The organism is Cytobacillus mangrovibacter (assembly GCF_042865275.1).
GTDB lineage: Bacteria > Bacillota > Bacilli > Bacillales > Cytobacillaceae > Cytobacillus > Cytobacillus mangrovibacter.
Map to the genome: position 1 here is coordinate 1 of NZ_JBIACJ010000002.1, position 230,686 is coordinate 230,686.

Consider the following 230,686-nt stretch of genomic DNA (forward strand, 5'->3'; position numbering starts at 1 on the left):
AGGGCTTAAAAGTCTACAAGACCGTTATAAAATCTTGCGTCAATTATCTTAATTGAACCGCCGTATACGGAACCGTATGTACGGTGGTGTGAGAGGTCGGAGGTTAATCACCCCCTCCTACTCAATTAACTTTTTTAACGACTGTTTTCTAATGGTTTGCTGTTTTTTACTACATTTACTACCGTTAAAAAAGTGGGTTGATTGGAGCGGAAATCAACCTCTACCAACTCATGTTAACAGCAATACTATTTGCGAAAATAGCCTATATTAATGAAACCTTTTCATATATGAAAACGTATACAGTAGAAGAATGATTTCGAAGGGAGGGAGAAGAATTGCGCGTACGGCGAAGTATAACCATTTTTTCATTTTTTTTCGCAGTCATACTCATGCTTATTCCTTTTAAAGGTAATGCTGGTAATGAAATTGTTTATGTGGCTCCAATTAAAGAAACAGTTGAAAAAGGAATGTTCGCCTTTTTAAACAGAGCAGTGCAAACCGCTGAAGAGGAGAATGCTTCTGCCATTATATTTGAAGTGGATACTCCGGGTGGAGTTGTTGATGCAGCAGGAAAAATAGGCAAATTATTAAGCTCCACAAATGTGAAAACAATTGCGTTTATTAATAAACAGGCTCTTTCGGCTGGAGCCTATATTTCATTAAACGCAGATGAAATCTATATGGTACCAGGCTCCACGATGGGATCTGCCGCTATTATTAATCAGCAGGGAAATACGGCTGGAAAGAAGGCAGAATCCTATTGGTTTGCAGCAATGGAGGAAGCGGCTAGGCAGGCGAAAAGAGATCCGATCTACGCGCTAGCAATGGCTGATGAATCTGTTGACTTGCCTAAATATAATGCACCAAAAGGGAAGCTATTAACCCTTGGAACAGAGGCTGCCTATGAAGTTGGCTATTCCAATGGCACAGTAAATAATCTAGAGGACTTATTAAGCAAACTAGGATATTCAGATGCAGAAGTTCGAATGATTGATGAAAGCTTTGCTGAAAAAATAGCCCGGTTTATTACTCACCCAGTTATCATCCCGATCCTACTATCCATTGGTAGTTTAGGACTCGTATTGGAATTATATTCTCCTGGTTTTGGGATACCTGGTTTCATGGGCTTATCTGCATTAGTCATGTTCTTTTATGGGCATTTAGTTGCAGGGCTAGCTGGTTATGAAACGATTATTCTTTTTGTTATTGGGATCGGACTGATTATTGCAGAGTTTTTCCTCCCTGGGGGAATTGCAGGAATCCTTGGATTTGCTGCCATAGTTGGAAGTCTATTTTTAGCTTCTGACAATATCATTCATATGGGGATTTCGATAGTCATTGCGATAGGTATTTCAATCTTAGCATCTATTCTAATGATAAAGGTGTTTGGTAAAAAAATGAAGATATTTAAAAAGATGATATTAACCGATTCAACCAAAACTGAACAAGGCTATGTTTCAAATAAGAACCGACTCGAACTGATCGGCTTGGAAGGCTATGCATTGACAGCATTAAGACCATCTGGAACTATTGTTATTGAGGATGAGCGAATTGATGCTGTCAGTGAAGGAGCATTTATATTAAAAGATGCGAGAGTTCGGGTGGTTAAAGCCGAAGGTTCTCGCATTGTAGTTAGAGAAATACCGAATTTAGATAAATAAATTATTTAGGAGGAAATAATATGCCATTTGATGGAATTACAATTTTAACATTGGTCATTGTAGTATTAGCGATTATCGCTTTGGCGATATTATTTACATTTGTTCCAGTTATGCTCTGGATTTCTGCGTTAGCAGCAGGTGTAAGAGTAAGTATTTTCACATTAATTGGGATGCGTCTTCGCCGAGTTATTCCAAGTCGAGTAATCAATCCGTTGATTAAGGCTCATAAAGCTGGCTTAGATGTAACAACAAACCAATTGGAAAGCCATTATCTAGCTGGTGGGAATGTAGACCGTGTAGTTAACGCTTTAATTGCTGCACATCGAGCGAATATTGAATTGCAATTTGAGCGAAGTGCAGCTATTGATTTAGCAGGTCGTGATGTATTGGAAGCTGTACAAATGAGTGTCAATCCAAATGTTATTGAAACACCATTTATTGCCGGTGTGGCGATGGATGGGATTGAAGTGAAGGCGAAAGCAAGAATTACCGTTCGAGCGAATATTGACCGACTTGTCGGGGGTGCCGGTGAAGAAACGATTGTTGCCCGTGTTGGTGAAGGGATTGTATCAACGATTGGTTCTTCAGAAAATCATAAAAAAGTGCTTGAAAACCCGGATATGATTTCCCAAACAGTTCTATCAAAGGGCTTGGATGCTGGAACTGCTTTTGAAATTCTCTCCATTGATATTGCGGATGTTGATATCGGTAAAAATATTGGGGCTGAATTACAGACGGAACAGGCAGAGGCTGATAAGAAAATTGCACAGGCAAAAGCAGAAGAACGCCGTGCAATGGCTGTAGCCCAAGAGCAGGAAATGAAAGCAAGAGTAGAGGAAATGAGAGCAAAAGTAGTAGAAGCAGAATCTCAAGTTCCGCTAGCTATGGCAGAAGCACTACGTTCAGGGAATATTGGTGTAATGGATTATATGAATTACAAAAATATTGCCGCTGATACAGATATGAGAGATTCTATTGGTAATATAAATACCGATAACAAAGATGGGCGGAAAAATGACTAATCACTACTCCTACTTTGGAAGAAGGGAGTGTTTCGATCTTGGACTTTTTATTTGATAATCCCTTCATCCCTTTTGTATTAGTTGCTATTATAACTGCACTGTTCAATAAGGGAAAAGGAAAAAATCAAGAAAAGAATAATCACCTGCCAAAGCGGCAGCCAGTTCAAACTAAGCAATCGAAAGGTTATCCTATGTCTGCTCCTGTACAGGAAGCAAGGAAAAGTGAGAAACCGTCTAGAATGCCTAGGAAAGTGATGGATAACATCGAAAGGGAATATTTAGATAGAAAAAAACAGGTTGAGGCAGAATTAAAAGCCCGAAAGGATCAGCAAAGTGTAACAGAAAACAGAACTAGATCCTTCATGCAAACAACTGCAGATCAATCGAAAAATAATATAGCTCCTCCCTTAGAAAAGGAAAGAAAAACGGCCATATCAATTGAGAAACAGAAACTTGTTGATGGGATCATTTGGTCAGAAATTTTAGGACCTCCAAGAGCATTGAACCCTCATAGGTCAATAAACAGGGATAAACGGGTAAATTAAATCAAAGAAAATAAGTGCTAGAACCCTCCATCATTTCATACATATGAGATGAAGGGGGGTTCTTTTTTATGGCAAAAAACTGGGGGCAATTCATCAGAAAATGGATGACAAAAAATATGGAGCTTCCTCAAGATGTCATGATGGATTTACCCCGTATTACTATGATCGGTCAAATCCATATTTATATTGAAAATCATCGGGGACTAATTGCCTTTTCGGATAAAGAATTAAGGCTCCTTCTAAAGCAAGGGCAGCTGCTTATTAGAGGGGATGCATTTGTCATAAAAACGATATTACCTGAAGAAATATTGCTTGAAGGAAGAGTGGATCAGGTCACTTATATAAATGAATAGAAAGGCAAGTATATAAATTTGGGTGGTGCCTGCCACCCTAGGGGGATGGAAATGAATAATCTTTGGACTGAGTTTTTTGGAGGAGTCATAACAGTTGAAGCAAAGGGGATGGGAATTGAACGTTTTTTTAATATCCTAACCCGCAGCGGCATCTTAATATGGCATGTGAAAAGGCATGGCAGTGGAGCAGTCACATTTAAAATGAAGCTTAAAGATGTGAAGAAAATAAGGCATATTGTGAGAGATAGTGAATGCAAAATCACCTTCCTAAGACGGACAGGCCTGCCCTTCCTTTTTAAACGGCTAATAAAAAATAGCGGTTTTATTTTTGGTGCATTTGCCTTTCTTATCGTCATTTTTCTTTTATCAAATATGGTTTGGGGAATTGAAATAAAGGGCGCAGATCCTGAAACCGAATACAAAATTCGTAAAGAACTAGATGCAATGGGAGTAAGAAAAGGGAAAGTCCAGCTTTTCCTCGAAAATGTGGAATCCATTCAGCGGCAGTTATCGGATAATATTGAGGAAATTACATGGGTTGGTGTGGAATTAAAAGGGACAACCTACCATCTTCAAGTTGTAGAAAAGAATGAGCCTGAGAAGCCTGAATATTTAAGTCCCAGACATTTAGTTGCGAAAAAGAAGGCAATCATTGTGGACATGTTTGTTGAAGAAGGACAGCCGATTGTTAGCATTCATGACCATGTCAAGCCGGGTCAGCTGCTTGTTTCAGGAATTATCGGTAAAGAAGGACAGACTGAGATTGTACCAGCTAAAGGGGAAATCTATGGGGAGACTTGGTATAAAACGGATGTAACACAGTCGCTTAAGAGTACTTTCCAGGTCTTTAATGGAAATGAAATGAAGAAGCATTATATAGGGATAGGCAAATGGCAAATTCCAATCTGGGGATTTGGCAAGATTGAGTATAAAGAATATGAAACAGAATCGAATCAGCGGAATTTCCACTTCCTAAAATGGGAGCTGCCTTTCTCCTATACAAATACGACGATTAGAGAACGAGAACAGGTGACTAGAATATACTCTAATGAAGAAGCTTTTGAAGCGGCCAAAATAACCGCTCGAGATAAAATAAAAAAACACTTAACTGAGGATGCTAAAATAAAAGGGGAAAAGATTTTACACAAGTCCGCCCACGATGGTAAAGTAGAGATATCAATACATTTCCAAATTATTGAGAATATTGCAGAAGCCAAACCTTTTATTCAAGGAGAGACGGAATGACAGAAGAGCTGAAAACCATGAATGTACAACTGGAAAATCCGAATGAAGCCATTACATTGCTAGGAAATTCGGATGTAAATATTAAATTGATCGAACAGGATTTAAATGTGTCAATTGTAACGAGAGGCGAATCTGTTTATATTTCAGGAGATATGGAACAGGTAGAGCATGCTGGCAAAGTACTGGCTGAATTATTATTGGTCATAAGAAAAGGGATTAACATAGGGCAAAGGGATGTTATTTATGCCCTCCAGTTAGTGAAGAAGGGTACGCTAGATTATTTCAGTGAATTATATAATGAAGAAATCACAAGAAATGCAAAAGGAAAAGTCATCAGGGTTAAAACAATCGGTCAAAGCCAATACATTCAAGCAATAAGAAAGAATGATCTTGTCTTCGGGATTGGTCCTGCAGGAACAGGGAAAACATATCTTGCTGTTGTCATGGCTGTTCACGCATTAAAGGATGGCCGTGTGAAAAGAATTATTCTTACACGACCTGCTGTTGAAGCGGGAGAAAGTCTTGGTTTCTTACCAGGTGACTTAAAAGAGAAGGTGGATCCTTATTTAAGACCTCTATATGATGCTCTGCACGATATTTTGGGTATTGAGCATACAGAAAGAATGATTGAAAGAGGAACCATTGAAATTGCCCCATTAGCCTATATGAGAGGCAGAACGCTTGATGATGCTTTTGTCATATTAGATGAGGCGCAGAATACGACCCATGCCCAAATGAAAATGTTTCTAACCCGTCTCGGGTTCGGCTCGAAAATGGTTATTACCGGGGATAAGACACAGATCGACCTCCCAAAAGGTGCAAAGTCTGGCCTAATTGTTGGTGAAGAGATATTAAAGGGCGTAAGAGGAATATCATTTGTACACCTAGAAGAAAGTGATGTTGTTCGCCATCCTCTCGTTGCAAAAATTATTCAAGCATATGGACAGCAAGAAAGCTAAAAACCGTCGGAAATTCCGTACGGTTTTCTTTTGCTGTTAATATAAATATAATATAACTGTATGTCTTCCTAATTAAGGATGCATCTTCATTGAAAAACTGTTATCATTTTACATAATTACATTTTCTATCTTCGAAAGGATAAATATTAGCAAAGATAGGAGGGCGAAAAGTGGAAAAGCTTCATCATTATATGACGAAAATAAAGAATTTATTAGGGATGACCTTTTTTAAAGTATTATTATTCGTTTTGCTTGGCTTTGTCATGTTCTTTGCCATGTTCAGCAATGTTAAACCAGAAAAACTTGACTTAAGCTTATTTTCTGTAGCGGAACAAACCATTCGATCTCCTATCACAATTGAAGATAAGGCAAGTACAGAAAAGAAGAAAAAAGAAGCAGCAGACCTAGTGAAGGATGTCTATGTTGTAAAAAGAGAAATTGCACAAAATCGGGTCGACTTAATTACTTCCATTTTTGGGGCTGCTACTGAAGTCAATGATGAAATTAAGGAAGAATTGGAAGAGAAGCAAAAACGTTCTCAGCTGTCAGATGAGAACGAATTTGAGTCCGATATAGATACAGAGCCTACCCCTGCTGATAAGCTATCCCGAATGAAAGAGAAGCTGACAGAGGATGTAACGAAGGAAATATCAGACCAAGCTTTGCTTGCCTTAGTACAAGCTTCCAAAAATGAAAGGTCACTAGCGAAAGACGTAACAGTAACAGCTATTAATAATGTTATGAGTAATCGAATACCTGCTGATGAAGTTGAAAATGCCAAAAAGCGGCTTGAAGAAGAATTGAAATATACGAGCTTGAATACGAATCTAAAAGCTGCTGCAATCGAGCTTGGCAGGTATGCTGTATACCAAAATGAATTTTATGATCCTAACGCAACCGAAGAACATCGTCAACAAGCGATAGAAGGTGTTGAGCCGGTAAAGATTCTACAAGGTCAGATAATTGTAGAAGAGCAGCATTTAATTAGCAGTGATGTATATAGACAATTAGAACTTGTTGGTATGCTGGACAGTATAAATTCAAATCAGCCATTTTTTGGTCTAGCATTAATTACACTCATCATTCTTGCTGCCCTTTATTATTATTTTTATGAATTAAAAGTCCACGCAGATACGAAACAGAGTTATTTATTATTGTTTGGTATCATTTTTGCTTTATCGATTTTACTGATGAAGGGAATTAGCTTTTTCCATGAATTTAAGTATTCTGAGATTAGCTATATCTTCCCAGCAGCGATGGGTGCCATGTTAATAAAGATTCTTATCGACGAGCGAATGGCTGTCTTGTTTACAATTATTATGGGTATTTGCGGAACGATTATCTTTAATGAAGGCAGTACGGGTACTTTCCATGTTTCTGCAGGAATTTATATTATATGCAGTGGAATTGCTGGAGTTTTATTTTTAACTAAGCAAAATCAGCGTGCCAAAATTCTACAGGCAGGTATGTTAGTAGCAGGTGTCAATATCATTGTTATTTTTTCGTTGATGTTTTTAAGAAATGGGCAGTATGATGGGATTGAGTATGGATTTTATGTGATTATTGGCCTTATTTCAGGCATCACATCAGCTGTATTGACCATTGGTTTGCTGCCGTTTTTTGAAGCTGGATTCGGGATCCTTTCGACGATGAGATTGATTGAGCTATCAAGCCCAAATCACCCATTGCTTCGAAAGATACTAACAGAGGCTCCTGGGACCTATCATCATAGTGTCATGGTCGCTAATTTATCTGAATCTGCATGCGAAGCGATTGGGGCAAATGGTCTCCTTGCCAGGGTTGGCTGTTATTATCATGATATTGGAAAGACGAAACGGCCGCAGTTTTTCATTGAAAACCAAATGAATATTGAGAACCCGCATGATCGGATTCCGCCTCAAACAAGCAAAAATATTATTATTGCCCATGCAACAGATGGGGCTGAAATGTTAAGAAAGCATAAAATGCCAAAGGAAATTGTTGATATCGCTGAACAGCATCATGGGACAACTCTCCTTAAATTCTTTTATCATAAAGCAAATCAAAATGGACTTGAAGTTCGGGAGGAAGATTACCGTTATCCGGGTCCAAAAGCTCAAACAAAAGAGTCGGCAGTTATTGGTATTGCTGATAGTGTCGAGGCAGCTGTCCGTTCAATGTCCCACCCGACACCAGAACAGATTGAAGGATTGGTCAGAAATATTATTGCCGACCGTCTTCAAGATGGACAATTGAATGAATGTGATTTAACTTTAAAGGAACTAGAAACGGTTGCCCATACGCTTTGTGAAACATTAAATGGGATTTTCCATTCACGAATTGAGTATCCAGAAATGACGAAACAGAAGGTGAAACAAGCATGAGTTTAAATATTGACTTAATCGATGAAACAAGTGAGCTTTCAGAGAAAGATGCGGCATATATCAGTGAACTGCTTACTTTTGCTGCCCAATACGAAAAGATTGAAACAGAAAGTGAAGTATCCCTTACTTTTGTAAGCAATGAAAAGATTAGGGAGATTAACAAAGAGTATCGACATAAAGATTCAGTAACAGATGTGATTTCTTTTGCCATGGAAGAAATGGGTGAGGGAGAAATAGAACTAATCGGTATTGATATGCCCCGGGTATTGGGAGATATTATTATCTCTGTTTCAAGGGCAAAGGAGCAGGCTGAGGAATACGGGCACTCGATCATGCGTGAATTAGGATTCTTAGCTGTCCACGGCTTTCTTCATCTCCTTGGCTATGACCATGAGACAACAGAGGATGAGAAGGTAATGTTTTCTCGTCAGAAGGATATATTAGATGAGTTCGGGCTCGGGCGCTAAGAAGCATGCGTTGCTAAGGTCGTTTGGCTTCGCGTTCTCTGGTATTCGAACAACCATTAAAGGCGAAAGAAATATGAAGATCCATATTGGCATGTCAATCATTGTTATCTGTATGGGAACGTGGCTGTCCTTATCGATGGTTGAATGGCTGTTTATTGTCCTGGCAATAGGGGGAATGCTATCGCTTGAGATGCTTAATTCGGCTATTGAGCGGGTTGTAGATCTTGTTACAGCAGACTATCACCCACTAGCAAAGGATGCAAAGGATATTGCAGCTGGAGCGGTTCTTCTTTATGCGATGATGTCTGTTATTATTGGTCTAATTATTTTTTTGCCAAAGATTATTACCCTTTTTCACTAAGCAGAACTGTCCGTATTTGGGCAGTTTTTTTCATACATTTGAAAACCTGCCCTAAATTCGATAGAATGACTAAGCAACAAATAATAACAGTTGATTGTTTTTAGAAAATTCAATTTTTATATTACGTTTTTGCTACAATCGATGTATTTGATGTCAAAATGAGGTAAAATAAAAGAGGTAACCCCTTCTTATAGAAAGGAAGCAATAATAGTGAATGTTGAAAAACTAATCGAAGAAGCAAAGGTAGCAAGAGATAAAGCATATGTTCCGTATTCCAAGTTTAAAGTTGGTGCGGCGCTCTTAACGGAAGATGGCAAGGTTTATCATGGCTGCAATATTGAAAATGCAGCATACAGCATGTGTAACTGTGCTGAAAGAACAGCAATTTTTAAAGCGTATTCAGAAGGCGATAAGAAATATACAGCAATGGCTGTTGTAGCAGATACAGACCGTCCATGTTCTCCATGCGGTGCTTGCCGTCAGGTCATCTCGGAATTATGTCCTAAAGACATGCAAGTAATCTTAACAAACTTAAAAGGGGACATCCAGCAGATTACAGTAGAAGAATTACTGCCTGGCGCTTTTTCACCGGAGGATTTACATGAATAATACCGCACAAGAACATAAATCAGGATTTATATCAATAATTGGCAGACCTAATGTTGGAAAATCCACCTTTTTAAATCGGGTGATCGGGCAGAAGATTGCGATTATGAGTGACAAACCGCAAACAACAAGGAATAAGGTCCAAGGTGTTTTAACAACAAATGATGCTCAATATATTTTCATCGATACACCTGGTATTCATAAACCCAAACATAAGCTTGGTGACTTTATGATGAAGGTGGCTCAGAACACACTTAAAGAAGTAGATGTCGTATTGTTTATGGTCAATGCAGAAGAAGGCTTTGGCCGTGGCGAAGAGTTTATTTTGGAAAAGTTTCAGTCTGTCCGTACGCCTGTTTTTCTAGTAATTAATAAAATAGATAAAATCCATCCGGACCAATTAATGACTTTAATTGAATCCTACAAGGATAAGTACGAATTCAGTGAAATTATTCCGATCTCTGCCCTTGAAGGCAATAATGTTGAAACGCTCTTAGAGCAGATCAAAAAGTATATACCTGAGGGACCTCAATATTATCCTGCCGATCAAGTAACCGATCATCCTGAGAGATTTATTGTCTCTGAATTAATCAGGGAAAAAGCGCTTCATCTGACAAGGGAAGAAATTCCTCATTCTCTTGCAGTACTAATTGACAAAATGGAACGCCGTGAAGACAAGGATGTTGTGAATGTTATGGCTACCATTATTGTTGAACGTGATTCGCAAAAAGGGATCGTCATTGGGAAGCAAGGGAAAATGCTTAAGGAAATTGGGCAGCGTGCACGCTTGGATATTGAAAATTTACTCGGCTCAAAAGTATTTCTTGAACTTTGGGTTAAAGTACAGAAGGACTGGCGCAACAAAATGACTCAGCTTCGTGACTTTGGCTTTAGAGAAGATGAATACTAAGAGAAATTGGCAACTTGATTATTTTATCAGCCCTAACTAGATTATTATGGACAATTACAAATTATGTATGATTTTGATTTACAATATTTTTCTCTTATGAAATCCAAAAGACAGGCTATGATAAGTGGTAAGGATTTGGGATAAAAGAAATGCGTTGAATAAGGAAAGGTGGGGTTTTCGATGATGGATTTTACCTGGAAGGTTTTTTCGCAAACAGGTAATATTGACACATATCTTCTCTTTAAGGAGCTAGAAAAGGAAACTCAAGATATACCCGGAAATCAGGACGCAGAGCAAGAGATTGACTTTCCCATCTCATAGGTTTGTCTAATCGTATAGGGATGGTGCTATGATGCTTGAAAAATGTGAGGGCATCGTTATTAGAACTTCAAATTATGGTGAAACAAATAAAATAGTGACACTTTATACTCGTGAATGGGGAAAGGTTGGTGTGATGGCGCGCGGAGCCAAAAAGCCTAATAGCAGGCTTGCAGCTGTCACCCAGCTTTTTACATATGGCTATTTCTTAGTTCAAAAGAGCAATGGCTTAGGCAGCTTGCAGCAGGGAGAATTAATTGCGTCTATGCGTTCAATTAAAGAAGATATTTTTCTTACTGCATATGCGAGCTACATTATTGATCTAACGGATAAAAGCACTGATGATAGAAAGCCCAATCCTTATTTATTTGAATTAGTTTATCAAATCTTGAACTTGATTAATGAGGGGTATGATGCTGAAATACTCGTCAATATTTTTGAAATGAAGATGCTTAATACTCTTGGGCTCTATCCCGTATTAAATCAATGCTCCGTATGTGAAAATACAGACGGACATTTTTCATTTTCAATTCGTGAAGGCGGCTTGATATGCCATCGCTGTTTGCAAAAGGATCCATATCATTACAAAATATCGCCGGCAACAGTAAAGCTATTGCGAGTTTTTTATTTCTTAGATTTATCCAGACTCGGCAATATTTCTGTAAAGCAAGAAACAAAGGCAGAATTGAAAAAGATTATTTCTGCTTACTATGATGAATACTCAGGGCTACATTTAAAGACGAAGAAATTTCTTAATCAAATGGCAAAGTTTGATGGGATGCTTTAATGATTATTGACTTTCGTATTTAATTCAGCTATGATTCAAATTATTAAATTAATAGTTGCGCTGAAAGAGATTAGTACTTAATTCAAACTATAAAAAGCGAACCTAGGATAGTGGAAGCTAGGGTATAGAAGACTAAGGAAGGCACTCTGGAGCAACAATGTCGCATTTGGCAATAAAGTGGCTGTGGATCTTTAACGCAGCAAATAGGGTGGAACCGCGGGTAACTCTCGTCCCTATGCTTAATTAGCATAGGGATGGGAGTTTTTTTGTTGTTCTCATCGGTTAATGATAGAAAAGGAAGGTGTCATATGAATATTCAAAACATGATTTTAACTTTGCAGAAGCATTGGTCTGAACAAGGTTGTATTTTAATGCAATCGTATGATGTTGAAAAAGGGGCAGGCACGATGAGCCCGTATACTTTCTTAAGAGCCATTGGTCCTGAGCCATGGAATGTGGCTTATGTTGAGCCTTCTCGCCGTCCGGCTGATGGACGTTACGGAGAAAATCCAAATCGTCTTTATCAGCATCACCAATTCCAAGTGATTATGAAGCCGTCACCGGATAATATTCAGGAATTGTATCTCGATTCCTTAAAGGCATTAGGAATTAACCCACTTGAACATGATATTCGCTTTGTTGAAGATAACTGGGAAAACCCATCTTTGGGCTGTGCGGGCTTAGGTTGGGAAGTTTGGTTAGACGGGATGGAAATCACTCAGTTTACTTATTTCCAGCAAGTTGGCGGACTTGAATGTAAGCCAGTTTCAGTTGAAATTACTTATGGAATTGAGCGGCTTGCTTCCTACATTCAAGATAAAGAAAATGTGTTTGATCTTGAATGGACAAATGGTTTTACGGTTCGGGATATTTTTGGACAGCCTGAATATGAACATTCTAAATATACTTTTGAAACTTCAGATACAGAAATGCTATTTAATCTTTTTAATATTTATGAAAAAGAAGCGCATCGACAAATGGATGAGGGGCTTGTTCACCCAGCCTATGATTATGTGCTGAAATGTTCTCATGCATTCAACTTATTGGATGCTAAAGGGGCAATTTCAGTAACAGAAAGAACGGGATATATTGGACGCTGCCGGAATCTTGCTAGAAAAATAGCTAAAACATTTTATGATGAGCGAGAAAAGCTTGGTTTCCCAATTCTGCAAATAAAGGAGGAGAATTAATATGACGAAGAGAGATCTCCTTTTAGAAATAGGTTTGGAAGAAATGCCCGCAAGATTTGTGACGAATTCCATGAATCAATTATCAGATAAAGTTCAAGCGTGGTTAATGGAGAAGAAAATTGGCTTTGAAAATATTCAAGCATTCTCCTCTCCACGCCGTCTTGCTGTACTTGTTGAAGGGGTTGTTGAGTCACAAGAAGATATTCATGAAGAGGCAAAAGGTCCAACAAGAAAGATTGCTATGGATGAAAATGGCGAATGGACAAAGGCTGCGATCGGATTTTGCCGTGGGCAAGGTGCAAGTGTAGAAGAAATTTTCTTTAAAGAAATTAATGGTGTTGAATATGTCCATGTAAAGAAATTTATTAAAGGCCAGCAGACAATGGTGCTGCTGCCAGAATTAGAGCATATTATTATGTCCATGACATTCCCGAAAAATATGCGCTGGGCTGATAAGGAAGTTCGTTATGTTAGACCGATTAAATGGATCCTTGCTCTGTTTGGGAATGAGGTTATTCCATTCCATATCACAACAGTTGAAACTTCAAACTGGACAATGGGCCATCGCTTCCTAGGCGGCAAAATTGAGCTATCTGAAGCGAAGGAATACGAAAGGGCGCTGCTTGGACAGTATGTCATTGTTGATTATGAGGAAAGAAAAAGCGCAATCCTTTCCCAGCTGAAGCGATTGGAAGAAGAGAACAATTGGGTTATACCAATTGATGAGGATCTGCTAGAAGAGGTAACAAATCTTGTTGAATATCCAACCGCACTTTACGGACGCTTTGAGCAGGAATTCTTAGAAATTCCAGAAGAGGTCTTAATTACCTCCATGAAAGAACATCAACGCTATTTTCCGGTAAAATCAGCTGATGGCTTACTGCTTCCTTATTTCGTAACCGTTCGTAATGGGGATCATGAGCATATTGACAAGGTAGCAAGAGGAAATGAAAAGGTGTTAAGAGCAAGGCTTTCAGATGCTGCATTCTTTTATAGAGAGGACCAAAAGACAGAAATTGCTTCCTCCCTTTCCAAGCTTAAATCAATTGTATATCATGAAGAAATCGGTACACTTGCTGAAAAAGTTGATCGTGTCCGCAGATTAACAAATGAAATAGCAGGGATTCTTGAATTCAATAGTGAAGAGAAAAAGAATGCTGATCGGGCTGCAGAGATTTGTAAATTCGATCTTGTGACGAATATGGTCTATGAATTTCCAGAACTTCAAGGATTCATGGGAGAAAAATATGCGAAGCAAAAAGGGGAGGACCCTTCTGTTGCAAAGGCAATTAATGAACATTACATGCCAAGGAATGCAGAAGATCAAACACCGAGCAGCAATGTAGGGGCAGCACTCTCTATTGCTGAGAAGATGGATACGATAGCCTCATGTTTTGCTATTGGCATCATCCCAAGCGGCTCTCAAGACCCATACGCTTTAAGACGTCAAGCAACGGGGATTGTTCAAACATTATTGAATAAAGAGTGGAACATTTCACTTGAATCGCTCATTCATTCTGCATTACGTTTTATCGGAGAAGCTGGAATTGCGAAGAAGGATATTGAGGAAATTAGTAAAGAAATGATCGTATTCTTCAAATTAAGAATTAAGCATACTCTTCAAGAAAAACGTGTGAGATATGATTTAATTGAGGCTGTATTAGGTACCAGCATTGCTTCTCTTCCAACACTTGTGAAAAAAGCAGAGGTACTAGAAGGCAGGAAGGAAGAGGAAGGCTTTAAAGAAAGCATTGAGGCATTAAGCCGTGTGCTAAATATTTCCTCTAAGGCTGAAAATGCTGGAGAAATAGATAGCAATCTCTTTGAAAATGAATTTGAACAGAATTTATTTCATAAATATACGCTGGTAAGCAAGCAATTTGAAATTGCTGCTTCTGAAGAAGAAATTTTTGAACTGCTCGTTTCTTTGAAGCCTGAGATTGATCAATATTTTGATCATACAATGGTAATGGCTGAAAATACTGAACTTCGCCAAAATAGGCTAAACCAAATGGTTAAAATAGCAAGTTTAATCAAGAAATTTGCAAATGTGAATGAGATTATAGTTAAATAGTATACAAAGAAGAGTCTGTCCAGTGTTTGGCAGACTCTTCTTTGTATAGAGATTTTACCGATAGGTTATTATGATGATGTCAATTATATTACATATCTAATTCTTTTCATTTCGGATAAATAAGCTATAATAATTATTAATAGTATGACACTTTGACGGGTGGTGAAGACAATCGAATTAAATAAGCGGCAAGAGAAAATACTAGAGATCGTGAAAGAAAACGGTCCCATTACTGGTGAAAATATTGCTGATCGATTAAATTTAACAAGAGCAACCTTAAGACCAGATTTGGCTATATTAACAATGGCAGGTTTTTTAGATGCGAGGCCGCGTGTTGGTTATTTTTATACAGGTAAATCAGGAGCACAGCTGCTGACTGAAAATTTACAGAAGCTTTATGTAAAGGATTACCAATCTATACCTGTAGTTGTGAATGAAAATGTCTCTGTTTATGATGCCATTGTAACAATGTTCTTAGAAGATGTTGGTACATTGTTCGTCGTGGACCAATCATCTTTATTAGTAGGAGTGCTTTCACGGAAAGATTTACTGAGAGCAAGCATTGGGAAGCAGGAATTATCGACGATTCCAGTAAATATCATTATGACTCGAATGCCTAACATTACAATGTGTGAAAAAGAGGATTTGTTAATTGATATTGCTAAGAAATTAATTGAAAAACAAATTGATGCACTCCCAATTGTGAAAGAAACTGATAAGGGATTTGAAGTAATTGGAAGAATCACAAAAACTAACTTAACAAAAGCATTTGTTGCACTTGCTGAAAACAAATAAGAATCAAACAGGGGAGATGGTTTTTAAGGATGAATAAAAAGCCTATCATCTATGTGGTGTCAGACTCTGTTGGAGAGACTGCTGAGCTTGTTACAAAAGCTGCTGTCAGTCAATTCAATGGCAGTGAAGTAATTATTAAACGATTTCCATATGTTGAGGATAAGATACATATTGATGAAGTGATTTCGCTTGCGAAATTAGATAATGGAATGATTGTTTATACACTTGTTAGGCCAGAAATACGTCTGTACATAAATGAGCAGGCTGCCAAAGAAGGAATATATGCATGTGATATTATCGGACCATTAATGGACCAGTTTCAAGCGATGTATGAAAAAACTCCTCTTTATGAACCAGGACTTGTTCGTAAGCTTGATGAGGACTATTTCAAAAAAATTGAAGCGATTGAGTTTGCCGTTAAGTATGATGATGGACGTGATCCGCGAGGAATATTAAAGGCTGATATAGTCCTTGTGGGTGTTTCAAGAACATCTAAAACCCCGCTTTCTCAATACTTAGCCCATAAGAGACTTAAGGTTGCGAATGTCCCACTCGTCCCAGAAGTGGATCCGCCTGAGGAATTATACCTTGTTCCTCCTGAAAAGTGCTTCGGATTAAAAATTAGCCCAGAAAAGCTGAATTATATCCGTAAGGAACGACTCATTTCATTAGGATTAAGTGATAATGCAAGCTATGCGAATATCGAAAGAATTAAAGAAGAAATCAATTATTTTGAAACTGTCGTCAGCAAAATTAACTGCCATGTTATAGATGTTACAAATAAAGCGGTAGAGGAAACAGCTAATTTAATCTTAAATCAATACCGCAAAAGCTTTCCAAAAAGCTAGCACATAATATTAATTATGTGCCTTTTTCTTTTGTATGAATGAAAACACTTGACAAGAAAAATTGGTTGATTGGAGCGGAAGGCGCGAGACTCCTGCGGGAAGTGTGGGACAGCTGAGACCCCACAGACGCTTTAGCGTCGAGGAGGCTCAGCGCCCACCCCGCGGAAAGCGAGCGACCTGGAGCGCAAATCAACCTTTACCCATTCATATTAAAAGGAGAATGTTTACGAAAACAGCCTTTGTATAAATAGATTATATTGGACACATAAATTTTCTTGTTAAAAATTGAATATTTTTTTGATAGGAATAAGAAAAAATAATAGAAAAGTGCACTTTTTTATACTATAATAAAAAATTGTGATAAAAATGTTATAGATTAGGTTTAGAGTTCAGGGTGAACGAATAAACTATTTATTGTGAGAAGTCAAGGGCATGACCATAAAAAAATTCGACACAATGTGGAAATCATCATTGACTAAGGGTTTTACATTCCCCGTAGCTTCTTTCGAGAAACCGTTAGGCAAATACTTAGTATTCTTGCAAAGAAAACGCATCTTCATACGATTATACAAAAGTTGCGTTTGAAAGAAGGAATATGCGGAGTGATGTAGAATTTATAGAACATTAGGCAAACCAACAGTGCTGGTTGATGCTGATTCTTGTCCTGTAGAGGAAGAAATTGTCGAAATAGGCAATGCTTTTTCTGTTGAAGTTCTATTTATTGCCTCTTATGACCATGTGAAAAATGACCTATGCCAAGCGAATTAAAAATTTGCTGACGCCAGCAAAGAAACTGTGGACATATTCATTATGAATCATGTGAAGGCAGGCGATATTGTGTTACACAACACAAGATATCGGTTTAGCATCGACACTTTTACTAAAAAGAAGTTCATGTCATGACCCTAAAGGGATTTTATTTGAAGAAAGTGAAATTCACTGCGCTAATTTGAGATATTTATCTGCAAAGGCACGACGAAGGGGGATATATGGAAAAGGTCCCAAGCCATTCAGTCAAAGTGACCGTAAAAGGTTTGTGAATCAATTGACTAAAGTTTTGTCGAATTTTGAAGGAATTCGATAATCTTTCTAGAATATCATATATGTAACATGCAAATGAATATTGGAGTTGTTCTCATGGCTGAGCACATCGCCGAGGAAAAAGTAAATGAAATTCGGCAAGCTGTCGATATAGTTGATGTTGTAAGTGACTATGTTCAATTAAAGAAGCAAGGGCGAAATTATTTTGGATTATGTCCTTTCCATGGAGAGAATACGCCATCTTTTTCTGTAGCGTCAGATAAGCAAATCTACCACTGCTTTGGCTGTGGTGCAGGCGGAAATGCCTTTTCCTTTTTAATGGATCTTGAAGGATATTCCTTTCAGGAAGCAGCAGTAAAGCTGGCTGAAAAAGGGAATATCAAACTGGACATTGATGCTTCTTCATTAACAGCGCGAAAGTCTGTATCTCCTGAAATTGGGCAAATGTTAGAAGCTCATGAGCTTTTGCGTAAATTCTATCATCATCTGCTTGTAAACACAAAAGACGGTCAGCATGCGCTAGAATATTTGCTGAACAGAGGGTTTACAATGGAGTCGATTGATAAATTTCAAATTGGTTATTCTCTTAACTCTTGGGATTTTGTTTATAAATTTTTAACAAAAAGAAAATTCCCTGAAGAAGTGATAGAGAAGGCGGGTTTGATTATTAGGCGTGAGAAAGATGGTCAATTTTTTGACCGTTTTCGCGACCGGATTATGTTTCCTATTTTTGATCGTAATGGTCAAACAATTGCTTTTTCAGGCAGATCATTAGGGGCCAATGAGCCCAAATACCTTAATAGTCCTGAAACGGTGATTTTTAATAAAAGCAAAATTTTATATAATTTTCATTTGGCAAGACCACATATTAAGAAGTTTCAGCAGGCCATTCTTTTTGAAGGATTTGCTGATGTGATTGCTGCAGACCGTGCAGGTGTTGAAAATGGTGTTGCTACGATGGGAACATCATTGACAGATGAGCATGTATCTGCTTTAAAGCGAAATGTTCAATCTATCACGATTTGTTATGATTCGGATCATGCTGGAATTGAAGCAGCCCAAAGAGCGGGAGAAATGCTTTCTGCCGCAGGATGTCAGATAAGGGTTGCTCTAATGCCGGATGGAATGGATCCAGACGATTATATAAAAGAGTTTGGAAAAGAGAAGTTCCGCAAAGAGGTAATAGATGCAAGTGTGACATTCATGGCATTCAAGCTTCTATATTATCGAAGAGGAAAAAGGCTTCATGATGAAGGAGATCGCCTCCTTTATATCGAAGAAGTATTAGCAGAGATAAGCAAGCTGGATAATGCAGTTGAAAAGGATCATTATCTCAGACAATTGGCTAATGAATTTTCTCTTTCTTTAGAAGCACTTAATGAACAGCAAAGACAAGTTTCCTTTGCCGAAAAGAAAAAGAGCAAAGGAACGAATAGTATAGCAAAAGTTAAACTTCAGCCTATGGCTAAATCGAGTCAGCTTAAACCTGCGCATTATGCGGCTGAAAGAAGATTAATTGCACATATGATAAGAAATAGTGATATTGCTTACAAAGTTCAGGATATGTTAAAAGGAAACACCTTTAATATTGATGAACATCAGGCAATCATCACTTACCTGCTTGGTTTTTATGAAAAAGGTCATTCACCAGACCCAAGTGCATTCATTGATTTTATTCATGATGAGAAGCTTAAAAGAGTTGTTGCTGATATAGAAATGATGTTAATTAACGAGGAATTAAGTGAGCAGGAATTAACTGATTACATTAAACAGGTGTTTAATTATCAAAAGATGTTAAAGATAAAAGAAAAAAAGGCAGAAGAGAAAGAAGCAGAGAGGCAGGGGGACTTTATAAAGGCCTCAATGATTGCGATGGAAATTATCCAATTGCGCAAGTCTCTTTGAATAATAATAAAAAGAATTACCCATGAGTTAGATAACTATCTAGCTGCATGCGCTTGGAGGCCATATGCCTTTGATATTTTGCTGGTGCTAAAGCGCATTTCATAATTGTCTGTGATTTTTGGAAGGAGGGGGACAAATGGCTGAAAAATCAGCTCGCTCAAAAGAAGTTGATTCAGAATTGACCCTGGAACAAGTAAAAGAGCAATTAACTCAAATCGGAAAAAAGACTGGTGTTCTTGCCTATGATGATATAGCAGAAAAAATGGCCCAATTTGAATTGGATTCACATCAAATGGATGAATTCTATGAATTCCTTGGTGACCAAGGGGTAGAACTCGTTGGTGATAATGATGAAGATGCTGACCCAAATGCCCAAGAGTTAGCAAAAGGGGAAGAAGAATTTGATTTAAATGACTTAAGCGTTCCGCCAGGAGTGAAGATAAATGATCCTGTACGTATGTATTTAAAAGAAATTGGACGTGTGGATCTCCTTTCTGCAGAAGAAGAAATCTCACTTGCTGAGCGAATTGAGCAAGGCGATGAAGAGGCAAAAAGACGTCTTGCCGAAGCCAATCTCCGCTTAGTTGTCAGTATTGCCAAAAGATATGTTGGCCGTGGAATGCTTTTCCTTGATTTAATCCAGGAAGGAAACATGGGTTTAATAAAGGCTGTTGAGAAATTTGATTACCGTAAAGGTTTTAAATTCAGTACGTATGCGACTTGGTGGATTCGTCAAGCGATCACACGTGCGATTGCTGACCAAGCAAGAACAATCAGAATTCCTGTCCATATGGTCGAAACGATCAATAAATTGATCCGTGTTCAACGTCAATTGCTTCAGGATCTTGGCCGTGAACCATCACCTGAAGAAATTGCCGAAGATATGGATTTAACACCAGATAAGGTTAGAGAAATCTTAAAGATTGCTCAAGAGCCAGTTTCATTAGAAACACCGATTGGTGAAGAAGATGATTCTCACTTAGGTGACTTCATTGAAGATCAAGATGCGACATCTCCTTCAGAGCATGCAGCGTACGAACTGTTGAAAGAGCAGCTAGAGGACGTTTTAGACACTTTAACAGATCGGGAAGAGAATGTATTACGCCTGCGTTTCGGGCTTGATGATGGGCGTACACGCACTTTAGAAGAGGTCGGTAAAGTGTTTGGTGTTACACGCGAGCGTATTCGTCAAATTGAAGCGAAAGCATTGCGTAAATTAAGACATCCAAGCAGAAGCAAACGATTAAAAGACTTTTTAGAATAACAACTACATCATACATCCTTTTTAGAAAAGGATTGTCAGAAAATAGTTTACTTCTTACAATAGAGGTAAACTATTTTTTTATTTCTGAATGAAATCAATGTTTACTACAAACTAGCTTCAATGCCCCATAAAAAATTCTAGCTATTTGTTGGGTGCCAATGTTTTACAAAGGACGTGTGACGGTTGAGTGAAAACAGAAAAAATATTATCATTAATGAAATTTTAACTTGGAAAAAAAATCGAATGCTGCCTGAACAGTATTGTGACTATCTATTAGCACTATATACGGAAGGCAATCAGCCAGAGACATCGAAAAAGAAAAGTAGAAAAGCTGGTTTTTGGAAAAACCACTATCTTTTCTTATTACTCATTCCGCTGACACTATTTTTAATCCATTTTACTGAATTGTCTATTACTTTGCAAATAGCCATCGTAATTTTATTTGTTTTGGTCGGAATTGTTTTCACTATTTACTTTTCTAGAAAAGGGATTTTACTTCAAATTCCACTGATTGTTTCAGCTTTGGTACTACTATTATCCTCTGTTGAATTTATTTCGCGAATTTATCCAGAAAGACCTGGACCACTCTATTTAAACCTTGTGATAAACTGTATGATCTGGTTGTTAAGCGGTTGGAAACTGAAGCAGCCAGCATTTACTATTTCAGGTGTGTTAGGATTAATTTTACTTATTGTTTCTATTTTCATATAATAAAATATTTTAAAAAGTTTTTAAATGTTGTGAAAATTACCCATTCCCTTTTATAATAGTAGTGTAAGCGTATACAGACAACATAAGGGGGATGGAAATATGAATTTTGATTTAACTTCTGAACAGGAAATGATTCTAAAGACGATACGTGAATTTGCTGATGAAGAGGTGGCACCTGGTGCACTTGAAAGAGATCGCACTAAAGAGTTCCCTGTTGAGATTTTTAAGAAAATGGCTAGTCTTGGCTTAATGGGCCTTCCCTTTCCAGAAGAATATGGCGGTGCGGGTGCTGATACGGTTAGCTTTGCGATTGTGACCGAGGAACTAAGCCGTGCGTGTGCCTCTACAGGGATTACATATTCAGCACATATTTCCTTAGGTGGCGCGCCACTGTACTTATTCGGAACAGAAGAACAAAAGCAAACCTATTTAGTACCTATCTGTACAGGGGAAACCTTCGGAGCATTTGGACTGACAGAACCAAGTGCAGGATCAGATGCTGGAGGGACCAGAACCACTGCTGTTGAAAAGGGTGGAGAATATATTATAAATGGAAACAAATGCTTTATTACAAATGCAAGCTATGCAAAGCATTTGGCACTAACGGCGATAACAGGAGAGAAAGATGGCAAAAAGGAAATTAGTGCGATTATCGTCCCAACTGAAGCAGAAGGATTCAAGATTATTGATAATTATGAAAAGATGGGATTGCATTCATCAAATACGACAGAACTTGTGCTAGAAGATGTGCGCGTTCCGACTGAGCACTTGCTCGGCAAAAAAGGTGAAGGTTTTAAACAATTTTTAATCACGTTAGACGGGGGAAGAATTGGAATTGGGGCAATGGCTCTTGGCATCGCTCAGGCTGCCTATGAGAAGGCTGTGCAATATGCGAAGGAACGTCAGCAATTTGGACGCTCACTCTCCCATTTTCAAGCGATTCAATTTAAATTAGCTGATATGGCTATGAAAATCGAACTGGCCCGTAATATGGTCTATAAAGCTGCATGGCTTAAGGATCAAGGAAGACCATTTTCAAAGGAAGCATCGATGTGTAAGCTGTATGCTTCAGAGATTTGTATGGAAATCACTGATCAGGCGGTTCAGATTCATGGTGGTTACGGTTACATGAAGGATTACCATGTTGAGCGATACATGAGGGATGGAAAGCTAACGGAAATAGGGGAAGGAACTTCAGAAGTTCAACGCTTAGTTATTGCGCGCCAAATATTAAATAATTAGACTATGTTAGCGTTGGTTGTTGATTAAAAGCCATTGGTGTACACACGAATGGTTTTTATTCGTATGAATAACTTAATGAGCGGGTACACCAATGGCGGTTTCGTGCACCAACAATATAAATTAACAAAGCCAACATTTAAATAAAGAATAGCGTAAGTGTTAGATAAATCACTATTTCATCGGTTAAACTAACATACTTAGATAAAAGCTCCATCCTTGTTGATGGAGTTTTTGTCTAAATTCCGAATTTGATGTGACAAAGTTTGCTTTAGGGCTTTTCCTTCGGCATAATTTGAAGTAGAATAGAGTTTGTTTGTACAATTACTTAATATTAGATGTTCTTACATAAGGGAGGTTAAAACATGAAAAATGCAGCCAAGCCGTATCTTATTATTTTTGCTTTCGGTATTGTAGCAATATTCTTTATGTCATTTATTGGACTAAATAACATGGATGAAATTGCTGCAGAAAAAGAAGGCGGCGGTGAGAAAACTGAAGATACAGCTTCAGCTACTCCAGAAGAAATCTATAAGCAAAGCTGTATCGCTTGTCACGGTGACCAATATCAAGGTGCTGTGGGTCCAGCTTTAAAAGGAATAACTAAATCACAGGATGAAATTAAAGAAATTCTTGTGAATGGTACCGACAAAGGTATGCCAGCAGGACTAATTCCTGGTCAAGAAGATGCAGTTGCCGAATGGTTAACTACTCTTAAATAATTTTTTAAAGAGAAAGTCCTTTGCATATGTAAAGGACTTTTTTTATACTTAATAATAGTGACAGGCTATCGTGGAGAACGATAGCTGTTTATTTGTTGGCTGACTATAGAAAAGTGGTGACTTACTGAATGAATACGGAGAAATTATCACAGCGCCTTGAAGCTGTTGCGAGTTATATTCCTGAAGGTTCCAAAATGGCAGATATTGGATCGGACCATGCGTACTTGCCATGCCATGTTGTTAAAAAGGGAGTTGTTCCCTTCGCCATTGCAGGCGAAGTGGTTGAAGGTCCTTATCAGTCGGCGAAACGACAGGTAGCGATGGAAGGGCTTGAAGAAGAGATCATTGTTCGTAAAGGAAATGGGTTAGAAGTAATTAATGATGAAGAAATTGATTGTATAACGATAGCTGGAATGGGAGGTGCTTTAATTGCTTCCATTTTGGAAGATGGGAAAGATAAGCTGGGACCAACAAAAAGATTAATTTTGCAGCCAAATATCAGTGCCATTTCGATAAGAAAATGGCTTTTGGAAAATGGATGGGAATTAATGGCTGAAGAGATTCTTGAAGAAGATGATAAAGTGTATGAAATTCTAGTGGCTGAAAAAGGAGATCCATATAGACCATATAAAGAATTACATAAAGAATTATTATTGGGCCCTTTATTAGTTGAACAAAATTCAGCTGTTTTTCGAAATAAATGGAAGTCAGAGCTTGATAATTGGCAACGAATTGTTTCTCAGCTTGAAAAAGCAGCAGAATCAGAAGAAACAAGTCAAAAGAGAAAAGAATTAATAGAAAAAATCCAAATGGTTGGGGAGGTATTGAATCATTGAAAAAAGTGAATGGTTATGAAATCATCCAGTTATTCGAACAATTTTCTCCGAAAAGCTATGCAATGGAAGGCGATAAAGTAGGATTGCAAATCGGGAGGCTGAATAAACCGATTGAAAATGTAATGATTGCTCTGGATGTATTGGAGGAAGTGGTTGATGAGGCAATTGAAAAGAATGTTCAGCTTATTATTGCCCATCACCCGCCTATCTTCCGTCCATTGAAGTCCATTGCAACGGAAACACCTGCAGGAAGACTGATAGAAAAGCTGATCAAGCACGATATCGCGGTCTATGCAGCCCATACTAATCTGGATGTAGCAAATGGCGGAGTAAATGATATGCTTGCAGATGCCCTTCAGCTTCAGAATACTGAAGTGCTTTATCCGACCTATGAGACAAAGTTAAAGAAGCTAGTTGTTTATGTGCCAGAGGAGAATGCTGAGGAGCTTAAGAAGGCTCTTGGAAGCGCTGGAGCGGGTGCTATCGGAAATTATAGCCATTGCTCATTTTCATCCGCTGGGATTGGGCAGTTTTTACCTGGTGAAGAAGCAAATCCACATATTGGCCAGCTGGGGAAGCTTGAGATGGTAAGTGAGGAACGAGTTGAAACAGTCTTTCCAGAGCATCTAGAGAAAAGAATTCTTTCTGCTATGTTTAAGTCCCACCCATATGAAGAGGTAGCTTATGATATTTATAGCCTAGAGAATAAAGGAGAAATCCTGGGGCTTGGAAAAATTGGCGATATTCAGGAAATGTCGTTAGAGGAATTCGCTAATCATGTGAAACAATGTTTGGATGTTAAAGGAGTTCGTGTTGTAGGAGATATGGCTTCGAAAGTGAAGAAAGTGGCTGTTCTAGGTGGAGATGGAAATAAATACTTCACTTCCGCTAAATTTAAAGGTGCAGATGTGTATGTAACAGGGGATATGTACTACCATGTCGCACATGATGCCATGATGATGGGACTTAATATTGTTGACCCAGGTCATAATGTTGAAAAAGTCATGAAAAAAGGTGTTGCATTAAAGCTTGAAGAGATGTGCAAGGAAAAAGGCTATGAAGTCTCTTTCATTGCATCGGAAATAAATACAGATCCTTTTCAGTTTATATAATTAAAAAAGAACCGGTCTCCACTTTACTTCTGTGACCGGTTCTTTTTTATATCTATCGCTTAATTTTGGGTAGGATTTTATTTAATGGAACTTTTTTCTCTCTTGTCCAAGTAGCTTGATTATTTGGATCAAATTGCTCAATAAAGGCAATCACTTCCTTGGTGATTGGAGTAGGAGTAGAGGCTCCAGATGTGACGGCAACAGTTGAAGCATCCTTAATCCAATCAATATCAAGCTCTGTAATATCGGCAATACGGTAAGCCTTTGTACTGGCAATCTCTTCGGATACTTGTGCTAATCGATTGGAGTTATTGCTTTTTGGATCTCCAACAACAATCGTGACGTCCGCTTGTCCTGCTTGGGTGGCAACAGCTTCTTGCCGAACTTGTGTTGCATTGCAGATTTCTTTATGGAACTCAGCATGTGGATATTTTTCCTCAAGTTTTTCCATCACATGCTTTACATCCCACTGACTCATTGTTGTTTGGTTTGTGACGACGATTTTTTCACTTTGAATTGGTAATGCTTGAACATCTTCTACTGTTTGTACTAAATGAACAGAATTTGGTGCGATTCCTACTGCACCTTCTGGCTCTGGATGTCCCTTTTTACCGATATAAATAATTTGGAAGCCTTCTTTCACTTTCTCTACTATTAAATCATGGGTTCTTGTTACATCTGGACAAGTTGCGTCAATTGTAACCAGCCCTTTTTCTTTGGCTAATTCCCTTACTTCTGGCGAGATGCCGTGAGCAGTGAAAATAACAGTTCCTTTATCAACCTTATCAAGGATTTCTTTCCTGTCTTTCCCATCTAATGTAATAATGCCCTCTTCTTCAAAAGCTTCTGTCACATGTTTGTTATGAACGAGCATTCCGAGAATATATATGGGCCTTGGCAAAGTTTTATCAAGTGCTGCATTTCTTGCAATAACCATTGCATCAACAACCCCGTAACAATAACCGCGCGGCGAAATTTTTATAATTTCCATGTACTCATACCCTCCCGAGATTTGATTCATCTATTTATGAATGTTCTTTAGTTTTCTATTAATCCTCGATCAAATAGTATAAAATGAACGATTCCGTATTTTATTATATCGGACTTTTGACAATAATAATACTAAAAGCCAATAAAGAACACTGTGTTTATTATCATAGATATAGGAGAAACTCTTTAGTTGCTTTGGGAAATGAAAAAAAACTCCCACTGATGGAAGTTTCACTTTATACATAGAGTTTGGGGATGGATAGTCCATTTGAGCTTTTTTCTATCGTTGGGGCTGTGCTATTATCGATATCGATTGTTTTACTTTCACGTTTACTAGTTGTCTTTGTCTTGGCAGATGGAGAGGGGCTGCTTTCCTCAAGCTTCTTTTCGTCAACTGCTGTCGGTTCGCTATCAGCATTTTTCAGCCCTTTGTAAAGCTTCCACATAGAAGGAATATTTTTCACGAGAGGTCCATACTGCTGGACCATTGGCCCAACTTGCTGAGCCGTATTTAACACTTTTTGTGTGTTTGCTAAAAAGCCATTGATTGAGGAAGGGTTGCTTAAGGCCTTTAATATTCCACCTGCACCTGAACCACTCGTTCCAGCGGCTCTACTCGCTGTTCCAGCGGCACCAGCTATTCCTCTTGCCTGGTTGCCTCCCCCCATCAGTTTGGCAAGTAATCCACCTCCACCCTGTCTCATTTGCGGGGCCGCGCCTTTCATCATTTGGCCCATTGGTGGAGGACCTTGCATAGTATGCATAAATGGCTGTGGAGGCATACCTCCCCGAAAAGGCATTCTTGGTCCTGGCATCATTGACATAGCCTCCTTTCTTAATAATAGGGTATGCATTTTCTAGGAATTGGTTTAGGCATAATGTGAAAGGAAAAAGCTCTTATTAGAATGAATGAATAGTAATTGTGGTGATTTCAAGCAATTTCAATTATAATAACAGGATGATTAAAATGAATCGATACACAAGGAGTTTTTAAAAATGAATGAAACAAAATTTGAACGGTATGAATTTAAGCCATTTATTATTGAGGCGGTTAAGAAATTAGGCTTTTTTGAGCCTACTGAAATACAAGAACGACTGATCCCGACGATTAGTAAAGGGGAAAGCGCAATTGGCCAATCTCAAACAGGGACTGGGAAAACCCATGCGTATATACTGCCGATCTTACAAAAGCTTGACCATACTAAGCATGAGGTGCAAGCAATTATAACAGCACCAACTAGAGAACTTGCAACTCAAATCTATCACGAAATCCTAAAAGTAACAGAGCATTGTCAAGAAGGTGAAGAAATCTCAGCCCGTTGCTATATCGGCGGAACGGACAAGCAGCGTACAATTGACAAATTAAAAAGACAGCCTCAGATTGTTGTTGGTACACCAGGTAGAATCAATGATTTAGTGAAGGAACAAGCTCTCTTTGTTCATAAAGCAACAATGCTAGTCGTCGATGAAGCTGATTTAATGCTAGACATGGGATTTATTGAAGATGTCGACCAAATTGCCAGCAGAATGCCTGAGAAATTACAAATGCTGATTTTCTCAGCGACCATTCCTGAAAAGCTTAAGCCATTTTTGAAAAAGTATTTAGAAAACCCTAAATATATCCATGTAGAGCCCAAACAAGTAACTGCTGCGAAAATTGAGCATTGGATCATGCCTTCAAAGCATCGAAATAAAGTAAATCTTGTTTTCGAAGCTTTATCCACGTTTAATCCCTATTTAGCTATTGTATTTACAAATACAAAGAAAAAGGCGGATGAAGTGGCAGATGCTTTAATTGCAAAAGGGTTGAAGGTTGGCAGAGTGCACGGTGACCTTAATCCGCGTGAACGGAAGAAAATGATGAAGCAAATACTGGATTTGGAATTTCAATACATTGTTGCGACAGATTTAGCTGCCCGTGGGATTGATATTCAGGGAATTAGCCATGTCATCAACTATGAGCTTCCAACAGATTTGGACTTCTATGTACACCGTGTCGGCAGAACAGCACGTGCTGGATTTTCGGGTATTGCATTAACTATTTACGAAATTTCAGATGAAGATGCTTTAAATCGTCTTGAGAAAATGGGGATAGAACTTGAACATGTCGACTTGCAAAAAGGAGAATGGACAAAGTTAGGTGAACGTAATAAACGTAAAAATCGTCAAAGAAAAACGGATGATATTGATAAAAAGGCTTCATCACTTATCCAAAAGCCAAAGAAGGTAAAACCAGGATATAAAAAGAAAATGCAGTGGGAAATGGATAAAATTAAAAAGCGAGAACGAAGAATCAAGAGAAAATAACTTTTTAGGGAGAGGTATTCTAAAATGCTAAAAATTGGTTCACATGTATCTATGAGCGGGAAGAAGATGCTTTTAGCAGCAAGTGAAGAGGCAGTATCCTATGGTTCCAATACTTTTATGATCTATACAGGTGCACCGCAAAACACGAGAAGAAAAAAGATTGAGGAATTGAATATTGAAGCAGGGCTTAAGCATATGGAGGAAAACGAAATTTCTGATATTGTTGTTCACGCACCTTATATTATCAATATTGGAAATACAACAAATCCAAATACATTTGAGCTAGGAGTCAATTTCCTTCGGTCAGAAATCGATCGCACGGAGGCACTAGGTGCCCGTCAAATCGTGCTGCATCCAGGTGCACATGTTGGAGCAGGTACAGAAGCAGGCATCAAGAAAATTGTTGAAGGTTTAAATGAAGTATTAAAAGGTGATGAAAAGGTTCAGATCGCACTTGAAACAATGGCAGGAAAAGGATCTGAATGTGGAAAGTCATTTGAAGAGCTTGCGATGATCATTGATGGAGTAAATTATAATGATCACTTGTCTGTCTGCTTTGATACATGTCATACCCATGATGCTGGGTATAATATTGTTGGGGATTTTGATGGTGTGCTGGAACAATTTGATCGAATCGTTGGCTTAGACCGGTTGAAGGTTCTTCATATTAATGATAGTAAAAATGAACGTGGTATGAAAAAAGACCGTCATGAAAATATTGGCTTTGGTCATATTGGCTTTAAAGCATTAAATTACATTGTCCATCATCCGCAGTTAATGAATGTACCAAAAATCCTTGAGACACCGTATGTAGGTGAGGATAAGAATAATAAAAAAGCGCCATATAAGCATGAAATTGCTATGCTCCGCGCTCAAGAGTACAACGAAAACCTTTTGGATGTAATCATGCAGTAATCACTCATCCATTAATAGCAAGAAAAGGCTGTGAAACTTTCACAGCCTTTTTCAAATATCCTTATTTAGTAAATTGTATGAATAGCTTATTCACTGCTCTTGCAGTTTCTGGTCCAGCAACTTTTGCAATTTCTTTCACTACTCTGGCACGTTCTTCGTCATTAAAAATATTTACTTGTTTTCCACGTAAATACGCAGCTATTTTATTAGCCTGCTGACTCTTAATCGTAATCTGAAATTGTTTGCCGTATTTTAATAATTCATCACCGGTAATCGTACTAATTTTATGATTAATGATGTTTTCAAAGATTTTCAATCTGCATCACTCCTCCAATGTACTGTATGAAAAAAGGGCAGAAATCGTGACATCTTTTCAAAAAAGATAAGTGTTTGTTTCTTTACAATACATTCTTCTTGCTGTATACTACTAAATCGTAATGATTCTTAAATTCTAAGGCTGTGCTTAGTTTATTCACAGCAGATTTAAAGGTGATTAAGTGGAAAAACAAATGAAGCCAATTATTGAAATTGAGCATTTATCCTATCGATATGAAAAAGAAGAGGTACTTGAACATATTAATCTGACGATTCAAGAAGGGGCCTTTTTGGGGATTGTTGGACCGAATGGTTCAGGTAAGTCGACATTAATTAAACTTGTTCTTGGATTACTTAAAACGCAAAAGGGAAAGATTAGGCTTTTTGGCCAAGAGATCAATCGGTTTAAAGATTGGTATAAAATTGGATTTGTTTCACAGAAGGCTAATTCTTTTAACACAGGTTTTCCTGCTACTGTTTATGAAGTTGTTTCAAGTGGGTTAACGAAAAAGCTCGGGCTCTTCAAATTTATGAAAAAAGAGGATCATATTAAGGTTGTTAAAGCCATTGATTCAGTTGGACTCCTTGCATTTAAAGACCAGAATATAGGGGAGCTTTCTGGAGGACAGCAGCAGCGTGTGTTTATTGCTCGAGCGCTAGTCAGCGATCCGAAATTATTGATTCTTGATGAACCTACTGTTGGTGTTGATGCTCAGAATGTCCAATCGTTTTATGAAATGCTGGATGAATTAAATAAACAGCTAGGCATTACCCTTTTATTAGTTACGCATGATATTGGGGCTATTTCTGATAAAGTGACACATGTAGCCTGCCTAAATAAACATTTACATTTTCATGGCAGGACCGAGGAGTTTGAAGAGCTTAAACGGAATGAAATGTCAGAGTTCTACGGCCATGATATTCAAATCCTGACCCATAACCATGAACACCATCATCACCACCACCACGGAGGAGCAGGGCAATGATTGCAGGTATATTACAATATGAATTTTTACAAAATGCCTTTTTAACGGGTATTATTATTGGAATTATTGCCCCATTGATTGGTGTATTTATTGTTGTGCGAAGGCTTTCGCTTATTGCTGATGCCTTAAGCCATGTTACCCTCGCTGGAATTGCTGCAAGCCTGTTTCTTGAAAAGAAATTTATGGTTTTTAGCGGCCTAAATCCGATGTATATGGGGATGCTCTTTTCGGTAACAGGTTCCTTATTTATTGAAAAGCTGCGAGCAGTCTATAAGCATTACCAGGAATTGGCGATACCGATTATCTTATCGGGAGGTATCGGACTTGGTGCGATCTTTATCTCGCTAGCTGATGGATTTAATACCGATCTATTTAGCTATTTATTTGGAAGTGTTAGTGCGGTAAGCCGGATAGATTTATGGATTATTTTAGTTATTAGTATTCTTGTAATTGTGTTAATTATTTTATTGTATAAAGAATTATTTTTGTTATCATTTGATGAAGAGCATGCGAAGGCGTCTGGTATTGCGGCAAAAAGTGTACATTTTGTTTTCATCGTGATGGTTGCTCTTGTTATTGCTGCATCCATGCGCATTGTTGGGATTCTGCTAGTTTCATCGTTAATGACCTTGCCTGTTGCCGCAAGCATTCGAATTGCTAAAGGATTTAAGCAGACAATTTTTTATTCGGTACTTTTTGGTGAAACATCGATATTAGGAGGATTAACATTGTCCTATTATTTAGATTTAGCTCCAGGTGGGACAATTGTCATGATTGCTGTGCTCATATTGATATTAACTATTTTTATCAAAAAGATGGCTGTTAGGGTATCTTAAATTTCGATTAGAGATGGAAGAAAAGGTAATTAGAGGTGAGTAAAGTGGATGTTAATGAGGCATTGCAGCTTTTAAAGAAAAAGGGTTATAAATACACAGGAAAACGAGAGGAAATGCTGCAATTTTTTGCAAAAAGCGATAAATATTTAACTGCCAGGGATGTACTTGCTTCAATGAAAGATGACTATCCTGGTTTAAGCTTTGATACGATCTACAGAAATTTATCTTTATTTGTTGATCTTGGCATCTTTGAAATGACAGAGCTGTCTGGAGAAAAACATTTTCGCTATACATGTGCGCATGAACATCATCATCATCATTTCATTTGTTTGGACTGCGGAAAAACGAAGGAAATCAAAACTTGTCCAATGAAAGAACTACAAGAAAATTTAAGAGGCTATGATGTATCCGGGCATAAATTTGAAATTTATGGACGCTGTCCAGAATGCTTTGATCATACAGATACAGCTTATAGCTAAAATAAAAAAGCGGCGGCAGCCGTTTTTTTATTTTAACCAATTTTCGACCCAAGCATTTGCCTCAGACCAATTATTTACTCGAATTACTCCACTTGGGATGGGCTCCTGATTATAAGGGGTATTGAATAAGATGACGGGAATATGACATTCTTCATGAATCATTACAGCATTATCATGCTTATCCTCAAAGAATATGTCGACGTTATAGTCTTTAGCTGCCTTTATTTTATTATGAGTTCCTAATAAATCAATATGATGAAAGCTAAGCTCATGCTGTATAAACCATTTCTCTGTAACTTTAAGAAGGTGGGCGCTTCGTGCACTAATAAAAAATAATTCATGCTCATCTCCCCATTTATTTAAAATCGTTTTTGCTCCAGCGGCAAGTGGTGATTCAGCATAAATGACAGGTTCGCTTTTAATAAACCATTTGGCAAATTCCTCTTCTGATATATCAACGGCATGTGTTAAATCATATTGTTTCACATCATTTAGGGTAATATTTAAATTAAAGTCTTTATTTATATAGGGAATAATGGAGGCAGGGCAAGTGACTGTTCCATCAATGTCTATCCCAAATCGCTTTTTCATTAGAAACTCCCCTTTATTAGTTCGATCATTATTATCTTATCGCAGATAAAGGGACAGGTCGAGAATGGTCTTTCATGTTAGGGTGTAAAATATTAACAATATTAAAACAGTCATATACGTAAACAATAATAATGCTCCAAAAATATAAATGCGTGAGTCAGGTTGCATAGTGGAAACATTATATGCTTCCATTCATGAAAGTGAGGGATCAGGCAGATGGCAGATCAAGACCGCGATTATGAGGATTACGATCTTCGGCATAGCGAGCCAATTGGAGAAAAGAACCAATATGAAACTGCAGATTTCACAGAAGAAACCTCGGCTGAACTCGCTGCACCGATTTCATTTGACAGAGGCATGAATAGAGTGGATGAGCGGGATCGGGAGACGGTTACCGCAGGAAGAGGCGTAGGTTTCGCAGCTCTGGCTCTTTCGATCATTTCTTTATTTGTGCTGCCAGTCCTGTTTGGAGCAACAGGAATCGTTCTTGGTTTCATTGCCCGACGAAGAGGAGCTACTAGTCTCGGCAGCTGGGCGATTGGAATCGGAGTCGTTTCAATTATTGTAGGAATGTTTATCCTGCCGTTTTTTTAATGGCAGAATAAATAAGAGCCTGGGCAAATGCCAGGCTCTAACTACTAGCCCGGGCCATTTATACAGGATGCTCGGGCTTTTATTATTTAATTGTTTCTGCTTTTTTCTTTTCTTCTTCTTGCTTCGCAAAGTATTCTTCAGCAATTTTATCGATTTCAATTTTTAATTCTTCTACCATTGTAGCTTCAGGAACCTTACGGATGATTTCCCCTTTACGGAAAAGCAATCCTTCACCGCGTGCCCCAGCAATTCCGATATCTGCCTCACGCGCTTCTCCAGGTCCATTTACAGCACAGCCCAGTACAGCGACTTTAATAGGAGCTTTGATTTTTTGAATATATTCTTCCACTTCATTAGCAATGCTAATTAAATCAATTTCGATTCGTCCACAAGTAGGACAAGAAATTAATGTAGCAGCATTAGAAGATAGGCCAAAAACCTTTAGCAGCTCACGGGCAACCTTTACTTCTTCAACAGGGTCAGCACTTAATGAAATACGAAGTGTGTTCCCGATCCCTTTATGCAGGATAGCACCTATTCCAGCTGCACTCTTACATGTTCCAGCAAATAGTGTTCCAGACTCAGTAATTCCTAAATGCAGCGGATAATCGAAGGCCTTACTTGCCTTTTCATAGGCTTCAATTGCTAAGTTAACATCTGATGCTTTCATGGAAACGATAATATCGTGAAAATCGAGATCTTCCAAGATTTTAATATGATGGAGTGCGCTTTCCACCATTCCATCTGCAGTTGGATATCCATACTTTTCAAGAATGCGTTTTTCAAGTGAGCCCGCATTGACACCAATTCGAATAGGAATTCCTTTTGCCTTTGCTGCCTTAACAACTGCTTCTACTTTTTCTCTTCTTCCAATATTACCTGGGTTAATTCTGATCTTGTCTGCGCCGCCTTCAATTGCTTTAAGCGCAAGTTTATAATCAAAGTGAATATCGACAACGAGTGGGATATTGATTTGCTTTTTAATATCTGCGATGGCATTTGCTGCACGTTCGTCAGGGCAAGCAACGCGGACAATTTGACAGCCAGCTTCCTCTAAACGTTTGATTTCAGCAACTGTTGCCTCGACGTCATGTGTTTTTGTTGTTGTCATACTTTGGATAAACAGCTCATTGCTGCCGCCAATTGTTAATGGTCCTACTTTAACAGGACGTGTCTTCGTACGATGTATCATTTCAGTCAATGGAGATTCGCTCCTTTTATTTCAGTTAATTATATTATAGAATTCACATTCACCTTCATATTGTATCAGTGAATCATTGATATTGACAAGAATGATGGTTTATCCAATAAAGGGAACTTTTAATTATTATTGTACACAGGAAACTTATATGTTTCTCCATATTTCAGTTCTTCAGGCTTTAGTCCATTATTTAAATTGGAAAAGTCTATGATTACATCTGTGATACTAACTGGAAGTGGACCGTTCATTTTTTGCTCAATAATAGAAAGGACTGTTTCCCCTGGATTTACCTTTTTTTCAAAAAAAGCTTCGGTAATGTTTGTCATAGAGGCAGCTTCGATAATTGGTTCATCATCAGTTGGTAATGTTCCTTTACTGAGGTCGTAATAAATGACGAAAATCGTCAGTGCGGATAATAGTAGTGCGACTAATCGTTTCATATTGGCTCAACCTCCGGAATAATTAGCTTGCATATCCAATATGTATGCTAGTCCAAAAGGGGGTAGAACGTAATAAAAGCAAAATTTCATATAATGTGAATAAGTTTACGTAATCATTACTTAACATTTACATTTCCTTCATATTCCTTTGCCATAATGTAGGTAGAAAGTCGGGAAAGGTAGGAGTCATATTTTGCTGAAGAAATTATCGCTGCAAACAAAATTATTAGTTATGATTTTAGGCTTACTGCTGATGACAGTATCAACTGTTGCGTATATTTCATATGGGAAGTCTAAGGAGACGACTATCAAATTGATGGAACAGCGGCTTAATAAAGAGGTCGCCACCATTTATGATATGGCTCAAAATGTGATGCTCATTTATGTTGGCCAGGAGGAAAAGTTTCATAAAAAGATGAACCAGGTCATAAAAAGCCAAGATGCCAATCTAGCACAGGATGGGCTTAAAGGGAATTACTTCCTAGTAAATGAGAAAGGAGCGACTCCTTTTCAAATTAGTAAGAATTCAACGATTGATTTTACAGGAGAAATAGTAGAAAAAATGAGAGAAAGACAAAACGGCATACTCCATCAAAATATAAATGGAGAGCGTTATACACTTTCCTTTCATTCGGTTCAAGAATTTAAGGGGATTTATGTTATTGCTATTCCTCAAAAACAATACTTACAAGATATTAATGAAATGGCTAAATACATATTTATTGTTGCTTTCATAAGCCTTATCTTAACTTCTATCATTCTCATTTTAATGGTAAGAGGTTTAACTAATCCTCTTATTAAGCTAAGGGAGGTCATGAGAGAGGCTAGGAATGGGCATTTGGATGTTCGCATTGAAACAAACACAACGACACCTGAAATTACTTCGCTTGTGAAGAGCTATAATGCGATGATTGGTCAAATGAGTACACTTTTATTTAAAATTTCATCGACGACAAAAGATTTATCATTAACAGGGAATGAGTTGAGAAATAGCTCTGGACAAGTGCTGGAAGAAAATGAACAGCTGATGGATGCAATCCAAGTAGTTAAAATCGGGGCAGAACAATCAGCAATAAGCTCTGAAGATAGCATAAGGATGTTTCAAGAAATGAACAGATCTCTCAGCAATATTTTTGATCATATGAAATCGGTTATGGAAAAAGTGCTAACAATGAATCAATCTGCTTATGAGGGAGAAAAGAATGTGGGGAATCTAATCAATACATTTCATCACTTTGAAATAGAATTTAAAGATGTCTCTTCATCCGTTCAAGCTGTAAAGGATCATTCAGAATCAATTGCAAATGTCGTTATGATTATTCAGCAAATGGCAGAGCAAACAAAGCTACTTGCTTTAAATGCAGCGATTGAAGCGGCAAGAGCAGGCGAATCAGGAAAAGGATTTGCGGTTGTTGCCAATGAGGTGAAAAAACTGGCTGAACAATCTTCTCTTGCAGCAAGTGAAATTAAAAATACGATTGAAAAGATGGAATACATTTCGGTAAAGACTTCCGATGAATTCGCTGAGATGATGAATAACTTCCAAACACATATTAAAACAGCATCTGCCAGTAAGGAATCTTTTGATCAATTGATGACTGAAATTACAATGGTAAGCAAGATGATTGAACAAGCTCAAGGCGAGTTAGCTGGCTTAAATCTGATTTTGCCAAAGATGGAATCAGCTACGGAGAATTATGTTTCAGTTTCTCAAGAAACACTGGCAAGTGCGGAACAGATGATGGAAGCATCACAGAGGCAAATTGTAAAAATGAAACAAAATCATGAAGCAGGTGAAAGATTGACTGAATTATCCCAATCACTTGCCATGTTAAATGCAGAATTCCGCTATGTTAAATAAATGAGAATATAAAAAGGAAAAACGCGCAAATCGCGCGTTTTATTTTTTTTCTGGTCTTGGTATTTCCTTTATCACTAAAAATAAAATGATGAAAGCAACAAACCAGTTAAGGATGGCACCATTAGGCACGAGTGTTTTTAAACTATCCATAACTGTAAAGAAGATCGTTGGCAGTGTCACGCTATACGCGGCAAGTCTCCAAGTATGGCGGTATTGGATATCTACTTCTAGCAGCTTTTTTAATAAAAGACCGACCAAGGCTAGAAATGAAATCTCAATAAATTTCAGTCCGGCAGCGAAAATATAAATAACCAGTACAATAAGCGGAATGATAATGGCTAATAAAGAATCAAAAGTTGCTAAAACACTCTCAATATCATCATTTGTAAGTACTGCATCATTTATCATGGAATAAGAGAAGGATTGGACTTGGCCCCCTGCGACAAAATAAGCATCATTCTTTAATAGTGCAATTGTGTTGTTACTATTAGATAGTTCCTTTTGATTTACTGTTCCGGTTGAATCGAAGATAATCGTGAAGTCATCCTTGTTAATAATCTTAGGAACATCAATGTCTGATTGCATTTCACCATTTTCAATGATAAATGATGGAAGTTCTGTTTTAACGCTATCTTGTATTGCACCCATCCCATTTATTAACGCTGTACTGAAATAAACGCTCGAGGGAATAATCGATAGAAGTGTAAGAAAAAATACATATAAGATCGTTTTTCCAATTCCTTGAAAGCGATATGGTGCAATATCTTTCGGTGAATAAAGACTCTTTATAAATTGTTTAAAAATATTCATTTCACACACCCTTAATTGATTTCATCCTTATAGTTTACCTGTATAAAAAACTTAGTACAAGTGTTTGACACTTAGTGCTTTACGAGTAGTTTTGTAACATAATTGTAATATTAGGCTTGTTTGTAAAGGTATTGTAAATTTAATCGAAGATATCTTTACTCTTCATTCAACATCATTAATAATTGTATGGACTTGGTGAAATGTGTCGAATAGAGATATAGGGGTTGGGGAAAAAGTGGAATTGAATATTCAGCAGATGATTTTTGAATTTCTTGGAGGCCTTGGAATTTTTCTATATGGGATTAAAACTATGGGTGACGGTCTTCAAAAATCGGCTGGTGATCGATTAAGAGATTTACTTGATCGATTCACTACAAATCCAGTTATGGGTGTATTTGCCGGGATACTAGTGACAATACTGATTCAAAGCAGCTCTGCGACAACAGTGATAACCGTTGGATTAGTGAGTGCAGGATTCATGACTCTTCGCCAAGCGATTGGTGTGATCATGGGTGCTAATATCGGTACAACTGTAACTGCATTTATTATAGGAATTGATGTGGGTGCATATGCACTGCCTATTATTGCATTAGGATCCATTTTATTATTCTTCTTTAAAAATAAAAAAGTACATAATTTTGGTCAAATTGTTTTTGGCTTCGGTGCCCTATTTTATGGATTAGAGTTAATGAGTGGTGGAATGAAGCCGCTCAGGACGCTCGAAGCCTTTCATGAGCTGACATTGAATATGAGTCAAAATCCAATTTTGGGTGTAATTGTTGGAACGGTTTTTACGGTTATTGTCCAAAGCTCAAGTGCAACGATTGGGATTCTTCAAGGACTGTTTTCTGAACAGTTAATTGATATTCATGCGGCATTGCCGGTTCTTTTTGGGGACAATATTGGCACAACGATAACTGCTATTTTAGCATCTATTGGAGCATCAGTTGCGGCCAAAAGAGCGGCTGCGGTTCATGTTCTATTTAATTTAATAGGAACAACTATTTTCATGATCCTACTCAAGCCGTTTACATTACTAATTGAAAATATCCAGGCTGGAATGGGGTTAAATCCAGAGATGACCATAGCCTTTGCCCATGGGATATTTAATGCTTCGAATACATTGATTCAATTACCATTTGTCGCAGTGTTAGCAATCATTGTGACAAAATTAATTCCGGGTGAAGATTCTGTAATGGAATACAAGGCAAAACATCTTGATCCTGTATTTATACAGCAAGCTCCTGCTATCGCTCTTGGACAAGCAAAAGAAGAAGTGTTAAGAATGGGGCAATTTTCAATTCGCGGTCTAGAAGAAACATGTGAATTCTTAAGAACAAAAAACACAAAGCATTCAAGCAATGCCATGCAGCTGGAGGATGCGATTAATAATCTGGATCGTAAAATTACAGATTATTTAATTGAGCTCTCCACAAGTTCTTTATCTGCGCATGAATCGGAAGAACATACAATGCTTATGGATACGGTCAGAGATATTGAACGTATAGGAGATCATTACGAAAATATTATTGAACTTGCTGAATATCAACTGGCGAATAAGGTGCAAATTTCAGAATCTGCAATGGCTGATCTAGAAGAAATGTTTAAGCTAGCCATTTCTACTGTGAAAGAATCAATTCATGCATTGGATCATAAGGATAGAGAAGTGGCACAAGATGTTGTGAAAAAAGAAGAAGAGATTGATAAAATGGAAAGAAAACTTCGCAAACAGCATATTCTTCGTTTGAATGAAGGGTTATGTTCTGCTCAGGCAGGAATATTCTATGTAGATATTATTAGTAATCTGGAACGAATTGGTGATCATGCAGTAAATATTGCTGAAGCTATTTTAGGTGAAGAATATCATTAGAAAGACATTAATTGCAGATGCAGGGAGGGCAATCAATGTTCTATTTTATAAAGGCAGGTGAGTAGATTCCTATGGAGTATCTGTATTGGACCTTAATTATTATTTTATTTGTTATCGCCTTTATTGGTCTTGTATACCCAATTATCCCAAGTGTTTTATTTGTATTAGGAGGATTTATTCTTTACGGAGTATTCTTTTCCTTTGAACCGTTTAACTGGCTGTTTTGGCTAATACAGGGGCTTTTTGTTTTATTACTATTTGGAGCAGACTATGTCGCAAATTTAATTGGAATCAAAAAGTTTGGAGGTTCAAAGGCAGGTATTTGGGGAAGCACAATTGGAATGCTTGTTGGTCCTTTTGTCATTCCTGTTATTGGGATCATTATCGGACCGTTTCTAGGTGCCATTATTGCAGAATTGGCAGTTAATAAGAAAGAGTGGAAGGAAGCTGTGAAGATTGGTTTTGGATCTGTCATTGGCTTTATTAGCAGTGTGATCACTAAAGGAATCATTCAAGCAGTGATGATCATTTATTTTGCTCTTGTTATTTAATAAGGGACCCATTGCCTCTTAATGATGCAGTGGGTCCTATTCTTTATTGTTTAATTTAACCCGCAGATTTCAGAAGGACAGTTTTGACAATCGACTTCCTTCTTTAGGTAATTTAAGTTTTTTATTATTAATCGTTGCCGGTCATAAGAAATGATATCTTTATCTCTTAGCTCCTTTAGCATTCTCTGTATAACTTCTCTCGTCCCAAAGCTTAAATTAGCTAACTCCTGGTGGGTAAGAGGGAAATCTATTAAAATGCCTTCTGAAGTCCTGATTCCATAGCTGTTGGAGAGGCGAATTAAGATTGAATAGAGCCCTCCTTTTTTTCCGTGAATAATTAAATCCTGGCATATCATTTGTGCCTTCAAATATCTTGTGCTGAGCCAAGATGTTAAATTACTCAATCTTTCTTTGTCTTGTAAAATATACTCTTCGAACGGTTCTTTCTTAATGATCAACATTTCACAATCTGTCATTGCCTTTGCGAAAAAATGGTATTTAGGTGCCTGCTTGAATAACTGGTACTCTATAATCAATTCTTCCCCATTAATAATCTTTAAAATAAACTCTTTTCCGTTCATATTCATTCTTCCTAGAGCAGCTTTTCCTGACAACATTAAATAAATATGTTCAACTTTATCCTTCTCTTGAAAAAGCATTGTTCCTGCATTAATTTTTTGTACAGTTTCATTTTCGATAAAATGTTGGACAAGCAGACTGTATAGTGAAATGGTATAATTTTTCAATATTTGTCACTCCTTCCAATGCCTCTAATTCTGATTTAAAGGAAATAGTGTGAAGCTGTCAATGACAGAATTGGATATGTTGTGTGGAATGACATAGGGAATATGACATAAGTCGTTGACAGACAGGAGTTAGAAGAAATCATGACAATTTCATGAAAAATGTTAGGGACTTGTATGTTTTATCTAAAAAAGGGGAAAGGTATATTTGTCTTTTGTCACTTAGATTAAGTGTGGTTCTTCCGCTTTAATTTGAGCATTTTGTTTGAAAGGATTAGATAACTTTGGTAATCTTATATGGAAAGCCCAAAAGAATCATTCTAAAATTAGAATAATAGGAATGGAGGAATAATTCAGAAGGCTTAAATTATTTACATAGGGAGGAATTTATTATGGCATTCGAATTACCGCAATTACCTTATGCTTACGATGCACTTGAACCAACGATTGACAAAGAAACAATGAATATTCACCACACTAAGCACCACAACGCATATGTTACTAACTTAAACAATGCATTAGAAGGAAATGAAGAGCTTCTTTCTAAGTCAGTTGAAGAAGTTGTTTCAAACCTGGATGCAGTTCCAGAAGCTGTTCGTACAGCAGTGCGCAACAATGGTGGCGGTCATGCAAACCACTCCTTATTCTGGCAAGTGATTTCTCCAAACGGTGGCGGTGAGCCAGCAGGAGATTTAGCTGCTGCAATTAACAGCAAATTTGGCAGTTTCGATAGCTTTAAAGATGAGTTTGCTAAAGCTGCAACCACTCGTTTCGGTTCTGGCTGGGCATGGCTTGCAGTTAACAATGGTGAGCTTGAAGTAACAAGCACACCAAACCAAGATTCTCCATTAATGGAAGGCAAGACTCCATTATTAGGTCTTGACGTTTGGGAGCATGCATACTACCTAAATTATCAAAACCGTCGTCCAGATTACATTAACTCTTTCTGGAATATTGTTAATTGGGATGAGGTTTCTAAGCGCTATAGCGCAGCGAAATAATAGAATCAGTTAAAAAACGGCAGAACTAACTGCCGTTTTTTTGTTGTCTAAGAAATTATAAATTTGGATGTTGTGGATAACTTTGCGACAAGTTTGTCTGCGTCCAGCTCCAGCGCCTACCCCCGACGTACAGGACGTACTAGTGTCGACAATGCGACAGGACGTCGCGTTTTTGTCGACCTCGAGGTCACAAGCCAATCCTCCCAGAAAGGTAAAGGACACCTTTCCGTGAGGCTCGTCTTGTGCTTGTCGGGGGTGATCAAGGCGCCTGCGCATTTGTTCATTTCATAGAATACAATAAATTTGAATAAGTGATTTGATTTTGATGGAAACTACCCTTTAGAACCAAAGGGGAGTTTTTTTTATGAGTAAAGTTAAGAAGTTGATCGGAGATGTGGAACTAACAAAGGATTTAAGCCTACTGCTTATAATTGGGGGGCTCTATTCATTAAGTGTGGCTCTATCAAATACATTTGTAAATATTTATCTCTGGAAGCAGTCAGGAGAATTCAAGGATTTAGGTTTATATAATCTCTCAATTGTTGTCTTACAGCCTTTGACATTTATAGTTGCTGGGAGATGGGCAAAGAAAGTTGACAGAGTGATTGTTCTAAGGATTGGCGTCATGTTTTTAGCTGCATTTTATTTAACCGTTCTAGCAATTGGTACTGACGCTTCGAAATTCATCTTACTTCTTGGTGCTCTGCTTGGAGTAGGATATGGGTTTTATTGGCTTGCATTTAATGTGTTAACCTTTGAAATTACCGAGCCTGAGAATCGAGACTTCTTTAATGGGTTTCTTGGAATACTTTCATCTATTGGCGGAATGATCGGGCCGATTGCTGCTGGCTTTATTATCTCAAGAATGGAAAAGTTTACAGGATATTCGATTATTTTTGGTGTATCACTTGGACTTTTTTCATTGGCAGTTTTTTTAAGCTTTTTTATAAAAAGAAGACCAGCTAATGGGAAGTACTGGTTTAAGCGAATTATTGCAGAGAGAAAGCTCAATCGAAATTGGCGCCTGATAACGAATGCACATTTTTTTCAAGGTCTGCGTGAAGGGACATTTGCCTTTATCATATCTGTCTTTGTTTTCATTTCTACTGGTAGTGAGTTAGCTTTAGGCACTTTTGGACTTGTTAACTCAGGCATTTCATTTATTACATACTATAGTGTGTCAAGGCTTCTCAAGAAAGATCAGCGAAAAAAGGCCATATTAATTGGCGGTATTATTTTATACGCCTCTATCTTTTTAATCATTTTTAATTTAACTTATCCCAAGCTGCTGCTCTATGCAGGAATGATTGCCATTGCTTATCCTCTATTGCTTGTTCCTTATATTTCGATGACTTACGATGTGATTGGAAAGGGATGGAAAGCTGCGGAAATGAGAATTGAATACATTGTCGTGCGTGAGATATTTTTAAACGCTGGCCGTATTGTCTCAATTCTAAGCTTTTTAGGAGTAGTCATATTTTTAAATGAAGAAAGAGGCATTCCGATCCTTCTTCTTTGTTTAGGCATTGGTCACTTAATTATTTACTTCTTTATCCGAAAAGTTCATTTGCAATCCACATGAGAGAAGAGGGGAAACCCCTCTTCTCTTTATGAAATTAACAGATATTTCAACCCTGCCCTTTATGATAGAATTATTTATTGATTTCTTATAGAATGTAATAAGATATCAAATGTGAAATAAAAAGGATGTGTAAATAAAAATTGAACCAAAAGAAGAAGAAAAAGAAGTCCCATGTTCCATTTCGATTGAACATCCTATTCTTTATTGTTTTTGTCTTATTTTCAATCTTAATTCTAAGACTTGGCTTTGTACAAATTGTTTATGGAGACGATTATCGACGGGAGATTGAGCGAACAGAAGATAGAATCGTAAATAACCCTGTACCACGAGGAAAGATGCTCGATCGGACAGGAAAGATAATTGTTGATAATACGCCGCAAAATGCTATCACCTATACAAATAGCGGAGCTAAACAGGATGAAATGCTAAAGGTAGCTGAATTGCTTGCAAAACTAATTGAAAAAGACACGGATAAAGTCCAGGAAAGAGATAAAAAGGATTACTGGATTTTAAACAATGAAGAGCGTGCCAATGAAAAGGTAACAGATGAGGAAATAGATAAATTAAAGGAAACGCTTGAAGGAAAAGAGTTAGACAAAGAAATTTATAAGCTTAAGCTTGATCGAATTACAGAGGAGGAGTTAAACGAACTTACAGCATTCGATTTAGAAGTTTTGGCTATTTATCGTGATTTTACAAGTGGATATGCCTTAACTCCACAAATTGTTAAGAATAAAGATGTGACAGATGAAGAATTTGCTGTAGTTAGTGAGAACTTGCAGCTGCTGCCTGGTGTTGATACGACAACAGACTGGGAAAGGTATTATACATTTGGTGACACATTGAAATCTGTGCTCGGAAGTGTGTCTGATGATGGACTTCCAGCTGAGCAGCTTGATTATTATTTAGCGCGGGATTACAGCCGCAATGATCGGGTTGGAAAAAGCCAAATTGAACTTCAATATGAAGATGTACTTCACGGCCAGAAAGCAAAAGTGAAAAATGTAACTGATAAATCAGGCAATGTCCTAGAAACGATTCCGATTTCAGAAGGCAAAAGAGGAAAGGACCTTGTATTAAGTATTGATATGGACCTTCAAATAGCTGTTGAAAAGATTATTGAAGAGGAATTAAAAGCGGCAAAGGGAAAATCAGGTACTACTTTACTTGATCGTTCCTATGTTGTCCTCATGGATCCCCGTACCGGAGAGATTCTCTCAATGGCAGGAAAACGAATAGTCAAAAAGGAAAACGGGGAAAGAGTCATAATGGATGATGCCCTAGGAAATATTCAAACGACTTATAATGTAGGGTCTACTGTCAAAGGTGCAACGATTATGACTGGCTATAACACTGGGGCGATTCGTCCGGGAGATACGTTCTATGATACACCAGTAAAAATTAAGGGGACTCCACCTAAGAAATCTTGGAAAAGTGGTCTAGGTACGATGTCAGATATTACAGCCCTTAAATTTTCTTCAAACGTTTATATGTTTCAGACTGCAATAAGAATAGGCGGAGGGACTTACAGTTACGACCGTCCATTAAGACTGGAACCGGAAGGATTTAGCACCATTCGTGATTCCTTTGCTCAATATGGACTAGGGATTAAAACAGGTATTGACCTTCCAAATGAACAGTCTGGATTTAAAGGAAACGGAACAAAACCCGGTTTCATGCTTGACCTTGTAATCGGCCAGTATGATACGTATTCAAATATGCAGCTTGCTCAATACGTTTCAACAATTGCCAATGGCGGAAACCGAATGGAGCCGCATATTGTGAAAGAAATACGTGAACCGCTAATGGATAATGGAGAAATTGGGCCAATTATCGAGGAAATTGAACCAAAAGTGCTTAACCGTGTAGAAGGAAAAGAAGAGTGGCTTGACCGTGTTCAAGAAGGCTTCAGAAAAGTTGCCCAAGAACCAGGTGGGACAGCCTATTCAAGCTTTGGAGCGAAAGGAAAGGATTATAGTCCTGCAGGAAAAACGGGTACAGCCCAAGCATTCTATGATGGTCCAGAGCGAAGCAAATATGGTAAGATACCGCCTGAGGTTATTAATTTAAGCTATGTTGGCTATGCACCTTATGATAATCCTGAAATAGCTATTGCAGTCTTAGTACCATGGGCTTATCAAGGCAGTCATGGGCATTATGCCAATAGAAATATTGCCGAACGTGCCCTGGATACGTATTTTGAATTAAAGAAACAAAGACAAGCAGGCACAAACAATACGGATAATTCAAACCAAGACGAGCAAGAAAATGATGGTGAAGAAACAGAGTAAGAATAATAGTTACTTGTAAAAAGTCTATTCCCGATAGAGGAGTAGGCTTTTTTTTATGTAAATAACTGGCTATTCCTTTTGGGGAATTCAATTTTTATACATCGTTTAGCTGTAATTTACAAAAGCTTTACATTCAATTAAAACTACGTTAATGCTTGAGCTTTATTCTAGACGTGTAGGACAAAACAACCAATCTCTTAGGGGGAATAAAGAAATGAAAAGCTTTAAGTACTTAGCGCTATCAACAATGATCGGGGCAGTGCTCGCATTCACTGCGGCTTGCGGAGAAACAAATGACGCAACAACAAATGGTTCTCAAACTGAATCAAGCAATAACGAACAGTCAGCAGCTGAAGAAAATAAGCAGCTTCAAGGTGAAATAAATCTTGATGGATCCTCAACCGTTTATCCAATTATGGAGGCAGTTGTTGAAGAGTTTGGTATGGAGCAGCCTGGAGTGAAGGTTTCAGTTGCATCCTCAGGTACAGGCGGCGGTTTCAAAGCATTCATTGCCGGAAGTACAGATCTAAGTAATGCCTCTCGTCCAATTAAAGACGAGGAAAAAACACAATTAGAAGAAGCAGGTATTGATTTTACAGAATTTAAATTAGCGAATGACGGACTTTCAGTGGTCGTTCATAAAGATAATACTTGGGTAGATCACTTAACAGTAGATGAGTTAAAGAAAATGTGGGTTGAAGATGGATCAATTAGAAAATGGTCTGATATCCGTGAAGGCTGGCCAGAAGAAGAAATTAAATTTTATTCACCAGGTACAGATTCAGGAACATTTGATTACTTCAATGAAGTGATTCTAGAAGATGCACCAATAGTGGAAAGTGCGACACTTTCTGAAGATGATAACGTATTAGTTCAAGGTGTAACAGGTGATAAAAATGCGATCGGCTATTTCGGCTTTGCGTATTATGTTGAAAATAAGGATAAATTGAAGGTTGTTCCGATTGATGGCGGCAATGGTGCTGTTGAGCCTAACCATGAGACAGTTGAGAGTGGGGAATATGCTCCATTATCACGTCCACTATTTACCTATGTGAAAAATGAGTCATTGAAAAATGAAGAAGTATATGAATTTGTTAAATATACACTTGAAAATGCAGCAGCGCTTTCAGAAGATGTAGGCTATGTGAAATTAAAGGATGAAGAATATTCGGCAGCACTTAAAGTGCTAGAGGGACTTAAATAATTTGTATCGACTAATTAGTTAAAACCTGATGGGAGGCGTAAAAATTTACGTCTTCCCATTGCCTGCTACACGAATGAAAGGGGTTTTCGTTTTGGCTTTACAGAAATCTTCAAATTCTCTTTCTGTTCAGGAAATGATTCAGAAGAAAAAGCAAAAGAAAAGCAAAACGTTTCAAGTAGAGAAAATGATTCCTTTATTACTATTACTGACAGCAATCGTTTCTGTTTTAACAACGCTTGGTATTGTGCTTACATTAGTTGCTGAAACCTTTACCTTTTTTACAAAAGTTTCAATAGCAGAGTTTCTGACTGCACAGAAGTGGTATCCATTCTCAGAAACAAATGGCTCCTTCGGTATTTGGCCACTTATTTCTGGGACATTAAAGGTTTCGATTATTGCCGCAATTGTAGCGGTGCCTATTGGATTATCCTCAGCCATTTTTTTGAGTGAGTATGCATCAGATCGAACACGTAGAACGATTAAGCCGATACTGGAAGTACTTGCAGGAATTCCAACAATTGTCTATGGATTCTTTGCTTTAACTTTTGTCACACCTATATTAAGAGAAATCATTCCTTCCCTTGAAATCTTTAATGCATTAAGCCCCGGCATTGTCATTGGAATTATGATTACGCCGATGATTGCTTCCCTTTCAGAGGATGCGATGTCGAGCGTGCCAAATTCAATGCGTGAAGGAGCACTTGCTCTTGGTTCAACAAAGCTTGAAGTAGCGATAAAGGTCGTTCTTCCAGCAGCGATTTCTGGTATTGTTGCATCAATTGTTCTCGCCGTTTCAAGAGCAATCGGTGAAACGATGATCGTGGCTGTTGCTGGAGGCTCTACACCAAATCTTAGCTGGGATGTTACAAGCTCTATTCAGACAATGACAGCCTATATTGTTCAAGTGAGTCAGGGAGACGCGGGATATGGTACGACAATTTACTATAGTATTTATGCTGTTGGGTTTACATTGTTTTTATTTACTTTAGTAATGAATATGGTCGCCCAATTTATCTCTCGCCGTTTCAGGGAGGAATATTAAATGAAATGGATCGACCATACAAAAGTTATTAAGCATATGAAACCAAGATTAGTTTCAAACATTGTCTTTAAGCTAATCTTTATGGCAGCAACAGTGTTTGGGTTGTTAATCTTAGGAATTTTATTATATCGGGTAATCACTCAAGGAATTGGCTATCTTGATTTTCATTTTTTGCAAAATCTTCCCTCTCGTAAACCAGAGCAGGCAGGTGTAAAAACAGCTTTAATCGGTACGATTTGGCTAATGGGGGTCGTTGCTCCTGTCACATTGCTTCTTGGTGTTGGAACGGCCATTTATTTAGAAGAGTATGCAAAGAAAAATCGATTTACACGATTTATACAAATAAATATTTCTAATCTCGCTGGAGTTCCATCAATTGTTTTTGGCTTACTTGGACTAACTGTTTTCGTTCGTGCATTGGCATTAGGAACGAGCGTACTAGCAGCTGGTTTAACAATGAGCTTGCTTGTTCTTCCGATAATTATTGTTGCTTCTCAGGAAGCGATAAGAGCTGTTCCTAAGGAATTAAGGGAGGCGTCATATGGAATGGGAGCAACAAAATGGCAGACCATTTTAAATGTTGTTCTTCCAGCGGCGATCCCAGGGATTTTGACTGGTGGAATTCTTGCATTATCAAGGGCGATTGGTGAAACAGCTCCGTTAGTTGTGCTTGGATTGCCTTTGTTTCTTGCCTTTTTACCAAAGTCAGTATTTGATATGTTTACTGTATTACCGATGCAAATCTATAACTGGACAGGACGTCCACAAGAGGAATTCCAAGGTGTTGCAGCGGCAGGTATCATTGTCTTGCTGACGATGTTAATCATTATGAATTCCGTTGCCGTGTTCATTCGAAATAAATATCAAAAGCGCTATTAAAGCTAAAGGAGAGTTTAGAGATGAATGCAACCATTGAGAAACCACGAGTTAGGCTTGTCATGAATGATAACAATATTGATGCAGCTTCCAATAAAGAGCTTGTATACAAAACAAGTGAGTTAAATTTATGGTATGGGGATAACCATGCATTGAAAAATATTGATTTAGATATTTATGAAAATGAAGTAACAGCCATTATCGGACCTTCCGGCTGTGGGAAATCAACTTATATTAAGACATTGAATCGGATGATCGAATTAGTGCCTAGCGTAAAAACCTCTGGAGCGATTGAGTACCGCGGCCGTAATATTTTTGATAAGTCATACGGTGTGGAAGAGCTTCGTACAAAGGTAGGGATGGTCTTTCAAAAGCCGAATCCTTTTCCTAAATCCATTTATGATAATGTGGCGTACGGACCGAAAATTCATGGGATAAAGGAAAAAAAGATCCTTGATCAAATTGTGGAGGAAAGCTTAAAGGGTGCTGCAATCTGGGATGAAGTGAAGGATCGTTTGAACGAAAATGCCTTCGGTCTGTCAGGCGGTCAGCAGCAGCGGCTATGTATTGCACGGTGCCTTGCGATTGAGCCAGATGTCATTCTGATGGATGAGCCGACTTCTGCCCTTGATCCGATTTCAACATTAAAAGTAGAAGAGCTTGTTCAAAAATTGAAAAAGGATTTCAGCATTATTATTGTCACTCATAATATGCAGCAGGCGGCACGAATTTCTGATAAAACAGCCTTCTTTTTAAATGGTGAAGTGGTGGAATTTACAGACACGGACGAAATCTTCTCTAATCCAGCAGACAAACGAACAGAAGATTATATTACTGGCAGATTTGGATAAGAACGTACTTATAACTAGAAAAGAGGGAAGAATCGCTATGTCTGTACGTGGAAAATTTGATTTTGATTTAAAGGAATTGCAAGGTAAATTACTTGAGATTGGCAGATTCGCAGAGGAAGCACTGACGAAATCGATCGAGGCACTAGAGACACAAAATATTGACCTAGCGCTTGAAATTATCGACCAGGATACAAAGGCAGATTTGATGTATGAAGAAATCAATGATTTTGCGATTCTTTTAATTGCCAAGCAGGCACCGGTAGCAATCGATCTTCGTCGTATTATTGTGGCAATTAAAATTGCCACAGATATTGAACGAATCGCAGACTTTGCTGTAAACATTGCAAAATCAACGATTCGTATTGGAGCTGAGCCATTTGTAAAATCGATTGCCGATATTAAACAAATGCATGAAATTATGCTTAAGATGCTGAAATTGTCATTAGAGGCATTTAATGATGAAGATATTGGGAAAGCGAAGAAGGCTGCACAAATGGATGATGAGGTAGATGAGTTGTACGGGCAAATAATTAGAGAATTATTACAAATCAATCTGCAGAATCCAGCGTTTCTACCACAAATTACACAGCTTTCCTTCGTCTGTCGTTTCTTAGAAAGGGCAGCAGACCATGTAACAAATATTTCTGAGCATATTTATTATCTTGTTAAAGGTAAGCAATATGATTTAAATAGTAATTAAGTAGATAAAAAGCTAAAGGAGTCTGTTCTCCTTTAGCTTTTTGTAATTATTTTGGCAATTTCCTTATAACTCATTTTGGCATTTAATTCAAAGGTTCCAAGCTGAATTCTTTTGCTGTAGCCATTCTCTTCTAAATATGTTTCAAATTGATTCGCATCATCAATGATTTTTTTCTCTGCTAGAACTACGGCAATGTCATGAGAAAACATACCGCTTACGATTTCAAGCTGATAGGTTAAGCTGATTTCCTCTGTTTCAGGTGGCTTAGGAATTTTCTCTTGCTCTTTTGGTTCAGCTTGTTTAGTTTGATTTGTAATCGTTTTGTTCATCTGATCATACGTGTCTTTTGCTAGCACAACATACCCATTGTCTTCCAAAAGTGATTGTGCATTTTTAATATTTAGATCAGCTGATTTCTCACGATCCATACTAAAATAGAAGGCACCGATCGTACATACAGAAATTAGTACACCAAAGGCAAATGCACGGGTATTTCTCTTATTCATACGTATGCCCTCTTTCAATCATTTCCGATAGAATAGATTCCACTTCATTGGTTGATAAGGAGGATTGTCTGGCAATTTGCTCAACTGTTAATCCTTGTTGAACGAGTGACCATACTTGATTTTTTATAATCTCATGCACTTCTTTTTTCTCAGTTGATAAAGATGAACGGTAAGTAGAAACAGACTTCTGAAACGGCTCTTCGCTGACAAGTAATTCTTCCTCAAGCACGCTTAATTTCTTTTTTATTAAATACATCTCTTGAATTTGCTGCATTGAAAGCTGATCAATCTCTTCGCGAATACTTTTATAAGGGTCTTTCAGAAACGCAGAGAGAATGAATAGAATCAATGAAAAGGCAAGTAAGCCAATCATTACATATTCCACAAATAACACCTCAGTTTAGTTAAAATCAAACATAATCAGATATATAGATGATCGATCGCAGATTAACGAGCATTTGTCTCATATTCCTCCAAATTATTTTATCATTATTATCGACAAAATTCGATGTGATTTATTTATTGGGGAAAATACCATGGACTTTTGTCGTTTTTTTTGCAGCATCCGACAATTTCTGTTCATTGTGAGAGTTGCGTTTCGGTGCTAACATTAAATCATAGAATAATGTAATAAAATGACGTTCTCAATCATATCTTAATTATTTGTACAAGAAATGGCGTGTGATGCATGGTGGCTGAGGGTTCAAGAAATTCAGATCAAGTTTCAAAATTAAAGTTGGAAGAGTGTACTCATCCTTCTCAGCCCTGGATCGATCATGTGAGCACATATAGTTATTATGAAAAAGAGCCGTATCCAGTCCTATTTACCAATAAAGATCGTGTAGTAAACCCCATAATGGGTATGCACTCCGAACGTGATTCAAGTGAGTGGTTAAACCTTTGCAACAATCCCCCATTAGCCAATTCAATCGTATGCAGCAAAAAGGCAAATGGGATAAAGGAAAGACCAGAAATTCTCCTACTTGCATGGGAGTATCCACCCCATTTGGTTGGCGGGTTAGCCAAGCATGTGCATGGGCTTTCTCGTGGGCTCCATAGGTTAGGTTATAAGGTAATTGTGATCACCGCTAATCCTGGCCATTTAGTGGATGAGGAGCTTATGGAAGGGATCCATATTTACCGAGTAAAATCCTTTCATGCAAATAACCATCACTTCTTGGAATGGGTGAATGGCCTAAATATTGCGATCGTTCAAAAGGCGCTGGAGCTGTCAGCTCTATATCATTTCGCAGTGATGCATGCCCATGATTGGCTTGTAAGTGACAGTGCGATCTCATTAAAATTATATCTCCATATCCCTCTTATCAGTACGATTCATGCGACTGAGCATGGCCGAAACAAGGGGATCTATACGGAGCTTCAAAAGTACATTCATGAAAAAGAAAGACAATTAATAAATAAGACAGACCATATAATTGTCTGCAGTGATTATATGAATGTGGAAGTAATGGAACTATTTGAAGTAAATGATCAAAAAATATCAATCATTCCAAATGGTGTAGAGGAAAATCAATTTCCTGAATGCGTTGGGGAAATTGGAGCATCCATGCCATTGCAAGTGAATAAACGACTTATTTTCTCTATCGGCCGGATCGTAAGGGAAAAGGGGTTTGATACATTGATTGAAGCAGCCCGTTTGATATGTGATCGATTTCATGATGTCTATTTTATTATTGCCGGAAAGGGACCCATGCTTGACGAATATAGGAGCAGAGTGAAGCAGGCAAATCTTGAGAACAAAGTATTTTTTGTTGGATTTGTGACGGAAGAAATAAAGAGCGCTCTCTATAAAGCATGTACAATTGCGGTTTTTCCAAGTAAATATGAACCGTTTGGCATTGTAGCTTTAGAGGCAATGATAGCGGAGAAACCGACAATTGTTTCGAATACGGGTGGATTAAAAGGAATCATTCAGCATAAAGAAACCGGCTTATTCATGACCCCTGGAGATGCAGCCAGCTTTATTGATCAGGCTGCCTTCTTTCTTGAAAACAAAGCAGAGGCACAGAAAATTGCCCAAAATGGAAAAAGAATGGTCGAGAAAGAATTTGGATGGCAGAAGATTGCTATAGAAACAAAAAAGATTTTTGATCAAGTTATGATGAATCAGGAGCTAATCGATATACAATCCTAGCGGAGGTGAATTAATGATGAAAACTGAAACTTGCATTCAATCACAGTTCTTTGGAGAAATAGATCAAGCAAAAAAATTAGGGCTAAGTGTTATTATAGGTGTCTGGGTAAATGGAAAAACATATTGGATGAAGCCAGGTGCAGATAAATTAATTCTTGAAGAAGGGATTACTTTACTGTTGCAGCAAAATATTGTTGAAGATAAGATGAGACTTTACAATATAGAGTTGTCGAATCAGTCTAAATGTCCAATTTCTACGAAGCTTCTTATTCAGCATCGATACCATCAATTGGATAATAGTCATCTTTCATTCATTTCCCCATCGGAAAATGTTGTTTTCCATCTGGCTGGTGATCTTGTTCATTTAGCTAATGGAAATATTGATGATGGAAAAATAAAAAGAGTATGTACAGTACAGCCGCTTTGGAATATTTATTCGAATAAAATTTGGGACTGTCCTGAATCAGGAACGATACAGTATCGGCCAATGGCTAAAGGACAGGTGGCTAGTTTGTTCATCTATGATTTTAAGTCTATAGGAAAAGGCACCTATAGAGGAAAATCGTGGGTGATTAGTAGCGAAAATGAAACAGAATTAATAAAATTAAACGAAGCACTTTTAAAAACACACTAGCATTTCATTTTAAAAAGTGATATTATAAAAAAGTCGTATGAACGAACTAGTTATTAATAGTTTGGAGGGAAATTACATGCGTGTGAATATTACGTTAGCTTGCACAGAATGTGGAGATCGTAACTATATTTCTAAAAAAAATAAACGAAACAATCCAGATCGTCTTGAGCTGAAGAAATACTGCCCAAGAGATAAGCGTTCTACAGCACATCGTGAGACAAAATAAGTAGTGGGATCATTCCTACTGCTTTTTTTGTTGTCTAAAGGAAGATATTATTCCAAATGAAAGTGATATAATTAATATAAATTCAGGCTATTTTCTAAAATATTGTTGTTTTTGAAGTAGGTTCTGCAAATGGAGAATATTCACAAAAAATGTAGTTGATTGAAGCGGAAGGTTGCGAGACTCCTGCGGGAGAAGTGGGACAGGTGAGACCCCACAGGCGCAATAGCGCCGAGGAGGCTCACCGCCCACCCCGCGGAAAGCGAGTAACCTGGAGCGGAAATCAACCTTTACCAACCCTATGTTTCCATTATTAGCAACAATGTTTACGAAAACAGCCTAAATGCAAGAGGGAGATGAGCTGATCATGGATGAGAAACAATTGCTTCGAAAGCATATAATGGATATTCTTGCAAAAATCGAAAAACCGCAGTATGAACATGAATCATATGAAATTGCTCAATTGCTTTATCAGGATCCACTTTGGAAAGAAGCTAAGGTTGTTGGAGTAACGATTTCAAAATATCCAGAAGTTGATACATATCAGATTATTAGAAAAGCATGGGAAGAAGGAAAACAAGTGGTCATTCCTAAATGTCTTCCGAAGAAAAAAGAAATGGTCTTTCGAACATTGACCCAATTTAATCAATTAGAATCCGTTTATTATGGTTTATTAGAGCCGATTGAGGAAATGACAGCAGAAGTGCGAGGAAATGAAATAGATTTATTAATCGTACCAGGCCTTGCTTATACAAAAGAGGGCTATCGAGTTGGATTTGGCGGTGGATATTATGATCGCTATCTTGCAGAATTTAACGGACATACCGTTTCACTAGCATTCCAGTCTCAGCTTGTTTCAGAACTGCCAATTGAAGAACACGATATACCTGTCAAACAAATCATTACAAACAAAAAAAGAATCGGGAGAATAGATGATTAACATACTTATTACTATTCTATTTATTGCCATTACAGCATTTGGTGGGTATAATTTCCGGTTATTAACAAAGTCAGGCAGCATGGCAGCCTTTGTTATTGGTCTTGCAGTTAGTCTTGGTTTCGGTATAAAAGGCTTATTTATTCTGGGCTTCTTTTTTGCAAGCTCTAGTTTTTGGTCAAAATATAAGCGCAATCAGAAAGTGAAAGTGGAAGATCGGCATGAAAAGGGCTCACGCCGCGATTGGCAGCAGGTGGTTGCTAATGGAGGAACGGCAGCACTTTTTGGTCTTCTGAATTGTATTTTCCCTCATTCAATCTGGATGATTGGCTTTGCCATTTCGATTGCTGCTGCAAACTCAGATACATGGGCGTCAGAAATCGGATCATTAAGCAAGCGACGGCCCTTCTTTATTCGCACATTCAAGCAAATCGAAACAGGAACCTCTGGAGCTGTGAGTATACTAGGTACATTTGCTGCTATGGTTGGTTCATTAACGATCGCAATTCTTTCCTTTTATTTCTTTCAGTTGTCCCTTCGTGATGCGTTTGTTATTTTAATTTTTGGATTTATCGGCAATGTCATCGATACAATGCTTGGTGCATTTATACAGTCAGCATATCGCTGCAAAGTATGTGGCAATGAAGTTGAAGCGCTGAATCATTGTGGAACAAAAACCATTCTAGTCAAAGGGCTGCCAATGATGAATAATGATTTCGTCAATTATTCATCAGGTTTTCTAGCCGCCTTGTTAGGAATCCTACTTACTGCAGATTAACACGCTGTAAAACCCCCGCTGATTGAAGTTTCACTCAATCTGGATAAAATGGTGAGGTTCATCCCAAACTAGAATGAGGAGGGATGAAAATGAGCCGTATACTTTCTGTTTTAATGATAGGACTTGGTGGATATTTTGTTTTTCAGTATCGTTATCGAGTAATGAATGTTTTATTTAAGAACCCGTTTTTGCGTCGTATTGCTGTTAGTTCTTTCATGGGAATCCCTGGTGTTCGTGATCGAATGATGAAAATGGTATTTCCTCCCGGTGCTACTGGAATGAAATAAGAAAGAAGACCTGAATAAGGTCTTTTTCTTTTGTTCAATAAGTGTCTTGCTTTACAAAAGGATGCGAAATTGCCTATAGTTATTTTAAACTAGCTGGATGATGGTTGTTATACAGGTTAAGGGAGTGGGGAACAATTTGAGTTTTCATGAGGAGTACCTATTTTGGAGAATGGCTCATTATTTCATTTCTGAACAGGACTATCGGGTTGTTCAATTATCAAAAGAACATAATGAAATATGGCTAGAGAAAATGGAAAATAAAGAAGCGCAGGTCATACGATTGCTCCGTTATAACTTAGATTGGAGTAATTGGATGCAAAAGGATATTGAGCTGACCGCAGCGAATGGTGAAGGAATTAGAAAACAGCTTGCACGTAATAACATGAATGTTATTAATATTTATGTCTCAGCCTATCCACCAGTTGATGACTATGAATTTAGAGTGGAAAAGCCCTTTCTTCACCCAAGCAATGGGAAAACAAGTGTGCAATCAATCATTGTTGATCGTGCGCATTATGAACAGGGGCTGCAGAAGCTTGAGAGCATCTTCCATCAATCATTAGCGATTACTCTTGAGGATAGCTATAATGAGAATGATATTGAAGCAGTGAAGCTCTCAGCGCTATCAGTTGCATCAAATAGAACAAAGCAGGAAAAAGCCATTTTTAATCAAGGAAAACCCTTTTTCACTTATTTATTCATAATTATCCAAGTAGCTGTTTTTCTATTTTTGGAATGGAAGGGAAGCAGTACGGATACTTCTACATTGATTAAGTATGGTGCGAAATTTAATCCGCTTATTCTTGAAGGAGAGTGGTGGCGATTCTTTACACCCGTCTTTCTTCATATTGGCTTGATGCATTTGTTAATGAATACGTTGTCTCTCTTTTATCTTGGAACAGCTGTTGAGCGGATCTATGGCAGGGGCAGATTTCTTCTTATTTATTTAATTGCTGGCTTTGGCGGGTCCTTAGCAAGCTTTATTTTCAGTCCTACGCTGTCTGCTGGAGCTAGTGGAGCGATCTTTGGCTGTTTTGGGGCACTGCTATACTTTGGAGTCATCTATCCAAAGCTCTTTTTTAGGACGATGGGATTTAATATTATTATTGTTCTTGGAATTAACTTAGTCTTTGGATTTTCAATGCCAGGAATTGATAATGCCGGACATATGGGAGGACTTGTCGCTGGATTTTTGGCAACAGGAATTGTCCATTTTCCAAAGAAAAAGAAGTGGATGCTACAGTTGTTGTTTTTCGTTATAACTTCTATTGCTATTGCTGGTATGCTGAAATACGGTTTTGACAAACCAGAAAGATTATTAAATGAACAAACAGCAGTAGTCATGGCCCAAGAATATATTAATAAAGAAGAGTTTAACAAAGCAGAGAATTTGCTGACAGATTATTTGAAAAAGGATGAGGTATCTGCAGAAGTGTACTTTTTGCTTTCTTATGCAGAAATTAATTTAAAGGAAATAGATCAAGCGAAAGAACATTTACTTCTGGCCATTAATAAGAGAAAGGACTTTCATGAGGCCTATTATAATTTAGCGCTTATTTATATTGATGAAAGTAATTTCCTTGAAGCAAAGGAATATGCAGAAAAGGCAGTCGAATTAATGCCTGAACAAAAGGACTATCAAAACCTCCTGCAAGAGCTAAATAAGCATGTAAACGAATAATTCCTTTTCCACCCTTACGAAATCATACCTTTCATTGGTATGATTTTTTTCTTCGATGTCAAAGCTGTTGAATAGTATTCGAGGGAAATTATGGGGAATGGTTGAGGTGGAACCCTTTGGAGCAAAAAGAAAAAAGATCCGTTAAATTAAATTTTGAAGAAAATATAAACTATTTAAAAGAAGCGTTAGGTGTTGAAAAAAGCTTTGATGTCATTCAGCTTGATGTGGAGTATGCTGAAAGAAAAATGGCCTTCTTTTTTGTAGATGGTTTTGTAAAGGACGATATCCTGCATTACATCATGAAAATACTTAGTGACTTAGATAAGGAGAAGTTGGAGGGAGATACACTTTCTAAGCTTGTCAAAACGTATATCCCATATGTTGAAGTGGAGACGAGTGATGATTTAAATAAAGTAGTAGATGCTGTGTTGGCAGGTCCAACTGCACTTATAGTGGATGGTGTGAATAAAGCTATTTTAATTGACGCCCGTACATATCCAGTTAGAGGTCCACAGGAACCAGATATTGAACGAGTAGTCCGTGGGTCAAGAGATGGCTATGTTGAAACGATCGTATTTAATACGGCATTAACCAGAAGAAGGGTACGAGACCGGACGCTAAGAATGGAATATATGCAAGTAGGGAGAAGATCAAAGACAGATGTTGTTGTCAGTTATATTGAAGATATTGCCGATCCTGATTTGGTGAAAATGGTGAAGGATTCTTTATCAAAGATAGACACGGATGGCTTGCCGATGGCTGAAAAGACGATAGAAGAGTTTATTTCTGGCCGTCATTGGAATCCATATCCGATGGTCAGATATACAGAAAGGCCAGATACAGCGGCTACCCATTTGTATGAAGGGCATGTATGTATTATTGTTGATGGTTCACCAAGTGTAATGATTACACCGACCACTTTCTGGCATCATCTTCAGCATGCGGAAGAATATCGGAATAAACCTGTCATTGGTGCATATTTGCGATTGGTGCGCTTCTTGGCTGTATGGGCATCGATATTTCTCTTGCCAATTTGGTATTTATTCGCTGTTCGGCCAGAATTACTTCCCGCAAGTTTGTCTTATATTGGGCCGAATGAAATAGGGCAATTGCCCTTGATTGTGCAGCTGCTGCTGATTGAGCTTGGTTTGGATATGCTGAGGATGGCGGCGATCCATACACCATCTTCACTTGCTACTGCCCTTGGACTTGTTGCGGCTTTAATGATAGGGCAAGTGGCGGTTGAAGTGGGTTTGTTTATTAATGAAGTGGTTTTGTACCTGGCAATTGTAGCTATTGGCACTTTCTCCACACCAAGCTATGAAATGAGCCTTGCGAACCGTCTCATTAGAATTGGTTTGCTCCTTTTAACAAGTCTCTTTCATACATACGGGTTTGTTATCGGAACGACATTATTAATTATAATGCTTGCAAGAATGAAATCCTTTGGTGTGCCATATTTATGGCCGTTTATTCCATTTAACTTACGGGCATTTAGGGATGTGCTCTTGCGTTCACCTATTCCATTAAAGAATAGAAGACCAAGAATTCTCCATCCAAAAGACCCAGATCGTTAAGTAGATAAAATGAACTCCCTAAAGACTCTAGGGAGTTTTTCGTTGTTTAGGGTGATGGTTATGAATGATTCACTTGAGGAGCCCAATTATTTCGCTTATACTTTTCATAAGGAAATGATAATTATTCTTCTAGGATATGAGGGTTTATGATGAAAACAATTTATGATATTCAGCAACTGCTTAAGAAGTTTGGCACAATTATTTATATTGGGAATCGAGTGGCTGATTTGGAGCTTATGGAGGAGGAAGTAAAGGAGCTTTATGATGCTCAATTTATTGATACAATGGACTATCAAACGGCTATTTTACTACTAAGACATGAAGCGCAGTTATTAAGGGAGAAGAGCTGAGCAGGCAGTGACTAGTTTACTTAGCCATATAAATTTATCGACAAAAGTAGCGCTAATCAGCGTCTACTTTTTTTGTGCCCAAAAAATGGTCGGTCTGATTCATTGAACAAGCCTTTATGTACGAAGTAAAACCCGCCAGTGAAATGAAGCAGATCGACATTTACATACTTAGTTGTGAGCAGATACCCATAAATGTTTTTTATTAAATAGTTTAAATTTACCAAAATTGGACAAACTCGAAACTTTTTGACGTTTCAAACGTCTAATAGTAAGGGTAAGAATGAATGAGACATTCGATGATTATATAAAAATAAGGTAAAAGGACAATTGATTTTTTGTAAAAAAGGGATTAAGATTATGTTTGATTTATTTAAATTATCCTTAAAATGGGAAAAATCACAATAATTCCACATCTGTTCTACAAAAACAGGGAGGGTATCAACCATTATGAAGAATTCTAACGGGTCAAAGTTTTCGCTAATAATCATTGCGATTGTATTGCTTTGGCTAAAGACGTATATTGTCTACAAAACTAGCTTTGATATAAAGATAGAAAACTGGAAACAAGAATTTATTTTATTCATTAACCCATTAAGCTTTCTCCTTTTCATTTTTGGGATTAGTTTATTCTTTAAAGAGAAGATGAGAAATCGCTATATTCTGATCACCAGCTTTATGATCTCATTTGTACTATTTGCAAATGTTGTGTTTTACCGATTTTTTAATGATTTCATAACGATTCCAGTTCTATTCCAAACAAGCAATATGAGTGATTTAGGAAGCAGTGTAAATGAATTATTAAGCTTTACCGATATTTTATATTTTACTGACTTCATTATTCTGGCTGTTATTCTCGCTTCTAAACTAAGTTTTGTTTCTTATCGGTCATTTTCAAAAGTAGATCGCAGAGCTTATTTCTTAATTGCAACTGCATTTGCCTTTTTTAATCTCGGGTTGGCTGAAACGGAACGTCCACAGCTGCTGACACGTACATTTGACCGTGAAATGCTCGTTAAGAATATCGGCACATATAATTATCATATTTATGATGCCTTTCTTCAGTCAAAATCATCCGCTCAAAGGGCACTTGCTGATGGAAGTGAATTAGTTGATATTGATAACTATATCCACGCAAACTATAAAAAGCCAAATAATGATATGTTCGGGTTGGCCAAAGGGAAAAATGTGATCTTGATTTCAATGGAGTCTACTCAAAATTTCGTCATTAATGAGAAAGTAAATGGTCAGGAAATTACTCCATTTTTAAATGATTTTATTAAAGAAAGCTTTTACTTCGAGAATTTCTATCATCAGACGGGGCAAGGGAAAACATCAGATTCGGAATTTCTTATTGATAACTCTCTCTACCCGCTAAGTCGTGGTGCCGTATTCTTTACTCATTCTGGAAATGAATATACTGCCGCTCCCGATATTTTAAAAGATAACGGTTATTTTACTGCAACCCTTCATGCTAATAGCAAAAGCTTCTGGAATCGTGACATTATGTATGATGCATTTGGTTATGATCGTTTTTACTCATTGACTGATTATGATGTAACAGATGAGAATTCAGTTGGATGGGGAATGAAGGATATCGACTTTTTCGAGCAATCAATCAAGCATTTGAAAGAAATGCCGAAGCCTTTTTATACGAAGTTTATCACCTTAACTAATCATCACCCATTTGAGTTAGGAGAAGAGGATCGATTTATCGAACCGTATACTTCTGGGAATAAGACGGTTGATAATTATTTTCCGACCGTCCGGTATATGGATGAAGCAATCAAAAAATTCATTGAACGATTGAAAGAAGAGGGTCTGTACGAAGATTCAATTATTATTCTTTATGGTGATCACTATGGGATTTCACAAAATCATAATAAAGCTATGAGTGAGTTTCTGGGTGAAGAAGTGACACCATTCGTTAGTACACAGCTGCAAAGAGTTCCTTTTATTGTTCATATTCCAGGTCAAGAGGGAAAAGTAATATCGACTGTTGCTGGTCAAATTGATGTAAAGCCAACACTTATGCATTTGTTAGGAATTAACACAAAGAATAATATTGATTTTGGAACAGATCTTTTCTCAGATGATAAAATAGAATTTACTGTTCTGCGTGATGGAAGCTTTATTACAAAAGATTATCTTTATACACGAGAGACCTGCTATGATAAAAAAACAGGTGAACCAACCGACAGCAAAGCATGTGAACCATATATAGAAAAGGCAACAAAGGAACTAGAGTACTCTGATAAGATTATATATGGGGATTTATTAAGATTTTATGAAAATGATGTTCTTCATCATTCAAGCTCATTAGAAGATAAGCCAGTCATTGATGCTGAATAAAGTGAAGAAAGAACCTGTGGCTATCACAGGTTCTTTCTTTTTGCTTAATTAGATTCTAAAAAAGGGAAATGTCATTTTTCTCTTCTTTTTTTCATATGATTGAATGGATGAAAGGGGGTTAAGAATAATGAGAGTCCAAGTACGATCAGGGGATTCATTCTGGCATTATAGCAGGCTTTTCATGGTCCCTTTAAATTTAATTATCGATTCGAATCCAACAATTAATCCTTCTGCCCTTCAGATCGGCCAAGAGGTGCAAATTCCTGGATTTATAGTACAGAAATATACATTAAAAAAAGGGGATACGTTCTGGAAGCTAAGTGAAGCGAGACATCTATCAGTTGATGCTTTGCTGCTGCTTAATCAAAATGTGAATCCTAATCAATTGCAGGCTGGCCAATCGATTAATATTCCCCAGAGGGTTATTACTCCATTTATAAATGGGAAGAAGCCATATAATTTTAAAGCATTGACTGCAGATATTGCCAATTTGAAGTCGGTATTCCCTTTTATACAAGTAAATAATATTGGCAAAAGTGTGCTTGGCAAGCCGATTCAGGAAATTCGACTTGGAAAGGGAACGAAAAAGGTCCATTTTAATGCATCTTTCCATGCGAATGAATGGATTACATCAGGTATTTTAATGGCCCTATTAAACCATTTTCTGTTATCATTAACAAATGCAAAACCGATAAGAGGACTTTCGACCATGCCTTTATATCAGGCTGTTGATCTTTCTATTGTACCGATGGTCAATCCAGATGGTGTTGATTTAGTTGTTAATGGGCCGCCTGCTGAAGTGAAGGAGCAAGTGGTAAGCATAAATCGTGGGAGTACCGATTTTACAGGATGGAAGGCAAATATTAGGGGTGTTGATCTGAATAATCAATTTCCTGCCAAATGGGAAGTGGAGAAGGAAAGAAAAGAAGAGAAAGCACCGGCTCCAAGGGATTTCCCTGGGGATGCACCATTAACTGAGCCTGAAACCATTGCAATGGCTAATCTTGCTCGCACACGGCAATTTGACCGTATGCTCGCATTCCATACACAAGGAGAAGAGTTTTATTGGGGATATGAGGGGTTAGAACCTCCTGAATCAAGGGTCTTAGCAGCTGAGTTTGCAAGAGTAAGCGGCTATGAGCCAATACAATATATAGATAGCTTTGCTGGGTATAAAGATTGGTTTATTAAAGAATTTAGGAGACCAGGCTTTACAATCGAATTGGGGTCAGGAATTAATCCTTTGCCTTTATCCCAGTTTGATGAGATTTTTGAAGAAGTACTCGGTATTTACCTAGCTGCATTATATATGTAAAATAGAAAAAGCCGATTAACGGCTTTTCTTTTTGAAATAATTTTGAAATAATTGAAACATTTTTATCTTATTTTCGTATAATTAGTTATCTGCAAAGGAAGGAGGGATGGAATTTGGTTCATACAAATAGAAGGAATTATAGAAAGGTTCTTTTTTTATGTGTTTTCCTTTTGGGTTATTTGGTCTTGCTGACAGGTTGTACGACTGATCTTAAGTCAGGGATGCATTCAAAGATCATACATAGCAAGGATTTAGTTAAAGGAACCATTCCATCTTCCTTTACCGGTCAAGAAATGATGCTCCCCATTGCTTTAGAACAAGGTCAATTCAATATGGCGAATGGATGGTTAAATAATGATACCATTATCTATACTACAAATGTAGGACTAGGCTCTCATGTGTATACTTATAATGTCTTTAGCGGTGTCAATCAATTAATTTATGAAAGTGAGAGCCCAGTGGCTTCTGTCATAATCAGTCCTTCAGGCAATCGTATATTAATTCATACTGTCCCAACAACATATGAAGGGGTCATTACGATTATCGATGCTAAAGGGAAAGAGATCATGTCTGAAAGGATGGAGGCATTTGATTTTGTATTCGAGTGGAATCCTTATGATGAAAATATCCTGCTTTTCTCTTTGTTTACAGAAAGCTGGGATTATTCAACCTATCACTTAAACCTGGAAGAGAAGAAGCTTACTCCTATTCATTTGAAGGAGCCATTTGCCCATTGGGTAAGCAAGGATGAATTGGCTTATTTAGATTGGGGAAAAGAACAACCATCTTTACTTGCTCCATTAGTGAAAAGATCCCTATCAAGTGAAGATGAGAAGTTGGTTCTTGATGAAGTATTTTATATGAAGTCGATTGAGAATTTAATTATGACCATTACCGTCACTTCTGATAAAATAAATGAGTCAGTATATACCTTTCTATCTAATGACTTTAAGGAGTTATCAACCTTTTCTATTCCACACTTAACAAGGTTTTCTGACTGGCTGATCCCTTATTTTGATTTTGATGAGAAGAACCGCCTATATACTTTTGCACCTCTGTATCATTCGGACGTTGATACATATGCAGGTGGTTTCCAGCTGCTATCAATTGAAAGTGGGGAAAAAACGGTCATACTTGAGGATTTAGATAATGAACCATTAAGCTGTTCGCCAAATGGGACACATTGTTTATATGGCTTTTATTTAGAAAAGCTCATTCATTTAGATACGAAAGAAATTATGCCGATCGTTAAGGAATAAGTACATAAATTGATTAAAAGGGTGAAAAAAATATGGCAATTGTAGATGTAACCGTTATTCCAATAGGAACAGAGACAGCGAGTGTAAGCAGCTATGTAGCGGATATTCAGCGTGTATTAATGGAATATGAAAAGAAGGGGCAGATTCGTTTTCAGCTGACGCCAATGAATACGATTATTGAAGGAGAGCTTCCAGTTCTTTTTGAAGTCATCCAGGCAATGCATGAGGTGCCTTTTGAAAAGGGTCTTGTGCGGGTTGCAACAAATATTCGCATTGATGATAGACGAGATGTAAAAAGAAAGATGGAAGAAAAGGTACAACGGGTTGAAAGTCAGTTGAATAAATAAAGAAAAGGAAGGGCTCCTCAAGGAGCTCCTTCCTTTTGTTAATTCTTAGTGTGCAGCTGGATATCCACTATTAATTAGTGTCAATAAAGCAAAGCCGCCGAAAACGATGAATGAACCTGCTGCGAATATAAGACCTAGAATATTCTTGTTCTTAAATGCGCTCCATGCACCATAAGCAGCTAGAATGGCAACTAAAAAGAAGATAATAACGATTCCCATAAAAATAAAAGCCCCCTTTTTGTTATGATAATCAGGTTTACACCTAATAAAAAAATCATATTCAGGTTTGGAACCTGTATGTAAAGCTACTTCTACATTCGTATTATATTCTATATTTTTTTCTACCATTTGTCGAGGTCAAAAAATGACACTTCTATGTCATAAGCGGTAACAATGAATAGAAAAATGAAAACGCATTTAAAAAGACCAGCATGCTATTCGATATTATTCCCCTTTCTATTTGAATTAACCTTCTTAGTAATGTAGTGTAAAATTAGAATAGTTTACCCATCAATTGGAGGTGTTGATAATGGAATGGCATCAACTTCCATTAGGTCCATTACAAACAAACTGCTATATATTGTCAAAGGAAGACAATACTTGCTTAATTTTTGATCCAGGTGAAGAAAGTGGAAAATTGAGACGTTTTATTGAGCAGAAGCAATTAAAGCCGCTTGCTATTATCCTAACACATGCGCATTTTGATCATATTGGGGCAGTGGATGATACGAGGGATGAATATAATATCCCTGTCTATATTCATGAAAAAGAAGCTGATTGGCTGTTAGACCCTGCATTAAATGGCTCTCATTTTTTTGAAATGGGCAAGCTCGTTCGTGGCAAGCCAGCCGATCACTTCATTACGGATGAAAAAGAATTGAAAGTAGGAGATTTTTCCTTCCAAATCTTTGAAACCCCTGGACACTCACCAGGCAGTCTTTCCTTCTACTTTAAAGATGCTGGGCTAGTTATATCAGGAGATGCATTATTCAGCGGCAGCATCGGGCGTACAGACCTTCCAGGAGGGAATCAAGATCAATTGCTAAGAAGCATCCATGAACAATTACTAACTTTGCCTGAAGAAACAATCGTCCTGCCAGGACACGGACCAGCTACAACAATTGGACAAGAAATGGATTCTAACCCATTTCTAAATGGATTTTAATTAAGGCTCTTTCTATAATTATTGTTGTTTTTGAATAAGTTTTCTACCGATAAATGCGTTTGTTGATTGGAGCGGAAGGCATGAGACTCCTGCGGGAGTAGTGGGACAGCTGAGACCCCACAGGCGCTCAAGCGCCGAGGAGGCTCAGCGCCCACCCCGCGGAAAGCGAATGCCTGGAGCGGAAATCAACCTCTACCAACTATGTGTTGATATTTGCAAAAATAGCCTAAGTAGTAAGATGATAGATTCTAAAATTAAATAGTAGAAAGGCCCTTCTCAAAAGAGAAGGGCCTTTCTGGGGGATGTTCTATTCATATAATGGGAGGGGATATAGTTAAGCTACTAATAATAGAATATAATAAAGTTAACACTGTGTCAACAGTGTAAAATAAGAAAAAGGTGGATTTATGCTAAAATTTCTAAAAGAATATATCGAAAAAGAGCCATTAAAAAGAATAACTTATGCAGAATATATGAAACAAGCACTTTATCATCCACAATATGGATATTACATGAAGGAACAAAGTAAAATTGGACGTGAAGGTGACTTTATTACAACAAGCAATATTTCTGACATATATGGGCGATCACTGGCTAAATGGTTTTATAAAAAGGCGATTGAATGGAATCTCCCATTTGGTGTTTGTGAAATAGGAGCAGGAACAGGGCGTTTTGCTAAGGCATTTATCGATGAGTGGCGATTGATCTCTTCTAAACCTATTCATTATTATATTCTCGAAGAAAGCCCGTATCATCAGAAGCTGCAGAAGGAAATACTTACTGGTGATGAAGTAAGGCAAATTAAGAGTCTTGAGGAAATAACGCCATTTGAGGGCCTTATTTTTTCAAATGAACTGTATGATGCCTTTCCTGTACATGTTATTGAAAATCATGAGGGACAACTTATGGAGGTCATGATTACCTTTAAAAATAACCAGCTTGTTGAAATAGTTGAACCGTTAGAGAATGATGAGATTCTCCGTTTTTTAAAGATATATGGTGTTCAATTGAATAATCGCCAAAGAATAGAAATTCCTATACAAATGGAAGCGATGGTTTCTGCAATCGCTAAAGCCTTGTTAAGGGGTGCAGTCCTTACGGTTGATTATGGCTATACAAATGAAGAATGGATGGATCCAGGGAGAAGAGATGGGAGCCTTAGAGGGTATTATAAGCATCAGCAAGTAAATAATGTACTGGAACGTCCTGGTGAAATGGATATGACTAGTCATGTTCACTTTGACCCATTTATCAAAATGGGCAATCAAGAAGGACTACAATTTGTGAATAAGTGGAGGCAGGATGAGTTTCTACTTACAACAGGCATTTTAGATGAGCTGCAAGAGAATTATGACCCGAATCCCTTTTCCGCAGTAAGCAAAAGAAATAGAGCGATTCGCAGTCTCATTTTACCAGGGGGTATGAGCTCATCATTCCATGTAGTTTTACAGCAGAAAGGAAATATATAAAATACTCAAGCCATTTTAAAAATATACATAATAAAAAAGCGATGGATTCCATCGCTTTTTTATTATGTAGCTAACTTTTGGTTTTAGTGACCTGCACCTGGAACCATCATAAATGTGCTCCAATACGTGAAGCCGACAAAAAACACAGTTAAATATCCTGCAAAAACATATAAATACATACGTTCTGAAAGCTTTAAGTAGCTTAAAAGCAGGAAGAATCCTGTTTGGGCAAAGAAGATTAAAGACGTTGTATACATATCACCTAAAAAGAACATAACGGCGAAAATTCCCGTCCAGAATCCACAAACCTTGTACATACGATCCATATGTATCCCTCCTTTTCCCCTAGCAATTCACATCATTACATATTATAAGTTAAATGATAGATAAAAGTAAATAACTCTTTGTTGCTACTTTGTGACGATCGCGTGATAAGAACAAGAATCGCAGCCACCAAGCATGTTTTCTTTTTCGATTAATTGGATGGAATCGAATAATGATTCAAACATTCCCTTTAGAAATTCGAAGTGCATATTACATACAGAATCAGTATGATCAACGGCTACTTCTTTAAATGGACAGTTAAAGATTTGGAAGTAAATTTTACTTTGATCCTCATTTACTTCAAATTCAGGATGAAACCCTGACATCGTGGAAGCATTTTTTATGATGTTCAGTTTTTGATCGAATGAAAGCTGTTCGCTATTATTGGATGTGCGGTTTAGCTCTTGCTCGACCAATTCCCTGCCAAATGCCTTTCCTGTTAAGTATAGTGCTTGCTTTCCTTCTTCACCAAGAGATAGCATGGTCTGCATAGCGATTTTTGAAAGCAGCTGATAATCACGATAAGGAAAATGAAGCTGTATGACATCATCTGATAAGCGATACAGCCTGCTTGGCCGCCCGCCCTTTCCTGTTTTCTGTGTATCAGAGACAAGCATGTTCACATCTTCAAGCTTTGAAAGATGAAGCCTTGCAACGTTTGGATGAATATTAAAATTATCTGCAATTTCTTGAACAGTTACATCTTTATGTCTCTTTGTAATGTATTGATAAATATAATAGCGTGTTGGATCGGATAAAACATTTGTAATTTTTAAAGTTTGTTCCACCTAAGCTCACCTCAGACCGGATATTGATTCAATTATAATATAGTTACAGGGGGTTAACACTGTATTCACTATAAGTTTATAAAAAGTTCACATTTAAGCCTATAACATTAGTCACAAATATATGATAAATTTTGCTAAAATCCAACAAAAACGGCAGAAACCATTGACTTTATATCCTGTTTGAACTTTTATTTTGTGAAAATTATATCTATTTCATGCAAATAATTTGTCAAATGATGCAGGAAATTATATAATGGGGTCGAATATTCACTCTAATCAAAAAAAGGTGGTGTTAATTTCAATTGAATACAATTGAAAAGCTTGCAGAAAGAATTATTAAAGATGCGGTCAGAAATCATGCATCAGACATCCACATCGTCCCCCGCAGAAAAGATACCCTCATCCAATTGCGTCTTGCCAACAAACTGATTCCCAGACTTTATTTGCCAAAGGAAGAATGTGACAGACTTATCTCTCATTTCAAATTCACAGCGTCGATGGATATTGGAGAAAAAAGGCGGCCGCAAAGCGGTGCATACTCTTATCAAATTGATGGTCAAATGATTGGTTTTCGTTTCTCTACTCTCCCATCAAGCCATAATGAGAGCCTTGTCATTCGAATTCTCCCACAACAAGAACAAATTCCTTTCTACCAGATTTCCCTATTCCCAGCCATGACCCGAAAAATGCTTGCATTATTAAAACATGCCCACGGATTAATTGTGTTTACCGGTCCAACTGGATCTGGCAAAACGACAACTTTGTACTCCCTTCTAAATGAAACCTCCCATATGTTCAACCGTAATGTCATCACACTTGAAGACCCAATTGAAAAGGAAAATGATCTGGTGCTGCAAGTTCAAGTAAATGAGAAAGCAGGTGTCTCATATGCAGCAGGATTAAAAGCCATTTTAAGGCATGATCCGGATATCATCATGGTCGGGGAAATTAGGGACGCCGAAACAGCGACGATTGCTGTACGTGCAGCGCTCACAGGACATTTAGTCTTAAGTACCATGCATACGAGGGATGCGAAAGGTGCGATTTATCGGTTGATTGAATTTGGTGTGAATGCAGTTGAAATTGAGCAGACACTTGTTGCAGTAACAGCACAGAGGCTTGTTGAGCTGACCTGTCCATTTTGTAAGGGAGAATGCACACCTTATTGCTACTGTTATGGCAGATTGAAAAGAGCGAGCGTTTTTGAGCTTTTAACTGGACGGGCATTAAATGCAGCAATGAAAGAGTCAAGAGGGGAAGAGGCGATTGTCCAATATCGAACATTAAAGGAAATCATTACGAAGGGAATTGCACTTGGTTATATTAAAGAGACTGAATATGACCGGTGGGTGCTTGAATATGAAGAATCGTAAATGGAGTTTGCAGGAACAATGCCATTTTTTAAAAAGAACAGGCGAGCTCCTTGCTAGAGGCTATCCATTATCAGAAGCCATTGAATCGCTGTTGTTTCAGCTGCCGAAAAATAGGATTGCGGAGATTAGTCAGTGCCTTGCTGATTTAAAAGAGGGTTACCCGTTCTACCGGATTTTGGATAAATTGAAGTTTAATCAACATTTAATTGGCTATGTTTATTTTGCGGAGCAGCATGGCGGGCTTGCTGCAGCATTCCAAGCTGGCAGTGAAATGATGCTAAAAAGGGATAAGGATTTTGAAAAGTTGAAGAAAATGCTTATGTATCCTTTGTTTTTAATTATCATAACAGCTGTGTTATTTATTTTTGTAGAGAAAATTATTTTGCCTAGATTTTCCTCGCTATTCAATTCCATGAGGCTTAAGCCTAATTTCTTCACAAAAGTGGTCTCTTCTTTTGGAGAAATGATGCCTTTTGTTACCATTGGTATATTTCTTCTTCTTCTCCTCCTGCTGAGCTACTATTTATTCAAATTTCGAAGCCTTCCCCATATTCAACAAAAGAAAATGATTGTTTCTATTCCAGTTATTGGCGGTTTTTTCAGATTGTTTTATACTCACTATTTTTCTGTGCAGATCAGCTATTTATTAGCAGGGGGACTATCTGTATATGAGGCTCTTCGTTTATTTGAAAAAAATGATAAACAGCTGCTTTATAAAGAACTAGGTGGGGAAATAAAAATAGGCCTAAGAAAGGGGGAGAGATTGGAAGATATCTTGATGAGTTATCCTTTTTTGAAAGGGAGCTTTCCCATATTATTAGACATGGTCAAAAGAATGGAAAATTAGATCAAGAATTATTCTTTTTTAGCAGGCATTGTCTAGATCTGCTTGAGGAAACAACAGAAAAGATGTTGAAAACAGTCCAGCCTTGCTTGTATTTATTCATTGGTTTCTTGATTGTATCCATGTATTTAGCTGTCTTATTACCGATGTTTCATTTATTGGAGGGATTTTAATGATGAAAATTTTGAAAAATGACAAAGGTTTTACATTGCTAGAAATGATGATTGTTCTCCTCGTTATATCTGTTCTATTGATTATAACGATCCCGAATATTACGAAGCATAATGGAAACATCAATAAAAAAGGCTGTGAAGCTTATGTAAAAATGGTCCAAGCCCAAGTTCAGGCATATGAAATTGAGAACAAGAAGATGCCAGCAGATGTAAAAGCGTTAGTAGATGAAAAGTATTTGAATGAAAATGAAACAACCTGTCCGAATGGAGAATCCATCGTTATCATAGAGGGGAAGGTATCAGCTAATACGAAAGAACCTCCTGCAAATGAATAATTCTGAAGGCGGCTTCACATTATTAGAATCTTTGTTTATCTTAAGTGTTTTTCTCGTCATTGCCTCGATGTCTGCCATTTTAATAAGACCTCAATTTGCCTCTTTGGAAAAACTACAATTTATTTCACAATTGAAAGCAGACTTGCTATATGCACAACAATATGCGATATCAAATCAGGTTGCGGTAAATGTTCATATTCTCCCAGAAGAAAATTATTACTATGTAAGAGAGAATTATCATTTGAGTTTCCTAGTGGAAAGAGAGATTCCGGAAGTGATTACGATAAAAGAAGGCTCCATGAAGCTTTTTTTTCAATTCCAGCTAGATGGGAATATTAATAGGTTTGGATCTTTTTATATTATTGTGGATAAGGAATGGTATCGAATGACCTTCTTAATTGGCAGGGGGAGATTTTATGTGGCGAAGGAATGATGGGTTTTTCTTGGCTGAATTATTGTTAACCTTATCTGCTTGGTTAGTGATCGCTAGTGTCTTTTTTCCATTAATCATCGATGCAGTCAATAAATCGATGCAATTGCGTCAGGAATACAATGCATTGCAGCTATTATATGAAAATTTAATTGAGGCAAAGAAGGAAGGGGTATATCCGAATATTGAAACTCAGATGATTGATCGAACCAGTTATGAAATGGCACTGGAAACTAGTGAGGAGGAAGCTTTGGTGGAGGTTTGCATTAAATATGAAGATATCCTGCGGAATTCTTATAAAAAGTGTGAGATTTTTGAATAATAGGGGATTTACGATGTTAGAAATGTTATTTGCCTTTTCAATATTTCTAATGGTGGTTTCCTTTTTCCCGCTTGTCTTTAACTATTTCTTCAAGGATGAACCGTTTGAAGCAAGAAATAAACTTATGGAATGGCATGTTTTTGTGAATCAATTGAAAAAAGAGGTACGGCTTTCAGATGAAATTGTTGTATTCGATGATAGGATTATTTTAATAAAGATTGGACAAAAGATTCAATTTGATAAGCATGGGTCGAATATTAGAAGGAGATTAGATGACAAAGGTCATGAGATTGTGCTGCAGCAAGTAAAGTCCATCCGTTTTGAACCATTAAAAGATGGGATGAGACTAACAGTAAATGATTTATTTAATCAAGAGCACACCGCATCTTTTTATTCATTTCTCAATTTGGAGGAAGAGTACCATGATCCATAATGAAAAGGGGTTTTCGTATCCGCTCACCTTTTGTATCCTTTTATTAATCGCGATTGTCCTTTCCATTCAACTTGAATCATATGTTTCAGAAAAAAGATTGATAAAGGAATCAGAGATCCTCCTAAAACAAGAATATTATTTTTTGAGTGCGATGAAATGGACAGAGGCGCATTTGATAGAAGACAGTAATGAACTTTTATCAGGGGTTTATACGTTTTTAGATGGGGAGGTTCAATATAGTACGGCAAAGGTTACCGATAGTCTTTACCGGGTAACATTTCTTTTAACTATGAGCAATCGGCCAAATATAACAGGTACAGGTTACTATGACAGAGAGCTTGGGAAAATGATAAAATGGAATGAAAAAAACTGAGTGAGGCCTAAGTATGAAAACAATCTATTTAATTGGATTTATGGGAGCAGGGAAAACGACAGTTGGAAAAGCACTTGGAAGATATATGAGTGTCCCTGTTTTTGATACAGATGAAGTCATTGAAAGGAAAGAACAGCTTACAATTAACGCTATATTTGAGCAGCATAATGAAGCCTATTTTCGGGAATTGGAAACAAAGATATTACAGGAAATCCCTACGGAGAATGCAGTTGTTACAACAGGCGGTGGAATTGTATGCAAGCATGAAAATAGGATATTTCTAAATAACAATGGAGTCGTTATTTTCCTTTATGCGGACGAAGATGAAATTGTCAAAAGACTTGAACAAGATGAGTCGCGGCCACTGCTAAAAGGAGATAAAAAAGAGAAGATTGTAGAGCTGTATGGTGAAAGGCTGCCAATATATAAAGAGGCTGCTGATTATCTTATTGATACAACGGGGAAAGAAATTAATGAGATTGTAAAAGAGATTAGCATCTGTTTAAATTTGTCGTAAAAGGACATACTTGAACTAACAGCATTTTTGAAAATAGCCATTAGTTAAGTGCAGGTGCAAAATATGAATTCAAATGATTACGTGAAATATATTACGCAAACGGTAGTAAAGTATATTGACCAGCCTAAAGATGAACGAAAAAAATATCGATTAGAGAAAAAGGATAGAAGAGAACCTTTTTTATTTAAATGGTTTGGGGTTATTCCGTATGCTTTAGCTGCAATGGTTAAGAAAAAGGACAGGAAATAAGAGGAAACTGGTCTTTAGGGACTAGTTTCCTTTCTTATTTCTTGGAATTGCTGATTGTTCTTAAATCGCCTGTGCTGTTAAATAAAATAAGCCGCCGTTTACAATCGAGATATTAATTTTAGGTTCGTATTGCTCCTTCAAAGCGATTTTTTCAATTTCGTAGCTTTCTTCCTTTTCTTCTGCTTCTTCATAGAAGTGCTCAAGTAAATGTAAATCCTTCTGCCAGCGTTTGATTGCTTCATCGGCCCATTGATGATCCTCTTTTTTAATTTCATTCTGAAAGAAGTGCTGTATTCGTAAAATCCCGCTCTTTGGCATGATTAGTGGAGATAGGGTAAATGAATAATCAGGAATTTTGGGTGTGAGCTCTAATTTCAATAGTTTATCATGGAATCCATCTAACATTTGCCCATTAAGTAATTGTAATCCAATCGATCGAAATATATCTCTTTTGCGATCACACTGGTAGGATATGCGCACATTTAAACCAAGCCATGGATGCAAAGGGGTTTGCTTGCCTACTGTGTTCTTCTGCTTTTCATATAAGCGGATATAGCCTGCTAGTTCCCTAGTTGATTCGAAAATTTGATGCAATCGGGGGGAACCGAAGTGAAGAACCTCTCCTTTTAAATTTTTCGGTGCAGCTAGAGGATCTGTAATCAATGTTAGCTGCATTGGATTAGGGACCCCGCCTGTTTTCTCTAAATAATGCCAGTAAAAAGGGCGGTTCATAAGCTTCTTATCGAGTTCGATCGTTAGCTGCACAATCATATAGCCTGGACCTGATTCGGTAATGCTGCAATTATTCGCATGGAAATACCGCTCAAGAAAATGATGAATTTCCTGTTGCTGCATTGATTTCACCCTCTCTCATTTCTTCTGCAAATTGAATCATTGCGGTTAAATTATCCATTTTGATTCGCATTTCCCCTTCAGAAGCAGATTTTCCAAAGATGTCAGTAAGATGGTCGTCAATATTTCCGAAGTCAAGTTTAGTAAGAATATCATCCAAGTCCCCAATCACTTTTTCAAAGAGATGAATTTTTTCATACAATAGCTTCAAAACATGCTCTTCGACGGTATCCTTTGTGGCAAAATTATAGATGATTACATCTTTCTCTTGTCCTAGCCGATGAATACGTCCAATTCTTTGTTCGAGTCTCATCGGATTCCAAGGCAAGTCAAAATTGATAATATGATTGCAAAACTGAAGATTAATTCCCTCACCGCCTGCTTCAGTAGCGATAAGAACTTGGGCATTTTTTTGGAAGAGTTCTCTCATCCAGTCTTTTTTTCCTCGTTTGAATCCTCCTCTAAATGGAACAGATGTAATTCCATATTGCTTAAGAAACCATTGTAAATACATTTGGGTCGCACGGTATTCGGTGAAAATAATCACTTTATCATTAATTTGCTGAATTAATTCAAGTGCTTTTTCTGCTTTCGAATTGGTTTGAACAGCTTCTACTTTAGAAATTAAATATTGAATTTGATCCTGGAATGCTTTTGTAGGTTCTTCTTTCCTTTGCAGCATATTTTTTAATGTGAAAAAAACTGCTTCCCTGCTGCTGCATGCTTCCCGTTGAAGAGTCATAAGTGAAAATTGGCTTGAGCCGACCCAGCCCTCTTCCCCACGAAGATTAGTGACTGCTTCATAAAGCTCCCTTTCTTCTTTAGAAAATTCAATAGGCAATGTTTCGACTCTCCGCTTCGTCCATTCAATTCCTGTGTCTGCCCTTCGGTTTCGAATCATCACTTTATTGACAAGTTCTTTTAAGTATTCATCATCTTCTACGGATCGGGCGTCTTTATGATATTTTTGATAGAAATCTGTTTCATTCCCTAAATGACCTGGCTTCAATAAAGAGACTAAGTTAAAGATTTCACTGATTCGGTTTTGAATGGGAGTAGCCGTCAATAGTAAACAGAATTTCTTTTTTAAATTTTGAACAAACTCATAGTTTTTCGTTTTATTATTTTTTAGTTTGTGAGCTTCATCAATGATGACTAAGTCATAGTCTTGTTTATAGATAATCTCTTTATGGGGATGCCGCTTAGCTGTATCAATGGAAGAAACAACAATATCGCATTGTTCCCAAACATAGCTTTTTCGCTGAGTGATAGCAGGAATAAAGAATTTCGTATTTAATTCGATAGACCATTGAGTAACAAGTGAGGCAGGAACAAGAATTAAGACCTTTTTTACTAGCCCTCTGATCATATATTCCTTTAAAATCAATCCGGCTTCAATGGTTTTTCCTAGTCCCACTTCATCGGCAAGAATAGCTTTTCCATTCATATTTTCAACAACCTGTTTGGCCACTTCAAGCTGATGGGGCAAGGGAGTAAGACTTGATAAATGCTTTGGCGCTTGCAATCCCTCAAACTCAGGAATGATCGTATGATTCTCTACTTCCAAGGCTAATTTATAAAGTTCCCAGCTTCCCCACGGACCATCTTCATCAATTCTATGTAGAAATTCATCTTGCCAAGTGGAATCAAAAGTAATCTGCACCGTCATCTCTTACATCTCCTTTAAAACGTGAAAATATTCCCCATTGCTCAAAATTGGTTCTAATGGTAGGATAAAGTTAGCTTTGAAAGTTTTGAAATTTGCCACTTTAATTAGTTAATCGAAATAATATTGTTTACTTTTATTTTCCGTTTCGTTTTCGTTTGTATTTGCGTTTAGTATGAACCAATTTGGAAAATTTTATAAATGCGGATGAAAGCAAGGGGAGAGACTACATTTGTAGCGCCGAAGGAGCAAGCAATATATATTGTGAATCTCTCAGGCAAAAGAACCCTTGTTGGACGTAGCTCTGGAGAGTGATCTTCTTTTTTGTCTAGCTTCAGCGCCTACCCCCTCGAGGTCACAAGCCAAGCCTCCCAGAAAGGTAAAGAACACCTTTCAGTGAGGCTCGTCTTGTGCTTGTCGGGGGTGAGCAAGGCGCTTACGCTTTTCTTATATGAAGATCCACCAAAGGGGAAAACCGTTTATTCGGTAAACTTTCAGGTGCAAGGACAGAGATCTTCTCAACGTTTGAGGGGATTCTCTGTCCTTTTTTATGGATTAATGGTGAATATTCAAACTTTTCAAAAGGATTAAAAGGAGGACGAGTAAATGTCACAGTTAAAACGAACACCATTATTTGATGTTTATAAAGAATATGGTGCGAAGACAATCGACTTTGGAGGCTGGGATCTGCCTGTTCAGTTCTCAAGCATTAAAGAAGAGCATGAAGCAGTTCGAACAAAAGCTGGTTTGTTTGATGTATCCCATATGGGTGAAATTGAAGTAAAGGGAACTGACAGCCTTTCATACCTTCAAAAAATGATGACAAATGACATCTCTAAATTGAAAGATTCAGCAGCACAATATACAGCCATGTGTTATGAGAATGGCGGAACTGTTGACGATTTGCTCGTTTATAAATTAGAAGATAATCATTATTTACTTGTTGTTAATGCTTCAAATATTGAAAAGGATCTCAAATGGCTTGAAGATCACTTAGAAGGAAATGTGGAGCTTACAAATCTTTCCGATGAAACGGCTCAAGTGGCTATCCAAGGTCCATTAGCTGAAGAAGTACTGCAAAAGCTTGCAGGAGAAATGAATCTATCAGAGATCGGTTTCTTTAAATTTCAAGAGAATGTTGATTTAAATGGGAAGAAAGCGCTTATTTCTAGAACTGGCTACACAGGTGAAGACGGCTTTGAAATCTATTGTGATGCTAAAGACGTTGTCGAAATCTGGAAGGATATTTTAGAAGCAGGAAAAGAAGAAGGCGTTATCCCTTGTGGACTAGGTGCTCGTGATACATTGCGCTTTGAAGCTAATCTTGCACTATATGGACAAGAATTATCTCCTGAAATTTCTCCTCTTGAAGCAGGGATTGGCTTTGCTGTAAAAGTGAAAAAAGAAGCAGACTTTATTGGTAAAGAGGCACTTACTGCTCAAAAAGAGAATGGATTAACAAGAAAACTAGCAGGGATTGAAATGATTGACCGTGGGATTCCTCGTCATGGCTACCCTATCTATAAAGGGGAAGAGCTGATTGGTGAGGTAACAACTGGTACACAATCACCAACATTAAAGAAAAGCATCGGTCTTGCTTTGCTGAAAACAGAACATACAGAGTTGGGTTCTGAAGTGGAAGTTGAAATTCGCGGAAAGCGCCTGAAAGCAGTCGTGGCGGCTACGCCTTTCTATAAAAGAGAGAAAAAATAGGAGAGGAGACAACAATATGAAACATCGCTATTTACCGATGACAGAGACAGATAAGAAAGAAATGCTCGAAACAATCGGTGTAAACGCAATTGATGAACTATTTAGTGATATTCCTGAACGCGTAAGGTTTAAAGGGGAATACAATATTAAGCCTGCCAAAACAGAAACGGCATTAATGAAAGAACTAACGCTTATGGCTCAAAAAAATGCTGATCTTAGAAGCCATACTTCTTTTCTAGGTGCAGGTGTCTATGATCATTATATGCCTGTGATTGTTGACCATGTATTGTCTCGTTCTGAATTTTACACAGCGTATACACCGTATCAGCCTGAAATTTCACAAGGAGAGCTTCAAGCCATTTTTGAATTTCAGTCAATGATCTGTGAATTAACGGGAATGGATGTTGCAAACTCATCCATGTATGATGGTGGAACGGCTTTAGCTGAAGCGGCAATGCTTAGTGCAGGGCACACACGTCGGAAGAAAGTGCTGATTTCAAGTGCCGTTCATCCAGAATCAAAAGAAGTAGTGAAAACCTATGCAAAAGGTCAATACATTGAAGTCATTGAAATTCCACATAAAGATGGAGTGACGGATGTTGATGCATTAAAAGAGATGATCAATGATGAAATCGCAGCTGTCATTGTTCAATATCCAAACTTTTTTGGAAGAATCGAACCGTTAAAAGAGCTTGAAGAGATCATTCATGCTGGGAAATCAATGTTTGTAGTTTCAAGTAACCCACTTTCTCTTGGAGCATTAACACCTCCAGGTAAATTAGGGGCGGACATTGTTGCTGGTGATGCGCAAGTATTCGGTATTCCAACTGGCTTTGGTGGTCCTCACTGTGGCTATTTTGCGGTAACAAATAAATTGATGAGAAAAGTTCCTGGCCGTCTTGTCGGTCAAACGGTTGACGAAGAAGGACGCCGTGGATTTGTATTAACGCTTCAAGCACGTGAGCAGCATATTCGCCGTGATAAAGCGACATCAAATATTTGTTCAAACCAAGCATTAAATGCACTAGCTGCCTCTGTTGCAATGACAGCACTTGGCAAAAAAGGCGTAAAAGAAATGGCCCTTTCCAATATTCAAAAAGCGCATTATGCGAAGCAAGCATTTAAAGAAAAAGGCTTTGAAATTGTGTTTGAAGGTCCTTCCTTCAATGAATTTGTTGTGAAATTAAATACGCCTGTGAAAGAAGTAAATCAACAGCTTTTAGAAAAAGGAATGATCGGCGGTTATGACTTAGGCCGAGATTATTCAGACTTAAAGAATCATATGTTAGTTGCGGTAACTGAATTAAGAACAAAGGATGAAATTGATACATTTGTAAATGAAATGGGGGATTACCATGCATAAGGATGATCAGGCACTTATTTTTGAAATAACAAAACCCGGCCGCATCGGTTATAGCCTCCCTGAAATGGATGTACCGGAAATTGATATCAATGAACTGATTCCTGCGGGATATTTAAGAGAAGAGGAGCCGGGACTTCCAGAAGTGTCAGAGCTTGATATTATGCGACATTACACAGCTCTATCTAACCGGAACCATGGGGTTGACTCAGGATTCTATCCACTTGGATCATGTACAATGAAATACAATCCGAAAATCAATGAGAATGTGGCACGTTACCCAGGATTCGCCCATTTACATCCATTACAGGATGAAAGCTCTGTTCAAGGTGCGCTAGAGCTTATGTATGATTTACAGGAGCATTTAATCGAAATCACTGGTATGGATCAAGTAACTCTTCAGCCTGCTGCTGGTGCTCATGGTGAATGGACAGCCCTAATGATGGTTCGTGCTTTCCATGAAGCTAATGGCGATCATAAACGTACAAAAGTACTGATCCCTGACTCTGCGCATGGTACAAACCCAGCTTCTGCAACTGTCGCTGGCTTTGAAACGATCACAGTGAAATCAGATGAGAATGGTTTAGTAGATTTAGAGGATTTAAAACGAGTTGTTGGTGAAGATACTGCAGCACTAATGCTGACAAATCCCAACACTTTAGGTCTTTTTGAAGAAAATATTCTTGAAATGGCTGAGATTGTTCATGCTGCTGGCGGAAAGGTTTATTATGATGGAGCGAACTTAAATGCGGTTATGTCGAAGGCTCGCCCTGGAGATATGGGCTTTGACCTAGTCCATTTAAATCTTCATAAAACCTTTACAGGTCCACACGGTGGCGGTGGTCCAGGATCAGGTCCAGTCGGTGTTAAGGCGGATTTAATCCCGTACTTGCCGAAGCCTGTTTTAGTAAAACAGGGTGATCAATATGTATTAGATTACGATCGTCCACAATCAATCGGACGTGTGAAGCCTTATTACGGAAACTTTGGCATTAATGTTCGTGCGTACACGTATATTCGTTCCATGGGTCCTGATGGCTTAAAAGCAGTAACTGAATATGCAGTCTTAAATGCAAACTATATGATGAGAAGATTGCAGGATTCCTATGATCTTCCATTTGATAGACATTGTAAGCATGAGTTTGTTCTTAGTGGAAAGCGCCAGAAGAAGTTGGGTGTACGTACACTTGATATTGCGAAGCGTCTCCTTGACTTTGGCTATCATCCACCAACCATTTACTTCCCATTAAACGTGGAAGAATGTATTATGATCGAACCAACTGAAACAGAATCGAAGGAAACACTTGATGCATTCTGTGATGCAATGATCCAAATTGCAAGAGAAGCTGAAGAAAATCCTGAGATTGTACAAGAAGCACCGCATAATACGGTTATTAATCGTCTTGATGAAACATTGGCTGCCCGTAAACCAGTGCTTCGTTATCAAAAACAATAAAGTGCAGGACTGGTTCTTTTAAAAGAGCCAGTCCTTCTTTATGTGCAAAATACCAGCAGTTTTGCGGAAATATGATTCTTTTGTAAATAAAAAAAATCCTCTGCACAGATAGGCAAGAGGATTTTTCAATTAGTTTTTCGCTTTAATTTTGCCGCCCCATTTTTTAAATCCGCCTTGCAGATGGGAAAGTTCTTTGTAACCTCTGCGGTGAAGGAATTGAGCAGCTCTGCCGCTTCTCATTCCGCTTTGGCAGTATAAATAAACGGGCTTGTCCGGGCGAAGTTCCTTTAGTCGTGCTTTCATTTGTGACATTGGGATATTTCGAGCGCCAAGAATATGTCCTGCATCAAATTCATTTGGTTCACGGACATCAATTAATTGAGCTTTTCGATAACCTTCACGAAATTGTTCTTCTGTTAGCGTTTTAACAATCTTACGCTGATATAACCAGGTAACAACTGAATAGACAATAATTGCTCCTAAAATAATAAGAAGGAAATAAAGGGTTTCCAATGTGTCTTTCTCCTTTCAATCTTAGCTAAACCACTCTTTATTATAAAGGTCTTCCTTGATATGAGTAAAGGAATTCAGACAAATTTCTTCTATTTCCAATATAAATTCAATTTCCTTTGTTTTTAAGATGAATTTTGATAGACTAAAAATCGCATACATAGTAAAACAATTTGTAAATGAGGTTATTAAAATGACAAAAGAAGTTTGGCGTTTTATTGATTCGGGTGCTGGGTCACCTTCATTTAATATGGCATTAGACGAAGCGCTCCTTGATTGGAATAGCGAAGGGAAAATTCCGCCAGTCATCCGTTTTTATGGATGGAATCCAGCGACTCTTTCGATTGGCTATTTTCAAAAGGTAGAAAAGGAAATTGATATGGAGCAAGTGAAAGCACACGGACTTGGTTTTGTCCGCCGTCCGACTGGCGGAAGAGGGGTGCTTCATGAACATGAGCTAACATATAGTGTCATTGTTTCTGAGGAGCATCCTGAGATGCCAAAGACTGTTACTGAGGCTTATCGGGTGATTTCTGAGGGGATATTAAAAGGATTCCATCACCTTGGCATGGAAGCGTACTTCGCCGTTCCAAAAACAGCAGAAGAACGTGAATCATTGAAAAATCCACGCTCGGCTGTATGTTTTGATGCGCCAAGCTGGTATGAGCTTGTCGTGGAGGGCAGGAAAGTTGCGGGAAGTGCACAGACTAGACAGAAGGGCGTTATCCTTCAGCATGGATCCATTCTGTTGGATCTAGATGAAGATAAGCTATTTAGCTTATTTAAATACCCAAGTGACAGAGTGAAAGAGCGAATGCAAAAGGCTTTTAAAAATAAGGCAGTAGCTATTAATGAAATTAGTAAAGAGCGAATTACGATTGAGCAGGCAAAAGAAGCGTTTAAGAACGGATTTGCTGAAGGACTGAATATAGAACTTGAGCCATATGAGTTATCCGCGGAAGAGCTTGCTTATGTAAATAAAATTGCTAAAGAGCGATATGAACAAGATGATTGGAATTTCAAAAGATAAAGCGGCTGAGGCTGCTTTTTTTTATAAACTTTTTCTTTCTGTTTTCAAATATGACAAATGTCATCCGAAATAAATGACATTATCCACTAATCCAGAATCTTCCTAAATCGTAGAATATAAGTAGAAATGACGGAGGTGGAAAAATGGATTCGATCGTACTGATTAATCATGTAACAAAAACATTTAAAAATAAACATGCGGTGAATCAAGTTACTTTTTCGATAAAAAAAGGAGAAACGGTTGCGATTCTTGGCCCCAATGGAGCGGGCAAGACTACGACAATGATGATGATGTTAGGGCTGCTTGAGCCAACAAGCGGGGAGGTCAGATTATTTAACAGTCACCCAAGGGAAAAGAAGATACGAGAGAGAATCGGTGCGATGCTTCAAGAGGTCAGTGTCATTGATGCTTTGAAGGTAAAGGAGATTATTCAATTATTTCGGAGCTATTATCCTAACCCGATGTCTTTTGAAGAACTAGTTACATTTACTGGCTTAAGTGAGGACGATTTAAAAAGAAGAGCAAATAAACTATCTGGAGGGCAAAAGCGCCGCCTTGGGTTTGCACTGGCTTTGGCAGGTGATCCCGATTTAGTTTTTTTAGATGAACCGACTGTTGGATTGGATATTACTTCCCGTAAACTGTTTTGGCGTACGATTGGTGAATTGAAAACTCGAGGAAAAACGATTATTTTCACTACTCATTACCTACAGGAAGCGGATGATGTGGCAGATCGGATTATTTTATTTAATGATGGAACAATCGTTGAAGACGGGACGCCGAGTGAAATTAAGGGAAAGCTTTCGAAACAATCAGTATCATTTATTGCTGGTGAAGAAATATCCATATATGAATTAACCCAGCTGCCTAATGTTTCAGATGTATATAAAAAAGAAGATCGGATCTATGTGGTCACTGATCATACAGATAATACACTAGCTGCGCTATTTGACAGGAAATTTAAAATAAGCGGAATTCAAATTGAACAGGGTCGTTTAGATGAGGCTTTTGAGCAATTAACGGAAAATAGGGAGGCGATCTAAATGAGTGCTTTTCGAATGCAATGCAAGGTTGAAATCATCCGAATTTTGCGGAACCCATACTTTGTCTTTTGGTCGCTCTTGATGCCCATCGTTTTTTATATTATCTTCACTAAAGTCTTTAATACGAATATTGAGGATCAGCAAGAGTGGCAGGCCCATTACTTAATGTCAATGACAGCTTTTAGTGTGATGGGTTCTGCGATTATGACACTTGGGATTAGGCTCGTGGAGGAACGAACAAAGGGATGGTCATTATTTATGAGAATCACCCCATTATCTGATTCTGCTTATTTCGCCGCAAAAATGATTGGGCAAACAGTGATTCATCTATTTTCTATTGCCATCATTTTTATTGCGGGCGCTTTGATTAATGGAGTTTCTCTAACTGCTATTGAATGGTTAATGAGTGGCTTATGGATATTGCTTGGCTCTCTTCCATTTCTTGCTTTAGGTACATTAGTCGGAACAATGAAGAGAGTGGATACCGCATCCGGTGTATCAAATGTTATTTATATGATTCTTGCGATTTCTGGCGGCATGTGGATGCCGATGGAGATAATGCCAGCGTTTATTCAAAAAATCGGGGTATGGCTGCCATCGTATAATTTTGGAAATGGCGCTTGGGAAATTATCCGTGGAAATAGCCCAGAATGGATAAATATTATACTATTAATAGGATATCTTTTCCTTTTCATGCTATTATCAAGTTATATTAGGAGAAAGCAGGAAGCGGCGGTGTAAGACGAATGGCAAAAGGAAAATTAGAGATTTTTCCTTCAAGATATGGATTTTTCCCGTATATGTTTCTCATCTATCTATTTATGCCGGGATATTATATTTACTTCGAGACAGGCTGGAAGCTGTATGCCGGTTATGTATTATTAGGGCTATTCCTGATTACATACCGGCAGCTTTATTTTGCTGCGAAGTCATTTACGTATTGGTTAATGCTTCAACTAATGATTATTTTAGTTCTATCTATTTTTATGCATGTTAATATGCTATTCCTAGGCTTTTTTCCGGCGAATTTTATTGGTTGGTATAATGAAAAAAGGAAGTTTATAATTGCCTTTATTTTATTTGGCTTCACGATTTTTACACCTTTGATTATTCGTTTTGAACAGTTTACCCCCGATTCTTTATTGTATTTTCTTCCTTTTCTGCTCATTATGTTGTTCTCTCCATTTGGCATTCGTTCAATGAATAGCAGAATGGAGCTTGAAAGAAAGCTTGATGAAGCGAATGAGCGGATTGAAGAGCTAGTTAAACGGGAGGAAAGACTAAGAATTGCACGTGATCTTCATGATACGCTCGGTCATACTCTTTCTTTAATCACGCTGAAAAGTCAGCTAGTCGGAAAGCTGATAACAAAGGATTTAGATCGGGCAAAGCATGAGGCAAAGGAAATTGAAAGAACTTCCCGGGCGGCATTATCACAAGTAAGGGAGCTAGTATCTGATATGAGGGCGATTACAATTGCGGAGGAGCTACTAGGATCCGCTGCTATTCTTGAAGCTGCGGGCATCACTTTTCAATATTCTGATGAATCAAAGCTTGAGGAAGCTTCAGGAATTACACAAAATATTCTCAGTATGTGTCTGCGTGAAGCTGTTACGAATGTAGTTAAGCATAGTGGAGCTAGTAATTGCAATATTGTTATAGCAGAGGAAGCTGGAGAAATAATTATCACCATTGAAGATAATGGAAGAGGAATGGATGAAAATAATCTAGCTGGCAATGGGTTGAAAGGTATCGCAGAAAGACTTGAATTGATTGATGGAGCTTTGAAAATAACTTCTCATATGGGGACGAAGCTAGACATAACAGTCCCAGTTATTGTGAAGGAGAGAGAGGCTGGTGTGGTTTCATGATAAGAATTGTCATTGCTGAAGATCAAGGAATGCTTCGGGGGGCACTTGGCTCCCTTCTTGACTTTGAAGATGATATTGAAGTGATTGCCCAGGCAAAAAATGGAGAGGAAGCGTTCCAGTTCATTCAAGCTCTTGAGCCGGATGTTTGTTTGATGGATATAGAAATGCCGATTAAGAGCGGTTTGGAAGTGGCAGAAGAACTAAAGAAGCTGGGATCAGAATGTAAAATTATCATCCTGACAACATTTGCCCGCCCTGGATACTTTGAACGAGCTGTGAAGACAGATGTTCATGGATATATGTTAAAAGACGGATCTAGTGATGAGCTGGCAGAGTCGATCAGAAATGTAATGAAAGGCAAACGTGAATTTGCACCTGAACTGATTTTCGGCAGCCTAAAGGAGGAAAATCCGTTAACAGAGCGTGAGCGTGAAGTATTAAGGATGGTGGCTGACGGGAAAACAGCGAAGGAGATTTCGGCAAGCCTTTTCTTATCAGCTGGGACCGTCCGTAATTATATGTCAGAAATCATTAGCAAGCTGCAAGTGAAAAACAGGATTGAAGCAATCAGCATGGCAGAAGAAAAAGGCTGGATATAAGAAAAACGAGGCATAGTCAAATGCCTCGTGTGCTATTACTCTTTTAAATCTTCAATTGAGTCGATATCCATATATGCAGGGACAACTAATCCGATTTTCGTTCCTTCTAAGTTAGCACCTAAATCTTCAAATTTCCCTTCGAATTCTGCGTAATAATCCGCATGAGTTAATGGCAGCCAGCCGGCAATATGGGCATCAAGGCTGCCTTCAGCAACACCAGCCCACATTGGACCTGCTTCAACTTGACGAAGTGTCACTTTATAACCAAGATCTGTTAACACTTGGGCAACGACATTTGTACTAGCAATTTCTGTATCCCAAGCGACATATCCAATAGTGATTTTGTCTCCGTCAACTTCTTCAGCACCTTCTGTCCACTTAGCTACCTTATCCGAATTCTCATCCACCCAGTTACGAGCAGCTTTTTCCGGATCTTCTCCATCAGTGATTTGAACCATAACTGCATTCATGTCTTCCTCAGGCCAGTTGAATTGATCTAATACCTTGTAAGCGGATGGATGATCTTCAGCCAGCCCATTCCGTGCGATGGAATGAATATTTTCTGCATCCCCATACGTTCCTTTAGGATCTTCTAAATATTTCAAATCAAATTTTGAAAACTTCCAGTGTGGACTCCAACCAGTAACAATAATTGGCTCTTCTTTATTATAAGCTTTCTTTAAAGCAGCAGTCATTGCGGCACCGGAACCTTCTACTAATGTCCAGTCATCTAATTCATATTCATCTAGGACATTAGCTGTTGCTTTCATTAAGCCTGCCCCAGGATCAATTCCGATAATTTTGTAATCAACGTTTTCCCCGACTGAGGCTTCAGCGTTCCCTTTATCTGTTTTGCCACCACTTGCCTCATCAGATCCACAAGCAGCTAGACCAAATGTTAATGCAGGTACCATTAAAAAAGATAACCATTTTTTCTTCATTATTAATTGCCCCCTTGTTTTTTAATTCCTATATTTTGGGTAATCCGATCAAGGATAATGGCCATAACCACAATCGCTAGACCAGCCTCAAAACCTTTTCCAATTTGAATTTGAGTAACCGCACGATATACATCTGCTCCAAGGCCTGGCGAACCAACCATAGATGCAATGACAACCATGGACAATGAAAGCATGATGCTTTGATTAATTCCTGCCATGATCGTTGGCATAGCAAGCGGAAGTTGAACCTTAAGCAAACGCTGGCTTGTAGTAGAACCGAAAGCCTCTGTTGCCTCGATAATATCAGCGGGTACTTGCTGAATACCTAATATCGTTAGCCTAATTGTTGGCGGAACAGCAAAAATAACGGATGCAACGACACCTGGTACAACCCCGATGCTAAAGAAGAAGATGGCCGGGATTAAATAGACGAATGCAGGCATCGTTTGCATGAAGTCTAATATTGGTGTAATAATCTGTTTAACCGTATTCTTTTGAGAAGCCCAGATGCCTACTGGTATCCCAATCACAACTGTTATGATGACGGCTGTTAATACTAATGAAAGGGTTTCAAGCATTCCTTCCCAGTAGCCTAAATTATCAATAAGGAACAATCCAATAACAGCAAATAGGGCAATGCCCTTTGTTGAGAGTTTCCATGCTAATAAACCAATTAGGATGATGAGAATATAGGATGGAATAAATGCTAAAACGGCAAATAGTCCTTCAACTATCCCTTCTAAACTGATCGTAATGGCATCAAATAGAAAGGCAAAGGTAACTGTAAGCCAATCTACAAAGCTATCAATCCAATCGGCAAGCGGGAGTTTTGGTAATAAACCTTCCATTATTGATTCCCTCCTTTGCTTGACTGATCAGCAGCCACTTCTTTTTTTGCTTTTTCTAAATCATTGATTACTTCATTATTTCCTGCGAGGCCTCCAATGACCGCACCTCTCACAAGAATGCCATATAGACGATTGTTTTCATCTACAACTGCAACTGGAATAGTTGCAGTTGACACTATGTCAAATAAATCAGTTAATAAAGTATCACCTGTAACCGTTTGGACATTAGGATCAATGATTGCCTGTAATGTTTGCCCATTCTCAGAGGCCGCTTTTGCATCATCAGCCGTTATCGCACCGAGAAGGATTTGCTTTTTATCAACAACGTAAATACTTGAAATCCCAAGTTTCTTCATCAATTGCAAAGCAACTCGAGGACCTTTGTCGATTTGAACGGTTTCTGCTCTTTTCATTACATGACTTGCGGTCAATACTTTGGATAGATCCACATCCTCTACGAATCTCTCAACATATTGATTGGAAGGATTCATTAGGATTTCCTCTGGTGACCCAATTTGTACAATTTCTCCATCCTTCATTAAAGCGATTTTGTCTCCGATTCTGAGTGCTTCGTCTAAATCATGTGTAATGAAGATAATCGTTTTTTCCATTGCGGATTGAAGCTCAAGCAATTCGTCTTGCATATCTTTTCTAATTAATGGATCCAATGCACTGAATGCTTCGTCCATTAATAATATATCTGTGTCATTGGCCAGTGCCCGAGCTAAGCCGACACGCTGCTGCATTCCTCCACTCAGCTGTTTAGGAAACTGGTCTTCATAGCCTTCCAGTCCGACTAGCTTTAAAGCATTAAGTGCCTTTTGCTTTCTTTCACTCTTATCTATCCCTTGTATTTCTAACCCATATTCGGTGTTCTCAAGGATCGTACGATGGGGAAGCAAGGCGAAATTTTGAAAGACCATGCTGATTTTCTTTCTGCGTACATTTCTTAACTCATCTTTTTTCATTTTTGTTATATCTTTTCCGTCAATCCAGATTTCGCCTTCAGTTGGATCAATGAGTCTATTTAATGTACGAACTAATGTGGACTTCCCACTTCCTGAAAGGCCCATGATAACGAATATCTCTCCAGCATGAACATCAAAGGTTGCCTGCTTGACTCCGACTGTGGAGCCGGTCTTTTTTAAAATATCTGTTTTGGAGTTCCCTTCATTTAAAAGCTGCAATGCTTTTTTAGGATTTTTTCCAAAAACCTTTGTTACGTTTTTAATACTTAGCTTTACTTGCTGCTTATTCAAATTTTTCACCTCGTTCAATTGGAACTTCTTGAATTTTTTTATCCCTTTAGTAGTAGCGACTAGTTTAGCTAATCACGATAAATGCCGTGCAATAAGGACCTTTTAATTGTATTTGTTTTAGAAAAATAGGGCAAAGCTGGTAAATAGCCATATTCGGCTGTAAACTTTGTACAGAAAAAACTGAACGTACTGTATAACATGAATCCTTACAATTCCTTTCTTTTCCTCCATGATGCTATGCTATATCCATCTTTACATTCTGAAAAATAGTGGTAACCTAATAAATGATTATTTCATTTTTGTGGGTAAGCTAAGGGAAATATTGAAAAAGTTAATTTTACATTTATGGATGTGAATAGTTAGATGGATGGGAAAGAACAGCTTGAGCGTGTTCGAGAAAGAGTCATTGAAACCATTGCGAAGAATATGAATTTATATGGAATTACCGATTCTATTGGGCGATTATATGGAATGCTGTATTTTCATAATCATCCGTTGACTCTTGATGAGATGAAGGAAGAGCTCGGTATGAGTAAAACAAGTATGAGTACTTCAGTCCGAACCTTAATGGATTTAAAAATGGTAGAGAAGGTTTGGAAAAAGGGAACGAGAAAGGATTTGTATCAAGCAGAAGAGGATTGGTATCAAACCTTTATTGATTTCTTCTCCATTAAATGGCGTGCAGGAATTACTATGAATATCGCTGCTATGACAAAATCCATCGTAGAGCTTGAAAAATTAGTAAAGTCTGATGAGATAGATGAAGAAGTTCGCTCTGCCGCAAAAATTGATATTGAAAAAATGAAAGCAGCACTTAGTTATTATGAATGGTTAAATCGCTTGGTGGACAGCTTCGAATCAGAAGAGATTTTTGATTTCATTCCGAAAAACAAAGATCAATCGTAGGGATATTAAAAGCACAGGCGTCTGTGCTTTTTTGTTTTTGGCTGTTTTTGTAAATATTTATGCTGATCAAAAAGTAGTTGGTATAGGTTGATTTCCGCTCCAGGCATTCGCTTTCCACGGGGTGGGCGCTGAGTCTCCTCGGCGCTAAAGCGCCTGTGGGGTCTCAGCTGTCCCACTACTCCCGCAGGAGTCTCACGCCTTACGCTCCAATCAACTAACTTTTTTCGATAGAACACTTATGCAAAAACAACAAATTTTTGGAAAAGAGCCTTGTTTTTTTAACTATCAATTTTACTGAGAAGTGCAAACCGCAAAATATATTGAAATTTGTCTTATTCTATTAAAAATCTATGAATCTCTCTTATTTTCTCCGGATTCTAGTTTTTTTTGATTTTGACAAATTAAACTTCACCTGAATTTAACACAATATGTAGTGGTGTCGAAAATATTTTAGGTACTATATGTTGATTTTGGTGATGTGGTATGGTAACTTTAGGTTATTGAAAAAAGCAACATGATTTAACATAGCTTTAAAGATACTATTAAAATTGAATATTTTTATTTGAAGGAGTTGTAAAAATGTCTGTAGCATTAGGACAAAAAATGAGTTTGAACATTGAACGCTTGAATGAAGACATCCGTCTATTTCCTCAAGTGCACCCTATCACCTCTGATATGAAAATGACCCACAAAGGGGTTTCCCGATTAGTCATGTTGGACAGGTATACTTTTAAAGATACAGAAAAAATCACTCTAACTAATGGGGACTTCGTCGTTCTTACCATCAAAGAAGATCCAAAATTCCCGGCTCGAGGGCTTGGCTACATTCTAGATATTGATTGGGAAAATAAAGCAGCATCCGTTCTAGTGGAAGAAGATTATCGAGGGGCACTTGATGATCCAGAAGAAGCACAAACTGGTATCATCAAACGCTCTCTAGATGTAATTGAAAAACCGCTGGAGCTTTTTTATGAGCAAATTGCTAAACGTAATGCAACAGGCCTTGCTTCTGTTGAGAAAACAGAAGAAAAAAGACAAGAATGGTTCGAGAAATTCTATCAAGAGCTTGCAAGCTTAAACTTTATCCCGGCTGGCCGTGTTCTATATGGAGCAGGAGCGGATACGGATGTTACTTATTTTAACTGTTATGTAATGCCATTTGTTCAAGATTCCCGTGAAGGCATTTCTGAACACCGCAAGCAGGTAATGGAAATCATGAGCCGCGGCGGCGGGGTTGGAACAAACGGTTCTACCTTAAGACCACGCAACACACTGGCAAAAGGCGTAAATGGTAAATCATCAGGCTCTGTTTCATGGTTAGATGATATAGCGAAGCTGACTCATCTTGTGGAGCAAGGCGGTTCCCGTTAAAAAAGCCCACCGGCGGGAGTAAAATCTCGTGAATTGCTGGAACACCCTAAAGCCTTCTAAGCTACAACAGAGCCAGTAATGGCAAATGTGAACGCTTGAAAATTAGAAGGATACAACAATGGGCAATCAGCAGCGAAGCTTCTTTGGAAACGGAGAAGAACGTTCAACGACTATTGAAATTTCCTACGGTTTTCAAAAGTAACTATTCAGAGGAGGTAGAGCTTTTGGAAAGTAAGGAAAGAGTAAACCAGAGGAAGCATATACGGACCTATGGGGCACGAGACAAAGAAGAATTGGTAAATGCGATTAAATTACTTCATGATCAAGGATATAGTCAAGTTGAAATATCAAAAAGGCTTAATATAGCTAGAGGAACAATACAAAGATGGAATAAGGAATTAAATATTTTTGTTCCGTTAACACCAGGTGAAGCAGGAAAGAAAAAGAATAAGAAATATCATTATGATGAAAATTACTTTTCTGATATTTCATCGCCTAATCAAGCATATGTATTAGGTTATATTCTTGGAGACGGAACAATAATTGATCGAAAAAAATCTAAAAGGCTCATACTTTGTTTAGCCGAAAACGATGTGCAACTCTTAAGAGATATTGCAGAAGAGCTGAACATGTCCACAGCAATTAAATTTAGAAAAAAGAATGCACCCAATGAGCAAAATAAGTACTCATTAACGATTAACTCAACTAAAATGTGTGATGACTTAATTAGCTTGGGTGTTGGACCTAAAAAAACAGGACATGAAGCATGGATTGCGTTAAAAAGCAATATGCTGCAATGGGCATTTATAAGAGGCTTTTTTGATGCCGATGGCCATATTAGGGTCTATCAACGCAATGGCTATCTCAAAGTAAGAGTAGGTTTTACTGGATCAAAAGAGATGTTAACTTCCACTTTGAAGTTCCTTCAAACCTATGAGATTGGATTAAAGGTCAAAGGTGTATTAAAGAAACAAGGCTGTTATGATTTATACCTTTCTAGTATCATTGAAGCCAAAATGATCTTTAATCTGCTGTATAAGCATGGAGATATTAAATTAAATCGCAAATACGAAAAATTTTCTTCTTTGATGATATAGTCTGATCTCATGTGAGAGCATGAGAGCTAGGCAGAAATGACCTAGCCCACTCGAAATAGACTGAGTGAGTAACAATAAGCGGGGCGCACAAATGATCATGTTAGCGGATTAATACAGATGCACTAGTCCGCATCATTCAGAAAATGAATGATTAGAAAATCGGGTGAATTGCAGGGAAAACCTTAGAGGCTGATAAGCTACAACGTGACTGGAAACGGTGAGCGTGAATGCTTAAAAATTATCAGCATTGGTCAATCTGCAGCCAAGCGTCATTGGGCAAAGGTAATGGCGAAGGTTCAACGACTAGAGAGTGAGTCCCAACAATAAACTCTCACAAGCGCCCGGCCCCTAACAGTAAAAGCTGAGGGTGATGATATAGTCTAGTCCGACTGCTGAGGCAGTGTAAATATCCTGAAAGGGACGGTAGGTACGTGGCATCCTGACATTATTGAATTCATCATTTCAAAAATGCAAAATCCAAGAATTTTACGATTCTTACTTGAAACGACAAATGATGAAACGATTAAAAAATATGCGAAAGAAAAATTAAAATTCACTCCTTTTACAGAGCAAGAAATAGCAATGTATCAAGGGATTGTAAATTATAAGAAAATTCCAGGGTATGGCGGCTTTAGTGAAAAAATAATTAATGATGCAGAAGAAAAATTAGTAACTGGGGGCAATTATTCTGTTCATAATTCTGAATTCCTTACAGGTGCAAATATATCTGTTTGCTTAACGAAGGAATTCATGAATGCAGTTGAGAATGATGCTGAATATGAACTCCGATTCCCAGACGTAGAAAGCTATGGTAAAGATGAAATGCGCAACTATAATGAAGAATGGCATAAAGTAGGGGATGTCCGCGAATGGGAAAAACTCGGTCATAAAGTACGAGTTTATCGTAAAATCCAAGCAAAAGAGCTTTGGAATTTAATCAACATTTGTGCGACTTACTCAGCAGAACCAGGAATCTTCTTTATCGATAATGCAAATGACATGACAAACGCAAGAGCATATGGACAGAAGGTTGTAGCAACAAACCCATGTGGCGAACAACCCCTCGCACCATACAGTGTCTGCAATTTGGCTGCTGTTAACCTAGCAGAAATGGCAGATAAAGAAAACAAGACTGTAAACTTTGAGAAATTAAAGCGTACCGTTGAAGTCGGTGTGCGGATGCAGGATAACGTGATTGATGCAACACCATATTTCCTTGCAGAAAATAAAAAACAGGCTCTTGGTGAACGCCGTGTTGGTTTAGGTGTCATGGGTCTGCACGATTTGTTGATTTATTGTGAAACAGAATACGGTTCTGAAAAGGGCAATGAGCTTGTTGATAAAGTATTTGAAACAATAGCTACAACAGCTTACCGTGCTTCTGTAGAACTGGCTAAAGAAAAAGGAAGCTTCCCGTTCTTAACGAGGGAAACAGAAGAAGAGACGAATCGTTTAAGAAAAGCTTTTTCAGAAACAGGCTTCATGCAAAAAATGCCTGAAGATATTCAACAATCAATTATCGAATATGGCATTCGCAACTCACATCTTTTAACTGTGGCTCCTACGGGATCTACTGGGACGATGGTTGGGGTTTCTACTGGCCTTGAACCTTACTTCTCCTTCTCTTACTTCAGAAGTGGCCGTTTAGGCAAATTTATTGAAGTAAAGGCAGATATTGTTCAAGAATATTTAGATAGAAATCCGGATGCAGATCCGAATAACCTGCCTGAATGGTTTATTGCTGCTATGGATTTAGCTCCAGCGGCACATGCAGATGTTCAATGCATCATTCAGCGCTGGATTGACAGTTCGATTAGTAAAACAGTGAATGCACCGAAAGGATATAGTGTGGAGCAAGTAGAAAAAGTATATGAGCGCCTTTACAAAGGTGGTGCTAAAGGCGGCACTGTTTATGTAGATGGTTCCCGTGATTCTCAAGTACTAACTTTGAAAGCAGAAGAAAATAGCTTCGAAGAAACAAGCTTTGACAAAAAAGAAAAAACAAAGCAGCATGTTGTACTTGTTGACACAATTAATGCTCTCCGCTCGACTAATGTAAAGATTGGATCAGAGGTTGGAGATACATGCCCAGTCTGCCGCAAAGGAAGCGTAGAGGAAATTGGCGGATGTAATACATGTACGAATTGCAATGCCCAATTAAAATGCGGACTATAAAATAACTCATAAAAAAGAAGGTGGAGACTCATCCATCTTCTTTTTTGCATTTTAAATAAAATAACACCTTGTCTACCGTACTATTTTTGCAGGTCTCCGATTAAAAATGTATCAAGTGAGTACATCGATAGGAGTGGCTTGCATGTATATTGACGGTGTCTTTTCTGGTGGAGGAATTAAAGGATTTGCTCTAATTGGTGCCTATGCCGAGGTTGAGAAAAGAGGGTTCCGTTTCAAAAGAGTGGCTGGAACGAGTGCAGGGTCGATTGTCGCAGCATTGATTGCCGCAAACTATACAAGTGAAGAAATATACCAATTAATCGATGAACTCAATTTAAAGAAATTTCTAGATTCGCGAAAAACGTATATTCCATTAGCGGTGACAAAATGGATTCTTCTCTATTGGCGGCTTGGGCTCTACAAGGGAGATGAACTTGAAAAATGGATAGAGGAAAAGCTTGCTGCAAGAGGAATTAGGAAGTTTTCAGATCTCCCTCATCAGGCATTAAGGGTAGTTGCCTCTGATCTAACAAATGGTCGTCTCGTTATACTGCCCGATGATTTAATAAATTACGGCATTGATCCCGGATCATTTTCGATTGCAAAGGCCATCCGGATGAGCTGTAGCCTGCCCTATTTTTTTGAACCGGTTAAACTTTATACAAGAGGTGAAGCAAGCATCATTGTTGATGGAGGAGTCCTTAGCAATTTTCCGATGTGGTTATTTGATCGGGACAATGTGAAGAAGGCAAGGCCTGTTCTAGGGATGCAATTAAGCCAAAATGTGACAGATCGTCCGAAAAATAAGATCAAAAATGCCATTCAAATGTATGAAGCCTTATTTGAAACGATGAAGGATGCCCATGATGCTCGGTATATTTCCAGAAAACATGCTCGAAACATTATCTTTATACCTACAGAGGGAGCATTAACAACTGAATTTCAACTAACACAAGAGAAGAAACAAGCCCTTGTAGATTTAGGCGAAAAATGTGCTAAGCAATTCTTTTCACAATGGAGTTATTGATTAATTAAAAAAGATCGAGCTTATTATAGAGAAGCTCGATCTTTCTTTTTGCCTTTTTTTCCTTGGATAACAGTTAAATGTGTGGAAGATTTTTTTTTCGTCCTTTTAAGGGTTGATAAGGAATTCCCAGAGCTTGCCTTGCGATTATTGCCCTTTCTTGGCTCATTCATTTTATATCGTTTTTTTGATTTCTTTGCTGCGCGAATAAATGCCCGCTGTTCATGTTTTCTAGGACTTGCTTTATAAAAATGCCGAAAGATAGAGTAGATTACAAAACCAACTAATATAATGACAGCTATTCTCAGCAAAAAACCGGCAGGATCTGAAAACAAATTAGCAGTCATCCCCACGACTGCAAGAAGAATGAGTCCTAGGATAATGATTACGGAAACCCGATTTTTCAAGAAAGCCACCTCCCTATGAGCATGATGAGCATTTTTTCACTCTTTTAAACTTGGTCCAACTAGTTTTATTCAATTTCTTCTATTTTTATCTATTTTATAAGTGATTGGTATCTATCTTTATTCTACAAAAAATAAAACAAAACCTCTAGGAATGAAGTGGAATTTAATTATGAGCAGATAAACTTATTTCTTTTAAGTATGCAAGGGAAAATGCTCAAAAGGACATAATAAAGTATGGAGGTGGTAAAAATGGCAGAAGAAAAGCAGCTAGAACAAAATCAAAGAGAAAAACCGATGTCCTTTATTACCATGGTGATAGTAACGGGATTGATTGGTGGGATTTTTTGGAGTGGGCTTGGTTATTTAGCATACGTTTTTAATTTAACGGAAATAAGACCGAATGTCATTCTGGAACCATGGCTGATTGGTACTTGGAAAGAGGGAGGGCTAGGAACGGTCATTAGCATCGTGATGATTGGAATTATTTCAATTGTTGTGGCCTTTATTTATTACGCTGCCTTACGAAGATTTCCGAGCATTTGGGTAGGAGGAGTCTTCGGTATTGTTCTATTCTTATTAGTCTTTTTTGTTTTAAATCCGATCTTCCCTGGAATTAATCCATTTAGAGAGCTTGAGCGAAATACGATTATTACATCTCTCTGTTTTTACATTTTATATGGTGTATTTGTAGGATATTCCATTTCATATGAAGAAAGTGAAATTAAATATAAAGAAAGGATGGAGAGAAAAACACAGCAGGAAAGTTAATTAAACTATTTTAATCACTTCAAAATAAGATTCTAAAAGTAGTGGAATAGAATTCATTTATGATAAAATATTCTTGTAAATCAATCTTTTTTTACAGGAGTGCATAAATGAAAATATTATTATTGAATGGGCCGAATTTAAATTTACTAGGAAAACGTGAACCTAGTGTATACGGCTTCACTACTTTAAAGCAGCTGGAAGAAAAGATTGTCACATTAGGAAACCTCCATAACACAGAGATCATTTGCTTTCAGTCCAATCATGAAGGGGAAATCATTGATAAAATTCATGAAGCAAATGAAAGTGGAATGGACGGTATTATTATGAACCCTGGTGCTTTTACGCATTATAGCTATGCGATAAGAGATGCTATCGCGGGCATACAGATTCCTGTGGTTGAGGTACATATTTCAAACATCCATTCCCGTGAAGCATTTCGTCATACTTCTGTCATTGCCCCAGTTACTGCTGGGCAGATTGTTGGCTTAGGTTTATTTGGATATGAGTTAGCCTTCCATGCTTTAATGGATCGTGCAAAGGGGAGAGAATAAAATGGGAAAATTACAGAAATTACGCTCAAGCTTTGAAAAAAATGGCATTGATGGAATGCTGATTACTAGTACATATAATCGACGTTATATGACTAATTTCACTGGTTCATCAGGAGTCGTTCTTATTAGTAGAGAACACGCACAGTTTATTACCGACTTTCGATATATAGAGCAAGCCACTGCTCAATGTGAAGGCTATGAAATTGTGAAGCACTCAGGTGTAATCCCAGCAGAGGTTGCAGAACAAGCAAAAAAGCTTGGCATTAAAAGACTTGGTTTTGAACAGGATTATGTCACTTTCTCTGCTTATCAAACATATGAGAAAGTGATTGAAGCAGAATTAGTACCTGTTTCTGGAGAAATTGAAAAGTTACGCTTGATTAAGACTGAATCAGAGATTAAGATATTAAAGGATGCAGCGGACATTGCTGATGCAGCGTTTAAACATATTATTGGATTTATTCGCCCAGGCTTAACTGAGCTTGAGGTAGCGAATGAATTAGAGTTCTTTATGAGAAAAGCCGGTGCAACTTCATCATCTTTTGACACAATTGTTGCTTCAGGCCATCGTGGTGCACTTCCACATGGTGTGGCAAGTGAGAAAGTGATTGAAAAAGGTGATATGGTTACACTTGACTATGGTGCGTATTATAAAGGTTATGTTTCAGATATAACGCGAACACTAGCAGTTGGTGAACCTTCACAGAAAATGAAGGAAATCTATGACATCGTTTTACAAGCGCAATTGCGTGGAATGGATGGCATAAAGCCAGGTATGAGTGGAAAAGAAGCAGATGCATTAACCCGTGATTATATAACTGAAAAGGGTTATGGAGAATATTTCGGTCATTCCACAGGACATGGCATAGGTCTTGAGGTTCATGAGGGGCCAGCGCTAGCTTCTAAATCAGATATTATTCTTGAACCTGGCATGGCTGTAACGGTAGAGCCTGGCATTTACATACCAGGGCTTGGTGGGGTCCGGATTGAAGATGATACTTTAATTACAAAAGACCATAATGAACCGCTGACACATTCAACAAAAGATTTGATTATTCTTTAAGAAAAGCAGAGCTAATTAGGAGGATTTACATGATTTCTGTAAATGATTTTCGTACCGGATTAACAATTGAAGTAGATAACGGAATTTGGCGTGTAATGGATTTCCAGCATGTTAAGCCTGGAAAAGGAGCAGCGTTTGTTCGTTCCAAACTTCGTAACCTACGTAACGGTGCGATTCAAGAAAAAACCTTCCGTGCAGGTGAAAAAGTAGGAAAAGCACAAATTGATAACCGCAGAATGCAATATCTTTATGCAAGTGGCGATCAGCATGTTTTCATGGACAATGAGTCTTATGAGCAAATTGAGCTGCCAGCTGTATCTATTGAATACGAACTAAAATTCTTGAAAGAAAATATGGAAGTTCAAATCATGATGTATCATGGTGAAACACTAGGTGTTGAACTGCCAAATACAGTTGTATTAGAAGTGACTGAAACAGAACCAGGGATTAAAGGGGATACTGCATCAGGCGGAACGAAGCCAGCAACACTTGAAACGGGCCTAATCGTCCAAGTTCCATTCTTTATTAATCAAGGGGACAAGTTAATTATTAATACATCTGAATCTTCCTATGTATCTCGTGCATAAGTAAATGGAAAGGGGGAATTTCGAGTCTGTGATGGGATTTTCCCTCATTCCATTGTTTTTTTCCAAAGTTTTCAACTTGTGAAGAAGACGATTATTCGTTATTATATTTATATAGAAGCTGCGTTGTTCGCTTGTGTATGTAGTTTCAACCTTTATTTAGATTGAGGGAGTTCAACACCATTGCTGGAACATCATGCCTCCATTTGTAGAGGACGATTGAGAAAGCAATTGCGGACACCCACCTGGAGGAGCAGGTATGAAACTCCATATGAAACGGCGGCAAAGGCGGCTATACATAACGAATGAAGAGCAATGACCATTGGGTTATTGCTCTTTTCTTTTTAAGAAAATGTAAACTCAGCTGTTACAAATTTAGTAATTTCCAGTGTCCCTGGCTCAATCGGGGTTGATGTACTGCTTTTAACAAGTGCTGATGCTTGAAAGGGGACTGGATTATTTGGCTGTTGAGAAGTTTCGGCTACTAATAGAGGTTCTTTCGCTAAGTGTACTCCTAATGTTCTCGCAATCGTGTCCGCTTTTTGATAAGCATTAATAACGGCTAATGAAAGGGCTTGGTGTTGAAATCGTTCAGTGTCACTTGAAGTAAATTGGATTCCAGAAATGATATTCGCCCCATTATTGACAGCTGTATCAATGACCAAACCGCTGTTTTCTATATTTTTGATTGAAACACGGAGAAGGTGCTGAACCTTGTATCCTCTAAAAACTTGTTTGCCATCGACAAAATCATATTGTGGAAATATCGAGTAATCCACTGTTTGAATCTGTTCCTCCTGAACACCAATCTTACTTAGTCCTTCTTTAACCTTCGTTATAACCATTGCATTATTGTTCTGTGCATCCGTTACTTCCATTTCCTCTGTAGAGACTCCTAATGTTACCTCCGCCGTGTCTGGAAGCACTGAAACCTTCCCTTCCCCATACACACTAATTACATTTAACCTTTTGTTAGTCACAGGTATATTACGCTGAGCTGGATATTGATTATACAAATTTTTCCCCTCCTTCTTTTCTTTAGATCGCGGCCTCTTTAATATGTACGGTCAATTGAAAAGGAACATTCGGATATTTCTTCCGTACCTTCCCTCAAATTTCACAAAAATCTTCATTTCCACTTGTAATGATTAAAAAATCTTCTATAAAGATGGAACAACAGACTAAAACAAAGTCATATTGTTTTAAAGCAAGCATACATTTTAAGGAGTGCTAGTCCAAAAAGAAAAGCGGAAGCGCCTTGTCCACCCCCGACAAGCACAAGACGAGCCTCACGGAAAGGTGTTTTTTACCTTTCTGGGAGGATTGGCTTGTGACCTCGAGGGGGTAGGCGCTGTAGCTAGACAAAAAGAAAAGCGGAAGCGCCTTGTCCACCCCCGACAAGCATAAGACGAGCTAGCGAGAAGGTTGTACTTTAACCTTCTTGATGGATTGACTTATGACCTCGAGGGGGTAGGCGCTGTAGCTAGACAAAATCACTATTTATCATCTTACTTTTTAGGAGGATTAATGTATTGGAAACGATTCTAGCCTTTTTGCCAAAAAACATAGCAGATTATTTGCAGCATATACCTTCTCGCCAATTGCTGGAATTAGAAGAGATACGTGTCCGAATTAACAGACCAGTTGAATTAATTATTAAAGGAACCCCAACGTTTCTGTCCTATATTGTTAAGCCGGATGATGCTGTTCATTTGCTTAATAAGATGAGCCATTTTTCGATCTACACGATTGAGGAAGAATTACGAAGAGGCTACATCACGATTGAAGGCGGCCATCGAGTGGGGCTCGCAGGAAAAGTTATCCTCGAAAATGGGATTGTGAAAGCGATTAGAGATATCTCTTCCTTTAATATCCGAATTGCTAGAGAACAAATCGGGATTGCCAATAGACTTGTTCCACATCTATTTAACGGAAGCTGGCTGCACACAATGATAATCGGTCCCCCGCAAACAGGGAAAACAACACTTCTGCGTGATATAGCAAGAATTATCTCGAGCGGGGATGAAAATGGCCTTTTTCAGGCATATAAAGTTGGAATTGTTGATGAACGATCTGAAATTGCAGGAAGTGTCAACGGAATCCCACAGATGACCTTTGGACCGCGTCTTGACGTTCTAGATGCCTGTCCGAAAGTAGAAGGGATGATGATGATGATTCGTTCGATGAGTCCAGATGTTTTGATTGTTGATGAAATCGGCAGAAAAGAAGATGCAGATGCCATTATGGAAGCTGTGAATGCAGGGATTAAATTGATTATGACAACGCATGGAAATACCTTAGATGAGATAAAAAAACGCCCAACCATTAAGCCGATTCTTGAAATGGGAATTTTCCAGCGGTTCATTGAACTGAGCAGAAAAAGCGGCCCAGGAAGTGTGACAAGCATTAAAGATGGGACAGGCAGAGAGATTCTGCATGAAGTGAGAGTGACTTAAATGATGAAGATCATTGGTGCCATATTCATAATTATTGCGACTACTTGGGCAGGATATGAGGCTTCTCGGCATCTCCATGAACGGCCTCGGCAGCTTCGTCAATTGAAATCAGCCCTACAGTCACTAGAGGCTGAGATCATGTATGGCCATACACCTTTGCATGAGGCGGCTAGAAGGCTTGCGGCCCAGGTGGCAAAGCCGTTATCCTCCTTCTTTGAATCCTTTGCACAGAAATTGACAAATTCAGAAACAACGGTAAAAGATGCATGGGAACAAAGTTTAACAGAAATATGGAAAATGACCGCATTTAAACAAGGTGAATTTGAAATTATGAAGCAATTCGGGGAAACATTAGGCAGACATGACCGCCTATCCCAGCAAAAACAAATCATGCTTACACTCTCACATTTAGAGCGTGAGGAAGCTGATGCATTCGATAAACAAGCAAAATATGAAAAAATGGTCAAAAGCTTAGGTTTCTTATCAGGGCTCTTATTAATCATTCTATTAATGTAGAAAAGTAAACAAGGTGCCTGCATATTTCTGGTTGTCCAGCTCCGGCACCTAGCCCCTCGAGGTGAACTTGTCGGGGCTGAACAAGGCGCCTGCGCATTTCTGATTGGGGGAGAGAGGTTATGGGGTTAGAGGTTGATATTATTTTTAAAATTGCTGGAGTTGGGATTGTCGTGGCATTCTTGCATACAATCCTTGATCAAGTAGGGAAAAAGGAATATGCCCAATGGGTAACATTGTTTGGGTTTATCTATATTTTATTTATGGTTGCCTCGATTGTAGATGACTTGTTTCAAAAAATTAAATCTGTGTTTTTATTCCAAGGCTAAAGGAGGGCTTTGCCATTGAAATTCTCCAAATAGTCGGTGTCGCACTCGTTGCTACCTTCCTTGCTTTAATTGTAAAAGAACAAAAGCCCAACTTTGCTTTCCTGATCATTGTATTTGTTGGCTGTACCATCTTCCTCTTCTTGGTAGATCAAATTTACGCCATTATTCACATGATTGAACAAATTGCTGTGAATGCAAAAATAAATATGATGTATATCGAAACCATTTTAAAAGTGATTGGCATTGCGTATATTGCTGAGTTTGCTGCCCAAATCACGAAAGATGCTGGTCAAGGAGCGGTTGCCTCCAAAATAGAACTTGCTGGAAAGATATTAATTCTTGCGATGGCTATACCAATCCTGACCGTGATGATCGAGACAATCATCCAAATGATTCCAAGTTAATAAAAGGTATGAGGTGTAACGATGAAGCATTGGCTGCAGAAACTACTATTTCTCAATTTGCTGCTCTTTTTCTTACTAAGTCAAGAAGTACAAGCCTCTCCGCAAACAAATGATGTGAATGAATCAATAGAAGTCGTTGATACGCAATCGATTGTTGACTCTCAGCTAGATTCTCTTAATATCGATGAATTGAAAGGGTTTTGGGAAAAAGTCACTAACGAGTATGGAGGCTTTTTACCAGAAAGTCAAAAAGGCAGTTTATATGAATTCATAAAAGGAGATAAAAAGTTTTCCTTTCAGGAATGGGCTTCAGGCTTTATGAAATTTATCTTTCATGAATTTATTGTAAATGGGAAGCTGCTTGGTTCTTTAATTCTGTTAACTGTCTTCAGCATGTTTCTACAATCTCTCCAGAATTCCTTTGAAAAAAGTACGGTCAGCAAGGCAGCGTATGCGATTGTGTTCATGGTGCTGATCATTATTGCATTGAATAGCTTCCATGTAGCTATCAGCTATACGCAGGAAGCAATTGATACAATGATTTCCTTTATACTGGCGCTAATCCCGCTGTTATTAGCTTTAATTGCTTCGTCAGGCGGGCTTGTCTCTGCTGCATTCTTTCACCCGGTAATCTTATTTTTAATGAACATGAGCGGATTATTAATTCAATATGTAGTCCTGCCTCTATTATTTCTATCAGCTCTGCTCAATATTGTCAGTACACTCTCTGAAAATTATAAAGTGACCCAGCTTGCCAATTTGCTAAAGAATTGGAGCATTGGGCTTCTTGGTACCTTTTTAACTGTATTTCTAGGCGTTATCTCTGTCCAAGGTGCATCTACTGCCGTGACCGATGGAATTACGATTCGCACAGCAAAGTTTATAACGGGTAACTTCATTCCTGTGATTGGCCGAATGTTTACTGATGCAACAGATACTGTGATCAGTGCCTCTGTTTTATTAAAAAATACAGTAGGCATTGCTGGAGTAGCGATCCTAATTATCATTGCAGCCTTTCCAGCAATCAAAATATTAATGATTGCGTTTATATATAAGTTTGCAGCTGCCATTTTGCAGCCTTTAGGTGGAGGACCGATTATCAAATGCCTCGACATCATTAGTAAAAGTGTCATTTATGTTTTTGCAGCACTTGCGATTGTATCCCTGATGTTTTTCTTAAGTATCACAGTAATTATTGCAGCTGGAAACTTAACAATGATGGTTAGGTAGGAGGAGAGGATAAATGGATTTTATAAAAGAATGGATAACGAATATTATATTATTTGTCCTTTTGGCGACCGTCATCGATATGCTCCTACCTAATTCTAGTTTTCAAAAATACACCAAAATGATTACAGGATTATTGCTCATTGCCGTTATTTTAACGCCAATATTGAAACTAATCTCTAATGATTTTGAGGAAGTGCTTGCCACTGTGCCTACTTTTGAAGCAACTGGAGAAAAAAACTTAGAAAATTCAATAGAAATGAAGAAAAAAGAGATACAAGCCTTCCAACATGCATATATTTTAGAAGAAATGGAAGTCCAATTAAAAAAGGATGCAGAAGAGGAGTTGATTGAACAGTACGGATTGGAAATTATGAATGTTGAATTTCAAGTAGATGAATATGATCAGCGTGCTTTCCCAGAGAACCTGCAAAAGGTAATGGTTGAATTAAAGCACAAAGATGAAAAAGCTGAAGCTATTGAAGTCGTTAAAAAGGTAGAAATTAATTCTGAAGAAACTCTTCCTTCAAATCAAGCAAACAATGAAACTGAAAAAGTTGCTTCACTTTTAGCAGAAAAACTGAATGTAGATGTAAACATGATCGAAGTATTGGTAGAAGGGGGGAAGATGAATAAGGATGGATAAGGAAAAAGGACCTTTATCATTTCTGAAAAAGTTATTTTCAAAGGAAGAGGCGTCTGATAAAAAGACAAGTAAATATCAATATTTGCTACTCGTCCTACTCTTTGGAGCAGCCATCATGTTCGTTAGCAATATCGTCTTTAAGGATAAAACGTCAGATACAAGTCTTCCTGTTTTTAATAATCAGGACAAGGTTAAGAATGAGGAAGATGTAGCTACTTTCGGCAAGGAGCAGCCAGAAGGAAATAGCGTGATTGCCGACTATGAGCGTGCGTATGAAGCACAAATAAAAGAAGCGCTTGATGCCATTGTTGGTGTAGAAGATGTAACGGTTGTCGTTAACGTCGATGCAACCGAACAAAAGGTGTTAGAAAAAAATAAGACAAGTAAGATACAAACAACAGATGAAACAGACCGTGAGGGTGGCAAGAGAAAGGTAGAAGACCAATCAAATGAAGAACAGCTGGTAATTATTAGAAATGGTGAAAAAGAAGTTCCAATTGTCTTAGAAACGAAGAAACCAAAAATTAGAGGCGTTCTCATCGTGGCAAAAGGAGCAGACAATATTCAAGTGAAAAAGTGGATTATTGAAGCGGTAACAAGGGCATTGGATGTACCTAGCCATAAAGTCGCTGTCATGCCCAAAAAAACTAAGGGGGATTAATGAATGTTATTAAAAAAACAAACCGTCTGGTTATTAACAATGCTGAGCTTAGTGGTTGTATTATCTGTGTATTATATTACTTCGCCTGAACAAAGAGGAAATGATCTTGCTGCTACGGAAGAGCAAAAAGAGCAGACAAAGGATGAAATAGCAAATACAGAAGCAGAAGAGAAAGACAATGCAATCATTACAAATGCTGCTGGTGATGAAGTGTTTGAGGCATTGCGTATTCAACTTGATGATGAACGCAGCCGCAGTAAGGAAGAATTAACTACAGTTATGGGGACTACAGGAATTTCTGCTGAAGAAATCAGTGAAGCAAAGGAGCAATTCGATAAGCTTGATCAGCTAGCAGAAAAAGAGGATATGCTGGAAACTTTGATTAGAGCGATGAATTATGAGGATGTACTTGTTCGTGCAAATGAAGAGAATGTCCGAGTGACAGTTAAGGCAGATAAGCTTTCCCGCACAGAAGCCAATGAAATTATTCGCCAAGTACAAAGTGAAATTGGTGATTTACAATTAGTAACAGTAGAATTTCAACCTAAATAAACAAGAATAGCGAGGGGACCCCCTCGCTATTCTTTCTGTAAATCGATTAATTCTTCCATTGAATGATGAGCACTTGATACTGAAATAAATAATTGTTCATGGTGTTTTGTCTGAAGCCCGACTGTCGATGCGATTTCTTGTAGTGATGCACTTGTTTGTTCAATGACAGAGCTAAATTCATTAATGGATTCACCGATCAACCTTGAAGAATGATAGATCTGCTTCGTAAGTGTATCGTATTCAGTAATATCATCCTTCAGATGGGAGAATGTTTGATGAATCTTTTGAAAGACCTCCTGTGTCTCGTCTGCCAGGGCAAGGTTATTTGTTAGCTTTTCCCCGGTAGAGTGAATGGTTTTTTTCGTCCGCTCCGTATCAATGATCACATTATTTAGGTTTTCCGTCATTTGTGTTGCTGTTTTTCTTGATATATCAGCAAGCTTCCGCACCTCTTCAGCAACAACAGCAAAGCCCTTCCCGCTATCTCCTGCTCTAGCTGCTTCAATCGATGCATTCAAAGCTAGCAGATTTGTTTGGGTAGCAATATCCTGAATGGCTGCAGCAAAATGGGATGTTTCTTTTACAAGAGTTGATAATGAAGACATATGGTCATTTACGATATGCATTTCAGAAAACGAATCGGATATATCAGTCCTAAGCCTCGTTACAAGAGAATCCCCTGAAAGAGTAATTTGCTCAGCTTTTTGTGCATCATCATGTAGTTTCTCTACTAGTTGGCTTGTACTTTCTGCCAGCTGATTGGCTTGATCGAGCGAGTGGGTAATATCAATAATCGTATCTGATTGCATTTGAATTCCAGCTGAAATTTCTGCAACAGAGTCATTCATTTCAGTTGCAGATTGATAATTATCCTCACTCATCTGTTTCACATTATCTATTAAAGCAGAAATGCCAGTAGTACTTTTAGCAACAGTTTCCTTCATTTTAATATTATTTTCTAATAGTAATTGGGTTTCTTTTTGTGCAGAAACAATATTCTCCGATAATTTTCTAGCAAGAGCTTGCTGGAATGTTAGTAAAATAGTAATAAGAATAAAAAGCAAATAAATGGTTACATAATTCTTTCCATCAAGCGGTAATTGCTCATGATGAAAAAAGGTGAAAATAGTTATTACAGCCAATCCAAGTACGGAAGCAAGCCATAATAAATTTCGCTGCATATAAATAGCTGCTAATGCAAGAATAAAAAATATGAGGAAATAGGCTGTAGGGGAAACACTATTTTCCATAATAATAAACATAACCCCTGCAACTAGAAAAATGGATAGGTAGGGAATCGCTGTAATCGCTTTCTTTAGAAGGTGCATGACAGCGATTATACTAACTCCTACTCCACCCGCAATAATGATTGATAAGATAATGGCTAATTCCTTTTTCATTGCAATATCAACAATTGCAGCTAGAATTACACAAACAAATGCAGCCTTTACAACCAAAGCATTTTTCCTTATCAAGTCCTCTTTTTTAATTTCCTCAATCGTTTTCATTCAGTTCTCTTCCCCTCACATCTAGTCCTTTTGAATTATTATTTCGCTATTTTATTCGTATATCCTCCACGATTATTCATAAAATTTACAAAAATACTAAATCGAATTTATTAAAGAAGGCTGCTTTCTTAAGGAATGTTGTTTTTTGAATAAATTATGTGAATGCAAATCGGTTACAGAAAAGGTTGGTTGATTGGAGCGGAAGGTGCGAGACTCCTGCGGGAGGAGTGGGACAGGTGAGACCCCACAGTAGCGGCAGCGACGAGGAGGCTCACCGCCCACCCCGCGGAAAGCGAGCGCCTGGAGCGGAAATCAACCTCTACTCACTCAAGTTAAAAGTAACAATGTTTGCGAAAACAGCCCTAAAGAAAGACTATCAAATGATAAAGTTTGATAAAGGAAAATGAAAATATTATTCATAGTTGTGAATCCCGTATTGAATTTCAATAGGATTTTATCGTATGATATTAGTATCTAGTCATAAATTTCATCGTGTTAATCTTCGCATGGCTATTTTTACAAAGGGATTAATACAATTGAAAACAAGGGGTGCCAAAATGTTAAAAATACAGGAAATCCGTGAACTGATTAAGCTAGTTGACCAGTCGAATATTGATGAGTTTGTATATGAGCATGATGGATCTAAAATTAAAATGAAAAAGAAAACAGCCGAAACAGTCGTAGCACAACCGGCTAAGACAGTGATTGAGGAAGTACAAGCACCGAAAGTAGTTCAGCCAGCTGCAGTTAAACAAGTAGCAGCAGTTGAACAAGAAGTAAACGTAGCAGTTAAGGAAACAGAAAATCTACATAAAGTTGTTTCACCAATGGTAGGGACATTCTATCAATCATCTTCACCAGATGCGGAAGCATATGTGAAAGTTGGATCGAAAGTAACGAAGGATTCCATTGTATGTATTGTTGAAGCAATGAAGCTGTTTAATGAAATTGAAGCTGAGATTAATGGGGAAATTGTTGAAGTACTAGTAAGTGACGGCCAATTAGTAGAATATGGCCAGCCATTATTTTTAGTAAAGCCTGAATAAGGAGCGGTAACAGGATGATAAAAAAACTGTTAATTGCAAATAGAGGAGAAATAGCTGTTCGTATTATACGGGCTTGTCGTGAAATGGACATCGAATCTGTCGCTGTGTATTCTGAAGCTGACAAGGAATCCCTTCATGTTCAGCTTGCAGATGAAGCTTATTGTATTGGTCCGAAATCGTCTAAAGATAGTTATTTAAATTTCACGAATATCATAAGTGTGGCGAAGCTGACTGGATGTGACGCAATTCACCCAGGCTATGGCTTCTTAGCTGAAAACGCTGATTTTGCTGAGCTTTGCCGTGAGTGCAACATTATTTTTGTCGGTCCTACTCCAGAAGCGATTACGAAAATGGGAACGAAGGACATTGCCAGAGAAACGATGAAAGAAGCAGGCGTTCCAATTGTTCCTGGTTCAAATGGGATTATTAAAGACATCAATGATGCAATCGAGCTAGCCAATAAAATTGAATACCCTGTAATTATTAAAGCAACAGCCGGGGGCGGAGGAAAAGGGATCCGTGTCGCACGCAATGAGGCTGAGCTCATTAAAGGGATTAATATTACGCAACAGGAAGCATTAACTGCGTTCGGAAATGCTGGGGTATATATTGAAAAATATATTGAGGATTTCCGCCATGTTGAAATTCAAGTGCTTGCTGACACCTATGGAAATGTTGTTCATCTCGGTGAAAGAGATTGCTCTATCCAAAGACGTCTGCAGAAGCTTCTTGAAGAAACGCCTTCTCCTGCCCTAGATGGGGAAACGCGTGAAGAAATAGGAAATGCGGCTGTAAAGGCTGCAAAAGCAGTTGACTATTCAGGTGCTGGCACAATTGAATTTATCTATGATTACCATAAACGCAAGTTCTACTTCATGGAGATGAATACACGCATTCAGGTGGAGCATCCGGTTACGGAAATGGTTACTGGCGTAGATTTAATTAAAGAACAGATTAAAGTAGCGTCAGGAGAGAAGCTGAATTTTGTCCAGCAAGATGTTACTTTCAGCGGCTGGTCGATTGAATGCCGAATCAATGCCGAAAATCCTGAAAAGAATTTCATGCCTTCAGCAGGGAAAATCACAATGTACCTTCCTCCTGGCGGCTATGGTGTTCGCGTAGATTCTGCTGCCTATCCAGGATATGTGATCCCACCTTATTATGATTCCATGATCGCTAAAGTAATTACTCATGGACATACGCGAGATGAAGCAATCGCTCGTATGAAAAGAGCATTAAGTGAGTTTGTCATTGAAGGTGTCCATACGACCATTCCATTCCATTTAAAACTGTTAAGTCATGAAAAGTTTGTAGAGGGACAGTTTAATACAAAGTTTTTAGAGTTATATAATGTGATGGAGAAAGAAGATTAATTGGAGGTGCACTGATGAGCGAAAATTTGTTGGAGATGAATAAAGAAAATGCTGGCCTTGGTAAAGTTGAAATTGCTCCAGAAGTGATAGAGGTTATTGCTGGAATTGCTGCCTCAGAAGTAGAAGGGGTTGCCCAAATGCGCGGGAACTTTGCTTCAGGCGTTGTCGAGCGACTAGGCAAGAAGAATCACGGCAAAGGTGTGAAAGTTGAGTTATCAGAAGAAGGAATTAAAGTAGATGTGTATTGCTTGATGACATTTGGGATTTCCATTCCGAACGTAGCCCAAAAAATTCAAGATAATATCCGTCAAGCCCTATTAAACATGACAGCACTTGAAGTTCAAGAAGTGAATATTCATGTAGTAGGCATTACATTTGAAAATCAAAAGCATGAAGTAGAATTCGAACAGGAAATGTAATGATCAGGCCAAAGACACATTATTTGTCTTTGGCTTTTTTTCGTTACAGCAAAAGACTCTTTTCTAAAGATTGCTGTCTTAAATAGTGTGAATGAAAACCGTTCACAAATAAGTTCGGTTGATTGGAGCGGAAGGTGCGAGACTCCGGCGGGAGTAGTGGGACAGGTGAGACCCCGCAGGCGCATAGCGCCGAGGAGGCTCACCGCCCACCCCGCGGAAAGCGAGCATCCTGGAGCGGAAATCAACCTCTACCAACTAAGTGTTAATTAGCAACAATCTTTGCGAGAACAGTCTAGAAAAAACACAAAAATGTGATTTATAAAGTTTTTTAAGGCAATCTTTTCTGCTAAAGTTGTTTATGACAGATGTTATTTGTCTTTACAAGGGAAATAATTTTGGTATAAGATGCGAAGACGTTATAGTTATGCTATTATTTATAATGTATTTTTGGAATTGGATATGGCATAAATGATAATAATCGAAAACGTTGACCCTTTCAGTCTTGGATCTTGATTTCAAATAGAGAAGAGTAATGCTGAATGAGACGATACCTGAAATTTTCCCTGTAAAAGGAGTTAAGGAATAGATGAAGAGAAGAACCGCTAGAGAAAAGGCATTACAAGCTTTATTTCAAATCGATGTGAGCCAAGTAGAGCCAGGCTCAGCTATCGAACATGTTTTGGAGGGTGCTCCAAATGATGCGTATTTGAGTAAGGTGGTTAATGGTGTACTGAACCATAAAGAAAGCATTGATGAATCAATTAAGCAGCATCTTGCAAATTGGACATTGGAAAGATTGGCGACCGTAGATCGTAATCTATTAAGATTAGCCGTTTATGAACTTCAGTTTGGCAGTGAAGATGTTCCTCCAAATGTTGCGATCGATGAGGCAATCGAAATTGCAAAATTATACGGGGATGATCAGTCAAGCAAGTTTATAAATGGGGTTCTTTCAAAGATTAAACATCAACTATGATATTGACAGCAATCGGTTCCTTTCACTAATTATTAGGAGGAAGCTAATATGGGGGAAAAATTGATTGATGGAAAAGAAATAGCTAGACAAAAGAAATCTTTGATTGCTGAAGAAGTTGAAAAGCTAAAAAAGGATGGCATCGTTCCAGGCCTTGCTGTTATATTAGTTGGAAATAATCCAGCCTCTATAACGTATGTTTCGAACAAAGAAAGAACATGTCGAGAGCTTGGGATGCATTCCGTGCTAATTAGGCTGCCTGAAACAGTTTCTGAGCAAGCCCTTTTAGATCAAGTGATCGAATTAAATGGAGATCCAGAAATCCACGGAATCCTTGTTCAAATGCCTCTGCCGAATCATATTAATGAAACAAAGGTGATTGAGACGATTTCACCTGAAAAAGATGTAGATGGGTTTCACCCAGTAAATGTTGGCCGGATGATGACAGGTCAAGATGCATTCTTACCGTGTACACCATATGGAGTAATGGAGATGTTAGATTACATCGGTATGGATATATCCGGTAAACACGTGGTGGTAGTTGGCCGCAGCAATATTGTAGGAAAACCAGCAGGACAGCTTTTTCTAAATAAAAATGCAACAGTTACCTATTGTCATTCAAAAACAGCAGATTTAAAGGCATTCACTACACAAGCGGATATTATCGTAGCAGCTGTTGGGAAAGTTAACTTAATTACAAAGGATCATGTTAAACCAGGTGCAGTTGTCATTGATGTCGGGATGAACCGTAACAGTGAAGGCAAGCTCTGTGGAGATGTGGATTTTGAAAATGTAAAAGAAGTAGCTAGTTATATTACTCCTGTTCCTGGCGGAGTTGGACCAATGACGATTACGATGCTTATGTTTAATACATTAAAAGCAGCTAAAGCCATTCAGAATAAAATAACAGCAATATAAAAATTAATAGAATGACGACTCTGCCTTTTCATTTATACTTTAGAGACTTTCTTTCCTTACACCGTTTAATACATGACGGATGGAAGAACTAAATCTATAATGAAAGGGCAGTTTTATTGTATAAATAGGCCAAAAGGAGGCTGTTTATGGAACAGCGCTATTTAACGGTCAATGCACTAACTAAGTATATAAAAAGGAAATTTGATGCAGATCCGCATCTGCAAGATTGTTTGGTTAAGGGAGAAATATCGAATTTCAAACAGCATTCAAGTGGTCATATGTATTTCACTTTAAAAGATGAAAAGGCACGCATTCTTGCTGTAATGTTTTCGAGAAATAACCGATCCATGAAGTTTTCTCCTGAAAATGGGATGAAGGTGTTAATTAGGGGTGACCTAACTGTATATGAACCGAGTGGTCAATATCAAATATACATAAAAGAAATGCAGCCAGATGGGATCGGTGATTTATATTTAGCATTTGAACAGTTGAAGGAAAAGCTTGAAAAAGAAGGGCTATTCTCTAGCGAAAATAAAAAGCCAATTCCTAAGTTTCCAAAAACGATTGGGGTTGTCACTTCACCAACTGGTGCAGCAATTAGGGATATTTTAACGACAATAAAAAGACGTTATCCAGTAGCAAATATCCTTATCTTTCCTGCGGTAGTCCAAGGAGAGCATGCGGCTCCATCCATTGTGAAAGCTATTCAAATGGCGAATAGTCAAAGTGAAGCTGACGTATTAATCATTGGACGTGGTGGAGGCTCCATCGAGGAATTATGGGCCTTTAATGAAGAATCTGTAGCAAAATCGATATTCGATTCACATATCCCGATTATTTCTGCTGTTGGACATGAAACAGACTTTACAATTGCTGATTTTGTTGCTGATCTAAGAGCGCCAACACCAACAGGAGCAGCGGAATTAGCTGTGCCGCATATTGAAGATTTATCTGAAAGGATTTTTAATAAACAGTCCCGAATAATAAGGGCGCTGAAAGAGCAAGTAAATTTACAAAATGAAAGGCTCTCAAGAATTCAAAAATCCTATGCCTTCCGCTACCCGCACAAATTATATGAACAAAAGCTAGAGCAAGTAGATAAATGGACGGAACAGCTTCAAAAAGGCTCGAGAAAGCTATTTGAATTGAAGGCTGAACAAGTACAAAGCCTGCAAAAGCGGATCATTCGCAGTCATCCAAAAGAACGAATGGAAGCAGCAAAAATTCAGCAAGAGAAAATGAATAAACTATTAATCCGTGCAATGACAAATATCGTAGCTGCTAAAGAAAAGGATTATTCCCATTTGCTCATGACATTAGAAGCCTTAAGCCCATTGAAGATTATGGATAGGGGCTACAGTCTAGTCTATACAAGTGAAGGGAAATTAATTAAAACGGTGAAGCAAATAAATCTTAATGAACAAATAAAAGTAAAAGTATCAGATGGTACGATCAATTGCCAAGTAAACGAGATTGAGGAGTGATTAGATGACTTCTGAGAAAAAAGTAACATTTGAAGAAGCGATGGAGCAATTAGAAGAGATCGTGGAAAAACTGGAAGAAGGAGATGTTCCTTTAGAAGAGGCGATTAATATATACAAACAAGGAGTGGATCTATCAAAGTTTTGTCATGATAAGCTAAAAAATGTTGAATCGCAATTAACACAAATTTTGACAGCGGATGGACAAAAAGAGAATTTTGTCATTTCTGAGGAGGAGTAAATTTTGCTATTTGAATCTTATTCATCATTTGCAAAGACTCACAAAGATTTACTTGAAGAGAAGCTAAGGGTTAGTGTAAATAAGCTAGTTGCTCCTTCTGTTATTAAGGAAGCCATGCTTTATTCATTAGAGGCAGGTGGAAAGCGGATTAGACCTTTGCTCACCTTTGCTACTTTATTTTCCTTTGGTGAGGACACAAGAAAAGGATTAATGGTTGCAGCAGCCATTGAAATGATCCATACATATTCACTTATTCATGATGATTTGCCAAGCATGGATAATGATGACCTAAGAAGAGGAAAGCTGACCAATCATAAAGTGTTTGGTGATGCCTTTGCCATTTTAGCAGGTGATGCCTTATTAACCTACAGTTTTCAATTAATTGCTGAAATTCCAGATGAATATGCTGATGCTTCAACCAAGCTAGCTTTAATCAAAGAATTATCAAAGGCATCTGGTGCTGAAGGAATGGTAGGTGGCCAAGTTGCTGATATTGCGGGCGAAGAGAAAGAGTTATCATTGAATGATTTAGAGTATATTCATGTTCATAAAACAGGTAAACTGCTTGAATGCAGTGTCGTATCTGGAGCAATCTTGGCAGGAGCGGACGAAGAAAAGATTCAGTTGCTTGCCCAATTCGCCTACCATTTAGGTCTTGCTTTCCAAATTCGTGATGATATTCTTGATCTTGAAGGGGTAGAAGAGGTTATCGGTAAACGGGTTGGAAGTGATGAAGTGAATAATAAAGGCACTTATCCTTCTCTATTAACGTTAGATGGGGCAAAAGAGGCTTTACACCAGCATATTGAACAAGCAAAAACACAACTAAGAAAAACAGGGCTGAACATAAGTTTACTCGAGGAAATTACAGATTTGATCGAGACAAGGGATCATTAAGTATCCTTCTCTCGTTAAAGCAAATCCGCATTTTCTTGAGGATTTATTTCATACTGTTATAATAAACAATAAACACTATACTATCCAAATGAATTAGAAATGAAAGTGAGTGATCCGCTAAATGGATCTTATGTCAATTAAGGACCCTTCCTTTTTAAAGGGGCTCTCGAATAAAGAGCTAGAAGATTTGAGCCGGGATATACGCCGCTTCTTGATTGAAAGATTAGCAAGTACTGGCGGACATATTGGTCCGAATCTAGGTGTCGTTGAATTAACGATTGCCTTGCATAAATGCTTTGACAGTCCTAAGGACAAGCTTATTTGGGATGTGGGCCATCAATCATATGTGCACAAGATTTTAACTGGAAGGGCCAATCAATTTGATACATTAAGACAGTACAAAGGACTTTGCGGGTTTCCGAAGATGGTGGAAAGCGAGCATGATGTTTGGGAGACGGGGCATAGCTCGACCTCTTTATCTGCAGCAATGGGAATGGCAATTGCAAGGGACCTGAAGAAAGAAAGCTCTTATGTTGTACCAATTATTGGCGATGGTGCTTTAACAGGCGGGATGGCTTTAGAAGCATTAAACCATATTGGCCATGAACAGAAAAATATGATTGTCATCTTAAATGATAATGAAATGTCTATTGCACCGAATGTAGGGGCATTGCACAATGTGCTCGGCAGATTAAGAACTGCTGGGAAATACCAATGGGTGAAAGATGAACTGGAATATCTGCTGAAGAAAATACCTGCAGTAGGCGGGAAGCTAGCTTCAACAGCAGAAAGAGTGAAGGATAGTCTTAAATATCTGTTTGTCTCTGGAATGTTCTTTGAAGAATTGGGCTTTACTTATCTAGGTCCTGTCGATGGTCATGATTTTGACAATTTATTCGAAAACCTAAGCTATGCAAAGAAGATAGATGGTCCAGTCTTACTTCATGTTCTTACGAAAAAAGGAAAAGGCTATGAGCCTGCTGAAAGCGATACAGTAGGTACTTGGCATGGAACGGGTCCGTATAAAATGGAAACAGGCGATTTTGTTAAACCAGTTCATACACCGCCAGCTTGGAGTAAGCTAGTAAGTGAAACCGTTCAAAAGCTTGCAAGAAAAGATGAACGAATTGTTGCGATAACGCCTGCTATGCCGGTTGGATCAAAGCTTGAAGGGTTTGCTTCGGAGTTTCCTGAAAGAATGTATGATGTTGGGATTGCAGAGCAGCATGCAGCAACTGTTGCTGCAGGCCTCGCGACTCAGAAGATGAAACCATTTTTGGCCATTTATTCGACATTCCTTCAGCGTGCCTATGATCAAGTCGTACATGATATTTGCCGTCAAAACTTAAATGTATTTCTTGGGATTGATCGTGCTGGTCTTGTCGGAGCGGATGGGGAAACCCATCAAGGGGTTTTTGATATCGCGTTTTTAAGACATATTCCTAACTTGGTTCTGATGATGCCGAAAGATGAGAATGAAGGACAGCATATGGTCTATACGGCTGTTCAATATGATGATGGGCCAATCGCTATGAGATTTCCACGTGGCAATGGATTAGGTGTTCCAATGGATGCCAGCCTGCATACAATCCCTATTGGTACATGGGAGGTATTAAAGAATGGTGATGATGCTGCTATATTAACATTTGGAACAACGATACCAATGGCAATGGAAGCAGCGGCGATTTTAGAAAAACGAGGGATTTCAATTAAAGTCATAAATGCAAGATTCATCAAACCATTAGATGAAAAAATGCTTTTAGAACTTTTTAATGAAAATATGCCTGTGCTAACAATTGAAGAAGCAGTTCTTCAAGGAGGATTTGGGAGCTCCGTTCTCGAATTCGCACATGAAAATGGCTTCCACCACGTTGAAATAGATCGTATGGGTATACCAGATCAATTTATTGAACACGGAAGTGTGGATGAGCTGTTAAAGGAAATTGGCATGACAACCGAAGATACAGTGAACAGACTGAATACACTCGCTAGAAAAAAACAAAAAAGGGCTTAAAGTATGAAAATAAAGAAAGAACGATTAGATGTATTATTAGTGGAAAGAGGCTTGGCGGAGACACGGGAAAAAGCAAAAAGAACGATTATGGCAGGCCTTGTGTTCAGTAATGAAAATCGCCTTGATAAGCCGGGTGAAAAGGTAAGCGCTGATATTCCGCTTCGCATCAAAGGCAAGGTATTACCATATGTCAGCAGGGGCGGCTTGAAGCTGGAAAAAGCTTTAAAACACTTCGATTTAAATGTGTTGGATAAAACCTTGCTTGATATTGGATCATCAACTGGCGGGTTTACAGACTGTGCTTTGCAAAATGGGGCAAAAATGTCTTATGCTCTTGATGTTGGCTATAATCAGCTAGCATGGAAATTAAGACAGGATGAGCGAGTTATTGTTATGGAACGAACAAACTTCCGTTATGTAACACCGGCTGATCTAACGGAGGGCATGCCGGATTTTGCGTCAATAGATGTTTCATTCATCTCATTGAAGCTGATTCTGCCTGTTTTAAAAACATTATTGGTTCCTAATAGTGATATTGTTGCTCTTGTTAAACCACAGTTTGAGGCTGGACGCGAACAAGTTGGCAAAAAAGGGATTGTAAGAGATCCGAAAGTGCATATAAGTGTGCTTGAAATGATCATAGAATTCTCACTTGGCCTTGGCTATGATGTGAAGAATCTCTCATTCTCACCAATTACTGGGGGAGATGGCAATATTGAATTTCTGCTCCATCTTTTCTGGTCAGGTGAAAAGGATACCGGAGAGAACAGGCTGCAAATTAATCCACATGATCTTGTGAAGAATGCTCATGAGGAATTAAAAACAAAACAATCCGAGAAAGAGGAATAGGCTTCGGCTTATTTCTCTTTTTTTCTTTGTGAAAAATAAAAGGAATAAAGAGCGCAGTGACATGACCTACATTTACATATTTTGCGATGAGATGGTGGTATATGTCGAATAGTAGTTAAATATTCCCCCGGAAATCAATGAAAAATTGTACATTATGAGGAAAATCAGCTAACATATAGGTAAGATTCAGTATTCTGCAGATAAATTTTATTTAAAAATTCAAATAAATAGTTAAATAAATATCGAGGTGAAATGTATGAATAAGGGTCAACGCCATATAAAAATTCGGGAAATTATTACAAATAATGATATTGAAACACAGGATGATCTTGTTGATGAGTTGAAAAATGCTGGTTTTAATGTAACACAGGCAACGGTTTCAAGAGATATTAAAGAACTTCATCTAGTAAAGGTGCCATTAATAGATGGCAGGTATAAATATAGCCTTCCTGCAGATCAACGCTTTAACCCGCTGCAAAAACTAAGAAGAAATCTTATGGATGCGTTTGTTCGCATGGATACGGCTGGACATCTGCTTGTTATGAAGACTCTTCCAGGGAATGCAATGGCAATTGGGGCACTCATTGATAATTTGGACTGGGAAGAGATTTTGGGAACGATTTGCGGAGATGATACTTGCTTAATTATCTGTAAAACACCTGAAGAAACGGAAGCTATTTCAAAACGCTTTCTTGACATGCTTTAACTGGAGTGAGCAACTATGATTAGTGAACTATCGATTAGAAATTTTGCAATTATTGAAGCCCTATCAATTTCCTTTGATAAGGGCTTAACTGTCTTAAGTGGGGAAACAGGAGCTGGAAAATCAATTATTATTGATGCCGTCCATTTGCTCGTAGGTGGAAGGGGTTCCTCAGAATTTGTCCGACACGGTTCAGAAAAGGCAGAAATTGAAGGTTTGTTTCAATTAGAAGATCCTAACCATCCCTGTTTTGCTAAAGCAAGTGAGTTTGGAATTGAATTAGAGGATGGAATGGCCATTTTGCGAAGGGATATTTCAAAGAATGGAAAAAGTGTTTGTCGTATTAATGGAAAGCTGGTTACGATTTCCACATTAAGAGAAATAGGCAGTACACTTATTGATATCCATGGACAACATGAACATCAAGAGCTCATGGATGAAATGATGCATATTAATCTTCTCGATCAATTTGGCGGGGAGAAGATTTCCGAAAGCCTTTTGGAATACTCGAAAGTCTATCATGCCTATGATCAAAAAGTGAAACAATTAAAGAGCTTAAGTGAAAATGATCAGCAGATGGCTCATCGATTAGATTTAATTCAATTCCAGCTAGGTGAAATTCAATCTGCTAATTTGAAGTTAAATGAAGATGAAGAGTTGATGGAAGAGAAAAGAAACTTAGGGAATTTTGAACGGATCTACGATTCGCTGCAATCAGGATATGCTGGCTTGCGAGGAGAATATAAAGGACTCGATTGGATTGGGCTTGTGATGGGGCATATTCAATCCGTCGCTGAACTTGATTCCTCTTATAAAGAACTGGCTGAATCTGTTTCAAACAGTTTTTATCAGCTAGAGGATGCGGCAAATACGATTCGCAATGAGATGGATTATCTGGAGTATGATCCTGCAAGATTGGCTGAAATTGAAGACCGTTTAAATGAAATTAATCAATTAAAGAGGAAATATGGCAAGACTGTTGGCGAAATTCTAGAATATGCTTCGAAAATTGAGGAAGAAATTGAGACATTGGAAAATAAGGAAACACATATTGACCTTTTAGAAAAAGAAGTAGTTTCTCTCCGAAAAGACCTTTTAATCGAAGCAGAGGAATTAAGCGCCCTTCGTAAAAAGTCTGCACAAAGTTTAACAAAATTAATTCATAAAGAATTAAAAGAGCTTTATATGGAGAAAACTGTATTTGAGGTTCAATTTATAAAGAATAATGAAAACATCATGAGGAATGGAATGGATAAGGCGGAGTTTTATTTATCAACGAATCCAGGAGAACCGCTAAAACCACTTTCTAAAATTGCCTCAGGTGGCGAACTTTCGAGAATCATGCTCGCGCTAAAAAGTATTTTTTCTAAGCATCAAGGCGTCACATCGATTATTTTTGATGAAGTGGATACTGGTGTAAGCGGCAGGGTTGCACAAGCGATTGCAGAAAAAATACATAATGTAGCCGTTAATTCACAAGTTCTATGTATTTCCCATTTGCCGCAGGTTGCAGCAATGGCTGATACTCATTTATATATTGCAAAAAGTATCATAAATGGTCGGACAAAAACAACCATTAAATCATTAGATGAGTCAGAGAAGATTAAAGAAATTGGACGGATGATATCAGGCGTTGAAATCACTGAATTAACGAAGGAACATGCAAGGGAACTTCTTCAGCTGGCAGAGCGTGTAAAGTGATGCCTTTTGCAGTGTAGGGATGGTCTGTTAATGTGGGGAAAAAAATACATTGAAAAGCTATCCAAAGGAGGATAGCTTTTTTATCTCCATATTAGTTATAAATGCACCGCTTGCAGGCAAAATTATAGATGTAGCCATTTGACGTTTGTGGATTAGAAGCGAGGAGAGTGAAAAATTTGACATTAGATGTGTTAAGAAAAATAATTGGTGGAATTCTCCTTGTTTCATTAATTGCAATTGGTTTTTCAAATCCCTTTCAGGAATATGTGCATATTCCGAACAAGATTACCCTTTTTGAGGGCCAGCATTTTGAGATGGCAAAAGCAAAAATGGTATCTGCAGGAATGTCGTCAGATAATTCAAGTATTTCACTTAAAGAAGACAGTCATTCAATTTCCCTTCAAGGTGATCAACAAGGGGAAAATGAAATGTTTTTAGAACTCGCAGGCTTACCAATAAAAAAAGTAAATGTTGATGTATTGAAAGATTTTAAAGTGATCCCAGGAGGTCAATCAATTGGTGTAAAGCTTAATACGATTGGTGTATTAGTTGTTGGTCACCATCAGATTGATACAATAGAAGGGAAATCTTCACCTGGGGAACTAGCTGGGATTAAAATCGGAGACATAATTACAGAAATAAACGGCAAAAAAATAGAAAAAATGTCAGATGTAGCTCCTTTTGTCCAAGAAGCTGGGAATTCAGGTACCCCACTAACTATTATTGTCCATCGTGAAAATGACAAAATTACAACAAAACTAACCCCGCTTAAAGATAAAGGGGAAGAATCTTACAAGCTTGGCTTATATATTAGGGACTCGGCTGCAGGTATTGGCACAATGACTTTTTATCATCCCGAGACGAGAAAGTATGGGGCACTCGGTCATGTGATCTCCGATATGGATACGAAGAAAGCAATTGTAGTGGATGATGGTCAGATTGTACGTTCAACAGTCACCTCAATTGAAAAAGGCAGCAATGGCAATCCAGGAGAAAAATTGGCTCGTTTTTCACCAGATAAAGAGGTAATTGGAAATATTGTTAAAAATAGTCCGTTCGGTATTTTCGGGAAATTGAATCAAAATATAACGAATGGTATTCTTGATAAACCGATGCCGATTGCATTATCACATCAAGTAAAAGAAGGACCTGCACAAATATTAACGGTTGTTGATGATGATGAGGTAAATCTTTTTGATATCGAAATCGTCAGTACGATTCCGCAAAAGTTCCCAGCTACAAAGGGAATGGTCTTAAAAGTAACCGATCCGAAATTGCTTGCTAAGACAGGTGGAATTGTACAAGGAATGAGCGGCAGTCCTATTATTCAAAATGATAAGGTTATTGGGGCAGTTACACATGTTTTTGTAAACGATCCAACTTCAGGCTATGGTGTTCATATCGAATGGATGCTTCATGAAGCGGGTATTGATATTTATTCGAAGAAAGTAGAGAATTCAAAGGCAAGCTAGTCATTTTATGACTAGCTTTTTGCTTGTGATGTTCTATTATTTGATCATTTTATGATACAATAAAGATTATTCGACAAAAATATCAAATATAGTCGAAATTAAGAGAAAACAAAAGAAAACTAATGATTTTATCCTATTTTTGAGAAAATTTTAAAAAACAAAAGGGATTTCTGTGACATTGTCGAATTTCTAAACTAGAATAAAAAGATGGTAAAAGAGACCAACCATGGTTCGAGGAGGAAAGAATAAGTGAAGAAAATTAAAGTATGTGTGGTTGATGATAATCGAGAGCTTGTTGGATTGTTAGATGAATACATTTCATCTCAAGATGATATGGAGGTAGTGGGTGTTGCCCATAATGGACAGGATTGCTTGGATATTCTTGAGCATGAAGAGATAGATGTTCTTGTTCTGGATATTATCATGCCTCATTTAGATGGACTGGCAGTTCTAGAAAAGCTTCGTGATATGAAGAAATCAAATCTTCCTAACGTTATTATGCTTACTGCATTTGGTCAGGAAGACGTAACAAAAAAGGCAGTTGACTTAGGGGCATCTTATTTTATCTTAAAGCCATTCGATATGGACAACTTGACTAGACATATCCGTCAAGTAAGCGGAAAGTCAAATCCGATTATTAGGAAATCTTCTTCTTCTTACCGTCCGCAAATGGAATCTAAGCCAAAGAATTTGGATGCAAGCATTACGAGCATTATTCATGAAATTGGTGTGCCTGCACATATCAAGGGGTATATGTATCTGCGTGAAGCTATTTCGATGGTATATAACGACATTGAACTGCTTGGTTCGATTACAAAAGTGTTATATCCAGATATCGCCAAGAAATTTAATACAACTGCAAGTCGTGTAGAGCGAGCTATTCGCCATGCAATCGAAGTGGCTTGGAGCAGGGGAAATATTGACTCCATTTCTTCTTTATTTGGTTATACGGTAAGCATGTCTAAAGCAAAGCCTACAAATTCAGAGTTTATTGCAATGGTTGCCGATAAATTACGATTAGAACACAAAGCTTCTTGAGAGAGTTAGAACTTATATTATAAAGATTATTAGTGAATATGCATCGTGGGGAAATGAGAGAAGCTGCTAATCATTTGCCAAACAAGGCAGCGTTCTCAATTCGGGGAACGCTTTTTTTATGAATCAATCCTTTTATTCCTTTCATATGTAGGGAGTGGTTTTATGACGCTTATTTTTGCGCATAGAGGGTATTCTCACTTATACCCAGAAAACACAATGAAGGCATTTATAGAGGCTGAACGAGTAGGGGCTGATGGTCTTGAACTTGACGTTCAGCTAACGAAGGATGGGGAAATAGTTGTTATCCATGATGAAAAAGTGGACCGAACAACGAATGGGAAAGGTTTTATTAAAGATTTTACCTTTAAAGATTTAAGAAAATTAGACGCAAGCTATAATAAAAAGACTTTTTTGCATAAGGAGCCCATTCCTGCTTTAAACGAAGTATTGGAGTGGATGACAACCAATCAAGTAATTTGTAATATTGAATTGAAAAATGGGGTAATACCCTATAAAGGGCTGGAAGAGAAAGTGATTGCTCTTATACAGTCTTATGGATTGACAGAAAGAGTCATTCTTTCTTCATTTAATCATTATAGTCTTGTTTATTGTTATCGATTAGCTCCAGAGATTGAGACAGCTCCTTTGTTCTCTGAAGGCCTTTATATGCCATGGGTATATGCACAATCGATTGGGGCGAAAAGTATGCATCCAAAGTATACGGTAGCTCCAAACGAATTGATTAGGGCATCCTTGGACTACGGAATATCAGTAAGACCATATACGGTTAATAAAGAAAAAGACATGCAGCGTTTATTTACAGCGGAATGTTCGGCTTTGATTACCGATGATCCGGCAAAAGCTTTGCGAATTAGAAAATAATAGAAATAAAAAGCAATCAGCTAATTGCAGCTGATTGCTTTTTTCATTCTATTCCTTTTTAAAACGAGTCTGTACTTTATTTTTCTTTCGATCGCGATAAAGAATAAATCCTGCGACAAATGCAAGACCAAATAAAAATAGGAGAAAACCTGCTAGAAATTGCATCCATAAATAAGGGAAAGGGTTTTGAAGGATTCCAAAAACCATATCTCTCATTAATTTAATTCCGTAAGCTGCCAGAAAGCCGGGTATGACTAATATAATTAAAGCGAAAATTCTTATCATCTGCAAATCCCTTCATTTCTATAACCTCTAAAAAAATTATTAAATTAAATGAGAGATTTGTCAAGCGCAAGAATCAAGTCTAAAATAAGAGTATATGAAATAACTTGCGCAATTAAATGAAAATTCACGAAATAATTTTCAAGCAGTTAAAGGTGGGGACATTAAATGCAGACAGTAATGATTGTTGGGGCAGGCAAGGGTGGTTCAGCGATCTTAAAGATAATGAGAGAGACCGCAATGTTAAAGGTAGTTGCTGTCGTTGATAGTGATCCTAAAGCTCCAGGACTAGAAATAGCCATTCAAGAAGGGATTCCAACTGGGACGGATTGGCGGAAGTTTATTAAACAGGATATTGATATCATTGTAGAAGTGACAGGCAAACAAGATGTTTTTCTTGACCTTCGCGAAGCCAAAAGGCAAAACTCTGTATTAATTCCAGGAAGTGTAGCGTTCTTAATTGCAGGGCTTATCGAGGAAAAGGAAACGCTGATTGCAAGTATTGAGAATGAGACGTATAAACGCGACTTGATTTTTAACACAACTGGCGATGGGATGATTGGTATCAATCTAAATACTGAAGTAATCCTTTTTAACCGGAGTGCAGAGAAAATGACTGGCGTTAAGCGGGCAAATGCAATTGGTCGGCCAATTGATGAAATCATTACAAAAAGTCATTTAAAGCGAGTAATGGAGACTAGGCGCATTGAAGCGAACCAAGAGCTGATATTAAATAATGGATTAAAGGTTATAACTACAAGAATTCCAATGATTGGCGAGAACAATGAGGTAATTGGCGCTTTTTCTGTATTCAAGGATATAACCGATGTGATGAAGCTTGCAGAGGAGATAACAAATTTAAAAGAAATTCAAACGATGCTTCAAGCAATTATTCAATCAAGTGATGAAGCCATTTCTGTTGTAGATGAAAATGGAAAAGGCTTGTTAATCAATCCTGCCTATTCCCGTATTACCGGACTTTCAGAAGATGAGATCATTGGACAGCCAGCAACGACTGATATTTCTGAAGGGGAAAGTGTACATATGAAAGTTCTTCAAACTAGAAGGGCTGTTCGCGGGGTGGCAATGAGAGTTGGACCTAATAAGAAAGAAGTGGTAGTAAACGTTGCACCTGTTATTGTTGACGGAATAATAAAAGGAAGTGTCGGTGTCATCCATGATGTTTCTGAAATTGAAACATTAAACAGAGAATTGCATCGAGCACGGCAAATTATTCGTACCCTTGAAGCTAAATATTCATTTGAGGACATTATTGGACATTCGGAGGAAATGACGATCGCAGTCGAACAAGCAAGACTTGGTGCAAAAACACCAGCAACCGTTCTGTTAAGAGGGGAATCGGGAACAGGGAAAGAACTATTTGCCCATGCGATCCATAATGGCAGTGACCGAAAATACAATAAGTTTATCCGTGTGAACTGTGCGGCTTTATCAGAATCCCTTTTAGAAAGTGAGCTTTTTGGCTATGAAGAGGGGGCGTTTTCAGGAGCTAAACGAGGCGGGAAAAGAGGTCTGTTTGAAGAAGCAAATAACGGGAGTATTTTCTTGGATGAAATTGGAGAACTAGCGGCCAATACACAGGCAAAACTATTAAGAGTTCTGCAAGAGAAAGAAATCACCCGTGTTGGAGGAACAAAGGCCATTCCGATAAATGTCAGGGTAATTGCAGCAACAAATGTAAATTTAGAAAAAGGAATTGCGAACGGAACTTTTAGGGAAGACTTATATTATAGGCTTAATCGAATGCCTATTCACATCCCTTCCCTCCGAAAAAGGAAGGAAGATATTCCATTACTTTGCCAGAGGCTTATTCATAAAATCAACCAAGAATATGGGCGTAATGTCGAAAGTGTTACAGAAGCTGCTTTAAAAAAACTAATGGAATATGATTGGCCAGGCAATGTGAGGGAGCTTGATAATATTCTTGGAAGAGCCATTATTTTTATGAATTATAATGACATCAACCTTGATGAACACCATGTTCCTGAATTAATTAAGAAGGAACACAACACACACACACAAATGGAAGAAGAAGAAAAAGGCAATAAAACATTAGCACAGCTTGTTGAGCAGTATGAGGAAAGATTAATTTACCAAACCCTCAAGCAAATGGAGGGGAATAAAACGATGACAGCTAAGTCACTTGGCTTATCGGTTAGAAATTTGTATTATAAGCTTGAAAAATACGGCATTGCAAATATTGGCATGCAATAATTTTCAATGTATGCAATTTTTTTCATGTCTAATTTTGTCGAAAAAAGCGGTTTCATCATCTTTTCAACTTGGCACACTTCTTGCATATTAAAAGAATGAGTGTAGCAACATGTAATTGAATGAAAGTGTAAGTGCTTTTGAGTAAAGGGGTTGAGATTATTGAAATTGGATTCGCTTATACAGAGAGCAACCCAATACGAAGAAAAAACTGTAGCAGTTGCTGCCGCAGAGGATCACGAAGTAATTGAAGCTGTCGCTGAAGCGCTCAAACGAAACTTAGCAAAGTTTTTACTATTTGGAGATAAAGAAAAAATTCTTCAAATTATGGAAGAGCATGGCGATTTAGCTAATCATGAAAAACTTCAAATCATTCATACGCATTCAAATGCTTCTGCAGCCGAGCATGCGGTTAAAGCAGTTAAGTTGAATGAAGCGAATGTATTAATGAAGGGGAATGTTCCGACAGCTACCATATTAAAAGCTGTTCTAAATAAAGAATATGGTTTGCGTGCTGGTGGCGTATTATCACATGTTGCTGTTTTCGAAGTTCCAGGCTTTGACCGGTTTACAATTGTAACCGATGCAGCAATGAATATTGCACCAGATTTGGAGCAAAAGGCTCAAATTACAAGAAACGCAGTTGGCATAGCGAAAAGTATTGGTGTCGATACACCGCGTGTTGCTCCACTTGCAGCTGTTGAGGTAATAAACCCAGCGATGCAGGCAACATTAGATGCTTCAGCATTAACCACGATGAATAAGCGTGGCCAGCTGACAGGCTGTATTGTAGATGGTCCACTTGCTTTAGATAACGCAGTATCTTTAACTGCTGCTGAACATAAAGGAATAAAAAGCGACGTCGCTGGACAAGCAGATATTTTGTTAGTGCCAACGATTGAAGTAGGAAATGCCCTTTACAAATCACTGATCTATTTTGCAAAAGCAAAGGTTGGAGCTGTGATAGCTGGAGCAAAAGCACCAATTGTTTTAACATCTAGAGCTGATTCAGCTGAAAGTAAGCTATACTCACTAGCATTAGCAATTTGCTCTGCATCTAAATAATACACATATAATTGGGAGGAATTTAACAATGGAAATTTTCAAATATCTAGAGAAATATGATTACGAACAAGTGGTATTCTGCCAAGATAAAACTTCAGGTTTAAAAGCAATCATTGCTATTCATGACACTACATTAGGACCAGCACTTGGTGGTACTCGTATGTGGACATATGCATCAGAAGAGGCTGCAATTGAAGATGCTCTTCGTCTTGCAAAAGGAATGACTTACAAAAATGCTGCTGCTGGTCTTAACCTTGGCGGTGGTAAAACAGTTATTATCGGCGATCCACGTAAAGATAAGAACGAAGAAATGTTCCGTGCATTTGGCCGCTATGTTCAAGGCTTAAATGGCCGTTACATCACTGCTGAAGATGTAGGTACAACTGTTGCTGATATGGATCTTATCCACGAAGAAACTAAATTCGTAACAGGAATTTCTCCTGCATTCGGTTCATCAGGTAACCCATCTCCAGTAACAGCTTACGGTTGTTATGTAGGGATGAAAGCAGCAGCTAAAGAAGCATTCGGTACTGATTCTTTAGAAGGTAAAGTAGTTGCAGTACAAGGTGTAGGTAACGTTGCATACCACCTATGTAAACATTTACATGAAGAAGGCGCTCAATTAATCGTTACTGATATCAACAAAGAAGCTGTTCAACGTGCTGTTAATGACTTCGGTGCTAAAGCTGTTGATCCAGATGAAATTTACGGCGTTGAATGTGATATCTATGCTCCATGTGCACTTGGCGCAACTGTAAATGATGATACAATTCCACAATTCAAAGCAAAAGTTATCGCTGGTTCTGCTAACAACCAATTAAAAGAAGAACGTCACGGTGACATCATCCATGAAATGGGTATCGTTTATGCACCTGACTATGTAATCAATGCTGGTGGCGTTATTAACGTTGCTGATGAATTATACGGCTACAATGCTGAACGTGCAATGAAGAAAGTTGAAGGACTTTACGATACAATTGCAAAAGTTATGGAAATCTCAAAACGCGATGGTATCCCTACTTATAAAGCAGCTGACCGTATGGCTGAAGAAAGAATTGCAAGAGTTCAACAATCTCGCAGCCAATTCCTACAAAACGGCCGCAACATCCTAAGCCACCGTTAATTAAGAAAAGCGGAAGTGTAATATCAACACAATCAATAAAACTTACGATAATAAGGGTCGAAGCGCTGAATAATAGGATTCAGCGCCTTTGACTCATTTAGAAATAACGAAACAGCCATCTATTCCAGCGGATTATCATCTTTGAAATCTGATGGGGGATCTGTTTTTAATGGAGGTTTAACTGTGCAAGAACAAGGACATCGAATTCTCGTTATCAACCCAGGTTCTACTTCAACGAAAATTGGAGTTTTCGATAATGATGTTTCAATTTTAGAAAAAACATTACGCCATGATACAGACGTAATTAACACATTTGAAAATATTATTGATCAATATGAATTCCGAAAAAACGCTATTCTTGAAACATTGGATCAAGAAGGCTTTAATATATCGAAACTAAGTGCTGTTTGTGGTCGCGGCGGATTGCTAAGACCAATCGAAGGCGGAACTTACAATGTAAATGATGCAATGCTAGAAGATTTACGTGAAGGTTTTTCTGGACAGCATGCTTCCAATCTTGGCGGGATCTTAGCATATGAGATCGCAACTGCTTTAAATATCCCTTCTTATATCGTTGACCCAGTTGTTGTTGACGAAATGGAGCCAATTGCTCGTATTTCAGGATTATCTCTAGTTGAACGAGTAAGTATTTTCCACGCCTTAAACCAAAAAGCGGTAGCGCGTAGAGTGGCAAAAGATTTAGGGAAAAAGTATGAAGAACTCAACTTAATCATTACCCATATGGGTGGGGGGATTACAGTTGGTGCGCATAAACAAGGTCGAGTAATTGACGTAAACAACGGTTTACATGGGGAAGGCCCGTTCAGCCCAGAACGTGCTGGAACAGTACCTGTTGGTGATTTAGTGTCACTATGCTATTCAGGTCAATACTACCGTGAAGAAATCATGAAGAAGCTAGTTGGTCAAGGCGGACTTGTTGGCTATCTAGGTACGAATGATGCTGTAAAAGTAGAAAAAATGATTGAAGCTGGCGACGAAAATGCGAAGCTTGTTTATTCAGCTATGGCATATCAAGTGGCTAAAGAAATCGGTTCTGCTAGTGCAGTTCTTAATGGGAAAGTTGATGCCATCATCATTACTGGTGGTCTTGCTTACGGGAAGGGCTTCGTAAAAGAAATCAGCGACCGTATTAGCTGGATCGCGGACGTTATCGTTCAGCCTGGCGAAGATGAATTACAAGCTCTTGCAGAAGGTGCCCTTCGTGTACTTCGTGGAGAAGAAAAAGAAAAAGTATATCCAGGAAATGTGAATGTAGAGGCTACTGTTTAATAAGAGCAGTTAACTTTTTATAGTTTAAATACTGTCTAGCTCCAGCGCCTACCCCCTCGAGGTCACAAGCCAATCCTCCCAGAAAGGTAAAGAACACCTTTCCGGGAGGCTCGTCTTGTGCTTGTCGGGGGTGAGCAAGGCGCTTGCGCTTTTCTGAATAGGAGGAAATATTGTGGCAGAAGAATATGATTTAGTCATCCTTGGTGGGGGTACTGGTGGTTATGTAGCTGCTATCCGTGCTTCACAACTTGGTTTAAAAACTGCTTTAGTAGAAAAAGGGAAGCTTGGCGGAACATGCCTACATAAAGGGTGTATTCCAAGTAAAGCTTTACTTCGCAGTGCTGAAGTATATGCTCAAACAAAACATAGCGAAGAATTTGGAGTCTTGACTAGTGATGTTTCTGTAAACTTCACTAAAGTTCAAGAAAGAAAAGGCAAAATCGTTGATCAACTTCATAAAGGTGTTCAACATCTAATGAAGCAAGGGAAAATTGATGTATATGAAGGTTTAGGACGAATTCTTGGACCATCTATTTTCTCTCCAATGCCTGGAACAATCTCTGTTGAAATGAATAACGGTGAAGACAATGCAATGCTAGTTCCGAAAAACGTAATCGTTGCAACTGGTTCTCGTCCACGTACATTGCCAGGTCTTGAAATCGGCGGCAAAGTAATGACTTCTGATGAAGCATTATCAATGGAAGAAATCCCAGCTTCTATCATCATTGTTGGTGGTGGCGTAATCGGAATCGAGTGGGCTTCAATGCTTGCTGACTTCGGTTCAGATGTAACAGTTATTGAATATGCAGATCGCATCATTCCTACAGAAGACAAAGAAATTTCGAAAGAAATGCAACGTCTGATGAAGAAAAAAGGCGTAAAAATCGTAACAAGTGCAAAAGTTCTTCCTGAAACACTTAAACAAGGAGATACTGTAGCAATTTCTGCTGAGGTTAAAGGTGAGCAGAAAGAATTTACAGCTGAAAAAGTTCTTGTTTCTGTTGGACGTCAAGCAAATGTTGAAGGAATTGGCCTTGAAAATACAGATATCCAAGTTGAAAAAGGCTATATCGCAACAAATGAATACTTCCAAACGAAAGAATCTCATATTTATGCAATTGGTGATGTAATCGGCGGACTTCAACTAGCACACGTAGCTTCACATGAAGGAATCGTTGCTGTTGAACATATTGCTGGAGAAAATCCACATCCAATCGATTATGACCTTGTTTCAAAATGTATCTACAGTGCTCCTGAAGCTGCAAGTGTTGGGATCACAGAAGATCAAGCGAAAGAAAAAGGCTTTAAAGTTAAAACTGGTAAATTCTCATTCAAAGCAATTGGAAAAGCGCTAGTTTTCGGCGAATCTGATGGCTTTGTGAAAATTGTTGCTGATGAAGAAACAAATGATATCCTAGGCGTGCACATGATTGGACCACATGTTACAGACATGATTTCTGAAGCTGGTCTAGCTAAAGTTCTTGATGCTACACCTTGGGAAGTGGCACACACAATCCATCCTCACCCAACATTATCAGAAGCAATTGGTGAAGCAGCATTAGCTGTGGATGGAAAAGCAATTCATGGATAAAAATATGGGGAGCTACCCTTTTAGCTCTCTGCTACATATTTATTTAGGAGGTTATTAAATGGCTAAGAAAAATCGTCATAAAGAATTAGGTTTAAGCGATGAAAAAGTATTGGAAATGTATGAAATGATGCTTTTATCACGCCGTATTGATGAGCGTATGTGGCTTTTAAACCGTGCTGGAAAAATTCCATTTGTTATTTCATGTCAAGGTCAAGAGGCTGCTCAAGTTGGTGCAGCGTTCGCACTTGATACAGAGAAGGATTATGCTCTTCCATACTACCGTGATTTAGGTGTTGTATTAACTTTTGGTATGACTGCAAGAGATTTAATGCTTTCTGCATTTGCAAAAGCAGAAGATCCAAACTCAGGCGGACGTCAAATGCCAGGACACTTTGGCCAAAAGAAAAACCGCATCGTAACAGGTTCTTCACCAGTTACTACACAAGTTCCTCACGCTGTAGGAATAGCTTTAGCTGGAAAAATGGAAGGAAAAGATTTAGTTACTTTTGTATCATTTGGTGAAGGTTCTTCTAACCAAGGTGACTTCCATGAAGGGGCAAACTTTGCTGGTGTACACAAACTTCCTGTTATTTTCGTGTGTGAAAATAATAAATATGCTATCTCTATTCCAATTGAAAAGCAATTAGCATGTGAAAAAGTTTCTGATCGTGCAATTGGTTATGGCATGCCAGGAATCACTGTTGATGGAAATGACCCACTTGCTGTATTTAAAGCAGTTAAGGAAGCAGCTGATAGAGGTCGTCGCGGAGAAGGTCCATCATTAGTTGAAACAGTGTCATACCGCTTAACTCCTCACTCTTCCGATGATGATGATCGTCCATATCGTTCACGTGAAGAAGTTGAAGAAGCAAAAACAAAAGATTCTATCATCACTTTCGCTGCTTATTTGAAAGAAAACGGAATCTTAGATGATGCAAAAGAAAAAGAAATGAACGATCGTATTATGGTTATTGTTGATGATGCAACTGATTATGCTGAAAGTGCACCATATGCAGAACCAGAACATGCATTGAAATACGTATACGCAGAATAGTAAGGAGGAACAAACATGGCTGTTATTTCATATATTGACGCGGTTACAATGGCTATCCGTGAAGAAATGGAAAGAGATCCAAAGGTTTTTGTTTTAGGTGAAGATGTTGGTTTAAAGGGTGGCGTATTTAAAGCTACTAATGGTTTATATGATCAATTTGGTGCAGATCGTGTACTTGATGCACCACTTGCAGAATCTGCAATCGCGGGTGTAGGTGTGGGAGCAGCAATGTACGGAATGCGTCCAATCGCAGAAATGCAATTTGCTGATTTCATTATGCCAGCTGTCAACCAAATTATTTCTGAAGCAGCAAAAGTTCGTTACCGTTCAAATAACGATTGGAGCTGTCCAATGGTTATCCGTGCACCTTATGGCGGTGGCGTACATGGTGCGTTATACCACTCACAATCTGTAGAGGCTGTTTTTGCGAACCAACCTGGTTTGAAAATTGTTATGCCTTCTACTCCATATGATGTAAAAGGATTACTTAAAGCAGCAATCCGTGACGAAGATCCAGTTCTATTCTTCGAACATAAGCGTGCATACCGTCTAATCAAGGGCGAAGTTCCTGAAGATGATTATGTATTGCCAATCGGTAAAGCAGATGTGAAGCGTGAAGGAGAAGACCTAACAATCATCACTTACGGTCTATGTGTACATTTCGCTCTTCAAGCTGCTGAAAAATTAGCTAAAGACGGCATTTCTGTACATGTTCTTGATTTAAGAACTGTATATCCACTTGATAAAGAAGCAATCATCGAAGCTGCTTCAAAAACAGGTAAAGTATTATTATTAACTGAAGATACTAAAGAAGGAAGCATTATGGGTGAAGTGGCAGCAATCATTGCTGAAAACTGCCTATTTGATCTTGATGCGCCAATTATGCGTCTTGCTGGTCCTGATGTACCTGCAATGCCATATGCTCCTACAATGGAGAAATTCTTCATGGTTAACCCAGATAAAGTAGAAAAAGCAGCACGCGAGCTAGCTGAGTACTAAAAGAAAAGCGAAGGCGACTGTTCAGCCCCGACAAGCATAAGACAGTCAGATGATGGGAAGCGATTTTCTTCCCATCAGCTGAATGGCTTATGACCTCGAGGGGCTAGGAGCCGCAGCTAGACAAAAGAAAAGCGAAGCCGCAGCTAGACAAAAGAAAACCAAAGGCACCCTAGCTGAACATAACAAGCGAAGGTGCCTGCCTAACTTGATAAGACACAACTAGAAATATAAATGCTTGAAGGAGGTCAATTCCATTGGCTATCGAACAAATTAAAATGCCCAAGCTTGGGGAAAGTGTAACAGAAGGTACAATCAATCAATGGTTCGTTTCTGTTGGCGATAAAGTAAAAAAATATGATCCATTAGCAGAAGTAACGACAGATAAAGTAAACTCAGAAGTACCATCTTCTTTTGATGGTGTTATTAAAGAATTGATTGCTGTAGAAGGAGAAACTTACGAAGTTGATGAAGTAATCCTTACTATTGAAACTGAAGGCGGAGCATCGGCAGCTCCTGAAGCGCCAGCAGCACCAGCGGCTGAAGCACCAGTAGCACCGGCAGCTAGTACTCCAGCTCCTGCAGCAGCAGCTCCAGTTGCAAAAACTGACAATAGCGGAGCACGTTTCTCACCAGCAGTTCTTAAGCTTTCTCAAGAGCATGGCATTGATTTAAGTCAAGTTGCTGGTACAGGTGCTGGCGGCCGTATTACTCGTAAAGACTTAAATGCACTTATTGAGTCTGGAAATATTCCAAAAGCAGGCACTGCTCCAGCAGCACCTGTACAAGAGGCAGCTCCACAAGCAGCAGCAGCTCCTGCTCCAAAGGCAGCAGCGGCACCTGCTAAATCAGCTGCTCCAACAAATGTACCAGTCGTACCTGGCGATATCGAAATCCCAGTATCTGGCGTACGTAAAGCAATCGCTGCAAACATGCTTAAATCTAAGCATGAAGCTCCACACGCTTGGACAATGATTGAAGTTGACGTTACAAACCTAATGAATTTCCGTAATTCATTAAAAGCTGACTTCAAGAAGAAAGAAGGCTTCAACCTTACACCATTTGCTTTCTTCGTAAAAGCTGTTGCTCAAGCTCTTAAAGATTACCCAATGATCAACTCTATGTGGGCTGGCGATAAGATCGTTCAGAAGAAAGATATTAACCTTTCAATCGCAGTTGCAACTGAAGATGCATTATTCGTTCCAGTTATCAAAAATGCGGATGAAAAAACAATCAAAGGCATCGCTCGTGAAATTGGTGAGCTTGCAGGTAAAGTACGTGCAGGTAAACTAACTGGAGCAGAAATGTCTGGTGGTACATTCACAGTAAATAACACTGGTTCATTTGGTTCTATCCAATCAAACGGTATCATCAACCATCCACAAGCTGCAATTTTACAAGTTGAATCTATTGTAAAACGCCCAGTTGTTATGGATAACGGAATGATCGCTGTTCGTGACATGGTTAACCTATGTATGTCACTTGACCACCGCGTTTTAGACGGCCTTGTATGTGGTAACTTCTTAAAACGTGTGAAAGAAATCCTTGAAAATACTTCAAAAGAAAATACATCTGTATATTAATATAGATGAAAAGATTCGCTGCAATTTTAGTTGCAGCGGATTTTTTTTTGCAAAAAACTCAGGGATAGAACCTAATAATGGATATTAATGGATTATCAGGGTTCATAAAACTATTTTAGAGCTTAGAAATGGAAGGAAGTGGGGATATCGGTTTCATATGTCAACTATAGATTCAAAAAAAGTAAATAAATAGAAAAAAGGGTCACATAAATCTAGTTTAGGTCTTTTAAAAGTATAAAAATGGAAAAGGAAGTAACATAAATCAGTTACGCTCTAAAAAGTTAGTCAATTTCCAGCTTAATCACGAATTGCTTGTTTTTCGTATGTATATTAAAATAATTACGTAATGATAATTTAGAATTTTAATATAATTCTCTGCTACATGCGAGCTAATAGGTAAGGGGGGAAAGCTGTCGATTTTTTGGCAGTCAAGATGACATTAAATAAGATGATTAATGAAACTTTTGAAACACAATCACTGGAGACATGGAAGCAAAAATCAGAAGAATCATTAAAAGGGAAATCCATTACTTCCTTAACCAAACATACATATGAAAACATTCCTTTGAAACCGCTTTATTCGAAAGAGGATATGGAATTAAAGGATTTCTGGCAATATCCAGGACAGTCTGATTTCAGAAGAGGGGCAGATCCACTGGGCTACATGTCAAAGGAATGGAAGGTAGCACAAAGAATGGATGCTGAAAATGGAGATGAACTTCGACAAAAATTGCATGCCTCGTTTGAACGGGGGCAAACGGCGATTTCTTTTCCTATTAACAAGAATAATTTGGAGAGCTTTGAAACCATTATCGATGACATCTATACAAAATATTCTTTTAGTATCGAAGCAGGCGAATATCAAGCAGAAATCTTAGAGAAATTAGCTAATTTAGCTGAATGCAAAAAAGTTTCAGGCTATATTGCCATGGACATCCTACAAACAGCATCTAGTGACAAGTGGAATCATGAATATGACAAATGGGCTGAAATGATCGAGGCAATAGATCAAAAAATGCCCCATTTAAGAACAATCCTAATTGATACAAGTGTGTATCATAAAGCAGGGGCAAATGCTGTTCAAGAATTGGCTATTGCGTTATCTACTGGTGTTCAATATCTAGAGGAGCTTTTTGAAAGAGGGGTGTCCCTAGAGAAAATATTATCAAAAGTAGTTTTTAAATTTTCCATCGGTGCAAACTTTTTTATGGAAATTGCCAAGCTACGTGCGGCAAGAATGCTATGGAGCAAGATAGTTGAGGCATATGGAGCGAAGGAAAAAGATCAAAAAATGGTGATTTCAGCTGAAACCTCTGCTTTTACAAAAACAGCTTACGATCCATATGTGAATTTGCTAAGAGCTGGTAATGAAGCATTTGCAGCCGTTTTAGGTGGAGTTCAATTCCTGCATGTAAGCTCATTTAATGAGCCCGAAGGAAAATCAACGCCATTTTCTGAGAGAATTGCACGAAATACTCAACTTATCTTAAAAGAAGAAGCCCATTTAAAGAATATTGTCGACCCAGCAGGTGGTTCATGGTATGTGGAGAGTCTGACAAATGAGCTTGCGGAAAAGGCATGGGCACTGTTTCTGCAAATTGATGAGAAAGACGGAATTACTGAAGTGTTGAAAACAGGATGGCTGCAAGAACAAATTGCGGAAGTGATGAAAAAAAGAAACGAAGATATGTTCAAGCGGAAACAAAGCGTGATCGGTACGAATATGTATGCCAATCTCAATGATCATCCATTAGAGAATCCTAAAGAATTTCCAGAAGCAAATCATGCTTTGCCCCAGGTTCGTTTATCAGAGCCATTCGAAAAGCTACGCAAAGCAGCTAGTAGATTGGAACAGTCTGGCAGTGCACCGAAAATTGGCCTTCTTTGTATGGGAGAGCTTAAGGAGCATAAAGCGAGAACAGATTTCATGACAGGCTTTCTTGCCCCAGGTGGAATAGCAACGATTAAAAGTCCAAATATCAATCAATCCGAAGCCGTTTTACCATTTATTCAGGAATCAAATCTGCAATATTATGTGTTAAGTGGAACCGACAAGCAATATGATGAGTCGGCACTGCAAATGATTCACTTAATAAAGGAAAAGTATCCTCATGTGAGACTGCTCTTGGCAGGTCTGCCTGAGGAAAGCAAACAAGCGAAGTTAAAGCAGGCGGGAATTGAGCAATTTATTCATATGAAAAGCAATTGTTATGAAATATTAACTTCCTTGCTCAGCGAAATGGAGGCGGCAATCAATGAGTAAGAAACCAGATTTTAAACATATTTCTCTTTTTGATCGTAAGCATGGATCAAAGGAAGAGTGGCAAGAGAAGGTACAGGAGGAATTAAATGAATCGATTGACGATCTCCTGTTTGAAACGTATGAACATATTCATGTAAAGCCACTCTACACTGAAGATGATTTAGAAGATTTAGAGCATCTGGATGGAAAGCCAGGGCTGCCGCCTTATACACGCGGACCGTATCCGACTATGTATGTGAACAGACCTTGGACTGTCCGTCAGTACGCTGGATTTTCAACTGCGGAAGAAAGCAATGCTTTTTATCGCCGGAATCTAGCGATGGGGCAGAAAGGTCTATCCGTTGCCTTTGACCTTGCGACACATAGAGGCTATGATTCAGACCATCCGAGGGTAGTAGGGGATGTTGGAAAAGCGGGTGTGGCAATTGACTCTATTCTTGATATGAAAACGCTGTTTGATGGGATTCCTTTAGATCAAATGTCTGTTTCCATGACGATGAATGGAGCAGTCCTTCCTGTAATGGCCTTCTTTATTGTGGCGGCAGAGGAACAGGGCGTGAGTCAGGACAAGCTTTCAGGCACGATTCAAAATGATATTTTAAAGGAGTATATGGTCCGTAATACATATATTTATCCACCAGAAATCTCTATGAAAATTATTGCAGATATTTTTGAGTATACATCTAAATACATGCCGAAGTTCAATAGTATTAGTATTTCTGGCTATCATATGCAAGAAGCAGGAGCGCCAGCTGATATTGAATTAGCTTATACACTTGCCGATGGTTTAGAGTATGTGAGAACAGGGCTGTCAGCAGGAATTGATATTGATTCCTTTGCACCAAGACTCTCTTTCTTCTGGGCGATTGGGATGAACTACTTTATGGAAGTAGCCAAAATGCGAGCAGCTCGTTTTATCTGGGCAAAAATGATGAAAACATTTGAACCGAAAAATTCAAAATCAATGGCCTTAAGAACGCATTCACAAACATCAGGCTGGAGCTTAACCGAGCAGGATCCATTTAATAATGTGACGAGAACACTAATTGAAGCACATGCAGCTGCGATGGGCCATACGCAATCCCTTCATACGAATGCACTTGATGAAGCCATTGCTTTGCCGACTGATTTCTCTGCTCGCATTGCACGAAACACACAGCTTTTTCTTCAGGAGGAATCGGGAATTACGAATGTGATTGATCCATGGGCTGGTTCTTATTATGTGGAGGCTCTAACTGGTCAGTTAATCAAACGGGCTTGGGAGCATATTGAAGAAATCGAAAATCTGGGCGGGATGGCTAAAGCAATCGAAACAGGCCTTCCTAAGATGAAAATCGAAGAGGCAGCAGCACGAAGACAGGCGCAAATTGACTCGAGGAAAGAAACGATTATCGGTGTGAATAAATATCGTCTTGATCAAGAGGAGCCAATTGAAATCCTTGATATTGATAATACAGCTGTTCGTTTGAAACAAATTGAGAAGCTAGAAGGTTTAAAGGCAGCACGAGATGAGGAGAAAGTGAATCAAGCCTTAGAAGCCATTACAAAAGCAGTTGAAACAGGAGAAGGGAATTTACTGGATCTATCTGTTCAGGCAGCAAGAGTGAGGGCAACACTTGGAGAAATTTCGTATGCAATCGAAAAAGTAGCTAACCGTCATAAGGCGATTATTCGTTCGATAAGTGGTGTGTATAGCTCAGCGTTCTCTAATGAAGAAGAGATTGCTGAAGTAAAGCAAATGACAGATGAATTTTTAGAAAATGAAGGAAGAAGACCGCGTATTCTAGTTGCGAAGATGGGACAGGACGGCCATGACCGTGGAGCAAAAGTGATTGCCACGGCGTTCGCAGACTTAGGCTTTGATGTAGATATCGGCCCTCTATTCCAAACTCCTGAAGAAACAGCAAGACAAGCAGTGGAAAATGATGTTCATGTCATTGGCATGAGCTCGCTTGCGGCAGGACATAAAACCCTTCTTCCACAGTTAATTGAAGAGCTTGAGAAGCTAGGAAGAGGAGATATTCTTGTTGTACTGGGCGGAGTGATTCCTGCTCAGGATTATCAATATTTATTAGACCACGGTGCTGCTGCCATATTCGGGCCAGGAACTGTCATACCAGTAGCAGCGCAAAAGGTGATTCGAACAATTTATAGCCGCCTTGGATATGAGGAAGTGGCACAGGAAAATGGATAAAGATAAAAGACCAGAATGGTATGATGAGAAAAATCCGGAACATTTTGCAAGTGCAGTAAGAAAAGGTGTTCAAGCCGAGCAAAATCCTTCTCGTTTTGTTAAAAATGGCCGCTTTCAAAAGAAGAATCGAATCAATCAAAATATTGAAGAATTAGCTGAGGGCATCCTGAAGGGAGATCGAAGCTTATTAGCGCGTTCGATTACTTTAATTGAAAGTAATGCAGAGCATCATTTTCGCGATGCCCAAGCCCTTTTGCAAAAGCTTCTTCCTCATTCAGGGGGAGCCATCCGAATTGGAATTACAGGTGTTCCCGGTGCGGGCAAAAGTACGTTTATTGAAGCATTTGGCACTTTTTTATGTGACTTAGGGTTGAAGGTTGCCGTGCTTGCCGTTGATCCAAGCTCGAGTATAAGCGGAGGCAGCATTCTTGGGGACAAGACGAGAATGGAGCAGCTTTCACGGAATCCAAGGGCATTTATTCGTCCTTCTCCTTCAGCTGGAAAGCTGGGAGGGGTTCACCGGAAAACGCGAGAAACGATTACTCTGTGCGAGGCAGCTGGTTTCGATGTTATTCTTGTTGAAACTGTCGGAGTTGGCCAAAGTGAAGTCATTGTTAGAGATATGGTTGATTTTTTCATGCTGTTAGTTTTGACTGGTGCCGGTGATGAGCTGCAAGGGATGAAAAAAGGAATTATGGAGCTGGCAGATGCTGTTCTTGTTAATAAAGCAGATGGAGAAAATAAACGATTAGCATTGAAGACGAAAGCGGAATACAATCGGATTCTCCATTTCCTTCAGCCTGCAACAAAAGGATGGCAAACAAGAGCGGTCACCTGTTCGGCCATGTTTCATGAAGGAATGAGTGACGTCTGGGAAACGATCCAAGCATTTGAGGATATGACTAAGGGTTCTGGTGTTTTTGAAGAAAGAAGGAGAGCACAAACGAAGGAATGGATTTACGCAATGATTATCGACCAGCTGCAATTTAGCTTTTTCAACCACCAAGATGTGAAACCACTGCTGCCGCAAATGGAAAATGAAGTAATTTCAGGCACCAGAACGGTGACATCGGCAGTAGAGGAATTATTCCAAGTCTTTTCGATAGATAAATAATAGAAAAGCTGTCCATTGACAGCTTTTTTAGTTTTATTTTGCTGATAATAACAATCTTTGATGTTTACTATTTTGCAGAATCCCCAGCTAATTTTGCGATAAACACATTATTTTTGCAAAAAAAATGAACTATTCTTGTGAAATCACTTATAATCATTGCGAATGACTAAATATATTTGCAAATCGCGATTAAAGCTCTCAGCATTGAAAAGAATGTACATCTATTGGTATGATGTAGTTATGGTAATTTTACATACAAAAAGGAGCGATCATACAAATGAATATGGATTTTAATTTATTTATGAATGATGTAGTAACAAATGCGCGCCAAGAAATAGTTAATGCGGGCTATACCGAATTAAAGTCGGCAGAAGACGTTGAAAAGGCATTTGCCCAAAATGGCACAACGCTTGTAATGGTTAATTCTGTTTGTGGATGTGCTGGAGGAATTGCTCGACCAGCTGCAGCCCATTCCCTTCACTATGATAAGCGTCCAGATCATTTAGTGACTGTATTTGCAGGTCAGGACAAAGATGCAACGGAAGCAGCACGCAGCTTCTTTACAGGATATCCGCCATCATCACCTTCCTTTGCTTTATTAAAAGACGGGAAGCTTTGTACAATGGTTGAAAGACACGATATTGAAGGCCACGAACCAATGGCTGTTGTCCAAAAACTTCAAAATGCATTTGAGCAATATTGCGAAGATCTATAATGGAAAAAGCCTCGAGGATGAGGCTTTTTTTTTTCTGTCTGAAAATTAAACTGTTTCACTAGAATTATATTTAAAAATACTATTGCATAAATATGATATCGTGTTAAAATACATTCAAGTGAATAATTATTAATTTGCAATTGATACTTGAAAATTAATAATTAATCGATAATAATAGGTAATAGGCAATTTTATTAATTTTCAGAAAAGTTATAGGGGGAAAATAAATATGAAGAAAATAGTCTCATTCTTTTTCATTAGTATTCTATTAATGGGTTTACTAGCAGCATGTGGTACAAGCGATGAGAAATCATCTAACGGATCCGATGCGAAGGATTCTGACAAAAAAGTGCTAACGATGGGAACATCAGCGGACTATTCGCCATTTGAATTTATTGATACGGCAAAAGGTGATGACATTATCGGGATTGATATTGATATTGCCAAAGCAGTAACTGAAAAGCTAGGGTATGAGTTTGAAATCCGTGATATGGATTTCGGCGGATTAATTCAGGCGCTTCAATCTGGACAAGCAGATTTTGTTCTATCTGCGATGTCAGCTACTGATGAAAGAAAAAAGAGCGTAGATTTCAGTGAAATCTATTATACTTCTAAACATATGATCGTTTCTAAAAAGGATAGCGGCATTACGAAGGTAGAGGACCTTAAAGGCAAAAATGTTGGCGCACAATTAGGATCCATTCAAGAGGATAAAGCGAAGGAATTAGCGGAAGAAGTAGATATGAAAGTTGAAAACCGCAACCGCATTCCTGAACTAATTCAAGAGATTAAAGCTGGACGTTTTGATGCAGCAATTATTGAAGATACAGTTGCTAAAGGGTACTTAGATAACAATGAGGACATCGAAGGTTTCACGATCGAGGACGCTGATGGCGGCTATGCTATTGCTCTTCCGAAGGACAGTGAATTAACGGAAGAATTTAATAAAGCGTTAAAAGAAATGATGGATAACGGTGAACTAGATGAGATCTTTAAAAAATGGTTTGAAGGCGAGTGATTTGAAGCTGGCCTAGCCTATAAAAAACGTTCAGAAGAAATTCAGCTTCTGAACGTTTTTGCCCTTATAAACTTTATCGGTAAAGTGAGTATTTTTTAGACAGACAATGGTCTAGCGCAAGTTCGCTGTTCTCCCCCAAGGTTATTCACTTGCCGGGAATACAGAGCGCTTGCGCATTTCTTAGCGAGAGGATTGTAGCAGGATGAACTTTGATTTTACAGCGATTCTCCCTTCCCTGCCATATATATTAAGAGGAATTGGTGTGACACTCCAAATTGTCGCATTGGCAGGTCTATTAGGGTTTTTACTTGGAATTATTCTATCATTATTTAAAATTAGCTCCATTAAAGCACTTGGTTGGATTGCGGATATCTATACATCTATCTTCCGTGGGACGCCTTTAGTTTTGCAGCTGATGATCATTTACTTTGGTTCTCCACAAATATTCGGGTACCAAATTGAACCGTATATTGCAGCCGTATTAGCCTTTGGTTTCAATTCAGCTGCTTATATTTCCGAGATTATCCGTGCTGGTATCCTGGCTGTGGATAAAGGACAAAGTGAAGCAGCGATGGCATTAGGCGTACCTTATCGCCCAATGATGCTCAATATCATCTTGCCTCAGGCTTTGAAAAATATTTTGCCAGCATTAATGAATGAATTTATTACGCTGACAAAGGAATCGGCTATTGTGACCACGATTGGGGTCATGGATATTATGCGTAGAGCCTATCAGGTTGGTGCGGACAAGTTCCGTTTCATTGAACCATTATTATTAGCTGGTCTCATTTATTACATCATGGTCATTACATTAACAATCCTTGGAAAAGTGGTTGAAAGGAGGATGAGACGCGGTGATTAAGATTGACAATTTGTATAAACAGTTTGGAAAGCTCGAAGTACTTAAAGGGATAACAACATCGATAAAAGAGGGAGAAGTTGTCGCGATTATCGGTCCATCAGGATCAGGAAAGTCTACTTTTCTCCGCTGTATGAATTTGCTGGAGAAACCAACAGCAGGACATATTTTAATTAATGACCTTGATATAACTGATAAAAAAACGAATATCATGAAGGTTCGTCAAAATGTAGGGATGGTCTTTCAGCATTTTTATTTATTCCCTCATAAATCGGTTCTTGAGAATTTAACTTATGCACCGATGAAGGTGAAAGGCCAATCCAAGCAAGAAGCAGAGAAAATCGGATTGGAGCTGCTAGCAAAAGTAGGATTGTCTGAGAAAGCAAATGAATACCCTGGCCGTCTATCTGGGGGACAAAAGCAAAGGGTCGCGATAGCACGTGCTTTAGCCATGCAGCCTGAGGTTATGCTGTTTGATGAGCCAACATCAGCTCTTGATCCAGAAATGGTTAAAGAAGTGTTAGATGTTATGAAGTCATTAGCCCATACGGGAATGACGATGGCGATTGTTACTCATGAAATGGGATTTGCTAGAGAGGTTGCTGACCGAGTCCTCTTTTTGGATGGAGGAGTGCTTGTGGAGGATGCGCCTCCAAATGAATTTTTTACAAATCCGAACTCAAATCGTGCGAAGGATTTCTTGCAAAAAATGCTTTAAATTGTATAATTAATTGTATGAAGATGATCTTAAATGATCATCTTCTATTTTTTTGGGCATAATTGGATAGATGCTATTCAGAAGAAATTGGAATTATAGGGGTTTATTTAATATGAAATTTAAAATAGGATATAGAACAATAAAAACAGCTATTGGTACAACGGCATCGATTATTCTTGCTCAGATTCTTGGGTTTGATAACTATGTTTCTGCGGGTATTCTAACCATTCTTTGCATCCAGGTCACAAAGAAAAAATCATTAAAGACTTCATGGAATCGTTTTTTTGCTTGTTTGCTGGCAATGGTATTTTCTACCGTTATATTTGAGGGAATGGCTTATCATCCGATCATGATTGGCTTTCTGCTGCTGCTTTTCATTCCAACAGCAGTCATGCTGAAAGTGAGTGATGGGATTGTGACGAGCAGTGTCATTATTCTGCATATCTATTCTGCTGGGGAAGTTACGAGAGATATCCTTTTAAATGAATTAGGGATTATAACGATCGGCATCGGTGTTGCGCTTCTTGCCAATCTATATATGCCGAGTCTTGATGAGAAATTAAAGGAATACCAAATCCAAATTGAAGAAAATTTCAAGCGGATTTTTGAAGAAATTGTCATCTATTTGCGGACAAATGAAAGCAATTGGGATGGGATCGAAATTACGGAGACTGCACAATTAATTAATGAAGCAGAGTCCCTGGCATTTAGGGATGTTGAAAATCGATTTCTCCAAAACGAAAATGTATATCATCACTATTTTAAAATGCGTGAAAAACAATTTGAGATTATTGAACGGGTTCTTCCGATTATTACGTCCATTTCATATACAGCTTCGCAAGTGGATATGGTTGCTGACTTTATCGAAGAGCTTGCAGAGAATATTCATCCGGGTAATACGGCAAACCGGTTTCTAGACAAATTATATGATATGAAAGCTTTATTTAAAAAAATGGATTTACCGAAAACAAGAGAAGAGTTTGAAGAACGGGCAGCTCTTTATCAATTTGTACAAGAAATGGAACAGTACTTATGGATAAAAAGTTCATCAAAAGAGCTAGCACGTGAAACAAAAACGAATCAACCTACTGAAACAGGTACAAACTAAAGGGAAAACAGAGGCGGTGATCGTTTGCTAAAGATGATTTCCTCATTGCTGATCGCATTTGTTCTCTCACCCATTTGGCCATTAGGGACAAATCCACTTCCTGGTGACCCATTCGTCATTGTTAATAAAAAGACAAATGAAGTAGCCTTTATTAATGAAAATAAAGTACAGACGGTGATTTCTGCAGCTACCGGCAAAACAGAGGACTTAACACCTGAAGGATTATTTACAATTACAGTAAAGGCGAAGGACCCTTATTATCGAAAAAAGAATATTAAAGGGAATGATCCCAATAATCCGTTAGGAACAAGATGGATTGGATTCGATGCAAATGATACAGATGGACGAACATATGGAATACATGGCACAAATGATCCATCCTCAATCGGTCAATACGTATCCCTTGGCTGTATCCGGCTGCAAAACGAAGGAATCGAATCACTATACGACATCATTCCTCTCGGTACAAAAATATTAATCACAACCACCTCAGAAAACTTCGAACAGCTAGCAAGGGCCCATGGTGCAATTAAATAAGAATCTTTTCTAGAAAAATTTTGTTTTTGAACATGTTTTCAGTTGAAGAAAAAGTTAGTTGATTGGAGCGGAAGGTGCGAGACTCCTGCGGGAAGTGTGGGACAGTTGAGACCCCGCAGACGCTTTAGCGTCGAGGAGGCCGGGCGCCCACCCCGCGGAAAGCGAGCACCTGGAGCGCAAATCAACCTCTACCAACTATCAGCTACAATGTTTCCATACAAAAAGGGACTATGCAGTCCCTTTTTGTATGGAAACTTCTAATTATAAAAACATGGATAAACCAATAAGTAGCGTCGAGGCTAGCATAGCAGCAATCATTAAATAAACAACCATTTTTCGCATCTTTCTATTAGACAATGAAAATACCCCTCCTATAATAACATTTCCCTTGTCCCTATTTTACTAGGAAAAATCAAAATGAACAACCGCTCGAATTTAAAGAAGGATTTTCGACATAATTAGCGAATAAATAAAGTATCAGTATATTCCTATTATAATAAAAAGTGTATAATTTTTGAATGTAGGGTGTTTTTTTATAATAAAGTGCTTTTTGCATTTCGTAATGGAGGGAACGAATTGATTAAAAAGATCGATCATATTGGCATTGCTGTCCGTTCACTTGAGGAAGCACTGCCTTTTTATACGGAAATTCTCCAACTTCCGCTTATTGGAATAGAAGAGGTGGAGAGTGAAAAATTAAAGGTTGCGTTTCTTAAAGCTGGTGAAACAAAGCTTGAGTTATTAGAGCCAACAAGTGCAGAGAGCGCTGTTGCGAAATTTATTGAAAAGCGTGGAGAGGGTCTGCATCATGTGGCACTTGGTGTGGATTCCATTCAAGAAAGAATAAATGAGATGAAGGAAAAAGGCATTCGAATGATCCAGGATGTGCCAAAAACAGGAGCAGGCGGGGCACAAGTAGCCTTTATTCATCCTAAATCAACGGGAAGCATCCTTTATGAATTTTGTGAGAAGAAAGGATTGAATTAAGATCATGACTGACATCTATGAAAAAATTGATGAACTATATGACCGCCGCAGAGAAATAGAATTAGGCGGAGGCGATGATCGAATTGCCAAGCAGCATGAAAAAGGAAAGCTGACAGCTAGAGAACGAATTGAATTACTAGTTGATCCAGGTACATTTGTCGAATTAAATCCGTTTATCGAACATCGATGCACAGACTTCGGGCTTGAGGGACAAAAAGGACCAGGAGACGGGGTAGTGACCGGTTATGGAAAGGTAAATGGCAGACCGATTTTCTTATTCTCCCAAGACTTCACCGTATTTGGAGGAGCACTTGGAGAGATGCATGCAAAAAAAATTGCCAATGTGATGGATTTGGCTGCTGAGAATGGTGCGCCTTTTATTGGTTTGAACGATTCTGGCGGTGCGAGAATTCAGGAAGGTGTCGTTTCCTTGGACGGCTATGGCCATATCTTTTACCGGAACTCCATTTATTCAGGGGTGATTCCACAAATCTCTGTTATTATGGGACCTTGTGCGGGAGGAGCTGTTTATTCGCCAGCGATTACGGATTTTGTTTTCATGGTAGAGAAAACGAGCCAAATGTTTATTACCGGTCCGAAGGTGATAGAAACAGTAACAGGAGAGCAAATTTCACCTGAAGATTTGGGTGGTGCACGCGTACATAATACGATTAGTGGAAATGCTCATTTTAAAGGCGAAACAGAAGAAGAAGTAATCGAGCAAGTGAGACGATTATTAAGCTTTCTTCCACAAAACAATGAGGAAAAGCCTCCGCGTGTGGAAGCGAGTACGGATGAAGATTATCGACCAGATTTAACAGATGTGATTCCATTTGATGCCGTTCGGCCTTATGATGTTAGAAAAGTAATCGAACAGATAGTGGATGCTGATTCCTTTATGGAGGTTCAGCAGGATTTTGCAAAGAATATTGTTGTTGGATTAGCGCGAATCAAAGGAGAGGTTGTCGGACTCGTTTGCAATCAGCCGAAATTCATGGCTGGCGGTCTTGATATTGATTCATCTGACAAAGCAGCAAGATTCATCCGTTTCTGTGATTCATTCAATATTCCGCTGATCACATTCGAGGATGTTACAGGATTCTTCCCTGGAGTGAAACAGGAGCATGGCGGGATCATTCGTCATGGAGCGAAGATTTTATATGCTTATTCAGAAGCAACAGTTCCTAAGTTAACGGTGATTTTGCGTAAAGCGTTTGGCGGGGCTTATGTGGCGTTAAATAGTAAATCAATTGGTGCAGATCTCGTTTTTGCTTGGCCAAATGCAGAGGTAGCAGTCATGGGTCCACAAGGGGCAGCTAATATTATTTTTGCTAGGGAAATTCAAAATAGTGAGGATCCTGAAGCAACAAGAGCGCAGAAAATTGAAGAATACCGCGAAAAGTTTGCCAATCCTTATGTTGCTGCAAGCAGAGGGATGGTTGATGATGTGATTGACCCTCGTGAAACTCGAATTAAGCTCATTCAAGCACTTGAAATGTTGAAGAATAAGAGAGAAACGAGACCGAAAAAGAAGCATGGGAATATTCCGCTGTAAGTCAAATAAGGAGGAGAATATTTTACTTAGATATTCTCATAATATTTGCAAACAGGCGCTACAAAGGTATACTAGGATAGTAACCAAAGAACAGATTATACATATTTTTAGGGAGGATGAACGTATATGATTAATCATGAACGATTATTAAATGAATTCTTAGAGCTTGTCCAAATTGATTCAGAAACAAAATTTGAAACAGAGATCGCAAAGGTTCTGAAGAAGAAGTTCACTGACCTAGGTGTGGAAGTATTTGAAGATGATACAACTGCCCAAACCGGCCATGGAGCAGGCAATTTGATTTGTACACTGCAAGGCACGAAAGAGGGCGTAGATACGATCTACTTTACGTCACATATGGATACAGTTGTCCCTGGAAAAGGCATTAAGCCTTCTATTAAAGATGGCTATGTTGTAACAGATGGCACAACGATTTTAGGGGCAGATGATAAAGCTGGGCTTGCAGTTATGTTTGAAATTCTTAAAGTATTGAAAGAGCAAAACATTCAGCATGGAACCATCCAGTTTATCATTACTGTTGGTGAGGAATCTGGTTTAGTTGGTGCTAAGGCACTTGATTCATCATTAGTTACTGCAAAGTTTGGCTATGCGCTTGATAGCGATGGCAAAGTAGGAAATATTATTGTTGCCGCACCTACCCAAGCAAAGGTAAGAGCGACAATTATCGGAAAAACGGCTCACGCAGGTGTGGCACCAGAAAAAGGTGTATCCGCTATTACGATTGCTTCCAAGGCTATTTCAAGAATGCCATTAGGACGAATTGATGAGGAAACGACTGCGAATATCGGCCGTTTCGAGGGTGGAACCCAAACAAATATCGTTTGCGATCATGTGGAAATTCTAGCTGAAGCTCGCTCTTTAATTAATGAAAAAATGGAGCAGCAAGTGAACAAGATGAAGGAAGCATTTGAAGGTGCTGCTTCAGAAATGGGCGGAAGAGCAGAAGTAGAAGTAGAGGTTATGTACCCTGGCTTTAAGTTTGGCGAAGGGGATCATGTGGTTGAAGTTGCGCGTAAAGCAGCAGAAAAAATTGGACGCAGCTGCGAGCTATTAAACAGCGGCGGCGGCAGTGATGCTAACGTGATTGCTGGCTTTGATATTCCAACAGTAAATCTGGCTGTTGGCTATGAAGATATTCATACAACAAATGAGCGCATGCCAATTGAAGAATTAAATAAATTAGCTGAAATGGTGATTGCGATTATTGAAGAAGTTGCAAAGTAATAATTGTCCGGAGAGAACCTAAATGTATAGGTTCTCTCCTTTTGTTTGAAAAGCTATGTTTGCGTTGATTGTTGATTAAGAGCCATTGGTGTAGACGCGAATGCGTTTTATTCGAATGAATAACTTAATGAGCGGGTACACCAATGGCGATTTTGTGCACCAACAATATTATTTAACAAAGCCGTTTTTCATACTTGGTCGTATGCAGATGCTCATGAATATTTGTAAGTGAAGAGAAAATGAAACCCCTCTTAGATATTGTATCAAACTAGTCCATATTTAAAGAATATGGTATATTTATATTAAGTTTATAGTGGAAATATACACCCACTTGATTGCAGGAGGGGTAGAATTGGAAGAAATAAATAAGGTTGTTGTGTTTCAAGTTGGAAATGAAGAGTATGCGATCCCTATTCAATTTGTGATGTCAATTGAAAAGGTGGAAGGGGTTACGCCAATCCCTCATTTACCTAATTATGTGAAGGGGATCATGAAAGTAAGAGGCGAGCTTATTCCAATAATCGATTTTGAAAGCATTCTTTATAATAGATCATTTGTAGCCACTGAATTAACGAAGATGATTGTCATCCAAACAGATCTATTATCAATTGGTGTAATCGTGTCGGATGCAAAGGAAATTATCGATATTCCAGCTGATAAGTTAAAGCAGCTTGGCCTAATAGCTTATCAAAGGACAACCTATTTCACTGGAGTTGCAAACCTAGATTCACGGGTCATCACACTGATTGATCCATCTATCCTTATTCAATCCCTTGATGGAATTAGGGAGATTCAGGAATTCATGAAAACGCAGAAAGAAACGATATAATATTTTTGAACAGAGGAAGCAGGTGAATCCTCTGTTTTTTAGATTGACTCTTTTCTTAAAGATTGCTGTTTTTGTATAGGTTGTGAAAAGTTATACTGTTGACAAAAAAGGTTGTTGATTGGAGCGGAAGGTGCGAGACTCCTGCGGGAGAAGTGGGACAGGTGAGACCCCGCAGGAGCGAATGCTCCGAGGAGGCTCACCGCCCACCCCGCGGAAAGCGAGTACCTGGAGCGGAAATCAACTTTTGCGAATTCACGTTGAAAGCATTAATGTTTGCGAAAACAGCCTTTAGATAAAAAAAATATAGCTTACGATTTTTTTGTTTCATAGGAAATAATATAATCTGATGTTGTGGATAACTTTGGGACAAGTTTGTCTGCGTTCAGCGCAAGCGGACTACCCCCGACGTACAGGACGTACTAGTGTCGACAATGCGACAGGACGTCGCGCTTTTGTCGACCTCGAGGTCACAAGCCAATCCTCCCAGAAAGGTAAAGGACACCTTTCTATGAGGCTCGTCTTGTGCTTGTCGGGGGTGATCAAGGCGCTTGCGCATTTGGTCTGAAACTAGAGAAGAATAGAAGTAAGGAAGTGCCGGCATGAAGCAAATGTATCCGAAAAATGGGCGAGTCATTTTGCATGTTGATATGAATAGTTTTTATGCATCGGTTGAGATGGCTTATGATCCAACATTAAAAGGAAAACCATTAGCAATCGCCGGCAATCCAGAAGAGCGGCGTGGGATCATTGTCACTTGCAGCTATGAGGCTAGAAGCTTTGGTGTCAAAACAACCATGCCTCTTTGGGAAGCGAAGAAACTTTGTCCACAGCTTATTGTAAGAAAGCCTAATTTTGACCGCTACCGTGCTGCTTCGATCGGGATGTTTGAAATCTTAAATCAGTACTCAACATTAGTTGAACCTGTGTCAATTGATGAAGGCTATGTGGATATAACAGAGAGCTATGAATATGGATCACCACTTGAAATTGCTGAAACGATTCAAAAGCGAATCATGAGTCAGCTTGACTTGCCATGCAGCATCGGGGTGGCACCGAATAAATTTCTAGCAAAAATGGCTTCTGATATGAAAAAGCCAATGGGAATTACTGTCCTTCGGAAAAGGGATGTTAAGAGCGTCCTGTGGCCGCTTGAAGTAGAGGAAATGCATGGGGTTGGAAAGAAAACAGGAGAAAAGCTGCGGACCATTGATATTAAAGTAATTGGTGATTTAGCGCAAGCAAATGAGATACAGTTGAAGTCCATTCTTGGAATTAATGGGCCAAGATTGAAAGAAAGAGCGAATGGGAATGATCGAAGGCCAGTTGATCCAGATGCTGCTTCTGAATTCAAAAGTATTGGCAATTCGACCACTTTGCCGAGGGATGTCTCTAATCAGCAGGAGCTCCTGCATGTACTAGAAAGCCTCGCTCGAACAGTGACCGTTAGACTTAAACGGAAAAAGGTTCTTGCTACATCAGTAGGAATTACGATTCGCTATAAGGATAGAAAAACGATTACAAGAAGTAAAAAGCTTCAGAACCCAGTTCAACAAGATGGTGAACTTTATACGATTGCCAAGCAGCTTTTTCTCAAACATTGGAATGGAGAACGGGTTCGATTGCTTGGCATTACAAGCATGGATTTGGTTGAAATGAATGAGGCTGTTAAACAGCTTGATCTTTTTAATTATGAAAAAGAAGCAAAGAAAGAGCCGCTTTTTGAAACATTAGCTGCTCTACGAGAAAAGTTTGGCACCCATATTATTGATCGAGCTGTGATGATGCCTGAAATCAAAATCCAGCAGCAAAAAGTGGGGACAGAGACGAGTTTCAACAAAGATTTTCTGCAGGATTTTCCAAAGAGGAAAGCCAAAAAAGACGAATAGGATAATTACATTTGCTTAAGTAGTTAAATCTTGCTAAAGTATAGTGAATTCTCTGCATGAAGACAGGCTTAGAAGGGATGTTAGTTAAATGGAAAAAGCACAATTTGGTGTAATTGGTTTGGCAGTCATGGGCAAGAACCTGGCAATGAATATTGAGAGCAGGGGCTATTCGGTTTCCGTCTTTAATCGTTCTCGGGAAAAAACGGATGATATGTTAAAGGAAACAGCTGGGAAGAAAATAACAGGCACTTTTTCGATCGAAGAATTTGTGAATTCACTTGAAAAGCCGAGAAAAATTATGTTGATGGTTAAGGCTGGAGCTCCTACAGATGCGACCATTGAGCAATTAAAGCCACTCCTTGATAAGGGAGATATTCTCATTGATGGCGGCAACACATTATTCACAGATACACAGCGCCGTAATAAAGAATTAAGTGAACTTGGTTTCCATTTTATTGGTACAGGTGTTTCTGGAGGAGAAGAGGGTGCATTGCGAGGTCCTTCTATTATGCCAGGCGGCCAAAAGGAAGCGTATGAGCTTGTTGCTCCGATCTTTAAGGATATTTCCGCCAAAGTGAACGGTGAACCTTGTACAACCTATATCGGGCCTGATGGTGCAGGGCATTATGTGAAAATGGTACATAACGGCATTGAATACGGGGATATGCAATTAATTGCAGAGTCGTATTTTCTATTAAAGCATGTTCTTGGCCTTGGGGCAGATGAGCTTCATGATGTATTTGCTGATTGGAACAAGGGTGAGCTTGATAGTTATCTAATCGAAATTACAGCTGATATTTTTACGAAAAAAGATGGTGAAACAGGTGAGCCGCTTGTAGACCAGATTCTTGATACAGCTGGTCAGAAAGGGACAGGCAAATGGACAAGCCAGAATGCGCTTGATATGGGTGTTCCGCTTCCGATTATTACCGAGTCTGTATTTGCCCGTTTTATTTCCGCTATGAAAGAGGAGCGGGTTCATGCCAGCAGGCTTCTGCGCGGACCAAGCAAGCAGAATTTTGTAGGTGACAAGAAATCTTTCGTTGAATCTGTACGCAAGGCTTTATATATGAGCAAAATTTGTTCATATGCACAAGGCTTTGCCCAAATGAGAGCAGCATCTAGCGAGTATAATTGGGATTTAAACTATGGAGATATCGCGATGATTTTCCGCGGAGGCTGTATTATTCGAGCTCAATTCCTGCAAAAAATTAAAGACGCGTATGATCGGGATGCCGGCTTGAAAAATTTACTGCTTGACCCATATTTTAAAGAAATCGTTGAAAGCTATCAGGATGCACTACGTGAGATTATTAGTGTAGCCGTTCAAAATGGCATTCCTGTGCCATGCTTATCAGCTGCCCTTTCCTATTATGACAGCTACCGGACTGAAACCTTGCCAGCTAACCTCATTCAGGCGCAGCGTGATTATTTCGGTGCTCACACATACCAGCGCATTGATAAAGAAGGCGTTTTTCATACGGAATGGATGGAATAAGAGAAGCTCCAGCCTTATTGGCTGGAGCTTTCTTATTCACAATTTTCTATTGTTAAGTCAGTTACAGGCCACCAGGAGAATCCATCCTTTTCTAATAGCTCATCTGACTCTCTCGGTCCCATCGTTCCAGATTCATAGTTCGGGAAGTTTGCTGCTTTTTTATTCTCCCAAACCGCAGAAATTTTATCAACGAAGCTCCAGGAAAGGGCGACTTCATCCCAGTGGGTAAAGTTTGTTGCGTCTCCTCGCATGCAGTCATATAATAGCTTTTCATAGGCTTCAGGCGTATTGATTCCATCGACTTTATTATTAGCGAAATTTAATTTAACAGGTGTTGCCTCGATATTCTGTCCGCTCTTTTTCGCATTTAAATAGAGTGAGATTCCTTCTCCAGGCTGAATGTGGATAACGAGCAAATTAGGGTTTAATGTTTGCTCTGTTTGATAATACAAATTCATCGGAATATCCTTAAATTGAATCACAATCTTTGTTGATTTGGCAGCCATTCTTTTTCCTGTGCGGATGTAAATTGGTACACCTGCCCAACGGAAATTATCGATCAGCAGCTTTCCTGCAACAAATGTTTCCGTATTCGATGAGGGATCAACCATCTGCTCTTCCCGATAAGCAGGAACGGCCTTTTCATTCATCGTGCCTTTATCATATTGTCCGCGAACAAAGTGGTTCTCGACCATTTCTCCTTCTAATGGACGCATCGCACGAAGAACCTTTACTTTCTCGGATCTGATTTCTTCTGTTGTCAGTCGAATTGGCGGTTCCATTGCAAGGAGTGCAACCATTTGAAGCATATGATTCTGCACCATATCCCGGAGTGCGCCGCTTGTTTCATAGTAGCGTCCTCGCTCTTCCACACCGAGTACTTCACTTGATGTAAGCTGGATATTTGAAATGTAGCGATTGTTCCACAGCGGTTCAAAAATCGCATTGGCAAAACGAATGACTTCAATATTTTGGACCATTTCTTTGCCTAAATAATGGTCAATTCGGTAAATTTCATCCTCAGAAAAGGCTTCACGAATTTGTTTATTCAGATGCTTTGCAGATTCTAAGTCATGGCCAAATGGCTTCTCAATAACTAGTCGCTTAAATCCATTCACATCTGTCAGCCCGTCTGCCTTTAAATGCTCGGCAATTGTTCCAAAGAACTCAGGAGCCATTGCTAAGTAAAAGATTCGATTGCCACCTAATTCATAATGACCATCTAAATCTGCTGCCAATTGTTTTAAGGCTAAATAGGAGCTTGAATCTGTGACATCATGTGAATGATAATGAAAGTGGGAAATAAATTCATCGAAATTTCCGCTTGTATCAGAAGCAGATTCAATTGAATCTTTCACGCTTAATTGAAATTCCTCATTTGAGAGTGAACGTCTTGCAACACCCACTACAGCAAATCGTTCAGAGAGCTTGCCTTTTTGATACAGTCGGTAAAGTGACGGGAATAGCTTTCGTTTAGCTAAGTCTCCAGTCGCACCAAAAATCATAATTAATGCCGTTGGTTTTTCATTATGTATCACGTTTCTTGACCCTCTTTTCAACAAGAATTCTTTAATTATAAGGCTATGTTAAATAATCTTGTTGGTGAACAAAGTCGCCATTGGTGTACCCGCTCATTAAGTTATTCATTCGAATAAAACGCATTCGCGTCTACACCAATGGCTCTTTATCAACATCATAGATTAACAAAGCCAATTATAAAAGAATAAAGGAAGATTTTCATCATAAATATCTCGCAAATATAGTTTTTGCGAATACATGCTTCCTATCCAAATGTTTTTAATTAAATATAATATGGTATAGTAAGTACAATCAATATAGCATGTATTCACTTTTTTAGCTTTAAAGGGGAGTTTTGTATGGAAGTATTTTTTTTAGGAACTGGGGCAGGGATGCCGGCAAAGCTGAGAAATGTTACCTCAATTGCTTTGAAATTACTTGAAGAGCGTGGAGCTATCTGGCTTTTTGATTGTGGAGAAGCGACTCAGCATCAAATTTTACATACATCAATTAAACCAAGACGAATTGAAAAAATTTTTATTACACATTTACATGGCGATCATATTTATGGACTCCCGGGCTTATTATCAAGCCGCTCCTTTCAAGGAGGGGAATCGGAGGTTGTCTTATACGGGCCAAAGGGATTAAAGGAATTTATCGATATTTCGCTAGCTATTAGTCAGACCTATCTTAAATACCCGCTGAAAGTTGTTGAAATTGAAGAGGGAATTGTTTTTGAAGATGATGAGTTTATCGTTGAAGCGAAGCTCCTAGAGCATGGGATCCCTTCTTATGGCTATCGAATCGTCGAAAAGGACAGACCTGGCATGCTGTTAGCTGATAAGCTGATGGAGGCAGGAGTGAAACCTGGCCCCCTTTATAAAAAAATTAAAAATGGAGAGCCGATTCAGCTTGAAAACGGAGCTGTGATTGAGCCAGCCGCTTTTCTAGGACCTGTACAAAAGGGACGGATTGTAACAATTCTTGGAGATACGAGAATGTGTGATGCCGCTCTTCAATTAGCTATGGATGCTGATTTACTTATCCACGAAGCTACTTTTGCAAGTGGTGAAGAAGCACTTGCCTATGATTATTTTCATTCAACAACCATTCAAGCGGCGAAAACTGCGCTTGATGCAGGTGCAAAAAAGCTTTGTTTGACCCATATTAGTTCAAGATATGATCGGACTGATTGGATTCGGCTTGTGGAGGAGGCAAAAGGAATTTTTGCAAATACGGTTATCTCGGAAGATTTTAAGGAAATAGCGATTCCAGTTGATAAATAAAACTATTTTCCGATTATTACATTTTTCTTTCAATCTTGTATTGACTTGTCTCCATTTGCATACTATAATCACTTTTAAACCTAAAACATTATATTTATAAAGCTATGAAGAGAATCTATTAAGTCTTATTTCCCTGTTATAGAGAGTCAGTGGCTGGTGAAAACTGATACAAAGATAAGATGAATTTCAGCTTGGAGCTTTTTCTTGTTGTATTTTTATACAGCAAGAACGGAAAATTTTCGTTAACAATGTCGAGTGGAAAGTCACATACTTTCAAAAAGGGTGGTACCGCGTGAGTCAATCACGTCCCTTTTGGATCGTTGTGGCTTTTTTTGTTTTTAGTAAGAAATTTTGGCCAATTTCTGAACGATTCATGTTATTGAAACTAGAGGGGGAGCAGATTATGCAAAATGAACAATGGTCTTCAAAAATTGGCTTTATATTAGCTTCTGCCGGTTCAGCAATTGGACTTGGAGCAATTTGGAAGCTTCCGTATGTAACAGGAAATAGCGGGGGCGGCGCATTTATTCTTTTATTCTTAATTTTTTCCTTGCTTATCGGGTTTCCGCTTTTATTAGGTGAGTTTATTGTTGGGCGCAGTACAGGTAAAGAGGCGATTTCTGCCTACAAGGCGATTGCACCGAAATCCAAATGGCATTGGATCGGTTATTTAGGGGTATTTACATGCTTTCTACTGCTGTCATTTTATAGTGTAATTGGCGGCTGGATTATTAAATATTTGTTTGCAAGTGTTACAGGGGGAATGCCTGCTGAAGCAGATGGATATGTAGCATTTTTTAATGAATCAGTTGCGAATCCTCTTGAAGTTATTATTTTCCAAGCAATCTTTTTAATCATCACTATTGTTGTTGTTGCTAGAGGTGTGCAGCAAGGAATTGAACAAATTAGCAAAATCATGATGCCTGCTTTATTTTTATTATTTATCGTTCTAATTGTCCGTTCCTTAACATTAGAGGGGGCAATGGCTGGAGTTGCGTTCTTCTTAAAGCCTGATTTCTCAAGCTTAACCTCTGAAAGTGTGCTTTATGCGATGGGGCAATCGTTCTTCTCATTGAGTGTAGGGGTTTCTGTGATGGTCACATATAGCTCTTATTTATCCAAAAAGGAAAGCCTCCTGCAGCCAGCGATATCCATTGTGGTGATGAATCTATTCATTTCTATCCTAGCTGGACTGGCGATTTTCCCAGCTGTGTTTTCATTAGGGTTTGAACCAGAAGGTGGACCTGGATTATTATTTATTGTTCTGCCATCTGTTTTTGATCAAATCGTTTTTGGAAAAGTATTTTTATTGATATTCCTTTCCTTATTTTTATTCGCAACGCTCACATCCGCTTTTTCAATGCTTGAAATTGTCGTGGCAGCATTGATGACTAAGAAGGGAAAAGGGAGAGGCCGAATGGCTTGGCTAATTGGTGCAGCAATTTTCCTAGTCGGCATCCCTTCTGCTTTATCTTTTAGTACACTATCTGACATCTTGATTTTTGGAAAAGATATTTTTAATAGTGCTGATTTTCTAGTTAGTAATATTTTGATGCCGATGGGCGCGTTGCTCATCTCGATTTTCGTATCTTTTAAAATGAAGAAGGATCTGTTAAGAAGTGAACTGATTCAAGGGAAGAAAAGTTTGAACTTTATTTTTACAGTGTGGTTCTTCCTGATGAGATATGTCATTCCTTTTGTCATTTTTATTGTTTTCATTGATGCTTTGGGTCTTATTTAAACTTAAAGTAAAAGGATGGACATATAAGCGTCCATCCTTTTTATTACCTATACAAGCCATCCGCGTTCATATTGCTTCGGTGATTCGATGTTGACACCAAGCTCTTTCGCTGCTGTTCGCGGCCAGTAGGGGTCACGCAAAAGTTCACGAGCTAGGAAAATGAAATCGGCCCGTTCATTTTGGAGGATCTCTTCTGCATGCAGCGGTGCTGTAATCAAGCCAACCGCACCAGTCGGGATGCCGACTTCCTCTTTAATTTTTTCAGAGAATTTCACTTGATAGCCAGGGAATGTATGAATTCTAGCTGGGACAACTGCACCAGAGCTAACATCAATCAGATCGATGCCTTGTTCTTTCATCCATTTGCCAAATTGTACATAATCCTCGGCGGTTAAGCCTTCCTCATGATAATCATGGGCAGAAACGCGGACAAATAGCGGGCCATCCCATACTGTTTTCACCGCTTCAATGACTTCACGCAAGAAACGGTAACGATTTTCAGCAGAGCCGCCGTATTCGTCTGTCCGATGATTAGAAAGAGGGGACAGGAATTCATTTATTAAATAGCCATGCGCCCCATGAATCTCAATAATATCGAAACCAGCTTTTTTCGCTCTTACTGCTCCTTGCTTGAATGCTTCAATCGTTTCCTGAATTTCCTCTCCTGTCATTTCTTTCGGCTGTTTCATTTTCTCATTGAAGGCTAGAGCTGATGGGGCAAGGATTTCCCCTTCAAGTACTGCTTTCCTTCCAGCATGGGCAAGCTGAATGCCTGTTGTTGCTCCATGTTCCTTCATTAAATCAGTCAGTTCCTTTAATCCGGCAATATGATCATCGCTCCAGATTCCTAAGTCATTCGGGGATATCCGACCTTGTGGTGTGACTGCTGTTGCTTCTAGAATAATTAGTCCGACTTGACCGACTGCTCGGCTTGTATAATGAGTCTTGTGCCAATTCTCGACTATGCCGTCCTCGTTTTGACACGAGTACATGCACATCGGCGCCATGACAATCCGATTTTTTATGGTTGTATTTTTTATTGTAAAAGGGGTAAATAGTTTTGCTTCCATTCGAGAAAACCTCCTCTTATGTATGTATTCTTTCTCTAGTATAGCAATCGTTTCTTAAAATGAAAAAGAACTAGCTTCATTTTTCACGTAATTCACTTAAACGGTATTTCGTTCCCCTCCACATGATCCCACCTCTTTTAAATGTTAAAAAGCATGCGCGGATGATGGAATAAATAAAGATAAGCGCTGTTAACGGGAATAAAAGAAAGAGTAAAGGGGAGAAGCTTGTCATCTTTTTGATGATGAATGTATAGACAGTCGCTAACAGGAGGATGTTTGCTGTACTTAAAATGACATGGTCGTAGGAAAACAATGTGAAGAAAGGAAGGACTTGTGAAATAAACACACCAGCTATCGCAAACAAAACCATACTAATCCGATAATGAAGTCCAGCAAATGTATTTTTCTCAAGACCAATTAATGCTTCTTTCAAGCTGCCATACCATTCCACTTCAAGCAAATTCATTGCAGTAACGATTCGCTGCTTTAGCCCCATCTGCTTTATTTTCTTTCCGAGCATTAGATCATCGTCTGGGCGCATTTTAATTGCTTCATGGGTTCCGATAGCATGGTAGGCATTGCTGGTTACCAGATTGAAAGCGCCGATGCCCATTCCTGTTTTTGAACGTGGCCTGTTTGCCATCCACGGACGTTTGTAGTAAGAAAAGCCAAACATGAAAAAAGCAATAAAGGACTGGAGAAGGATGCTTCTGCCATATAAATTAGGAGCCGCAGTTAAGTGATCAAGCTTATTTTTTGTAAAATAGCTGATCGCCTTGCCAATGGCTTGTTTTTGGAATTGAACGTCTGCATCTGTAAATAAGAGGAGATCCCCGTTCGCTTTTTGTGTGCCCATATAAAGCGCATAATTTTTTCCGAGCCAAGCTTTAGGGAGCTCCTCAATATGAATAACCTTGATTCGCTCATCTTTTTCCTTCAATGCATCCATAATCTTTCCTGTTTTGTCCGTAGAGCGATCATTTACTAAAATCCATTCGATGTTTTTATACTGTTGATTCAGTTGGCTAATGATACTGCTTTCAATATCTTTTTCTTCATTTCGGGCTGCAACAATAATCGAAAGCAGCGGTCCGTCTGTTTGTTCAGATTCCTTTTCAAGTCGGTCTAATTTTCTAAAGCCTGCACTCGCATCAATTAGAACCGCTATCCAAACAAGTAAGCTCAATAAAAGTAAAGCGGTTAGCATGAGGGCACTTCCTTATCTAAAATAGCATTTACAAATATAGTGTGATTTTTGTAAAAATAAAATGAGTATTTTCAAAAATAAAGCAGCGATTGCAAATATAATCAGCTAAACTTCCATCCCTGCACGAATATGATCGCCGAGGCGCTTGGATTGGGCGGTTGCTTCTTTAATACAATCGATAAAGGCGTGCTGTACACGATAGGTTTCCAGAACCTTCAGTCCCGCTTCTGTTGTTCCGCCAGGACTTGTTACTTCCTTTCGAAGCTGCTCAGGCTCTTTCGTTGATTTAGATAGCATTTCTGCTGCACCTAGCAGTGTTTGTACGATGAGCTCCTTCGCCACCTTTTTCTCAAGCCCGATGTCGATTGCGCTTTTTTCCATTGCTTCTGCTAGATAGTAGATATAGGCTGGGCCGCTTCCTGACAAACCAGTGACAGCATCAAGCTGCTCTTCTTCGACGATTGCTGTTACGCCAACAGTTGCGAACATTTTTGCTACAAGCTTCATTTGTTCCGCTGATACTTTCTGATTAATCGCGAGAGCGGTAGCTGATTTTCCGACTGCTGCTGATGTATTTGGCATAGCCCTCACAATGGCCAATGATTGTCCGGCAAGCATTTCAATACTATTCATCGATACGCCAGCCAATACGGAAATAATAAGCATTTCCTCTGTTAAGTATTTCTTAATATGCACAATTGCCTCAGCCGCATCCTTTGGCTTCATCGCTAATATGATGAGGTTGGCATCTTGAAAAAGTTCATCTAAATCATAGGTGGTTTGCACATCATATTGCTTTTGCAACGATGTTAATTTTTCATGATCTGTTTTATTTGTAACCCATATTTGCCTGCCGTCCATTAGTTTATTTTTTACAATGCCGGCGATTAAAGCCTCTGCCATGGAGCCTGCACCAATGACTGCTAATTTTTCCATTTTGTATTCCTCCTATGTGAATGAATTTGGGTAAACAAAAAAGCCCTTCCATCCTGTAAAGGACGAAAGGACTAAGCTTCTCGCGGTACCACCTTCAATTACCTTTTCCATAAAATCATAAAAAGGCATCTCGATTCCGTTAACGCCGGAAAACACGTTTAGGTTTGCCTAACCGCTCATAAGGTAGGTTCAATGGTCAAGTGGACGGTGAAGCCTTTCAGCCTGGTTGAGCTTCACTCTCTTTCGTCTTTTTCCATTTACTGGTCTTATTCATCGCATATTTTCATTCTTAAGATATTAATAGTGATTATGCAGGGGGATAAGCTTGGTTGTCAAGGGTTAAATATAATGAAAATTCATTATTTTAGTTAATAAAGGGGAAATCTGATCCAATCGTTTATCAAGTTTGTCTCAAAGTATAAATAGTTGGTGGAAATGACTGTATTCCGATTGTGTAAGAATGATTTCTGGACAATCCTCATATGGATAAAAGTATCCTTTTTGTTTGAAAATATGGGGTGATTATCATGTTTGCTAGAATGGTTGCTTTGGTGATTGGAAGCCTGCTGCTTGGGATTGGCATTAACGGCTTCTTAGTTCCGCATCATTTACTGGACGGGGGAATTATCGGACTTGCCCTTATTTTGCATTATTATTTTGATTTTCAGGCGGGGCTGTGGTCGGCATTGTTAAGTATCCCGCTAATTATCTATGCATGGGTAAAAGATAGGGCCCAGTTTCATGGCAGTGTTTATGGGATGATTATGACAGCCGTTTTTATTGATGTACTGGCCCCCTATCAATTTTCCTTTCCGATTTGGGCAAGTGCTATTTTGGGAGGAGCTATTTGTGGAATAGGTGTCGGCTTGATGCTCCGTTATAAGACAAGTACTGGGGGCACTGATTTGATTGCTTATTTCATCGCTAAGTCAACCACATGGAGGATTGGGCTAATAATTGCTTCAATGGATGTATTGATCGTCTTAATAGGATATCAAACATTAGGACTTCAAAGCGTTGTGTTTTCAAGCATCACTATTTTAACTGCTGGTGTCCTGGCGAATATTTGTTATGAAGGATTCTAAGGGGAATCGCTTAATAATTTCTTATGGGAGGGCTCCAGGTAAATTCCAGGAGCTTTTTTCAATCAGAACTATTAATAGCTTATAAGTAACAATTACACTGCTGTCATTTTATTCACGTATGATGCCTACTACTGATTAATTATGTGAAAATAATGACAATTAATCAAAAGAGAGTTACACTTATTTATATAAACGAAAGATAGCAAAAATATATGGAGATAATTCTATCTAAATATAGTATTTAAAGGAGTTGGAAAAATGGCAGAGTGGAAAGATGGCGTGGCTAAAATCGTCCTCCCGACCCCTTTTCCGGTCGGTGATGTAAATGTATATGCTGTAAAGGGAGAAAGGCTGACGCTTGTTGATGTTGGACCAAAGACAAATGAGGCGTGGGAGGCATTGACCGAGCAGCTGGAAGATTTAGGATTAACCCCTCATGATATTGAACAGGTTGTGCTGACTCATCATCATCCTGATCATGCTGGGCTTTTGGATTATTTTTCGCCGGCATTGGAAGTGTATGGACACCGTTTTAATCAGAGATGGTTATCTCGTACGGATGAGTTTTTAGAGGCGCATGACCAATTTTATCATCAGCTTTTTCGTGAATTTGGCATTCCAGAAAAATATTTGCCGTTCATTGGAGCATTGAAAAAAACGCTGCGTTTTGCATGCGACCGCTCGCTAACTGGTGAATTGGCAGAAGGGGATACACCTCTTGGTCTTGAAGAGTGGAGAGTTATTGAAACACCAGGGCATGCCCAGAGCCATATCGGTCTCTTGCGGGAAAAGGATGGTGTATATATTGGCGGAGATCATTTGCTTGCTCATATCTCGCCCAATCCTTTATTAGAACCTCCCTTACCAGGGAAAACGGAGCGGCCGAAACCCCAATTGCAATACAATGAATCATTAAGAAAGCTTTCGACGCTTCCAATTCAGCTTGTTTATTCGGGCCATGGCGAAGAAATTTATCAGGTGAATGAATTAATTGAAAAAAGACTGGCTCGCCAGCATGACAGAGCCTTGCATGTAAGAAAATGGCTTGAGACAGAATCCCTTACTGTATTTGAAATATGCCGTCGCCTGTTTCCAACCGTCTATGAAAAGGAGCTCTCTCTAACGATTTCTGAAACAATCGCCCAGCTTGATTATTTGCATGCAATCGGGGAAATTAATGTAAATAGAGAGGGAAAGGCATTTCTGTATTATGTTTAATTCTGATATAGATAGTAATAAATAAGTAGTTTTTTCGAATCGCCTTATCTATACTCAGGAAGTGAGGTGACTACATGTCTGATCGTTTAAAAAATAAAAATATTATCATCACAGGTGCATCAGGAGGAATTGGGGCAGAAATGGCTGCACTTTGTGCGCAAAGCGGGGCTAATCTCGTGCTGCTGGCTCGAAATCTTGAGAAACTCAATGCTTTAAAGGCTGATTTGGAAAATCGATTTCACGTTCAAGTAGACGTACATAAACTTGATGTTTCTAATACAGATGATGTGAAGGCTGTTTTTTCACAAGTACTGGCTAAGCTTGATCATGTCGATGTCCTTGTGAATAATGCTGGCTTCGGAATTTTCCGAGAGGCTCATGAGGCAAAGATAGATGAAATAAAAGGAATGTTTGATGTCAATGTTGTCGGCCTGATGGCTTGTACAAGTATGGTACTGCCAAAAATGAGGCTGCAGAAGAGCGGACATATCATAAATATTGCTTCTCAGGCTGGAAAAATTGCTACGCCAAAATCGAGTGTATATTCCGCAACAAAGCATGCGGTTCTTGGTTACACAAACAGCCTTCGGATGGAGCTTGCGCGCTCGAATGTTTATGTAACAGCTGTGAATCCCGGGCCGATAGAAACAGACTTTTTTACCATTGCAGATGAAAAAGGCACATATGTTAAAAATGTACAGAAATTTATGTTAAAACCCGCGTATGTAGCAAAAAAAGTGGTTGATGCCATGCTTACTCCAACTAGAGAAATTAATCTGCCGCGCTGGATGAATGCAGGAAGCATTGTCTATGCTCTGTTTCCCCGTCTATTCGAACGAATCGGCCGGAGGGCATTTGATCAGAAATAGCGGTTAATTTAAGTGATTTTCAAGTGGGATCTCGCAATAGAATTCGCTTGAACTGTGGAATATTTTGGTCTATGGGACAAAACCCTTTGGAGTAAAAGAAAATTGTCCTATAGAAAGGTTCTATTGGACAAAAACAGATGGGAAATTGAGAAATAGTCTCATAGAAGAGGTCTATGAGACTAAATTAAGCGGAGATTCAATGAAAAAGTCCCATAGAAGAGCTCTATGGGACAAAACCAGCTGGAAAGTGAAACAAGCAGTCTCATAGAATAAAATCAGGCGTATCGTGTTTCTACATACCTTCAGCAGCAGTCATAGGGCTGCCGCTTTTCTTTTCTCACCATTCAAATGTTTCTCTAGGATTCTCAATTTTATGATCTGGCTGCCTTGTGGGATAGGCAGCTTTTGCTTCTTGAATGATAGCCGGTTATTTAAAAAAAGATTGCACTGAGAAGGAATTTTATTAATTGGAAGAGAATTGGAATGCGAATGGTTATTAAAGTTTTGGGGGGATGATGGTGGATTGTAGAAAGGTTAAAAAAATCTTTAGAGTTGTCGGTTTGAAGGGTAGTGGAGCTTATGCAAATTTTGGTACCGAAGTTCCAAAACTTGCTCAGCACTTTCTAACTCGTTTAGGTGAGGTTGAAAATCATTCGGGTACTGAGATCGCTCTTTTTGAACCTAAAAGGGATACTACCCAGCAGGAGGGGAACTATTATGTAGGAATAATTGTTCATGAGGTTCTAAAAGAAGTCCCATTAGCGATGCATTATTTCGAAACTTCTCAAGCCTATGTCACGACTAGGGGGAAAATGATTAATCTCGTTAACCTGCATAACCATTTATTAAAATGGACAGCTGATCAGGGGTATAAAAGGGATTTAGCATCTTATATTGTTGAGACCTATCATCCAATGGAAAATGGTGAGGAGGAAGTGGAGATTTATTTACCAATTCATCTATAGATCCAGTTGCCTTAAAACCATTATGATGGTTTTTCTTTTTAAGCAAAAGCTAGATGGTGGAATAAAGAGGAGGAAGATTCAGGTATGATAAATCATTCGGATTTGAAGCATCTGAAACGTTGTATTGAACTTGCAAAGACTGCTTTGGAGCTTGGTGACGAGCCATTCGGTTCAGTTCTAGTTTCAGCCAATGGGGACGTGCTTGTAGAAGATCATAACCATGTTGCAGGTGGTGACCATACCCAACACCCGGAATTTGCTTTGGCACGCTGGGCAGCCGTGAACATGACACCTGACGAAAGAGGCAAGGCGACAGTATATACCTCAGGCGAGCATTGCCCGATGTGCGCCGCTGCTCACGGCTGGGTTGGTTTAGGTCGGATCGTTTATGCAAGTTCGTCCGAACAACTTGTACAATGGCTGAGTGAAATGGGGGTTCATAAATCGCGTGTTCGTAATCTTCCGATCCAAGAAGTGATTCGTGATACAGCAATCGACGGCCCTGTTCCTGAACTCGCAGAGCAAGTTCGCCAACTCCATCGCCAGTTTTACGAGAAGAGACGTTGAGCATACTGCGTTCTTTGGTTTAAATGAGGAAGATAAAACATAAGGCATTTAAATACTAATAGATAGCTCTCTTACAAGATATAAGAGAGCTATTTTGTCATTTATTCAAAAAAATTATTTTGGGATCAAGTGAATTTATCTTCATCTTTAAAAATTTCCTCATCATCTTCGCTCCATTTATTTATCATTCCCCATCGAAAATGAAATGTCCCCCTGTCCTTTTTCCAATCTTTCTTATATATAAAGGATGAAAAGCAGTGAACAAATGGAAGACGCCAAATTGACCAGGTTGCTTCTGGAAATAAGTCACCCTGCTTTAAAAGATTGGAGGAATCGCTTTGAGCAAATTATTAATCAATGAAAGTCCCATTATGATTATTCCCTCATTAGCATTGAAGATTGGGGTAAATGAAGCGGTCGTGCTGCAGCAGATTCATTATTGGCTTATGAAAAGTTCACATGTGATGGAAGGGAGGAAGTGGATCTATAACACATATAAGGAGTGGCAAATGCAGCTGCCGTTTTGGTCGGAGAGTACCATTAAACGGGCAATTAAAGCATTGGAGCGGCAAGGTTATCTTGTTTCCGGCAATTTTAATCGTTCAAAAATGGACCAGACGAAGTGGTACAGCATTGATTATGAGCGGCTTGCTGAGCTCGATAGGGAGAAAGAGGGCACTATTGGACAGCCGCCAGCTCAAACTGAGCTGTTCAATCTCTCAGAATGCGATGGCGAACAGGCAAGCTTGACCAGAGCAATACCAGAGATTACTACAGAGACTACAACAGAGAGAAATGCTCCTCCTTTTTCTGAAGTGATTCAATACCTAAATGAAAAAACACATGCCTCCTATAAACCGAGAACAAAGAAGACACAGGACCTGATTCGGGCTAGATGGAATGAAGGCTTTACCTTTGCTGATTTTAAAAGAGTAATTGATTTGAAGACAGCCGAATGGCTTGGGGATCCACATTGGAATAAATACCTTCGACCGGAAACATTGTTTGGGACGAAATTCGAATCGTATTTGAACCAGAAGTCACGAAAGAAAAAATGGAATGAGGAGGACTTTGATTTAGATGACTAAGCGAGAGACGTTTACCTTACTGGCATTAATTGCGGTGTATTACGAGCAGTTTGAATGTACCCAACAAAAGATTGATTCATGGTTTCTTGTTTTGAAAGACTATCCTCTCGCTCAGATAGAGGACAATCTTCTTGCCTATGTCGCTAAATCGGCTTATCCGCCCAAGTTATCTGAGCTGATTCTGAAACCAGCTGGTACGTCAAGGGTCATCCCGAATTGTGATGGGACTGACGATCTTTTAACAGTCGAACAACAGCCTGCAAGTGAAAAAGTCATTCAAGCGGAGCTTCGCAACATGAGGGAGATTTTAGGCATAAAAAGGGAGGAGACATCATGCCTTACTATAATCTAGAAGCAGAAGAAGCTTTGGTTGGTGCCTTCTTTTTAGATAAAGATTTAGTGAATGAATGCACGATTCGACCGGAACAGCTATACACGAAAAAGCTGCAGCTGCTTTTAAAAGCCATTCAGCAGCTTGCGGAAAAAGGAAAGCCGGTTGATGTCATTTCTGTTATAGAGGAAATCGGGTATGAGCAAATCGAGAACATCGGCGGCATTAGTTACATTACAGACCTTGCCTGCAGTGTTCCTACAACAGCGAATTTTCAATTTTACCAAGAAATCGTCAAAGAGTATGATCAAAAAAGAAAAGCGATCAAAATTGCCTCTAGAATTAAAAATGAGGTACTGCACGGCGAAATGGAGTCCGTATTGCGGGAGGGAATTCACGACCTCATGCAAATTGAGGATCATTTGGTGGATGAAGACCTTGGTGATATTATGCCTTCGTTAGTCGCCTTATATCGTGACTGTGAGAAGGATCTTGGGGATATTACAGGTGTCCCATCTGGATTTAAAAAACTGGATCAGCTAACAGGCGGGTTTCAGACATCAGACCTTATTATTGTTGGGGCAAGGCCAAGTGTGGGGAAAACGGCATTTGCTTTAAACATTGCCTTACATGCAGCAGAAAAGGATATAGTTCTGATGTTTTCACTGGAAATGTCCAAACTTCAGCTAGTAAAAAGAGCAGCAAGCTATATTGGAAATATTCATTCGATGAAAATGCGAAATCCGTTGCGGTTATTTGCTAATGAAGATTGGACAAGGTTTTCTTTTGCCATTGGGAAATTATCAAAGAAACACTTTTACCCAATCGATAAGGCGGGGATGGATATCCATTATATCTACTCTAAAGTCCGGAAGGCAAAAAGGGAGTGTAAGGATGAGAAGCGGATCGTTGTCATCATAGATTATTTGCAATTAATCACTGGCAATCCGAGGCACCAAAGCAATCGGCAAGCTGAAATCAGTGAGATTAGCCGCATGCTGAAACAGATGGCAAGGGAACTGGACGTCGTTGTTATTGCCCTTTCCCAGCTAAGCCGTGGGGTCGAGAGCAGGCAAGATAAGCACCCGATGCTTTCCGACCTAAGGGAAAGCGGGCAAATTGAACAGGATGCCGATGTCATTGCTTTTCTCTACCGGGATGACTACTATCACCAAGATTCGAAAAAGAAAAACACCATTGAAGTGATTCTAGCAAAACAGCGAAACGGCCCGATCGGAACGGTAGAACTTGGATTTATGAAGGAAACAGGGTGTTTTAGTGATCGGTGACGAGGGACTAGTTAGATTGGGGGGAAATCGTGAAAATTATTAATACAGTTCCATATTTTATAGAATACTACAACCCTTCAGAACAGTTTTTAAAAGAAGGAATATCAGTGAAAAGGGCAAATGAAAAGTTATTATCAAGATTATTGGGAGGAAATAAACTCATGGAAATTAATCTTATAGGCACTCAAAGAGGTGCCTTTTTGCATGGCAGAATATGCCTCTGATTACGCAGAACTAATTACAGCAAGATTTGGAAAGTCCTTTTAAACCTATGATGTTATCTTTTTATCATTAATAAAAATTTATACCTTAGACTGGAGGAGTATAAAAGACAAAATGGGTATTAACAATCTGAATCAATGGGGTGATTTTTTATTGGTACGTATATGTGATAGGCTGAATCAAGATTGTGAATATTCTCAAAAACTTGAATAAGTTCAATATTAGAATTCTCCGCTTCTTGTTTTGAAATTTTTAAAAATCTAGCAAAGTCAGATATAAATACATCTCCTATTTCAAGTAAATCACCAAAATATTTGAATTTAGCACAAAAGATTTGTGGTACATCAATGGTAAAGTAATAGGGTTTATCAATCTGAATATCATGTGGAATCCCAAACAAAACTTTGAATCGAGTTGAATTAGGTTGACAGTTTGAATAGATGACATAACAGGATCCATTGATGGCTTTATCTATGTTGTTTAAAAGCATTTTGGAATGAGAGCGAATTTTTGCCTTATAATCTTCAGTCGCTAAATCAACTTCAAATGCAATCCCGCATACGCGAACAGCTTTAAATTCTTTAATAGTAAAATCGGTGACAATATCACCATTGATGTTTTTTATCGGTCTTTTAACCACAGATGGAATTGTCGCTTGAGGTATCGTCTCATTTTTTTCCCTGAGTATGCTTGGTGCTATACCGTATTGGCGTTTAAAAGCACGGGTGAAGGACGATGGAGTTCCAAAGTTAAGTTGATACGCAATATCTGTTAAGGATAGGTCTTCGTTTTGAATTAATTTTACGGACGCATTTAATCTTCTAGATAGTAAGTATTGGTTTAATGAACAACCCATCATTGCCGAAAAAAGTCTATGAAAATAGTATTTAGAGAGGTTGAATCTACTTGCAACAGAATCCAATGATAGTGATTCCTCTATATTATTCTCAATGTAGATTAAAGCCTGTTCAATTACCTCATAATGTTCCATCTTATCACCTTATACTAAGTTTTTTTCTTTAAATTTTCTAATTAGTTTAACATATGAAAGTTAGAAAGTAATGATGATTTTTTTGAGGGAGGTAAACACATGAACAACAAGCACATAAAAGAGGTAAATAAATGGAAAGTCACAGGAGCGGGTCTTATCCGGTGGTTAGGCTTATTTGCAATAATGGCAGGAATACTATACATCGTCATTCAATTCATCCATCCATCAGATAATATTACATCAGTCAACTCAAGCAAATGGGTAATGGTTGCGTGCTTGACCATGGCTATGTCCCTCTTCAGCTTGATAGGAATTATAGGGATATATACTAAACAAGTGGAAGAGACTGGTTGGCTTGGTCTAATCGGATTTGTAATCTTTAGTCTGTTTTGGTTAGTATCAATGACTTTTAGTTTCAATGAAGCATTTGTTTTGCCGTTACTCACCAATGATGCTCCTAAATTTGTGGAGGGTATATTAGGACTCTTTGGTGGAAACAAAAGCGAGGTTAATCTTGGGATTTTCACAGGATTAGTGCCGATAGCGGGAGTGCTCTATATGCTTGGCGGACTCTTACTGGGTATTGCGACTTTTCGTGCTAAAGTCTTGCCACGCTTGGCGGGTGCCTTGCTTTCCTTCGCTGCTGTAGTGACTCTCGCTGCTGCAATCATTCCTCACCCGTTTGATCGGATATTGGCGATACCGATGGGATTAGCATTCATTTGGATGGGATATGTTGTTTGGTCGGCTGGGAGAAATCAAGGCTTTCATTAAAGGGATTTTAATGAAGCAACGAAAAAAGCCAATTTCTCAATTTAATGAGAAATTGGCTTTTTATTAATATTGAAATATTCTTAACGTTGTAATCAGGTATCCCGTTATTGTTAGCAGTTAAACCTAAATTATTTTAGAATCGAGTTTTTATAATCGGGCACGATTCTATAAGTGATGGCTTATGTTATAGAGCCATTTAGTCAATACGGAGAGTAATTATATTTTATAGATTTGGAGGTGGAGAATATGGGGATGGGTGCCAATTATATACGTATTTCAACTGATTTTCTAAACTTTATTCAAAGTGGAGGATATGAATAAATATGATATTTATCCATTGGACGGAGAATGGACAGAAGAAGATAAGGATTACCTAGTGGAGAATTTTGAATCATTAGTTGAATTTTATCGTTTAACTGCTAACAAAGTAGAAGCGATATTGTTGTTTATTTCTTGATATTAGTTGAGAGAATATTTAGGTTCATATTCCAGAATGGGGCCAGATTGTTGAACAAGATCAAAGTATCTAGATTAAAAAGGGAAAACAAATGAAAAAGCTTGAAAAGATTTATAATTTTTTTAATAAATTAGACCGCTAGATACCGAGTAATCTTTAACTTAAATTCTAATAATGGAATAAAAAGAAAAATTCCTTCTTTCAATATAAAAGTAGGAATTTTTGTCGTTTTAATATACTTAGGGTTGCTCAAAAGACTAGTTCAGCATAGTGAAATTTAAAAAAGAGACCCCCAATATAAATCCCCGTTTACTATGCGTTAGCCAGACATTTTTGATTGATTGCTTAAAGGATTCGAGCGCATAACCAATGTAAACCAGACGGAAAACCCAAGATAAACGAATGTCAAAATAACGAATATGAAATGAAACTGCTCCGCCAACTGCCGGATTAAGGCAAATAAGACAACGATGAAATGTATCAGATTTCCTAATACGACAGGTTTGTTATAGATGCCGCCGATCCGGGCAGAACGTGTAAACCAGTTCAACATTGCGAACCCTAAATACAGTCCTCCGATGATCTGCAGAAGAATCAGAGTAATGGGTGAAGGGTCAATCCCTAATATTATTAAAATTTCTTCGGGAATAAAGGTTCCTGCCAACCCCAACAACCCCATCATCACGGCACTACTACTCAAAAGCCATTTTGTTTTCATGTGGTTTCCCCTTTTTATCTAATATTGGAATTTTCTAAACAGCATCCAGAGAATTCTAAACAAGGCATGTGTTAGCTTCAAATCGCAATAACCCACGAGTACAGTCCTAAGTAGTTTAACAGGCTATCGTTAAATTAACCTTTATATAACCTCTGATAGGTAATTTATTATATTCGACGAAACCCCACTTATTACCTTTAAGCAAGAGCTAGCTTTAACAATAGTTGTTCCACAAAAGGGCGTGATTGTGGAGCAACACAAATAGAAAACAATCAAACTTTTTAAATAGCCTAAACTTAAATTTACTGGTAACAATTTATTTTAATCAAACTTTATTTTAAAGCATCAAAGGGAAGTAAAACCATAACCATTCAATTACAAATCACTTCATTGAATAAAAGTCTAGTAAGCAATAGTCTCTTCTTAATAGCTAATAAAGAAGAGACTATTTAGTACTGCCTCCCAATCATAGCGAAGATTGAGAGGTCAGCAGGTTATCTATGGTTTTTACAGCGTGGAGGCAATGAATCGTTTCGAATACAGCCAATTGAATCGTCCAATCACGGTGTTAATCTATGAATGTCTCGCGGAAAAGCATTTGCCTCCCGAACGTTCATTAATCCAAGAAGTTTTGCAGTTAAACGTTCTAGTCCAATAGCAAAACCTCCGTGCGGTGGAACACCATACTTGAATGTGTTTAAATAATTTTCGAAGTGTTCTTCGTTAAGTCCTTTTTCTTTGAATGATTGTGTAAGCATTTCATATTCGTGAATTCGTTCCCCGCCAGATGTGATTTCGAGCCCTTTAAATAAAAGGTCAAATGACTTCGTTAATCCGTTTTCCGAAGGCATTGTATACATAGGTCTATTTTCTTTCGGGTACATTGTTATAAAGACAAATTCACTTCCTGTTGTCTCTTTTATATAGTTTGCAATCAGTTTTTCACCCTCAGAATTCAGGTCACCCTCTGGCATGTCTTTTTTATAACGATTCTTTAAAATCTCTCTTGCTTCATCTACTGTCAATTTTGGAATATCTGTAATAGTGGGTACTTCAATTCCTAAAAGTTTCAATTCGGTTTCATTTTTTTCTTTTATCTTTGCGAACATATATTTTAAAACGTCCGTTTCAAGTTCCATTAATTCTGTAAAATCTTCAATAAAACCCATTTCAACATCCAAAGAAATATATTCATTTAAATGTCTTGATGAATTGTGTTCTTCTGCCCGGTAAACAGATCCAATTTCAAATACACACTCAAGACCTGAAGCCACCATCATCTGTTTGTAAAATTGGGGTGATTGTGCAAGAAATGCTTCTTTCCCAAAATAATCTAATTTAAACACATTGGCGCCACCCTCCGCACCTTGAGAAACAAGTTTCGGTGTGAAGATTCGGATAAACCCCATGTTTGTTAAATACTCACGAAATGCTTCTTCAAGAGTTGCCTTTATTTTAAAGATTGAAGCTATTTTTTCATGACGAAGTGATAATACCCGATGATTTAAAAGGTTCTCAAGTCCTGTGTTTACCTCTTTTTTATTTACTTCGAAAGGCAGTAAAGTATTTTTGTTTATCACCTTCACGGAACTTGTTAGCAGTTCAACGCCAAGTGATGTTTGCTTTGTTGAAACAACTTCTCCGATCACTTCTATAACACTTTCTGTTTCGATACTAAACCCAGCAAGTTCGCCTTCTAATACACATTGCAATTCACCCGTTCGCTCTCTTATAACTAGAAAACTGATGTTTCCAAGATGCCTTACCTTTTTTGCCCAGCCTTGTACTTTTACCGTCTCGCCAACTTTTTTTGCACACTCTTTGGCGAGTGTACGTTTTAGATTTGTATACATGATTTTCCCTCCAAAATGTTTAAACTTTTGATCTCTTTTATCATCATCGTCATCCACGGACACTCACCTCCTTAAAATAAAAAAGCTCCCGCCCCTGACAATTTGTCAGGGACGAGAGCTTATATCTCGCGGTACCACCCTAATTGCTGCATACACAGCCACCTTGAAGCTTTTTAACGGCAGCGAACCGTTTATCCCTACTTTTTTTTCAGGATAACACTCACAGATGTCTTTCAATCATTATTCAACACAATCTTTTCAGCTGCCGATTGCTCTCTTTCGTTAAAGGGAATGATTTACTGTTTCTGCTCATCGTTTTATGAATATTTTAAAAATATTATAGCTATACTTCTTTGTATTTTCAACAAAATTATTATAACTTTCAAAATATCTAAGGTAATTCTTTTTTAAAAGAATTTTTGTTTCACTTAAGCAAGCATGACGAAACCCCTCCTGAATTTGTGCTTTCAGGAGGAGCCTTTATTAAAAAATGGGAAAATGAGGATTAGTGACAATCCTTTTCAAACCAAATATAATTTCCTTAGTTTACAAAAGGAGAACAGACAACTTTGAATACACAAGAAATTTTGCCTAAAGATTTGATTTACCATAAAGAGAAACTTTATTTTTGGATTGTTTGTCTAATTAGTGTCATTTCCTATATCTTTTTCTGTTTATCTATTATCGGATTGCCTATTATTTTGTTCTTGTTTTTGCTGTCTTTTTTGCTGAATGGAATAGCAATTGGACGAATCCGGACGAATGCAGTTAAGCTTTCCCCAGCCCAGTTCCCAGAAATTTATTCTAAAGTAGAAGAGTTATGCCAGAAAATGGAGTTGGGAAAGGTTCCGGATGTGTATGTTATGCAGTCAGGTGGGATGCTGAATGCATTTGCAACCCGCTTTTTTGGCAAGAATATGGTCATCGTTTATTCCGAGATATTTGATTTGATTGAAAATGAATTGGAAGATGAGCTTTATTTTGTCCTGGCCCATGAACTTGCCCATATTAAACGAAAACATATTGGAAAAATGGTGTTTATCCTGCCTTCCATGTGGATACCTGGTGTCGCAGAGACTTACTTGCGTGCCTGCGAATATACTTGTGATCGGTATGCGGCTTATTATAGCGGCAATTTGGGATCATCAAAAAACAGCTTGATGATGCTGGCCATCGGAAAAAAACTAGTTTATCGGACGGACCAGTCGGAGTATATCAAACAAATCAATCAAGAAAAAGGATTCTTTATCTGGCTAAGCGAATTTGTCTCGACGCATCCGCCACTTCCTAAACGGATTCATGCGCTTGAGACGTATTTTACTGAGTCGGAGAATCCTATCATTCTTCTTAAAAGGAATAATTGGGTATATGGTTTCATTGCTTTAATCGGATTTGGAATGTTTTTTGGCGGTCTCTATTATGGATTGAGTGACCTGAATCCCTTTACTCCTTATGAGGAGTTTGAGGATGATTATGTAGAAGCAGTACCTGACACTCCTCCAATTATCCAAGCCGTCATCAATAGAGATCAGGAAATGGCAGAGAAATTGGCTAAAGCTGATAAAGACATCGATATCGAGGACTATAATAGCTATACAGCAATGGATTGGGCTATAAAAGCAGGGGACAGTGAAATGGTAAAAATTCTGCTTGAAAACGGTGCGAATCCAAATAATGAATCAAGTTATATGATGACACCACTGATGACTGCTGCTACAAAAGGACGAGCAGACATCATTAAAACGCTTCATTCAGCGGGAGCAGAGATTAATTACCAAGATTCGGAAAGCAGCATGACGGCATTAATGTATGCAGCACAAGGGGAAAATGAGGAAACGATTAAAGTTTTGCTCCAGCTAGGGGCAGATCCGAATCTTATGGATTACTCAAATATGACCGCATATATGTATGCAATTGAAATGGGTTATGAGAATGTCGCAAAATTATTAGAACCTAGAAAATGATGTATATTTATAAAACTGTGTGAGGAATGAGCCTTGGAATAAAGGATGTTTCAAAAAGTATCGTCAGAAAAAAATTTGGACAAGTGAATTCCGAGGTTTTAAAAGGTGTCCGAACAAAAATAAATGAGCTAATAAATAGCTAATAATACATGGATAAAGGGCTGCAATTGCAGTCCTTTTTTAGTATATAAAAGAATCATAACTGGGATTTGTGAAGTATGCCGAGCTTTTTTTGCTGAAGTTATTACGCTAATAGACAGTTGCATCTATCCCTTTATGAGACAAAACACTTATGCCAAAAAAGAAAGTCGTCCCATAGAAAGGTTCTATTGGGCAAAACCAGATGAAAAATTGAAGAAATAGTCTCATAGAAGAGGTCTATGGCACAAATTAGGAAATGGTTCCTAGAAAAAGTCCCATAGGAGAGCCCTATGAGACAAAATCAGCTAGAAAGTTCAAGATACTGTCCTTCATAGGATCTCTAGGAATATCAATAAAAATTTCTAGCCTCCAACTTGCAAGATCTTCTTAAAAGAAAGGGTTAGTGTATCTTCCTCATTGCTTATTTTCAACCATTCTTTATGTGTATCTACTTTTTGAATCCATCCTGAGAACTCGGCAGGGCCGTATAGTTCTGCATAGGTGATCGTAATGGTTTGATTCTGTTCAAGTGATTGAAGAATTAGCCGGTTGATCTCCTCTAGTTGATTATCATCGAGTATGGGCATTTGGAATTCCTTTGTCTTTCTTTTTTCTTCTAACAGTTGTTCCCTATGTTCAGGCAATATCATTCGACTAGATTCCCACATTAAATTATACCCTGGAGTTAGTTTATTTGGAGACATTGATTTTTTCGCTCCTTTCTTTATAGAAAATGATAGAATACTTCTGTCTATTTGTAATGACCACCGACCTTTTCAGCACGATGATAGGCCTGCCCTGCTTTTGTTAAAGAGGAAGCTCGAACAATTGCTTTCGGTCCATATTTACTATAAATCGAATCAAGAGCTTTGCTTATCCTTTCTTTTTTTATTTGAACATCGAATAAGTTAAGCTGATAATCGTGAGCTGGCTGTAATTGTGATAAATTCACTCCAACACTGCGAATGGGCGATCCATCCCAATGCTTTTCAAATAATTGAAAGGCAGCGTGGAAGATATCCATCCCAAAATTAGTAGGGGAGAATAATTTGACCTGTCGATGAAATCCAGTCGGGAAATCAAAGTTAGCCCCACGAATGCTTACCGAGACTGTGCTGCCCATATATTGCTTCATGCGGGAGCGTCTTGCCACCTCCTCACTCAGCTCGAGTAACACAACTTTGATCTCTTGGGGATCTTCATAGTCCCTCGGCAATGTCATATGATGACCAATTGCCTTTTGCCGATCATGAGTGTTTACGGTTACAGGTGAATAATCAATTCCGTTCGCTATTTGCCATAGCACCTGCCCATTGATTCCCCATCTTTTTTTGAGAAGTTCTAAAGGGAAATTGGCCAATTGACCAATCGTAAAGATTCCCATTCCTTGTAAATGGCGGTTCATTCGACTGCCAACACCGAACATTTTTCCAACGGGTAACGGCCACATTTCTTGTTGCATATTGCTGGGGTCTAATTGGAAGATGCCATTTTTATTTTTCTTAGAAAAGTGATCACAAGCCATTTTTGCCAGAACTTTGTTTGGCCCAATGCCAACTCGAGCATTAATTCCGAATTCATTCATGATCGTGCTTCTGATGTTCTCTGCAATGACCAAAGGTTCTCCCAAAAGTCGAGTACTACCCGTTACATCTAAGAACTGTTCATCTATCGAATAAGGTTCTACAAGGTTTGTAAATTGGTTTAACGTATTTGTAATCTGGATGGAGACATCAAGATAGCGTTGCATGCGAGGCCGAACGATTACGGCGTTCGGGCATTTCTGTACTGCTTCCCATAATCGTGATGCATTCTGAACACCAAATTTTTTCGCCAACGGGCAAGCAGCAAGAACAACGCCGCTTCGCCGTTCAGGATCTCCAGAAACAATGAGGGGCTTATCCGCTAGTTCGGGATGATCCACTTTTTCTACTGAGGCATAGAATGATTGCATATCAACAAGGAAAATAACGTTATCTCGCATAGTTAAATATCTCCTTCTTTCAAAAAAAACGAACATACTTTCGTATATATTATATACGAAAGTATGTTCGTTTAGTACTGGAAAATTATTCATAGCAAGATAGTATAAGATTTATTCCTTCGGTGCACGAACAACAGATTCAAATACCCCTTTATGGCTTCCATCACAAAATGGAGCGTTGGACGACCTTCCACAGCGGCATAGCGAAAATGTGGGCTTTGTAACAAACGGATTTCCTTCCGCATCAACGAGCTCCACATCGCCAGTAATGCGATAAGACCCATTATCATTCACTTTAATCGTAACTTTTGTCATAAATATCCTCCCCTTCACAAAATTGTCATATTTCTTTTGATGTTATAGGGAAAGAGTGAAAAAAGCAACAGATGGGCTTATTATGATAAAATAAAGCGGTAAGGAGGTTATATAATTGGAAATTATCGTAACCGAAGAAGCAGTAAATAAAATAAAAGCCAAGATAACAGGCAAAAACGGCTATCTAAAGCTGAAATACGATACAGAAGGCTGTGGGTGTGTAGTAAGTGGTGTATCAGCTCTTTGGCTCGTAAATGAACTAGATGATGATGACCGTGAGATTAAAACAAATATAGGCAGTATCTATATTGAAAAATCAAAGGAAGTCTTTTTTGAGGAAACAATGACAATCGCTTTTTCAGAGAAGGCGAATTGCTTCCAATTAAAGAGTCCGAACCAATACTTAAATCCGAGAATGAGTTTGTATGACAGGACAGACAGTTAAATAACTAAAGCAGAAAGTGAAACTTCTAGCAGGGAAACATCGCCTAGAAGCTTCACTTTTTATTTTCTAAAAATTGTCACATTAGCAGGCAGTTATGTGTCTTAATAGATAGAAAGAGAGGACAAGAAGAGGAGGTGATGCGTTATGCATGTAAACAGAACAGAATATACGCTGGAAGTAATCAACAATGAAACAGAGATTGAGGAGTTATTGCAGCAATATCAACAGCCTATCTACCGTTACTGCTACAACATTTTAAGAAATTCCCATGATGCAGAGGATGCGGCACAAGAAGTATTTTTAAGAGCCTATCAGAGCAGAAAAGTGATGGAAATTGATAATCAGCGTGCTTGGCTTTATAAAATTGCGTACAATCACTGTTTGAATAAGGTTAGAAGAAAGTCCCTTATTGAGTTTATTCCTTTTAGCGAAAAAGAAAAGGAAAGCGTGAATGATCCAGATCATGACTTTGAATTAAATTACATACTGTCTAAATTAAAGCCGAAGGAAAGAGCCCTCATTGTACTGAGAATTATTGAAGATAGAGAGTTTTCAGAGATCGCGCTGATTCTAGGAATTAACGCTGCGACGGCAAGAAAACGCTTCGAACGAGTAAAGACGAAAATACAAAAAATAATCGAAAGGAGGGTACATGATGAAGAATAAAATTCAATCGTATGAAGAATTTGAGAGACGACTAAAGAATCAGACACTACCAGAAATGGATTATGCAGCAGCCAGCGCGATCACACGCAAAAAGACGCCGATCTTTCTGCGTACATCATTTATTACGATTGTTCTTACGATTTGTATTTCTGTATCGATCGCAGCGGCAGTTAACTACACGGGATGGAAGCTTTTTGATTCTGAAGGGAATGAAGTGTTCGAGATGAGAACGATGACGGAGGAGGAGCTGGCGCCGAATCATATATATAATCAAATGTATAGGGATTACGAAGGTATAATGGAAGAAGTAAAGAAAGGGCTCCCAAAAGGTCAATTGAAATATTTTTTAGTGACTGAAGCCTATGAAGAAATTGGTGAGTACGCATTAACGATGTTGTTGAATGAAGAAAAGATTGAAAATGTGGAGCAAATTCCAGCTGATATTAGTGGATTTCTGCATTTAAAGAATGAAATACAAAGTGATTTAGTGTTAAAAACAGGAACCATGTCTTATAAAATTCCGGAAAGTAATATACATTTGGCTGAAGAAATGTATAAAGAAGCGAAAGAGAAAAATTTGGACTATATCGCTAAGGATGGGGTTTTAACAACTGAAGTTTCAAGCATAAGCCTTCATTATGAGAGTAAGGTGATGAATTTTAATGAGGGGAGGTCTATTCAAATGATCATCAATCCAGGAGTGAAGATGATCACAGCTGGAACACTACCAGACTACACACAATTAACAGAGGATGGAATCGACTTTTTATACGGCGAGCATAGGATTTATTTTATCAAAGAAGCTGCCTCCCAGAAACTCTTAATCTCTATTTCCACTTCATGGCGAGAAGACCATTTTAACGAGGAGGAAGAGAAGGAAGCGTTATTAGAGATTGCAAAGACCATATTAAATTAAACTTGTTTTCCTTCTTTTACCCAGAAATTACAAAAAACAGGCATGTTCCCTCCCTCACCAACATTTAATGGTAAAGATGTTGCTAAAGTGGAGGGAAATGTGTGAAACAAAAATGGATTGTCGCATTGTTAACAGTGGTGCTGCTGCTCTCTGCCTGTAGGGGAGTGCCAATGAGTCAAGTAATTGAAAAGGAAATCCCTTTTAATGTAAAGGAAGTTATACATACAGAAAAAGTGAAGGATGGCGTGATTCTGTTGTATGTAACAAGACAGAAGAGTGAAAAGAAAGAGGAAATTGACGCTGTCACAGTAGCCTTCTTGAAGGGAAATGATCGGGATGGATGGGAAAATGCAGGGCACAACCATTGGGATTATGGGGAAGGGGAACAGCTGACCATCTTTAAAAATGTTTTCTATGATTATAATGGCATTGGTGATTTAGAAAATAGAATTCCTGTTATTTATGGGAAAATAGAGGATAGCAAGATTAACATCATTGAAGTGGTCGGAAATGAAGGATTGGAAAGAGCAAACATGATTGAAAAAGACAGTGGACGTTACTTTATTAAAGTAGGGGATTATGAATTTGCTAGAGGCTTGTCAGGGAATGGAAAAGGAATAGAGCTGCTAAAATAAAGAAGAGGCCTGCATCAAGGCCTCTTTATGTGAAAACATATTCTTCTAAAAACTCATCAATGACCTTTTCATAATCATCTTTATTCTCGTTCAATGACTGCGCATGAACTCCGCTTTTGGCTAAATAGAGCTTTTTAGGGCCCTTTTTTAATTCATATAGGGCTTCAGACATGGTTGGCAGGATAAAATCATCCATTTGGCTATGAATAAAGAGAATGGGCTTTTGGATGTTTTCGATAACTGAAATGGGGGAAACGTCTTTGATGGAATACTTCTGCCGCATACGCAAAAATAAATCACCAACAGGCAGAATGAGCTTTGGCGGCAGCTTCATTTCTCTTTTTAGCTGATAGGCAAGCTGCTCTTTAAAGTCAGAAAAAGGGCAGTCGGCAATATAAAAATCTGCCCCATCCTCAAGCATGCCTGCATATAGCAGCATTGTGGCGGCGCCCATCGATTCTCCGTGAATGCCTATCTCAATGTTCGGACCATATTCTTTCTTTAGCCAATCGACAATGGTCTTTAGATCGAATTTTTCATAATGACCAAAGCTCGTTGTTTTCCCACCGGACTCCCCGTGGCGGCGATGATCGTAAATAACCGCATTAAATCCGCGCTCCAAAAACAAATTCATATATTTGATGGAATTCATTTTATTTTCTGTTACTCCGTGTGAAATGACGATGTAGCGGTTATTTTTGTGGGGTTCAATTAAGACAGTCTTGAGATTATAGCCGAAAGGGGAGGGAACGAGAACTTCTTTCTTTGGAAGTCCCTCATATTCCATTAGATCAAGACGTCCAGCTTCTTGTTCCCGATCCAAGATAAATTGATCTTCTTTCTTCTTCATATACATGAGCCGATTTGTAAAATAAACACCGATGGATGTGAGAAAGAGAAGGAAAGAAATAAAGTAACGAGTAAAACGAAGAAGTCTTTTCATGTCCATCCTCCTAGTACCCTTTTTCTTTATTTTACCATTTTTAAGGGAATTAAAACATAAACTCGACTTAAATGGAGGAAGAAATAAATGAATCAATTATTGAGGACAGAAATCAGGGGAAAAAGGCAAAGCAGTCCTTAATCCCCCTGATTTATTGATGACCGCAATTCCTAGAAAAACGCAAAACCGGTAGTCAATCGCTCCCGTGAACTATTGCTTTGAATTTTGGCGCTTTGTCGGATGAATGGCCTTTTCTAATTCTTCGGCAGCGATTGTCTGACTCACTGTATCACTGTTAGGCTTGCCCTTTTGGCTGTAGCCCTTATCTCGTTTTTGACTCATTCAAATTTGTCCCCCTTATAGTATGTTTCACCCAATAAGATGGCTGAAAAGGAGAGAAATTATTCAGGCTCTAAACGGTTTGTTGTTGAAGACTGTAATACATGCTGTCAATCGAACGGGATAAATGCGGCGCTACAATCGAAATCACCTCGACTAATTTTTCTAAATCGACATTTGTCTCAATTCCCATTCGCTCGAGCATATAAACGACATCCTCAGTAGCAGCGTTTCCAGAGGCTCCAGGAGCAAAGGGACAACCGCCAAGACCGCCTGCCGATGTATCAAAACGGTCAATTCCTGCTTGCAATGCAGCAAGGATATTGGCAAGGGCCATCTTTCTTGTGTCATGGAAATGAGCGGTCAGCAATGTATCGGGAAATTCGTTTCTCAACCCGCTGAATAAATGAAAGGATTCATGTGGCGCAGCCATTCCGATCGTATCTGCTACACTTAACTCATCCACTCCAGCTTCAACAAATTGCCGGCACAAACTCAACGTATCTTCCGGATCTATTTTTCCTTCATATGGACAGTAAAAGGCAGTGGAAATACAAGCGCGGACAAAGTATCCTTTCTCCTTTAACTCACTAATGATTGGTGTAAGTTCAGCCATACTTTCTTGCGTAGATTTATTAATGTTTTTTTGATTAAATGTATTGCTTACACCAACAAAGACAGCAACCGCTTTGCAATCGGTCATATAGACTCTGTCAATTCCTTTTCGATTGGGCGCTAAAACGATATTCCGTGTTTGATCATCAAGGCAATCGGTGACAATTTCAGCTGCATCCCCCATTTGTGGAACCCATTTTGGTGAAACAAAAGAAGTTAGCTCCATTTCAGTTAAACCAGCATTTTTCAATCCTTTAATAAAGTCCTTTTTAATATCAGTGGGCACAAAAGCTTTTTCGTTTTGCAGTCCATCACGAGGACCAACTTCAATGATTGTTACTTTTTCAGGCAATTGCAGCGTCATGTTTTTCTCTCCAATCACATAGTTTATAAGGGTGAGATTAAAGCTGTAAACGTTTTCTTATTGAAAACTGAGCGACCGCTCTTCTATTCTCTTATTTTATTCTGTTTGTTTTTCAAAAAGCAAGAATAATAGAAATTTTGACATAATAAAAGGATTTCTATGATTTTTCGCGAAATATTAGTAGTGATATGGGATTGAAAGGATGAGGGATATGACACAAACAGAAGTAGTTATTGTAAGTGCTGTAAGAACAGCGATCGGCAGTTTTAACGGAAGTCTAAAGGATGTTTCTGCTCCAGAGCTAGGGGCAATAGCCATCAAAGGTGCACTTGAGAAAGCGGGTTTGAAACCTGAGCAAATAGATGAGGTTATCTTAGGAAATGTACTTCAAGCAGGCATTGGCCAAAACCCTGCAAGACAGGCAGCACTTAAAGCGGGCCTTCCTGTAAGCGTTTCCGCAATGACAATTAATAAGGTTTGCGGCTCTGGCTTAAAGGCTGTTCATTTGGCCACACAAGCGATTATCGCGGGGGATGCAGAAATTATTGTTGCCGGCGGCGTGGAAAATATGAGTCAGGCACCGTACATATTAAAAAATGCGCGCAATGGCTTCAAAATGGGTGACCAGAAGCTAATCGATACAATGACTTCTGACGGCTTAACATGTGCGTTTAACGATTATCATATGGGTGTGACTGCAGAAAACCTCTGTGATAAATACGAATTGACAAGGGAAGAGCAGGATGAATTTGCTGCAGCCAGTCAGACAAAGGCAGTAAATGCGATAGAAGAAGGCAGATTTAAGGATGAAATTGTTCCTGTTGTCATTCCGCAAAGAAAAGGGGATCCGATTATTTTTGATACGGATGAATATCCGAAAAAAGGAACAACAGCTGAGAAATTAGCAAAACTGCGACCAGCATTCAGAAAGGACGGCAGTGTAACAGCTGGAAATGCGTCAGGTATAAATGACGGAGCAGCCGTACTTGTCGTAATGAGCAGAAAGAAGGCCGATGAGCTAGGACTTCAGCCATTAGTTGTCATTAAAGCCAATGCAAGTGCAGGAGTCGATCCGAGCATTATGGGGATTGGACCAGTAAATGCAGTGAAAAAAGCACTAGAAAAAGCAGCAGTATCAATGGAAGAATTAGAGCTAATTGAAGCAAACGAAGCTTTTGCAGCCCAATCACTTGCCGTGGACAGAGAACTTAACTTTAATAAAGAAATATTAAATGTAAATGGCGGTGCCATTGCTTTAGGCCACCCAATTGGAGCAAGCGGAGCAAGAATTCTAGTTACATTAATTCATGAAATGAAAAAGAGACAGGCGAAAAAAGGCCTTGCTACTTTATGTATCGGCGGTGGCCAAGGAGTCGCAACCGTTGTTGAACTAGCTTAGTTCGTTAATGGAAGCAATTTTATTTTTGGTTCTTTTCTAAAGGGCTTTTTCTAAAAATTTGTTGCTTTTGAATCAAATGTTTGAATGAACGTGGTTGACCAACTAGGTCGGTTGATTGGAGCGGAAGGTGCGAGACTCCAGCGGGAGTAGTGGGACAGGTGAGACCCCGCAGACGCTTTAGCGTTGAGGAGGCTCACCGCCCACCCCGCGGAAAGCGAGCACCTGAAGCGGAAATCAACCTCTACCCAACTATTTTCTAATTAGCAACAATGTTTACGAAAACAGCCTTTGATATAAATAAACGTTCTCAAACGAGGGGGAGAATGACGTGAAAACAATTTGTACTTCCTTTAATGAAGCAGTGAAGGATATTCATGATGGCGCTGTGTTAATGGTTGGCGGATTTGGTCTTTGTGGCATACCAGAAAACTTAATTCTTGCATTAGTGGAAAAAGGTGTCAAAGATTTAACAGTCATTTCGAATAACTGTGGTGTTGATGACTGGGGGCTTGGCTTGCTTCTAAAAAATAAACAGATAAAGAAAATGGTCGGTTCTTATGTAGGTGAGAATAAAGAGTTTGAAAGACAAGTGCTTTCGGGAGAAATCGAAGTGGAGCTGCTTCCTCAAGGAACATTAGCTGAAAAAATCCGTGCTGGCGGAGCTGGGATCCCAGCCTTCTATACGCCTGCTGGAGTAGGCACGCCAATCGCCGACGGGAAAGAAACAAAGATTTTTCATGGAAAAGAATATTTGCTTGAAGAATCCTTGATTGCAGATTTCAGCTTGGTGCGAGCGTGGAAGGGCGATAAAATGGGCAATCTCGTCTATCATAAAACGGCTCGAAATTTTAATCCGATGATTGCTGCGGCAGGGAAAGTAACAATTGCCGAAGTAGAAAATCTATACGAAATCGGTGAGCTAGATCCGAACGGTATTCATACCCCGAGTATTTATGTTCAAGCATTAATCGAAGGAAATCAGGAAAAACGTATTGAAAGGCTAACAGTACAAAAGTAAAAACGCTTTAGGAAGGAGACGCTGCAATGACTAATGATAAAGCTGCTGTTCGCGAAAAAATTGCTAGACGTGCTGAGAAGGAAATTGAAACGGGCTTTTATGTTAATCTTGGGATTGGCATGCCAACACTTGTAGCCAACTATATTTCAGATAATAAAGAAGTGGTGCTACAATCAGAGAATGGCTTGCTTGGCATTGGTCCATACCCTACGAATGAAGAAGTAGATCCTGATTTAATTAATGCGGGCAAGGAAACAGTGACTGCTATTCCGGGTTCCGCTTATTTTGACAGTGCTGAATCTTTTGCAATGATCCGTGGCGGGCATGTGAATATCGCCATTCTTGGCGGTATGGAAGTTTCAGAAAAAGGCGATCTTGCAAACTGGATGATTCCTGGGAAGATGATTAAGGGAATGGGCGGTGCAATGGATCTCGTCCATGGTGCGAAAAAAATTATTGTTATTATGGATCATACGAATAGAGATGGAGAGTCAAAAATATTGAAGGAATGTACGCTGCCGTTGACAGGAAAAGCGGTTGTTAATCGTATTATTACAGAGCGGGCTGTCATTGATGTAACGGAATCAGGCTTAAAGCTTGTCGAAGTTGCAAAAGGCTTCACTGTGGAGGATATTATCCAGTCGACTGGAGCAGAATTACAAGTAGATGAGAATGTTCTGACAGAAGCTTATTAATCTATTTCGAAAAGTGCAGTAGCAAATGCTGTGCTTTTCGTTATTTTTAGGAGGAGATATGTATGAATTTTGCATTTAAAGGCATTGATCATATTCAACTAGCCGCACCAAAGGGCTGTGAGGAACAGGCGCGAGCATTCTTCGGAGGCATTCTCGGACTGAAAGAAATCCCGAAGCCTGAAAACCTGCAAAAACGTGGTGGCTGCTGGTTTGTCTGTGGAAACCAAGAAATACATATTGGTGTACAAGAAGATTTTCTTCCTGCTAAAAAGGCTCATCCTGGATTTGTAGTAGAAAATTTATCAGTTTTACGCGAAAGCTTGGAAAAGCATGAGATTCGTATAAAAGAAGAACCGCCAATTGAAGGAAGAAGCCGATTTTTCGTTGATGATCCATTCGGCAACCGGATAGAGTTTCTCGAGTTTTTGCGATGAAAATGATATAATAAATCGTAAATTATTAGTATGAGGGGATTTCAATGAAAAAGAAAAAACAGCAGACCCAGCCTAAAAAGGCGGATAAGCCAGTAACACTTGGCGATATGCTAAATCAAGAATTAATGGAGAAATTAAAGGATACAAAGCAGCAATTAAAAGCAGCTGAAGATAAGCAAAAAGAAGAGGAAGAACAGCGCAAAAAAGAAGAAAGACGCTTGCGCGAAAAGAACAAAAGCTTTGAAGAATTGCTTGGTGAAAGCAATATGAATTGGAAAGAATTTAAATAAAGAAATAAGACTTAGAAGAATAGTGAATTGTTTTTAATGTCAGACATTAAATTTAGTACATCATTTATATATATAGTGGTGTACTTTTTTGTTTTTAAGACCGCTTAAATATTTACAACTAATAAAGCCAAATCGAAGTATTGAGAATTTGTATTAGTAAAACCCAAAAAATATTTCTATTAAATTTTTTACTTCAATCGAGTTAGGAAAGGTGTTATAGACAAGATGATTACTTTAAGAAATGTCCAAACGACAGATTTAGAACAGTTGTTATTGATTGAGAATGAAGCCTTTTCAATAGACGAAGCTGCCACTAAAGAAGCATTTGAGGAGAGGGTTCAGCTGATAGCTGATACCTTTATTGTGGCAGAAAAGAATGGAGAGATACTTGGTTATATTAATGGCCCTATTATTAATGAACCGTACATAACCGATAATCTTTTTAAGGAAATCAAGGAGAATCCGAAAAGCGGAGGATATCAGAGTGTTTTAGGATTAGCGGTGTCAAAACAGGCTAGAAATCAAGGAATTGCAAAGATTTTAATTGAGAAAATGGAAGAGCTTGTAAAAGAAAATGAAAGAGAAGGAATCACTTTAACATGTAAACAGGAATTAGTTTCTTTTTATGAAAATTTTGGATTTGTTAACCATGGCATGTCTGAATCCACACATGGTGGAGTAAGCTGGTATAACTTGGTCAAATTAAGAGAGGAAATGGATTGACTCTATTTGTAGTACAAAAAAGGGATAGATGAAAACAGGACGATCTTGCCTGTTTATCTATCCCTGCTTTTTAACGATGCTGCTCATACTGATTCATTTTGGTGATGGACTGGATAATGGAAAGCTCCTCTTCTGAGAGCGGGTTTGCCTGTGCTGCCCTGGCGTTTTCTTTAATCTGCTCGACCTTGCTCGCACCTGCTATTACTGAAGAAATAGCCGGATGGGCTAGATTATATTGAAGGGCTAGTTCTGTCATTGTACGCGAATCAGCAAGTTTTTCTCTTAATAGCGGAAGGATATGATTTAATTCTTCGAAGCTGTAATCTAAATATCCCTGTTGTGAAGTTTTATCAATCATTTTATTGCTTAATAACCCTTTTGCCAGCGGACCACGGGTAACTACGCCTATGCTATTTTCTAAAAGAAGCGGCAGTGCCTCTTCCTCTGGACGGCGATCTAATAGGCTGTATTGCATCATGACCGAGACAATGTTTGATTTTTTCACGTACTCACGAATGACATTTGGTCTAATAGAGGAAATGCCATAATAGCGGATAAACCCTTCAGGCTTTAATTCCTCAAATGCTTCAATCGTTTCATCTATAGGATCTTCCATTGTGCCGCCATGAAGCTGATACAAATCAATATAGTCTGTGCCAAGTCTTGTTAAGCTCTGTTTAACCGCCTCTTTTATGTGTTTTTTTGAAGGGTCCCAGCTCCAGCCATCTTTCTTTTCATTCCAGCGGTTTCCTGCTTTCGTAGCAATGATGATTTTGTCTCTTATTGGTTTTAGTGCTTGCCCGACAATTTGCTCATTTTCGCCAAAGTCGTAAAGATCTGCAGTATCGAAATAATTAATGCCTTCTTCTAACGCTGCTTCAATCACTGCCTGGGCATTTTTAGGATTAGTACTAAGGGACATACACCCTAATCCGAGCTCACTCACATATAAATCTGATTTCCCTAATCGCCTTTTTTTCATTTCGACATCCTCGATTTCATTTTCTTACTATTATATACTAAGAGGAAATAATAAAATTCAGTAAATGTTTCAGATTTAGGATGTGATACTCATGAAAAAAGGTCAAAAGGAGTTAAACCAAAAACAAATTGATGAACTTCTCAATACAAAATCTGATAGCAGAATTGCTAATCAAGAAGAGGTAGAAAAAATCGAACAAGCGATCAAATGGCTTATTGAAAATATAGAAATTAATTTGGCTGACAAGGAGATTGTTGAAGGCGTATTAAATGATCTCGATTCACCTTCTAATACTATTTACATACACCAGGCTGGTACTGCTTCAATAACTGTTACTAAAAAAGCCGAAGATGAAAAAACTATTTGTCAAAATACAATTTGGATTAGATATTAAACCGACAGTCAGGGCAATAGAAAGAACCGTTTACATATTGAGGTGAATTTTTAAAAAAGCATCCAATTCAAATTCAATTCTCTTTCTTCAAACAGGAATAAACCCAATCCTTCAACAAATAATAATCCTTACTGTATTCTTTTAATTTCTCTCGAACCTCCCAGGCTTTTCCGACGAGCACGATGCCTTTCTCATGTACATAAATTTTCATGGCCAACTCCCCCAATTAAAGTATGATAATATGTATGAGAAAACCTAATCGGAATAGAACGGGAGTGACCTTGAAAGATGAGTCGCCTAGAAGAAAAAACAATTAAAACAGAGAAAATTTTTAGCGGCAAAGTGATAAGCCTTCAAGTAGAAGAGGTAGAACTACCTAATGGAAATATCTCAAAACGTGAAATCATTAAGCATCCAGGGGCGGTTGCTATTCTAGCGTTAACAGATGAGAATAGAATTGTCATGGTGGAGCAATATAGAAAAGCATTGGAAAGAACAATTATTGAAATTCCAGCAGGCAAGCTCGAGCTTAATGAAGATCCCGAAGCTTGCGCCAAAAGAGAACTTGAGGAAGAAACAGGTTATGGCTGTAAGGAAATGGAGTGGCTCATCTCCTTTTACACATCCCCAGGGTTTGCTGATGAGATTGTCCATCTCTACATAGCAAGAGGGCTGGAAAAAAAGGAAAATGCACTAGCTCCAGATGAGGATGAATTTGTAAATTTAATGGAGCTAACATTAGAAGAGGCAGAACATTACTTGAAGGAACAAAAAATATATGATGCAAAAACAGCGTATGCTGTCCAATATTTGCAATTGCAAAAGGCGTTGAATCAGTAGATGAATACTTATTATTCTGATTTACATATTCATATCGGAAGAACCCGAACAGGAAAGCCTGTGAAAATAACAGGAGCCAAATCCCTTACCTTCACGAATATTATCGAGCATGCTAGAAATGAAAAGGGCTTGAATATCATTGGGATTATTGATTGCCATTCTCCTGAAGTGATCTTAGAAATCGCTGAGCTTATGGAAACAGGGGATGTAATCGAGCATTCAGAAGGCGGATTGCAATTTGGCGATTTAACCATTATTCCTGGGTCAGAGTTGGAAATTTATGATGAGAATTGCCATGGGCCCATCCATGTCCTCTGTTATTTTGCCACTTTGGATAAAATGAAAAGCTTTTCGATGTGGCTATCTAATCATCTGAAAAATATCACACTCAGCTCTCAGCGAATTTATGTCTCAGGCCGAGAATTGCAATTAAAGGTGAAAGAGCTGGGCGGTTTATTTATTCCTGCCCATGTATTTACTCCTTTTAAAAGCCTGTTCGGAAAAGGGGTCATTCACTCATTAACTGAAGTGTTTGATAAAAACCTGATCGATGGAATTGAACTGGGGTTAAGTGCAGATACAGCAATGGCAGACCAAATTAAAGAATTGCATGAGTTTTCCTATGTAACCAATTCGGACGCTCATTCTCTGAAAAAGATTGCAAGGGAATATCATGTGCTGCAAATGGCAGAGCCAACCTTTAATGAACTGGAAAAAGCGCTGCATGCAATAGATGGCCGCAAAGTCAAAGCGAATTACGGACTGGACCCACTCCTTGGAAAATATCATCAGACCGTGTGTTCCCAGTGCTTTACTCCGTTTGATCCAGAAAAGGGTGTATGCAATCATTGCGGCAGCACGAAGTATATAAAAGGAGTGGCAGATCGAATTACAGAACTAAAAACAGCAAGCTCATCACCTGTTAATCGTCCACCATATATCCATCAAGTGCCGCTTGAATTCATTTCAGGTCTTGGACCGAAAATGCTTGGGAAGTTGCTTGATCATTTTGGAACGGAAATGGCGATCTTACATGAAGTTCCTTTAGAAAAACTGGAACAGATCATTCCAGCCAAAACGGCAGAAATGATCATCAAAGCACGTGAAGGAAAACTAAGCTTATCTGCCGGCGGTGGCGGGAAGTACGGGAAAATTGCAGAATGACAAAGAGATTCAGCTCCGAAAAGGGGCTGAATTTTTTTTGTCATACATCCGGAGGACAAGCATACAATTTACTAATAATCAGAGCTTGGCAGGAGGATCGCAATGAGAAAAAAAATGTACCAGAACGTCGTCGCAAATCATTTTCACGAGCATTCCTCAATTTATTTATTTGTGATTGTTTTATTTCTAATGGGAGTCATCTTTGGGGCTGTGATTGTCAATAGTCTAAGTTTTACACAAAAAGAGGATTTATTTTACTATCTATCACAATTTTTTGGACAAGTGTCAGATGGGAATGTAGCGGCAGGAAATGATTTATTTAGGCAAAGCTTCCTTCATAATACAAAATATATTGGTTTAATGTGGATATTAGGAATATCGATTATTGGTCTTCCGGTGATTCTAATTCTTTTATTTATGAAAGGAATGGTTGTTGGATTTACAGTTGGCTTCTTAGTGAATCAAATGGGCTGGGATGGATTTCTGCTTTCATTTGTAACGGTGTTGCCGCAAAATATAATAATTATTCCCGTCTTTATTATCTCTGCAACCATTGCTGTTTCCTTTTCATTAAAAATGATTAGCAGGCAGTTTATGAAAAAGGTAGGCCAGCCAATGATGCCTATGCTTGGAAGATATCTACTTACCTTTGCTGTAGCAGTCCTCTTCTTATGTGCGGCAGCGGGTATTGAAGCACTGATCTCTCCATTATTAATGAAGTCCGTCATTAATTCCTTTTAGATTCAGTCAATTATTTATTTTTACAAACATTGTTGCTAATGAAACATTAGTTGGTGGAGGTTGATCTCCGCTCCAGGATGCTCGCTTTCCGCGGGGTGGGCGCTGAGCCTCCTCGACGCTAAAGCGTCTGCGGGGTCTCACCTGTCCCACACTTCCCGCAGGAGTCTCGCACCTTCCGCTCCAATCAACTACAAATTTATCAGCAGAAGAAATATTCAATAACAACAATCTTTTAGAAAAGAGCTTTAATTTAAAATAGCCTGTGAGGTAAGCGTACAAAAGGTGATCTGCTCATTGATCACTTTTGTATAGCAACCTTGCAGGCTTTATTGTTTCTTGACATTATGATATTTAATCGTATAGTATCAGTAAATGTCGAAAAAATTTCCTTTTTATTTTAAAATGATTATTATATAATATTAATTATCAATTCTTAATTGTAATAATTTTATTTTGAATCTATTCCTTTATCTGTTATAATGAGAATGTTAGTGGCGAGGGGGGAACTTCGTATGGAAAGTAGAATTGATAGAATAAAGAAGCATTTGCATTCGTCAAGCTATAAATTAACGCCTCAGCGTGAAGCAACCGTTCGCGTTTTGTTAGAAAATGAAGAGGATCATTTAAGTGCAGAAGATGTCTACCTCCTAGTAAAAGAAAAATCGCCTGAGATAGGCTTAGCAACTGTATATAGAACACTTGAGTTATTAACTGAATTGAAAATTGTTGATAAAATTAATTTTGGTGATGGTGTTTCCCGCTACGATCTTCGTCAAGAAGGTGCAGCTCACTTTCATCATCATTTAGTTTGTATTGAGTGTGGAGCAGTTGATGAAATCCAGGAAGACTTATTAGAGGATGTAGAGGAAGTTGTTGAACGGAGATGGAATTTCAAAATTAAAGATCATCGTTTGACATTCCATGGTATTTGTCATCGTTGTCACGATCACACTGAAACAGATGAGAATGAAAAAATAGAACAAGATAATGGATAAACCTTTTCTTAATCAGAGAAAAGGTTTTTTTGTTGTCTATGAAATTGTCTATTCGCAACTTATCAGATTGAGGTATAAATCTTGTCCAAAATGGCATATCTTTTAATATTAAGAGATTATGGGGGATATTTAGATGAAATCTTGGCTGAAGACGATCATTCAAACGATTAAAGTATTCGTGCTTTTCACAGGATGCACAATCCTTTTTTATTATGGTATTATGTGGTTAAATGAAGAATATCAGGATTATCACCGCTATGATGAGCCGGAAGGTGCTGCTGTAAAAGTATCGACCAGTGGAAATATTGATCGTTCATCAAGTTGGTTGGACCGATTAATTCTTTTCTATTTAAATGGGGAGTAGTGACATCAATGGAGGACGAACTGAAGGATTTCATACATTACTTAATCGTAGAAAAAGGCCTTGCAAAAAATACAATTGTCTCTTATGAGAGGGATTTAAAGAGTTATATGAAGTATTTAAAAAATATAGAAGCGATAACAGATATGAATCATGTCCAAAGAGTACAAATCATTCATTTTCTAAAATCCTTAAAGGAACAAGGGAAATCTTCGAAAACATTGGCTAGACATATTGCTTCAATTAGAGCCTTTCATCAATTCCTTCTCCGTGAGAAAGCAGCAGATCAGGATCCTTCTGTCCATATTGAATCACCACAGCAGGAAAGGTCATTGCCGAAGGTTTTAAATATGCAGGAAGTAGAAATATTATTAGAATCACCGAAAATGAATGATCATTACGGCCTTCGTGATAAAGCGATGCTTGAATTATTATATGCAACAGGAATCAGGGTTAGTGAGTTAATCGGGCTTAAATTAGGGGATGTCCATTTAACAATGGGATTTGTTAGATGTATTGGAAAAGGGAATAAAGAACGAATTATTCCAATCGGAAAGACTGCTGTACAAGCACTCGATCAATATTTACAAAAGGGAAGAAGCCAATTTGTCTCAAAAAAGCATAAGGATGAAGCATTATTTTTGAATCATCATGGAAAAGGGCTATCAAGACAAGGCTTTTGGAAAATATTAAAAGGACTGGCAAGTGCTGCAGGCATTGAGAAAGATTTAACTCCCCACACATTACGACACTCCTTTGCGACCCATCTTCTGGAAAATGGGGCTGACTTACGAGCTGTTCAGGAAATGCTCGGCCATGCAGATATTTCCACAACACAGATTTATACCCATGTAACAAAAACAAGATTAAAGGATGTATATAGTCAATACCATCCGCGTGCTTAAATAAATTAAAGTATCGTTTAAACATCTTCTGTATTTTTGTGAAGCTTCCATGAAAATTGGGAGCTTTTTCTTTCATTTCTTATTATTCTTAGGTAAAATATAGATGTCAGACTTCTGACTTTGTAAATAAAAGAAATGTGATAAACCTATTCACAAGGGGTAACCTATTTATATTCTATCTTTTCTAGTGTAACCGTATTCACTCATTAAAGGAGGACAACAAAATGGCTTCATACACATATAAACGAATTTTTGTCGTTGTCATGGATTCAGTAGGGATTGGCGAAGCACCTGATGCGGAGCAATTTGGCGATAAAGGGGCCGACACACTGGGCCATATTGCTGAAAAAATGAATGGTCTAAAGATGCCGAATATGGGTAAGCTTGGTCTTAGCAATATTCGTGAGATAAAAGGAATTGAAAAAGCGGAAAAACCACTCGCTTTCTATACGAAAATGCAAGAAGCCTCTAATGGAAAGGATACAATGACAGGTCATTGGGAAATTATGGGCCTTAATATACAAACGCCTTTTCAAGTATTTCCAGACGGATTTCCTGATGAGCTCATTTCTGAATTAGAAGCTCGTACAGGTAGGAAGGTCATTGGGAACAAACCGGCTAGCGGTACAGAAATCCTTGTTGAGCTTGGTGAAGAGCATATGAAAACAGGAGCACTGATTGTGTATACTTCTGCTGATTCTGTGCTCCAAATTGCTGCACATGAAGATATTATTCCGATAAAAGAGCAATATGAAATTTGCCAAATCGCCCGAGAACTGACATTGGATGAGAAATATATGGTAGGTCGAGTAATTGCAAGACCATTCATCGGACAACCGGGAGATTTCCAAAGAACATCGAATCGTCATGATTATGCCTTGAAACCATTTGATCGCACAGTTATGTCTGAAATGAAGGATGCGGGACTTGATGTGATTGCGATCGGGAAAATATCCGATATCTTTGATGGCGAAGGTGTAACAGAGTCTCTTCGTACCGTTTCAAATATGGACGGAATGGATAAATTAATTCAAACGTTTGAGATGGACTTTACTGGTTTAAGCTTCTTAAACTTAGTTGATTTTGATGCATTATATGGCCATCGCCGTGATCCGAAAGGGTATGGCAATGCACTTGAAGAGTACGATGCCCGCCTGCCAGAAGTATTTGAAAAAATGCAAGAAGGCGATTTATTGATTATTACAGCCGATCATGGGAATGATCCTATTCATCACGGAACTGACCACACAAGAGAATATGTGCCGCTTCTTGCTTATGCCAAAAAGAATGAAAATGGCAAGGAACTTCCAATTAGAGAGACGTTCGCAGATATTGGGGCAACGGTTGCAGATAATTTCCATGTAAAAATGCCTGCATATGGAAAGAGCTTTTTACAGGAATTAAAATAGGGGGAAAAGGTAAATGAACTTCGAAAAAATTCAAAAAGCAGCAAGCTTTTTAAAAGAAAAATATGGGCAACAGCCGAAACTGGGTCTTATTCTTGGATCAGGTCTTGGTGTATTAGCTGACGAAATCGAAAATGCGGTGAAAATTCCTTACAATGAAATCCCTGATTTTCCTGTTTCCACTGTAGAGGGCCATGCAGGTCAGCTTGTATTTGGTTTGCTTAATGGAATTCATGTTGTAGCTATGCAGGGGCGTTTTCATTATTACGAAGGCTATACATTTGATAAAGTAACATTCCCGGTTCGAGTAATGAAAGAGCTTGGGATCGAACAATTAATTGTCACTAATGCAGCAGGTGGAGTGAATGAAAGCTTTTCACCAGGTGATTTAATGTTAATTAGCGACCACATTAATAATATGGGCAGCAATCCATTAATCGGTCCAAATGATTCTCGTCTTGGCGTTCGCTTCCCAGATATGTCAGTTGCCTACTCAGCTGAGCTTAGACAACTGGCAAAAGAAATAGCAGCGAAACTGGGCTTGAAAGTGCAAGAGGGTGTTTATGTAGGAAACACAGGACCAACATATGAAACACCTGCTGAAGTTCGTATGCTGCGTCAATTAGGTGCAGATGCAGTTGGGATGTCTACAGTACCTGAAGTGATTGTAGCAAGACATGCAGGAATGCAAGTATTAGGAATCTCTTGTATTTCCAACATGGCAGCAGGTATATTAGATCAGCCACTAAATCATGAAGAAGTAATAGAAACAACAGAAAAAGTTAAAGCAGCATTTCTAAGCTATGTCAAAGCATTAGTCCAAGAATTCGGTGCAAAGTAATAAAAAAAGGCACTTTTCTAAAAGATTGTTGTTTTTGAATAATTTATGTGAATGATAACGATTAACAAAATGGCTGGTTGATTGTAGCGGAAGGTTGCGAGACTCCTGCGGGAGGAGTGGGACAGGTGAGACCCCGCAGGCGCTTTAGCGCTGAGGAGGCTCACCGCCCACCCCGCGGAAAGCGAGTAACCTGGAGCGGAAATCAACATCTACCAACTACGTTTTATTTAACAACAAAGTTTACGAAAACAGCCTAAAAATAAGAAAGCGATCGGTGATCTATAATGAGAATGGTCGATATTATTGAAAATAAAAGAGATGGCAAAGAATTATCAACTGAAGAAATTCAGTTTTTCATTAAAGGCTATACAGATGGCTCTATTCCTGACTACCAAGTCAGTGCCTTACTGATGGCTACTTTCTTTCAAGGAATGACAGAAAATGAAAGAGCAGTTTTAACCATGGCGATGGTTGAATCAGGCGATCAAATTGACTTATCACAAATAGAAGGCATTAAAGTAGACAAGCATTCGACTGGCGGCGTTGGCGACACGACAACTCTTGTATTAGGGCCATTAGTTGCAGCATTAGGTGTCCCAGTAGCGAAAATGTCAGGAAGAGGCCTTGGTCATACAGGTGGAACAATTGACAAGCTTGAGGCTGTTGAAGGCTTCCATGTAGAAATAGAAAGCGAAGAATTTATCGAACTCGTAAACAAAAACAAGATTGCTGTTATTGGACAAAGCGGGAATTTAACACCTGCTGATAAAAAGCTATATGCACTTCGTGATGTAACAGCGACAGTCGATAGCATCCCATTAATAGCGGGCTCCATCATGAGCAAAAAAATTGCCGCAGGTGCTGATGCGATCGTCCTTGATGTAAAAACAGGTGCAGGTGCATTTATGAAAACACTTGACGATTCGAAAGAGCTTGCTAAGGCAATGGTTCGAATCGGAAATAATGTGGGAAGAAATACAATGGCTGTTATTTCGGATATGAGTCAGCCGCTTGGATTTGCAATCGGGAACGCACTTGAGGTAAAAGAAGCGATTGATACACTGAAAGGTGAAGGCCCTGAGGATTTAACAGAACTCTCTCTTACACTAGGAAGCCATATGGTCTACCTTGCGAAAAAGGCCAGCACATTACAAGAAGCTCGGGAAATGCTAGAAGGAGTCATTAAGGATGGTACAGCTCTAGAAGTGTTTAAAACATTCCTGCAATCACAGGGAGGCGATGCTTCTGTTGTTGATGATCCATCAAAGCTGCCTCAAGCAAAATATATTATTGAGCTTGAAGCGAAGGAAGATGGCTATATCGCGGAGATGGTTGCTGACGAAATTGGAACGGCTGCTATGCTTCTTGGCGCTGGAAGAGCAACAAAGGAATCGGTTATCGATCTTGCTGTAGGGCTTGTCCTTCGTAAAAAAATTGGCGATCAAGTGAAAAAAGGAGAGTCAATTGTTACGATTTACAGCAATTTTGAAGATGTAACAGAAGTGAAAGAAAAGCTATACGAGAACATCACTCTTTCAAGTGAAAAGGTGCCAGCACCCGTATTAATTCACGGAGAAATAACAGAATAAAAGGATGTCAAAGCCAGAGCGAAAATTGCTCTGGCTTTTTATATTCCTCCAAAAAAATATTCACCTATACTGTAGTGTGCTCTGTATAAATTTGGTTGAATTGGAAATGATGGAGGCTATAAAGAATGGAGGTCTATGTGATGAAGCGAATTGTCCGTTTACTTGTACTATCTTTTTTTATGGCATCTATTTTTGTTCCTTCAACAATGGCGAAAGAAAATGATGGGCTAGATCTAGCGGAAAATGTAAAATCCGCGATCTTAATTGAGCGTGATACAGGTGCTATTCTATACGAGAAAAATAGTCATGAGAAGCTCCCGCCAGCAAGTATGACTAAAGTCATGACGATGCTATTAATTATGGAAGCAATTGATGAAGGAAAGCTGTCAATGGATGAAAAAATCCGAACAAGCGAATATGCTGCATCAATGGGAGGATCACAAATATTCCTCGAGCCAGGTGAAGAAATGACAACCGAGCAAATGCTTGAGGGAATTGCAATTGGATCAGGCAATGATGCTTCTGTTGCTATGGCAGAAAGGCTTGCTGGTTCAGAAGAAGAGTTCGTCAAGCTAATGAACAAAAAAACAAAAGAGCTTGGACTTGAGCATACAGAATTTAAAACAGCAACTGGTTTGCCTGGACATGGTGATTTTAGTACTGCACATGATATGTCCATTATGGCGAAGGAACTGCTTAAATACGAAGGAATCACGAAATTTACAGGTACGTATGAATCCTATCTGCGTGAAAATACAGACAAGAAATTCTGGCTCGTAAACACAAACCGACTTGTTAAATTCTATCCTGGTGTGGACGGCCTTAAGACAGGTTTTACGAATGAAGCCAAATATTGTTTAACAGCAACAGCTGAAAAAGATGGCATGCGAGTTATTGCTGTCGTATTTGGAGCTCCAACATCGAAAGAGAGAAATGCGCAAGTGACCAAAATGCTTGATTATGCATTTAGCCAATACGAAACACATCCAATGTACAAAAGAAATGTAGCTCTTGGAAAAGTAGCGATCAGTAAAGGGGAGAAGAAGAGAGTGGAAGCTCTTACAAGTGAGCCTATTTCTCTTTTAACCAAAAAAGGCGAAGGAATTGAAAATATTAAACAATCCATCACATTGGATAAAAATGTGAAGGCCCCAGTAAAAAAAGGCGATAAGGTAGGCGTATTAAAGCTAAAGCAAGAAGGAAAAACATTAGTTGAAACACCGCTTGTAGCAAAGGAAGATAGTAAACAAGCAAGCTGGTGGACATTGTATAAACGTTCGATGGGCATGTTTACGAAGGCAGGATCTTAATTTTGTCGAAATGAGGAAGATGACTACTAGTTTTAGCGAAAAGCCACTAGTTTTGTCTTGAAGAAGGAAATGCATAAACATTTATCGAATTTGACTCACTATAAAGGCCTAAAGTATGTCATGTAAATGATACGGTCACGCCGATCCTGTTATGCTGAAGGATAGCCATTAGAGAAGGCTTGTCGATGAGCATAAAGGGATACTAGATAAGGAGGCTATGATAGTGAGTCTTACCATTGACTTGGAAGTAAAGAGAGATGTATTGTGTATTCGATTAAGCGGAGAATTGGATCATCATTCTGCAGATGAACTGAGAATGAAAGCATCTAATGCAATTGAAGAATATGATATCCATCATATTGTCTTAAATCTTGGTGAGTTGTCATTTATGGATAGCTCTGGTTTAGGTGTCATTCTAGGAAGATACAAGCAAATTAAACAGCAGCATGGTGAAATGGTTGTCTGTGCAATTTCTCCAGCCGTTCAAAGATTATTTGATATGTCGGGATTATTTAAGATCATCCGTTTAGAACCGACAGAAGAATTCGCTTTGCAAAGACTGGGGGTTGCATGATTGATGAAAAATGAAATGCAAATTAAATTTAGCGCATTGAGTCAAAATGAATCGTTTGCCCGTGTAACAGTTGCTGCATTTATTAGTCAGCTTGATCCGACAATGGATGAATTAACCGAAATTAAAACAGTTGTATCTGAAGCTGTTACTAATTCAATTATTCACGGCTATGATCAGAATCCAGATGGGTTCGTCTATATTACAGTCGCAATTGAAGATGGCTTAATTGATCTATCGATTAGAGATGAGGGCTTAGGCATTATAAATGTAGATGAAGCGCGCCAGCCTCTATTCACAACAAAGCCTGAACTTGAAAGATCAGGCATGGGCTTTACCATTATGGAAAATTTCATGGATGAAATCGAAATTCAATCGCAGCCGGGGAAAGGCACAGAAATCCGATTAAAAAAGCATTTATCAAATAGTAAAATGCTATGCAATTAAGGGAGTCTTGCTATGGATGTGGAGGTTAAAGCAGAAAAGAGCCAAACCTTTTTGAAGGATCATGAGGTTAAAGAGCTGATCCAAAAAAGCCAAGCTGGGGATCAAGGCTCACGAGATTTAATTGTCCAGAAGAACATGCGTCTCGTCTGGTCGGTCGTTCAGCGCTTTTTAAATCGCGGGTATGAACCGGATGATCTCTTTCAAATCGGTTGTATTGGGTTATTGAAATCAGTTGATAAATTCGACCTCAGTTATGATGTAAAGTTTTCAACCTATGCTGTTCCAATGATTATTGGTGAGATTCAGCGCTTTATTCGGGACGATGGCACGGTGAAGGTTAGCCGCTCGTTAAAAGAGATGGGAAATAAAATTCGCAAGGCGAAGGATGAATTGTCAAAAACATTTGGCAGAACGCCAACTGTTTCTGAGCTATCTGAATTCCTTGATATCACGCCAGAGGATATTATTCTTGCTCAAGAAGCAAGCCGGACGCCATCATCGATTCATGAAACGGTATATGAGAATGACGGGGATCCAATCACATTGCTCGATCAAATTGACGATGGCAATGAAGGGAAATGGTTTGATAAAATTGCTTTAAAAGAAGCAATTAATGAACTGGATGATAGAGAACGATTAATTGTCTATCTGCGTTATTACAAGGATCAAACACAATCAGAGGTAGCCGCAAGACTTGGCATCTCACAAGTTCAGGTATCTAGACTTGAAAAAAAGATCCTCCAGCAAATGAAAGACCGTATGGATTTATAATCCATACGGTCTTTTTTGTGAAACTCCGCATTAATCTTGCAAACCACATTTTTTTAAAAATCCCCTTCTTGCAATACCCAATTATTGGTCATCATGAAGTAAATATATGTAACTCATACTAGTGATACAAGGAAATAACTGTGTGGGAAGTGAACGAAATGGAACGAACGGTTTATATTCGATTGCGACACCGCATACAAGTACGACCGCATGAAACACTTTTTCTTAAGGATATCGCCCAAATGATTGCTGATGAACCGTTATATGAACAGTTAAGTAAGCTGAAGGTTTATGGGGTGAGTGAAAAGGACCGAAATCGGATTGTCATTGATGTAATGATGATCATCCGTTTGATAACTGAAAATGTGCCAGATATTGAAATTCAGACTCAAGGTCCATCCCAAGTAATCATTGAAGTTGTGGCGCAAAAACGTAAAGTATCCCAGCCGCTGTTTCTTCTCGTCTGGCTTCTCCTATTCTTTGGGGCAGCTCTTACGATTATGAACTTTCATGAAGATGTGAGTATGCAAAGGGTGCACCAGCGAATCTACACAATTATTACTGGCGAAGTTGATGCAAAGCCCTTAATATTCCAAATCCCATACTCCATTGGCCTCGGTTTAGGAATGATTCTTTTTTTTAACCATTTGTTTAAGAAACGTCTGAATGAGGAGCCCAGTCCGTTAGAAGTAGAGATGTTCAATTACCAGTTGGATCTAGATAATTATGTTGCCATGAACGAAAACAAAGAAAGTATGAAAAATATTGACGACAGGTAATGTAATCTTTGTCATGTTTGTTGGTCTTGCTGGTGGACTAGCGGTAGGTTCAGGGTACGTGGCTTTTCTGTCTGTATTAGGAATTATTCCAAGGCTTATGCAGCTAACAAAAACGATGAAGATGATACGTGCTTATGAATGGGCAGTTGTCTTAGGTGTAGTTATTGGTGGAATGGCAACTTTATGGGACCCAACCCTTTTCCTTACACCATATATATTAATACCAATGGGATTAGCTGCTGGAATATTTGTGGGAATGCTTGCCGCTGCTTTGACTGAAGTATTAAATGTCCTTCCGATTCTCGCAAAAAGAATTGGGATTGATGGTCAGATTATTTTTTTATTAATGGCCATTGTATTTGGCAAGATAATCGGCTCCCTCTTTCAATGGCTGTATTTTGTAGATAGGTAGGATGATCAATCATTTTGGGCAGAGTATTAGCAGCTTTTAAGTCAAATTAAGAGGAAAGGAAATTACATATGGACGACCGGAGGCACGTTATTTTAATAACTGATGGGGATGATTATGCAAGAAGAACAGTTGAGCTTGTAGCAAGGGAAGTTGGTGGGAGATGTATCTCCTTATCACATGGAAATCCGACAACTCTAGATGGCCCCCTAATTGTTAAGCTTATCAAAAAAGCAGCACATGATCCTGTTTTCGTCATGTTTGATGATAGTGGCCTTGCAGGTGAAGGTGCAGGTGAGCGTGCCTTAAAGTATGTTGCGTGCCATAAGGATATCGATGTATTAGGAATCATTGCCGTTGCTGCAAAAACAAGGCAGGCTGAATGGTCGAGAGTGGATGTTTGTATTGATCGCGATGGAGAATTGACACCATATGGAGTAGATAAATTTGGTCTTCCTGAAATGGAAAAAGGCAGAATTTATGGGGATACTGTTTATTGCCTTGATGAAATAGATGTTCCGATCATTGTCGGTATTGGTGATATTGGTAAGATGGCAAAAAAAGACCATTATGATGTTGGCTCCCCAATTACAAAAAAAGCTGTAGAACTTATTCTGGAAAGGAGTGGTTTTCATGGCAGATAGCAAAACGAAGGATAAAAAGCCTATCCCAGAGTCATTAGATGAAATTGAAAAGTATATGAAAGATAGGATCGGTCTAGGAGAAAGCTTTGATCTAGGTGTAAGAAAGCTAATCATTCTTAGGAAAGATGTACATTTCTATTATGTTAATGGGTTAACAGATACGCAATTTATCATTGAGATAGTGGAAGAATTAGTAGCTATTAATGATCAAGAGAAATTATCAACTAATCTGAGCAAAATCGTTGAGAATCGGCTAGTTCACCAATCCGTTGCCCAAATAAAGACATTGGATGAACTTGTTGATCAAGTCCTTTCAGGATTAATTGTTGTTGTGATGGAAGGCGAAACTCACGGATTAGTTGTTGATGTGCGAAGCTATCCAGGCCGTACACCGATGGAGCCAGATACAGAAAAAGTAGTTCGTGGTTCAAGGGATGGCTTTGTAGAAAATATCATTATTAATACCGCCTTAACAAGAAGAAGAATCCGTGATGAAAGACTGCGATTTGAAATTATGAGGGTTGGAGAAAGATCTAAAACGGATGTTTCCATTGGATATATTAAAGATTTAGCCAATCCAGACTTGATCGACGTCATTCGTAAAGAAATTGCAGCAATTAAGATTGATGGAATTACGATGGCTGATAAAACAATCGAAGAATTTCTCTTAAAGCAAGGGTATAATCCATACCCGCTTGTTCGTTACACAGAGCGGGCGGACGTGGCTGCGGCTCATCTGCTTGAAGGACATGTATTAATTTATGTTGATACTTCACCAAGTGTGATGATCTCTCCTACTACGTACTTCTATCATTTGCAGCATGCAGAAGAGTACAGACAATCACCAGCTGTAGGAACATTTATACGCTGGCTTCGTTTCCTTGGTGTGCTCTCCTCTTTATTTCTGCTGCCGCTTTGGTTTTTGTTTGTACTTGAGCCGTCTCTTTTACCTGAAAGTATTGCCTTTATTGGACCAAATGAAGAGACCAATATACCTGTAATTGTGCAATTGTTCATGGCGGAAATTGGGATTGAATTACTGCGGATCGCTGCCATTCATACACCCACCCCATTATCTACGGCCATGGGCTTAATTGCGGCCGTTTTAATTGGACAAATTGCGATTGATGTGGGCTTATTCGTACCTGAGGTTATTCTTTACGTTGCTGTCGCCGCTATTGGAACATATACAACCCCGAGCTACGAATTGAGTATAGCAAATAAGCTCGTAAGGCTAGTCATTTTGATTGCGGTCGCTATATTCCATACACCTGGCTTCGTTGTGAGCATCACCTTATATATCCTATGGCTTGCACGACTCAAGGCGCTAAACACACCGTATCTATGGCCGTTTATTCCGTTTCACCCGATAGCATTATGGCAAATATTGATTCGTACATCTGTCCCTGGGTCAAAAATCCGTCCAAGTATTACACATACAGCTAATCGCTATAAACAGCCAGTTAAATAAGCTATGTCAATTGCAGATTTCACCGAATTATGTTAAAATTTCTTAAAATTAATTTTTATAGACGAAAGAGGGGAAGAAGTAGACAGTTTCTATCAATAGATACTGTCTATTTCTCTCATAAAATAAGGTGTTTAAAGGGGACAGGGAAATTTATGTATTTTCACGGTACTTCGAAAGTGAATGCAAGGGGACATCTTGAGATTGGTGGATTAGACACAGTAGAGCTGGCCGAACAATTTGGAACACCTTTATATGTATATGATGTTGCTTTAATTAGAGAAAGAGCAAGGGGCTTTAAGCAAACGTTTGAAAATTTAGGGGTAACAGCCCAGGTAGCTTATGCAAGCAAAGCGTTTTCGTCAATTGGAATGGTTCAACTTGTAGACGAAGAGGGTTTATCGCTTGATGTAGTTTCAGGTGGTGAGTTATATACAGCGATTGCGGCCAAATTTCCAGTTGAACGGATTCATTTTCATGGGAATAATAAAAGCAAAGAAGAATTAGAAATGGCCTTGAAATACAAAATAGGCTGTATTGTTGTTGATAATTTTTATGAGCTGGAGCTTCTCGAATCGGTTTGTGAATCAATGGACACGAATACGAAAATCTTGTTACGAGTTACGCCAGGGGTTGAAGCCCATACACATGAATACATTACAACAGGACAGGCAGATTCTAAATTCGGCTTTGATTTACAGAATGGACAAGCTGAAAAAGCGCTAACGATTGCTTTAGCATCTTCAAGAATGGAAGTGCTTGGCTTACATTGTCATATTGGTTCACAAATATTTGAAACAGCGGGCTTTCTAATAGCTGCCCAAAAAATATTTGAGAAACTGAATGAGTGGAAGGAATCGCTTGCTTTTGAATCAGAGGTGTTAAATCTTGGCGGCGGTTTTGGTATTCGATATACAAATGAAGATCAACCCCTGCCAGCAGCACAATATGTTGCAGAAATCATTGAAGAGGTACAAAAGCAGGTGGAGAAATATGCAATGAACATGCCTGAAATTTGGATTGAACCAGGTCGATCCCTTGTAGGAGATGCGGGTACAACCTTATACAAAGTAGGTTCTAGAAAAGAAGTGCCTAATATACGTCAGTATGTTGCCGTGGACGGCGGGATGAGTGATAATATTAGACCCGCTCTTTATCAGGCGAAATATGAAGCAGTCCTAGCTAACAGAGCGCTAGAGACGACTTGTGAAACGGTGTCTATTGCAGGGAAATGCTGTGAATCTGGGGATATGCTAATTTGGGATATCCCATTGCCAAAGCCAGGCAGTGATGATTTATTAGCTGTATTCTGTACAGGCGCATATGGATATGCGATGGCTAATAATTATAACCGGATTCCAAGACCGCCTGTTGTCTTTGTTGAAAATGGACAAGCAAAGCTTGTTGTTAAGCGAGAAACATATGAAGATCTTATTCGAATGGACTTGTCTATTAAAGAAAAGATTAATAACTAAACTTCATTTTTGGAATTATTGGATGTTGTTATAACGCCTGTGGAGTATGCGGGGGAAATTGTGTTCTGTTTCTTTGGATCACTATTTGAACGTATTCTCCACAGGTATTTTTATTTTGAATTATTTTAATTAGAAGAGTACCATGGCAAAATAGATAGGTTTCGTGTAGAATATAAATAATCCATGCTCTTATTAACAACCGTTATGATTTTGTTACAGGAGGATTTATGAAAAAGAACAATTGGCTATTTTTTATTCTATTATTAGCTATCAGCCTATCATGGGGACTTTATTATTGGCTTATGATCGTTCCATCAAAGTAAATACCCAAGTTGTTTATTTTAAGAATTATTTATTGATTAAGAATTAAACATTGTGTACAAACAAATGCTTCGTACATATACTATGAGTACAGTTTGAAATAATGAAATTTTGGGAAAAATAAGATGGAATGCTTGATTATAATGAGGGATAATGATGTTAATACGATATAAGAAAACATTTGAAAAGATTGCGATGGGTTTGTTATCTTTTATGCCAAACGAAAAAGATCTCAAAAAACTCCAGCAAACGATGAAACAATATGAAAATGATGAGAATCTGCAATTGTTTTTATGGAAAACAGGGGAGGACATCATTGGATTAATGGGGATTTTGCTAACTGATGATTCAGCTATGATTCAACATATCTCAGTCAATCCTTCGCATAGACATCAAGGGATTGGCAAGTCAATGGTTAAAGCTTTAAGTGAAGTATTCCCACAAAAGAAGCTAACAGCAAACGAAAATACAGAATCATTCTTAAGCAAATGTGATTTCAATATCCATACAGAAAAAGGCGGAGAGTAATGAAACTCTCTGCCTTTTCTTATTTTATTGCATCCAAGTGCTTTTATTCAAAGCTTCTAAACGTTCTTGAATAACCATACTTCGATCTCGAAGGGAGTGGCGATGAACTAATTCTGTTTGTTCTAAATCGCTATCCGTACACCATTCGAAGCCGTGATGGAGACATCTTTCTTTGCACAAAGAGATTAATGATTGGTCGAGAATCGGCAGTGTATAGCTTGAATATTTCCTGCCAGAAGAAATATCCGCTTGCATCATTAGTAAATCGGTTAAGAACTTTTCAGAATCAAGTCCTAAATCCTGCAACTTTGCCTTTTCCTTTTTAAGAATGAAAATGGATTTACTAAGGGTTCTTTCGGCACCTCTGTCATTTTCACGCCGATGATGATAATTAGAAACGGCTAGGAGGATGAGTCCTACCCAGATAGACTGTTTATTATTTGGTTCGACACGTTTCCAATATTCTTCTAGAATTTCGTGACATTCAAAATAATCCCTATCGCCATGATAATGGATTAAGAACTCAATATATTCTTTTGGATACACAGCATCACCCCTATAGAAATATATTTATCGAAGGAAGTTTCACTATATCGTACCACAGAATGGGGTGATGCTCCTATTATAATATAAGAGTTTTTTTGTTTAGTTTTTTCGCAAACTTTGTTGCTTTTAGCATGTAATTGGTAGAAGTTGATTTCCGCTCCAGGATACTCGCTTTCCGCGGGGTGGGCGGTGAGCCTCCTCGACGCTAAAGCGTCTGTGGGGTCTCACCTGTCCCACTCCTCCCGCAGGAGTCTCGCACCTTCCGCTCCAATCAACAATGTTTTTGTCAACAGAAGCCTTTTTTAAAAATAGACTTTAGCATTAAAATGGAGTTCTAGCACCATGAAGCTCCAACAATTATTAGTAAGATGAACAAGACGACAATTAGAGCAAATCCTGTTCCGTAGTTTCCTTCGCACCCTTTATTTCCACGCGACATACATCATACCTCCTGTTTTCCTTTTTTTGTTTCAAAATCATTTTATGTAGGCAAATGCCAAATTGTATGGGCGCAAGAAGATTTTATTTGGATATTCCCATTTTTACCAAGTGAATTTTTTTATTGGACAACTACTTTTTATAATTTATACTAGATATAGTCTTAATTTGGGAACTAATAATAGAAATTTTGGTGAGTAGTTATGCAACATTATAATGTGAAAATTGACGCATTTGAAGGACCGCTTGATTTGCTTCTACACTTAATAAATCGGCTTGAAATTGATATATATGATATACCAGTTGCAGAAATAACAGAGCAATATTTATTATATATCCATACGATGCAAGTGCTTCAGCTTGATGTGGCAAGTGAATATCTTGTTATGGCGGCAACCTTGCTTGCGATAAAAAGCAAAATGCTGCTTCCGAAGCATGAGGAAGATTTATTTGATGATGAATTCGATTTAGAACCTGAGGAAGATTCAATGGAAGGGCTAGTTGAAAGACTAATCGAATATAGAAAATTTAAAGAAGCAACCGAGGATTTGAAAGAAATGGAGAAGGAAAGAGGCTTAATATTTACGAAGCCTCCAAGTGATCTATCTGATTTTGCTAAAGAAATGCAGCCAGAAAAAGCAGAGCTAAATGTTTCCTTATATGACATGCTAGGTGCACTTCAAAAGCTATTGAGAAGACAGAAACTGCAAAAACCAATTTCAGCGAAAGTTACTCGTCAAGAAATTCCGATTGAGACAAGAATGGCTGAAATTCTTGATGATTTACGACAAATAAAGGGCCGCAAGTGTTTTCATGATCTCTTTCCGGTTTTTGATCGTGAAATAATCGTTGTTACTTTTTTGGCAGTATTGGAACTAATTAAGCGACATGAGATCCATATTGAACAAGAAAATAATTTTTCGGAAATATTTGTAAGTGCAATGGAGGGAACCGATGAGTATTAATCATTTGAAAGGAATAATCGAAAGCCTCCTATTTGCTGCTGGTGATGAAGGACTATCGTTAAAGCAGATTGCCCTTGTTCTTGAAGTAGACGAGCAGCAAGCAGAGGCAATCATTAAAGAACTAATAAAGGACTATAACGAGGATTTGATGCGTGGTATTACAATCGTAGAGCTTGCAGATACGTTTCAGCTGGCAACGAAAAAGGAAAACTCAGCGTATTTAAAAAGGCTTGTCACAACTCCGACAGCTGCAACATTATCTCAAGCTGCACTAGAAACGCTCGCTATTATTGCGTATAAGCAGCCGATAACAAGAACAGAAATTGAAGAAATCAGGGGTGTAAAGACAGAGAGGCCGATCCATACCCTAGCAGCTAAAGCGTTGATTAAAGAAGTAGGCCGAGCGGAAGGAACAGGAAGGGCATTTCTTTATGGAACAACGAAGGAATTTCTAGATTATTTCGGATTAAAGAGAATTGAAGAATTACCTCCACTCCCAGAAAAAGTCGATGATGATTTCCAAGATGAAGCCGATTTGTTCTTTGGCACATTTCAAGAAACGATGGATTCCTGATTTATTCATACAATTTAGTCTATTTGTGATAATATATAATTGTAAGGCTGTGTTAATGCTAATTGTTATTTTTGTACCCTGTTGATTGGAGCGGAAGGTGCGAGACTCCTGCGGGAAGAGTGGGACAGGTGAGACCCCGCAGACGCTTTAGCGTCGAGGAGGCTCAGCGCCCACCCCGCGGAAAGCGAGCAACCTGGAGCGGAAATCAACAGACCCGTTTAACAGAGCCAATTGTAAAAAAGTGCTTCATTTTATAATGAAGCATTTTCTATATGTATTGGGAGGGATTTAAATGCTGATTAAACAGTGTAAAGGATACGAGCTAGAAAAGGAAAAGTCCAATACTTCTGAGGATTTCTTTAATAGAAGTGAAATGATCTTTGAAGAAGATGGACAAGAAAAAACATTACATATACTATATGTCCGTTATTTTGATGAATTTATTCAAGAATTTACCCCTTTTGAAACCAGTCCCCTATTTACAGTAGGTTCAAGGGAAGTTGAATTTAGAGATATCGTTGCACTCGTCTGTTTATTAAAGAATCCAGGCTTCCGCCATCGCAAACGTGTATACATTAATACAAAGAATGAATTTGCCTCGTATTTCAAAGATATTGATTATGCTAAACTCCCAGCTATATTTGAAGATTTGGAGACTAAGAAGAGCCATAGCCTTCGTTCGCCATTAGATTACATCGTCCAACCGCAATAGAATACTTAATTTGAGAACAGCCTAAACCAGGCTGTTCTTTTTTTAATGGCAGTTTTCATAAACATTGATGCTTTTAGTGTTTTTCCTAATAGTAATAGGAAAAGCAATTTTTCCTTCTGGTATTCATACGATAGAAAGGGATCATGGAGGAAAGAGGGATCAGTATGAGCAAGATGGATGATTATATTCGTGATGTGTTCAATTGGAATCAAGAAATGCATGCGTTTCTTGAGTCAGAAGAGGTAGATGAAAATAGTGAGCTTTGGGAGAAGATGGAGCATATAACCAATATTATGGAAGGGATTAGGGATCCATTAAGCAATGAAGAAATAGTCGGAATACAGAACCATGTGGAAGAGCTGCATGCAGAAATGGAGGCCTATTTCACAAGAAGACAGGAGATTGGAATGGGGTATGTGAATCAGTCTCGCGTAGCAGCAGGGAATCATTCGCTGCCTCCATTGCCATATGCTTATAATGCATTAGAGCCATATATTTCTGAGGAAATTATGCGGTTGCATCATGATAAACATCATAAATCCTATGTGGATGGATTGAATAAGGCGGAGAAGGAGTTGGAAAAGGCGAGGAAATCAGGTGACTTTTCTTTAGTGAAGCATTGGTCACGTGAGCTTGCTTTCCATGGTTCAGGACATTATCTTCATACGATTTTCTGGAATAATATGACCCCAAATGGTGGAGGAAAGCCATCGGGTGCTTTATTAAAAGCGATAGAAAAGTATTTTGGCAGCTTTGAAGCATTTAAAAAGCAATTTACACAAGCAGCAAAAGAAGTGGAAGGTGTCGGTTGGGCTGTACTTGTTTGGTCGCCGCGGGCACATCATCTTGAAATATTACAATCCGAAAGACATATGATCTTGACCCAATGGGACACGATTCCATTGCTTGTATTGGATGTCTGGGAGCATGCTTACTATCTTCAATATAAGAACAAACGAGAGGATTATGTAAAGAACTGGTGGAATCTTGTAAACTGGAAAGATGTTCAAGATCGTTTTATGAAAGCTTCAGAACTTAAATGGAAACCATTTTAATAGACTTAGTGGGGTGAAAACAATCCATGTTTTCGCCTTTTTTTGTCATATCGATACTTGTCCTGCATAAAATTGTACAAACCAATGAAGGAGACTGCCATGAAAAATATGAAAAAGCTGATAATCTTTCTCCTGGTTTCTGCATTTTTTATTGCAATGATTCCACAGAAAGCAAGCGCTTCGATTTCGGTGAGTGCACAAAGTGCCATTCTAATGGAGCAGGGCTCTGGAAGAGTATTATATGAAAAAAATGCAGATAAACCAATGAGAATTGCAAGTATTACGAAGATAATGACCGCTATTTTAGCTATTGAATCAGGAAAAATGGATGAAATGGTAAAGGTAAGTGAGAAGGCCGTTCATGCGGAAGGGTCCTCCATCTATTTAATACCGGGTGAAAAAATTAAACTGGAGGATTTAGTTTATGGTCTAATGCTCCGATCTGGAAATGATGCTGCTGTTGCTATAGCCGAGCATGTTGGGGGAAGTCTAGACGGTTTTGTTTATTTAATGAATCAGAAGGCAGAAGAAATAGGCATGACTAATACTCATTTTGCGAATCCGCACGGACTTGATGATCATGAAAATCATTTATCATCGGCTTACGATATGGCACTTTTAACACGTTATGCAATGAATAATAGCAAATATAAAAAAATCTCAGGTACAAAGGTTTATAAGTCGCCACATCCCGAAGAAAACTGGGATCGAAAATGGACTAATAAGAATCGGCTGCTTACAGAATTATATGATTATACAACTGGTGGAAAGACAGGATTTACAAAACGTGCGAAGCGTACATTGGTCACAACAGCAACCAAAGGGAAGCTAGACCTTATTGCCGTTACATTAAATGGTCCGGATGACTGGAATGATCATATTCAAATGTATGAGACTGGGTATAAAACATATAGTTTAGTAGAAGTGCTGTCAGAAGGAACGATTAAAGAGATTGATGATGAGTTTTATAAAAAGAAAGTGTATGTAGACCATTCCTTTGATTATCCTGTCACATCAAAGGAAAAGAACAAATTCCGTATTGAGTATAAAATGAAAAAACCTAACAGGGAATGGGAAGATAATATCCCTGATATTGTAGGGCAAGCGATTGTATATTTTAATGAAAAACCAGTGAAAACGATGCCGATTTACTACAAGCAGGGAGAAGAGAAAGACAAGCAGTCATTTTTTGAGCTGTTTAGAAGTCTTTTCACTGCAATGATTGGTGTGAAAACAGATGGTTAATATTATTTGGGTATTTATGACCGTAATTGGCATCATCTTTGCCATGGTGAATGGGACGATGGATCAGGTAAATCAGGCGATTTTTAATGGAGCAGCAGAGGCAGTTACTTTATGTATTGGTTTAGTCAGTGTTCTTGTCTTTTGGTTAGGAATGATGAGAATTGCTGAGGATGCTGGTTTATTAAAAAAGTTGACACTTTTATTTAAACCGATTGTGAAAAGGCTTTTTCCAGAAGTGCCGAACGATCATCCCGCAATGGGCTATATCTTATCCAATATGATGGCCAATATGTTTGGGCTTGGCAATGCAGCAACCCCACTTGGAATTAAGGCAATGGAGCAGCTGAAAAGCTTAAATGGAGGAAAGGATGTAGCTAGCCGATCGATGATTACCTTTCTCGCAATCAATACTTCGAGTATTACACTTATTCCAACGATGGTTATTGCCATACGGATGAAATATGAGTCAGTCTCCCCAACAGAAATTGTTGGACCAACATTAGTAGCATCCCTTTGTTCTGCATTAGGTGCAATATTAATCGATCGATATTTTTATTACCGGAGAATGAAGAAAGGGAAGTAGAGGACCAAAAGTGTTTAGTTGGAAAGCTACTTGAAAGAATTAGAAGAGGATGAAGTCGCATGGCAATTGTATCGGTGATCTCCTTATGGTTTATTCCGGTTTTAATTGGCTTTATATTAATATATGGGACAATCAAACGAGTTCCAACTTATGAAAGTTTTGTAGATGGGGGAAAGGAAGGGATTAAGATTGCGGTTTCGATCATCCCCTTTCTTGTTGGCATGCTCGTTGCCATTTCGGTTTTTCGAGCATCTGGCGCACTTGAGTATTTTATGGAATTTATTAGACCAGCGTTAGAGGCAATCGGTGTCCCGCCTGATATTGTTCCACTTGCGATTATCCGGCCGATCTCAGGTTCTGCTGCGCTCGGAATGACAAGTGATTTAATAGCTGTTCATGGCCCAGATTCTTTTATAGGCAGACTAGCATCTGTCCTCCAAGGAAGCACAGATACAACTTTCTATGTCTTAACTGTGTATTTTGGTGCGGTCGGAATTAGAAAAATGGGAGATGCATTAAAGGTTGGCCTTTTGGCAGATTTAGTAGGAATAATCGCCGCAATTATTGTTGTTACAGTGATATTTGGGAGCTAATATATAACCAAAGGAAAATACCTGAATGATGGGTATTTTTTTTATTTCATGCGATAAAATAGCAGCTACTTTGAAAAAGGGTTGATTTATGTCATAATTCATAAGGATAGAAACAGGTATAATTCTAATAATGCTTTAGTTGGGGTGACATAAATGGAAAGATTACAAAAAGTTATTGCACATGCAGGATTTGCTTCACGAAGAAAGGCTGAAGAGCTAATTGTGGAAGGGCATGTGAAAGTGAATGGGAAAATAGTAAAAGAGCTTGGGGTAAAGGTTTCATCTTCGGATCGAGTGGAAGTCAATGGCATACCTGTCGAACGGGAAGAGCCTGTTTATTTTCTTCTGTATAAACCAAGGGGTGTCATTTCAAGTGTGACGGATGATAAAGGAAGAAAGGTCGTAACTGATTTCTTCCAACAAATAGAGCAGCGGATTTATCCAGTAGGGCGTTTAGATTTTGATACTTCAGGTCTTTTGCTTTTAACAAACGATGGAGAGTTTGCTAATCTGCTCATGCATCCGAAGAATGAAGTAGAAAAGGTGTATGTGGCAAAAGTGAAAGGAATTCCTTCTCGAGAGGAAATGAGAAGTCTTGAAAAAGGGATTCGCTTAGAAGATGGAAAAACAGCGCCAGCAAAGACAAAGCTAATTTCCATGGACAAGAAGAAGCAAACAGCGATCATCGAACTAACGATACATGAAGGAAGAAATCGGCTAGTAAGAAGGATGTTTGAAGCAATTGGCCATCCTGTTATTAAATTGAAAAGAGAAAGATACGGTACATTAACACTACAAGGTTTGAATGCTGGAGAAGCTAGAGAGCTAACAGCCCATGAAGTAAAGCAATTGCGCACGCTCTCACAGTCAAAATTGCGTTAATGAGAATAACAATGGTTTAAGAAATTTCATAGAATAGTCACAGTTACTTCAAATTGTAAACATTATTAGAATGTTGATAAATGGTATAATTAACATCGACTGTTTAAGAATAATTAATTAAACATGCATTTATACCCAGTTCCATGGAACAATTGGCTTTTTAAAGGGGAGAGTGTAATGAAGAAACGCCGCTTAGTGACAAGAACAATCATTTTACTTATTTTAGGTGCTGCAGTCGCTTATACTTTATATGCGAATTTCACCAAAGATGATATTAAAAAGGTAGTTGTTGGGGAAACAGCGCCTGATTTTGTCCTTATGGATTTGGATGGAGAAGAGCATCGACTTTCGGATTATAAAGGACAAGGAGTCTTTTTGAATTTCTGGGGTACATATTGCAAGCCTTGTGAAAAAGAAATGCCTTATATGGATAACCAGTACAAACAATTTAAAGATAAGGGTGTGCAAACATTAGCTGTTAATGTGGGAGAGTCGGAGCTTGCGGTGAGTAAATTTGCCGAGAGACATAATTTATCATTCCCGATCGTACTTGATGCAGACGGACAGGTTCAGACAGCTTATAAAATAGGTGCCCTTCCTGCAACCTATATGATTGATAAGGATGGAAAAGTCGTTAAATACCATACAGGGCAATTGACAGAAGAAATGATTAAAGAATTTATGGAACAAGTTCAACCATAAGCTACGGGGAGATTTTAAAAATGAAGCATGTAAAATGTGAATGTGGGCATGTGAATCCACATGGAACGATACTTTGCGAAGCATGTGGAAGAGTTCTTGAGGAGAATGAAAAAGATAAGAAGCTTGTAGATATGCGCTATGAAGGTAGTGCACGCCGCTCGCAAACGTATAATAAAACAATTATAGATAAAATTTGGAACTTCTTTTCTTCTGTGAAAGTGGGAGTTTGGCTGATCGTTATTACACTTGTTGCCTCGGCAATGGGAACCATTTTGCCGCAGGAGATGTATATTCCGCCTGTCATGCCAGTTGCGGAGTATTATAAGGATCAGTACGGATGGATTGGTGAACTGTACTACAATCTAGGGTTCCATAATTTATACAGCTCATGGTGGTATCTCGTTTTAATTGCATCTATTGGAATATCGTTAGTTATATGCAGTCTTGACCGGGTGGTCCCGTTATGGAGGGCATTAAAGGCTCAGCGTGTGACGAGGCATGAAGGATTTTTAAAGCGCCAGCGGGTTTTCGGTGTGTCTGAGGGCAGTAATCTTGATGAATCCTATTCAAAAGTAAAAGAAAGATTAAAAGCAAAGAGATATCGTATTCGTGAAGAGGATGGCAATATTCTTGCTGAAAAAGGAAGATTTTCAAGATGGGGCCCGTATGTGAATCATATTGGTTTAATTATCTTCTTAATTGGCGGGATGCTTCGCTTTGTTCCAGGCATGTATATTGATGAAATTCTTTGGGTCCGTGAAGGGGAAACGAAGGTGATCCCAGAAACGGATGGCGAGTATTATTTAAAGAATGATGAGTTTATATTAGAAGTTTATGATAAAGATAAGGATAATAAAGCATTTAGCGATGCGATTGAAAAGAATGGCATGGTTGCGAAAAACTATCAATCGAACGTGACTTTATACAAGAAAAAGGGTGAAACAGTAGCTGGACAAGCCCCAGACCTTGAAAAAGTAAAAGACGATGAGATTCGTGTGAATGAACCGTTGAAGTTTGAGAGCTTTGCTTTATATCAAGTGGATTACAAATTAAATGAATTAAATCAAATGAGCTTTGCCCTTTCTAATAAAAAGACCAATGAAACCTTTGGTGATATTAAAATTAATTTATATGATCCTAAGGACAAATATGATCTTGGAAATGGATATTCTGTAGAGGTTGTCAGCTATTTCCCAGATTTTGAGTTCAATGATGAGGGAGAGCCAATAACAAAATCAAAAATTCCTAACAATCCAGCCTTTGTTTTTAAAATGCATACACCGGACAAAAAGGATGGGGAGATAAGCTTTGTTGCGATTCAACAAACAATTGAACCATTTGGTGATAATGACTATAAGATGGATTTTGTCGGAATAGATACGAAAAATGTGTCAGCGTTAACCGTTCGAAAGGATTTAACGCTTTGGATTATTGCATTTGGAGGACTTATCTTTATGATAGGTGTTGTTCAAGGTGCATATTGGAATCATCGCCGCATTTGGATTCGCAGGGTAAATGATGAAGTTTGGGTAGCTGGACATACAAATAAAAATTGGCATGGACTAAAAAGAGAAATCCAAATTGTATTAGAAGATACCGGAATTGATGAACCTGAGGATCAAGTGCAAAAGGAGAATATAGAATAAGGAGGGGAAATCGGTGGTAAGTTTAAGTGGAAATTTATTGTACGCCGCATTTATACTATATTTAGTAGCCACAGTTTTTTTCGCGGGCTCTATTAAAGATAAAAAAGGAAAAGAATCTTCGAAAGGTCCAAATAAATGGGCAAAGATTGGATTAGTCATATCGATCATTGGTTTTGCACTAAATGTTGGATACTTTATCACCCGCTGGATTGCGGCAGGTCATGCACCAGTAAGTAATTTGTTTGAGTTTACAACGTTTTTTGGCATGTGTCTTGTAGGTGCATTTATTGTCATATATTTCATTTACAAAACACCTATTTTGGGCGCATTCACAATGCCGGTGGCTCTATTATTGATTGCTTATGCAAGTATGTTTCCTCGGGAAATATCACCGCTAATCCCGGCACTTCAAAGTGATTGGCTGCACATCCATGTAACAACAGCAGCTGCGGGACAAGCGATATTAGCCATCAGCTTTGCTGCTGGACTTATTTACTTAGTAAAAGCGATTGACCAAACGAAAGCAAGCAAGCGTACTTTTTGGTTAGAAGCGATCATGTTTGGTCTTGTGTGTACACTTGGGTTTGTTATTATTACGTCAACTTTTTCAGCACTTGATTACAAAGCTGAATTTAATTGGGTTGATAAATTGGATAAAGAGGCTAAAATTGAATATAATATGCCAGCTTTAACAGGTCCTCATGAAGGGGAACTATTAACAGATGGGAAATTTGAGCCGCTTGTCGAAATGCCTGCAATTATCAATGCTAAAAAACTGAATACAGTTATTTGGTCATTAGCATCAGGCATCATTTTATACTTATTGATCAGATTAATTCTGCGCAAACGTGTAGGCGCTGCACTGCAGCCGCTAACCAAACATATTAATCTTGATTTAGTAGATGAAATTGCCTATCGTTCTGTTTTAATTGGTTTTCCAGTATTCACTCTCGGAGCGCTTATATTTGCGATGATATGGGCACAGATTGCTTGGACACGTTTCTGGGGATGGGATCCAAAAGAAGTATGGGCTCTGATTACTTTCTTATTCTATGCTGCATATCTACACTTACGACTATCTAAGGGATGGCATGGGGAAAAGTCTGCTTGGCTAGCCGTCGTAGGTTTTATCATTATTATGTTTAATCTAGTAGCTGTAAACCTTGTACTTGCAGGCTTACACTCCTATGCAGGCTAAGCAGCATTTAAAAAATTAACCTTTCTTTTTTGAAAAAAAGCCTTCACTTCACGTTAGTGAAGGCTTCTTTAAAACATATCTTGGGGGATACATGTAAAGGGGGACATAGTTATGGAGAAAGACGTTAGAATTTTGGTTGTAGATGATGAGGAAAGAATTCGCCGTTTATTAAAAATGTATTTAGAAAGAGAAAGCTACATTATTGACGAGGCAGAGGATGGAAATGAGGCTGTCTTGAAGGCGTTGGGAAATGAATATGATGTCATTCTACTTGATTTGATGATGCCTGGTAAAGACGGACTAGAAGTTTGTCGCGAGGTAAGAGAGAAGAAAACAACACCAATTATTATGTTAACGGCCAAGGGGGAGGAAGTTAACAGAGTACAAGGTTTTGAAGTAGGAACTGATGATTATATTGTTAAACCTTTCAGTCCAAGAGAAGTGGTTCTGCGCGTAAAGGCTTTACTGCGCCGTTCATCTAAAACGACTTTTGTTCAAACAGAAACGACAACAAAGGATGTCATAGTGTTTCCTCATTTAACGATCGATCATGATGCACATAGAGTATTAGCAGATGGAAAAGAAGTAAGCTTAACACCAAAAGAGTATGAATTACTTTACTTCTTGGCTAAATCCCCTGATAAAGTATTTGATCGGGAACAGCTGCTAAAAGAAGTGTGGCATTATGAATTTTTTGGCGACTTAAGAACAGTTGATACACATGTGAAGCGCTTGCGTGAAAAGTTAAATAAGGTATCAGAGCAAGCAGCCAAAATGATTGTAACTGTTTGGGGTGTTGGCTATAAGTTTGAGGTTATTAATGAATGATGTTTTGGCGTAGTGTTGTAGGTAAACTTTGGATTACCACTCTTTTGCTTGTTTCTTTTGTTCTATTTATTCTAACAATCATGCTTCTTGAGTTTTTTGATAATTATCATATCAATGAGACTGAAAGAGGGCTTACGAATACAGCGCAAAAAATTGCCCGTATTCTAGAAGAGCATGAAAAAGAGATAGGTTTGGAAATAGCTTGGGAATTAGTTGATGATGTAACGAAGATTGTCATTATTCATAGTCCCGAAGAATATGATTATTCGCCTAATAAAAGCCAATCATTTCAATTGCCATTAACTTATTTAACTGAAGATAAGGATTTAAAGAAGGTATTTACAGGAGATAAAATTGTCCAGAAAATTTCTTCTATCTCTGAAAGCAAAGCAAATGATAAAGATGAATCCAAAATATTAATTATCGGTGTACCGCTAAATGAAACAAGCGGTGAAGATGGTGCGGTATTTATTTATCAATCTTTAGAGGTTATGCAAGAAACGACCAAAACAACAACAAAGTTTATTTTTCTAGCTGCTGGTGTGGCCATTATCTTAACAACCATCTTTGCCTTCTTCTTATCGACACGAATTACTGCACCTCTTCGAAAAATGAGAGAGGCAGCTTTTGAAGTGGCAAGGGGGAAATTTGATACAAAGATTCCTTCTCCTTCACAAGATGAAATTGGAGAACTGGCTATTGCTTTTAATCAGATGGGCAAGCAGCTGAAATTTAATATGAATGCCTTAAGTCAGGAAAAAGAACAACTTGCAAGTATATTAAGTGGAATGGCAGACGGTGTTATCACTTTCAGCAAGGATGGAACGATTCTTATTACAAACCCGCCAGCAGATCGCTTCTTACATAGCTGGTATTATGAACAAGAAGAAGGCGGTACAAATACTGCCGCTGTTCCATCTAAAGTAATGGAGCTTTTTAAACAGGCTGTTAACACAGAAAAAGAACAGGTTGGGGAAATCTCTATTCAAGGAAGATTCTGGGTGATGATTGTAAGTCCGCTCTATGATAATAAATATATTCGGGGTGCCGTTGCTGTCATTCGTGATATGACAGAAGAAAGACAGCTTGATAAGCTGAGGCAGGATTTTATTGCGAATGTTTCACATGAGCTTCGAACGCCTATCTCGATGATGCAAGGATATAGTGAAGCCATTGTCGATGATATTGCAGGAACAGATGAAGAAAAGAAAGAGATGGCTCGAGTCATTTATGATGAATCCCTAAGAATGGGGAGACTTGTCAATGAGCTATTAGATCTTGCAAGAATGGAAGCTGGACATATTCAACTAACGACTGAAGATGTAGAAATCAATCCATATCTTCAGAAAATCATTCGGAAGTTTCAAGGATTAGCGAAGGAAAAGGATATCCAGCTTGCACAAGAACTTAATGGTCAAGAATCCAGCTATAGATTTGATCCTGATCGCATGGAACAAGTGTTAACTAATTTAATTGATAATGCCATTCGTCATACGCCAAGTTTGGGAAATGTGACTGTTTCTGAACGAAGTGATGAGCGGGGATTATATATTGAGGTTATTGATTCGGGATCAGGTATCCCGGAAGAAGACTTGCCTTTTGTTTTTGAAAGATTCTATAAAGCGGATAAAGCAAGAACAAGGGGGCGCTCTGGGACTGGTCTGGGGCTTGCTATTGCCAAGAACATTGTTAATGCTCATAAAGGGCAAATATCAGTACAAAGCAAACTTGGTCATGGTACGACATTTTCTATTTATATTCCTCGAAAAATCGAATAATATAGAAAATTGTGCCGATTGTTCTTGATTCATGAGAAACATTATGTCTAGCTTGACTGCTTTTCTTATTTTGGGTAAAGGAAGGATTCCTGAGAAAATCCTTCCTTTTTTGTTACATAGGAAATTATATAATCTGATGTTGTGGATAACTTTGCGACAAGTTTGACTGCGTTCAGCTCCAGCGCCTACCCCCTCGAGGTCACAAGCCAATCCTCCCAGAAAGGTAAAGGACACCTTTCCGTGAGGCTCGTCTTGTGCTTGTCGGGGGTGATCAAGGCGCTTGCGCATTTGTGCTATAGATAATACTATATTTAAAGGTGTAACTTTTTCTTATTTGATTGCGACTATATTATTGAACGGGGAGGGGAACTGATGGACTCCGTTTTTGATGAATTATATAGAAAATATCATCATGACGTTTTTCAATTTCTTTTTTATATGGTCAAAAACAAAGAACAGGCTGAGGACCTAGTACAAGAGGTCTATATTAGAGTATTAAAATCATATGAAAGATTTGAAGGCAAGAGCAGTGAGAAAACGTGGCTTTTCTCAATTGCACGAAATGTTGCCATTGATTCATTTCGGAAACAAAAGGGCTGGAAGCAGCGGATATTGGAGAAATTTGACTGGACTACTTCACAGGTGAAGGATCATCAACCCATACCTGAAGATATAGCGGTACAAAATGAGGAAATTCAACAAATATATAGATGCCTAGATCAATGCACGGTTGATCAGCGGCTCGTTATTGTTATGAGGTATATTCATGAATTCTCAATTGCAGAAACTGCCGAAGCATTAAGCTGGACGGAAAGCAAGGTAAAGACGACTCAGCATCGTGCTTTAAAGATATTAAAGAAACATATGGAAGAATTGATTGGAAAGGAGGGGATAGATGGTGAAGAAGTCAGAATGGAACGATCAGCAGATTGAGGATTTATTAAGTCAAATGCCGAAGATAAAGGATGAGCGTGATCCTCAAGATATATACCAAAATATTGTTGTAAAGATGAATAAGAAAAGACAAAGAGTATGGATGATGCCTGCTGTTGCCACTGTAGGTGCGGCCCTTCTGCTTTTCATTCTCGTTCCCGGCCTTTTAGATGGAAATTCTTCTCAAGAAAATGCATTAGATCATACGGATCAACCCTCATCTGAAATCGCAATGTTGGAAGATACGATGAATGAAGAAAAAGTAGAACAAAAGACAAAGATGGATGAAGAAGTCACTCCGTTTTCAGCAGATGCAGAGCCTGAAACGACGAGTGAGATGGGCATCAGATCTGTAGGTATTGAAGATTCAGCTACGGCAATATATGAAGAAGATCTTGCTGATAAGTATGTTCTGACATATGCCATTCCGGATCCGAATGTAATGATGTCCGTTCCTGTCAGTGTCCTTGTCTCTAAAGAGGAAGATAAATCTAAATTTGAGCTATTTACAGAAAATATGGCGAATTTGAAGGAAGAAGAGTGGGGATTAAGGGACTATTTCCCACTAAATGCGGATCTAACTTTTGATGAAGAGAGTAATGTCCTCACAGTAGATGTACCGATTGACCATTCATATGGAAAAGGATCGGCGACTGAGATTATTTTCAATGATACCCTAAGTTATATGATGACTACATTAGATATTGAGAAAATTAATTTATTAACTGCTGGAAACCCGGGGGTTGAGTTAGGTAACTTCGGATTGATCGAAGAATTCGTACCAAAAGAACAATTGGGCAATCATGCGTATTATTTTTATTATCCAAATGATTCAACGTCCAAGCCATTTATCGTTCCATATGGTGAGAAGTTAAAATCAATTAACGAGGCATTCTCTGCAATGAAAGAAAATCAGGACAAAGCACATTTAGTAGCTTCAATCCCTGCTGAGATAAGCCTTGAAACAGAAGAAGACCCAGCAGAAAAGAAATTGACCATTCATTTTGGAGACGGCTCTATCATAAATAATGATGAACCAACCTTGCATACAATCGAAGCGATTCTGCTAACAGCAAAAGACTTTAATTACCAGACCGTTAAATTGGAAAATACAAATATTGATATAGTAGGCAAATTTGATTTAAATAATGAAATCAAAGTACCAGTGGCCGCTAATAAACGCAGTTTACCACAATAAAAAGATAAGCCAAATTGGCTTGTCTTTTTTCTTTTGTAAAAGGTTGTGTTAAATCATATTGTTGGTGCACAAAACCGCCATTGGTATACCCGCTCATTAAGTTATTCATACGAATAAAACCCATTCGCGTGTACACCAATGGCTCTTAATCAACAATTAACATTAACGTGCCCTAGGAAAAAATAAATGGTCGGTCTGATTAATTGAACAAGCCTTTATGTACGAAGTAATAACCAGCGCAGTGAAATTAAGCAGACCGACATTTACATACTAGGTCTTTGGCAGATGCTCATGAATGTTTTTTGTAATAAAACTAAAGCTCCTTTCATATGGTGAATAGGGTAGAAACGAATGGAGGAGGGGAAAGGTGGATTACATAAAACGTTTTATTATTGCAGCAATTATGGTAGCCTGTGTCAGCTTATTATTTCTCGGAGGCAAAAATACACAAGCGGGCATGATAGAATTAAATGGAACAATTAATGAGGTTAGTGAGCAATAATCTTAAAGGTTTTTGTTTGCTAGACTAAGGCCTTCAACGTATAATAGGGAAAAATTGGGGAGGCCAAAGGATGCTGACAGACTATCATAATCATTTAGAAACAGGCACATTAAGCTTAGATTATTTACGGAAATTTACAGATGCGGCAAAGGAAAAAGGAATTGATTGTTTTGGGATATCAGAGCATGCGTACCATTTTTATCAAACAGCAGATATCTTGCAGAATTCATGGGTGAATGAACGGCGCTACTATGATATGAAAGATTATGTCAGCCTTTTTCATCAAGCATGGGATAAGGATATCGATGTGAAAATGTCGATTGAAATGGATTACACACCAGGAAAGCATGAAGAAATGAAACGATTTATTCAAGCATACTCCTTTGATTATGTAATCGGCTCTATTCACTGGATAGGCGATTTCGGCATTGATTTAGCCGAATACAAGCATGAATGGGAAAAAAGAGACATTAATGAAATTTACAAAAAGTATTTTGATCAAGTTGTTACGCTTGCAGAGTCTAATTTATTTGATATCATTGGCCATATTGATTTAGTGAAAATATTCAAGTATGTTCCAGAGAATGAGGAGTTTCTTCTAGAACAATATGAGCGGGCGACCGATGCTTTAGCCAATTCAAAAACATGTGTGGAGATAAGTACGGCTGGCTTAAGAAAGCCGGTTGGTGAATTATATCCAGATAAACGGCTGCTTGAAAAATGTTTCTCGAAAAACATTCCGATCGTATTATCATCAGATGCTCATTTTCCTGAACATGTAGGAGCTGATTTTGGACAAGCTGTTGCTTTAGCAAAAGAGGCCGGATATCAATCGATCATGACATTTTCTAATGGGGTAAGAAAAGAATACCCACTTGGATAAAATAAAACAAGCAGTAGACGGCTATTGAAGCCTTCCACTGCTTATTTTTATTATAAATGAATTCGATTTAACGAAACAATATCATCAAGCTGATTTAGTAAAGCTAATGAGTGATCATCTAAAGGTTTGTCAAATGAAAGCACCATGATTGCTTCTCCGCCGATTTCTTTTCTGCCAACCTGCATGGTTGCGATATTAATTGAATGGTCGCCGAGAATTTTTCCAACACGGCCAATCACACCAGGACGATCTCTGTGCTGAATATAAAGGAGATTCCCCTCTGGGAGAAAATCAATATTAAAGCCATTTAAGAAAACAATCCTTGGACCATAATTGTCGATATAAGTCCCTCTAATGACAAAAGACTTTTCTTCAGCCTTAGCTGTTACAGTTAAACAATTTGCATATCCGAATGGATCGGCAGAAATCTTTTCCCCTACCGTAATTCCTCGTTCCTTAGCCGTAAGCAGGGCATTCACTTCATTTACATTGACAGCTATTCTATTTTTGAAAAAGCCAGCCAGTGTTGCTTTTGTTAAATAAGAGGTTTCCAATTCTGTAACCGTTCCAGAATATGTAATAGAAAGCTCTTGAATCCCCTCTTTTATACACTGTGAAAGAATCGACCCCATTTGTTTGGACATTTGATGGAATGGTCGGATTTTCTCGTAAATATCTTTGGATATCGCTGGTAGATTGATAGAGTTTGAGACAGGCTTTTCTTCCAAAAATAATCGGACCTCTTTTGATACTTGGCTAGCAACATTTAGTTGTGCTTCCTTTGTTGAAGCGCCTAGATGTGGAGTTGCAATGACATGATCAAATTTAAGCAGTGGATTTTCTCCAGGAGGTTCCGTTTCAAAGACATCAAGAGCCGCACCAGCAACATGTCCATTTCCTATATATTTTGCTAGGGCTTGTTCATCAATAATTCCACCGCGGGCACAATTAAGAAAAAACACGCCTTTTTTTGTTTTGCTTAGAGCATGCTCATTAATCAGCCCTTTCGTCTCTGCGGTAAGTGGGGTATGTACGGTAATAATGTCTGCGTGCTCTAGTACTTCATCCAGTGTGCATAATTCAACCCCAAGTTTCCCTGCGCGATCTTTTGTTAAGAACGGATCAAAAACATGAATATTCATCCCGAAGGCTTTTGCGCGTTTGGCAAGTTCGGTACCAATTCTACCCATACCGAGAATGCCTAGTGTTTTTCCGAATAGCTCCGTTCCAATAAAATCATTACGCTGCCACTCTAAATTTTTGACTGTTTGATGTGCTTGGGGAATATTTCTCATCATGGAGGCCATCATGGCAAAGGTGTGTTCAGCGGTAGAGATTGTATTTCCATCTGGAGCATTAATAACAACGATGCCTTTACGTGTAGCAGCTTCCACATCGATATTATCAACGCCGACACCAGCACGGGCAATGATTTTCAACCGAGGCATCTTATCTAATAATGCCTCATCCACCTTTGTCGCACTTCTTACAAGCAAAGCGTCAATTTCATCTAAGTAAGACTCGGGATCTGTCACTTTTTTTTGAATGACCTTAGCGTTAGTCATTTCTAATAACGGCTGCAGCCCCTCTTTACTAATTGAATCAGCAACCAAAATAGTAAACATATTTACACCTCACAATAAAAATAATTTTCAGATAATTTTACAGGACGAATATGTATCTGTCAATTGAGGGAGGAAGTTTCACCTTAATCTTCCCATTTTAATTTTTTTCGAGTATAATAATAGATGTATAAAATTATACGGTCTATCTTCGGGGCAGGGTGAAATTCCCGACCGGCGGTGATGAGATTTTTCTCTAAGCCCGCGAGCCTATAATAGCGAAGGCAATGATCCAATCAATTCATGGCAAATGCTTTGATGACTTTTGGAAAAGCCTAAGCTTGGGGCAGGATTTGGTGCGATTCCAAAGCCGACAGTACAGTCTGGATGGGAGAAGATGGAGGTTCTGCAGACGTTCAAAAAATGCAGGTTAATTGAACGTTTATTAAGTGAGCCTTTGTAATCTCCCTCAAGTGATGAACTTGAGGGTTTTCTTTTGCATAGGCAAATGAACTGCTGAACCTTTCTTCTTTAGGAGAGATAGTCCTAACAAGGAGAGAGGAACATGAAGAAACTTACGATTAAAGCTTTTGTTGGAATTGGGATGCTTAGCAGTATTTCATACATTTTGATGCTGTTGAATTTCCCTATACCGCCATTTCCAGGATTTTTGATGATTGATTTCAGTGATATTCCTGCATTGATCGCTGTATTAATTTTTGGACCAGTGGCTGGTATTTTGGTTGAACTATTTAAAAATATTTTGGATTACTTTATGACTGGTAGCGCGACTGGAGTACCAGTTGGTCATATAGCAAACTTTGTGGCGGGAATTCTGTATATACTGCCGACCTACTATGTTTATAACAAACTGAAAACAAAAAAAGGCATGACATTTGGATTAGTAGTGGGTACACTAATCATGGCTATTATCATGAGTGTGCTAAATTACTTCGTGATCTATCCAGCATATACATTCTTTTTGAATATGCCGGCGATGTCTGCTCCTGAAATTCGTACAGTCGTTGTTACGGCGATCTTACCATTTAATATTGTTAAAGGTTTATTAATTACAATCGTGTTCATGCTATTATTTGCGCGCATGAGTCCGTGGATTAATAAGCAAAATTCATATAGAAATGCTGTTTAATAGATAATTAGAAAAAAAGCAACGGCCTGCACCGTTGCTTTTTCTAATTGGCTCTGTCAAACGGGTCTGTTGATTTCCGCTTCAGGCACTCAGCAAACCCGCGGGGTCTCACCTTTCCCACTACTCCCGCAGGATATTGAATAGACTTCTTGAATTGACACCGCACAAGGAAATGCGGATGCATTTCCGAGGAGTCTCGCGCCTTCCGCTTTAATCAACAGGGTGCAAAAATTAACCATCAGCTTTAACGTAGCTTTAAATTAAAAAACCCCCTTTTCTATTAAAAAGGGAGCGGTCGTACTCATATTAAGAATGAACTATTCGAATTTAAGTGGGTCGCCATCGAATGAATCGTCAGCTACTTTAATGGAGTCTGTTGGACAGCCTTCGAATGCATCCATCATATCATCGATTAATACATCTGGAATTTCAACAATTCCTTGGTTATCATCTAGTGTAACGAATGCAATGCCTTCGTCATCGTAATCATAAATATCTGGTGCAGCTGCTCCGCATGCCCCACATGCGATGCAAGTTTCTTTGTCAACAATTGTATACTTTGCCATGAAAAAACCTCCCAAAATTTAAAACAAATATTCTGTTATTTTTTGAAGATAAAAACGTATTCCTCATACCTATTGTAAGACTGAATGGTCAACATTTCAATAGAAAAAGTATTGAGAATGCTTATCACACAAGGTTTTGTGAATTCTAGTAAAAGTGAGATTTAATAAGACTCAATTTTTTTATTCATGATAAAATAAACATAAGCGGATGACAAATAGGATGAGTGACTAAATTTCATAGATAACTTTAGTCATTTTGGCTGCTTTTATTCATTTCATTAAATCTGAAATGGAGTGTGATAGGATGGCAAATTCTTACCTTTCAATGATCGTTTTATATTGTCTACATAGAATGGATGGGCAGAGGACCATTTATTCAATCCTCCATTTATTGAATGGAAAAAAATCAGCGCAGACGATTCAAGATGCTCATTTCTTTCAGCTAACAAAATTATTCAATACATTTTCATTATTAAATAGATCCGACTTAGAGCAGATCATTTCTGCATTGAATGAGCAAGCATATATCTCCAGACATACTGAACAAAGTTATCAAGTAACCTCTGCAGGTTTAAAACAAATAAATGATTTCTTCAACATGCATCCAATACCCCCAGAATTAAATGGCTGGAGGTTCCATAACGTAACAGAACTATTTTGGGAAAGGATTTCATTAGCCATACAAGTTATTTCACAGCTAAGGAATCGAGAGTCTAAATATTTGCCTATTCAAAAGAAAAAGGAACTTCATCAATGGTTAAAGACTTTTTTGTATGAATCACAGTTAAGCAGGGATGAATTAGCCAAGAGAATTTATGATGAGCTAGTGAGATGCTTGGAAACAAATCATCATATAGATCCCGTAATATTTGTGAAGAGATTAACAGGCTTTCAGATTATTGGATTGACAGAGAAACAAGCCGCTTGGAATTTAGATATGGACGAGGATGCCTATCATATCCAATTCCTCGGAATTCTTCACTATATGTTAGAGATGATTGAAACAAAACAAAGCGATTTTCCACTATTAAGGCTGCTAATTGCTGATAAAAGAGACATTGTCCCCCTTACTCAATCAAGCAACAGGACATTTGACTTATTGAAAAAAGGCTATAGCCTTGAAGAGATCACGCATATACGTAATCTGAAAAAAAGTACAATTGAAGATCATATCGTTGAAATTGCCTTAAATGTGCCTGATTTTGATATTTCCACCTTTGTAAATAAAGAAAAGAAAGAATTAATTTTAATCGCAGTAGAAACAGCAGCATCAAAGCAGCTAAAACATATTCGCGAACTTGTTCCTAATGCGGATTATTTTGAAATTCGATTAGTAATGGCAAGAGGCTGGTGAGAAGAATGGATCTTGAATTTCACTTAGAGAAGCATTTTAACTATACCTCTTTTAGGGTAGGGCAGAAAGAAGTCATTACCTCGATTCTAGATGGAAAGCATACAATCGCAATGCTTCCCACAGGAACAGGGAAATCATTATGCTACCAGCTGTCAGGTTATTTGCTAAAGGGGCAGATCGTCATTATTTCCCCGTTATTATCATTAATGCAGGATCAAGTAGAACAGCTAATGATGAATGGGGAAAAAAGCGTAATTGCCTTCAATTCTTTTCTCACACAAGAAGAGAAATATCAAGCTTTATTACATTTGAATAAATATAAATTTATTTTTCTTTCACCTGAGATGCTGCAATCTGAAAGTATCATCAAAAGGTTGGGAGAGCAGCAGATTGGATTATTTGTTATCGATGAAGCGCATTGTATTTCTCAGTGGGGATATGATTTTAGACCAGATTATTTAAAACTGGGAGATGTCAGAGAGAAATTAGGGAATCCGCTTACCCTGGCATTGACGGCAACTGCCACACCAGAAGTAAAGGAAGATTTAATCGAATCTCTCGGATTGGGTAACTGGAATGAATTTATCTATTCAGTAGACAGACCGAATATCTCTTTATCTGTAGAAACGATTAGCTCCTATCAGGATAAAACAGAGAGATTAGTAGAACTAATCAAGAACCTAAAAGGACCAGGAATCATTTACTTTTCCAGTAAGAAAGTATCTGAACAAATGGCTGTTCTCCTAAAAGAAAGAGGAATTGATAAGGTGATGGCTTATCATGGCGGAATGGAGCAGGAAAGCAGGGTTCTTATTCAGCAGCAATTTCTCCATGGGCAATTAGATATTATTTGTGCAACAAGTGCTTTTGGAATGGGGATTAATAAAGGAAATATTCGTTATGTTATTCATTTTCATATGCCGCTTCAGCTTGAAAGCTATTTACAGGAAATCGGAAGAGCTGGGCGGGATGGATTGAAGAGTTTGGCAGTCCTCCTGTACTCTCCAGGAGATGAACAGCTCCCTTATCAGCTTGCAGAATCGGAGCTGCCAAGCGAAGCTCAAATAGAGTGGATATATCAGTGGTTTGTGGAACATGATGAGGCAGTAAAGAATATTGAACCATTTGAAAATGAAGTGAGAAGGCTTGCTGGTCTTACCGATATTCAGTGGAGAATGATTAAGAACTATTTATGTGAATCAGAGGCAGCGTCCTTACAAGAGAATTTTCTGCAGCTCAAGATCTTTATTAATCAACGATTGCAAATAAAGAGGAAGAAGATAAATGAAATGCATATGTGGGCGCAGCCACCGTATGAAGAATGCCGCAGAAAAAAAATCTTGAAGTATTTTAAAGAAGACAAGACAATAGAAGTAGAAGATTGCTGTGATCAATGTGGAATCGATTTAGCTTCCTTCTATACTGATTCTGATAACCACAAAACTGCCGAGGATGCCTTTGATTGGAAAAGGCATTTGGCAGAAATTCTTTTAATAAGTGAGCGAAGCGAATGAAAGATAAATATTCTGGCGTAATTAAAGAGCTCTCTGATAAAGAATTATTATTCCACCTCTATCTTACGCAAATTATCCTATTAACGATTTCAGGTATTTTAGGTATGATATTAATGGATAGTTTTGTCGAATTCCTCCGATTATTCCAATGGAATGATAAGAATATCCTTCTTATTGGAGGAATAGCAGGATTAGCCGTTGTTATCCTTGACTTATTCCTAATGAGAGTTCTTCCATCTTCATACTATGATGATGGGGGATTGAATGAGCGGATTTTCCGCAACCGGAGTGTCCTTCATATTGCTTTCATTGCTGCGGTTATTGCCTTTAGTGAGGAATTATTATTTAGGGGCATTATTCAGACGCATGCTGGGTTGGTGATTTCGAGTCTTATTTTTGCTGTCGTTCATTACCGCTATTTATTTAACTGGTTTTTATTTTCTAATATTGTCCTTTTAAGCTTTTTTATTGGTTATCTTTTCTTACTCACAGAAAATTTATGGGTAACCATCTTTATGCATTTCATTATTGACTTTTTACTTGGCGTAATTATCAAGATAAAGTATCAAAATAACAAACAGGAAGGGATGTTCCATGAATAGAGAAGATCCTTACAGAGATCAAGCTGAACGGCTTCGAAAGAAAATAGAGAAAAATACAGAGAATAAGGAACAGTCGTCTGCTAAGGAGAAATTACCACCTAGAAGCAGGCTCCATCGAGAAAAAAAGAAGAAAAATAAATGGAAAATTAAATATCCTATTATTAGTTTGCTTGCCTTATTTTTTATCTTGCTCCCTGTGGTGACTTTAAGTATGTATAATTATTTGACAAGTGATACCCCTGGGGGATCTGAAAAGGTGAACAATAGTAAGTCAGGTTATGAAACGGTTGGCTATGAAGATAAGGATGATACGAAAAATACAAAGATTGAGGAAAGGGAAACAGCTCCAATTGAAGATAAGGGAGAAACTGATTCCAATAATCAAGAGGTAATCGACAAGGGGATTCCGACTCCTAGAGATCCGGTTGTCGGTGATAAATCAGATAAGGGTACTGCTGAATCTGAAAAAGAAACCGATGATCAAACAAGTGAGGAAGAACAAAAAGAACAAAATGAGGAACCTTCAGTCATTTATCATACAGTGAAGTCGAATGAAAACCTGTATAGAATTGCCTTGAAGTATTACAATTCCCAATCAGGCGTTGAAATTATTAGAAAAGCGAATAATCTAAATAACACTGATATTCATGTAGGACAAGTTTTAACGATTCCAAAGAACTAATTTCCACCTCCCCTAATCATATAACATGGTACAAGCACATATAGTAAGTGTATAGAAGTATGTATTTATATATGGGCTTTGTTAGGAGGGGGAGAATGGAAGCAACAATTAAAATGCTTGACGAAAGAACGGATCAAGCTACGAGAAAAATGCTTCAAAAGGTTGTTGAAAGAAAAAGGAAATTTGATAATTTTAAGCGCCGGCATCTATATGTCATGTGGGCAACTATATTTATTACCTTTTTCTACTTGCTCTATATTAATCAGACAGTGATTGAACCG

At 38.4% G+C, this 230,686-nt stretch carries 239 protein-coding genes, 1 other RNA gene, 2 pseudogenes, 2 riboswitches and 3 other annotated features (1 of these 247 cut by a window edge); of the genes and pseudogenes, 199 read left to right on the forward strand and 43 right to left on the reverse strand.

Translation table 11 applies throughout. From position 1 onward, the window contains the following. Window positions 1-389: 389 nt before the first annotated feature. From ACFYKT_RS03305 to ACFYKT_RS03430, 26 genes are all read left to right on the forward strand, one after another. Window positions 390-1,661, forward strand: a complete 1,272-nt coding sequence (locus ACFYKT_RS03305; protein ID WP_389216985.1) for an NfeD family protein — start codon at window positions 390-392, stop codon at window positions 1,659-1,661. A 20-nt stretch (window positions 1,662-1,681) separates the two neighbouring features. Then, the gene (floA, locus tag ACFYKT_RS03310) at window positions 1,682-2,683 is read left to right on the forward strand and encodes a flotillin-like protein FloA (protein ID WP_389215427.1); all 1,002 of its coding nucleotides are present in this window, start codon (window positions 1,682-1,684) and stop codon (window positions 2,681-2,683) included. A gap of 38 nt (window positions 2,684-2,721) precedes the next feature. Next, window positions 2,722-3,228, forward strand: coding sequence for a hypothetical protein (locus ACFYKT_RS03315; RefSeq protein ID WP_389215430.1), 507 nt, complete (start codon window positions 2,722-2,724; stop codon window positions 3,226-3,228). A gap of 68 nt (window positions 3,229-3,296) precedes the next feature. Further along, the gene (gene yqfC, locus ACFYKT_RS03320; protein WP_389215433.1) at window positions 3,297-3,581 is read left to right on the forward strand and encodes a sporulation protein YqfC; all 285 of its coding nucleotides are present in this window, start codon (window positions 3,297-3,299) and stop codon (window positions 3,579-3,581) included. A gap of 51 nt (window positions 3,582-3,632) precedes the next feature. Continuing rightward, window positions 3,633-4,826: a sporulation protein YqfD gene (gene yqfD, locus ACFYKT_RS03325; protein WP_389215436.1), complete on the forward strand. Its 1,194-nt coding sequence runs from the start codon at window positions 3,633-3,635 to the stop codon at window positions 4,824-4,826. Then, window positions 4,823-5,785, forward strand: coding sequence for a PhoH family protein (locus ACFYKT_RS03330; protein WP_389215438.1), 963 nt, complete (start codon window positions 4,823-4,825; stop codon window positions 5,783-5,785). The genes yqfD and ACFYKT_RS03330 overlap by 4 nt, the downstream gene beginning before the upstream one ends. A 191-nt stretch (window positions 5,786-5,976) precedes the next feature. Beyond that, entirely contained in the window at window positions 5,977-8,148 is a 2,172-nt protein-coding gene (locus tag ACFYKT_RS03335) for an HD family phosphohydrolase (protein ID WP_389216988.1), read from the forward strand. Next, complete coding sequence (gene ybeY / locus ACFYKT_RS03340) at window positions 8,145-8,615, forward strand: rRNA maturation RNase YbeY (protein WP_389215441.1); 471 nt, start codon at window positions 8,145-8,147, stop codon at window positions 8,613-8,615. Before ACFYKT_RS03335 ends, ybeY begins: the two co-directional genes overlap by 4 nt. Then, window positions 8,593-8,976: a diacylglycerol kinase family protein gene (locus ACFYKT_RS03345; protein ID WP_389215444.1), complete on the forward strand. Its 384-nt coding sequence runs from the start codon at window positions 8,593-8,595 to the stop codon at window positions 8,974-8,976. The genes ybeY and ACFYKT_RS03345 overlap by 23 nt, the downstream gene beginning before the upstream one ends. Window positions 8,977-9,186: 210 nt before the next feature. After that, window positions 9,187-9,585 carry a cytidine deaminase gene (locus ACFYKT_RS03350; protein ID WP_389215447.1) on the forward strand — a complete coding sequence of 133 codons (399 nt, stop codon included), beginning with the start codon at window positions 9,187-9,189 and terminating at the stop codon, window positions 9,583-9,585. Next, window positions 9,578-10,492, forward strand: coding sequence for a GTPase Era (gene era, locus ACFYKT_RS03355; protein WP_389215450.1), 915 nt, complete (start codon window positions 9,578-9,580; stop codon window positions 10,490-10,492). The genes ACFYKT_RS03350 and era overlap by 8 nt, the downstream gene beginning before the upstream one ends. A 180-nt stretch (window positions 10,493-10,672) precedes the next feature. Further along, a complete protein-coding gene (locus tag ACFYKT_RS03360; RefSeq protein WP_066396054.1) occupies window positions 10,673-10,813 on the forward strand; it encodes a YqzL family protein in 141 nt (46 codons plus the stop codon). A 31-nt stretch (window positions 10,814-10,844) separates the two neighbouring features. Beyond that, window positions 10,845-11,597, forward strand: a complete 753-nt coding sequence (gene recO / locus ACFYKT_RS03365) for a DNA repair protein RecO (protein ID WP_389216991.1) — start codon at window positions 10,845-10,847, stop codon at window positions 11,595-11,597. A gap of 51 nt (window positions 11,598-11,648) precedes the next feature. After that, window positions 11,649-11,835 (forward strand) — a binding site (T-box leader). A gap of 70 nt (window positions 11,836-11,905) precedes the next feature. Further along, window positions 11,906-12,787 carry a glycine--tRNA ligase subunit alpha gene (gene glyQ / locus ACFYKT_RS03370; RefSeq protein ID WP_389215454.1) on the forward strand — a complete coding sequence of 294 codons (882 nt, stop codon included), beginning with the start codon at window positions 11,906-11,908 and terminating at the stop codon, window positions 12,785-12,787. Between the two features lies 1 nt (window position 12,788). After that, complete coding sequence (gene glyS, locus ACFYKT_RS03375) at window positions 12,789-14,861, forward strand: glycine--tRNA ligase subunit beta (RefSeq protein WP_389215457.1); 2,073 nt, start codon at window positions 12,789-12,791, stop codon at window positions 14,859-14,861. A 159-nt stretch (window positions 14,862-15,020) separates the two neighbouring features. Then, window positions 15,021-15,656, forward strand: a complete 636-nt coding sequence (locus tag ACFYKT_RS03380) for a helix-turn-helix transcriptional regulator (protein WP_389215460.1) — start codon at window positions 15,021-15,023, stop codon at window positions 15,654-15,656. Between the two features lie 29 nt (window positions 15,657-15,685). After that, entirely contained in the window at window positions 15,686-16,504 is an 819-nt protein-coding gene (locus ACFYKT_RS03385; RefSeq protein ID WP_389215463.1) for a pyruvate, water dikinase regulatory protein, read from the forward strand. A 639-nt stretch (window positions 16,505-17,143) separates the two neighbouring features. After that, entirely contained in the window at window positions 17,144-17,272 is a 129-nt protein-coding gene (locus tag ACFYKT_RS03390; protein ID WP_389215466.1) for a hypothetical protein, read from the forward strand. A 67-nt stretch (window positions 17,273-17,339) separates the two neighbouring features. After that, a complete protein-coding gene (locus tag ACFYKT_RS03395) occupies window positions 17,340-17,588 on the forward strand; it encodes a DUF188 domain-containing protein (RefSeq protein ID WP_389215468.1) in 249 nt (82 codons plus the stop codon). Between the two features lie 53 nt (window positions 17,589-17,641). Next, window positions 17,642-19,450 (forward strand): DNA primase, encoded by a 1,809-nt coding sequence (gene dnaG, locus ACFYKT_RS03400; protein ID WP_389215471.1) that lies wholly within the window; start codon window positions 17,642-17,644, stop codon window positions 19,448-19,450. Window positions 19,451-19,586: 136 nt separating this feature from the next. After that, window positions 19,587-20,714: an RNA polymerase sigma factor RpoD gene (gene rpoD, locus ACFYKT_RS03405; protein ID WP_389215474.1), complete on the forward strand. Its 1,128-nt coding sequence runs from the start codon at window positions 19,587-19,589 to the stop codon at window positions 20,712-20,714. 183 nt (window positions 20,715-20,897) lie between these two features. Continuing rightward, the gene (locus tag ACFYKT_RS03410) at window positions 20,898-21,425 is read left to right on the forward strand and encodes a hypothetical protein (RefSeq protein WP_389215477.1); all 528 of its coding nucleotides are present in this window, start codon (window positions 20,898-20,900) and stop codon (window positions 21,423-21,425) included. Between the two features lie 99 nt (window positions 21,426-21,524). After that, window positions 21,525-22,667 carry an acyl-CoA dehydrogenase gene (locus ACFYKT_RS03415; protein ID WP_389215480.1) on the forward strand — a complete coding sequence of 381 codons (1,143 nt, stop codon included), beginning with the start codon at window positions 21,525-21,527 and terminating at the stop codon, window positions 22,665-22,667. Window positions 22,668-23,029: 362 nt separating this feature from the next. Continuing rightward, window positions 23,030-23,386: a cytochrome c550 gene (gene cccA / locus ACFYKT_RS03420; protein WP_389215483.1), complete on the forward strand. Its 357-nt coding sequence runs from the start codon at window positions 23,030-23,032 to the stop codon at window positions 23,384-23,386. Between the two features lie 128 nt (window positions 23,387-23,514). Further along, window positions 23,515-24,222 carry a tRNA (adenine(22)-N(1))-methyltransferase gene (locus ACFYKT_RS03425; RefSeq protein ID WP_389215486.1) on the forward strand — a complete coding sequence of 236 codons (708 nt, stop codon included), beginning with the start codon at window positions 23,515-23,517 and terminating at the stop codon, window positions 24,220-24,222. After that, window positions 24,219-25,334 (forward strand): Nif3-like dinuclear metal center hexameric protein, encoded by a 1,116-nt coding sequence (locus ACFYKT_RS03430; RefSeq protein ID WP_389215489.1) that lies wholly within the window; start codon window positions 24,219-24,221, stop codon window positions 25,332-25,334. The genes ACFYKT_RS03425 and ACFYKT_RS03430 overlap by 4 nt, the downstream gene beginning before the upstream one ends. A gap of 52 nt (window positions 25,335-25,386) precedes the next feature. On the opposite strand, the gene ACFYKT_RS03435 is transcribed toward ACFYKT_RS03430, so the two are convergent. Together ACFYKT_RS03435 and vrrA are read right to left on the reverse strand one after the other, a co-directional pair. Next, window positions 25,387-26,325: a 4-hydroxy-3-methylbut-2-enyl diphosphate reductase gene (locus ACFYKT_RS03435; RefSeq protein ID WP_389215492.1), complete on the reverse strand. Its 939-nt coding sequence runs from the start codon at window positions 26,323-26,325 to the stop codon at window positions 25,387-25,389. 235 nt (window positions 26,326-26,560) lie between these two features. Then, window positions 26,561-27,142 (reverse strand): VrrA/YqfQ family protein, encoded by a 582-nt coding sequence (gene vrrA, locus ACFYKT_RS03440; RefSeq protein WP_389215495.1) that lies wholly within the window; start codon window positions 27,140-27,142, stop codon window positions 26,561-26,563. Between the two features lie 178 nt (window positions 27,143-27,320). On the opposite strand from vrrA, the gene ACFYKT_RS03445 reads away from it, so the two are divergent. Together ACFYKT_RS03445 and ACFYKT_RS03450 are read left to right on the forward strand one after the other, a co-directional pair. Then, window positions 27,321-28,631 (forward strand): DEAD/DEAH box helicase, encoded by a 1,311-nt coding sequence (locus ACFYKT_RS03445; RefSeq protein ID WP_389215498.1) that lies wholly within the window; start codon window positions 27,321-27,323, stop codon window positions 28,629-28,631. A 24-nt stretch (window positions 28,632-28,655) separates the two neighbouring features. Beyond that, window positions 28,656-29,546 carry a deoxyribonuclease IV gene (locus ACFYKT_RS03450; protein ID WP_389215501.1) on the forward strand — a complete coding sequence of 297 codons (891 nt, stop codon included), beginning with the start codon at window positions 28,656-28,658 and terminating at the stop codon, window positions 29,544-29,546. Window positions 29,547-29,607: 61 nt separating this feature from the next. Here ACFYKT_RS03450 and ACFYKT_RS03455 read toward each other — a convergent pair whose 3' ends face one another. Next, window positions 29,608-29,862, reverse strand: coding sequence for a DUF2624 domain-containing protein (locus ACFYKT_RS03455; RefSeq protein WP_389215504.1), 255 nt, complete (start codon window positions 29,860-29,862; stop codon window positions 29,608-29,610). A gap of 193 nt (window positions 29,863-30,055) precedes the next feature. Between ACFYKT_RS03455 and ACFYKT_RS03460 the strand changes: the two genes are divergently transcribed. The 3 genes from ACFYKT_RS03460 to ACFYKT_RS03470 are packed head-to-tail and all read left to right on the forward strand — an operon-like array spanning window position 30,056 to window position 32,162. Then, window positions 30,056-30,847: a metal ABC transporter ATP-binding protein gene (locus tag ACFYKT_RS03460; RefSeq protein WP_389215507.1), complete on the forward strand. Its 792-nt coding sequence runs from the start codon at window positions 30,056-30,058 to the stop codon at window positions 30,845-30,847. Then, window positions 30,844-31,683: a metal ABC transporter permease gene (locus tag ACFYKT_RS03465; protein ID WP_389215509.1), complete on the forward strand. Its 840-nt coding sequence runs from the start codon at window positions 30,844-30,846 to the stop codon at window positions 31,681-31,683. The genes ACFYKT_RS03460 and ACFYKT_RS03465 overlap by 4 nt, the downstream gene beginning before the upstream one ends. A gap of 44 nt (window positions 31,684-31,727) precedes the next feature. Then, window positions 31,728-32,162, forward strand: a complete 435-nt coding sequence (locus ACFYKT_RS03470) for a Fur family transcriptional regulator (RefSeq protein WP_389215512.1) — start codon at window positions 31,728-31,730, stop codon at window positions 32,160-32,162. A gap of 27 nt (window positions 32,163-32,189) precedes the next feature. Here ACFYKT_RS03470 and ACFYKT_RS03475 read toward each other — a convergent pair whose 3' ends face one another. After that, window positions 32,190-32,753 (reverse strand): hypothetical protein, encoded by a 564-nt coding sequence (locus ACFYKT_RS03475; protein WP_389215515.1) that lies wholly within the window; start codon window positions 32,751-32,753, stop codon window positions 32,190-32,192. Window positions 32,754-32,969: 216 nt separating this feature from the next. Here ACFYKT_RS03475 and ACFYKT_RS03480 point away from each other — a divergent pair, with 216 nt between their 5' ends. After that, entirely contained in the window at window positions 32,970-33,347 is a 378-nt protein-coding gene (locus ACFYKT_RS03480; protein WP_389215517.1) for a hypothetical protein, read from the forward strand. An 82-nt stretch (window positions 33,348-33,429) separates the two neighbouring features. Here ACFYKT_RS03480 and ispG read toward each other — a convergent pair whose 3' ends face one another. Beyond that, entirely contained in the window at window positions 33,430-34,539 is a 1,110-nt protein-coding gene (gene ispG, locus ACFYKT_RS03485) for a flavodoxin-dependent (E)-4-hydroxy-3-methylbut-2-enyl-diphosphate synthase (protein ID WP_389216994.1), read from the reverse strand. A 128-nt stretch (window positions 34,540-34,667) separates the two neighbouring features. Next, entirely contained in the window at window positions 34,668-34,988 is a 321-nt protein-coding gene (locus tag ACFYKT_RS03490; RefSeq protein WP_389215519.1) for a hypothetical protein, read from the reverse strand. A gap of 193 nt (window positions 34,989-35,181) precedes the next feature. On the opposite strand from ACFYKT_RS03490, the gene ACFYKT_RS03495 reads away from it, so the two are divergent. Further along, window positions 35,182-36,849, forward strand: coding sequence for a methyl-accepting chemotaxis protein (locus tag ACFYKT_RS03495; RefSeq protein WP_389215522.1), 1,668 nt, complete (start codon window positions 35,182-35,184; stop codon window positions 36,847-36,849). Between the two features lie 39 nt (window positions 36,850-36,888). Here ACFYKT_RS03495 and ACFYKT_RS03500 read toward each other — a convergent pair whose 3' ends face one another. Further along, complete coding sequence (locus ACFYKT_RS03500) at window positions 36,889-37,659, reverse strand: DUF1189 domain-containing protein (protein ID WP_389215525.1); 771 nt, start codon at window positions 37,657-37,659, stop codon at window positions 36,889-36,891. Between the two features lie 256 nt (window positions 37,660-37,915). On the opposite strand from ACFYKT_RS03500, the gene ACFYKT_RS03505 reads away from it, so the two are divergent. After that, a complete protein-coding gene (locus ACFYKT_RS03505; RefSeq protein WP_389216997.1) occupies window positions 37,916-39,529 on the forward strand; it encodes a Na/Pi cotransporter family protein in 1,614 nt (537 codons plus the stop codon). Window positions 39,530-39,600: 71 nt separating this feature from the next. Next, window positions 39,601-40,080, forward strand: coding sequence for a DUF456 domain-containing protein (locus tag ACFYKT_RS03510; RefSeq protein WP_389215528.1), 480 nt, complete (start codon window positions 39,601-39,603; stop codon window positions 40,078-40,080). Between the two features lie 50 nt (window positions 40,081-40,130). Here ACFYKT_RS03510 and ACFYKT_RS03515 read toward each other — a convergent pair whose 3' ends face one another. After that, window positions 40,131-40,826, reverse strand: coding sequence for a Crp/Fnr family transcriptional regulator (locus tag ACFYKT_RS03515; RefSeq protein WP_389215531.1), 696 nt, complete (start codon window positions 40,824-40,826; stop codon window positions 40,131-40,133). A gap of 389 nt (window positions 40,827-41,215) precedes the next feature. Here ACFYKT_RS03515 and ACFYKT_RS03520 point away from each other — a divergent pair, with 389 nt between their 5' ends. The 8 genes from ACFYKT_RS03520 (at window position 41,216) to phoU (ending at window position 50,370) form a co-directional block, all read left to right on the forward strand. Then, a complete protein-coding gene (locus tag ACFYKT_RS03520; RefSeq protein ID WP_389215534.1) occupies window positions 41,216-41,824 on the forward strand; it encodes a superoxide dismutase in 609 nt (202 codons plus the stop codon). A 364-nt stretch (window positions 41,825-42,188) separates the two neighbouring features. Further along, the gene (locus ACFYKT_RS03525; RefSeq protein WP_389215537.1) at window positions 42,189-43,406 is read left to right on the forward strand and encodes an MFS transporter; all 1,218 of its coding nucleotides are present in this window, start codon (window positions 42,189-42,191) and stop codon (window positions 43,404-43,406) included. 140 nt (window positions 43,407-43,546) lie between these two features. Then, complete coding sequence (locus ACFYKT_RS03530; RefSeq protein ID WP_389215540.1) at window positions 43,547-45,697, forward strand: peptidoglycan D,D-transpeptidase FtsI family protein; 2,151 nt, start codon at window positions 43,547-43,549, stop codon at window positions 45,695-45,697. A gap of 214 nt (window positions 45,698-45,911) precedes the next feature. Next, window positions 45,912-46,901 (forward strand): PstS family phosphate ABC transporter substrate-binding protein, encoded by a 990-nt coding sequence (locus ACFYKT_RS03535; RefSeq protein WP_389215543.1) that lies wholly within the window; start codon window positions 45,912-45,914, stop codon window positions 46,899-46,901. A 73-nt stretch (window positions 46,902-46,974) separates the two neighbouring features. Then, entirely contained in the window at window positions 46,975-47,943 is a 969-nt protein-coding gene (pstC, locus tag ACFYKT_RS03540) for a phosphate ABC transporter permease subunit PstC (protein ID WP_389217000.1), read from the forward strand. Continuing rightward, window positions 47,944-48,822 carry a phosphate ABC transporter permease PstA gene (pstA, locus tag ACFYKT_RS03545; protein WP_389215546.1) on the forward strand — a complete coding sequence of 293 codons (879 nt, stop codon included), beginning with the start codon at window positions 47,944-47,946 and terminating at the stop codon, window positions 48,820-48,822. 59 nt (window positions 48,823-48,881) lie between these two features. Then, complete coding sequence (gene pstB / locus ACFYKT_RS03550) at window positions 48,882-49,670, forward strand: phosphate ABC transporter ATP-binding protein PstB (RefSeq protein WP_389217003.1); 789 nt, start codon at window positions 48,882-48,884, stop codon at window positions 49,668-49,670. Window positions 49,671-49,707: 37 nt separating this feature from the next. Continuing rightward, entirely contained in the window at window positions 49,708-50,370 is a 663-nt protein-coding gene (gene phoU, locus ACFYKT_RS03555) for a phosphate signaling complex protein PhoU (RefSeq protein WP_389215549.1), read from the forward strand. A 32-nt stretch (window positions 50,371-50,402) separates the two neighbouring features. Here the strand turns inward: phoU and ACFYKT_RS03560 are convergent, their stop codons facing one another. Then, complete coding sequence (locus ACFYKT_RS03560) at window positions 50,403-50,876, reverse strand: hypothetical protein (protein WP_389215552.1); 474 nt, start codon at window positions 50,874-50,876, stop codon at window positions 50,403-50,405. Then, window positions 50,869-51,261, reverse strand: a complete 393-nt coding sequence (locus ACFYKT_RS03565; RefSeq protein ID WP_389215555.1) for a hypothetical protein — start codon at window positions 51,259-51,261, stop codon at window positions 50,869-50,871. The genes ACFYKT_RS03560 and ACFYKT_RS03565 overlap by 8 nt, the downstream gene beginning before the upstream one ends. A 303-nt stretch (window positions 51,262-51,564) precedes the next feature. On the opposite strand from ACFYKT_RS03565, the gene ACFYKT_RS03570 reads away from it, so the two are divergent. From ACFYKT_RS03570 to ACFYKT_RS03630, 13 genes are all read left to right on the forward strand, one after another. Beyond that, window positions 51,565-53,031, forward strand: coding sequence for a glycosyltransferase family 4 protein (locus ACFYKT_RS03570; RefSeq protein ID WP_389215558.1), 1,467 nt, complete (start codon window positions 51,565-51,567; stop codon window positions 53,029-53,031). 13 nt (window positions 53,032-53,044) lie between these two features. Beyond that, entirely contained in the window at window positions 53,045-53,665 is a 621-nt protein-coding gene (locus tag ACFYKT_RS03575; RefSeq protein ID WP_389215561.1) for a hypothetical protein, read from the forward strand. Between the two features lie 76 nt (window positions 53,666-53,741). Then, a complete protein-coding gene (rpmG, locus tag ACFYKT_RS03580) occupies window positions 53,742-53,891 on the forward strand; it encodes a 50S ribosomal protein L33 (RefSeq protein WP_053434400.1) in 150 nt (49 codons plus the stop codon). A 364-nt stretch (window positions 53,892-54,255) separates the two neighbouring features. Beyond that, window positions 54,256-54,828 (forward strand): 5-formyltetrahydrofolate cyclo-ligase, encoded by a 573-nt coding sequence (locus ACFYKT_RS03585; protein WP_389215564.1) that lies wholly within the window; start codon window positions 54,256-54,258, stop codon window positions 54,826-54,828. Beyond that, window positions 54,821-55,603, forward strand: a complete 783-nt coding sequence (locus ACFYKT_RS03590; protein WP_389215567.1) for a DUF92 domain-containing protein — start codon at window positions 54,821-54,823, stop codon at window positions 55,601-55,603. The genes ACFYKT_RS03585 and ACFYKT_RS03590 overlap by 8 nt, the downstream gene beginning before the upstream one ends. 89 nt (window positions 55,604-55,692) lie before the next feature. Continuing rightward, complete coding sequence (locus ACFYKT_RS03595; RefSeq protein ID WP_389215570.1) at window positions 55,693-55,890, forward strand: hypothetical protein; 198 nt, start codon at window positions 55,693-55,695, stop codon at window positions 55,888-55,890. Between the two features lie 136 nt (window positions 55,891-56,026). After that, window positions 56,027-57,571, forward strand: a complete 1,545-nt coding sequence (locus tag ACFYKT_RS03600; protein ID WP_389215573.1) for a rhomboid family intramembrane serine protease — start codon at window positions 56,027-56,029, stop codon at window positions 57,569-57,571. A gap of 116 nt (window positions 57,572-57,687) precedes the next feature. Next, entirely contained in the window at window positions 57,688-59,148 is a 1,461-nt protein-coding gene (locus tag ACFYKT_RS03605; RefSeq protein ID WP_389215576.1) for a spore germination protein, read from the forward strand. Between the two features lie 149 nt (window positions 59,149-59,297). Then, a complete protein-coding gene (locus ACFYKT_RS03610) occupies window positions 59,298-59,498 on the forward strand; it encodes a YqgQ family protein (RefSeq protein ID WP_389215579.1) in 201 nt (66 codons plus the stop codon). A 447-nt stretch (window positions 59,499-59,945) separates the two neighbouring features. Continuing rightward, a complete protein-coding gene (locus ACFYKT_RS03615; RefSeq protein WP_389215582.1) occupies window positions 59,946-61,847 on the forward strand; it encodes an LTA synthase family protein in 1,902 nt (633 codons plus the stop codon). A 127-nt stretch (window positions 61,848-61,974) separates the two neighbouring features. Next, window positions 61,975-63,162, forward strand: a complete 1,188-nt coding sequence (locus ACFYKT_RS03620; protein WP_389215585.1) for a M14 family metallopeptidase — start codon at window positions 61,975-61,977, stop codon at window positions 63,160-63,162. 113 nt (window positions 63,163-63,275) lie between these two features. Next, window positions 63,276-64,421, forward strand: coding sequence for a YqgU-like beta propeller domain-containing protein (locus tag ACFYKT_RS03625; protein ID WP_389215588.1), 1,146 nt, complete (start codon window positions 63,276-63,278; stop codon window positions 64,419-64,421). Window positions 64,422-64,453: 32 nt separating this feature from the next. Then, window positions 64,454-64,768, forward strand: a complete 315-nt coding sequence (locus tag ACFYKT_RS03630) for an MTH1187 family thiamine-binding protein (RefSeq protein ID WP_389215591.1) — start codon at window positions 64,454-64,456, stop codon at window positions 64,766-64,768. A 45-nt stretch (window positions 64,769-64,813) separates the two neighbouring features. Here ACFYKT_RS03630 and ACFYKT_RS03635 read toward each other — a convergent pair whose 3' ends face one another. Beyond that, window positions 64,814-64,987 carry a DUF2759 domain-containing protein gene (locus ACFYKT_RS03635; RefSeq protein ID WP_389215594.1) on the reverse strand — a complete coding sequence of 58 codons (174 nt, stop codon included), beginning with the start codon at window positions 64,985-64,987 and terminating at the stop codon, window positions 64,814-64,816. 310 nt (window positions 64,988-65,297) lie between these two features. On the opposite strand from ACFYKT_RS03635, the gene ACFYKT_RS03640 reads away from it, so the two are divergent. Beyond that, entirely contained in the window at window positions 65,298-65,933 is a 636-nt protein-coding gene (locus tag ACFYKT_RS03640) for an MBL fold metallo-hydrolase (RefSeq protein ID WP_389215597.1), read from the forward strand. A gap of 407 nt (window positions 65,934-66,340) precedes the next feature. Further along, a complete protein-coding gene (locus tag ACFYKT_RS03645) occupies window positions 66,341-67,402 on the forward strand; it encodes a class I SAM-dependent methyltransferase (protein WP_389215600.1) in 1,062 nt (353 codons plus the stop codon). 83 nt (window positions 67,403-67,485) lie between these two features. On the opposite strand, the gene ACFYKT_RS03650 is transcribed toward ACFYKT_RS03645, so the two are convergent. Together ACFYKT_RS03650 and ACFYKT_RS03655 are read right to left on the reverse strand one after the other, a co-directional pair. Further along, window positions 67,486-67,728, reverse strand: a complete 243-nt coding sequence (locus ACFYKT_RS03650; RefSeq protein ID WP_053477001.1) for a DUF2626 domain-containing protein — start codon at window positions 67,726-67,728, stop codon at window positions 67,486-67,488. 84 nt (window positions 67,729-67,812) lie between these two features. Further along, window positions 67,813-68,514 carry a helix-turn-helix transcriptional regulator gene (locus ACFYKT_RS03655; protein WP_389215603.1) on the reverse strand — a complete coding sequence of 234 codons (702 nt, stop codon included), beginning with the start codon at window positions 68,512-68,514 and terminating at the stop codon, window positions 67,813-67,815. Window positions 68,515-68,816: 302 nt separating this feature from the next. Here ACFYKT_RS03655 and comGA point away from each other — a divergent pair, with 302 nt between their 5' ends. The 10 genes from comGA to ACFYKT_RS03705 all read left to right on the forward strand — a co-directional run bounded on the left by comGA (window position 68,817) and on the right by ACFYKT_RS03705 (window position 73,563). Continuing rightward, a complete protein-coding gene (comGA, locus tag ACFYKT_RS03660) occupies window positions 68,817-69,887 on the forward strand; it encodes a competence type IV pilus ATPase ComGA (RefSeq protein ID WP_389215606.1) in 1,071 nt (356 codons plus the stop codon). Beyond that, window positions 69,874-70,734, forward strand: a complete 861-nt coding sequence (gene comGB / locus ACFYKT_RS03665) for a competence type IV pilus assembly protein ComGB (protein WP_389215608.1) — start codon at window positions 69,874-69,876, stop codon at window positions 70,732-70,734. Before comGA ends, comGB begins: the two co-directional genes overlap by 14 nt. After that, window positions 70,704-70,904, forward strand: a complete 201-nt coding sequence (locus tag ACFYKT_RS03670; RefSeq protein WP_389217007.1) for a type II secretion system F family protein — start codon at window positions 70,704-70,706, stop codon at window positions 70,902-70,904. Before comGB ends, ACFYKT_RS03670 begins: the two co-directional genes overlap by 31 nt. 2 nt (window positions 70,905-70,906) lie before the next feature. Then, a complete protein-coding gene (gene comGC / locus ACFYKT_RS03675; RefSeq protein ID WP_389217010.1) occupies window positions 70,907-71,239 on the forward strand; it encodes a competence type IV pilus major pilin ComGC in 333 nt (110 codons plus the stop codon). Next, the gene (gene comGD / locus ACFYKT_RS03680; protein ID WP_389215611.1) at window positions 71,232-71,672 is read left to right on the forward strand and encodes a competence type IV pilus minor pilin ComGD; all 441 of its coding nucleotides are present in this window, start codon (window positions 71,232-71,234) and stop codon (window positions 71,670-71,672) included. Before comGC ends, comGD begins: the two co-directional genes overlap by 8 nt. Continuing rightward, window positions 71,656-71,991, forward strand: coding sequence for a phosphatase (locus ACFYKT_RS03685; RefSeq protein WP_389215614.1), 336 nt, complete (start codon window positions 71,656-71,658; stop codon window positions 71,989-71,991). Before comGD ends, ACFYKT_RS03685 begins: the two co-directional genes overlap by 17 nt. Beyond that, window positions 71,942-72,424 (forward strand): competence type IV pilus minor pilin ComGF, encoded by a 483-nt coding sequence (gene comGF, locus ACFYKT_RS03690; RefSeq protein ID WP_389215617.1) that lies wholly within the window; start codon window positions 71,942-71,944, stop codon window positions 72,422-72,424. Before ACFYKT_RS03685 ends, comGF begins: the two co-directional genes overlap by 50 nt. After that, window positions 72,414-72,797 carry a competence type IV pilus minor pilin ComGG gene (gene comGG, locus ACFYKT_RS03695; protein ID WP_389215620.1) on the forward strand — a complete coding sequence of 128 codons (384 nt, stop codon included), beginning with the start codon at window positions 72,414-72,416 and terminating at the stop codon, window positions 72,795-72,797. The genes comGF and comGG overlap by 11 nt, the downstream gene beginning before the upstream one ends. Window positions 72,798-72,810: 13 nt before the next feature. Next, a complete protein-coding gene (locus tag ACFYKT_RS03700; RefSeq protein WP_389215623.1) occupies window positions 72,811-73,314 on the forward strand; it encodes a shikimate kinase in 504 nt (167 codons plus the stop codon). Window positions 73,315-73,377: 63 nt separating this feature from the next. Then, window positions 73,378-73,563, forward strand: a complete 186-nt coding sequence (locus tag ACFYKT_RS03705) for a YqzE family protein (protein WP_389215626.1) — start codon at window positions 73,378-73,380, stop codon at window positions 73,561-73,563. A gap of 60 nt (window positions 73,564-73,623) precedes the next feature. Here the strand turns inward: ACFYKT_RS03705 and ACFYKT_RS03710 are convergent, their stop codons facing one another. Together ACFYKT_RS03710 and ACFYKT_RS03715 are read right to left on the reverse strand one after the other, a co-directional pair. Beyond that, on the reverse strand, window positions 73,624-74,418 hold the full coding sequence (locus tag ACFYKT_RS03710; protein ID WP_389215629.1) for a YqhG family protein: 795 nt from the start codon (window positions 74,416-74,418) through the stop codon (window positions 73,624-73,626). Continuing rightward, entirely contained in the window at window positions 74,387-76,084 is a 1,698-nt protein-coding gene (locus ACFYKT_RS03715) for a DEAD/DEAH box helicase (RefSeq protein ID WP_389215632.1), read from the reverse strand. The genes ACFYKT_RS03710 and ACFYKT_RS03715 overlap by 32 nt, the downstream gene beginning before the upstream one ends. Window positions 76,085-76,288: 204 nt before the next feature. Beyond that, window positions 76,289-76,380: riboswitch (glycine riboswitch) on the forward strand. Between the two features lie 307 nt (window positions 76,381-76,687). On the opposite strand from ACFYKT_RS03715, the gene gcvT reads away from it, so the two are divergent. The 3 genes from gcvT to gcvPB are packed head-to-tail and all read left to right on the forward strand — an operon-like array spanning window position 76,688 to window position 80,610. After that, a complete protein-coding gene (gcvT, locus tag ACFYKT_RS03720; protein ID WP_389215635.1) occupies window positions 76,688-77,794 on the forward strand; it encodes a glycine cleavage system aminomethyltransferase GcvT in 1,107 nt (368 codons plus the stop codon). Window positions 77,795-77,810: 16 nt separating this feature from the next. Further along, window positions 77,811-79,157 (forward strand): aminomethyl-transferring glycine dehydrogenase subunit GcvPA, encoded by a 1,347-nt coding sequence (gene gcvPA, locus ACFYKT_RS03725; protein ID WP_389215638.1) that lies wholly within the window; start codon window positions 77,811-77,813, stop codon window positions 79,155-79,157. Then, a complete protein-coding gene (gene gcvPB, locus ACFYKT_RS03730) occupies window positions 79,150-80,610 on the forward strand; it encodes an aminomethyl-transferring glycine dehydrogenase subunit GcvPB (RefSeq protein WP_389215641.1) in 1,461 nt (486 codons plus the stop codon). The genes gcvPA and gcvPB overlap by 8 nt, the downstream gene beginning before the upstream one ends. Before the next feature lie 129 nt (window positions 80,611-80,739). On the opposite strand, the gene ACFYKT_RS03735 is transcribed toward gcvPB, so the two are convergent. Further along, window positions 80,740-81,123 (reverse strand): rhodanese-like domain-containing protein, encoded by a 384-nt coding sequence (locus tag ACFYKT_RS03735; protein ID WP_389215644.1) that lies wholly within the window; start codon window positions 81,121-81,123, stop codon window positions 80,740-80,742. Between the two features lie 190 nt (window positions 81,124-81,313). On the opposite strand from ACFYKT_RS03735, the gene ACFYKT_RS03740 reads away from it, so the two are divergent. The 5 genes from ACFYKT_RS03740 to ACFYKT_RS03760 all read left to right on the forward strand — a co-directional run bounded on the left by ACFYKT_RS03740 (window position 81,314) and on the right by ACFYKT_RS03760 (window position 85,663). Further along, window positions 81,314-82,150: a lipoate--protein ligase family protein gene (locus ACFYKT_RS03740; RefSeq protein WP_389215646.1), complete on the forward strand. Its 837-nt coding sequence runs from the start codon at window positions 81,314-81,316 to the stop codon at window positions 82,148-82,150. Between the two features lie 143 nt (window positions 82,151-82,293). Further along, window positions 82,294-83,193, forward strand: coding sequence for an ABC transporter ATP-binding protein (locus ACFYKT_RS03745; RefSeq protein WP_389215649.1), 900 nt, complete (start codon window positions 82,294-82,296; stop codon window positions 83,191-83,193). Then, on the forward strand, window positions 83,194-83,934 hold the full coding sequence (locus tag ACFYKT_RS03750; protein WP_389215652.1) for an ABC transporter permease: 741 nt from the start codon (window positions 83,194-83,196) through the stop codon (window positions 83,932-83,934). A 5-nt stretch (window positions 83,935-83,939) separates the two neighbouring features. Further along, entirely contained in the window at window positions 83,940-85,064 is a 1,125-nt protein-coding gene (locus tag ACFYKT_RS03755; RefSeq protein WP_389215655.1) for a sensor histidine kinase, read from the forward strand. After that, complete coding sequence (locus tag ACFYKT_RS03760) at window positions 85,061-85,663, forward strand: response regulator transcription factor (RefSeq protein ID WP_389215658.1); 603 nt, start codon at window positions 85,061-85,063, stop codon at window positions 85,661-85,663. The genes ACFYKT_RS03755 and ACFYKT_RS03760 overlap by 4 nt, the downstream gene beginning before the upstream one ends. A 35-nt stretch (window positions 85,664-85,698) precedes the next feature. Here ACFYKT_RS03760 and ACFYKT_RS03765 read toward each other — a convergent pair whose 3' ends face one another. From ACFYKT_RS03765 to proV, 3 genes are read right to left on the reverse strand one after another with little or no spacing between them, the layout of a single operon-like run. Further along, window positions 85,699-86,604: a glycine betaine ABC transporter substrate-binding protein gene (locus ACFYKT_RS03765; RefSeq protein WP_389215661.1), complete on the reverse strand. Its 906-nt coding sequence runs from the start codon at window positions 86,602-86,604 to the stop codon at window positions 85,699-85,701. Between the two features lie 2 nt (window positions 86,605-86,606). Continuing rightward, a complete protein-coding gene (locus ACFYKT_RS03770; protein ID WP_389215664.1) occupies window positions 86,607-87,452 on the reverse strand; it encodes an ABC transporter permease in 846 nt (281 codons plus the stop codon). Then, window positions 87,452-88,720 (reverse strand): glycine betaine/L-proline ABC transporter ATP-binding protein ProV, encoded by a 1,269-nt coding sequence (gene proV, locus ACFYKT_RS03775; RefSeq protein ID WP_389217013.1) that lies wholly within the window; start codon window positions 88,718-88,720, stop codon window positions 87,452-87,454. Before proV ends, ACFYKT_RS03770 begins: the two co-directional genes overlap by 1 nt. A gap of 354 nt (window positions 88,721-89,074) precedes the next feature. On the opposite strand from proV, the gene ACFYKT_RS03780 reads away from it, so the two are divergent. The 5 genes and pseudogenes from ACFYKT_RS03780 to ACFYKT_RS03800 all read left to right on the forward strand — a co-directional run bounded on the left by ACFYKT_RS03780 (window position 89,075) and on the right by ACFYKT_RS03800 (window position 95,287). After that, window positions 89,075-89,617, forward strand: coding sequence for a GbsR/MarR family transcriptional regulator (locus ACFYKT_RS03780; RefSeq protein ID WP_389215667.1), 543 nt, complete (start codon window positions 89,075-89,077; stop codon window positions 89,615-89,617). A 579-nt stretch (window positions 89,618-90,196) separates the two neighbouring features. Next, window positions 90,197-90,985 (forward strand): annotated as a pseudogene (locus ACFYKT_RS03785) (ribonucleotide reductase N-terminal alpha domain-containing protein); the annotation flags it as partial. 227 nt (window positions 90,986-91,212) lie between these two features. Further along, window positions 91,213-92,085 carry an LAGLIDADG family homing endonuclease gene (locus ACFYKT_RS03790; RefSeq protein ID WP_389215670.1) on the forward strand — a complete coding sequence of 291 codons (873 nt, stop codon included), beginning with the start codon at window positions 91,213-91,215 and terminating at the stop codon, window positions 92,083-92,085. 423 nt (window positions 92,086-92,508) lie between these two features. Continuing rightward, window positions 92,509-94,260 (forward strand): annotated as a pseudogene (locus ACFYKT_RS03795) (vitamin B12-dependent ribonucleotide reductase); the annotation flags it as partial. Window positions 94,261-94,402: 142 nt separating this feature from the next. Then, window positions 94,403-95,287, forward strand: a complete 885-nt coding sequence (locus ACFYKT_RS03800; protein WP_389215673.1) for a patatin-like phospholipase family protein — start codon at window positions 94,403-94,405, stop codon at window positions 95,285-95,287. A gap of 23 nt (window positions 95,288-95,310) precedes the next feature. Here ACFYKT_RS03800 and ACFYKT_RS03805 read toward each other — a convergent pair whose 3' ends face one another. Further along, window positions 95,311-95,700, reverse strand: a complete 390-nt coding sequence (locus ACFYKT_RS03805; RefSeq protein ID WP_389215676.1) for an SA1362 family protein — start codon at window positions 95,698-95,700, stop codon at window positions 95,311-95,313. A 240-nt stretch (window positions 95,701-95,940) separates the two neighbouring features. On the opposite strand from ACFYKT_RS03805, the gene ACFYKT_RS03810 reads away from it, so the two are divergent. From ACFYKT_RS03810 to ssrS, 5 genes are all read left to right on the forward strand, one after another. After that, the gene (locus tag ACFYKT_RS03810; protein ID WP_389215679.1) at window positions 95,941-96,459 is read left to right on the forward strand and encodes a YqhR family membrane protein; all 519 of its coding nucleotides are present in this window, start codon (window positions 95,941-95,943) and stop codon (window positions 96,457-96,459) included. 107 nt (window positions 96,460-96,566) lie between these two features. Further along, window positions 96,567-97,010, forward strand: coding sequence for a type II 3-dehydroquinate dehydratase (aroQ, locus tag ACFYKT_RS03815; RefSeq protein ID WP_389215682.1), 444 nt, complete (start codon window positions 96,567-96,569; stop codon window positions 97,008-97,010). A gap of 1 nt (window position 97,011) precedes the next feature. Further along, window positions 97,012-98,073 (forward strand): M24 family metallopeptidase, encoded by a 1,062-nt coding sequence (locus tag ACFYKT_RS03820; RefSeq protein ID WP_389215685.1) that lies wholly within the window; start codon window positions 97,012-97,014, stop codon window positions 98,071-98,073. Between the two features lie 29 nt (window positions 98,074-98,102). Beyond that, entirely contained in the window at window positions 98,103-98,660 is a 558-nt protein-coding gene (gene efp, locus ACFYKT_RS03825) for an elongation factor P (RefSeq protein ID WP_389215688.1), read from the forward strand. A gap of 112 nt (window positions 98,661-98,772) precedes the next feature. After that, a non-coding RNA gene (gene ssrS / locus ACFYKT_RS03830) (6S RNA) lies at window positions 98,773-98,956 on the forward strand. 45 nt (window positions 98,957-99,001) lie between these two features. On the opposite strand, the gene ACFYKT_RS03835 is transcribed toward ssrS, so the two are convergent. Continuing rightward, a complete protein-coding gene (locus ACFYKT_RS03835; RefSeq protein ID WP_389215691.1) occupies window positions 99,002-99,673 on the reverse strand; it encodes an SIMPL domain-containing protein in 672 nt (223 codons plus the stop codon). 516 nt (window positions 99,674-100,189) lie between these two features. On the opposite strand from ACFYKT_RS03835, the gene spoIIIAA reads away from it, so the two are divergent. From spoIIIAA to ACFYKT_RS03875, 8 genes are all read left to right on the forward strand, one after another. Next, complete coding sequence (gene spoIIIAA / locus ACFYKT_RS03840) at window positions 100,190-101,113, forward strand: stage III sporulation protein AA (RefSeq protein ID WP_389215694.1); 924 nt, start codon at window positions 100,190-100,192, stop codon at window positions 101,111-101,113. Then, window positions 101,114-101,629, forward strand: coding sequence for a stage III sporulation protein SpoIIIAB (gene spoIIIAB / locus ACFYKT_RS03845; protein WP_389215697.1), 516 nt, complete (start codon window positions 101,114-101,116; stop codon window positions 101,627-101,629). It begins immediately after the preceding gene. Between the two features lie 119 nt (window positions 101,630-101,748). Then, complete coding sequence (gene spoIIIAC / locus ACFYKT_RS03850) at window positions 101,749-101,955, forward strand: stage III sporulation protein AC (RefSeq protein WP_009794945.1); 207 nt, start codon at window positions 101,749-101,751, stop codon at window positions 101,953-101,955. Window positions 101,956-101,969: 14 nt separating this feature from the next. Next, window positions 101,970-102,359, forward strand: a complete 390-nt coding sequence (gene spoIIIAD, locus ACFYKT_RS03855; RefSeq protein ID WP_389217016.1) for a stage III sporulation protein AD — start codon at window positions 101,970-101,972, stop codon at window positions 102,357-102,359. A gap of 21 nt (window positions 102,360-102,380) precedes the next feature. After that, window positions 102,381-103,589 carry a stage III sporulation protein AE gene (spoIIIAE, locus tag ACFYKT_RS03860; RefSeq protein ID WP_389215700.1) on the forward strand — a complete coding sequence of 403 codons (1,209 nt, stop codon included), beginning with the start codon at window positions 102,381-102,383 and terminating at the stop codon, window positions 103,587-103,589. 13 nt (window positions 103,590-103,602) lie between these two features. Next, window positions 103,603-104,232 (forward strand): stage III sporulation protein AF, encoded by a 630-nt coding sequence (gene spoIIIAF, locus ACFYKT_RS03865; protein ID WP_389215703.1) that lies wholly within the window; start codon window positions 103,603-103,605, stop codon window positions 104,230-104,232. Further along, a complete protein-coding gene (gene spoIIIAG, locus ACFYKT_RS03870; protein WP_389215706.1) occupies window positions 104,225-104,893 on the forward strand; it encodes a stage III sporulation protein AG in 669 nt (222 codons plus the stop codon). The genes spoIIIAF and spoIIIAG overlap by 8 nt, the downstream gene beginning before the upstream one ends. A 3-nt stretch (window positions 104,894-104,896) precedes the next feature. Continuing rightward, window positions 104,897-105,445 carry a SpoIIIAH-like family protein gene (locus tag ACFYKT_RS03875; protein ID WP_389215709.1) on the forward strand — a complete coding sequence of 183 codons (549 nt, stop codon included), beginning with the start codon at window positions 104,897-104,899 and terminating at the stop codon, window positions 105,443-105,445. Between the two features lie 26 nt (window positions 105,446-105,471). On the opposite strand, the gene ACFYKT_RS03880 is transcribed toward ACFYKT_RS03875, so the two are convergent. After that, window positions 105,472-106,953: a methyl-accepting chemotaxis protein gene (locus tag ACFYKT_RS03880; protein WP_389215712.1), complete on the reverse strand. Its 1,482-nt coding sequence runs from the start codon at window positions 106,951-106,953 to the stop codon at window positions 105,472-105,474. Window positions 106,954-107,510: 557 nt separating this feature from the next. Between ACFYKT_RS03880 and accB the strand changes: the two genes are divergently transcribed. The 15 genes from accB (at window position 107,511) to ACFYKT_RS03955 (ending at window position 122,960) form a co-directional block, all read left to right on the forward strand. Further along, on the forward strand, window positions 107,511-107,999 hold the full coding sequence (accB, locus tag ACFYKT_RS03885) for an acetyl-CoA carboxylase biotin carboxyl carrier protein (protein WP_389215715.1): 489 nt from the start codon (window positions 107,511-107,513) through the stop codon (window positions 107,997-107,999). Window positions 108,000-108,013: 14 nt separating this feature from the next. Beyond that, entirely contained in the window at window positions 108,014-109,372 is a 1,359-nt protein-coding gene (gene accC / locus ACFYKT_RS03890) for an acetyl-CoA carboxylase biotin carboxylase subunit (protein ID WP_389215718.1), read from the forward strand. Between the two features lie 14 nt (window positions 109,373-109,386). Further along, window positions 109,387-109,791: an Asp23/Gls24 family envelope stress response protein gene (locus tag ACFYKT_RS03895; protein WP_389215721.1), complete on the forward strand. Its 405-nt coding sequence runs from the start codon at window positions 109,387-109,389 to the stop codon at window positions 109,789-109,791. Between the two features lie 586 nt (window positions 109,792-110,377). Beyond that, window positions 110,378-110,767, forward strand: a complete 390-nt coding sequence (gene nusB / locus ACFYKT_RS03900; RefSeq protein ID WP_389215724.1) for a transcription antitermination factor NusB — start codon at window positions 110,378-110,380, stop codon at window positions 110,765-110,767. Between the two features lie 48 nt (window positions 110,768-110,815). Beyond that, window positions 110,816-111,682, forward strand: a complete 867-nt coding sequence (folD, locus tag ACFYKT_RS03905; protein WP_389215726.1) for a bifunctional methylenetetrahydrofolate dehydrogenase/methenyltetrahydrofolate cyclohydrolase FolD — start codon at window positions 110,816-110,818, stop codon at window positions 111,680-111,682. A gap of 146 nt (window positions 111,683-111,828) precedes the next feature. Then, on the forward strand, window positions 111,829-113,166 hold the full coding sequence (xseA, locus tag ACFYKT_RS03910; RefSeq protein ID WP_389215729.1) for an exodeoxyribonuclease VII large subunit: 1,338 nt from the start codon (window positions 111,829-111,831) through the stop codon (window positions 113,164-113,166). A gap of 4 nt (window positions 113,167-113,170) precedes the next feature. Next, window positions 113,171-113,404 carry an exodeoxyribonuclease VII small subunit gene (gene xseB, locus ACFYKT_RS03915; protein WP_389215732.1) on the forward strand — a complete coding sequence of 78 codons (234 nt, stop codon included), beginning with the start codon at window positions 113,171-113,173 and terminating at the stop codon, window positions 113,402-113,404. Window positions 113,405-113,407: 3 nt separating this feature from the next. Next, a complete protein-coding gene (locus ACFYKT_RS03920) occupies window positions 113,408-114,301 on the forward strand; it encodes a polyprenyl synthetase family protein (protein ID WP_389215735.1) in 894 nt (297 codons plus the stop codon). A gap of 121 nt (window positions 114,302-114,422) precedes the next feature. Continuing rightward, on the forward strand, window positions 114,423-116,315 hold the full coding sequence (dxs, locus tag ACFYKT_RS03925; protein ID WP_389215738.1) for a 1-deoxy-D-xylulose-5-phosphate synthase: 1,893 nt from the start codon (window positions 114,423-114,425) through the stop codon (window positions 116,313-116,315). A gap of 3 nt (window positions 116,316-116,318) precedes the next feature. Continuing rightward, complete coding sequence (locus ACFYKT_RS03930) at window positions 116,319-117,164, forward strand: TlyA family RNA methyltransferase (protein WP_389215741.1); 846 nt, start codon at window positions 116,319-116,321, stop codon at window positions 117,162-117,164. A 256-nt stretch (window positions 117,165-117,420) separates the two neighbouring features. Continuing rightward, window positions 117,421-117,870 (forward strand): transcriptional regulator AhrC/ArgR, encoded by a 450-nt coding sequence (gene ahrC / locus ACFYKT_RS03935; protein ID WP_389215744.1) that lies wholly within the window; start codon window positions 117,421-117,423, stop codon window positions 117,868-117,870. 15 nt (window positions 117,871-117,885) lie between these two features. Beyond that, window positions 117,886-119,568: a DNA repair protein RecN gene (recN, locus tag ACFYKT_RS03940; RefSeq protein WP_389215747.1), complete on the forward strand. Its 1,683-nt coding sequence runs from the start codon at window positions 117,886-117,888 to the stop codon at window positions 119,566-119,568. Between the two features lie 176 nt (window positions 119,569-119,744). Further along, a complete protein-coding gene (gene spoIVB, locus ACFYKT_RS03945; RefSeq protein ID WP_389215750.1) occupies window positions 119,745-121,040 on the forward strand; it encodes a SpoIVB peptidase in 1,296 nt (431 codons plus the stop codon). Window positions 121,041-121,289: 249 nt separating this feature from the next. After that, entirely contained in the window at window positions 121,290-122,078 is a 789-nt protein-coding gene (spo0A, locus tag ACFYKT_RS03950; protein ID WP_389215753.1) for a sporulation transcription factor Spo0A, read from the forward strand. A 162-nt stretch (window positions 122,079-122,240) separates the two neighbouring features. Beyond that, the gene (locus ACFYKT_RS03955; protein ID WP_389215756.1) at window positions 122,241-122,960 is read left to right on the forward strand and encodes a glycerophosphodiester phosphodiesterase; all 720 of its coding nucleotides are present in this window, start codon (window positions 122,241-122,243) and stop codon (window positions 122,958-122,960) included. A 48-nt stretch (window positions 122,961-123,008) separates the two neighbouring features. Here ACFYKT_RS03955 and ACFYKT_RS03960 read toward each other — a convergent pair whose 3' ends face one another. Then, complete coding sequence (locus ACFYKT_RS03960; protein WP_389215759.1) at window positions 123,009-123,245, reverse strand: DUF2627 domain-containing protein; 237 nt, start codon at window positions 123,243-123,245, stop codon at window positions 123,009-123,011. Between the two features lie 165 nt (window positions 123,246-123,410). Between ACFYKT_RS03960 and ACFYKT_RS03965 the strand changes: the two genes are divergently transcribed. The 17 genes from ACFYKT_RS03965 (at window position 123,411) to ACFYKT_RS04045 (ending at window position 144,702) form a co-directional block, all read left to right on the forward strand. Next, window positions 123,411-125,477 (forward strand): sigma 54-interacting transcriptional regulator, encoded by a 2,067-nt coding sequence (locus tag ACFYKT_RS03965; RefSeq protein ID WP_389215762.1) that lies wholly within the window; start codon window positions 123,411-123,413, stop codon window positions 125,475-125,477. A gap of 159 nt (window positions 125,478-125,636) precedes the next feature. Continuing rightward, the gene (yqiS, locus tag ACFYKT_RS03970) at window positions 125,637-126,539 is read left to right on the forward strand and encodes a phosphate butyryltransferase (RefSeq protein WP_389215765.1); all 903 of its coding nucleotides are present in this window, start codon (window positions 125,637-125,639) and stop codon (window positions 126,537-126,539) included. A 28-nt stretch (window positions 126,540-126,567) separates the two neighbouring features. Then, the gene (gene bcd, locus ACFYKT_RS03975; RefSeq protein ID WP_389215768.1) at window positions 126,568-127,662 is read left to right on the forward strand and encodes a branched-chain amino acid dehydrogenase; all 1,095 of its coding nucleotides are present in this window, start codon (window positions 126,568-126,570) and stop codon (window positions 127,660-127,662) included. A gap of 183 nt (window positions 127,663-127,845) precedes the next feature. After that, window positions 127,846-128,952, forward strand: a complete 1,107-nt coding sequence (gene buk / locus ACFYKT_RS03980; RefSeq protein WP_389215771.1) for a butyrate kinase — start codon at window positions 127,846-127,848, stop codon at window positions 128,950-128,952. Between the two features lie 172 nt (window positions 128,953-129,124). Next, entirely contained in the window at window positions 129,125-130,543 is a 1,419-nt protein-coding gene (gene lpdA, locus ACFYKT_RS03985) for a dihydrolipoyl dehydrogenase (RefSeq protein WP_389215774.1), read from the forward strand. A gap of 58 nt (window positions 130,544-130,601) precedes the next feature. Continuing rightward, a complete protein-coding gene (locus ACFYKT_RS03990) occupies window positions 130,602-131,597 on the forward strand; it encodes a thiamine pyrophosphate-dependent dehydrogenase E1 component subunit alpha (protein ID WP_389215777.1) in 996 nt (331 codons plus the stop codon). Window positions 131,598-131,612: 15 nt separating this feature from the next. Beyond that, window positions 131,613-132,596 carry an alpha-ketoacid dehydrogenase subunit beta gene (locus ACFYKT_RS03995; protein WP_389215780.1) on the forward strand — a complete coding sequence of 328 codons (984 nt, stop codon included), beginning with the start codon at window positions 131,613-131,615 and terminating at the stop codon, window positions 132,594-132,596. A gap of 254 nt (window positions 132,597-132,850) precedes the next feature. Next, a complete protein-coding gene (locus ACFYKT_RS04000) occupies window positions 132,851-134,176 on the forward strand; it encodes a dihydrolipoamide acetyltransferase family protein (RefSeq protein ID WP_389215783.1) in 1,326 nt (441 codons plus the stop codon). 421 nt (window positions 134,177-134,597) lie between these two features. Next, a complete protein-coding gene (locus ACFYKT_RS04005) occupies window positions 134,598-136,439 on the forward strand; it encodes a methylmalonyl-CoA mutase family protein (RefSeq protein WP_389215787.1) in 1,842 nt (613 codons plus the stop codon). Further along, on the forward strand, window positions 136,432-138,633 hold the full coding sequence (gene scpA, locus ACFYKT_RS04010; RefSeq protein ID WP_389215790.1) for a methylmalonyl-CoA mutase: 2,202 nt from the start codon (window positions 136,432-136,434) through the stop codon (window positions 138,631-138,633). Before ACFYKT_RS04005 ends, scpA begins: the two co-directional genes overlap by 8 nt. Then, window positions 138,626-139,747 (forward strand): methylmalonyl Co-A mutase-associated GTPase MeaB, encoded by a 1,122-nt coding sequence (meaB, locus tag ACFYKT_RS04015; protein ID WP_389215793.1) that lies wholly within the window; start codon window positions 138,626-138,628, stop codon window positions 139,745-139,747. Before scpA ends, meaB begins: the two co-directional genes overlap by 8 nt. A 277-nt stretch (window positions 139,748-140,024) precedes the next feature. Continuing rightward, window positions 140,025-140,462, forward strand: a complete 438-nt coding sequence (locus tag ACFYKT_RS04020) for a BrxA/BrxB family bacilliredoxin (protein WP_389215796.1) — start codon at window positions 140,025-140,027, stop codon at window positions 140,460-140,462. Window positions 140,463-140,691: 229 nt separating this feature from the next. Then, complete coding sequence (locus ACFYKT_RS04025) at window positions 140,692-141,480, forward strand: transporter substrate-binding domain-containing protein (protein WP_389215799.1); 789 nt, start codon at window positions 140,692-140,694, stop codon at window positions 141,478-141,480. Window positions 141,481-141,682: 202 nt separating this feature from the next. Further along, a complete protein-coding gene (locus ACFYKT_RS04030; protein ID WP_389215802.1) occupies window positions 141,683-142,342 on the forward strand; it encodes an amino acid ABC transporter permease in 660 nt (219 codons plus the stop codon). After that, window positions 142,335-143,057, forward strand: a complete 723-nt coding sequence (locus ACFYKT_RS04035; protein WP_389215804.1) for an amino acid ABC transporter ATP-binding protein — start codon at window positions 142,335-142,337, stop codon at window positions 143,055-143,057. Before ACFYKT_RS04030 ends, ACFYKT_RS04035 begins: the two co-directional genes overlap by 8 nt. Before the next feature lie 112 nt (window positions 143,058-143,169). Continuing rightward, window positions 143,170-144,165 (forward strand): aromatic acid exporter family protein, encoded by a 996-nt coding sequence (locus ACFYKT_RS04040; protein WP_389215807.1) that lies wholly within the window; start codon window positions 143,170-143,172, stop codon window positions 144,163-144,165. A 33-nt stretch (window positions 144,166-144,198) separates the two neighbouring features. Continuing rightward, window positions 144,199-144,702: a L,D-transpeptidase gene (locus ACFYKT_RS04045; RefSeq protein ID WP_389217019.1), complete on the forward strand. Its 504-nt coding sequence runs from the start codon at window positions 144,199-144,201 to the stop codon at window positions 144,700-144,702. A gap of 261 nt (window positions 144,703-144,963) precedes the next feature. Here the strand turns inward: ACFYKT_RS04045 and prli42 are convergent, their stop codons facing one another. Further along, window positions 144,964-145,059 (reverse strand): stressosome-associated protein Prli42, encoded by a 96-nt coding sequence (gene prli42 / locus ACFYKT_RS04050; protein WP_389215810.1) that lies wholly within the window; start codon window positions 145,057-145,059, stop codon window positions 144,964-144,966. 219 nt (window positions 145,060-145,278) lie between these two features. Here prli42 and mce point away from each other — a divergent pair, with 219 nt between their 5' ends. The 6 genes from mce to gndA all read left to right on the forward strand — a co-directional run bounded on the left by mce (window position 145,279) and on the right by gndA (window position 152,702). Continuing rightward, the gene (gene mce / locus ACFYKT_RS04055) at window positions 145,279-145,689 is read left to right on the forward strand and encodes a methylmalonyl-CoA epimerase (protein ID WP_389215813.1); all 411 of its coding nucleotides are present in this window, start codon (window positions 145,279-145,281) and stop codon (window positions 145,687-145,689) included. 4 nt (window positions 145,690-145,693) lie between these two features. Continuing rightward, window positions 145,694-147,244, forward strand: a complete 1,551-nt coding sequence (locus tag ACFYKT_RS04060; protein ID WP_389215816.1) for an acyl-CoA carboxylase subunit beta — start codon at window positions 145,694-145,696, stop codon at window positions 147,242-147,244. Window positions 147,245-147,370: 126 nt separating this feature from the next. Further along, entirely contained in the window at window positions 147,371-148,489 is a 1,119-nt protein-coding gene (locus tag ACFYKT_RS04065) for a tripeptidase T (RefSeq protein WP_389215819.1), read from the forward strand. 352 nt (window positions 148,490-148,841) lie between these two features. Then, window positions 148,842-149,318: a chemotaxis protein CheW gene (locus ACFYKT_RS04070; RefSeq protein ID WP_389215822.1), complete on the forward strand. Its 477-nt coding sequence runs from the start codon at window positions 148,842-148,844 to the stop codon at window positions 149,316-149,318. A gap of 599 nt (window positions 149,319-149,917) precedes the next feature. Next, window positions 149,918-151,204 (forward strand): DNA polymerase IV, encoded by a 1,287-nt coding sequence (locus tag ACFYKT_RS04075; protein ID WP_389215825.1) that lies wholly within the window; start codon window positions 149,918-149,920, stop codon window positions 151,202-151,204. Window positions 151,205-151,292: 88 nt separating this feature from the next. Next, window positions 151,293-152,702, forward strand: coding sequence for an NADP-dependent phosphogluconate dehydrogenase (gene gndA / locus ACFYKT_RS04080; protein WP_389215828.1), 1,410 nt, complete (start codon window positions 151,293-151,295; stop codon window positions 152,700-152,702). Window positions 152,703-152,734: 32 nt separating this feature from the next. Here gndA and zwf read toward each other — a convergent pair whose 3' ends face one another. Then, on the reverse strand, window positions 152,735-154,207 hold the full coding sequence (gene zwf / locus ACFYKT_RS04085) for a glucose-6-phosphate dehydrogenase (protein WP_389217021.1): 1,473 nt from the start codon (window positions 154,205-154,207) through the stop codon (window positions 152,735-152,737). A gap of 372 nt (window positions 154,208-154,579) precedes the next feature. Between zwf and rnz the strand changes: the two genes are divergently transcribed. Further along, a complete protein-coding gene (gene rnz / locus ACFYKT_RS04090) occupies window positions 154,580-155,506 on the forward strand; it encodes a ribonuclease Z (protein ID WP_389215831.1) in 927 nt (308 codons plus the stop codon). Window positions 155,507-155,601: 95 nt separating this feature from the next. Further along, window positions 155,602-155,820, forward strand: a binding site (T-box leader). An 86-nt stretch (window positions 155,821-155,906) separates the two neighbouring features. After that, complete coding sequence (locus tag ACFYKT_RS04095) at window positions 155,907-157,247, forward strand: sodium-dependent transporter (RefSeq protein ID WP_389217024.1); 1,341 nt, start codon at window positions 155,907-155,909, stop codon at window positions 157,245-157,247. A gap of 47 nt (window positions 157,248-157,294) precedes the next feature. On the opposite strand, the gene namA is transcribed toward ACFYKT_RS04095, so the two are convergent. The 3 genes from namA to proC form a co-directional block, all read right to left on the reverse strand. Continuing rightward, window positions 157,295-158,317: an NADPH dehydrogenase NamA gene (gene namA, locus ACFYKT_RS04100; RefSeq protein ID WP_389215834.1), complete on the reverse strand. Its 1,023-nt coding sequence runs from the start codon at window positions 158,315-158,317 to the stop codon at window positions 157,295-157,297. A 76-nt stretch (window positions 158,318-158,393) separates the two neighbouring features. Continuing rightward, window positions 158,394-159,524 carry a glycosyltransferase gene (locus ACFYKT_RS04105; protein ID WP_389215837.1) on the reverse strand — a complete coding sequence of 377 codons (1,131 nt, stop codon included), beginning with the start codon at window positions 159,522-159,524 and terminating at the stop codon, window positions 158,394-158,396. A gap of 105 nt (window positions 159,525-159,629) precedes the next feature. Further along, complete coding sequence (gene proC, locus ACFYKT_RS04110; protein ID WP_389215840.1) at window positions 159,630-160,460, reverse strand: pyrroline-5-carboxylate reductase; 831 nt, start codon at window positions 160,458-160,460, stop codon at window positions 159,630-159,632. Window positions 160,461-160,987: 527 nt separating this feature from the next. Here proC and ACFYKT_RS04115 point away from each other — a divergent pair. The 9 genes from ACFYKT_RS04115 (at window position 160,988) to ACFYKT_RS04155 (ending at window position 168,096) form a co-directional block, all read left to right on the forward strand. Next, on the forward strand, window positions 160,988-161,545 hold the full coding sequence (locus tag ACFYKT_RS04115) for a YitT family protein (protein WP_389215843.1): 558 nt from the start codon (window positions 160,988-160,990) through the stop codon (window positions 161,543-161,545). 258 nt (window positions 161,546-161,803) lie between these two features. Continuing rightward, window positions 161,804-162,763, forward strand: coding sequence for an MBL fold metallo-hydrolase (locus tag ACFYKT_RS04120; RefSeq protein ID WP_389215846.1), 960 nt, complete (start codon window positions 161,804-161,806; stop codon window positions 162,761-162,763). A 74-nt stretch (window positions 162,764-162,837) separates the two neighbouring features. Next, on the forward strand, window positions 162,838-163,632 hold the full coding sequence (locus ACFYKT_RS04125) for an SDR family NAD(P)-dependent oxidoreductase (RefSeq protein ID WP_389215849.1): 795 nt from the start codon (window positions 162,838-162,840) through the stop codon (window positions 163,630-163,632). Between the two features lie 518 nt (window positions 163,633-164,150). Continuing rightward, complete coding sequence (locus ACFYKT_RS04130) at window positions 164,151-164,597, forward strand: GyrI-like domain-containing protein (protein WP_389215852.1); 447 nt, start codon at window positions 164,151-164,153, stop codon at window positions 164,595-164,597. A gap of 84 nt (window positions 164,598-164,681) precedes the next feature. Then, on the forward strand, window positions 164,682-165,164 hold the full coding sequence (locus ACFYKT_RS04135; protein WP_389215855.1) for a nucleoside deaminase: 483 nt from the start codon (window positions 164,682-164,684) through the stop codon (window positions 165,162-165,164). 338 nt (window positions 165,165-165,502) lie between these two features. Beyond that, window positions 165,503-166,252: a conserved phage C-terminal domain-containing protein gene (locus tag ACFYKT_RS04140; RefSeq protein ID WP_389215858.1), complete on the forward strand. Its 750-nt coding sequence runs from the start codon at window positions 165,503-165,505 to the stop codon at window positions 166,250-166,252. Further along, window positions 166,245-166,604: a hypothetical protein gene (locus tag ACFYKT_RS04145; protein ID WP_389215861.1), complete on the forward strand. Its 360-nt coding sequence runs from the start codon at window positions 166,245-166,247 to the stop codon at window positions 166,602-166,604. Before ACFYKT_RS04140 ends, ACFYKT_RS04145 begins: the two co-directional genes overlap by 8 nt. Then, a complete protein-coding gene (dnaB, locus tag ACFYKT_RS04150; protein WP_389215864.1) occupies window positions 166,586-167,872 on the forward strand; it encodes a replicative DNA helicase in 1,287 nt (428 codons plus the stop codon). Before ACFYKT_RS04145 ends, dnaB begins: the two co-directional genes overlap by 19 nt. Window positions 167,873-167,901: 29 nt before the next feature. Further along, window positions 167,902-168,096: a hypothetical protein gene (locus ACFYKT_RS04155; RefSeq protein WP_389215867.1), complete on the forward strand. Its 195-nt coding sequence runs from the start codon at window positions 167,902-167,904 to the stop codon at window positions 168,094-168,096. A 119-nt stretch (window positions 168,097-168,215) separates the two neighbouring features. Here the strand turns inward: ACFYKT_RS04155 and ACFYKT_RS04160 are convergent, their stop codons facing one another. Continuing rightward, window positions 168,216-169,085 carry a helix-turn-helix domain-containing protein gene (locus tag ACFYKT_RS04160; RefSeq protein ID WP_389215870.1) on the reverse strand — a complete coding sequence of 290 codons (870 nt, stop codon included), beginning with the start codon at window positions 169,083-169,085 and terminating at the stop codon, window positions 168,216-168,218. Between the two features lie 99 nt (window positions 169,086-169,184). On the opposite strand from ACFYKT_RS04160, the gene ACFYKT_RS04165 reads away from it, so the two are divergent. Together ACFYKT_RS04165 and ACFYKT_RS04170 are read left to right on the forward strand one after the other, a co-directional pair. After that, complete coding sequence (locus ACFYKT_RS04165) at window positions 169,185-169,859, forward strand: hypothetical protein (RefSeq protein ID WP_389215873.1); 675 nt, start codon at window positions 169,185-169,187, stop codon at window positions 169,857-169,859. Between the two features lie 304 nt (window positions 169,860-170,163). Further along, the gene (locus ACFYKT_RS04170; RefSeq protein ID WP_389215875.1) at window positions 170,164-170,316 is read left to right on the forward strand and encodes a DUF1877 family protein; all 153 of its coding nucleotides are present in this window, start codon (window positions 170,164-170,166) and stop codon (window positions 170,314-170,316) included. Window positions 170,317-170,635: 319 nt separating this feature from the next. Here the strand turns inward: ACFYKT_RS04170 and ACFYKT_RS04175 are convergent, their stop codons facing one another. Further along, the gene (locus ACFYKT_RS04175; protein WP_389215878.1) at window positions 170,636-171,034 is read right to left on the reverse strand and encodes a multidrug DMT transporter permease; all 399 of its coding nucleotides are present in this window, start codon (window positions 171,032-171,034) and stop codon (window positions 170,636-170,638) included. Window positions 171,035-171,594: 560 nt separating this feature from the next. Beyond that, on the reverse strand, window positions 171,595-172,887 hold the full coding sequence (gene aspS / locus ACFYKT_RS04180; protein ID WP_389217027.1) for an aspartate--tRNA(Asn) ligase: 1,293 nt from the start codon (window positions 172,885-172,887) through the stop codon (window positions 171,595-171,597). 104 nt (window positions 172,888-172,991) lie between these two features. Further along, window positions 172,992-173,209, reverse strand: a binding site (T-box leader). 247 nt (window positions 173,210-173,456) lie between these two features. Between aspS and ACFYKT_RS04185 the strand changes: the two genes are divergently transcribed. Then, the gene (locus tag ACFYKT_RS04185) at window positions 173,457-174,851 is read left to right on the forward strand and encodes a M48 family metallopeptidase (RefSeq protein WP_389215881.1); all 1,395 of its coding nucleotides are present in this window, start codon (window positions 173,457-173,459) and stop codon (window positions 174,849-174,851) included. A 503-nt stretch (window positions 174,852-175,354) separates the two neighbouring features. On the opposite strand, the gene ACFYKT_RS04190 is transcribed toward ACFYKT_RS04185, so the two are convergent. From ACFYKT_RS04190 to ACFYKT_RS04200, 3 genes are all read right to left on the reverse strand, one after another. Beyond that, window positions 175,355-175,696, reverse strand: a complete 342-nt coding sequence (locus ACFYKT_RS04190; protein WP_389215884.1) for a YolD-like family protein — start codon at window positions 175,694-175,696, stop codon at window positions 175,355-175,357. Between the two features lie 47 nt (window positions 175,697-175,743). Beyond that, a complete protein-coding gene (gene dinB, locus ACFYKT_RS04195) occupies window positions 175,744-176,976 on the reverse strand; it encodes a DNA polymerase IV (RefSeq protein WP_389215887.1) in 1,233 nt (410 codons plus the stop codon). Between the two features lie 111 nt (window positions 176,977-177,087). After that, on the reverse strand, window positions 177,088-177,291 hold the full coding sequence (locus tag ACFYKT_RS04200) for a CDGSH iron-sulfur domain-containing protein (RefSeq protein WP_389215890.1): 204 nt from the start codon (window positions 177,289-177,291) through the stop codon (window positions 177,088-177,090). Window positions 177,292-177,406: 115 nt separating this feature from the next. Here ACFYKT_RS04200 and ACFYKT_RS04205 point away from each other — a divergent pair, with 115 nt between their 5' ends. The 4 genes from ACFYKT_RS04205 to ACFYKT_RS04220 all read left to right on the forward strand — a co-directional run bounded on the left by ACFYKT_RS04205 (window position 177,407) and on the right by ACFYKT_RS04220 (window position 179,953). Continuing rightward, window positions 177,407-177,736 (forward strand): iron-sulfur cluster biosynthesis family protein, encoded by a 330-nt coding sequence (locus ACFYKT_RS04205; RefSeq protein ID WP_389215893.1) that lies wholly within the window; start codon window positions 177,407-177,409, stop codon window positions 177,734-177,736. Window positions 177,737-177,880: 144 nt separating this feature from the next. Beyond that, on the forward strand, window positions 177,881-178,402 hold the full coding sequence (locus tag ACFYKT_RS04210; protein ID WP_389215896.1) for an RNA polymerase sigma factor: 522 nt from the start codon (window positions 177,881-177,883) through the stop codon (window positions 178,400-178,402). Next, entirely contained in the window at window positions 178,392-179,318 is a 927-nt protein-coding gene (locus ACFYKT_RS04215) for a hypothetical protein (RefSeq protein WP_389215899.1), read from the forward strand. The genes ACFYKT_RS04210 and ACFYKT_RS04215 overlap by 11 nt, the downstream gene beginning before the upstream one ends. Window positions 179,319-179,419: 101 nt before the next feature. Next, window positions 179,420-179,953 carry a hypothetical protein gene (locus tag ACFYKT_RS04220; protein ID WP_389215902.1) on the forward strand — a complete coding sequence of 178 codons (534 nt, stop codon included), beginning with the start codon at window positions 179,420-179,422 and terminating at the stop codon, window positions 179,951-179,953. 25 nt (window positions 179,954-179,978) lie between these two features. On the opposite strand, the gene ACFYKT_RS04225 is transcribed toward ACFYKT_RS04220, so the two are convergent. The 3 genes from ACFYKT_RS04225 to ACFYKT_RS04235 all read right to left on the reverse strand — a co-directional run bounded on the left by ACFYKT_RS04225 (window position 179,979) and on the right by ACFYKT_RS04235 (window position 182,214). Next, complete coding sequence (locus ACFYKT_RS04225) at window positions 179,979-180,896, reverse strand: alpha/beta hydrolase (RefSeq protein ID WP_389215905.1); 918 nt, start codon at window positions 180,894-180,896, stop codon at window positions 179,979-179,981. Between the two features lie 210 nt (window positions 180,897-181,106). Continuing rightward, window positions 181,107-181,238, reverse strand: coding sequence for a hypothetical protein (locus ACFYKT_RS04230; protein WP_264803126.1), 132 nt, complete (start codon window positions 181,236-181,238; stop codon window positions 181,107-181,109). A 70-nt stretch (window positions 181,239-181,308) separates the two neighbouring features. After that, window positions 181,309-182,214, reverse strand: a complete 906-nt coding sequence (locus ACFYKT_RS04235; RefSeq protein ID WP_389215908.1) for a hydroxymethylglutaryl-CoA lyase — start codon at window positions 182,212-182,214, stop codon at window positions 181,309-181,311. Window positions 182,215-182,425: 211 nt separating this feature from the next. Between ACFYKT_RS04235 and ACFYKT_RS04240 the strand changes: the two genes are divergently transcribed. From ACFYKT_RS04240 to ACFYKT_RS04265, 6 genes are all read left to right on the forward strand, one after another. Beyond that, window positions 182,426-183,613, forward strand: a complete 1,188-nt coding sequence (locus tag ACFYKT_RS04240; protein WP_389215911.1) for an acetyl-CoA C-acetyltransferase — start codon at window positions 182,426-182,428, stop codon at window positions 183,611-183,613. A 328-nt stretch (window positions 183,614-183,941) separates the two neighbouring features. Further along, entirely contained in the window at window positions 183,942-184,631 is a 690-nt protein-coding gene (locus ACFYKT_RS04245; RefSeq protein WP_389215914.1) for a CoA transferase subunit A, read from the forward strand. A gap of 26 nt (window positions 184,632-184,657) precedes the next feature. Further along, window positions 184,658-185,326: a CoA transferase subunit B gene (locus ACFYKT_RS04250; RefSeq protein ID WP_389215917.1), complete on the forward strand. Its 669-nt coding sequence runs from the start codon at window positions 184,658-184,660 to the stop codon at window positions 185,324-185,326. A gap of 62 nt (window positions 185,327-185,388) precedes the next feature. Next, complete coding sequence (locus ACFYKT_RS04255) at window positions 185,389-185,760, forward strand: VOC family protein (protein ID WP_389215920.1); 372 nt, start codon at window positions 185,389-185,391, stop codon at window positions 185,758-185,760. 44 nt (window positions 185,761-185,804) lie between these two features. Beyond that, window positions 185,805-186,050 (forward strand): YqkE family protein, encoded by a 246-nt coding sequence (locus ACFYKT_RS04260; protein ID WP_066395690.1) that lies wholly within the window; start codon window positions 185,805-185,807, stop codon window positions 186,048-186,050. Window positions 186,051-186,275: 225 nt separating this feature from the next. Further along, window positions 186,276-186,773 carry a GNAT family N-acetyltransferase gene (locus ACFYKT_RS04265; RefSeq protein ID WP_389215925.1) on the forward strand — a complete coding sequence of 166 codons (498 nt, stop codon included), beginning with the start codon at window positions 186,276-186,278 and terminating at the stop codon, window positions 186,771-186,773. A gap of 70 nt (window positions 186,774-186,843) precedes the next feature. On the opposite strand, the gene ACFYKT_RS04270 is transcribed toward ACFYKT_RS04265, so the two are convergent. Continuing rightward, a complete protein-coding gene (locus tag ACFYKT_RS04270) occupies window positions 186,844-187,755 on the reverse strand; it encodes an aldo/keto reductase (RefSeq protein ID WP_389215928.1) in 912 nt (303 codons plus the stop codon). A gap of 91 nt (window positions 187,756-187,846) precedes the next feature. Here ACFYKT_RS04270 and ACFYKT_RS04275 point away from each other — a divergent pair, with 91 nt between their 5' ends. Further along, complete coding sequence (locus ACFYKT_RS04275; RefSeq protein ID WP_389215931.1) at window positions 187,847-188,149, forward strand: hypothetical protein; 303 nt, start codon at window positions 187,847-187,849, stop codon at window positions 188,147-188,149. Window positions 188,150-188,222: 73 nt separating this feature from the next. Here ACFYKT_RS04275 and mciZ read toward each other — a convergent pair whose 3' ends face one another. Further along, a complete protein-coding gene (gene mciZ / locus ACFYKT_RS04280) occupies window positions 188,223-188,360 on the reverse strand; it encodes a Z-ring formation inhibitor MciZ (protein ID WP_389215934.1) in 138 nt (45 codons plus the stop codon). Between the two features lie 77 nt (window positions 188,361-188,437). On the opposite strand from mciZ, the gene ACFYKT_RS04285 reads away from it, so the two are divergent. From ACFYKT_RS04285 to ACFYKT_RS04375, 19 genes are all read left to right on the forward strand, one after another. Continuing rightward, window positions 188,438-188,989: an NUDIX hydrolase gene (locus ACFYKT_RS04285; protein WP_389215937.1), complete on the forward strand. Its 552-nt coding sequence runs from the start codon at window positions 188,438-188,440 to the stop codon at window positions 188,987-188,989. Beyond that, window positions 188,990-190,153 carry an endonuclease Q family protein gene (locus ACFYKT_RS04290; RefSeq protein ID WP_389215940.1) on the forward strand — a complete coding sequence of 388 codons (1,164 nt, stop codon included), beginning with the start codon at window positions 188,990-188,992 and terminating at the stop codon, window positions 190,151-190,153. It abuts the gene before it with no gap. 102 nt (window positions 190,154-190,255) lie between these two features. Further along, the gene (gene spoIIM / locus ACFYKT_RS04295) at window positions 190,256-190,894 is read left to right on the forward strand and encodes a stage II sporulation protein M (RefSeq protein ID WP_389215943.1); all 639 of its coding nucleotides are present in this window, start codon (window positions 190,256-190,258) and stop codon (window positions 190,892-190,894) included. 512 nt (window positions 190,895-191,406) lie between these two features. Then, complete coding sequence (gene fur, locus ACFYKT_RS04300; protein WP_389215946.1) at window positions 191,407-191,889, forward strand: ferric iron uptake transcriptional regulator; 483 nt, start codon at window positions 191,407-191,409, stop codon at window positions 191,887-191,889. Between the two features lie 133 nt (window positions 191,890-192,022). Beyond that, window positions 192,023-192,253, forward strand: a complete 231-nt coding sequence (locus ACFYKT_RS04305) for a YqzK family protein (protein WP_389215949.1) — start codon at window positions 192,023-192,025, stop codon at window positions 192,251-192,253. 8 nt (window positions 192,254-192,261) lie between these two features. Further along, complete coding sequence (xerD, locus tag ACFYKT_RS04310) at window positions 192,262-193,155, forward strand: site-specific tyrosine recombinase XerD (protein ID WP_389215952.1); 894 nt, start codon at window positions 192,262-192,264, stop codon at window positions 193,153-193,155. Window positions 193,156-193,379: 224 nt separating this feature from the next. After that, window positions 193,380-194,564, forward strand: coding sequence for a phosphopentomutase (gene deoB / locus ACFYKT_RS04315; protein ID WP_389215955.1), 1,185 nt, complete (start codon window positions 193,380-193,382; stop codon window positions 194,562-194,564). A 13-nt stretch (window positions 194,565-194,577) separates the two neighbouring features. Then, a complete protein-coding gene (locus ACFYKT_RS04320) occupies window positions 194,578-195,402 on the forward strand; it encodes a purine-nucleoside phosphorylase (RefSeq protein ID WP_389215958.1) in 825 nt (274 codons plus the stop codon). 284 nt (window positions 195,403-195,686) lie between these two features. Then, window positions 195,687-196,991, forward strand: a complete 1,305-nt coding sequence (locus ACFYKT_RS04325) for a pyrimidine-nucleoside phosphorylase (RefSeq protein ID WP_389215960.1) — start codon at window positions 195,687-195,689, stop codon at window positions 196,989-196,991. 140 nt (window positions 196,992-197,131) lie between these two features. Beyond that, the gene (locus ACFYKT_RS04330) at window positions 197,132-198,301 is read left to right on the forward strand and encodes a D-alanyl-D-alanine carboxypeptidase family protein (RefSeq protein WP_389215963.1); all 1,170 of its coding nucleotides are present in this window, start codon (window positions 197,132-197,134) and stop codon (window positions 198,299-198,301) included. Between the two features lie 223 nt (window positions 198,302-198,524). Continuing rightward, window positions 198,525-198,875 carry an anti-sigma F factor antagonist gene (spoIIAA, locus tag ACFYKT_RS04335; protein WP_389215966.1) on the forward strand — a complete coding sequence of 117 codons (351 nt, stop codon included), beginning with the start codon at window positions 198,525-198,527 and terminating at the stop codon, window positions 198,873-198,875. A gap of 3 nt (window positions 198,876-198,878) precedes the next feature. Further along, window positions 198,879-199,319, forward strand: coding sequence for an anti-sigma F factor (gene spoIIAB, locus ACFYKT_RS04340; protein WP_389217030.1), 441 nt, complete (start codon window positions 198,879-198,881; stop codon window positions 199,317-199,319). Window positions 199,320-199,331: 12 nt separating this feature from the next. Then, entirely contained in the window at window positions 199,332-200,090 is a 759-nt protein-coding gene (gene sigF / locus ACFYKT_RS04345; RefSeq protein ID WP_389215969.1) for an RNA polymerase sporulation sigma factor SigF, read from the forward strand. Between the two features lie 158 nt (window positions 200,091-200,248). Further along, window positions 200,249-200,869 (forward strand): stage V sporulation protein AA, encoded by a 621-nt coding sequence (locus tag ACFYKT_RS04350; RefSeq protein WP_389215971.1) that lies wholly within the window; start codon window positions 200,249-200,251, stop codon window positions 200,867-200,869. 13 nt (window positions 200,870-200,882) lie between these two features. Beyond that, window positions 200,883-201,281, forward strand: coding sequence for a stage V sporulation protein AB (locus ACFYKT_RS04355; RefSeq protein ID WP_389217032.1), 399 nt, complete (start codon window positions 200,883-200,885; stop codon window positions 201,279-201,281). A 68-nt stretch (window positions 201,282-201,349) separates the two neighbouring features. Further along, window positions 201,350-201,922: a stage V sporulation protein AE gene (locus ACFYKT_RS04360; protein WP_389215974.1), complete on the forward strand. Its 573-nt coding sequence runs from the start codon at window positions 201,350-201,352 to the stop codon at window positions 201,920-201,922. Beyond that, complete coding sequence (locus ACFYKT_RS04365) at window positions 201,912-203,393, forward strand: spore germination protein (protein WP_389215977.1); 1,482 nt, start codon at window positions 201,912-201,914, stop codon at window positions 203,391-203,393. Before ACFYKT_RS04360 ends, ACFYKT_RS04365 begins: the two co-directional genes overlap by 11 nt. Window positions 203,394-203,545: 152 nt before the next feature. Beyond that, entirely contained in the window at window positions 203,546-204,865 is a 1,320-nt protein-coding gene (gene lysA, locus ACFYKT_RS04370; protein ID WP_389215980.1) for a diaminopimelate decarboxylase, read from the forward strand. 477 nt (window positions 204,866-205,342) lie between these two features. Beyond that, entirely contained in the window at window positions 205,343-205,714 is a 372-nt protein-coding gene (locus ACFYKT_RS04375) for a GNAT family N-acetyltransferase (RefSeq protein ID WP_389215983.1), read from the forward strand. Window positions 205,715-205,738: 24 nt separating this feature from the next. On the opposite strand, the gene ACFYKT_RS04380 is transcribed toward ACFYKT_RS04375, so the two are convergent. Together ACFYKT_RS04380 and ACFYKT_RS04385 are read right to left on the reverse strand one after the other, a co-directional pair. Then, window positions 205,739-206,260 (reverse strand): DUF309 domain-containing protein, encoded by a 522-nt coding sequence (locus ACFYKT_RS04380; protein WP_389215986.1) that lies wholly within the window; start codon window positions 206,258-206,260, stop codon window positions 205,739-205,741. A 334-nt stretch (window positions 206,261-206,594) separates the two neighbouring features. Next, on the reverse strand, window positions 206,595-206,699 hold the full coding sequence (locus ACFYKT_RS04385; protein WP_389215989.1) for a YjcZ family sporulation protein: 105 nt from the start codon (window positions 206,697-206,699) through the stop codon (window positions 206,595-206,597). A 202-nt stretch (window positions 206,700-206,901) separates the two neighbouring features. Between ACFYKT_RS04385 and ACFYKT_RS04390 the strand changes: the two genes are divergently transcribed. The 17 genes from ACFYKT_RS04390 to ACFYKT_RS04470 all read left to right on the forward strand — a co-directional run bounded on the left by ACFYKT_RS04390 (window position 206,902) and on the right by ACFYKT_RS04470 (window position 222,975). Then, complete coding sequence (locus tag ACFYKT_RS04390) at window positions 206,902-207,663, forward strand: segregation/condensation protein A (protein WP_389215992.1); 762 nt, start codon at window positions 206,902-206,904, stop codon at window positions 207,661-207,663. Beyond that, window positions 207,653-208,237 carry an SMC-Scp complex subunit ScpB gene (gene scpB / locus ACFYKT_RS04395; protein WP_389215994.1) on the forward strand — a complete coding sequence of 195 codons (585 nt, stop codon included), beginning with the start codon at window positions 207,653-207,655 and terminating at the stop codon, window positions 208,235-208,237. Before ACFYKT_RS04390 ends, scpB begins: the two co-directional genes overlap by 11 nt. A gap of 292 nt (window positions 208,238-208,529) precedes the next feature. Continuing rightward, window positions 208,530-208,949 carry a hypothetical protein gene (locus ACFYKT_RS04400; protein ID WP_389215997.1) on the forward strand — a complete coding sequence of 140 codons (420 nt, stop codon included), beginning with the start codon at window positions 208,530-208,532 and terminating at the stop codon, window positions 208,947-208,949. Between the two features lie 164 nt (window positions 208,950-209,113). Then, entirely contained in the window at window positions 209,114-210,004 is an 891-nt protein-coding gene (locus tag ACFYKT_RS04405; RefSeq protein ID WP_389215999.1) for a superoxide dismutase, read from the forward strand. 99 nt (window positions 210,005-210,103) lie between these two features. Next, window positions 210,104-211,249 (forward strand): D-alanyl-D-alanine carboxypeptidase family protein, encoded by a 1,146-nt coding sequence (locus ACFYKT_RS04410; RefSeq protein ID WP_389216002.1) that lies wholly within the window; start codon window positions 210,104-210,106, stop codon window positions 211,247-211,249. Further along, on the forward strand, window positions 211,242-211,832 hold the full coding sequence (locus tag ACFYKT_RS04415) for a nucleoside recognition domain-containing protein (RefSeq protein ID WP_389216005.1): 591 nt from the start codon (window positions 211,242-211,244) through the stop codon (window positions 211,830-211,832). The genes ACFYKT_RS04410 and ACFYKT_RS04415 overlap by 8 nt, the downstream gene beginning before the upstream one ends. A 59-nt stretch (window positions 211,833-211,891) precedes the next feature. Further along, window positions 211,892-212,425 carry a spore maturation protein gene (locus tag ACFYKT_RS04420; protein WP_389216008.1) on the forward strand — a complete coding sequence of 178 codons (534 nt, stop codon included), beginning with the start codon at window positions 211,892-211,894 and terminating at the stop codon, window positions 212,423-212,425. 153 nt (window positions 212,426-212,578) lie between these two features. Beyond that, window positions 212,579-213,307: a 23S rRNA pseudouridine(2605) synthase RluB gene (rluB, locus tag ACFYKT_RS04425; protein ID WP_389216011.1), complete on the forward strand. Its 729-nt coding sequence runs from the start codon at window positions 212,579-212,581 to the stop codon at window positions 213,305-213,307. 177 nt (window positions 213,308-213,484) lie between these two features. Then, window positions 213,485-214,009, forward strand: coding sequence for a thiol-disulfide oxidoreductase ResA (gene resA, locus ACFYKT_RS04430; protein WP_389216014.1), 525 nt, complete (start codon window positions 213,485-213,487; stop codon window positions 214,007-214,009). A 20-nt stretch (window positions 214,010-214,029) separates the two neighbouring features. Continuing rightward, the gene (resB, locus tag ACFYKT_RS04435; RefSeq protein ID WP_389216016.1) at window positions 214,030-215,655 is read left to right on the forward strand and encodes a cytochrome c biogenesis protein ResB; all 1,626 of its coding nucleotides are present in this window, start codon (window positions 214,030-214,032) and stop codon (window positions 215,653-215,655) included. A gap of 13 nt (window positions 215,656-215,668) precedes the next feature. Next, the gene (gene ccsB / locus ACFYKT_RS04440; RefSeq protein ID WP_389216019.1) at window positions 215,669-216,853 is read left to right on the forward strand and encodes a c-type cytochrome biogenesis protein CcsB; all 1,185 of its coding nucleotides are present in this window, start codon (window positions 215,669-215,671) and stop codon (window positions 216,851-216,853) included. Between the two features lie 111 nt (window positions 216,854-216,964). Beyond that, window positions 216,965-217,681 carry a response regulator transcription factor gene (locus tag ACFYKT_RS04445; protein WP_389216022.1) on the forward strand — a complete coding sequence of 239 codons (717 nt, stop codon included), beginning with the start codon at window positions 216,965-216,967 and terminating at the stop codon, window positions 217,679-217,681. Then, window positions 217,678-219,459, forward strand: a complete 1,782-nt coding sequence (locus ACFYKT_RS04450) for an ATP-binding protein (RefSeq protein WP_389216025.1) — start codon at window positions 217,678-217,680, stop codon at window positions 219,457-219,459. Before ACFYKT_RS04445 ends, ACFYKT_RS04450 begins: the two co-directional genes overlap by 4 nt. 372 nt (window positions 219,460-219,831) lie before the next feature. After that, window positions 219,832-220,392, forward strand: coding sequence for an RNA polymerase sigma factor SigX (sigX, locus tag ACFYKT_RS04455; protein ID WP_389216027.1), 561 nt, complete (start codon window positions 219,832-219,834; stop codon window positions 220,390-220,392). Beyond that, window positions 220,355-221,590, forward strand: a complete 1,236-nt coding sequence (locus tag ACFYKT_RS04460; protein ID WP_389216030.1) for a hypothetical protein — start codon at window positions 220,355-220,357, stop codon at window positions 221,588-221,590. Before sigX ends, ACFYKT_RS04460 begins: the two co-directional genes overlap by 38 nt. 367 nt (window positions 221,591-221,957) lie before the next feature. Next, window positions 221,958-222,092 (forward strand): hypothetical protein, encoded by a 135-nt coding sequence (locus tag ACFYKT_RS04465; protein ID WP_389216033.1) that lies wholly within the window; start codon window positions 221,958-221,960, stop codon window positions 222,090-222,092. Between the two features lie 70 nt (window positions 222,093-222,162). Continuing rightward, on the forward strand, window positions 222,163-222,975 hold the full coding sequence (locus ACFYKT_RS04470) for a histidinol-phosphatase (protein WP_389216036.1): 813 nt from the start codon (window positions 222,163-222,165) through the stop codon (window positions 222,973-222,975). Between the two features lie 50 nt (window positions 222,976-223,025). On the opposite strand, the gene serA is transcribed toward ACFYKT_RS04470, so the two are convergent. Next, entirely contained in the window at window positions 223,026-224,600 is a 1,575-nt protein-coding gene (gene serA / locus ACFYKT_RS04475; protein ID WP_389216039.1) for a phosphoglycerate dehydrogenase, read from the reverse strand. Between the two features lie 140 nt (window positions 224,601-224,740). Then, window positions 224,741-224,940: riboswitch (FMN riboswitch) on the forward strand. 162 nt (window positions 224,941-225,102) lie between these two features. Between serA and ACFYKT_RS04480 the strand changes: the two genes are divergently transcribed. Continuing rightward, window positions 225,103-225,687 (forward strand): ECF transporter S component, encoded by a 585-nt coding sequence (locus ACFYKT_RS04480; RefSeq protein ID WP_389216042.1) that lies wholly within the window; start codon window positions 225,103-225,105, stop codon window positions 225,685-225,687. 317 nt (window positions 225,688-226,004) lie between these two features. On the opposite strand, the gene ACFYKT_RS04485 is transcribed toward ACFYKT_RS04480, so the two are convergent. After that, a complete protein-coding gene (locus ACFYKT_RS04485) occupies window positions 226,005-226,253 on the reverse strand; it encodes a ferredoxin (RefSeq protein WP_053476845.1) in 249 nt (82 codons plus the stop codon). A gap of 304 nt (window positions 226,254-226,557) precedes the next feature. Between ACFYKT_RS04485 and ACFYKT_RS04490 the strand changes: the two genes are divergently transcribed. The 5 genes from ACFYKT_RS04490 to ACFYKT_RS04510 form a co-directional block, all read left to right on the forward strand. Then, entirely contained in the window at window positions 226,558-227,607 is a 1,050-nt protein-coding gene (locus ACFYKT_RS04490) for a helix-turn-helix domain-containing protein (protein ID WP_389216045.1), read from the forward strand. Between the two features lie 5 nt (window positions 227,608-227,612). Then, window positions 227,613-229,121 (forward strand): RecQ family ATP-dependent DNA helicase, encoded by a 1,509-nt coding sequence (locus tag ACFYKT_RS04495; protein WP_389216048.1) that lies wholly within the window; start codon window positions 227,613-227,615, stop codon window positions 229,119-229,121. Further along, window positions 229,118-229,723 (forward strand): CPBP family intramembrane glutamic endopeptidase, encoded by a 606-nt coding sequence (locus ACFYKT_RS04500; RefSeq protein ID WP_389216050.1) that lies wholly within the window; start codon window positions 229,118-229,120, stop codon window positions 229,721-229,723. Before ACFYKT_RS04495 ends, ACFYKT_RS04500 begins: the two co-directional genes overlap by 4 nt. Continuing rightward, on the forward strand, window positions 229,716-230,405 hold the full coding sequence (locus ACFYKT_RS04505) for a LysM peptidoglycan-binding domain-containing protein (RefSeq protein ID WP_389216053.1): 690 nt from the start codon (window positions 229,716-229,718) through the stop codon (window positions 230,403-230,405). The genes ACFYKT_RS04500 and ACFYKT_RS04505 overlap by 8 nt, the downstream gene beginning before the upstream one ends. A 95-nt stretch (window positions 230,406-230,500) precedes the next feature. After that, window positions 230,501-230,686: the beginning of a YpbF family protein gene (locus ACFYKT_RS04510; RefSeq protein ID WP_389216056.1), read on the forward strand. It continues 273 nt past the right edge of the window; 186 of the gene's 459 nt are visible here — the first part of the coding sequence; the start codon lies at window positions 230,501-230,503; its stop codon lies beyond the right edge, outside the window.

Bases quoted from the DNA above. Each gene is read 5' to 3' on its own strand.
- ACFYKT_RS03590 (WP_389215567.1), top strand. From the start codon at position 54,821: ATGATTAACATACTTATTACTATTCTATTTATTGCCATTACAGCATTT.
- ACFYKT_RS03745 (WP_389215649.1), top strand. From the start codon at position 82,294: ATGGATTCGATCGTACTGATTAATCATGTAACAAAAACATTTAAAAAT.
- ACFYKT_RS04215 (WP_389215899.1), top strand. From the start codon at position 178,392: ATGAAGAATAAAATTCAATCGTATGAAGAATTTGAGAGACGACTAAAG.
- ACFYKT_RS03960 (WP_389215759.1), bottom strand. From the start codon at position 123,245: ATGATAAGAATTTTCGCTTTAATTATATTAGTCATACCCGGCTTTCTG.
- accC (WP_389215718.1), top strand. From the start codon at position 108,014: ATGATAAAAAAACTGTTAATTGCAAATAGAGGAGAAATAGCTGTTCGT.
- spoIIIAB (WP_389215697.1), top strand. From the start codon at position 101,114: ATGATGAAGATCATTGGTGCCATATTCATAATTATTGCGACTACTTGG.
- ACFYKT_RS04240 (WP_389215911.1), top strand. From the start codon at position 182,426: ATGACACAAACAGAAGTAGTTATTGTAAGTGCTGTAAGAACAGCGATC.
- ACFYKT_RS03385 (WP_389215463.1), top strand. From the start codon at position 15,686: ATGAATAAAAAGCCTATCATCTATGTGGTGTCAGACTCTGTTGGAGAG.
- ACFYKT_RS04485 (WP_053476845.1), bottom strand. From the start codon at position 226,253: ATGGCAAAGTATACAATTGTTGACAAAGAAACTTGCATCGCATGTGGG.
- ACFYKT_RS03650 (WP_053477001.1), bottom strand. From the start codon at position 67,728: ATGGATCGTATGTACAAGGTTTGTGGATTCTGGACGGGAATTTTCGCC.
- xerD (WP_389215952.1), top strand. From the start codon at position 192,262: ATGGAGGACGAACTGAAGGATTTCATACATTACTTAATCGTAGAAAAA.
- pstB (WP_389217003.1), top strand. From the start codon at position 48,882: ATGAATGATAACAATATTGATGCAGCTTCCAATAAAGAGCTTGTATAC.
- ACFYKT_RS03705 (WP_389215626.1), top strand. From the start codon at position 73,378: ATGAATTCAAATGATTACGTGAAATATATTACGCAAACGGTAGTAAAG.
- ACFYKT_RS03475 (WP_389215515.1), bottom strand. From the start codon at position 32,753: ATGAAAAAGCGATTTGGGATAGACATTGATGGAACAGTCACTTGCCCT.
- ACFYKT_RS04460 (WP_389216030.1), top strand. From the start codon at position 220,355: ATGGTGAAGAAGTCAGAATGGAACGATCAGCAGATTGAGGATTTATTA.
- resA (WP_389216014.1), top strand. From the start codon at position 213,485: ATGAAGAAACGCCGCTTAGTGACAAGAACAATCATTTTACTTATTTTA.
- mciZ (WP_389215934.1), bottom strand. From the start codon at position 188,360: ATGAAAATTTATGTACATGAGAAAGGCATCGTGCTCGTCGGAAAAGCC.
- dnaB (WP_389215864.1), top strand. From the start codon at position 166,586: ATGCCTTACTATAATCTAGAAGCAGAAGAAGCTTTGGTTGGTGCCTTC.
- ACFYKT_RS04500 (WP_389216050.1), top strand. From the start codon at position 229,118: ATGAAAGATAAATATTCTGGCGTAATTAAAGAGCTCTCTGATAAAGAA.
- ACFYKT_RS04420 (WP_389216008.1), top strand. From the start codon at position 211,892: ATGGCAATTGTATCGGTGATCTCCTTATGGTTTATTCCGGTTTTAATT.
- scpB (WP_389215994.1), top strand. From the start codon at position 207,653: ATGAGTATTAATCATTTGAAAGGAATAATCGAAAGCCTCCTATTTGCT.
- ACFYKT_RS04270 (WP_389215928.1), bottom strand. From the start codon at position 187,755: ATGAAAAAAAGGCGATTAGGGAAATCAGATTTATATGTGAGTGAGCTC.
- spoIIIAE (WP_389215700.1), top strand. From the start codon at position 102,381: ATGAAGCATTGGCTGCAGAAACTACTATTTCTCAATTTGCTGCTCTTT.
- ACFYKT_RS03820 (WP_389215685.1), top strand. From the start codon at position 97,012: ATGGGAAAATTACAGAAATTACGCTCAAGCTTTGAAAAAAATGGCATT.
- sigX (WP_389216027.1), top strand. From the start codon at position 219,832: ATGGACTCCGTTTTTGATGAATTATATAGAAAATATCATCATGACGTT.
- bcd (WP_389215768.1), top strand. From the start codon at position 126,568: ATGGAAATTTTCAAATATCTAGAGAAATATGATTACGAACAAGTGGTA.
- ACFYKT_RS04305 (WP_389215949.1), top strand. From the start codon at position 192,023: ATGAAATCTTGGCTGAAGACGATCATTCAAACGATTAAAGTATTCGTG.
- ACFYKT_RS03415 (WP_389215480.1), top strand. From the start codon at position 21,525: ATGAATTTTGATTTAACTTCTGAACAGGAAATGATTCTAAAGACGATA.
- ACFYKT_RS04065 (WP_389215819.1), top strand. From the start codon at position 147,371: ATGATTAATCATGAACGATTATTAAATGAATTCTTAGAGCTTGTCCAA.
- ACFYKT_RS04470 (WP_389216036.1), top strand. From the start codon at position 222,163: ATGCTGACAGACTATCATAATCATTTAGAAACAGGCACATTAAGCTTA.
- ACFYKT_RS04260 (WP_066395690.1), top strand. From the start codon at position 185,805: ATGAAAAAGAAAAAACAGCAGACCCAGCCTAAAAAGGCGGATAAGCCA.
- scpA (WP_389215790.1), top strand. From the start codon at position 136,432: ATGAGTAAGAAACCAGATTTTAAACATATTTCTCTTTTTGATCGTAAG.
- yqfD (WP_389215436.1), top strand. From the start codon at position 3,633: ATGAATAATCTTTGGACTGAGTTTTTTGGAGGAGTCATAACAGTTGAA.
- ACFYKT_RS04385 (WP_389215989.1), bottom strand. From the start codon at position 206,699: ATGTCGCGTGGAAATAAAGGGTGCGAAGGAAACTACGGAACAGGATTT.
- ACFYKT_RS03510 (WP_389215528.1), top strand. From the start codon at position 39,601: ATGGAGTATCTGTATTGGACCTTAATTATTATTTTATTTGTTATCGCC.
- ispG (WP_389216994.1), bottom strand. From the start codon at position 34,539: ATGATACATCGTACGAAGACACGTCCTGTTAAAGTAGGACCATTAACA.
- ACFYKT_RS03755 (WP_389215655.1), top strand. From the start codon at position 83,940: ATGGCAAAAGGAAAATTAGAGATTTTTCCTTCAAGATATGGATTTTTC.
- ACFYKT_RS04450 (WP_389216025.1), top strand. From the start codon at position 217,678: ATGATGTTTTGGCGTAGTGTTGTAGGTAAACTTTGGATTACCACTCTT.
- ACFYKT_RS04415 (WP_389216005.1), top strand. From the start codon at position 211,242: ATGGTTAATATTATTTGGGTATTTATGACCGTAATTGGCATCATCTTT.
- ACFYKT_RS04250 (WP_389215917.1), top strand. From the start codon at position 184,658: ATGACTAATGATAAAGCTGCTGTTCGCGAAAAAATTGCTAGACGTGCT.
- phoU (WP_389215549.1), top strand. From the start codon at position 49,708: ATGTCTGTACGTGGAAAATTTGATTTTGATTTAAAGGAATTGCAAGGT.
- spoIIIAC (WP_009794945.1), top strand. From the start codon at position 101,749: ATGGGGTTAGAGGTTGATATTATTTTTAAAATTGCTGGAGTTGGGATT.
- ACFYKT_RS04320 (WP_389215958.1), top strand. From the start codon at position 194,578: ATGAACTTCGAAAAAATTCAAAAAGCAGCAAGCTTTTTAAAAGAAAAA.
- ACFYKT_RS03620 (WP_389215585.1), top strand. From the start codon at position 61,975: ATGAGAGTCCAAGTACGATCAGGGGATTCATTCTGGCATTATAGCAGG.
- aspS (WP_389217027.1), bottom strand. From the start codon at position 172,887: ATGTATACAAATCTAAAACGTACACTCGCCAAAGAGTGTGCAAAAAAA.
- ACFYKT_RS03505 (WP_389216997.1), top strand. From the start codon at position 37,916: ATGATTTTTGAATTTCTTGGAGGCCTTGGAATTTTTCTATATGGGATT.
- pstC (WP_389217000.1), top strand. From the start codon at position 46,975: ATGAAAGGGGTTTTCGTTTTGGCTTTACAGAAATCTTCAAATTCTCTT.
- ACFYKT_RS04350 (WP_389215971.1), top strand. From the start codon at position 200,249: ATGGAACGAACGGTTTATATTCGATTGCGACACCGCATACAAGTACGA.
- efp (WP_389215688.1), top strand. From the start codon at position 98,103: ATGATTTCTGTAAATGATTTTCGTACCGGATTAACAATTGAAGTAGAT.
- gcvPB (WP_389215641.1), top strand. From the start codon at position 79,150: ATGCATAAGGATGATCAGGCACTTATTTTTGAAATAACAAAACCCGGC.
- comGG (WP_389215620.1), top strand. From the start codon at position 72,414: ATGATCCATAATGAAAAGGGGTTTTCGTATCCGCTCACCTTTTGTATC.
- ACFYKT_RS03995 (WP_389215780.1), top strand. From the start codon at position 131,613: ATGGCTGTTATTTCATATATTGACGCGGTTACAATGGCTATCCGTGAA.
- aroQ (WP_389215682.1), top strand. From the start codon at position 96,567: ATGAAAATATTATTATTGAATGGGCCGAATTTAAATTTACTAGGAAAA.
- namA (WP_389215834.1), bottom strand. From the start codon at position 158,317: ATGGAAGCAAAACTATTTACCCCTTTTACAATAAAAAATACAACCATA.
- accB (WP_389215715.1), top strand. From the start codon at position 107,511: ATGTTAAAAATACAGGAAATCCGTGAACTGATTAAGCTAGTTGACCAG.
- yqfC (WP_389215433.1), top strand. From the start codon at position 3,297: ATGGCAAAAAACTGGGGGCAATTCATCAGAAAATGGATGACAAAAAAT.
- ACFYKT_RS03955 (WP_389215756.1), top strand. From the start codon at position 122,241: ATGACGCTTATTTTTGCGCATAGAGGGTATTCTCACTTATACCCAGAA.
- ACFYKT_RS04495 (WP_389216048.1), top strand. From the start codon at position 227,613: ATGGATCTTGAATTTCACTTAGAGAAGCATTTTAACTATACCTCTTTT.
- ACFYKT_RS03610 (WP_389215579.1), top strand. From the start codon at position 59,298: ATGAAAACAATTTATGATATTCAGCAACTGCTTAAGAAGTTTGGCACA.
- comGC (WP_389217010.1), top strand. From the start codon at position 70,907: ATGAAAATTTTGAAAAATGACAAAGGTTTTACATTGCTAGAAATGATG.
- ACFYKT_RS04480 (WP_389216042.1), top strand. From the start codon at position 225,103: ATGAAGAAACTTACGATTAAAGCTTTTGTTGGAATTGGGATGCTTAGC.
- comGD (WP_389215611.1), top strand. From the start codon at position 71,232: ATGAATAATTCTGAAGGCGGCTTCACATTATTAGAATCTTTGTTTATC.
- ACFYKT_RS03640 (WP_389215597.1), top strand. From the start codon at position 65,298: ATGGAATGGCATCAACTTCCATTAGGTCCATTACAAACAAACTGCTAT.
- proC (WP_389215840.1), bottom strand. From the start codon at position 160,460: ATGGAAAAATTAGCAGTCATTGGTGCAGGCTCCATGGCAGAGGCTTTA.
- floA (WP_389215427.1), top strand. From the start codon at position 1,682: ATGCCATTTGATGGAATTACAATTTTAACATTGGTCATTGTAGTATTA.
- ybeY (WP_389215441.1), top strand. From the start codon at position 8,145: ATGAGTTTAAATATTGACTTAATCGATGAAACAAGTGAGCTTTCAGAG.
- ACFYKT_RS03330 (WP_389215438.1), top strand. From the start codon at position 4,823: ATGACAGAAGAGCTGAAAACCATGAATGTACAACTGGAAAATCCGAAT.
- lysA (WP_389215980.1), top strand. From the start codon at position 203,546: ATGTATTTTCACGGTACTTCGAAAGTGAATGCAAGGGGACATCTTGAG.
- glyS (WP_389215457.1), top strand. From the start codon at position 12,789: ATGACGAAGAGAGATCTCCTTTTAGAAATAGGTTTGGAAGAAATGCCC.
- pstA (WP_389215546.1), top strand. From the start codon at position 47,944: ATGAAATGGATCGACCATACAAAAGTTATTAAGCATATGAAACCAAGA.
- ACFYKT_RS03700 (WP_389215623.1), top strand. From the start codon at position 72,811: ATGAAAACAATCTATTTAATTGGATTTATGGGAGCAGGGAAAACGACA.
- ACFYKT_RS03500 (WP_389215525.1), bottom strand. From the start codon at position 37,659: ATGAATATTTTTAAACAATTTATAAAGAGTCTTTATTCACCGAAAGAT.
- ACFYKT_RS03435 (WP_389215492.1), bottom strand. From the start codon at position 26,325: ATGGAAATTATAAAAATTTCGCCGCGCGGTTATTGTTACGGGGTTGTT.
- ACFYKT_RS03520 (WP_389215534.1), top strand. From the start codon at position 41,216: ATGGCATTCGAATTACCGCAATTACCTTATGCTTACGATGCACTTGAA.
- ACFYKT_RS03810 (WP_389215679.1), top strand. From the start codon at position 95,941: ATGGCAGAAGAAAAGCAGCTAGAACAAAATCAAAGAGAAAAACCGATG.
- ACFYKT_RS04490 (WP_389216045.1), top strand. From the start codon at position 226,558: ATGGCAAATTCTTACCTTTCAATGATCGTTTTATATTGTCTACATAGA.
- cccA (WP_389215483.1), top strand. From the start codon at position 23,030: ATGAAAAATGCAGCCAAGCCGTATCTTATTATTTTTGCTTTCGGTATT.
- ACFYKT_RS03930 (WP_389215741.1), top strand. From the start codon at position 116,319: ATGAAAATAAAGAAAGAACGATTAGATGTATTATTAGTGGAAAGAGGC.
- dxs (WP_389215738.1), top strand. From the start codon at position 114,423: ATGGATCTTATGTCAATTAAGGACCCTTCCTTTTTAAAGGGGCTCTCG.
- ACFYKT_RS03525 (WP_389215537.1), top strand. From the start codon at position 42,189: ATGAGTAAAGTTAAGAAGTTGATCGGAGATGTGGAACTAACAAAGGAT.
- ACFYKT_RS03990 (WP_389215777.1), top strand. From the start codon at position 130,602: ATGGCTAAGAAAAATCGTCATAAAGAATTAGGTTTAAGCGATGAAAAA.
- comGB (WP_389215608.1), top strand. From the start codon at position 69,874: ATGAAGAATCGTAAATGGAGTTTGCAGGAACAATGCCATTTTTTAAAA.
- rnz (WP_389215831.1), top strand. From the start codon at position 154,580: ATGGAAGTATTTTTTTTAGGAACTGGGGCAGGGATGCCGGCAAAGCTG.
- ACFYKT_RS03760 (WP_389215658.1), top strand. From the start codon at position 85,061: ATGATAAGAATTGTCATTGCTGAAGATCAAGGAATGCTTCGGGGGGCA.
- ACFYKT_RS03630 (WP_389215591.1), top strand. From the start codon at position 64,454: ATGGCAATTGTAGATGTAACCGTTATTCCAATAGGAACAGAGACAGCG.
- ACFYKT_RS04290 (WP_389215940.1), top strand. From the start codon at position 188,990: ATGAATACTTATTATTCTGATTTACATATTCATATCGGAAGAACCCGA.
- ACFYKT_RS04390 (WP_389215992.1), top strand. From the start codon at position 206,902: ATGCAACATTATAATGTGAAAATTGACGCATTTGAAGGACCGCTTGAT.
- ACFYKT_RS04365 (WP_389215977.1), top strand. From the start codon at position 201,912: ATGGCAGATAGCAAAACGAAGGATAAAAAGCCTATCCCAGAGTCATTA.
- fur (WP_389215946.1), top strand. From the start codon at position 191,407: ATGGAAAGTAGAATTGATAGAATAAAGAAGCATTTGCATTCGTCAAGC.
- ACFYKT_RS03965 (WP_389215762.1), top strand. From the start codon at position 123,411: ATGCAGACAGTAATGATTGTTGGGGCAGGCAAGGGTGGTTCAGCGATC.
- ACFYKT_RS04405 (WP_389215999.1), top strand. From the start codon at position 209,114: ATGAGCAAGATGGATGATTATATTCGTGATGTGTTCAATTGGAATCAA.
- ACFYKT_RS04030 (WP_389215802.1), top strand. From the start codon at position 141,683: ATGAACTTTGATTTTACAGCGATTCTCCCTTCCCTGCCATATATATTA.
- ACFYKT_RS03445 (WP_389215498.1), top strand. From the start codon at position 27,321: ATGAATGAAACAAAATTTGAACGGTATGAATTTAAGCCATTTATTATT.
- ACFYKT_RS03560 (WP_389215552.1), bottom strand. From the start codon at position 50,876: ATGAATAAGAGAAATACCCGTGCATTTGCCTTTGGTGTACTAATTTCT.
- vrrA (WP_389215495.1), bottom strand. From the start codon at position 27,142: ATGATGCCAGGACCAAGAATGCCTTTTCGGGGAGGTATGCCTCCACAG.
- ACFYKT_RS03770 (WP_389215664.1), bottom strand. From the start codon at position 87,452: ATGGAAGGTTTATTACCAAAACTCCCGCTTGCCGATTGGATTGATAGC.
- ACFYKT_RS03765 (WP_389215661.1), bottom strand. From the start codon at position 86,604: ATGAAGAAAAAATGGTTATCTTTTTTAATGGTACCTGCATTAACATTT.
- ACFYKT_RS04190 (WP_389215884.1), bottom strand. From the start codon at position 175,696: ATGTCTCCAAATAAACTAACTCCAGGGTATAATTTAATGTGGGAATCT.
- ACFYKT_RS04105 (WP_389215837.1), bottom strand. From the start codon at position 159,524: ATGCTAACCGCTTTACTTTTATTGAGCTTACTTGTTTGGATAGCGGTT.
- ACFYKT_RS04225 (WP_389215905.1), bottom strand. From the start codon at position 180,896: ATGAAAAGACTTCTTCGTTTTACTCGTTACTTTATTTCTTTCCTTCTC.
- gcvT (WP_389215635.1), top strand. From the start codon at position 76,688: ATGTCACAGTTAAAACGAACACCATTATTTGATGTTTATAAAGAATAT.
- spoIIAB (WP_389217030.1), top strand. From the start codon at position 198,879: ATGAAAAATGAAATGCAAATTAAATTTAGCGCATTGAGTCAAAATGAA.
- recO (WP_389216991.1), top strand. From the start codon at position 10,845: ATGCTTGAAAAATGTGAGGGCATCGTTATTAGAACTTCAAATTATGGT.
- ACFYKT_RS03875 (WP_389215709.1), top strand. From the start codon at position 104,897: ATGTTATTAAAAAAACAAACCGTCTGGTTATTAACAATGCTGAGCTTA.
- ACFYKT_RS04330 (WP_389215963.1), top strand. From the start codon at position 197,132: ATGAAGCGAATTGTCCGTTTACTTGTACTATCTTTTTTTATGGCATCT.
- ACFYKT_RS04025 (WP_389215799.1), top strand. From the start codon at position 140,692: ATGAAGAAAATAGTCTCATTCTTTTTCATTAGTATTCTATTAATGGGT.
- nusB (WP_389215724.1), top strand. From the start codon at position 110,378: ATGAAGAGAAGAACCGCTAGAGAAAAGGCATTACAAGCTTTATTTCAA.
- ACFYKT_RS04265 (WP_389215925.1), top strand. From the start codon at position 186,276: ATGATTACTTTAAGAAATGTCCAAACGACAGATTTAGAACAGTTGTTA.
- spoIIIAF (WP_389215703.1), top strand. From the start codon at position 103,603: ATGGATTTTATAAAAGAATGGATAACGAATATTATATTATTTGTCCTT.
- ACFYKT_RS04045 (WP_389217019.1), top strand. From the start codon at position 144,199: ATGATTTCCTCATTGCTGATCGCATTTGTTCTCTCACCCATTTGGCCA.
- ACFYKT_RS04285 (WP_389215937.1), top strand. From the start codon at position 188,438: ATGAGTCGCCTAGAAGAAAAAACAATTAAAACAGAGAAAATTTTTAGC.
- zwf (WP_389217021.1), bottom strand. From the start codon at position 154,207: ATGATTTTTGGTGCGACTGGAGACTTAGCTAAACGAAAGCTATTCCCG.
- ACFYKT_RS03595 (WP_389215570.1), top strand. From the start codon at position 55,693: ATGAGCCGTATACTTTCTGTTTTAATGATAGGACTTGGTGGATATTTT.
- ACFYKT_RS03585 (WP_389215564.1), top strand. From the start codon at position 54,256: ATGGATGAGAAACAATTGCTTCGAAAGCATATAATGGATATTCTTGCA.
- ACFYKT_RS04200 (WP_389215890.1), bottom strand. From the start codon at position 177,291: ATGACAAAAGTTACGATTAAAGTGAATGATAATGGGTCTTATCGCATT.
- ACFYKT_RS03450 (WP_389215501.1), top strand. From the start codon at position 28,656: ATGCTAAAAATTGGTTCACATGTATCTATGAGCGGGAAGAAGATGCTT.
- meaB (WP_389215793.1), top strand. From the start codon at position 138,626: ATGGATAAAGATAAAAGACCAGAATGGTATGATGAGAAAAATCCGGAA.
- ACFYKT_RS04120 (WP_389215846.1), top strand. From the start codon at position 161,804: ATGGCAGAGTGGAAAGATGGCGTGGCTAAAATCGTCCTCCCGACCCCT.
- ACFYKT_RS03490 (WP_389215519.1), bottom strand. From the start codon at position 34,988: ATGAAACGATTAGTCGCACTACTATTATCCGCACTGACGATTTTCGTC.
- ACFYKT_RS03895 (WP_389215721.1), top strand. From the start codon at position 109,387: ATGAGCGAAAATTTGTTGGAGATGAATAAAGAAAATGCTGGCCTTGGT.
- deoB (WP_389215955.1), top strand. From the start codon at position 193,380: ATGGCTTCATACACATATAAACGAATTTTTGTCGTTGTCATGGATTCA.
- ACFYKT_RS03740 (WP_389215646.1), top strand. From the start codon at position 81,314: ATGACAAAAGAAGTTTGGCGTTTTATTGATTCGGGTGCTGGGTCACCT.
- ACFYKT_RS03480 (WP_389215517.1), top strand. From the start codon at position 32,970: ATGGCAGATCAAGACCGCGATTATGAGGATTACGATCTTCGGCATAGC.
- ACFYKT_RS04275 (WP_389215931.1), top strand. From the start codon at position 187,847: ATGAAAAAAGGTCAAAAGGAGTTAAACCAAAAACAAATTGATGAACTT.
- ACFYKT_RS03685 (WP_389215614.1), top strand. From the start codon at position 71,656: ATGTGGCGAAGGAATGATGGGTTTTTCTTGGCTGAATTATTGTTAACC.
- ACFYKT_RS04210 (WP_389215896.1), top strand. From the start codon at position 177,881: ATGCATGTAAACAGAACAGAATATACGCTGGAAGTAATCAACAATGAA.
- glyQ (WP_389215454.1), top strand. From the start codon at position 11,906: ATGAATATTCAAAACATGATTTTAACTTTGCAGAAGCATTGGTCTGAA.
- ahrC (WP_389215744.1), top strand. From the start codon at position 117,421: ATGAATAAGGGTCAACGCCATATAAAAATTCGGGAAATTATTACAAAT.
- ACFYKT_RS03635 (WP_389215594.1), bottom strand. From the start codon at position 64,987: ATGGGAATCGTTATTATCTTCTTTTTAGTTGCCATTCTAGCTGCTTAT.
- dnaG (WP_389215471.1), top strand. From the start codon at position 17,642: ATGGCTGAGCACATCGCCGAGGAAAAAGTAAATGAAATTCGGCAAGCT.
- ACFYKT_RS04125 (WP_389215849.1), top strand. From the start codon at position 162,838: ATGTCTGATCGTTTAAAAAATAAAAATATTATCATCACAGGTGCATCA.
- ACFYKT_RS04135 (WP_389215855.1), top strand. From the start codon at position 164,682: ATGATAAATCATTCGGATTTGAAGCATCTGAAACGTTGTATTGAACTT.
- ACFYKT_RS03645 (WP_389215600.1), top strand. From the start codon at position 66,341: ATGCTAAAATTTCTAAAAGAATATATCGAAAAAGAGCCATTAAAAAGA.
- ACFYKT_RS03715 (WP_389215632.1), bottom strand. From the start codon at position 76,084: ATGACGGTGCAGATTACTTTTGATTCCACTTGGCAAGATGAATTTCTA.
- ACFYKT_RS04255 (WP_389215920.1), top strand. From the start codon at position 185,389: ATGAATTTTGCATTTAAAGGCATTGATCATATTCAACTAGCCGCACCA.
- ACFYKT_RS03425 (WP_389215486.1), top strand. From the start codon at position 23,515: ATGAATACGGAGAAATTATCACAGCGCCTTGAAGCTGTTGCGAGTTAT.
- ACFYKT_RS04115 (WP_389215843.1), top strand. From the start codon at position 160,988: ATGTTTGCTAGAATGGTTGCTTTGGTGATTGGAAGCCTGCTGCTTGGG.
- gcvPA (WP_389215638.1), top strand. From the start codon at position 77,811: ATGAAACATCGCTATTTACCGATGACAGAGACAGATAAGAAAGAAATG.
- xseB (WP_389215732.1), top strand. From the start codon at position 113,171: ATGACTTCTGAGAAAAAAGTAACATTTGAAGAAGCGATGGAGCAATTA.
- resB (WP_389216016.1), top strand. From the start codon at position 214,030: ATGAAGCATGTAAAATGTGAATGTGGGCATGTGAATCCACATGGAACG.
- ACFYKT_RS04235 (WP_389215908.1), bottom strand. From the start codon at position 182,214: ATGACGCTGCAATTGCCTGAAAAAGTAACAATCATTGAAGTTGGTCCT.
- ACFYKT_RS04175 (WP_389215878.1), bottom strand. From the start codon at position 171,034: ATGAAAACAAAATGGCTTTTGAGTAGTAGTGCCGTGATGATGGGGTTG.
- ACFYKT_RS04325 (WP_389215960.1), top strand. From the start codon at position 195,687: ATGAGAATGGTCGATATTATTGAAAATAAAAGAGATGGCAAAGAATTA.
- ACFYKT_RS03880 (WP_389215712.1), bottom strand. From the start codon at position 106,953: ATGAAAACGATTGAGGAAATTAAAAAAGAGGACTTGATAAGGAAAAAT.
- ACFYKT_RS03360 (WP_066396054.1), top strand. From the start codon at position 10,673: ATGATGGATTTTACCTGGAAGGTTTTTTCGCAAACAGGTAATATTGAC.
- ACFYKT_RS03780 (WP_389215667.1), top strand. From the start codon at position 89,075: ATGGATGGGAAAGAACAGCTTGAGCGTGTTCGAGAAAGAGTCATTGAA.
- ACFYKT_RS04160 (WP_389215870.1), bottom strand. From the start codon at position 169,085: ATGGAACATTATGAGGTAATTGAACAGGCTTTAATCTACATTGAGAAT.
- rluB (WP_389216011.1), top strand. From the start codon at position 212,579: ATGGAAAGATTACAAAAAGTTATTGCACATGCAGGATTTGCTTCACGA.
- dinB (WP_389215887.1), bottom strand. From the start codon at position 176,976: ATGCGAGATAACGTTATTTTCCTTGTTGATATGCAATCATTCTATGCC.
- ACFYKT_RS03750 (WP_389215652.1), top strand. From the start codon at position 83,194: ATGAGTGCTTTTCGAATGCAATGCAAGGTTGAAATCATCCGAATTTTG.
- folD (WP_389215726.1), top strand. From the start codon at position 110,816: ATGGGGGAAAAATTGATTGATGGAAAAGAAATAGCTAGACAAAAGAAA.
- ACFYKT_RS04410 (WP_389216002.1), top strand. From the start codon at position 210,104: ATGAAAAATATGAAAAAGCTGATAATCTTTCTCCTGGTTTCTGCATTT.
- ACFYKT_RS04375 (WP_389215983.1), top strand. From the start codon at position 205,343: ATGTTAATACGATATAAGAAAACATTTGAAAAGATTGCGATGGGTTTG.
- ACFYKT_RS03615 (WP_389215582.1), top strand. From the start codon at position 59,946: ATGAAGAATTCTAACGGGTCAAAGTTTTCGCTAATAATCATTGCGATT.
- ACFYKT_RS03570 (WP_389215558.1), top strand. From the start codon at position 51,565: ATGGTGGCTGAGGGTTCAAGAAATTCAGATCAAGTTTCAAAATTAAAG.
- rpmG (WP_053434400.1), top strand. From the start codon at position 53,742: ATGCGTGTGAATATTACGTTAGCTTGCACAGAATGTGGAGATCGTAAC.
- rpoD (WP_389215474.1), top strand. From the start codon at position 19,587: ATGGCTGAAAAATCAGCTCGCTCAAAAGAAGTTGATTCAGAATTGACC.
- ACFYKT_RS04060 (WP_389215816.1), top strand. From the start codon at position 145,694: ATGACTGACATCTATGAAAAAATTGATGAACTATATGACCGCCGCAGA.
- ACFYKT_RS04145 (WP_389215861.1), top strand. From the start codon at position 166,245: ATGACTAAGCGAGAGACGTTTACCTTACTGGCATTAATTGCGGTGTAT.
- comGF (WP_389215617.1), top strand. From the start codon at position 71,942: ATGAAGATATCCTGCGGAATTCTTATAAAAAGTGTGAGATTTTTGAAT.
- spoIIM (WP_389215943.1), top strand. From the start codon at position 190,256: ATGAGAAAAAAAATGTACCAGAACGTCGTCGCAAATCATTTTCACGAG.
- gndA (WP_389215828.1), top strand. From the start codon at position 151,293: ATGGAAAAAGCACAATTTGGTGTAATTGGTTTGGCAGTCATGGGCAAG.
- ACFYKT_RS04445 (WP_389216022.1), top strand. From the start codon at position 216,965: ATGGAGAAAGACGTTAGAATTTTGGTTGTAGATGATGAGGAAAGAATT.
- ACFYKT_RS04040 (WP_389215807.1), top strand. From the start codon at position 143,170: ATGAAATTTAAAATAGGATATAGAACAATAAAAACAGCTATTGGTACA.
- ACFYKT_RS04505 (WP_389216053.1), top strand. From the start codon at position 229,716: ATGAATAGAGAAGATCCTTACAGAGATCAAGCTGAACGGCTTCGAAAG.
- ACFYKT_RS04075 (WP_389215825.1), top strand. From the start codon at position 149,918: ATGAAGCAAATGTATCCGAAAAATGGGCGAGTCATTTTGCATGTTGAT.
- ACFYKT_RS03800 (WP_389215673.1), top strand. From the start codon at position 94,403: ATGTATATTGACGGTGTCTTTTCTGGTGGAGGAATTAAAGGATTTGCT.
- ACFYKT_RS03465 (WP_389215509.1), top strand. From the start codon at position 30,844: ATGATTGCAGGTATATTACAATATGAATTTTTACAAAATGCCTTTTTA.
- ACFYKT_RS04230 (WP_264803126.1), bottom strand. From the start codon at position 181,238: ATGAGTCAAAAACGAGATAAGGGCTACAGCCAAAAGGGCAAGCCTAAC.
- recN (WP_389215747.1), top strand. From the start codon at position 117,886: ATGATTAGTGAACTATCGATTAGAAATTTTGCAATTATTGAAGCCCTA.
- ACFYKT_RS04360 (WP_389215974.1), top strand. From the start codon at position 201,350: ATGGACGACCGGAGGCACGTTATTTTAATAACTGATGGGGATGATTAT.
- ACFYKT_RS03535 (WP_389215543.1), top strand. From the start codon at position 45,912: ATGAAAAGCTTTAAGTACTTAGCGCTATCAACAATGATCGGGGCAGTG.
- ACFYKT_RS04400 (WP_389215997.1), top strand. From the start codon at position 208,530: ATGCTGATTAAACAGTGTAAAGGATACGAGCTAGAAAAGGAAAAGTCC.
- xseA (WP_389215729.1), top strand. From the start codon at position 111,829: ATGGAACAGCGCTATTTAACGGTCAATGCACTAACTAAGTATATAAAA.
- ACFYKT_RS03335 (WP_389216988.1), top strand. From the start codon at position 5,977: ATGACGAAAATAAAGAATTTATTAGGGATGACCTTTTTTAAAGTATTA.
- ACFYKT_RS04020 (WP_389215796.1), top strand. From the start codon at position 140,025: ATGAATATGGATTTTAATTTATTTATGAATGATGTAGTAACAAATGCG.
- ACFYKT_RS03345 (WP_389215444.1), top strand. From the start codon at position 8,593: ATGAGTTCGGGCTCGGGCGCTAAGAAGCATGCGTTGCTAAGGTCGTTT.
- ACFYKT_RS03305 (WP_389216985.1), top strand. From the start codon at position 390: ATGCTTATTCCTTTTAAAGGTAATGCTGGTAATGAAATTGTTTATGTG.
- ACFYKT_RS03575 (WP_389215561.1), top strand. From the start codon at position 53,045: ATGATGAAAACTGAAACTTGCATTCAATCACAGTTCTTTGGAGAAATA.
- ACFYKT_RS03710 (WP_389215629.1), bottom strand. From the start codon at position 74,418: ATGCAGCAACAGGAAATTCATCATTTTCTTGAGCGGTATTTCCATGCG.
- ACFYKT_RS03460 (WP_389215507.1), top strand. From the start codon at position 30,056: ATGAAGCCAATTATTGAAATTGAGCATTTATCCTATCGATATGAAAAA.
- serA (WP_389216039.1), bottom strand. From the start codon at position 224,600: ATGTTTACTATTTTGGTTGCTGATTCAATTAGTAAAGAGGGGCTGCAG.
- ACFYKT_RS04355 (WP_389217032.1), top strand. From the start codon at position 200,883: ATGTTTGTTGGTCTTGCTGGTGGACTAGCGGTAGGTTCAGGGTACGTG.
- ACFYKT_RS04165 (WP_389215873.1), top strand. From the start codon at position 169,185: ATGAACAACAAGCACATAAAAGAGGTAAATAAATGGAAAGTCACAGGA.
- spoIIIAG (WP_389215706.1), top strand. From the start codon at position 104,225: ATGGATAAGGAAAAAGGACCTTTATCATTTCTGAAAAAGTTATTTTCA.
- era (WP_389215450.1), top strand. From the start codon at position 9,578: ATGAATAATACCGCACAAGAACATAAATCAGGATTTATATCAATAATT.
- sigF (WP_389215969.1), top strand. From the start codon at position 199,332: ATGGATGTGGAGGTTAAAGCAGAAAAGAGCCAAACCTTTTTGAAGGAT.